The sequence below is a fragment of the Lelliottia sp. EB106-05-01-XG201 genome (assembly GCF_058791735.1).
On record NZ_JBYTDV010000001.1, the window covers coordinates 4251418 to 4475554 of the forward strand.

The window sequence follows — 224137 nt, forward strand, 5'->3', positions numbered from 1 at the left end:
CGTTGAAGCGATGAAAATGATGAACCAGATCGAAGCTGACAAGTCAGGCATTGTTAAAGCGATTCTGGTCGAAAGTGGTCAGCCGGTAGAATTTGACGAGCCGCTGGTCGTCATCGAGTAACGAGGCGAACATGCTGGATAAAATTGTCATCGCCAACCGTGGCGAGATTGCACTGCGTATCCTTCGTGCCTGTAAAGAACTGGGCATCAAGACCGTGGCTGTGCACTCAAGCGCGGATCGCGATTTAAAACACGTATTACTGGCGGATGAGACGGTCTGTATTGGCCCGGCTCCGTCCGTAAAAAGTTATCTGAATATCCCGGCTATCATCAGCGCCGCTGAAATCACCGGCGCGGTGGCAATCCATCCGGGTTATGGCTTCCTCTCTGAGAACGCCAATTTTGCTGAACAGGTTGAGCGCTCTGGCTTTATCTTCATCGGCCCGAAAGCAGACACTATTCGCCTGATGGGCGACAAAGTGTCGGCGATCACCGCGATGAAGAAAGCGGGCGTTCCAACGGTACCAGGCTCCGACGGCCCTCTGGGCGACGATATGGATGCAAACCGTGCTCATGCTAAACGCATTGGCTATCCGGTGATCATCAAAGCGTCCGGCGGCGGCGGCGGTCGTGGTATGCGCGTTGTTCGCAGCGATGCAGACCTGGCGCAATCCATCTCCATGACTAAAGCTGAAGCGAAAGCTGCTTTCAGCAATGACATGGTATACATGGAAAAATACCTGGAAAACCCACGCCACATCGAAATTCAGGTGCTGGCTGACGGTCAGGGTAATGCTATCTATCTGGCAGAACGCGACTGCTCCATGCAGCGTCGTCACCAGAAAGTGGTCGAAGAAGCACCAGCACCGGGTATTACCCCGGAACTGCGTCGCTACATCGGCGAGCGTTGCTCCAAGGCGTGCGTCGATATCGGCTATCGCGGTGCAGGTACGTTCGAATTCCTGTTCGAAAACGGCGAGTTCTATTTCATCGAAATGAACACCCGTATTCAGGTTGAACACCCGGTGACAGAAATGATTACCGGCGTTGACCTGATTAAAGAGCAGCTGCGTATCGCAGCGGGTCAACCGCTGTCCATCAAGCAGGAAGAAGTGGTGGTCAAAGGCCATGCGGTCGAGTGCCGTATTAACGCCGAAGACCCGAACACCTTCCTGCCGAGCCCGGGTAAAATCACGCGTTTCCACGCGCCGGGTGGCTTTGGTGTACGTTGGGAATCTCATATCTACGCTGGCTACACCGTACCACCGTACTATGACTCAATGATCGGTAAGCTTATCTGCTACGGCGAGAACCGTGATGTGGCAATTGCCCGCATGAAGAACGCCCTGCAGGAGCTGATCATCGATGGCATCAAAACCAACGTGGATCTGCAGGTTCGTATCATGAACGACGAGAACTTCCAGAATGGTGGGACTAACATCCACTATCTGGAGAAAAAACTCGGCCTTCACGAAAAGTAAGACCGCATTAGCGTTAAAAGGCCGGATAATCCGGCCTTTTTTATTTCTGGGGACGCTTAGCCCCCATCATGTACAATCCCCGCTTTCTTCATCCACAAGGGACTTAAAATGGACAAGCGTTTTGTTCAAGCCCATAAAGAAGCGCGCTGGGCGCTGTGGCTGACCCTTCTCTATCTTCTTGCGTGGTTAGTGACTGCTTACTTACCTGATTCGGCCCCCGGATTCACCGGCCTGCCGCACTGGTTTGAAATGGCCTGTCTGCTGATGCCTTTGGTCTTTACGCTGCTGTGCTGGCTGATGGTGCGTTTTATCTTCCGCGATATCTCTCTGGAGGATAGCGATGCAAACTGAAATCATCGCCGTTCTGGTTATCTATCTCTTTATTGTGTTCGGCCTCTCGGCTTACGCCATGCGTAAGCGCAGCACTGGCTCATTCCTCAGCGAATATTTCCTCGGAAGCCGCTCAATGGGCGGGTTTGTGCTGGCGATGACCCTGACCGCGACCTACGTCAGCGCCAGCTCGTTCATCGGCGGACCGGGTGCGGCGTATAAATACGGGCTCGGCTGGGTGCTGCTGGCGATGATTCAGGTTCCGACGATCTGGCTGTCGCTCGGCATTCTGGGCAAAAAATTTGCCATCCTCGCCCGACGCTATAACGCGATTACGCTTAACGACATGCTGCAGGCGCGCTATCAAAACCGCGCAGTGGTGTGGATTGCCAGCGTTAGCCTGCTGGTGGCTTTCGTCGGTGCGATTGCCGTGCAGTTCATCGGCGGCGCACGTCTGCTTGAGACCGCCGCAGGGATTAAATACGAAAATGGCCTGCTAATCTTCGGGATCACCATCGCGCTCTACACCGCGTTCGGCGGCTTCCGTGCCAGCGTCCTGAACGACACGATGCAGGGGATGGTGATGCTGATTGGCACCCTGGTGCTGCTGGTTGGCGTGATCTACGCCGCGGGCGGCCTGCATAACGCGGTGGAAACCCTGGAGCAGATTGACCCGAAACTGGTCAGCCCGCACGGTGCCGACGATATTTTGACACCGGCGTTTATGACTTCATTCTGGGTGCTGGTCTGCTTTGGTGTCATCGGCCTGCCGCACACGGCGGTGCGTTGTATCTCCTATAAAGACAGTAAAGCGGTGCATCGCGGGATTATCATCGGCACGATCGTGGTGTCACTCCTGATGCTGGGCATGCATCTGGCGGGTGCGTTAGGCCGCGCCATTCTTCCGCATCTGACCGTGCCGGATCAGGTGATCCCGACCTTAATGGTGCAGGTGTTGCCGCCGTGGGCAGCGGGGCTATTCCTGGCCGCGCCAATGGCGGCGATCATGTCCAACGTCAATGCACACCTGTTGCAGGCGTCGGCGACCATTATTAAAGATCTGTGGCTCAGCGCAACGCCGACTAAAATGCGTAATGAGCATCGCCTGAAGCGCATTTCGACCTGGACCACGCTGGTGCTCGGCATTCTGATGATGCTGGCCGCGTGGCGCCCGCCGGAGATGATCATCTGGCTCAACCTGCTGGCGTTCGGCGGGCTGGAAGCGGTATTCCTGTGGCCGCTGGTGCTGGGGCTGTACTGGGAGCGCGCGAACGCTGCGGGCGCGCTCAGCGGGATGATTGTCGGTGGCGTACTTTATGCGGTACTCGCCACCTTTAAAATTCAGTACCTGGGCTTCCATCCGATCGTGCCTTCGTTACTGTTAAGTTTGCTGGCGTTTGTGGTGGGGAACCGTTTCGGTCAACCCGTCCCACAGGCCGCCGTCATTTCTACTGATAAATAAAGAGTTTTGCCATGCCGTGGATCCAACTAAAACTGAATACAACTGGTGCCAATGCCGAAGAACTGAGTGACGCGTTAATGGAAGCGGGTTCAGTTTCCATTACTTTCCAGGACACGCATGACACGCCGGTGTTTGAGCCGCTGCCAGGCGAAACGCGTCTGTGGGGCGATACCGACGTTATTGGCCTGTTCGATGCCGAAACCGACATGAAAGAAGTGGTGGCAATCCTTGAGAATCACCCGCTGCTGGGCGTCGGTTTCGTGCACAAAATCGAGCAACTGGAAGATAAAGACTGGGAACGCGAGTGGATGGATAACTTCCACCCGATGCAGTTCGGTAAGCGTCTGTGGATCTGTCCAAGCTGGCGCGATGTGCCGGATGCCAACGCCGTGAACGTGATGCTGGATCCGGGCCTGGCGTTCGGTACCGGAACGCATCCGACTACCTCTCTGTGCCTACAATGGCTGGACGGACTGGATCTGGAAGGCAAAACCGTGATCGACTTCGGGTGTGGTTCCGGGATCCTGGCGATCGCCGCGCTGAAACTGGGTGCAGCTAAAGCCATCGGGATCGACATCGATCCGCAGGCGATTCAGGCCAGCCGCGATAACGCACAGCGCAACGGCGTTTCCGATCGACTGGAACTCTATCTGCCGGATAGCCAGCCAGAGGTCATGAAAGCCGATGTAGTGGTCGCAAACATCCTGGCGGGCCCATTACGCGAACTGGCCCCGTTAATCAGCGTCCTGCCCGTTGAGGGCGGTCTGCTGGGTCTGTCGGGGATCCTTGCCAGCCAGGCTGACAGCGTATGCGAAGCCTACGCCGATCTCTTCGCCCTCGATCCGGTGGTCGAGAAAGAAGAGTGGTGCCGCATCACCGGTCGTAAAAAGTAATTTCGTCTCTCCGGCGTGGGTTCCTCCCCACGCCTTTTTTGGACTCAATTTCCCTCCTTTTTATTGTGGTTATCCAGTAAAATTCCCACGGCAAATCATCTCATAATCAATGATTTGAATATAAAAATTCACTGGAAGAATACTATGGCACATTTTATTGGCAAGGCAGCACTGCTGGCGCTCAGCATGATCTCGGTTTCAGCATATGCATCTCACTGGAGCTACGAAGGCGAAGGTTCACCAGAACACTGGGGCGAACTGGATGATGCCTACAAGGCCTGTCAGAGCGGGAAGAATCAGTCTCCGATTAATATCGACGCCACTGCCAAAGCGCATATTTCGCCGCTGGTGACGCGCTACATTGATGGCCCGGTGACGCTGACGAACAATGGCCACACCATTCAGGCCGCTGAAGACGCGCAGACGCGCGATTCCATCACCCTCGACAACCAGACCTGGACTCTGCAGCAGTTCCACTTCCACGCTCCGGCAGAGAACGCGATTCATGGCAAAAAGTCCGCCATGGAGATGCACCTCGTGCATAAAAATGCGAACGGCGCACTGGTGGTGGTAGCGGTGATGTTTGATAAGGGGGCGGCGAACGCCGAGCTGGATAAACTGTGGGGCGTCATGCCTGGGCAGGCAGAGCAATCGGCGAAACTGGATACACATCTGGACCTGAACAAGCTTTTGCCGAAGGACAAAACCTACTGGCGCTTTAGCGGTTCCCTGACCACGCCACCGTGCTCAGAGGGTGTTACCTGGATCGTGCTTAAGCACCCGATGACGCTTTCCGACGCACAGCTGGAAAAGTTTACCCACACTATGCATCACGATAATAACCGTCCGGTACAGTCCCTGAATGGTCGCGTTGTTGTGGAATAATGCTCGCACTGCGCGCTGAGATCATGTTCTAAAATGCGACTCAGATCGCAAAGAAGGGCGATAATCTGCTGCTTAAAACAGCAGATTATCCCGATTAAGTGAGTCATTTATGCAGAAATGATGAGAACTTACGGGAATTTGTAAGCGCCTATAAAACAACCACAATCATATAACACAATGATTTACATGATTAATAATCTCTCGCGCAAACGCTGAGCAGCAATTCCTTGATCTGTAACAGCGGATTGTTCAAAGTTTGGCCTTTCATCTCGTGCAAAAAATGCGTAATATACGCCGCCTTGCAGTCACAGTATGGTCATTTCTTAACTCATGCGCATCGGACACTATCAGCTCAGAAATCGCCTGATCGCAGCGCCTATGGCAGGTATCACTGACCGGCCGTTTCGGACGTTGTGCTACGAGATGGGAGCAGGATTGACTGTTTCCGAGATGATGTCGTCTAACCCTCAGGTTTGGGAAAGCGATAAGTCCCGTCTTCGGATGGTGCATATTGATGAGCCAGGTATTCGCACCGTGCAAATTGCCGGAAGCGATCCTGAAGAAATGGCGGAAGCCGCGCGTATTAACGTTGAAAGTGGCGCCCAAATTATTGATATCAATATGGGTTGCCCGGCAAAAAAGGTGAATCGCAAGTTGGCAGGTTCCGCCCTTCTGCAATACCCCGATCAGGTGAAACTGATCTTGTCGGGGGTGGTTAACGCAGTGGACGTTCCCGTTACGCTGAAGATTCGCACTGGTTGGGCGCCGGAACACCGTAACTGTGTAGAAATTGCCCAACTGGCCGAAGACTGTGGTATCCAGGCCCTGACCATTCATGGACGCACTCGCGCCTGTTTGTTCAACGGCAATGCGGAATACGACAGCATTCGGGCAGTTAAGCAGAAAGTTTCCATTCCGATTATCGCGAATGGCGACATAACTGACCCGCTAAAAGCCAGGGCTGTGCTCGACTATACAGGGGCAGATGCTCTGATGATAGGACGTGCGGCTCAGGGAAGACCCTGGATCTTTCGGGAAATCCAGCATTATCTGGACACTGGAGAGTTGCTTGCGCCACTGCCTCTGGCAGAGGTTAAGCGCTTGCTTTGTTCGCATATTCGGGAACTGCATGACTTTTATGGTCAGGCAAAAGGGTACCGAATTGCGCGTAAACACGTTTCCTGGTATCTCCAGGAGCACGCTCCAAATGACCAGTTTCGGCGCACATTCAACGCCATAGAGGATGCCAGCGTACAGCTGGAGGCGTTGGAGGCATACTTCGAAAATTTTGCGTAAACAGAAATAAAGAGCTGACAGAACTATGTTCGAACAACGCGTAAATTCTGACGTACTGACCGTTTCTACCGTTAACTCTCAGGATCAGGTAACTCAAAAACCCCTCCGTGACTCGGTAAAACAGGCACTGAAGAACTATTTTGCTCAACTGAACGGTCAAGATGTTAGTGACCTGTATGAGCTGGTATTGGCTGAAGTTGAACAGCCACTGTTGGACATGGTGATGCAATACACCCGCGGTAACCAAACCCGCGCAGCCCTGATGATGGGTATCAACCGTGGTACTCTTCGTAAGAAGCTGAAAAAGTACGGCATGAACTAATTTCGATTAGCTAAATGCTTGTTTAAAAAGGCGCTACTCGGCATGGGGATGCGCCTTTTTTATTGCCTTTTTTCCGAACGTCAAGGGTTTGTAAACCTTGCCTTTTTCCGCTTTTCAACGCCTGCTTTTCGTGTATATTTCCACCACCTTACAGGGCCTCTTCTTCAACACGGAACGACACAATGATTCGTAAATACGGGTGGTTAGTGGTATTTGGTGTCACGGTTTTCATCTTCGATGCGCTGCTGATCCAGTGGATTGAGTTGCTGAGTACCGAAACCGATAAATGTCGCAATATGAATTCCGTAAATCCTCTCAAACTGGTGAACTGCTCAGAGCTCGATTAAGCGGCGAACACCCGTAAAAACGGCCTTAACACCCAGTAAAAACGGGGATTTAAATCCCTTTTCGCCATTCCGTTACGATGGTAATGTCACTGCCCTTTTCAGGCGCATTGCATATCGTCTCACTGAGAATGAGTTAAACCCCCATGCTGGTAAGCCAATACAACCAAATCCTCGTTGTCGTCTCCTTTGTTGTTGCCATCCTCGCTGCCTACACCGCGCTGAATATGGCCGCGCGCGTCGCGGGGAGTCAGGGTATTGCTGCGCGCGTCTGGCTGGCGGGCGGCGGCGTGGCGATGGGAATCGGCGTATGGGCGATGCATTTTATCGGCATGCTGGCGATGGATATCTCCATGAGCATGAGCTACAGCCCGGCGATAACCGTGCTGTCAATGGTGATTGCGATTGGCTCGTCGATGTTTGCGCTTTGGCTGGTGAGCGGAGAGCAGCTGCGTTTACGCCGCCTTTTACCTGGCGCATTAGTGATGGGCACCGGCATTGTCGCCATGCATTACACGGGGATGGCGGCGCTGGAAGTGACGCCGGGGATCATCTGGGACAAAACCTGGATCGCCCTCTCTGTGGTCATCGCGCTGGCAGCCTCCCTGGCCGCCCTGTGGCTCACCTTCCGATTGCGCCATGAGGCGGCCCAGGTGGCACTGATGCGTTTAGGTGCCGCTGTGACGATGGGCATTGCCATCGCGGGCATGCATTATGCGGGCATGAAAGCGGCGCTGTTCCCGGCATCGACGGAAATGCATCATGACGGGATTAATGGCAGCTGGCTGGCGGTGCTGGTCAGCGTCGTTGCCCTCTCTATTCTCGGCATCACCTTACTGGTTTCCATGCTCGATGCACGCCTCCAGGCCCGCACTTCGCTGCTGGCCTCTTCGCTTGCCGAAGCCAACCGTGAGCTGGCTCAGCTGGCACTGCACGATACCCTGACCCGCTTGCCCAATCGCATACTGCTGGAAGACCGTCTCGACCAGGCGATCAGCAAGGCCGATCGCGAAGGGACCCACTTTGCGCTGATGTTTATGGATCTTGATGGCTTTAAAGGGGTGAATGATGCCTACGGCCATGATACGGGCGATAAACTTCTGGTGGCGGTCACCGAGCGGCTCCTGCTGCCGCTGAAAGGCCAGTACACCCTCGCCCGCATTGGCGGCGACGAGTTTGTTCTGCTGGCGGAAGTCGGCGGCCCGGATGATGCAGCTTCGCTGGCCAGTGCGCTGGTTCGCACCATCGACAGCCCGTTCAACGTCGAGCCGTACGAGCTGGTCGTGACTGTCAGTATTGGCATTGCGCTCTATCCGCACGACGGAAAATCCGATCGTGAACTGATGTTTAATGCCGACGCGGCGATGTATCACACCAAACGTATGGGCCGTAACGGGTATCACTTTTTCCAACCATCGATGAACACGCTGGCGCAAACACATTTACAGCTGATGAACGATCTGTGGCTGGCGATCGATCGCGATGAACTGCGCCTGCACTATCAACCGAAATTCCACGCTCCCGCCGGCCCGATACTCGGCTTTGAAGCCTTGCTGCGCTGGGAGCATCCAAAACAGGGGCTCCTGACGCCAGATGTCTTCCTGCAGCTGGCAGAAAAAACCGGGCTGATTATCCCGATAGGGAACTGGGTGATTAACGAGGCCTGCCGCCAGCTGCGCGAGTGGCACAAGCAGGGCCACAGCGCCTGGTCGATGGCGGTGAACCTATCGACGCTACAGTTTGAACAACCCACGCTGGTTCAAACGGTCCTCGACTGCCTGGCACGGCATAACCTTCCAGCGGAATCGTTGATCCTCGAAGTGACAGAAACCACTGCGATGCACAATCCGGAGGAGAGCGTCAGGATCTTAACGGAGCTGACTAATGCAGGCGTAAAAGCGTCGATTGATGATTTCGGGACGGGCTATTCCAGCCTGCTCTATCTGAAGCAATTGCCGGCCTGCGAGCTGAAAATCGATCGCGCGTTCGTGAAGGATTTGAGCGGGAAAAGCGACGACGCCACGATTGTCTCGGCGATTGTCGCGCTGGCGAAAACGCTGAATCTTAAAGTGGTCGCAGAAGGGGTGGAAACCGAAGCCCAACAGCAGTTCCTGACCGAACTTGGCTGCAATACACTTCAGGGATATCTGCTAGGCCGACCGGTCACGGCGCAGACCGTCGAAGAGCTGTGCAATAACCTGGAAGCGATGAAGAACCCTCTGCCATCATGAAGCAACAGGATAGATCGCTGGCGGCACGCGGGTGATATTTAACGTCGCCAGGATATTGTCCACCAGCGCGGGGGCTTGTTGATAGAGATTCAAATTCTCACTATTCATTAACCAGTTTTTAATTAATCCGCTAAAAAAACCATGAAAAACAATCAACGTCATATCGATATTTAACGGCGGAGAGATGATTCCTTTCGACAACCCCTTCTCCAGCAATGCGCGAACGTTCTGGTAATTAAAGCCAATTCTGTTTCTAATTTCACACTCTGATGTCATTTCATTATTAAATTCACATTTATGATACAGAATCTGTAACAGCGACCGCTGACGAAGATCGCGAGAAATATATTGCAACGCAACAATAAAGCGCTCACGAAGAACGCATAAAGGATCGTCATTGAGCGTCAGCGAAAGCTGGTCGTGAATTAAATCGCACAGGGGCAGTTGCTGCTCCCATATGGCATTAAAGATTTCCGACTTGCTGGTAAAGTGCCAGTAAATTGCCCCGCGCGTGACGCCTGCGGCATCAGCGATATCGGTCAAGGTAGTGCTGGCCACACCCCGCGTGGAGAACTGCGCTATGGCCGCTTCGATCAGCTGTTGTCTTGTTTTGAGTGCATCTTCTTTCGTTTTACGCGCCATAGACTCTCATCCATTACCTGAATACTTTTCCACGTAACCCTGAGCACGTAGTCGTGAAAGTATTCCCTAAAAGGAATTGTTATTCTGAACAAAAAAAGGCAATGACCTTAATTAATAATTCACGCAAATGAATCACAATCATTAGATTCATAAAATATATGAATAACCTTAAGTGTATTTGGCAAACGCCCGTTGTTGTTCTTCACTATATCCTTGATTAGTCGTATCAGGCCCTGGTTTTTATCCTAATAATCGATGTGCCGCACTTATAAATTAAACAACATCACCGTGCCCCATTATGATGTGCGTTGACTTTCTGACTCTTTGCCCCCGCAACCCTTTTTACCCTTCACGGCAAATATCAGTTTATTGTTTTTAAAGGAACAGTAATGAAGAAACACTTCAGGCTTTTACCCTTATCCGGTTTAATTATCTGCTCCGCGCTGCTTGCTGGCTGTGATGGTTCTGATAACTCAAAACCAAGCGCACAGGCACCTCAGGTAACTGTATATGTCGTGAAAAGTGCTCCGCTGGCGGTGACCACTGAACTACCAGGGCGTACGGATGCCTTTCGCGTCGCTGAAGTTCGTCCCCAGGTAAGCGGCATTATTTTACGTCGTAATTTTACCGAGGGCAGTGATATCAAAGCGGGCGATTCTCTGTATCAGATCGATCCTGCGACCTATCAGGCCGCGTATGACAGTGCGAAAGGCGATCTGCAGAAAGCCGAAGCCGCCGCAAACATCGCTCATTTGACCGTGAAACGTTATGTCCCTCTGGTCGGTACGCAATACGTCAGTCGACAAGAGTATGACCAGGCGGTGGCCAACGCCAGACAGGCCGATGCCAGCGTTACCGCCGCTCAGGCGGGTGTCGAAACGGCACGCATCAATCTTGCTTACACCAAAGTGTCATCGCCAATTAACGGACGAATTGGTAAATCCAGCGTCACAGAAGGCGCGCTGGTCACTAATGGGCAGACTTCAGCACTGGCAACCGTGCAACAGCTTGATCCGATCTATGTGGATGTCACACAGTCGAGCAATGACTTCATGCAGCTGAAGCAGGCGAGTCTGCAAAAAGGCAATGACACCAGCACCGTCCAGCTGCTGATGGAAAACGGTCAGCCGTACCCGGAAAAAGGCACGCTGCAGTTCTCCGACGTTACCGTTGACGAGAGCACGGGGTCTATCACTCTTCGCGCCGTCTTCCCAAATCCTCAGCATATGCTGTTACCCGGCATGTTTGTGCGTGCCCGTATTGATGAAGGCGTGCAGCCGAATGCCATTCTGGTTCCGCAGCAGGGGCTCACTCGCACACCGCGCGGTGACGCCACGGTTCTGGTGGTGAATGCCAAAGAGCAGGTTGAGATGCGAACCGTTGTTGCGCCACAGGCCATTGGCGATCGCTGGCTGGTCACCGAAGGGTTGAAGGAAGGCGATCGCGTGATCGTCAGCGGCCTGCAAAAAGTCCATCCTGGCGCCACTGTGGTCGCCACGCCGGATTCCGCCGCGCCTAAAGCCAGTTAAGGGATTAATCAATGGCTAACTTTTTTATTCAAAGGCCGATTTTCGCCTGGGTACTCGCCATCATTTTGATGATTGCGGGCGGGCTGGCGATTCTCAAACTGCCGGTGGCGCAGTATCCCACCATCGCGCCACCAGCCGTAGCCGTTACGGCTGTTTATCCTGGCGCTGATGCGCAGACGGTGCAGGACACCGTGACCCAGGTTATCGAACAAAACATGAATGGTATCGATAACCTGATGTACATGTCCTCCACCAGCGATTCAGCCGGTAACGTAACCATCACCCTGACCTTCCAGTCTGGTACGGATCCAGATATCGCGCAGGTACAGGTTCAGAACAAACTCCAGTTGGCGATGCCGCTACTGCCGCAAGAAGTGCAGCAGCAAGGGATCGGCGTGGAGAAATCCAGCAGCAGCTTCCTTTTGGTCGCCGGTTTTGTCTCTGATAACAAAAGCCTGACCCAGGATGACATCTCAGACTACGTCGCCTCCAACGTCAAAGACTCCATCAGCCGGACCTCCGGCGTGGGCGACGTTCAGCTGTTTGGCGCGCAGTACGCTATGCGCATCTGGCTCGACAGCAACGCGCTGAATAAGTATCAGCTGACGCCGCTGGATGTGATCAATCAGCTTAAAACCCAGAACAACCAGATCGCTGCCGGGCAACTGGGGGGGACGCCTGCAGTACCTGGGCAGCAGCTGAACGCCTCGATCATCGCGCAAACGCGCCTGAAAACACCGGAAGAGTTTGGCAAAATTACGCTGAAAGTGAATCAGGATGGCTCAATGGTGCATCTGAAAGATGTGGCCCGTATTGAGCTTGGCGGTGAAAACTACAACATGGTGACGAAGATCAACGGCCAGGCGGCCACCGGTCTCGGCATCAAGTTAGCGACAGGTGCGAACGCGCTGGATACCGCCGCGGCCATTAAATCAAAACTGGCAGAGCTGCAGGCCTTCTTCCCGCAAGGGCTGAAAGTCGTTTATCCGTACGACACGACACCTTTTGTGAAAATCTCCATTCATGAAGTGGTCAAAACTCTCTTCGAGGCGATCATTCTGGTCTTCCTCGTCATGTATCTGTTCCTGCAAAATCTGCGAGCCACTCTGATCCCCACCATTGCGGTGCCCGTCGTATTGCTGGGGACTTTTGCCGTGCTGGGCGCTTTCGGATTTTCCATCAATACCCTGACGATGTTTGGGATGGTACTGGCGATAGGCTTGTTGGTCGATGATGCCATCGTGGTCGTGGAGAACGTCGAACGCGTCATGGTGGAAGACAAGCTCCCGCCAAAAGAGGCGACGCAAAAATCCATGGAGCAAATCCAGGGGGCGTTGGTTGGTATCGCGATGGTGCTTTCGGCGGTGTTTGTTCCGATGGCCTTTTTTGGTGGATCTACCGGTGCCATTTACCGTCAGTTCTCCCTGACCATCGTTTCTGCCATGGCCCTTTCCGTGCTGGTTGCGTTAATTCTGACACCCGCCCTTTGCGCCACACTGCTTAAACCGGCATCGGAAGAGCATCATGCAAAAGGCGGTTTCTTTGGCTGGTTCAACAATCTCTTTGATAAGAGCGTGGAGCATTACAGCAACAGCGTGGGCGGTATCTTACGCAGAACCGGGCGCTATCTGGTGGTGTATGTGCTGATTGTCGCGGGCATGGCGGTACTGTTTTTACGTCTCCCGACCTCCTTCCTGCCGGAGGAAGATCAGGGCGTGTTTATGACCATGGTCCAGCTTCCTGCTGGTGCCACGCAAACCCGCACACAGCAAATCCTGGATCAGGTCCAGCAGTACTATCAAACTAAAGAAAAGGCTAACGTCGAATCGGTCTTTACGGTTAACGGCTTTAGCTTCAGTGGCCAGGGGCAAAACTCCGGTATCGCGTTCATCAGTCTTAAGCCATGGGATGAACGTCCAGGCGCTGAGAATAGTGTAGGAGCGATCGTTGGCCGTGCGACCAAAGCCTTTAGCCAGATCAAAGATGGCCTGGTGTTCCCGTTCAACCTGCCAGCGATTATCGAACTGGGTACCGCGACCGGCTTTGACTTTGAGCTGATTGACCAGGCAAACCTTGGACATACCGAGCTGACCAAAGCACGTAATCAGCTGCTGGGCATGGTTAAAGAACATCCTGAGATGCTGGAGCGTGTGCGTCCAAACGGGCTGGAAGATACGCCGCAGTTCAAGCTGGATGTGGATCAGGAGAAGGCGCAGGCGCTGGGTGTGAGCGTGTCTGATATCAACCAGACCATTTCAACCGCCCTGGGTGGGACCTACGTAAACGACTTTATCGATCACGGTCGCGTGAAAAAAGTGTACGCGCAGGCCGATGCGCCGTTCCGTATGTTGCCGGGAGATATCAACAATCTGTATGTGCGCAGTGCAAACGGTGAGATGGTTCCCTTCTCTGCGTTTAGTACCTCGCGCTGGATTTCAGGCTCCCCTCGCCTTGAGCGCTACAACGGTATGCCATCCATGGAAATTCTTGGTGAAGCGGCGCCAGGCAAAAGTACCGGTGAAGCAATGGTCCTGATGGAGTCGCTTGCGCAGAAACTGCCTTCCGGGATTGGCTACGACTGGACGGGAATGTCCTATCAGGAAAGACTCTCTGGCAATCAGGCTCCTGCGCTGTATGCCATTTCGCTCATCGTGGTGTTCCTGTGTCTGGCGGCGCTTTACGAGAGCTGGTCGATTCCCTTCTCCGTTATGCTTGTCGTGCCGCTGGGCGTTATTGGTGCCCTGCTCGGCGCGTCGTTGCGCGGTCTGAACAACGATGTCTATTTCCAGGTGGGGCTTCTCACCACCATCGGGTTATCTGCCAAGAACGCCATTCTTATTGTGGAGTTTGCGAAAGACCTGATGGAGAAAGAAGGTAAAGGCGTTATCGAAGCCACGCTTGAGGCATCACGCATGCGTCTTCGCCCAATACTGATGACCTCCCTGGCGTTTATCCTCGGTGTACTGCCTCTGGTTATCAGCCATGGTGCAGGTAGCGGTGCGCAAAACGCCGTGGGGACAGGGGTGATGGGAGGGATGTTGTCCGCAACGCTGCTGGCAATCTTCTTCGTTCCTGTCTTCTTTGTGGTCGTCAGAAGACGATTTAACCGCAACGATAAGTAAATTAAACAGAAAAGGCGTCGCTCGGCGCCTTTTCTTTTTCCTTCAAAGAGAACATTAGCGCACAAACTATCATTGTATTATGATGCGTCTGCGAATAATGAGAAACGCTAACAACCCCGGTTATTCATTTATTACATCCACACTTCCTTCATAAATTCATGCCTTTCCTAAATCTTCTCCACGATTTTTACAAACCACATAATTTGAGATTATTCATACTGACTCTGCAGAGGAATGTAGTGGTAAAATGTTCTCCAGCTCGATAAATACCCTTTCGGTTTTATAGCGAGTAAGTTTTAATTCTGAGGTAACATCATGAAAAGATTCATTTGCGTTGCAACACTCGCTGCGCTTCTTGCCGGTTGCGCACACGACTCTCCGTGTGTTCCGGTTTATGACGATCAAGGCCGACTGGTTCATACCAATACCTGTATGAAAGGAACCACCCAGGATAACTGGGAAACCGCAGGAGCCATCGCCGGTGGTGCCGCTGCCGTTGCTGGCCTGACGCTAGGTATCGTCGCGTTAACTAAATAATCTTTCCCTGGCAAAAGCGCGTTTAGTCCGCGCTTTTGCTTCAAATCAGTGCAGCCTTTTTACGATTCGTTAAAAAAACTCCCCTCTTTATTCTGCCTCCATTATTAATACCTGGTTCTTCTCACATCTTTTTTGCGGTGTTTTTTTTATTTCATTTTCCCGCGTGATACTTTTCACAAATTAACGGGATTAACTATCCTGCCAATATTCACGTCAGAAACTATCTTCCTGAATTCACTCACGGACTCGCAACTTTTGCTCTGATTTGTGGCGTAGGTTGTGATTTCGCACCATTCCGGGGCGCTCGATTTATTTATCCCTGTCTACACTCTGCATTATGCGTTCAATTATCCCAATTTCTGCCGAACGCAAAAACTGGCATTACGTTTGCTTTATAAACGTCGGCCAACGCCACAGACAGGTAAAGCGTTTTAAAACGACTTTCTATAACGATAAATTTCGCCACACAGGATGCAATATGAAAAAGACGATGATAGCCAGCCTTGCCGCTGCGGGCATGCTGTTTGCTGTAGCGGGTCAAGCTCATGCGGGCACCACGCTGGATGCCGTAAAAAAGAAAGGCTTTGTGCAATGCGGTATTAGTGATGGGTTACCGGGCTTCTCTTACGCCGATGCGGACGGAAAGTTCACTGGCATTGATGTCGATGTTTGCCGTGGCGTTGCAGCCGCTCTCTTCGGGGATGATACCAAAGTAAAATACACCCCGCTGACGGCGAAAGAACGTTTCACTGCATTGCAATCCGGCGAAGTAGACATGCTTTCTCGTAATACCACCTGGACGTCATCCCGTGATGCCGGGATGGGGATGTCGTTCACCGGCGTGACCTATTATGACGGCATCGGCTTCCTGACCCATAACAAAGCGGGGCTGAAGAGCGCGAAAGAGCTGGATGGCGCCACCGTATGTATTCAGGCGGGCACCGATACCGAGCTGAACGTCGCCGACTATTTCAAAGCCAACAACATGAAATACACGCCTGTGACCTTCGATCGCTCTGACGAATCCGCTAAAGCGCTGGAATCAGGCCGTTGCGATACGCTGGCCTCTGACCAGTCACAGCTGTATGCCCTGCGCATCAAGCTGAGCAACCCGGCGGAGTGGATTGTTCTGCCGGAAGTAATCTCGAAAGAACCTCTCGGCCCGGTGGTTCGTCGCGGTGATGAAGACTGGTTCTCGATCGTTCGCTGGACGCTGTTTGCCATGCTAAATGCCGAAGAGATGGGCATTAACTCGAAAAACGTCGACGAGAAAGCGGCAAATCCATCAACACCGGATATGGCACATCTTCTGGGTAAAGAGGGTGACTTCGGCAAAGATCTGAAACTCGACAATAAGTGGGCTTATAACATCATCAAACACGTCGGTAACTATTCAGAGATCTTCGAGCGCAACGTGGGATCGGAAAGTGCGCTGAAGATCAAACGTGGCCAGAACAACCTCTGGAACAACGGCGGTATTCAGTACGCTCCGCCAGTACGTTAAGCATTTGGCTGTAACGGGCACTGCAACTGCGGTGCCCCATCCAGAGTCATGGTTACCGAGGTTTCTTTATGTCCCATCGCCGCTTAGCCGTAAAAGGAAAGCTTTCCTTTTCTCATCCCGCGGTTCGCGCCTGGCTATTCCAGATAATCGCCGTCGTTGCCGTCGTGGTTGTTGCGGTTTATTTGATTTATAACACTGTGGCCAACCTGAGCAATCGCGGTATTACCTCAGGCTTTGCATTCCTGGATCGCAGTGCTGGTTTTGGTATTGTGCAGCATCTGATTGATTATCAAGAGGGTGATACCTACGGAAGGGTGTTTCTGGTCGGTTTACTTAATACACTGCTGGTCTCCGGACTCTGTATTGTATTTGCTTCATTCCTGGGTTTTTTCCTCGGTCTTGCACGCCTTTCTGATAACTGGCTGTTACGCAAACTGTCGACGATTTATATCGAGACGTTTCGCAATATTCCGCCACTGCTGCAGATCTTTTTCTGGTATTTCGCCGTATTGCGTAATCTGCCCGGCCCGCGTCAGGCCGTTGATGCCTGGGACCTTTTTTACCTGAGTAACCGGGGTCTCTATATTCCCTCACCTCTGGCGGGCGAGGGTTTGTTTGCGTTTGTCGGGGCCATTGTTATTGCGATTGCGATTACCGTGGGGCTGTTTCGCTATAACCGGACGCTGCAGATTAAAACCGGGCAACTTCGCCGGACATGGCCAATCGGCGCCGCATTGATCATAGGATTGCCGTTACTGGCGCAATGGGTTTTCGGAGCCGCTTTGCACTGGGATATTCCTCAGCTCCGGGGCTTTAACTTCCGCGGTGGAATGGTCCTCATTCCTGAACTGGCGGCCCTGACGCTGGCGCTGTCGATTTATACCTCCGCGTTTATTGCCGAAATCATTCGCTCCGGTATTCAGGCGGTTCCCTATGGGCAGCACGAGGCCGCGCGTTCTCTCGGCTTACCTAACCCGGTCACGCTGCGCCAGGTGATCATCCCGCAAGCCTTACGCGTGATCATCCCACCGCTGACCAGTCAGTACCTCAATATCGCTAAAAACTCCTCGCTGGCTGCCGCGATTGGTTATCCCGACATGGTTTCGCTGTTCGCCGGAACCGTACTGAACCAGACCGGACAAGCTATCGAGACGATCGCTATCACTATGTCCGTCTATCTGATTATCAGCCTCACGATCTCATTGCTGATGAATATCTATAACCGCCGTATCGCCCTGGTTGAGCGCTAAGGAACCATGATGACAAAAGCCGTATTGTCACACCCCTCGCGTCCGTCCAGCACCGGAAGCTGGCGTTTCATCGCCTGGGCACGCAAAAATCTGTTCTCCTCCTGGAGCAACAGTCTCCTGACGATTGTCAGCTTATGGCTGATGTGGGAGTTGGTCCCTCCGCTTCTGAACTGGGCTTTCTTGCAGGCAAACTGGGTGGGCTCAACGCGGGCAGACTGTACCAAAGCAGGCGCCTGCTGGGTGTTTATTCACGAACGTTTTGGCCAGTTTATGTATGGGCTGTATCCACACGATCAGCGCTGGCGCATCAATCTGGCGCTGGTTGTCGGGTTGCTGTCGATTGTGCCGATGTTCTGGAAAAACCTGCCGCGCCGTGGACGTTACATTGCCTGCTGGGCGGTAGTGTATCCACTGATTGTCTGGCTGCTGCTGTATGGGGGAATTCTGGGACTGGAGCGAGTCGAGACGCGCCAGTGGGGCGGATTGACGTTGACGCTAATCATCGCGTCTGTGGGGATCGCCGGAGCGCTGCCGTTAGGCATTCTGCTGGCACTTGGCCGTCGCTCCACTATGCCGGTGATGCGCATTCTGTCGGTGATTTTCATTGAGTTCTGGCGCGGTGTGCCGCTGATCACCGTCCTGTTTATGTCTTCCGTGATGCTGCCGCTATTTATGGCGGAAGGCACCACGATCGACAAACTGATCCGCGCTCTGGTGGGTGTTGTTTTATTCCAGTCGGCTTATGTCGCTGAGGTGGTTCGGGGAGGTCTGCAGGCGCTGCCGAAAGGTCAATATGAAGCCGCTGAATCGCTGGCGCTCGGTTACTGGAAAACGCAGGGGCTCGTGATCTTACCTCAGGCCCTCAAGATGGTTATCCCTGGTCTGGTGAACACCATCATCGCACTCTTTAAAGATACCAGCCTGGTGATCATCATCGGGTTGTTCGATCTCTTCAGCAGCGTTCAGCAGGCAACGGTCGACCCGGCATGGCTCGGGATGTCGACTGAAGGCTATGTTTTCGCTGCACTTGTTTACTGGATCTTCTGTTTCAGCATGTCGCGCTACAGCCAACATCTGGAAAAGCGCTTTAACACCGGGCGTACACCGCACTGAGGAACTTATGAGCAAAATAACGATGACCCCTGCCGACGCGATGATTACGCTGGAAAACGTCAATAAATGGTACGGCCAGTTTCATGTCCTGAAAGATATCAACCTGAAGGTTAAACAGGGCGAACGTATCGTCCTGTGCGGCCCCTCGGGCTCAGGAAAGTCGACGACTATTCGCTGTATTAACCATCTTGAGGAACATCAACAGGGCCGGATTGTTGTTGACGGGATTGAGCTGGATGAAGACATTCGCAATATCGAACGGGTCCGCCAGGAAGTGGGAATGGTATTTCAGCATTTCAATTTATTCCCGCATTTGACCGTGTTGCAGAACTGCACGCTGGCACCTATTTGGGTCCAGAAGATGCCCAGGAAGGAGGCAGAAGCGCTGGCGATGCATTACCTGGAACGCGTGCGTATAGCCGAGCATGCGAACAAATTCCCCGGACAGATCTCTGGTGGGCAGCAGCAGCGTGTGGCGATCGCCCGTTCTCTGTGCATGAAACCTAAAATTATGCTGTTTGATGAACCGACTTCAGCGCTGGATCCGGAGATGGTGAAAGAGGTGCTGGATACGATGATTGGTCTGGCGCAATCGGGAATGACTATGCTCTGTGTGACGCATGAAATGGGCTTTGCCAGGACGGTGGCGGACAGAGTGATCTTTATGGATCGTGGGGAAATCGTGGAACAGGCTCCTCCGGAAGAGTTTTTCGCGCATCCTAAATCTGAACGTACGCGCGCATTCCTGTCTCAAGTGATTCATTAATGGTTTTCGTTGCCCGGTGGCGTTTAGCTGCCGGGTAGTCATTGTATTTCTGAGACTTAAACGCAAAAAGGCCATCCTTGCGGATGGCCTTTTTACTTATTTGATGTCTGGCAGTTCCCTACTCTCACATGGGGAGACCCCACACTACCATCGGCGCTACGGCGTTTCACTTCTGAGTTCGGCATGGGGTCAGGTGGGACCACCGCGCTAAAGCCGCCAGACAAATTCTTTTTACTATTGCCGAACTTCAACCACGTAATAAAGTGGTGCTGATACCCAGAGTCGAACTGGGGACCTCACCCTTACCAAGGGTGCGCTCTACCAACTGAGCCATATCAGCACGCTAAATTTGATGCCTGGCAGTTCCCTACTCTCACATGGGGAGACCCCACACTACCATCGGCGCTACGGCGTTTCACTTCTGAGTTCGGCATGGGGTCAGGTGGGACCACCGCGCTAAAGCCGCCAGGCAAATTCTGTTTTATCAACACGCATCTCTGCACGTCGATTAATCTGTTATCAGGCTGAAAATCTAAGTCTCTGCTTTCGCCAAAACATCTTCGGCGTTGTAAGGTTAAGCCTCACGGTTCATTAGTACTGGTTAGCTCAATACATCGCTGCACTTACACACCCAGCCTATCAACGTCGTAGTCTTCAACGTTCCTTCAGGACTCTCAAGGAGTCAGGGAGAACTCATCTCGGGGCAAGTTTCGTGCTTAGATGCTTTCAGCACTTATCTTTTCCGCATTTAGCTACCGGGCAATGCCATTGGCATGACAACCCGAACACCAGTGATGCGTCCACTCCGGTCCTCTCGTACTAGGAGCAGCCCCCCTCAATTCTCCAGCGCCCACGGCAGATAGGGACCGAACTGTCTCACGACGTTCTAAACCCAGCTCGCGTACCACTTTAAACGGCGAACAGCCGTACCCTTGGGACCTACTTCAGCCCCAGGATGTGATGAGCCGACATCGAGGTGCCAAACACCGCCGTCGATATGAACTCTTGGGCGGTATCAGCCTGTTATCCCCGGAGTACCTTTTATCCGTTGAGCGATGGCCCTTCCATTCAGAACCACCGGATCACTATGACCTGCTTTCGCACCTGCTCGAGCCGTCACTCTCGCAGTCAAGCTAGCTTATGCCATTGCACTAACCTCCTGATGTCCGACCAGGATTAGCTAACCTTCGTGCTCCTCCGTTACTCTTTAGGAGGAGACCGCCCCAGTCAAACTACCCACCAGACACTGTCCGCAACCCGGATTACGGGTCTACGTTAGAACACCAGCCATTAAAGGGTGGTATTTCAAGGTTGGCTCCACGCAGACTGGCGTCCACGCTTCAAAGCCTCCCACCTATCCTACACATCAAGGACCAGTGTTCAGTGTCAAGCTATAGTAAAGGTTCACGGGGTCTTTCCGTCTTGCCGCGGGTACACTGCATCTTCACAGCGAGTTCAATTTCACTGAGTCTCGGGTGGAGACAGCCTGGCCATCATTACGCCATTCGTGCAGGTCGGAACTTACCCGACAAGGAATTTCGCTACCTTAGGACCGTTATAGTTACGGCCGCCGTTTACCGGGGCTTCGATCAAGAGCTTCGCCTTACAGCTAACCCCATCAATTAACCTTCCGGCACCGGGCAGGCGTCACACCGTATACGTCCACTTTCGTGTTTGCACAGTGCTGTGTTTTTAATAAACAGTTGCAGCCAGCTGGTATCTTCGACTGGTTTCAGCTCCGTCCGCAGGGACTTCACCTACACACCAGCGTGCCTTCTCCCGAAGTTACGGCACCATTTTGCCTAGTTCCTTCACCCGAGTTCTCTCAAGCGCCTTGGTATTCTCTACCTGACCACCTGTGTCGGTTTGGGGTACGATTTGATGTTACCTGATGCTTAGAGGCTTTTCCTGGAAGCAGGGCATTTGTTACTTCAGCACCGTAGTGCCTCGTCATCACACCTCAGCGTTAAAAAAGGTCCGGATTTACCTAAACCTTCCGCCTACATGCTTAAACCGGGACAACCGTCGCCCGGCTAACATAGCCTTCTCCGTCCCCCCTTCGCAGTAACACCGAGTACAGGAATATTAACCTGTTTCCCATCGACTACGCCTTTCGGCCTCGCCTTAGGGGTCGACTCACCCTGCCCCGATTAACGTTGGACAGGAACCCTTGGTCTTCCGGCGAGCGGGCTTTTCACCCGCTTTATCGTTACTTATGTCAGCATTCGCACTTCTGATACCTCCAGCATCCCTCACAGGACACCTTCAACGGCTTACAGAACGCTCCCCTACCCAACAACGCATAAGCGTCGCTGCCGCAGCTTCGGTGCATGGTTTAGCCCCGTTACATCTTCCGCGCAGGCCGACTCGACCAGTGAGCTATTACGCTTTCTTTAAATGATGGCTGCTTCTAAGCCAACATCCTGGCTGTCTGTGCCTTCCCACATCGTTTCCCACTTAACCATGACTTTGGGACCTTAGCTGGCGGTCTGGGTTGTTTCCCTCTTCACGACGGACGTTAGCACCCGCCGTGTGTCTCCCGTGATAACATTCTTCGGTATTCGTAGTTTGCATCGGGTTGGTAAGCCGGGATGGCCCCCTAGCCGAAACAGTGCTCTACCCCCGAAGATGAGTTCACGAGGCGCTACCTAAATAGCTTTCGGGGAGAACCAGCTATCTCCCGGTTTGATTGGCCTTTCACCCCCAGCCACAAGTCATCCGCTAATTTTTCAACATTAGTCGGTTCGGTCCTCCAGTTAGTGTTACCCAACCTTCAACCTGCCCATGGCTAGATCACCGGGTTTCGGGTCTATACCCTGCAACTTAACGCCCAGTTAAGACTCGGTTTCCCTTCGGCTCCCCTATACGGTTAACCTTGCTACAGAATATAAGTCGCTGACCCATTATACAAAAGGTACGCAGTCACCCCATAAAGAGGCTCCCACTGCTTGTACGTACACGGTTTCAGGTTCTTTTTCACTCCCCTCGCCGGGGTTCTTTTCGCCTTTCCCTCACGGTACTGGTTCACTATCGGTCAGTCAGGAGTATTTAGCCTTGGAGGATGGTCCCCCCATATTCAGACAGGATACCACGTGTCCCGCCCTACTCTTCGAGTTCACAACGTGTGCATTTTTGTGTACGGGACTATCACCCTGTACCGTCGGACTTTCCAGACCGTTCCACTAACACACGCGCTGATTCAGACTCTGGGCTCCTCCCCGTTCGCTCGCCGCTACTGGGGGAATCTCGGTTGATTTCTTTTCCTCGGGGTACTTAGATGTTTCAGTTCCCCCGGTTCGCCTCATGCCACTATGTATTCATGACATGATAGTGTGTCGAAACACACTGGGTTTCCCCATTCGGGTATCGCCGGGTCAAAGGTTCATATCACCTCGCCGACGCTTATCGCAGATTAGCACGCCCTTCATCGCCTCTGACTGCCAGGGCATCCACCGTGTACGCTTAGTCGCTTAACCTCACAACCCGAAGATGTTTCGTAAAACATCTCGTGTTGCGAAAATTTGAGAGACTCGAACACACCGTCATTCTGTTCTTATTACGGAGAACAGACGCAGCGTGTCGTTTCAATTTTCAGCTTGATCCAGATTTTTAAAGAGCAAATATCTCAAACATGACTCAAGAGTCAGTTTTGAGATATTAAGGCAGGTGACTTTCACTCACAAACCAGCAAGTGGCGTCCCCTAGGGGATTCGAACCCCTGTTACCGCCGTGAAAGGGCGGTGTCCTGGGCCTCTAGACGAAGGGGACGTGTAAGTCTCAATCGCAAGACGCCTTGCTATTTACTTTTCATCAGACAATCTGTGTGGACACTACAAAGGCAGGTTCTTTCAGGTAAGGAGGTGATCCAACCGCAGGTTCCCCTACGGTTACCTTGTTACGACTTCACCCCAGTCATGAATCACAAAGTGGTAAGCGCCCTCCCGAAGGTTAAGCTACCTACTTCTTTTGCAACCCACTCCCATGGTGTGACGGGCGGTGTGTACAAGGCCCGGGAACGTATTCACCGTAGCATTCTGATCTACGATTACTAGCGATTCCGACTTCATGGAGTCGAGTTGCAGACTCCAATCCGGACTACGACGCACTTTATGAGGTCCGCTTGCTCTCGCGAGGTCGCTTCTCTTTGTATGCGCCATTGTAGCACGTGTGTAGCCCTACTCGTAAGGGCCATGATGACTTGACGTCATCCCCACCTTCCTCCAGTTTATCACTGGCAGTCTCCTTTGAGTTCCCGGCCGAACCGCTGGCAACAAAGGATAAGGGTTGCGCTCGTTGCGGGACTTAACCCAACATTTCACAACACGAGCTGACGACAGCCATGCAGCACCTGTCTCAGAGTTCCCGAAGGCACCAAAGCATCTCTGCTAAGTTCTCTGGATGTCAAGAGTAGGTAAGGTTCTTCGCGTTGCATCGAATTAAACCACATGCTCCACCGCTTGTGCGGGCCCCCGTCAATTCATTTGAGTTTTAACCTTGCGGCCGTACTCCCCAGGCGGTCGACTTAACGCGTTAGCTCCGGAAGCCACTCCTCAAGGGAACAACCTCCAAGTCGACATCGTTTACGGCGTGGACTACCAGGGTATCTAATCCTGTTTGCTCCCCACGCTTTCGCACCTGAGCGTCAGTCTTTGTCCAGGGGGCCGCCTTCGCCACCGGTATTCCTCCAGATCTCTACGCATTTCACCGCTACACCTGGAATTCTACCCCCCTCTACAAGACTCTAGCCTGCCAGTTTCGAATGCAGTTCCCAGGTTGAGCCCGGGGATTTCACATCCGACTTGACAGACCGCCTGCGTGCGCTTTACGCCCAGTAATTCCGATTAACGCTTGCACCCTCCGTATTACCGCGGCTGCTGGCACGGAGTTAGCCGGTGCTTCTTCTGCGAGTAACGTCAATCACTGTGGTTATTAACCACAATGCCTTCCTCCTCGCTGAAAGTACTTTACAACCCGAAGGCCTTCTTCATACACGCGGCATGGCTGCATCAGGCTTGCGCCCATTGTGCAATATTCCCCACTGCTGCCTCCCGTAGGAGTCTGGACCGTGTCTCAGTTCCAGTGTGGCTGGTCATCCTCTCAGACCAGCTAGGGATCGTCGCCTAGGTGAGCCGTTACCCCACCTACTAGCTAATCCCATCTGGGCACATCTGATGGCAAGAGGCCCGAAGGTCCCCCTCTTTGGTCTTGCGACGTTATGCGGTATTAGCTACCGTTTCCAGTAGTTATCCCCCTCCATCAGGCAGTTTCCCAGACATTACTCACCCGTCCGCCGCTCGTCACCCGAGAGCAAGCTCTCTGTGCTACCGCTCGACTTGCATGTGTTAGGCCTGCCGCCAGCGTTCAATCTGAGCCATGATCAAACTCTTCAATTTAAGTTTGATGCTCGTGAATTAAACTTCGTAATGAATTACGTATGTTCACTCAGAGACTTTGGTATTCATTTAGCGTCTTTCGACGTTTAGAATCCATGTCACTTTGAGTGCCCACACAGATTGTCTGATAAATTGTTAAAGAGCAGTGCAACGCGGCTTTCGCTCACCGTTGCGAGGTGGCGTATATTACGCTTTCCTCTTTCAGAGTCAACCCTGAATTTCAGGATTTTTTCTCTTCAACCGACCTGGTGGTTAGTGTGAAGTGATTCACATCTGCCGTGTCGATGGAGGCGCATTATAGGGATCCCAGTTTTTAGCACAAGCGTTTTTTAGATCTTTTTTCCTGACTGCTGCTTTTCCACTCTTATCGACGAGATCCTACCCGATCTGCTTAAAAATTGACGCATTTAACCCCTGCTGGTGCGGCATAATAGGATCAATGTCTTCTGTATAAGCTCACCAGTCGAGGTTGATATGTCCGCAGTACTCCGTCCTTATAAAGATCTGTTCCCGAAAATCGGGGCTCGCGTCATGATCGATGCCAGCAGCGTGGTCATTGGTGATGTCAGAATGGATGATGATGTCAGTATCTGGCCGCTGGTCGCGATCCGAGGTGATGTGAATTACGTGGCAATCGGTGCACGCACCAATATTCAGGATGGAAGCGTTCTACATGTGACCCATAAATCGAGTTACAACCCAGAAGGCAATCCCCTCATTATTGGAGAGGATGTCACCGTCGGCCATAAAGTGATGTTACACGGCTGCACGATTGGCAACCGCGTCCTTGTGGGGATGGGCTCTATTCTGCTGGACGGGGTAATAGTAGAAGACGACGTGATGATCGGCGCAGGTAGCCTGGTCCCGCAAAACAAACGTCTGGAAAGTGGCTTTCTCTATTTAGGCAGTCCGGTAAAACAGATCCGCCCTTTGAAAGAGGCGGAGATCGAAGGACTGAAATACTCCGCAAATAATTACGTCAAATGGAAAGACGACTATCTGGCTCAGGAAAACCACACCCAGCCTTGATCGTCTTCCTGTTCATCACGGATCATATCGCTGGCTTCTTCTTCCAGATCCCAGCGATGATCCCTGAACACGTCCAGAGGGATCGTCCCGCCAAACCGTTTAAGCAATAACTCGCCCGTAATAGCACAGGTCAATTGCACGCCGTTAACTAATACCGGAAAACAGACCGCCTGTTTGCCCTCATCCCACACTTCCCTGTCGGGAAACTGAATCGCCTGATTCATGCCAGCAATTCCTGTTTCAGCTTTTCAATCACCGGTTCGGCTTCAGGTAATACGCCATGCCAGAGCAAAACCGCATGTGCTGCCTGCCCCACCAGCATTCCCAGACCGTCAGCCAGATGTTTTGCGCCACGATCTTCACACCAGTTCAGAAAAGGGGTTTTCCCCTTTTGATAGAACATGTCGTAGGCATAAATGTGCGGACTCACGATAGAAGAAGGGATCGCGGGCACTTCACCACCGATACCGCTGGAGGTGGCATTAATAATAAGATCGAACTCATGTCCGTCCAGATCATCCATTGCTACAGCACTCACACTCCCCGTATGGGCAAATAGCGTAGCCAGATCTTGTGCGCGGGAAAACGTGCGATTCGTGATCGTGACGGCACAATCCAGAGAGAGGAGCGGTAACAACACACCGCGAGAGGCCCCACCCGCGCCAATCAGCAAGATACGAAATCCCTTCTTAATAAAAGAGAGCCTTTCGAGATCGCTTAACAAGCCAATGCCATCGGTGTTATCACCCAGCAGGCGCCCGTCTTCCAGACGTTTGAGCGTGTTCACCGCCCCCGCCAGAGAGGCTCGCTCAGTGAGTTCATCCGCTCGGGCAAAGGCTTCTTCTTTAAAGGGGACGGTGACATTTGCGCCTCTCCCGCCACCGTTAAAAAAAGCATCCAGCGTCGGAAGAAAGTCATCGACTGGCGCCAGAACGCGGCCATATGGGTGATCAATTTGCAGCTGCTGCGCAAATTGCTGATGAATGAACGGCGACTTGCTGTGAGCAATTGGGTTACCAAATACGGCGAACTTATCCATCATATTACCCCTGGCGAAAGCGCTCGCCGGTCAATGCATCACGGATTTCAGACGGATTCAGACGGCCACCGGTTTCACCGATCACCACCGGGAAATCATCACCAAACTGGGCCAGCACCTCTTGCGATGTACGGCAAGGTGGCAGTCCAGTCAGATTAGCACTGGTCGAAACCAGCGGTTTACCGAAAGTCTGGCACAGTTCAACCACCAGCGGATGATCGGTAACACGCACCGCAAGAGAGTCAAAGCGCCCCGTCAGCCAACGCGGCGTCGTGGGCTGCGCCGGGAAAACAAAGGTGACTGGACCTGGCCATGCCGCGGAAATGGTCTCGCGCTGCGCCTGATTCAGCATCGAATCATCAATATAGGGCTTGAGCTGCTCGAAGCTGGCAGCAATTAAAATCAGTCCTTTCTCGACCGGTCTTTGCTTTAATTCTAATAAACGAGTAACGGCCGTTTCGCTGTCAGGATCGCATCCAACCCCAAACACAGCTTCCGTTGGATAGGCGATGACTTCTTCGTTTCTCAGGACTTCCAGCGCACGGGCCATGGAGTCCGATGTTAATTTATTCTTCACAGGTTTAATCCGCCGAGACCGGCTTTCCACATTGTTTACTGGCACAAAAGAGTTTAACGCCCTGTGCCGTTTTCTTCTCGATGAGCAGGGGATAATCGCAGTGAGGGCAAATCCCCGCCACCGGCTTGAGATTGATAACGAACTGGCATTCAGGATAGCGATCGCAGGAATGGAAGGTTTTACCGAAGCGGGAACGACGCTGCACCAGCTGTCCTTCTTGACACTGAGGGCAAGCAATCGCGGTTTCGTCGGGTTTATCAATCTGCTCTGTATGGCTGCATTCAGGATAGTGGCTACAGCCGATGAACATGCCAAAGCGCCCCTGTCGTAGAGCCAAAGCAGCACCACAGACCGGACACATTTGTCCCTCCAGAATTTTAACGATATGTCCGTCCGCCTGACTCTTCAGGGGACGGACATAATCACATTCTGGATAGTGTGAACAACCGAGAAACGGACCGTGTTTCCCGGACCGGATGACAAGATTAGCCCCACACTGTGGGCAGGGCTCGTTATTAGACACCGTAAACAGTGCTGATTTGGCCATAACAACTCTTGGAGCTACATTGATGGATTAATGCAGCATACCTTCATTCACTTCAAAGAGTAATTCTTCCATTTGCTGATAGGCATTTTCGCAGCCTGGAATATTAAACAGAACCATCAGGATCACCCATTTGAGGTCTTCCAGTTCAAATTCTGCCGTATCCAGCGCCATGACGCGCTCTATCACCATTTCTCGGGTATCGAGGTTTAGCACCTGAATCTGCTCCAGGAATAAGATAAATCCCCGGCAACTGGCATCCAGCCTTTCACACTCTTCAGCCGTAAAAATACGCACAGACAGAGGATCGGAAGCGAGCTGCATGGGTTCGACAAGGCCTTCCTGATAATCAGCCAGCTTTTCTAACCACATTAACGCGTTATAAATATCTTCCCGTTCAAATCCTGCATCGGTAAGATCTCGCGTCAGTCGGTCCTGATCCACGCGCATTTCAGCTTCGTTATGGATGTAAGTCTCAAACAAATACATCAGTACGTCGAACATGGCTTGCCCTCCTCAATCGGACATAGCCGCCGGGTACAGCTGCGATCCATCCTGCTAACTCCAGTTCGAGTAGCTGTGCTACCGTCACAGGCACAGATTGGCCGGCACGTTCAGCGACAACGTCAACAGGTGTTACCTCATCTCCTACGTTAGCCAGGAGCTCAGGAAATGGCAATGCCACCTCCTCCTGATCTGATGAATAAAGTGATTTTTCAGGCTCATCTGGTAACCAATGTAGCCCATATCGCAAATTTTCCAGGATCTCCTCCGGGCTGGTCACAGGCGTTGCTCCTTGCTTAATGAGCCAGTGCGGCCCTTCACAACCCAGGTTGCCAATGGGGCCGGGCAAAGCGAAGACTTCTCGACCTTGTTCCATCGCGCATCGGGCCGTAACGAGCGATCCGCTACGTAATGCCGCTTCGACAACCAGTACGCCCAGGCTCAGTCCGCTAATAATGCGATTGCGTCGCGGGAAATTAGCGGGAAAGGGTGAAGTGGCGAGTGAAAACTCAGAAACGACAGCTCCCCCGGCGTCAATAATGCTGGCAGCCAGAGCGGCGTGGCGGCGGGGATAAATGCTAAACAGGCCATTGCCAAGAACGGCAATGCTTTTCCCCACCGCCGAGAGCGCTGCGCGATGGGCCACGCCATCAATTCCGCACGCCAGTCCGCTGGTGATGGTGAATCCCGATTTGGCGAGATGCTCACAAAAAATCCTGCCCCACCGCTCTCCGTACCATGAGGGGGCTCGGCTTCCGACCACCGCCAGTTGAACGCTGTTCAGAACCTCGATATTGCCCTTAACGAATAGCGCGCCAGGATAATCAGGCAGAGTTCGTAATTGTGGCGGGTAGCGTGGATTATCCGCAGATATGAGGTAGTGCCCTGGCTGCTCAAGCCATTCCAGAGAACGTTCGAGTTCCGCCTCCTTAAAGTTCATGAATTTGGCGGCCCGTTTGGGTGTCAGGCCAGCCTCTGCCAGAGCAGCAGCATCAATTTCTCCGCTTTGCAATAAACGCTGTGCAGCCATCAGCATGGCATCGCCACACAAATCCCCTATGTTAATCAGCCGTAACCATATCTCTGTGGAAGTCATCCTTTTCCCCTGCCATAAGCAGCCTCAGCAATCTTTGCGATTGGTCAGCGATGCTGTCAATCAGAGGGGGATTTGTCTAGAATAGAGGTAATGATCTTTTCAACTCCTGAACACGGCTCTGGAAATTTATGGCAGTTTTGCAAGTGTTACATATCCCGGACGAGCGCCTTCGCATTGTTGCTGAACCGGTAAAAGAAGTGAATGCAGAAATTCAACGTATCGTTGATGATATGTTCGATACGATGTACGCCGAAGAAGGCATTGGCCTTGCGGCGACGCAGGTGAATATCCATAAACGCATTATCGTGATCGATGTTTCTGAGAATCGCGAAGAGCGCCTGGTACTGATTAACCCGGAACTGCTCGAGAAGAGCGGCGAGACCGGCATCGAAGAAGGTTGTCTGTCCATTCCTGAACAGCGCGCCTTAGTGCCGCGTGCAGAAAAAGTGAAAATCCGCGCGCTCGATCGCGAGGGTAAACCGTTTGAACTGGAAGCAGACGATCTGCTGGCGATCTGCATTCAGCACGAGATGGATCATCTGGTCGGTAAACTGTTTATCGATTATCTCTCTCCGCTGAAACAGCAGCGTATTCGTCAGAAAGTAGAGAAACTGGATCGTATGCGCACCCGCGCATAACATCCCCCGGATACAAGGAATAACGTGTCTAAAAATCTACGTATTATCTTCGCGGGAACTCCTGACTTCGCAGCGCGTCATCTTGACGCGCTGTTATCATCTGGACACCAGGTTGTTGGGGTGTTCACTCAGCCCGACCGCCCTGCTGGCCGCGGCAAGAAACTCATGCCGAGCCCGGTCAAAGTCCTGGCGGAAGAGCATGGTTTGCCCGTTTTCCAGCCCGTCTCTTTACGCCCTCAGGAAAATCAGCAGCTGGTCGCAGACCTGAATGCCGATGTGATGGTGGTCGTGGCGTATGGTTTGATTCTGCCAAAAGCGGTTCTCGATATGCCTCGCCTCGGCTGCATCAACGTGCATGGTTCTCTTCTTCCACGCTGGCGCGGCGCGGCGCCTATTCAGCGTTCGCTCTGGGCGGGTGACAGCGAAACCGGCGTCACCATCATGCAGATGGACGTCGGGCTGGATACGGGAGATATGCTGTATAAGCTGGCATGCCCGATCGCTGCGGAAGATACCAGCGCCACGCTCTACGACAAACTGGCAGACCTGGGCCCGCAGGGGCTCATTGAAACTTTACAGCAGCTTGCCGATGGCAAAACTCAACCTGAAGTGCAGGATGAAAGTCTCGTGACTTATGCTGAAAAGCTCAGTAAAGAAGAGGCGCAAATCGACTGGTCACTTTCCGCTGCCCAGCTAGAGCGCTGCATTCGCGCCTTTAATCCCTGGCCGATGAGCTGGATGACTATTGACGATCAGCCGGTGAAAATCTGGAAAGCGTCGGTGATTGATGGCAAATCTCACGCACAGCCGGGCACCATCATTGACGCGAATAAACAGGGAATTCAGGTGGCTACGACTGATGGCATCCTGAATCTGGAGTCGCTGCAGCCTGCCGGTAAGAAGGCAATGAGCGCGCAGGACCTGCTGAATTCCCGTCGCGAATGGTTTACGCCGGGCAAGCATCTCGGCTGAGTGCATTTAATCCTAAGGCCCGGAGTTTCCGGGCATTTTTATTTTAGCGGTTATGAAAAAACAAAATCTTCGCAGCATGGCTGCACAGGCCATTGAGAAAGTGGTCGAACAGGGTCAATCCCTGAGCAATATCCTTCCGCCGCTTCAGCAGAAAGTTTCTGATAAAGACAAAGCCCTGCTTCAGGAGTTGTGCTTTGGCGTGCTGCGTACGCTCTCGCAGCAAGAGTGGCTGATCAACAAGCTGATGTCCCGCCCAATGACGGGCAAGCAGCGCACCATCCATTATTTGATCATGGTCGGCTTCTACCAACTGCTCCATACACGCATTCCGCCTCATGCCGCGCTGGCTGAAACCGTTGAAGGTGCGGTCGCAATCAAACGTCCGCAGTTGAAAGGCTTGATCAATGGCGTATTGCGCCAGTTCCAGCGTCAGCAGGAAGAACTGATCGCCGAGTTCAGCCAGTCCGAGCAGCGTTTTCTCCATCCTGAATGGCTGCTTAAGCGCCTGAAAAAAGCCTATCCGCAGCAGTGGGAATCCATTGTTGAAGCCAATAATCAGCGTCCACCAATGTGGCTGCGTGTTAACCGTATCCACCATACCCGCGATGAATGGCTGGCACTGCTGGAACAGGCAGACATGAGCGGTTTTACGCATGACGCCTATCCCGACGCGGTGCGTCTGGCTTCCCCTGCCCCGGTGCAGGCGTTACCTGGCTTTGACCAGGGCTGGGTGACCGTTCAGGACGCTTCAGCGCAGGGATGTATCACTTATCTGGCGCCACAAAATGGCGAGCGCATCCTGGATCTTTGTGCCGCTCCTGGCGGTAAAACCACGCATATCCTTGAAGCTGCGCCGCAGGCCAGCGTTCTGGCTGTCGATGTTGACGAGCAACGACTCTCCCGCGTTTATGACAACCTGAAACGCTTAGGTCTTAAAGCCCAGGTTAAACAGGGTGATGGGCGTACGCCTTCAGAGTGGTGCGGCGACGAGAAATTTGATCGTATCCTGTTGGATGCTCCTTGCTCCGCTACGGGTGTGATTCGTCGTCATCCGGATATCAAATGGCTGCGTCGGGATCGTGATATCAACGAGCTGGCTCAACTGCAGAGTGAGATTCTTGATGCCGTCTGGCCGCATCTGAAATCTGGCGGAACCCTGGTCTACGCAACGTGCTCCGTTCTTCCGGAAGAGAATTCCCGGCAGATTGCGGCATTCCTGAAACGGACTGCTGATGCCGCGTTACACACGACAGGCACAGTCGATAATCCTGGCATCCAAAACCTGCCGGGAGCGGAAGAAGGTGATGGCTTCTTTTACGCTAAGCTAATCAAAGCGTGATGTTGAAAACGGGTCGCAAGCTATGAAGATAATCATTCTGGGTGCAGGACAGGTCGGCGGAACGCTGGCCGAAAACCTGGTGGGCGAAAACAACGACATCACAATCGTTGATACCAATGGCGATCGTCTGCGCGGTTTGCAGGATAAGTTCGATCTGCGTGTGGTTCAGGGTCACGGATCGCATCCACGCGTGCTTCGCGAGGCGGGAGCCGACGATGCTGATATGCTGGTTGCCGTAACCAGTTCAGATGAAACGAATATGGTGGCCTGCCAGGTCGCCTATTCGTTATTCAACACCCCAAACCGCATTGCGCGTATTCGCTCGCCGGATTACGTGCGTGATGCAGAAAAGCTCTTCAATTCCGAAGCGGTGCCCATTGATCATCTCATCGCCCCGGAACAGCTGGTGATCGACAGTATTTACCGTCTGATTGAGTACCCAGGCGCACTGCAGGTGGTGAATTTTGCCGAAGGTAAAGTCAGCCTCGCGGTGGTGAAAGCCTATTATGGCGGCCCGTTGATTGGTAATGCGTTATCCACTATGCGCGAGCACATGCCACATATCGATACCCGCGTGGCAGCGATATTCCGCCATGACCGTCCTATTCGTCCGCAGGGCTCGACCATTGTTGAAGCAGGCGATGAGGTGTTCTTTATTGCCGCGTCACAGCATATTCGCGCGGTCATGAGCGAACTTCAGCGCCTGGAAAAACCCTATAAGCGCATTATGCTGGTTGGCGGCGGGAATATCGGCGCTGGCCTGGCGCATCGTCTGGAAAAAGATTACAGCGTGAAGTTGATCGAACGCGATCAGCAGCGCGCCGCAGAGCTGGCTGAAAAATTACAGAATACGATCGTATTCTACGGCGATGCCTCGGATCAGGAATTGCTGGCTGAAGAACATATCGATCAAGTTGATCTGTTTATTGCCGTCACCAACGACGATGAAGCGAATATCATGTCGGCCATGCTGGCAAAACGCATGGGCGCTAAAAAAGTCATGGTACTTATTCAGCGCAAGGCCTACGTCGATCTTGTGCAAGGTAGCGTGATTGATATTGCGATTTCGCCGCAGCAGGCCACTATTTCAGCGCTGCTTAGCCATGTCCGTAAAGCCGATATTGTGGGTGTATCCTCTCTGCGCCGTGGTGTTGCTGAGGCAATTGAAGCCGTAGCGCATGGGGATGAAACGACTTCACGCGTGGTGGGCCGCTCCATTGATGAAATAAAACTTCCACCGGGTACAATTATTGGCGCCGTGGTGCGCGGGAATGATGTCATGATCGCCAATGATAATTTGCGCATCGAACAGGGTGACCACGTCATTATGTTCCTGACAGATAAAAAGTTTATTACCGACGTCGAGCGTTTGTTCCAGCCAAGTCCTTTCTTCCTGTAATGGCTAAAGGTGCTCAATTGGGCACCTTTTTCTATTAACCCTCTATTTTATAATGCTTAGTTTTTCATAACGATTATTTATCCTCAATGGAAATTGGCTAATGATTTGTTAAACTTAGGATCGTTAGCTGGCTCAAGGAGAATAAAATGAGTGTTATTAAAGAATTTCGCGAATTTGCGATGCGCGGGAATGTAGTGGATTTGGCAGTGGGTGTCATTATCGGTGCGGCATTCGGTAAGATTGTTTCGTCTTTGGTTGCCGATATCATTATGCCACCGCTAGGACTGTTAATTGGGGGAGTCGATTTTAAACAATTTGCCGTTACTCTCAGGGATGCTCAGGGCGATATCCCTGCTGTCGTGATGCACTATGGCGTATTTATTCAGAACATTTTCGACTTTTTGATCGTGGCCTTCGCTATCTTTATGGCGATTAAACTCATCAACAAACTCAACCGTAAAAAAGAAGAGCCTGCGGCTGCGCCACCGGCACCGACCAAAGAAGAAGTGCTGCTGACTGAAATTCGCGACCTGTTAAAAGAGCAAAACAGTCACCCTTAATCAGGCCCATAAAGCCAAAAGGCCAGTGGTAAAAAAGTGAATCACTTTCTTGCCACTGGCCTCCCAGTTACCCCGCTTGCCGTGTTTCCCTTTGCGAAGATAACTTCCTTTCCCTTTTTTATTCTTTTCGACGCGCTGCCGAAACAGTGGATCGTGTAACAACGCCTCAATCGCATTGTCATTAATTTGCCCCTTCGTATGCTGATAGCGGCTCATAAGTCCTCCAGATTGTAAGTAAAATCGGCGCGAGTGTAGATCCACGCGTACTAAAAATCAACAGCCGCGCTGTATTCCGCTGGCCCCCTGCTCGAGAGTCTCAAGGATCGAACAGTAGATGCTACTGTGGGCGGTACCGCAACAGGCGTCATTCAGCCGTTGCAGCGAGCGCTGCATGGTTTGCAGCTCTTCTATACGCCCTTCCACCTCAGTCAGCCTGGCCTGAACAATGCTTTTCGACTCCTGGCAGGTGTGATGCTCGGGATCGATACGGATCGAAAGCAATTCCCTGATCGACTCAAGCGTAAAACCAAGTTGCCGTGCATAGCGAATAAACTTAAGCCGCTGAAGGTCCTTTTCCGTATAGAGACGAAAACCACCCTCTGTGCGCACTTCATGCTCCATCATCTGCTGCTTTTCATAATAGCGGATGGTGTCTGGCGTGACGTCTGCAAGCTTTGCGAGCTCCCCGATGCGATACATGAGCTAGTCCTCTTTGGGTGTCTTGAATAAACGATCCGAGTAATCACCATACAGAAAGTCTGTATTGACCCCGGCTTGCTGCAATTTTAGCTCGACCAGCGTCAACCAACGACGTATTTCCTGTGCTTCGGGGTCATCTGGCTTAATGCTTTTAAGCAAATCGGCCAGAGCGAGTGCATCCTTACGATTTTCCAGCTCCGGTGGAAGGCAACCCGCGTTTTTTAATAACCGGTAGCCTGAACGCAATTCAGCAGGCACAAAAGTATCGTCATCAAGCGTCAGCGGTTGGCCGGTACCTGGAAGATCGCTAAATTCGCCATTGCGCTGGGCATCCAGGATATGACGCTCTGCCCATTGATCAAGCAGCCACATCGTAAAACTCCGAAGATATGAAGAGTGGATTCAGACAGTGTAGAGAAGGGATGATTCAGAGGATATAAAAAAACCCGCCGAAGCGGGTTCTTTTACGTTACTACAGATTACTCTGCAGCAGCTTCTGCTTTCGATTCAGAACGATCAACCAGCTCGATGTAAGCCATCGGAGCGTTATCGCCTGCACGGAAGCCACACTTCAGAATACGAGTGTAACCACCTGCACGGCTCGCGAAACGCGGGCCCAGTTCGTTAAACAGTTTTGCCACGATCTCGTTATCACGAGTACGGGCGAATGCCAGACGACGATTAGCAACGCTGTCAGTCTTGGCAAGAGTAATCAGCGGCTCAACTACGCGACGCAGCTCTTTCGCTTTAGGCAGGGTCGTCTTGATGATCTCATGACGAACCAGTGAACCTGCCATGTTGCGGAACATAGCCTGGCGATGGCTGCTGTTACGGTTCAGTTGACGACCACTCTTACGATGGCGCATGACCTTATCCTTCTCAGTAAAACCTTAACCTGTGATCCGGTTACTCGTCAGCAATGCTTGCCGGTGGCCAGTTTTCCAGGCGCATGCCCAGAGACAGACCACGTGAAGCCAGCACGTCTTTAATCTCAGTAAGAGATTTTTTACCCAGGTTAGGCGTTTTCAGCAACTCAACCTCGGTACGCTGTACCAGATCACCGATATAGTGGATAGCTTCTGCCTTAAGGCAGTTAGCAGAGCGGACAGTCAATTCCAGATCGTCAACAGGGCGCAGCAGGATCGGATCGAATTCTGGTTTCTCTTCTTTCACTTCCGGCTGACGAACATCACGTAAGTCAACGAAAGCTTCAAGTTGTTCTGCCAGGATGGTCGCCGCACGACGAATCGCCTCTTCAGGATCGATTGTGCCGTTGGTTTCCATTTCGATGACCAGCTTGTCCAGGTCGGTACGCTGTTCTACACGCGCTGCTTCAACATTGTAGGCAATACGCTCTACAGGGCTGTAGCATGCGTCGACCAGCAGACGGCCGATTGGGCGCTCATCTTCTTCCGAATGAATTCGGGCAGAAGCCGGCACATAACCACGACCGCGCTGAACTTTGATACGCATGCTGATAGCTGCGTTCTCATCGGTCAGGTGGCAGATCACGTGCTGCGGCTTGACGATTTCGACATCACCATCATGGGTAATGTCGGCTGCAGTCACAGGGCCAATGCCAGATTTATTCAGAGTAAGAATAACTTCATCTTTACCCTGAACTCTCACCGCCAGCCCTTTCAGGTTGAGCAGGATTTCAAGGATATCTTCCTGAACGCCTTCTTTGGTGCTGTACTCATGAAGTACACCATCAATCTCAACTTCGGTCACCGCGCAACCCGGCATCGATGAGAGCAGAATACGGCGCAGTGCGTTACCCAGAGTATGGCCAAAGCCACGCTCTAAAGGCTCAAGGGTCACCTTGGCGTGCGTCGAACTCACTTGCTCGATATCTACCAGGCGCGGTTTTAGAAACTCTGTCACAGAACCCTGCATTGTGTCCTCTCTTTGGTACTAAGCTTTACTTGGAGTAAAGCTCGACGATCAGGTGTTCGTTAATGTCCGCAGACAGATCAGAACGTTCTGGCTGACGCTTGAACGTGCCTTCCATCTTGCCAGCATCAACTTCCAGCCAGGTTGGCTTTTCACGCTGCTCAGCCAGCTCCAGAGCGGCTTTCACGCGAGATTGCGTTTTCGCTTTCTCACGAATGCTAACAACGTCGTTCGCTTTAACCTGATAAGAAGCGATGTTAACAACACGACCGTTTACCATGATTGCTTTATGGCTAACCAGTTGGCGTGATTCAGCACGAGTAGCGCCGAAGCCCATACGGTAAACAACGTTGTCCAGACGGCCTTCCAGCAGAGCTAACAGGTTTTCACCGGTGTTGCCTTTCAGACGTGCTGCTTCTTTATAGTAGTTACGGAACTGACGCTCCAGCACACCGTAGGTACGGCGAACTTTTTGCTTTTCACGCAACTGCACACCATAGTCAGACAGACGCGGTTTACGCGCACCGTGCTGGCCAGGAGCTTGTTCAATTTTACACTTGGTATCGATCGCGCGAACGCCAGACTTAAGGAATAAGTCGGTGCCCTCACGACGGCTCAGCTTGAGCTTAGGACCCAAATATCTTGCCATTTTCTATCTCCAACAATCCTAGAAAACGTAAGCGTTATACGCGACGTTTTTTCGGCGGACGACAACCGTTATGAGGGATCGGAGTCACATCAGTAATATTAGTGATGCGGAAACCAGCGGCGTTCAGAGCACGAACAGTTGATTCGCGACCCGGACCCGGACCTTTAACCATAACTTCCAGATTCTTGATGCCGTATTCTTTTACGGCTTCTGCACAACGCTCTGCTGCAACCTGGGCTGCGAACGGAGTCGATTTGCGAGAACCACGGAAACCGGAACCACCGGCTGTTGCCCAACCCAATGCGTTACCCTGACGATCAGTAATAGTAACGATGGTGTTGTTAAAAGAAGCATGGATATGAGCCACGCCGTCAGAGACTTGTTTTCTTACACGTTTACGTGCACGAATTGGTGCCTTTGCCATTATTCAATCACCCCGATTATTTCTTGATCGGTTTGCGCGGACCCTTACGGGTACGTGCGTTGGTCTTGGTACGCTGACCGCGAACCGGGAGACCACGACGATGACGCAAACCGCGATAGCAACCAAGGTCCATAAGGCGCTTGATGCTCATGCTAACTTCACGGCGCAGATCACCTTCAACGACAAATTTGGCAACTTCGTCACGCAGCGTGTCGATTTGTTCTTCAGACAGCTCACTGATCTTAACATCTTCAGCGATACCCGCTGCAGCCAGAATGGCTTTGGAACGGGTCTTGCCGACGCCATAGATCGAAGTTAATGCGATCACAGCATGTTTCTGATCAGGAATGTTAATGCCTGCTATACGGGCCACTATGCACTCCTACTATTTAATATGTACGCACCATGCTGAAAAGCCCGTTTTCAGGATACTCAAATGGAAACGTACAGACATACAAAAGATTGGCTGGCTAATCTAGCCAGCTCAACCCAACTTTGCAAGAAAAAAATGCGAAATAATCAGCCTTGACGCTGTTTATGTTTCGGCTCGGCACTGCAAATCACGCGGATGACGCCATCACGCTTAACGATTTTGCAGTTACGGCATAATTTCTTGACGGAAGCACGAACTTTCATTTTTACTCTCCGTAACTTCTCGGGCGACCAATTAACGGCCGTAGCCTTTCAGGTTCGCCTTCTTCAAGGCAGACTCATACTGACTGGACATCATCAGAGTTTGCACTTGAGCCATAAAGTCCATAATCACGACGACAACGATAAGCAGTGAGGTCCCACCGAAGTAGAACGGTACTTTCATTGCATCACGCATGAACTCCGGGATCAGGCAGATAAAAGTAATGTACAACGCACCAATCAAAGTCAGACGAGTCATTACTTTATCGATATACTTCGCCGTTTGCTCTCCCGGACGAATTCCTGGTACAAATGCACCGGACTTCTTCAGGTTATCTGCTGTTTCACGCGGGTTGAAAACCAACGCCGTGTAGAAGAAACAGAAGAATATGATTGCAGACGCATAGAGTAACACATAAAGCGGTTGCCCAGGCTGCAAATACAGCGAAATTGTTGTCAGCCAGTTCCAACCGGTTCCGCCCCCGAACCATGACGCGATGGTTGCTGGGAACAGAATGATACTGGAAGCGAAGATTGCTGGGATAACCCCGGCCATATTCACTTTCAGCGGTAAATGTGTGCTCTGTGCAGCATAGACACGACGACCTTGCTGACGTTTCGCGTAGTTCACCACAATGCGGCGTTGACCACGTTCAACAAAGACAACAAAGAAGGTCACGGCAAATACTAATACTGCAACCAATAGCAACAGGAGGAAGTGCAGGTCGCCTTGACGCGCTTGCTCGATTGTATGGGCAATGGCTGGCGGGAGTCCCGCAACGATACCGGCGAAGATAATGATTGAGATACCGTTGCCGATACCTCGCTCAGTAATCTGTTCGCCGAGCCACATCAGGAACATAGTCCCTGTGACCAGACTTACAACAGCGGTGAAATAGAATGCAAAGCCCGGGTTAATAACCAGGCCCTGCATACCAGGCATATTCGGTAAACCGGTAGCAATACCGATTGACTGGAATATTGCCAGCACCAGAGTGCCGTAACGGGTGTACTGGCTGATCTTACGACGACCAGACTCCCCTTCTTTCTTCAACTCTGCCAAGGCCGGATGAACGACCGTCAGCAGCTGGATAATAATCGATGCCGAAATGTACGGCATGATACCCAGTGCAAAGATAGAAGCACGGCTGAGAGCACCACCAGAGAACATGTTAAACATCTCAATGATGGTGCCTCGCTGTTGCTCAAGCAGTTTGGCAAGTACAGCGGCATCGATACCAGGGATCGGAATAAAAGAGCCAATACGGAAAACGATCAGCGCACCAACAACAAACAAAAGTCTGCGTTTCAGTTCGCCAAATCCACCCTTGGCACTTTGAAAATCTAATCCCGGTTGCTTAGCCATCTGCTACTTATTCCTCAATTTTACCGCCAGCAGCTTCGATAGCAGCACGAGCGCCTTTAGAAACACGCAGGCCACGAACAGTTACCGGAGTAGAAACTTCACCAGCCAGGATCACTTTCGCGAACTCGATCTGGATACCGATAATGTTTGCTGCTTTCAGCGTGTTCAGGTCTACAACGCCGCCTTCAACTTTCGCCAGGTCAGACAGACGGATTTCCGCTGTAATCGCTGATTTGCGAGAGGTGAAACCGAATTTCGGCAGACGACGGTACAGTGGCATCTGGCCACCCTCGAAACCGCGACGTACGCCACCGCCAGAACGAGAGTTCTGACCTTTGTGACCACGACCACCGGTTTTACCGAGGCCAGAACCGATACCACGACCAAGGCGTTTACCCGCCTTTTTAGAGCCTTCGGCTGGAGACAGAGTATTTAAACGCATCTCTTACTCCTCAACTTTAACCATGAAGTAAACCGCGTTGACCATACCACGTACAGCGGGAGTATCCTCACGCTCAACGGTATGACCAATACGACGCAGACCCAGGCCAAGCAGCGTTGCCTTGTGTTTCGGCAGACGACCGATTGCACTGCGGGTTTGAGTGATTTTAATAGTCTTTGCCATGGTCAATTACCCCAGAATTTCTTCAACGGATTTACCACGCTTGGCAGCGACCATTTCTGGAGAATTCATATTTTCCAGGCCATCAATAGTTGCACGAACCACGTTAATCGGGTTGGTGGAACCATATGCTTTAGCCAGAACGTTATGAACTCCAGCAACTTCGAGAACGGCGCGCATTGCACCACCGGCAATGATACCGGTACCTTCTGAAGCTGGCTGCATGAAGACACGAGAACCCGTGTGAACACCTTTAACAGGGTGTTGCAGGGTGCCGTGGTTCAGCGCGACGTTAATCATATTGCGACGGGCTTTTTCCATCGCTTTCTGGATCGCTGCTGGAACTTCACGCGCTTTACCGTAACCAAAACCAACGCGACCGTTACCATCGCCAACAACAGTCAGAGCTGTGAAGGAGAAAATACGACCACCTTTAACGGTTTTAGATACGCGGTTAACCGCGATCAGCTTTTCCTGCAGTTCGCCAGCTTGTTTTTCGATGTGAGCCATCTTACACCTCTACCTTAGAACTGAAGGCCAGCTTCACGGGCAGCATCTGCCAGTGCCTGGACACGACCATGATATTGGAACCCGGAACGGTCAAAGGACACAACTTTGATGCCTTTTTCCAGAGCGCGTTCAGCAACAGCTTTACCTACAGCTGCAGCAGCGTCTTTGTTACCGGTGTACTTCAATTGTTCTGTAATAGCTTTTTCTACAGTAGAAGCAGCTACCAGAACTTCAGAACCGTTTGGTGCAATGACCTGTGCGTAAATATGACGCGGGGTACGATGTACCACCAGGCGAGTTGCACCCAGCTCTTTGAGCTTGCGGCGTGCGCGGGTCGCACGACGGATACGAGCAGATTTCTTATCCATAGTGTTACCTTACTTCTTCTTAGCCTCTTTGGTACGCACGACTTCGTCGGCGTAACGGACACCCTTGCCTTTGTAAGGCTCAGGACGACGGTAGGCGCGCAGGTCTGCTGCAACCTGACCGATCAGCTGTTTATCCGCGCCTTTCAGCACGATTTCAGTCTGAGACGGACATTCTGCAGTGATACCGGCAGGCAGCTGATGCTCAACGGGGTGAGAGAAGCCCAGAGACAGGCCTACTGCATTCCCTTTGATAGCTGCACGATAACCTACACCAACCAGCTGAAGCTTTTTAGTGAAGCCTTCGGTAACACCAACAACCATTGAGTTCAGCAGGGCACGCGCGGTACCAGCCTGAGCCCATCCATCCACGAAACCATCACGCGGACCGAAGGTCAGAGCATTATCTGCATGTTTAACTTCAACAGCATTGTTGAGGGTACGAGTCAGCTCGCCGTTTTTACCTTTGATCGTAATAACCTGACCGTCGATTTTTACATCAACGCCGGCAGGAATGACGACCGGTGCTTTAGCAACACGAGACATTCTTTCCTCCGATTAGGCTACGTAGCAGATAATTTCGCCACCAAGACCAGCTTGGCGCGCTGCACGATCAGTCATAACACCTTTAGAGGTAGAAACAACTGCGATACCCAGACCAGCCATAACTTTAGGCAGCTCATCTTTTTTCTTATAGATGCGCAGGCCTGGGCGGCTGACACGCTGAATGCTTTCTACAACAGCTTTACCCTGGAAATACTTAAGAGTAAGTTCCAGTTCCGGCTTGGTGTCGCCTTCAACTTTAAAATCTTCGATAAAACCTTCTTCCTTCAGCACATTGGCAATTGCCACTTTCAGCTTGGCGGAAGGCATGGTGACCGCAACTTTGTTCGCGGCCTGACCGTTACGGATACGGGTCAGCATATCCGCGATCGGATCTTGCATGCTCATCTGTCTTTACTCCCGTGATTCAATTGGTGACAATTACCAGCTAGCCTTTTTCAGACCCGGGATTTCACCGCGCATAGCGGCTTCACGGACCTTAATACGGCTCAACCCGAACTTCCGCAGGAAAGCGTGCGGACGACCAGTTTGACGACAGCGGTTACGCTGACGAGACGGGCTGGAATCACGCGGCAGAGACTGCAGCTTCAGAACTGCGTTCCAACGATCTTCGTCGGAAGCGTTCACATCAGAAATGATCGCTTTCAGTTCAGCGCGTTTAGCGAAGAATTTATCAGCTAAAGCTACGCGCTTTACTTCGCGTGCTTTCATTGATTGCTTAGCCATTCAGTAACCCTACCTTACTTGCGGAACGGGAAGTCAAAGGCAGCCAGCAGAGCACGGCCTTCTTCGTCAGAGTTCGCAGTAGTGGTAATGGTAATATCCAAACCACGCACGCGGTCGACTTTATCGTAGTCGATCTCTGGGAAGATGATCTGCTCACGGACACCCATGCTGTAGTTACCACGACCATCGAATGACTTAGCGGACAAGCCACGGAAGTCACGGATACGTGGAACAGCAATAGAGATCAGGCGCTCAAGGAACTCCCACATGCGTTCGCCACGCAGAGTTACTTTACAGCCGATCGGATAGCCCTGACGGATTTTGAAGCCTGCAACAGATTTGCGTGCTTTGGTGATCAACGGCTTTTGACCGGAGATTGCTGTCAAATCAGCTGCTGCGTTATCCAGCAGTTTCTTGTCAGCGATCGCTTCACCAACACCCATGTTCAGGGTGATCTTCTCGACCCGAGGGACTTGCATGACAGAATTGTAGTTAAACTCAGTCATGAGTTTGCTAACTACTTCGTCTTTGTAGTAATCATGCAGTTTCGCCATCGTACTACTCCAAATTACTTGATAGTTTCGCTGTTAGACTTGAAGAAACGGACTTTTTTGCCGTCTTCGAATCTAAAGCCTACACGGTCAGCCTTACCGGTTGCCGCGTTGAAGAGTGCAACGTTAGAAACCTGAATTGCAGCTTCTTTTTCAACGATGCCACCTGGTTGGTTCAGGGCCGGAACCGGCTTCTGATGTTTCTTAACCAGGTTGATACCTTCAACAATGATCTTGCCGGAAGACAGAACATTTTTTACTTTACCGCGTTTACCTTTATCTTTACCGGTTAACACGATAACTTCGTCATCACGACGGATTTTCGCTGCCATGATTCGCTCCTTAGAGTACTTCTGGTGCCAGAGAGATAATTTTCATGAACTTTTCAGTACGAAGTTCACGAGTTACCGGCCCAAAGATACGCGTGCCGATAGGCTGCTCGCTGTTATTGTTTAAAATAACGCATGCATTACCATCGAAGCGAATGACAGAACCGTCAGGGCGACGAACACCCTTCCTGGTGCGCACCACTACCGCTTTCAGCACATCACCTTTCTTGACCTTACCACGTGGAATTGCTTCCTTGATGGTGATCTTGATGATGTCGCCTACGCCTGCGTAGCGACGGTGCGAGCCACCCAGAACCTTGATACACATTACGCGACGTGCACCGGAGTTGTCGGCGACGGTCAGCATAGTCTGTTCTTGGATCATTTTAGTGCTCCGCTAATGTCAACTACTACCTGAGACCCTAAAATCAGAGTCGTCGAAAAGCCCCATATCGAGGGCGCGGCATTATAACACCGGTTCTACAATATGGGTAGAAAAAATACACGGCCCATTACTGAGCCGTGTATTCGTATTGAGAGGCCTTACTGTATTACAGAACGGCTTTCTCTACAACGCGAACCAGCGTCCAGGACTTAGTCTTGGACAGCGGACGGCATTCGCGGATTTCAACCACGTCACCGATACCGCATTCGTTGTTCTCGTCATGTACGTGCAGTTTGGTCGTACGCTTGATGAATTTACCGTAGATCGGGTGTTTCACAATACGTTCGATAGCAACAACAATGGATTTCTCCATTTTGTCGCTAACAACACGACCTTGCAGAGTACGGATTTTATCGGTCATTACGCACCCGCCTTCTGAGTCAGTAAAGTCTTAACGCGTGCAACATCACGACGCACTTGCTTCAGCAGGTGAGTCTGTTGCAGCTGGCCACTTGCCGCCTGCATGCGCAGGTTAAACTGCTCACGCAGCAGGTTCAGCAGCTCAGCGTTCAGCTCTTCAACGCTTTTTTCACGCAGCTCATTTGCTTTCATTACATCACCGTCTTAGTTACAAAGGTGGTTTTAATCGGCAGTTTCGCTGCTGCCAGGCCGAATGCTTCACGGGCTAGCTCTTCCGGTACGCCGTCCATTTCATAAAGGACTTTACCCGGCTGAATCAAGGCAACCCAATACTCCACGTTACCTTTACCTTTACCCATACGAACTTCCAGCGGCTTCTCGGTAATTGGTTTGTCCGGGAATACACGGATCCAGATTTTACCTTGACGCTTAACTGCACGGGTCATTGCACGACGTGCTGCTTCGATCTGACGTGCAGTCAGACGACCACGGCCAACAGCTTTCAGACCGAAAGTGCCGAAGCTAACATCCGTACCCTGCGCCAGACCACGGTTGCGGCCTTTGTGCACTTTACGGAATTTTGTACGCTTTGGTTGTAACATCAGCGACGCTCCTTATTTACGGCCTTTACGCTGCTGCTTTTTAGGTTGCGCAGCCGGTTTTTCCGGTTGTTCAACAGCAGCCATACCACCCAGGATCTCACCTTTGAAGATCCATACCTTAACGCCGATTACACCGTAAGTGGTGTGCGCTTCAGAGGTGTTGTAGTCGATGTCAGCACGCAGTGTGTGCAACGGTACGCGACCTTCGCGGTACCATTCGGTACGTGCGATTTCCGCGCCGCCGAGACGGCCGCTAACTTCAACTTTGATACCTTTAGCGCCCAGACGCATTGCGTTCTGTACAGCACGCTTCATAGCACGACGGAACATAACGCGACGTTCCAGCTGTGAAGTGATGCTGTCAGCAACCAATTTAGCGTCCAGTTCAGGCTTACGAACTTCAGCGATATTGATCTGTGCAGGAACGCCAGCGATATCCGCTACGACCTTGCGCAGTTTTTCTACGTCTTCGCCTTTCTTACCGATAACGATACCCGGGCGAGCGGTGTGAATAGTCACACGAATGCTCTTAGCCGGACGCTCGATAACGATACGAGATACAGACGCTTTAGCCAGTTCCTTAGTCAGGTACTGACGTACTTTAAAATCGCTGTCCAGGTTGTCAGCGAATTCTTTGGTGTTCGCAAACCAGGTTGAATTCCATGGTTTTACAATACCCAGGCGAATACCATTAGGATGTACTTTCTGACCCATTGCTAGTCTCCAGAGTCTCAGCGATCGGACACAACCACAGTAATGTGGCTGGTGCGCTTCAGGATGCGATCTGCACGACCTTTCGCACGCGGCATAATGCGCTTCATGCTTGGGCCTTCGTCTACGAAGATTTTCGCAACTTTCAGATCGTCAATGTCAGCGCCATCGTTGTGTTCAGCGTTAGCAATGGCAGATTCCAGTACTTTCTTGACCAATACCGCAGCTTTCTTGTTGGTATAGGTCAGGATGTCCAGGGCCTGCGACACTTTCTTACCGCGAATCAGGTCAGCAACAAGGCGAACCTTCTGAGCAGAAGAACGAGCATGGCGATGTTGAGCTAAAGTTTCCATCTCTTCCTCCTACCTTATTTCTTCTTCGCTTTTTTATCAGCAGCGTGGCCGCGATAAGTACGAGTCGGTGCGAATTCACCCAGTTTATGACCGACCATTTCGTCGGAAACAAAGACTGGAACGTGCTGACGACCATTATGGACAGCGATGGTCAAACCGATCATGTTAGGAAAGATCGTTGAACGACGGGACCAAGTGCGCAGGGGCTTCTTGTCTCCGCTTTCCACCGCTTTCTCTACCTTCTTCAGCAAGTGCAGGTCAATAAAAGGACCTTTCTTGAGAGAACGTGGCATGGCTTATCCTCTAAAATTATTTGCTACGGCGACGTACGATAAATTTATCAGTACGCTTGTTGCTGCGGGTCTTCTTACCTTTGGTCTGAACGCCCCATGGTGTTACAGGGTGCTTACCAAAGTTACGACCTTCACCACCACCATGTGGGTGGTCGACTGGGTTCATCGCAGTACCGCGAACGGTAGGACGAACACCACGCCAGCGTGCAGCACCTGCTTTACCCAGAACACGCAGCATATGCTCAGCATTGCCAACTTCGCCCAGAGTTGCACGGCAGTCTGCTTCGACTTTACGCATTTCACCAGAACGCAGACGCAGGGTGACATAAGCACCATCGCGAGCAACGATCTGAACGTAAGTACCAGCGGAACGTGCCAGCTGACCGCCTTTACCTGGTTTCATTTCTACGTTATGAACGGTAGAACCAACCGGGATATTGCGCATCGGCAGGGTGTTACCTGCTTTGATTGCAGCATCAACGCCAGACTGAATCTGGTCGCCAGCTTTCAGGCCTTTAGGGGCCAGGATGTAACGGCGTTCGCCATCTTTGTACAGAACCAGCGCGATGTTCGCGGAACGGTTCGGATCGTACTCAAGACGCTCAACAACTGCCGGGATACCGTCTTTGTTGCGTTTGAAGTCAACAATACGGTAAGCCTGCTTGTGACCACCACCGATGTGACGAGTGGTGATACGGCCATTGTTGTTACGACCACCGGATTTGCTGTTTTTTTCAACCAGCGGAGCAAAAGGTTTGCCCTTGTGCAGCTCTGGGTTGACCACTTTAACGACGTGGCGACGACCCGGAGATGTCGGTTTACATTTAACAACTGCCATTGTATTACTCCTCCGACTTACTCAGCGCCGCCGACGAAGTCCAGATTCTGGCCTTCCTTCAGGGTGACGTAAGCTTTTTTCCAGTCGCTACGACGACCGATACGCTGTCCGTGACGTTTAACTTTCCCTTTAACTACCAGGGTGTTAACGACTTCGACTTCGACTTCAAACAGTTTCTGCACAGCAGCTTTGATTTCTGCTTTGGTCGCGTCTTTAGCAACTTTGAGAACGATGGTATTTGTTTTTTCCATCGCAGCAGACGCTTTTTCAGAAACGTGCGGTGCGCGAAGCACCTTCAGCAGACGTTCTTCACGAATCATGCCAGCATCTCCTCAACTTGCTTAACAGCATCAGCAGTCATTACGACTTTGTCGAAGGCGATCAGGCTAACCGGGTCGATACCAGTTGCATCGCGTACGTCAACCTTGTGCAGGTTGCGCGCAGCCAGGAACAGGTTCTCGTCCAGCTCACCGGTGATGATCAGCACATCTTCCAGAGCCATGTCTTTCAGTTTCTGTGCCAGCAGCTTAGTTTTAGGCGCTTCAACAGAGAATGATTCGACAACGATCAGACGATCCTGACGTACCAGTTCGGACAGGATGCTTTTCAGCGCGCCGCGGTACATCTTTTTGTTTACTTTTTGACTGTGGTCCTGCGGGCGAGCAGCGAAGGTCACGCCACCGGAACGCCAGATCGGGCTCTTGATAGAACCTGAACGCGCACGGCCGGTACCTTTCTGGCGCCACGGCTTTTTGCCGGAACCAGTTACTTCAGCACGAGTCTTCTGAGCACGAGTACCCTGACGAGCACCAGCTGCATAAGCAACAACAACCTGGTGAACCAGCGCTTCGTTGAAATCACGACCGAAGGTAGTTTCGGAAACAGTCAGCGCGCTCTGCGCGTCTTTCAATACTAATTCCATTGCTATCCCCTTACGCCTTCACAGCTGGTTTAACGATCAGGTCGCTACCGGTTGCACCGGGAACAGCACCTTTAACCAGCAGCAGGTTGCGCTCAGCGTCAACACGTACTACGTCCAGGCTCTGAACAGTTACACGTTCGTTACCCAGCTGACCTGCCATTTTCTTGCCTTTGAACACTTTGCCCGGAGTCTGGTTCTGACCGATAGAACCCGGAACGCGGTGAGACAAGGAGTTACCGTGGGTAGCGTCCTGGGTACGGAAGTTCCAGCGCTTAACGGTACCAGCAAAACCTTTACCTTTAGAGGTACCGGTTACGTCAACTTTTTTAACTTCAGCAAACAGCTCAACGCTAATGTCCTGACCTACGGTGAACTCTTCGCCTTCAGCAAGACGGAATTCCCACAGACCACGGCCAGCTTCAACGCCAGCTTTAGCGAAGTGACCAGCTTCCGGCTTGGTTACACGGTTAGCTTTTTTAGCACCGGTAGTAACCTGAACAGCACGGTAGCCATCGTTAGCCAGGTCTTTAACCTGAGTAACGCGGTTTGCTTCAACTTCGATTACGGTTACTGGGATAGAAACGCCATCTTCAGTGAAGATGCGGGTCATACCCACTTTTTTACCGACTAAACCAATCATTGTTTCAACCTCTCAATCGCTCGATGACCTGATCAACCCAGGCTGATCTGCACGTCTACACCGGCAGCCAGATCCAGACGCATCAGAGCATCAACGGTTTTCTCAGTTGGCTCAACGATGTCAACCAGACGCTTGTGAGTGCGGATCTCGTACTGATCACGCGCGTCTTTGTTAACGTGCGGAGAGATCAGAACGGTAAAGCGCTCTTTGCGGGTCGGCAGCGGGATCGGACCACGGACTTGCGCACCAGTGCGCTTAGCAGTCTCGACGATTTCCGCGGTTGATTGATCGATAAGACGATGATCAAACGCTTTCAGGCGGATACGGATTCTTTGGTTCTGCATGAGACCAGAGCTCCAATTATTTTATAAACGAAAATGATTACTACTCAAACCCATTACGATTGATGGGAGAGTGTAACCGTTCTTACGTAGCCCCCCAATTGGGAGCATTGTTGAGTAACGAAAAACAGTGTTACTCAGGTTCAGATTGAACCAGCTGTCAATTACGACAAGCCCGCGCATTATACGTAAATCTGAACACAACGCAAGTGCCGTTTATAAAACAGACTCCAGGGGCGGGTTTTGCGTAGCGCCTCGACAGTTTACTGCAAACCATCACAGGCAAAGAGGATTCACTGGAATGCGCTACGCAGAGGTCAAATTTGCGGGTTGTCCGGTTGAAACTCAGAGAAGAGGATGACGCAGCGATAACTTTAGAGGCTTACATCATGCTAGCGGCTCTCCCCTTTCTGATGATTTACACCCTGTTGACCTGTCTTCTGATTCGCGCGGATATTCGTTCCGGGCTGTTGCCGGACAAATACCTCTGTCCATTGCTTTGGACGGGACTGCTTTTCCATCTTGTTAACCATCCTGATTTCCTCGCCAGTGCTGTTGTGGGTGCAATGGCGGGATACCTTGGCTTTGCCTGCGTTTACTGGGGATTTCGGACGGTGTTCAAAAAAGAAGGGCTTGGATATGGGGATGTGAAATACCTTGCTGCCCTGGGTGCCTGGCACGGCTGGTGCGTACTTCCTGCGATGGTACTCGCAGCGGCACTGTTGGCCACGAGCTATGTGCTCATTCAGGTGCTGCGCAATCCGGGTAAACAGATACATAAAAACCCGCTACCGTTTGGCCCTTTTATGGCGGCAGCAGGTTTATTGGCGGGCTGGCAGAGTTTAATCAGTCTGCCACTTTGATCTGAGACTGCAGGTAGTTTTGCAATCCAATTTTACCGATGAGGTCCAGCTCGGTTTCCAGCCAGTCGATATGGCCCTCTTCATCTGCCAGAATCGTGATCATCATATCGCGACTGACATAGTCATGAACGCTGTCGGCGTAAGCGATGGCTTCTCGAAGATCTTTCGCACCTTCAAGCTCAAGCCTGAGGTCGGACTGCAGCATCTCTTCGACATCTTCACCAATGCCGAGCTTGCCGAGATCCTGCAAATTCGGAATGCCTTCAAGAAATAAAATACGCTCGATGTATTTATCGGCATGTTTCATCTCATCGATGGATTCATGGTATTCAACATCGTTGAGGCGTGTCAGGCCCCAATTTTTGAACATTCTCGCATGGAGAAAATACTGATTGATTGCGACAAGCTCATTTCCCAATAATTTATTGAGATAACTTATGATTTTAACATCACCTTTCATTATATAGTCCCTCCGCTTCCACTTATTGAAGCGTAGATGGGGCTACAGGGATGTCAAAAAAAAGATAGCCTGTCAGGCGATCTCTTTGTATTCCGGGATCTGCATCAATTCGTCCTGCATTATCTCTCGCGCTGCGCGCACGCACTTACCGCATTGATTTCCTACCGGAACAAACTTACGAAGCTGTTGGAAAGACTGAGGGTGAAACTGGCGAACGGCCTGACGTATTTTTTTGTCACTCACACCATTACACAAACAAACGTACATAAAAACTCCCGCTCAATTTATGATCAAAGTGTAAGTGAGAATAATTATGATTACAATAGCACATGCGTGGAGAGACGGGCCGGGAGCGAACAAAAAATGCGAATAATTGTGACAGGCAATAAATTCAAAAAGCAAAAAGGGCGCCGAAGCGCCCTTTTTTATTCAAAACTAATTAACGAGTAATTAGCTCAGAACTTTAGCAACAACGCCTGCACCAACAGTACGGCCGCCTTCACGGATTGCGAAACGCAGACCGTCATCCATCGCGATTGGGTGGATCAGGGTAACAACCATTTTGATGTTGTCGCCTGGCATTACCATCTCAACGCCTTCTGGCAGTTCGATGGTACCGGTCACGTCAGTTGTACGGAAGTAGAACTGTGGACGGTAGCCTTTGAAGAACGGAGTATGACGGCCGCCTTCATCTTTGGACAGGATGTAAACTTCAGATTCGAATTTGGTGTGCGGCTTGATAGAGCCTGGCTTAGCCAGTACCTGACCACGTTCGATTTCTTCACGTTTGATACCACGCAGCAGAACACCAACGTTCTCACCAGCACGGCCTTCGTCCAGCAGTTTGCGGAACATTTCAACGCCAGTACAGGTAGACTTAGCAGTCTCTTTGATACCAACGATTTCAACTTCTTCGCCAACTTTAACGATACCGCGCTCTACACGACCGGTAACTACAGTACCACGGCCGGAGATGGAGAATACGTCTTCGATAGGCAGCAGGAACGGCTTGTCAATCGCACGCTCTGGTTCTGGGATGTAAGAATCCAGGAAGCCAGCCAGCTCAACGATTTTAGCTTCCCACTCTGCTTCGCCTTCCAGCGCTTTCAGAGCAGAACCACGGATGATTGGAGTATCATCACCTGGGAAGTCGTACTGGGACAGAAGTTCACGAACTTCCATTTCTACCAGTTCCAGCAGCTCTTCGTCATCAACCATGTCGCATTTGTTCAGGAACACGATGATGAAAGGAACGCCAACCTGACGACCCAGCAGGATGTGCTCACGAGTCTGAGGCATAGGGCCGTCAGTCGCAGCAACAACCAGGATTGCGCCATCCATCTGAGCAGCACCGGTGATCATGTTTTTAACATAGTCGGCGTGGCCCGGGCAGTCTACGTGTGCGTAGTGGCGAGTCGGGGTGTCATATTCAACGTGGGAAGTGTTGATGGTGATACCACGAGCTTTTTCTTCTGGTGCGTTATCGATCTGGTCGAATGCACGAGCAGAACCACCGTAGGTTTTAGCCAGAACGGTAGTGATTGCAGCAGTCAGGGTAGTTTTACCGTGGTCAACGTGGCCGATAGTACCAACGTTGACGTGCGGTTTTGTACGTTCAAATTTTTCTTTAGACACGGCTATATTCCTTACTATAGTGCCCCCTCACCGAGGGGACACGGGATTTTGGTTTTTAACCCCGGGGCTTATTTGCCGCGGGCTTCGATTACGGCCTGAGCAACGTTGTTAGGCGCATCATCATACTTCAGGAATTCCATGGAGTAAGACGCACGACCTTTGGTCAGAGAACGCAGCTGAGTTGCGTATCCGAACATTTCAGACAACGGAACTTCAGCATGAATCTGAACGCCAGTAGCGTTAGATTCCTGACCTTTCAGCTGACCACGACGACGGCTAAGGTCACCGATGACATCACCAGTGTTCTCTTCCGGAGTCTCAACTTCAACCTTCATGATAGGCTCAAGCAGAACTGGTTTCGCTTTCTTAAAGCCATCTTTGAAGGCGATAGAAGCGGCCAGTTTAAACGCCAGTTCAGAGGAGTCAACGTCATGGTAAGAACCGAAGTGCAGACGCACACCCAGATCTACTACCGGATAACCAGCCAGTGGACCAGACTTCAGCTGCTCCTGGATGCCTTTATCAACGGCAGGGATGTATTCGCCAGGAATTACACCACCTTTGATGTCGTTGATGAACTCGTAACCTTTCGGATTTGAGCCCGGCTCCAGTGGGTACATGTCGATAACAACATGACCGTACTGACCACGACCACCAGACTGCTTAGCGTGTTTACCTTCAACATCGGTAACTTTCGCACGAATCGCTTCGCGGTAAGCAACCTGAGGTTTACCCACGTTAGCTTCAACGTTGAATTCACGCTTCATACGGTCAACGATGATGTCGAGGTGCAGTTCACCCATACCAGCGATGATGGTCTGGTTAGATTCTTCATCAGTCCATACGCGGAATGATGGGTCTTCTTTAGCCAGACGGCCCAGAGCCAGACCCATTTTTTCCTGGTCAGCTTTGGTTTTCGGTTCAACGGCGATAGAGATTACCGGCTCTGGGAACTCCATACGCTCCAGAATGATCGGGTGATCTGGGTTACACAGGGTGTCACCAGTAGTCACGTCTTTCAGACCGATTGCAGCAGCGATGTCGCCCGCACGAACTTCTTTGATCTCTTCACGTTTGTTCGCGTGCATCTGTACGATACGACCGAAACGCTCACGTGCCGCTTTCACGGAGTTCAGGATGGTGTCACCGGAGTTAACCACGCCAGAGTACACGCGGAAGAACGTCAGGTTACCCACGAACGGGTCGGTAGCGATTTTGAACGCCAGTGCAGCAAACGGCTCTTCATCACTTGCGTGACGTTCAGCCGGAGTGTCTTTACCGTCGTCCAGGATACCGTTGATCGCAGGAACATCTACTGGGGATGGCAGGTAATCAATTACCGCATCCAGCATTGCCTGAACACCTTTGTTCTTGAACGCAGAACCACAGGTTACCAGGATGATTTCGTTGTTCAGAACGCGCTGACGCAGAGCTTTCTTGATCTCTTCTTCAGTCAGTTCTTCACCACCCAGGTATTTCTCCATCAGCTCTTCTGAAGCTTCTGCAGCGGACTCGATCAGGTTCTGGTGCCATTCTTCGGCCAGTGCCTGCATGTCTGCTGGGATATCTTCATAAACGAAGGTGACGCCTGCATCTTCTTCGTTCCAGTTGATGGCTTTCATTTTCACCAGGTCAACAACACCGGTGAAACCTTCTTCAGCACCAATTGCCAGCTGCAGCGGAACCGGAGTCGCGCCCAGACGGGTTTTGATCTGACCAACAACTTTCAGGAAGTTAGCACCCATACGGTCCATTTTGTTAACGAACGCGATGCGTGGAACTTTGTATTTATTAGCCTGACGCCATACGGTTTCAGACTGTGGCTGAACACCACCAACTGCGCAGTAAACCATTACTGCACCATCAAGAACACGCATGGAACGTTCAACTTCGATAGTGAAGTCAACGTGGCCCGGGGTGTCGATGATGTTTACGCGATGCGGTTCATACTGCTTAGCCATACCTGACCAGAATGCAGTAGTCGCTGCGGAGGTGATGGTAATACCACGCTCCTGCTCCTGTTCCATCCAGTCCATGGTGGCTGCGCCGTCATGAACTTCACCGATTTTATGGTTTACACCGGTGTAGAACAGAATACGTTCGGTAGTAGTGGTTTTACCGGCGTCGATGTGCGCACTGATACCGATGTTACGGTAGCGTGCGATGGGTGTTGTACGAGCCATTTGATTCCTCGTTTGATTCTTTGGCGTTCAGTTAAGTAACCCAGAGCGGGCGGCTTCTCTGAAGCGCCCGCCTGGTGACTATGACTCCGAAGGGATTACCAACGGTAGTGTGCGAACGCCTTGTTGGCTTCTGCCATACGGTGAACGTCTTCACGTTTCTTAACTGCAGTACCTTTGTTGTCTGCAGCATCAGAAAGTTCGTTCGCCAGACGCAGAGCCATGGATTTATCACCGCGTTTACGAGCAGCTTCAACGATCCAACGCATTGCCAGAGCATTACGACGAACCGGACGAACTTCAACTGGAACCTGATAAGTAGAACCACCAACGCGGCGGGACTTAACTTCTACAGTTGGGCGAACGTTGTCGAGAGCGACTTCGAAAGCTTCCAGTTCATTTTTACCAGAACGCTGAGCCAGGGTCTCCAGCGCGCTGTATACGATTGCTTCTGCAGTAGATTTTTTACCATCTACCATCAGGATATTTACAAATTTTGCCAGCAGTTCTGATCCGAACTTAGGATCTGGAAGGATTTTACGCTGACCAATGACGCGACGACGTGGCATGGGAATACTCCGTTGTTAATTCAGGATTGTCCAAAACTCAAAGAGTTTAGTTTGACATTAAGATAAATCAGTTTGGCCTTACTTAACGGAGAACCATTAAGCCTTAGGACGCTTCACGCCATACTTGGAGCGAGCTTGCTTACGGTCTTTAACGCCGGAGCAGTCGAGCGCACCACGAACGGTGTGATAACGAACACCCGGAAGGTCTTTTACACGACCGCCACGGATCAGGATCACGGAGTGTTCCTGCAGGTTGTGACCTTCACCACCGATGTAGGAAGTCACTTCAAAACCGTTGGTCAAACGCACACGGCATACTTTACGCAGTGCGGAGTTTGGTTTCTTAGGAGTGGTGGTATATACACGAGTACATACGCCACGTTTCTGCGGGCAGGCTTCCAGCGCAGGCACGTTGCTTTTTGCAACTTTGCGAGCGCGTGGTTTGCGTACCAGCTGGTTAACTGTTGCCATTAAATAGCTCCTGGTTTTAGCTTTTGCTTCGTAAACACGTAATAAATCGCCTCATACAATATGAGGACGCGAAATTTTAGGGCCACGCCGAAAAGGTGTCAAGAAATATACAGCGATCTCGCCTCACCAACTCATTTGAGTGGCGTGTTTCACCGTCAGATTGACGAAATCAGTATAGCTAACCGCGTCGATTTTGGCTGAAATTTGACCAACAAGGCCACGGGCAGCAATGTCTTCCTTTAGCGCAGAGACAGTAATGGGGGCATTGTTGAGAATTTCAACAAAGCGGCTGCCCTCAATTGCGGCCAGAACACCGTCCTGGATCAGCAACAGATCGTCGCCTTCGCCCAGCATTCTCAGTAACCCTTCGATGTCGCACTGCCACGGGGAGTGGCGCAAGGTATGGAGCATGATGGCCTCAGAAAGTCAGAACAGTTTGATAATGGGAGAGTTGTTCGCGTAACGCTTGTGGGGAAATGATGGTGGCGTCCAGCACCATGGCGCTGTTTTCATCCAGCCCGCGCTCTTTTAAAGAGGCCGCACAAACCCAGAATGTCTCAATGTCGTAAAGCGGTAAAACTTTAAAGGTCGCAATATAGTCTCGCGCCAGAATCTGCTGAGGCTGTTGCCCGGCCAGAATCTGGAACACGCCATCACCGATAAAGAACACGCCGATATCTTCCGTCAACGCCGAAGTCGCGAGAAGCGCATCCAGCCCTTCCCTGCCCGCCGCGCTGCCGTGAGGGGCGGAAGTAAATACAAATGCAATGCGGTTCATCAGAATTGCACCATCCGATCGCAGGTCAGTGCCGCTTGCGCCAGCGCCCCTAATCCACTCAGAGAAAATCCAGGCTGGAGATTCGACGCCGCAAGACCGAGACGCTCAGCTTCTGCGTTATCCGTCACGCCGCGACGCAAGGCCGCCGCCACGCAGATGTGCAGTTCGACGCCCTGCTGCTCGTTAAGCTTCTGCCAGGCGCGCACCAGATCAAACTCATCCGACGCCGGTGAGGTCAACTGATTCGCGTTGTAGACCCCTTCGCGATAGAAAAAAACGCTCTCCAGCTGATGCCCGGCAGCCAACAACGCCTCGGCGAATTGCAAAGCGCTACTGGCCTGCTGAGTACCGTAAGCCGGCCCCGTCACCATGATGGCAAAACGCATTACTTCTCTTGTCCCAGAAAATCACCGCTTTTGAACTGGCGGATGTACAGATAAACCGTGTGCTTGGAGATGTTCAGGCGATCGGCCACCTGGTTAATCGCATCCTTAATATCGAAAATACCTTTCTCATAGAGGTTCAGCACGATCTGGCGGTTCTTGGCGTTGTTCGATACGTTGCGATCGGCATTCACCTCTTCGATGGTGAACTCCAGCGTCTGAGTGACGAGGTCTTCCACCGAGGAAGCAAAGTTCACTGACGAGTTCACTTCCGGCGTTTCAGGCGGAACAAAGGTGCTCATGATTTGGGAGAAGGGCACATCAAGGTTGATGTTGATACACAGCAGCCCGATGACGCGGTGGTCGCGGTTACGGATGGCGATCGTTTCTGACTTCATCAGAACGCCGCTTTTGGCACGAGTAAAATAGCATTTGGAGACGCTGCTGTCCGCGCCGGTCATGTCGTGCAGCATACGCAGTGCAAGGTCGGTAATTGGCGATCCAATTTTACGGCCAGTGTGCTCACCATTAGCAATGCGGATGGCGGAACATTTCAGATCTTGCAGGGAGTGCAATACGATTTCGCAGTGGGAGCCAATGAGCATCGCTAACCCGTCCACCACCGCTTCGTAGGATTTGAGAATATCGAAGTCGGTCTGGTCGAAAGGACGTTGATCCAGCAAATCGAGTTCACTGGTTTCGTTGGTTAAAAGCGACCTGGACATGAAAAAAACACTCCTTTTCAGGAGCCTGTCATTAGGTTGTCAGGGCAGGCTCATATTTACACGGACAACTAAATTAATACAGCGTAGGTAACGCTTTCCAGTGTTAATTATATCTGCCCCACAATAAAAAAACCGCCGCCTTAAAGGCGGCGGTTTTCAGCGTTTTACTTCTTCGCTGCGTCTGCAGCTTTATCATCTGCTGCAGCGTCCGGTTTGGCATCTGCCTTCGGAGCCGGTTTGATGTCCAGCAGTTCAACGTTGAAGACCAGCGTGGAGTTAGCCGGAATACCCGGAACGCCTGTTTTGCCGTAAGCCAGATCCGGTGGGATCACCAGCTGAATTTTGCCGCCTTTCTTGATGTTTTTCAGGCCTTCGGTCCAGCCTGGGATAACACCGTCGAGACGGAAGGAGAGCGGCTCACCGCGAGTGTAAGAGTTATCGAACTCTTTACCGTCGATCAGGGTACCTTTGTAGTTCACCACAACGGTATCGCTGTCTTTCGGCGCATCGCCCGTACCGGCTTTCTCTACTTTATACAGCAGACCGGTAGACGAGGTTTTCACACCCTTCTCTTTAGCAAAAGTATCGCGGTAGGCTTTGCCCTTCGCTTCGTTGTCTTTTGCGTCTTGTTCCATCTTGCCCTGAGCAGCGCCCTTCACGCGCGCTTCAAAAGCCTGCAGGGTCTGTTCGATTTCCTGGTCAGACAGTTTGCTCTTGTCTGCAAACGCATCCTGAACCCCGGCGATCAGCTGGTCTTTATCCAGTTTGATGCCCAGTTTCTCTTGCTCTTTGAGAGAGTTTTCCATGTAACGACCCAGAGACGCGCCCAGCGCATAGGCTGATTTCTGGTCGTCATTTTTGAACGCAGCTTTGCTGTCTGCGCTTGCAGCAGGTTTCGCAGCGGTATCAGCAGCGAAAGAGAGCGGCGCATTCAGTGCGACGGCCATCGTGGTCGCCAGCAGCGTTACTTTAAACAGTGATTTCATCCATTTCTCCAGGTCCGGGGCCTCTCACCCCAGCATTAAACGTATATGAGAAGCGTACTATAGAACGTTGCAGAAGAAATCTACAGACAGACTCTCCCTAAACTCGCCTCTTTTCAGACTATTTTTGTTTAAATAAGTTTCTTGCCTTAAGGCGGGATGCTGTACACAGGAGTAAACTCGGGTAAAATTCGCCGCCGCCAACGCCTGAGGCGTGCGAAACTTAAGAGAGGTCAATCATGCAAGAAACTACGATGGAAGCGCGGCTGGCCGAGCTGGAAAGCCGTCTGGCTTTTCAGGAAGTTACCATAGATGAGCTGAACCAGACCGTGACGGCTCACGAACTGGAAATGGCCAAACTGCGCGATCTTCTGCGTCTGCTGACGGAAAAAGTGAAAGCGAGTCAATCGTCACACATCGCCTCACAGGCCGAAGAGACGCCACCACCTCATTATTGAGGCGTAAAAAAAGCGGGATTTAATCCCGCTTTTTTGTGCACGCTGCTTAGCCAAAAATTAATGGCAGCCGCAACCGCCGTTACCGCCACAACCACCTTTGCCGTGCTCATGACCGTGGTCATGGTCGTGGCCGTGACCACCGCAGCAACCGTCGTGACCATGGTCGTGATCGTGGTCGTGACCGTTCGCACCGTGAACGTGGCCGTGAGCCAGTTCTTCAGCGGTCGCTTCACGAATCGCGATAACTTCTACGTTGAATTTCAGGTTCTGACCAGCCAGCATGTGGTTACCGTCAACCACAACGTGCTCGTCTTCCACTTCGGTGATTTCAACCGGTACTGGACCCTGGTCGGTTTCAGCCAGGAAGCGCATGCCAACCTGCAGCTCGTCAACGCCCATGAACACGTCTTTAGGAACGCGCTGAACCAGATTATCGTCGTACTGACCGTAAGCGTCGTTCGCGCCTACAGCAACATCAAATTTGTCGCCAACTACGTGACCTTCCAGCGCGTTTTCCAGGCCGGAAATCAGGGAACCGTGACCATGCAGGTAGTCCAGCGGCGCACTCACCGGAGACTCATCAACCAACACACCGTCTTCTGTACGTACCTGATAGGCCAGGCTGACCACCAGGTCTTTTGCTACTTTCATGATATCTCCTGAGCGTGGGAAAATTGCTGGCGCAGATTGTAGCGGAAATCTGCACCCGTGTACCCTTTAGCTTAAAAAATCTGAGGGCATATCGCTAGTCCGGATGAAAAATCCCGATCACTTGCTCTTCTTTGCGAACGTGCTCGCGAACCTCTTTGTCCGCCTCGCGCATCTGATGCCCGCACTTAACACACTCAACAATATCAATATTATTCTCACGCCACATGGCCAGCGTATCTTGCGCCTGGCAGGACGGGCATTTTGCACCTGCAATAAAACGTTTACGAACTGCCATACTTTTTCCTCTATTCGAATTCATCCCAGCCGTCCAGCTGACGTCGTTCCTTCTGCATTTCCCGCTGGAAGATCTCTTCCAGCTCGCGACGCGCTTCCCGCACGCGGGAGATCTGCGCCGTATCGCTATGGACTGGCATCAGCTCGCGCAGCATACGCATATCGAGGCGACGGAAATGCAGCTGGGCGCGCTGGGCCTGATGCGGATGCATCCCCAGCGATACCAGGGTTTTACGGCCCAGTTCCAGCGCGCTGGAGAAGGTCTCACGCGAGAAGTTTTTCACCCCAGCCTGCAGCAGCTCGTGCGCCTCAACGCGTCCCCGCGCTCGCGCCAGAATATGCAGATGCGGGAAATGCTGCTGACACAGCTCCACCAGCTTCATCGTATCTTCCGGCTCGTTACAGGTGATGACGATCGACTCCGCCGCCTGAGCGCCCGCCGAGCGCAGGAGTTCAAGCTGAGTGGCATCGCCGTAATAGACTTTGTAGCCATATTTACGCATCAGGTTGACCGCGCTGATATCGCGCTCCAGCACCGTAATGCGCATTTTGTTCGCCATCAACAAGCGGCCTATCACCTGCCCAAAGCGGCCAAAGCCCACCACAATCACCTGCGGCTTATCGTCCTCCACCCACGGCGTTTCGCCCTCTTCTTCCGGCGGATTAAAGCGTCGCGAGAGGGATTTATCAATCAGCTTCATCAGCAGCGGCGTGGTCATCATGGAGAGCGTTACCGTCACCAGCAGGAGCGCCATCTGATCATCCTGGAACAAACGCTGCGAAGATGCTGTGGAGAAGAGCACAAAGGCGAACTCTCCGCCCTGGCTCAGCACGCCCGCAAACTGCATGCGCTCTGAGCTCCTGAGACGATAAATGCGCGCCAGCACGTACAACACGCCGGTTTTCACCGCCACCAGCACCGCCACACTCAGCACCACCCACAGCAGATGGGTGTACAACACGCCAAGGTTGAGCGCCATTCCCACGGAGATAAAGAACAGCCCTAACAGCAGCCCTTTAAACGGATCGATGGCCGTTTCCAGCTCGTGGCGATATTCGCTCTCCGCCAGCAGCACACCGGCGATAAAGGTTCCGAGCGCCATCGACAGCCCCAGCGCATCCATAAACAGCGCCGACCCCAGCACCAGCAGCAGTGTCGCCGCGGTAAACACTTCGCGCACGCCCGACGCCGCAATAAAGCGAAACACCGGGCGCAGCAGATAGCGCCCGCCAATCAGCATCCCCGCGAACGCCAGCACTTTCATGCCGACCTTCATCCAGTCAAAATGATCGTCCCCGGAACCGGCGAGCAGTGGCACCAGAGCTAACGCCGGAATAACCGCTAAATCCTGAAACAGCAAAACCGAAAATCCAAGCTGGCCCGATTCGTTGCGATTCATCCCCTTATCGCGCATCAGCTGCAGCGCCATCGCCGTCGAGGACATCGCAAGCCCTATCCCGCCGATCACCGCCGCCTGCCACTTGAATTCCGTCAGCATCAGCAACCCGCCGAGGATCACCGCGCTGAACAGCACCTGTGCGGCACCGACGCCGAAAATCGATCGCCGCAGCTGCCAGAGTTTCGCCGGGTTCAGCTCCAGCCCGATGATAAACATCAGGAAAACGACGCCCAGCTCGGAGAAGTGAAGGATTTCATCGACGTCGCTGATAAACCCCAGCCCCCACGGGCCAATCGCGATGCCCGCCAGCAGATAGCCCAGCACCGCGCCGATCCCCAGCCGGGATGCCAGCGGCACGGCGACTACCGCCGCGAAGAGGAACAACACGCCTGCCAGTAACAGATCGGAACCTTCCATCAGCGGCCTCCTGTCAAAATCGGTGAGGCCAGCCAGTCGCCGTAGGCTTTAGCGTGACTTGCCAGCTCCTGTGCAGGCTGGCGGCGCGCCCAATAGACCACAATCGGACTCATCCACTGCATGCGGCACATGGCCGCCGTTAACTCAAAAGGGCGCAGAATATCGCTCATGGGATAGCGGTTTAACCCGTCGTGGCGGTAGGCGCTCTCGGGTTCACCGGTGGTGATGACACTCCGCCAGTACTTTCCCGCCAGCTGGTTTCCCCCTGGTCCACTGGAAAAGCCGCGGGTCAACACCCGGTCCAGCCACTCTTTGAGCAGTGCCGGGCAGCTGTAGGTATAAAGCGGATGCTGGAACACAATCACGTCATGCTGACGCAACAGCTCCTGCTCGTGCGGGATATCAATAAAAAAATCGGGATAGTGCGCGTACAGGTCGTGCACCGTCACATTGCTGAGTTGTCGAGCCGGTTTGAGCAAAACCCGGTTGGCGACCGAGTCCTGAGATTCCGGATGGGCATACAGCAGCAGCACTTTTGCTGTCTGGGACATCATTCCCCTCCCGGGTCGTCATCATGGCCATTTTCGGCTAACATGGCACGCCTGCGCTAAGCGCGGTATTACATTTAACCTCATTATAATGACAACTTAACATAGTCGGAACACACGGCGCTCTATGATTGTTTTCTCCTCGTTACAAATTCGTCGCGGCGTACGCGTCCTGCTGGACAACGCTACCGCCACCATTAATCCAGGGCAAAAAGTGGGTCTGGTGGGCAAAAACGGCTGCGGCAAATCCACTCTGCTGTCGCTTCTGAAAAACGAGATGAGCGCCGATGCAGGGAGCTTCACCTATCCGGGAAACTGGCAATTGGCCTGGGTTAACCAGGAAACCCCAGCCCTGAGCGTTCCGGCCCTCGACTATGTGATTGACGGCGACCGCGAATACCGCAAGCTGGAAGCAGAACTCAACGCCGCCAACGAGCGCAACGACGGCCACGCCATCGCCACGGTTCACGGAAAACTGGATGCCATCGACGCGTGGACCATCCGCTCGCGCGCCTCCAGCCTGCTGCACGGTCTGGGCTTCAGCAACGAACAGCTCGAACGCCCGGTGAGCGATTTCTCCGGCGGCTGGCGTATGCGCCTGAACCTCGCGCAAGCCCTGGTCTGCCGCTCGGATCTGCTGCTCCTCGATGAACCGACCAACCACCTCGATCTCGACGCGGTGATCTGGCTGGAAAAATGGCTGAAAAGCTATCAGGGCACGCTGATCCTGATCTCCCATGACCGCGACTTCCTCGATCCGGTGGTGGATAAAATTATTCATATCGAACAAGAATCCATGTTCGAATACACCGGCAACTACAGTTCGTTCGAGCGTCAGCGCGCCACGCGCCTGTCCCAGCAGCAGGCGATGTACGAAAGCCAGCAGCAGCGCGTGGCCCATCTGCAAAGCTTCGTCGATCGCTTTAAGGCCAAAGCCTCGAAAGCGAAACAGGCCCAGAGCCGCATCAAGATGCTCGAACGCATGGAGATGATCGCCCCGGCGCACGTGGACAACCCGTTCCACTTCAGCTTCCGCGCGCCGGAAAGCCTGCCGAACCCGCTGCTGAAAATGGAAAAGGTCAGCGCGGGCTACGGCGAGCGCATTATTCTCGACTCCATCAAACTCAACCTGGTACCGGGTTCGCGCATCGGTCTGCTCGGGCGTAACGGCGCGGGTAAATCTACGCTCATCAAACTGCTGGCGGGAGAACTTGATCCGGTCAGCGGCGATATCGGCCTGGCGAAAGGCATCAAGCTTGGCTACTTCGCCCAGCATCAGCTGGAATTTTTACGCGCCGATGAATCGCCGATCCAGCACATGGCCCGCCTCGCCCCGCAGGAGATGGAGCAGAAGCTGCGCGACTATCTCGGCGGCTTTGGCTTCCAGGGCGATAAGGTCAGCGAAAACACCGAACGCTTCTCCGGCGGCGAAAAAGCCCGTCTGGTGCTGGCGCTGATCGTCTGGCAGCGTCCAAACCTGCTGCTGCTCGATGAACCGACCAACCACCTGGATCTCGACATGCGTCAGGCGTTGACCGAAGCGCTGATCGAGTTCGAAGGCGCGCTGGTTGTCGTCTCGCACGACCGACATCTGATCCGCTCCACCACCGACGACCTCTATCTGGTTCACGACGGGAAAGTCGAACCTTTCGACGGCGACCTGGAAGATTATCAGCAGTGGCTGACGGACGTGCAGAAGCAGGAAAACCAGCCTGCCGACGACGCGAAAGACAACGCCAACAGCGCCCAGGCGCGCAAAGACCAGAAACGTCGCGAAGCCGAGCTGCGCACCCAAACTCAGCCGCTGCGTAAAGAGATCACCCGTCTGGAGAAAGAGATGGAGAAACTCCACGCCGCGCTGGCCACTGTGGAAGAGAAACTCGGTGACAGCGAATTGTACGATCAGGCGCGCAAAGCCGAACTGACCGAGTGCTTACAGATTCAGGCTAAAACCAAATCTGGCCTCGAAGAGTGCGAAATGGCGTGGCTGGACGCCCAGGAACAGCTGGAAGCGATGCTGCAAAGCGATTAACAATCCGGAGGGTTATGACTATCGATATCACGAGCGACATTACATTTCGCAAGCTGAGTATTTTCATGACCTTCATGGAAAAGGGCAATATCGCCCGCACCGCCGAGGCGCTTGGCCTGAGCGGTGTGAGCGTCCATCGCGCCCTGCACACCCTGGAAGAGAACGTTCGCTGTCCGCTGTTCACCCATAAAGGGCGAAATCTGATTGCCCTGCCCTCCGCCTGGACGCTGCTGGAGTATTGCCAGGAAGTGATGCAGGTGATGGAGCGCGGGCTGGAAGAGTCGCGCAAAATCGCCGGGATTGGTCAGGGACGTTTGCGCGTCGGCACGCTTTATTCGCTGACGATGGAAACCGTGCCGCGTCTGATAATGGGAATGAAGCTGCGCCGTCCGGACCTGGAAATGGATCTGACGATGGGCTCGAACGACACCCTGCTTCATCTGCTCGACGAAGGCTCGCTGGACGCGATTCTGATCTCCATCTCCGAAAGCGATATTGACCGCAATACCCTCGAAGTGCTGCCTCTGTTCCACGACGACATTTTTCTCGCCGCCCCCGCCTCCGCCAAACTGAACAGCAGCGGGCTGGCGGATCTGCGTGATTACAAAGATCAGAAATTCGTCTCGCTGGCGGAAGGGTTTGCCACCTACGCCGGTTTTCAGGACGCGTTCCAGATCGCCGGTTTTGAGCCGGAAATCGTCACCCGCGTGAATGATATCTTCTCGATGTTAAGTCTGGTGCAGGCGGGGGTGGGCTTTACGTTGATGCCAGGCAGGATGAAAAAGGTGTACGAGAATTCGGTGCAACTGCTGAAGCTGGCGCAGCCGTACCAGATGCAGCAGCTGATTGCGATTGTCTTTGCCCGCAACCGCGAGCAAGACCCGAGCCTGCGGGCGTTAGCCGCCGAAGGGCGGATGTATGCGCGCAGTTTGCAGGAGAGTGCCTGATGGTTTTTGCCCGATGGCGCTACGCTTATCGGGCCTACGATTTGCCCTTGTAGGCCGGGTAAGGCGTAGCCGCCACCCGGCAAAAAAGCTACCCGCGCAGCCGCTTCGCCAGATGCACCGCCACGTCCACGCCGCTGCGCTCCAGCGAAATCGCTTCACCGTCCCACGCCGCCTGCCGCGTCAGGCAGGTCAATACGCCGCCGGGCGGCATCTCAATCGCCAGCCGCGCTTCGCGCTCGTTGGCGGAAATTACCGCCTCCTGCCAGCGCACCGTGCGCGCCATGTTCATCGCTAAATCATCGGCAATCTTTTCCGGCTGCCACAATACCCGTCCGGTACTGCCGCTGAGATACGCACAGCGCGGACGCGAAAGCGTCACCCGGCTAAACGCCGCCGCCAGTTTCTGCGCCGGTTCCGCGAGGAGCTCACAATGCGACGGCACGCTCACCGCCAGACGATGGGCTTTGTTCGCCCCCTTCTCCAGCGCGCGTTTTGCCACTATCGCCATCCCCTCATCGGAGCCCGCAATCACAATCTGCGTTTCCGCATTGAGATTGGCGATGTAACAGCCCGTACCCGCAATCAGACTCTCTACCTGAGACAAAGTCAGCCCCATGATCGCCGTCAGCCCGTAGCCGTGCGGATACGCCTGTTCCATCAAATCACCGCGCAGCGCCACCAGCCTTAATGCGTCGGTGAACTCCAGCGCACCGGCGATCACCGCTGCAGGATACGCACCAATCGACAGACCGCTTGCGATATCCGGCGTCACGCCGCGTCGTTCCAGCTCACGCGCCCAGGCAACACCGGCAATCAGCAGACAAAGCTGTACCGCGCGGGTATGTTCCAGCGCACCGGAGGAATCCAGCAGATCCGCTTCTGCGCCCAGCACTTCGCGCGCTATCGCCAGCTCCGTTCCCGGAAGGTCCTGCAGCATGCCTGCACGCTGCGTCCCCTGCCCCGGAAAGGTAAACAAAATTTTCATCACGCCTCCCTGTTCCAAGGGTCGGCCACCAGGCGCGGCCCTGTGTGCGTTTTCAGCAGCGCTTTACCGTCGCGCAGCCACTCGTTCAGGGCAAAACCGCCGAGAGGGGTTTCCACCTGCGTGTCCACGCGGCACAGCGCACTGCCGAGCTGAACCGCCCAGCGCTCAAACTCCGCCGCCGGTAAAGACTCTGGCGCGCGGATCAGCAGATCGAGATCGCTTTGTGCATGAATCACCGGCACGCCCGTTGCCAACGCGTACCCGGCACTTCCCGTGATGCCCCACGTCCACGGCCACGCCTGCTGCGCCAGCTGGAACGCCACCTGAACCGGGGGCTGAGTGATAAACGGCGAGCGCAGCAGGTCGGTCGCCACGCTCAGATCTTCAGGCGACACCACGCGCGTCACGCACTCGGGCTTCACCCATCCGGCGGCACGCTGGTCGCGTTTCAGACCGCGCACACCGACAGGTATGCGCTCGTTGCCGTCAACATCACGCCGCACCACCACAGGCAAACCGGTATGCCACACGCCATCCACCCAGGATTCGGTGATACCTTCCAGCGCGTCGCGCGCGGTAAGCCAGATAAGATCGTGTGGGCGTAATGTTGTGGTCATAATTACATTCCTGAAGTCAGCGAGATAAACAGCGGTAACGACAGGATACACAGGACCGAACTCAACAGCAGCACCGCTTCTGCATCAGGAGACTGCACGCCAAAGCGGTTGCCGAAGACCACGCCGAAGAAACCGGCGGAGAGAGCAATCATCAGGATCGCGGTAATCGCCACGCTGCCGTGCAGGCCGAAAATCAGCACCAGACCCCAGGCAATCGCCGGCTGAATCAGCAGCTTGGCAATGGTAGAGGTGATGACCATGGTGTTGATCTGCAGTTTACGCGCCGAGAGGATCACCCCGGTCAGGAACAGCGCCGCCGCGGTCGCCGCCAGGCCAAGCGGTTTGATGGCCGCGAGAACCAGTTCCGGCATTTTGATGCCGATAGCCGACAGAATCACCCCCAGCAGCGGGCCCATCACGATCGGTTTCTTGATAGAGCGCCACATCAGCACCGGCAGCATCGCCAGCGTCGAACCGCTGGTATTTCCTTCGGCACGCGCTTTTTCACGCTCCAGAATCAGCAGGCAGAACGGCGTCATCAGTACGGAACCACAGGCGATGGAGACCGCCACGGAGAGCGACGTTGCCGAACCTTCACCCAACACGCTGCCCAAAATGGGCAGACCAAGCGCCGCATAGTTTGGCAGCGCCACCGTCAGGGTCAGCACGGCGGCATCCTGCGGGGATTTTTTAAAGACGTTAGTGGCAAGGAAGTAGATCGCCGCATAGGTGATCCACATCGCCAGAGTCAGCACCAGAATCAGCGGTGACTGAGCGAGAATGCCGGTCCACGGCGTTTGTACGGTCGCGCTGAACAGCGCAGCGGGCAGCGCAAAATCCATCACGAAGATATTCAGCAGGGAGACATTTTTGTTGTCGACCATTTTGGCCTTACCGGCCCAGAATCCCAGCAGCATGATGACGAAAATCGGAGCAAGAGCATGAACAATTACATAAGTCATAAATCACCTGTAAACCTGTCATTTAAAAAGAAATAGCACTGGCGCGATGATTATTATTTTCAGGATGCAGGTTCCCGCGCAGGCGCAGCGAGTGCGCCCACGGGGCCTGCATCTGGCAGGACTTTTTTCTGATTACCAGCTTGCTCGCATACGTTCACGTACCAGAGCCGAGCTGCGGCGGTTGTCAGCACCCAAACGGCTTTTCAGCGTGGTGTCCTGACGCGCGTCGTTGATGGCCTGTTGCAGGGTGGATTTCACCTGCGCCAGATCGGTGTCGGAAGGGGCGTCCGGGTTGCTGATATCCAGCAGATCGGCCAGCAGCCCCAGGGTGGCGTAGTTACTGATGTCATACGCCATTGGCGGGATGGTCGCCGCCAGTTTTTCCAGCGCCTCGACGGTACGCAGGGTGATACGCGCGGCGGACTCTTTGCCCATCGCATGAATCAACACGCCCTTGTCGTTGAAAGCGATCAGGCGGTTTGCCTGGTAGCCGTGAGCGAGGAACGCGCCAGACATCGCTTTGCCGACGATCAGGCCAATCACCGGATGACCGGCCAGACGCGCATTGGCATAGGCTGCAGCGGCACCGGCCAGCGCCTGGTGGATCCCGAACGCCTCTTCGCGACGGCCATACGCCTGACTCGGCACGTCAATCACCGCCACAATCGGGCGTTTAACAGCTTTATCGGCGTCCGCCGCGATGGTTTCGCTGACCACTTTCGCCAGCGTCCAACCCTCCAGCAGCCCCACTTCGCCCTGCGCAGCGCGCGGGAAATGGTTGTTCGCATCCGGCACCACGGCGACAAAACGCACGCTTTCACCGTTCAGTTCACCATCTGCCGCCTGCACGGACGGGCATAAGCCTGGCAAGCGCTGAGCATTCGGGGCGAGGGTTTGCAGCCAGAGTTCGCCGCGGCTGATTGAGTTAGTCATCATTTCACCTCCCGGGCAAAAAGGGCGTGGATCTGTTCGGTATCCGCCTGTTTGCGGGTATCGAAGTGGCTCAGACGAGTCAGATAGTCGTCGTAGTTATCGGTGCGATGTTTTGCCGGAACGCCTTTAACCAGCGCGTCGTTCATCGCCTTTTTCACTGCGTTGACGCCATCGCCCACCAGCGCATCCACCAGACCACTTTCGTAGCGGATTTCGCCGCCGGTCATACTCCAGATAAACGGACGGTCGCGGGAGTCGTACTCGTCAATCCCGGCTTCCTGCTCGATCACCTGCGGGCCATTCAGGCCGAGACGCGCTTCGCGGGTAACGATCAGATAGCTACACAGCGCGGCGGCGATCGACATCCCGCCGAAGCAGCCGACGGTCCCGGCGACAATCCCAACGACTGGGGCATAGCGGCGTAAATCGACAATCGCCGCGTGAATATCGGCAATCGCCGCCAGCCCAAGGTTAGCTTCCTGCAGGCGCACGCCGCCGGTTTCGAGGCACAGGACGGCCTGCGTCGGAATGCCGTTGCGGTTATCTTCTGCCGCCAGCTCCAGCGCCGCCGCCATTTTGGCCCCTGAGACTTCGCCCATGCTGCCGCCCTGGAACGCGCCTTCAATCGCCACGACCACCGCAGGCTGGCCGTTGATAGTCCCTTTCGCGACCACCATGCCGTCGTCTGCCTGCGGGACGATCCCCTGTGCGCCGAGCCACGGAGAGGTGATGCCCTCAAACGGATCCAGCAGTTCGCGGTAGCTGCCGTCGTCCAGCAGAGCGTGAGCACGCTGGCGCGCTTTCAATTCGATAAAACTGCGATCGTCACGCATGGCTCACCTCTTCAAATACCTGTTCGATACGAATACGGGCCACGCCCGGGGTTGCGCCAAAGTCGTGAATGGTCAGCGTACCGGCAGGCAGGCTGCTCACGGTTTGCAGACGATTGAACAGCGCTTCCCAGCGACCACGGCTGTTGTCGACGGACGTGGTGATATTGATGGTTAAGGTCTGGCTCGGGTCGGCGGTGAAAAGCACCTCCATATCCCCGGAACCGACAACCCCTGCCAGCGCCCTGCCGCTCAATACGCGGCTGGCTGGCACGGTTAATGTGATTTTTTCCATAACATCCTCTTAATGCTTTGAATAAGGCGTCTCGACGCGGTCGAGGAACAGCGTGGCGGCGAGCAGATCGGCGGCACCACCCGGTGAGGCATTGAGCGCCAGCATCTGGCGGTCGAGCAGCGCGAGGGCACGCTGGCCTTCTGGCGCAGCGGTTCCACCCGCGTTCAGCACGGCGCGCGCCCCGTCCTGCATGGTCTCCAGCCCTTCCATTCCGGCGCGGGACAGCACGCAGGTGTCGGTGAGCGAGGTCATGATCGCCATCAGCGCATCGAGCCTTGAGTGCGTTTCACTGCTTCCGTTCAGGCGGCTGAGACGAAGCTGGGGCAGCGCCCGCTGCAAAATATGCGGGAACGCCTGCTGCGCCTCTTCACGCGCCCCCGGCACGCGATAGCGGTGCGTGGCGCGAAGCCCTTTGCTGAACACTTTCGGTGCTGCGTCATCCGGCAGTTTTGCCAGCTCCGCAGCCCGCATGGCGACGGTCTGCGGTTTGGCGTCGCCGCCGAGCATCGCTACCGCGCTGACCAGCAGTCCGAGCGCCCAGATTGCGCCACGGTGAGTGTTGACTCCGCCGGTGGCGGCCATCATCTGCTGCTCGCCTTCGCGACCCAGCCGCCCGATGGTTTGTCTGAGCGCAATGTCCGCCGGACGCTGCCAGCTTTGCTGCGCCAGCGCCTGAAACGTAGGGGTCAGGCTGTGCGCGGACCGCTCCATTAATGCAAGCGTGAGGTCCAGGTGTGCGCCGTTCCCCCGACTGTCCACCAGACCGGGTTTCGGGCTTAATCGTGCTTCGTCAATCAGACACTGCGTGGCGGTTCGCGCCAGCCATTCGGCACCGCCTTCAACCTGAATCTGGGGCAGAAGTTTCATTACCAGCTCCGGAATTTCGCAGGTGGGTTGTAGAGGCCGCCAGACCATTCCACGAGGTCAGCCACACTGCCGGCTGCCAGCAGCGAGCGAGTCGCGTCGGTACGGCGAATGCCCATATCTTCCGGGTAGACCACTTTGCCACTCTGGCGCAGTGCGGCGACGCGTTTGGCGTCCACGCCCAGGCCGATGTCGGTGATCCCGGCGACGGCGGCGACCATCGCGCGGCGCTCTTCGAGATTTTCGGCGCGATAGAGGTAGGCAATCCCCTCTTCGGTCAGAACGTGGGTGACGTCATCCCCGTAGATCATCACCGGTGCCAGCGGCATGCCGGAGGATTTCGCCACTTCAACGGCGTCGAGTTTTTCCACGAAGGTCGGTTTCACGCCCGCCTGGAAGGTTTCAACCATCTGCACCACCAGCTTTTTACCGCGCTGCATCGGGTCCGGTTCGGTAATCATGTTCAGCCACGCAGGCGTAGCATGACGACGACCGTGCGGATCGTGGCCCATATTTGGCGCACCGCCGAAGCCCGACAGACGACCGCGAGTCACGGTAGAGGAGTTGGCGTAGCCATCCACCTGCAGCGTCGAACCGATAAACATATCCACCGCGTACTGGCCTGCCAGCTGGCAGAAGGCGCGGTTAGAGCGCATCGAGCCGTCGGCACCGGTGAAGAACACGTCCGGGCGGGCGCGGATGTACTCTTCCATCCCCAGTTCGCCGCCGAAGCAGTGCACGCTCTCCACCCAGCCGCTTTCAATCGCCGGGATCAGCGTCGGGTGCGGGTTCAGGGTCCAGTGTTTACAGATTTTGCCTTTCAGGCCGAGCTGTTCGCCGTAGGTCGGCAGCAGCAACTCAATCGCCGCGGTGTTAAAGCCGATGCCGTGGTTCAGGGACTGCACCTGGTGTTCCGCGTAGATGCCTTTGATCGCCATCATCGCCATCAGGATGTGTTCTTGCTTGATGAGGCGCGGGTCGCGGGTAAAGAGGGGTTCGATGAAGAACGGCTTGTCGGCAACGACCACGTAATCAATCCACGAGCCCGGAATATCCACGCGCGGCAGATCGCATTCGTCGTCCACCAGCTCATTCACCTGGGCGATGACGATCCCGTCATGGAACGCGGCGGCTTCAACCAGCGCCGGGGTGTCTTCGGTGCTCGCGCCGGTATAGAGGTTGCCTTTGCGGTCGGCTTTAAACCCGGCAATCAGCGCCACGTTCGGCGAAAGATCGACGTACAGACGGGAGTAAAGCTCGATGTAGGTGTGGATGGCGCCGATTTCGAGCTGACCGTCTTCCAGCAGCTGCGAAATACGCAGGCTCTGGGTGCCGGAGAAAGAGAAATCGAGCTTGCGGGCGATGCCCTTTTCAAAGATATCGAGATGTTCGCTGCGACCGACGCTCGGCATGATCATATGCAGGTCGTGCACGATTTGCGGGTTCACTTCAGCGAGTGAGCGGGACAGAAAATCGGCCTGCTTTTGGTTGTTGCCTTCAAGGACGACTTTGTCGCCCGGAGCAATCAGTTTTTCCAGCATGGCGACGAGATCGTCGGTCGGCAGAACCTTGCCTTGCACCGGGACGGAAGCCAGGCGGCGCGCTTTTTCGGTGCGTCGCGTGTTCCAGACCCGGGCGGGTGTTTGCCCAGATAACATTATTAACCTCCTGATTCAGCACATCATTCTGATTTGCTTAACGCTGAACAAAGTGTGCGCCCTGGTGAGAAAGGCATCAATTAAGCGTAGAGCGGAATCATTAGCCTGAGAGTAATAATCGAGGTAAAGATTTGTGATCGAGATCAGTTCGCGAAGGGTGAAAAAATGGCAGAGGTGGCAGAAATGGCTGAATCGGAGGTAAACGCCCCTCGTTTTTATAAACAGGGTACAATTCGGAAGGTATAGTAATGACTGACAAGAATTAATATCGCATCGTTATGACCCAAATTATTCCATCAGATTTCGAGATCGCTGGCGCTGAGAGCGCAGACTTCGTGCCCATGCGGGGTGTGGCAAACCCGCACCTGCAGACCATGCTGCCGAGGATCTTGCGTCGAAAACTGCAGTTTACGCCGCACTGGCAGCGCCTAGACCTGCCGGACGGTGATTTCGTGGATTTAGCCTGGAGCGAAGATCCCGAGCAGGCCAGGCACAAACCGCGCCTGGTGGTATTTCATGGTCTGGAAGGGAGCCTGCACAGCCCCTATGCCCACGGCCTGATCCATGCGGCGAAAGAACGCGGCTGGCTCGGCGTGGTGATGCATTTTCGCGGCTGTAGCGGCGAGCCGAACCGCCGGGAGCGTATTTATCACTCCGGCGAAACCGAAGACGGTACCTGGTTTTTACACTGGCTGAAGAACAGCTACGGCAGCGTGCCGACCGCCGCCGTGGGCTATTCCCTCGGCGGAAACATGCTCGCCTGCCTGCTGGCCAAAGAGAGCGACACGGTGCCGCTCGACGCTGCGGTGATCGTCTCCGCGCCCTTTATGCTCGAGCAGTGCAGCTATCATATGGAAAAGGGCTTTTCACGAGTCTATCAGCGCTACCTGCTGAACCTGCTCAAAGCCAACGCCGCGCGTAAGCTGAAAGCCTATCCCGATACCCTGCCGATCAGCCTGCAACAGCTGAAGCGGATGCGTCGCCTGCGCGAGTTTGACGATATGATCACCTCGAAGATCCACGGCTTTGCCGACGCGATCGACTACTATCGTCAGTGTAGCGCCATGCCGCTGCTGAACCAGATCACCAAACCGACGCTGATCATCCATGCGAAGGATGATCCCTTTATGGATCATCACTCCATTCCCGCGCCGGAACATCTGCCGGCGAACGTGCAGTATCAACTGACGGAACACGGCGGCCACGTCGGCTTTATCACCGGCACCTTGCGTCGCCCGAAAATGTGGCTGGAATCGCGCATCCCTGACTGGTTAACCCCTTTTCTGGAGAGAGTAAAATGATGATTCCCTGGCAGGATCTGGCTCCCGAAACGCTGGATAGCCTGATTGAAAGCTTTGTATTACGCGAAGGCACCGATTATGGTGAACATGAGCGTTCGCTCGAACAAAAGGTCGCCGATGTCAAACGGCAGCTACAAAGCGGCGAGGTGTTACTGGTGTGGTCTGAACTGCACGAAACGGTCAACATCATGCCGCGCAATCAGTTTCGCGGTTGATTGTTCCATCTTTCCATTCAGGGAGTTGCTATGTCCGCCAGACATCCGGTTATTGCCGTCACGGGTTCGAGTGGTGCGGGAACCACCACCACCAGCCTCGCTTTTCGCAAGATCTTCGCGCAGCTCAACCTGCGCGCGGCCGAGGTGGAGGGCGATAGCTTTCATCGCTTCACCCGTCCTGAAATGGACATGGCTATCCGCAAAGCCCGCGATTTAGGCAAGCACATCAGCTACTTCGGGCCAGACGCCAACGACTTTGGCCTGCTGGAACAAACCTTTCAGGACTACGGCCACACGGGCAAAGGCCAGTCGCGCAAGTACCTGCACACCTACGACGAAGCGGTACCCTGGAATCAGGTACCAGGCACATTTACTCCGTGGCAGCCCCTGCCGGAGCCGACTGACGTGCTGTTTTACGAAGGATTGCACGGCGGCGTGGTGACGCCGCAGCATGACGTGGCGCGCCACGTGGATCTGCTGGTCGGCGTGGTGCCGATTGTCAATCTGGAGTGGATTCAAAAGCTGACCCGCGACATGAGCGAGCGCGGCCATTCGCGCGAAGCGGTGATGGATTCGGTGGTGCGTTCGATGGAGGATTACATTAACTTCCTGACGCCGCAGTTTTCCCGCACCCACATCAACTTCCAGCGCGTTCCGACAGTCGACACCTCTAACCCGTTTGCGGCGAAAACCATTCCTTCGCTAGATGAAAGCTTTGTGGTGATCCATTTCCGTAACCTGGAAGGCATCGATTACCCGTGGCTGCTGGCGATGCTGCAGGGCTCATTCATTTCGCATATCAATACGCTGGTGGTGCCGGGCGGGAAGATGGGGCTGGCGATGGAGTTGATCATGATGCCGCTGGTGCAGCGGTTGATGGAAGGCAAGAAGATCGCCTGAGGTTTGATGCCGGATGGCGCTGCGCTTATCCGGCCTACAAAAGCACGAACGTAGGGCGGGTTAGCGAAGCGCCACCCGCCAACGAATTAAGCGTCAATCACTTCATACGAATGGGTAATCTTCACCGCTTTTTCCAGCATCAGCGCCACAGAGCAGTACTTCTCCGCAGACAAATCCACCGCGCGGGACACCGCGGCATCTTTCAGCTCTTTACCGGTGACAATAAAATGCAGATTGATATGCGTAAACAGACGCGGCGCTTCTTCGCGACGCTCTGAGGTCAGCTTCACTTCGCAGTCGGTCACATCGTGACGGCCTTTTTGCAGAATCGACACCACGTCAATTGCGCTGCACCCGCCAGCCGCCATCAGCACCACTTCCATCGGGCTTGGCGCTTTATCTCCGGAGTTACCGTCCATCAAAATCTGGTGCCCTGAAGCGGATTCGCCAAGGAACGTTAAACCTTCAACCCATTTCACACGCGCTTGCATTTTTATTAACTCCGAAGTTGCATTTTTATGAACAGATTACGCGTGCGTTACAATTCTCGCAACGGAAGGCGACCTGCATCATGCTGAAGCGAGACACCAGGAGACACGCGGCTAAAGCTATGCTAAAACAGTCTCGATGCTACAGTAATACATTGACGTTACACATGTATGCAGAGGACATCAAACTTTACTGGCTGCGAACAGTGCGACAGCCACTTCCCAGGTACGGGTAAGAATTCGATTGCAACCCCAGAGTCAGGATGCGATTTTGACTCTGAGACAGCTTATAACAGAGGATAACAGCGCATGGTGCTTGGCAAACCGCAAACAGACCCGACTCTCGAATGGTTCTTGTCTCATTGCCACATTCATAAGTACCCATCGAAGAGCACGCTGATTCACCAGGGTGAAAAAGCGGAAACGTTGTATTACATCGTCAAAGGCTCGGTGGCAGTGCTGATCAAAGATGAAGAAGGGAAAGAGATGATCCTTTCTTATCTGAACCAGGGCGATTTCATCGGTGAACTGGGCCTGTTTGAAGAAGGCCAGGAACGTAGCGCCTGGGTGCGTGCGAAAACCGCGTGTGAAGTCGCTGAGATCTCCTACAAGAAATTCCGTCAGCTGATCCAGGTGAACCCGGACATCCTGATGCGCCTTTCTTCGCAGATGGCTCGCCGCCTGCAGGTCACTTCCGAGAAAGTGGGCAACCTCGCCTTCCTGGACGTCACCGGTCGCATCGCGCAGACGCTGCTGAACCTGGCGAAACAACCTGACGCCATGACCCACCCGGACGGTATGCAAATTAAAATTACCCGTCAGGAAATTGGTCAGATCGTGGGCTGTTCTCGCGAAACCGTAGGTCGTATCCTGAAAATGCTGGAAGATCAAAACCTGATCTCCGCTCACGGTAAAACTATCGTGGTCTACGGGACCCGTTAATTCCGCAAAATCCGGCGTGCCATCGCAAGATGTCACGCCGTTTTTGTCTCTGACGACTATGTGGCGCAGGCTGATTTATCACCCGGAAGTTAACTACGCACTACGTCAAACTCTGGTGTTATGTCTTCCCGTGGCCGTTGGTTTGATCCTGGGCCATCTGCAACAGGGGCTGCTGTTTTCTCTCGTCCCCGCCTGCTGCAACATTGCCGGTCTCGATACTCCCCACAAACGCTTTTTCAAACGTCTGATTATCGGCGGCTGCCTGTTTGCCGGATGTAGCCTCGCCGTGCAGCTGCTGCTGGCGCGCGATATCCCGCTGCCGCTCATTCTGACCGTGCTGGCGATGACGCTGGGCGTCACGGCGGAGATCAGCGCGCTTCACGCCCGCCTGCTGCCCGCATCGCTCATTGCCGCCATTTTCACGCTGAGTCTCGCCGGAAATATGCCCGTCTGGGAGCCGCTGCTGATCTATGCCGCCGGCACGCTGTGGTACGGGCTGTTTAACTGGTTCTGGTTCTGGATGTGGCGAGAGCAACCGCTGCGCGAATCCCTGAGCCTGCTCTACGTCCAGCTCGCCGAATATTGCGAAGCCAAATACACCCTGCTGACGCAGCACACGGACCCGGAAAAGTCCCTGCCGCCGCTGCTGTCGCGCCAGCAAAAAGTGGTCGATCTCATCAGCCAGTGTTATCAGCAGCTGCACATGCTGGCGGCCAATAAAAATCATGAATACAAACGCCTGCTGCGCGTCTTCCAGGTCGGGCTGGATCTGCAGGAGCATATCTCCGTCAGCCTGCATCACCCGCAGGAGGTGCAAAAGCTGGTGGAGCGCAGCCACGCCGAGGCGGTGATCCGCTGGAACGCCCAGACGGTCGCGGCTCGCCTGCGCGTGCTGGCGGACGATATTCTGTATCATCGCTACCCGACGCGCTTTACCATGGATAAACAGCTGGGAGCGCTGGAGAAAATCGCGCGCCAGCATCCGGATAACCCGGTCGGGCAGTTCTGCGCATGGCACTTTAGCCGCATCGCGCGCGTGCTGCGCACCCAGCGCCCGCTCTACTCCCGCGACCTGATGGCCGATAAGCAAAAACGTCTGCCGCTGCTGCCTGCGCTGAAAAGCTATCTGTCGCTGAAATCCTCCGCCCTGCGCAACGCCGCGCGCATCAGCGTCATGCTCAGCGTGGCGAGCCTGATGGGTGTCGCGCTGCACTTACCGAAGCCCTACTGGATCCTCATGACCGTGCTGTTTGTCACCCAGAACGGCTATGGCGCCACGCGAGTGCGCATTCTTCACCGGGCGCTCGGGACTTTTGCCGGGTTAGTGATTGCCGGGGTGACGCTGCACTTCCACGTTCCCGACGGCTACACCCTGGCGGGAATGCTGGTGATTACGCTCGTGGGCTATCTGATCATCCGTAAAAACTACGGCTGGGCGATGGTCGGGTTTACGGTGACGGCGGTATATACCCTGCAACTCCTGACCCTGAACGGCGAGCAGTACATTGTCGCGCGGCTGGTGGATACGCTTATTGGCTGTTTGATCGCCTTCGGCGGCATGGTCTGGCTGTGGCCGCAATGGCAAAGCGGCTTGTTACGCCAGAACGCCCACGATGCGCTCGAAGCCGATCAGCAGGCGATTCGTTTGATACTGAGCGACGATCCCAAAGCCTCGCCGCTGGCCTATCAGCGCATGAAGGTCAACCAGGCGCACAACGCCCTGTTTAACTCGCTGAACCAGGCGATGCAGGAGCCGGGCTTTAACTCGCACTATCTGGCGGATATGAAGCTGTGGGTGACGCACAGCCAGTTTATCGTCGAGCATATCAACGCCATGACCACGCTGGCGCGCGAGCACACCATGTTGACGCCAGATCTGGCGCAGCGGTATTTGCAGTCGTGTGAAATTGCATTGCAGCGCTGTCAACAGCGTCTGGAGTACGACGCGCCGGGAGAATCGGGGGATTCGAACATTCTGGAAGCGCCAGAGACGCTGACCCACGGGCCGATGAGCACCCTCGAGCAGCATTTACAGCGCGTATTAGGGCATTTGAACACCATGCACACCATTTCGTCGGTGGCATGGCGTCAGCGTCCGCATCACGGGATTTGGTTGACGCGGATTTTGCGGCGCAAAGAGTCGTGAGTTTTGCCGGGTGGCGGCTTCGCCTTACCCGGCCTACAAAACCTGAACGATCTTCTTCACTGCACTCGCAAAACGGTTCATGCCGTCGTCGATATCCTGGCTCTCCACCACCAGCGACGGCGCAAAGCGCATCACGTCTGGCCCCGCATTGAGCACCATCACCCCTTCGTGGGCAGCGGCGTGGAGGAAATCACGCGCGCGGCCTTTGTACTGCGGTTTCAGCTCCGCACCAACCAGCAGCCCCATGCCGCGAATATCGCTGAACACATCATACTGGGCGTCGATCTGCTGAAGATGCTGCACAAACTGCTCACGCTTCGCGCTCACACCGTTCAGCACTTCAGGGGTATTGATGATATCAAACGCCGCCCCGGCGATAGCGCACGCCAGCGGGTTGCCGCCGTAGGTAGAACCATGCGAACCGACGTGGAAGGCCGACGCGATCTCCTGCGTGGTCAACACCGCGCTTACCGGGAAACCGCCGCCGAGCGCTTTGGCACTGGTGAGAATATCCGGCGTCACGCCGTAGTGCATATAGGCGAACAGATCGCCGGTACGCCCCATGCCGCTCTGCACTTCATCAAACACCAGCAGCGCCTGATGCTCGTCGCACAGCTCGCGCAGGCCTTTCAGGAACTCCGGCGTCGCGGCCATCACGCCGCCCTCGCCCTGGATTGGCTCAACCACCACCGCGCAGGTGTGATCGTCCATCACCGCTTTCACGGCGTGCAGATCGTTAAACGGCACGTGGATGATATCAGCCGGTTTCGGGCCGAAACCGTCGGAATACTTCGGCTGCCCGCCCACGGAAACGGTGAAAAGCGAACGACCGTGGAAGGCGTTATGGAAGGCGATAATCTTAGTTTTGTACGGGCTATGACGCGTGGAGGCGTAGTAGCGCGCCAGTTTGAAAGCCGTTTCATTGGCTTCGGTGCCGGAGTTCATGAACAGCACGCGCTCGGCAAAGGTGGCGTCAATGATCTTACGGCCCAGGCGGAGCGCCGGTTCGTTGGTAAACACGTTGCTGGTGTGCCACAGGGTTTCACCCTGGGTTTTCAGGGCTTCCACCAGCGCCGGATGGCAGTGCCCCAGCGCCGTCACCGCAATCCCGCCCGCGAAATCAACGTACTCTTTGCCCTGTTGATCCCAAACCCGACTGCCTTTCCCTTTCACGGGGATAAACTCCGCCGGTGCATAAATCGGCAGAATCACTTCATCGAATGTTGCGCGCGTAATTGCAGGTTGTTCAGTTGCCATGTCATGCCCGTCCGTTTTATGTCACAGTTCGCGTGAAAATATAATCACAAAATATGCATAAAAAATCACAGCAAGGCAATAAAAATTCAGCGATGGAGGAAATTGGCCAGAAGTTCGTGGCCCTGCTCGCTCAGAATGCTCTCCGGGTGGAACTGCACCCCTTCGAGATCCCACTCGCGATGGCGAATGCCCATGATCTGCTGAGTATCGCTCCAGGCGGTGACTTCAAAACAATCGGGAAGCGTGGGCGGGTCGATGACCAGAGAGTGATAGCGCGTGACCATCAGCGGATTATTCAGCCCGCGAAACACGCCGGTTCCGGTGTGCGTGACAGGTGAGGTTTTGCCGTGCATCACTCGTTCGGCGCGGACGATGGTCGCCCCGAACACCTGAGCGATAGCCTGATGCCCGAGACAGACGCCGAGGATCGGCAGTTTTCCGGAGTAGTGGCGGATAACATCCAGCGAAATGCCCGACTCATCGGGCGTGCAGGGTCCCGGTGAAATGACGATTTTCTGCGGGGCCAGCGCGTCGATATCAGCCAGCGTAATGTCGTCGTTACGCCGGACGATCACCTCTGCCCCCAGTTCACAAAAGTACTGGTAAAGGTTCCAGGTAAAGGAATCGTAGTTATCAATCAGCAGGATCATGGCGGCTCCGGGACAAAAATAGCCGCCCTATTCTACTCAGTTTCCCGCGCTTCGCTCACTACTTTGGCAAAGATGGCGGTGAGCGCGGTCAAATCGCCCATCGCCCCGCTCTGGTTAGCCGCCGCCCATTCGTCCGGGTCGATGCCTCGCCAACTCAGCTGATAGCCCGCATGGATCGCCAGTTGCTCGAAGAAGACGCGCTGGGCGATGCCGTTGCCAATGCGGAACGGGTGCAGAACGTTGATCTCACAGTAGTAGTGGCTGAGACGAGCAATAAATTCCTCGCGCTCGAGACCCACCAGATAGCCTTCCTCTTCCAAATCCTGCATCAGGGCGTTGCCCTCTTTTTCGATATAGGCGAAGTGGCAAAAACGGGTGTCGCCCTGGTAGATATCGACCTCACGGATTGCTCCGGCCCAGCTGAAAATATCCTGATACAGGTGGCGATGAATGGCGCAGAGATGCGGCAAACCGCGCGCCGGAGGGCCGAGAGGCAGCGTAGCGGCACGCAGCGCCGTCAGTTCGTAAGAGGCCTGCGCCAGTCGCTCCGCCTGGCGGATACTGAGCGCATTGCGCATCACATTCAGGCCGGGATAGAGGTACGGGTCGCGGTCATCGCCAATTTTATCGCTCATAGTGCCTCCTGAGTTCCTCAAGACGCACTTCAGCTTCCTGCGCGCTGAGCGTGACTAACGGGCTGTCGACCCCTTCGAGGCGTCGGCTGGCCTGGAAATTGGCATTTCGCTGTTGCTCCCAGAGACGGGACTTTTGTTTATCGGTGAGTTTTTTCACTTAACGCCTCCCTGAATGTGTCCGTTTGCCACAAGTATAAGCAGCAAACTGCGCTTTCGCAGGGAGGAGCAAGCAATGCGGGCGAGGAGACCCGCAGAGGAGAAACTTACGGCAGCACTTTTGCGGAGAGGATAACGACCGGTTTTGTCGGAACATTTTGGTAAGGACCGACGTCATGGGTCTGCACCTGAGAGATCTTATCAGCCACGTCCATCCCTTTCACAACTTTACCGAATACCGCATAACCAAAATCACGCTGGCCGTGATCGAGGAAGGCGTTGTCGGCCACGTTCAGGAAGAACTGGCTGGTCGCGCTGTCTTTATCCGCGGTGCGCGCCATAGAGATGGTGCCGCGGGTATTGCGCAGGCCGTTGTCGGCTTCGTTTTTGATCGGCGCGTTAGGCTGTTTCTGCTGCATCTGTTCGTTGAAGCCGCCGCCCTGGAGCATAAAGCCCGGGATCACGCGGTGGAAAGTGGTGTTGTTATAGAAACCACTGTTCACGTAGTCGAGGAAGTTCTTCACAGAAACAGGAGCTTTCTGGCTGTTCAGTTCCAGCTCAATATTCCCGGCAGAGGTTGTCAGCAAAACATGGGGATCACCTTTCGCTGCCAGAACAGCAGGAGAGACAGCAGAAAGTGCAAACACAGCTGCGACAGCCGCCAGAGTTGATTTGAGCATGAGAATTCCTTAAGAAAGCGCAGTAAATAAGGCAAGTGCCTTGATTCTAAAGAGCAGTATGGACGGAGGCCAGCCTTTTACCTAATTTTACGAATTTGAAACAGTTGTAACCGGCCAATCAGTTGAATCCAGGGGGTAAAAAGGTGATTTACCTCATAAGAAAAATTGCAACGAGGATCATAATTTTCAGAAAAGATTTAAATAGATCACTTTAATGACTAAAATCTGCCCGCACTCGGCGCGGTCAACGCGCTTTACGTACCTAAATAAGGCAGACATGACTAACAGCAATCGCATCAAGCTCACATGGATCAGCTTCTTCTCCTACGCCCTCACCGGCGCACTGGTGATCGTCACCGGGATGGTAATGGGCAATATTGCCGATTATTTCCAGTTACCGGTTTCCAGCATGAGCAACACCTTTACCTTCCTGAACGCCGGGATCCTGATCTCTATCTTCTTAAACGCCTGGCTGATGGAAATCGTGCCGCTGAAAACGCAGCTGCGTTTCGGCTTTGTGCTGATGGTCGCCGCCGTGGCGGGTCTGATGGTCAGCCACAGCATCGCCCTGTTCTCGGCGTCGATGTTCGTACTCGGCCTGGTCAGCGGGATCACCATGTCCATCGGGACCTTCCTGATTACCCATATGTATGAAGGCCGCCAGCGTGGCGCGCGTCTGCTGTTCACCGACTCGTTCTTCAGCATGGCGGGGATGATCTTCCCGATGGTTGCCGCCGTTCTGCTGGCGCGCAGCATCGAGTGGTACTGGGTTTATGCCTGTATCGGCCTGGTGTACGTGGCGATCTTTATTCTGACCTTCGGCTGTGATTTCCCGGTGCTGGGCAAAAAAGCCGAGCAGAGTGCCGAGCCGGTGGTGAAAGAGAAATGGGGCATCGGCGTGCTGTTCCTCTCCATTGCGGCCCTGTGCTACATCCTTGGCCAACTGGGCTTTATCTCCTGGGTGCCGGAATACGCTAAAGGTCTGGGCATGAGCCTGAACGACGCGGGTAAACTGGTGAGCGATTTCTGGATGTCGTACATGTTCGGCATGTGGGCATTTAGCTTCATCCTGCGCTTCTTCGATCTGCAGCGCATTCTGACCGTGCTGGCAGGCCTGGCGACCGTGCTGATGTATCTGTTCATTACCGGATCACCGGAGCATATGCCGTGGTTCATCCTGACCCTCGGCTTCTTCTCCAGCGCGATTTACACCTCGATCATTACGCTCGGCTCCCTGCAAACCAAAGTGGCGTCGCCGAAGCTGGTCAACTTCGTGCTGACCTGCGGGACCATCGGCACCATGCTGACCTTCGTGGTGACCGGCCCGATCGTCGCCCACAGCGGTCCGCTGGCGGCCCTGCACACGGCAAACGGCCTGTACGCGGTAGTGTTCGTGATGTGTCTGATTCTGGGCTTTGTGACCCGCCACCGTCAGCACAACACGGCAGCGGCTTCTCACTAAGTCCCTATGCCCCTTTGCTACCGGCGAAGGGGCTGTTTCGGGTAAAGTTCACTTCCTCTCCTCCGCTATCCGTCTGGATCCACGTCTGTGCCAGCTGCGTGGTGGCAATCACCCTTCCCTGACGAATCGACCAGCGCACCGGCACCTGGCAGCGCACCGCTTCAAACCCACTCTCCGCAGGCAAAATAATCAGATTCGCCGGATTGCCCGTTTCGATCCCGTAATCCGTCAGGCCAAAGGTTCTGGCGCTGTTGTGGGTGATCAGGTTGAGACCGCTGTCGATCTGCCCATAGCCCATCATCTGACAGACGTGCAGCCCCATGTGCAGCACCTGCAGCATATTGCCCGTACCCAGCGGATACCACGGGTCAAAGACGTCATCATGGCCGAAGCAGACGTTGATGCCTGCCTCCTGCAGCTCCTTCACGCGAGTGATACCGCGGCGCTTCGGATAGTCGTCAAAGCGTCCCTGCAGATGAACATTCACCAGCGGGTTAGCGACAAAGTTGATGTTGGACATCTTCAGCAGGCGGAACAGGCGCGAGGTGTACGCCCCGTTGTAGGAGTGCATCGCCGTGGTGTGGCTGGCGGTCACGCGATGGCCGATGCCCGCCTCGTACGCCAGGGTGGCGACGGTTTCGACGAAGCGCGACTGCTCGTCGTCGATCTCATCGCAGTGAATATCCAGCGGACGGTCATATTTCTTCGCCAGCTCGAAAGCGATGTGCAGAGACTGGACGCCATACTCGCGAGTGAATTCAAAGTGTGGGATTGCCCCGACCACATCCGCGCCCAGTTTTAATGCCTCTTCCAGCAGCGCCGCGCCGTTGGGATAAGAGAGAATTCCCTCCTGCGGGAAGGCGACGATTTGCAGCGTCACCCAGGGCGCGACTTCCTGTTTCACCTCCAGCATCGCTTTCAGGGCGGTGAGCGTCGGGTCGGAGACATCCACGTGGGTGCGCACGAACTGGATGCCGTTGGCAATTTGCCATTTCAGCGTCTTCCACGCGCGGACTTTGACGTCTTCGTGACTCAGGAGCGCCTTACGCTCTGCCCAGCGCTCGATGCCTTCAAACAGCGTGCCGGACTGGTTCCAGCTGGGTTCGCCCGCAGTCTGGGTCGTATCGAGATGAATATGCGGCTCGATAAACGGCGGGATCGCCAGCCCGCCGCGGGCGTTGAGCACTTCGTAGCTTTCGTCGTGCGCGTCGCTCATCGGGGTGATCTCAGCAAAACGGCCATTCTCGATGCCGATCTGCCATAACCCTTCCCGGCCCGGTAACCGAACATTCTGAACGAGCCAAAGTGGTGTTGTCGTCATACCTTTCTCCCGAAAAACGCGGCTGAAATTAAGGGGTACGTCATCTTAATCATTAGGCCCCTAATTTGTATAGAAAATAGACGCTCGCGAAAAGCGTGCTATTTCCGAGACTTATAAAAATCCTGACAAATCAGCGATATACCCACTAAGGGGTAGTTAAAGGCGTATTTGATTTGTATCAATAAGCGCCCCTGCTGAATCGTTAAGGTAGGCAGTAATAGAAAAGAAATCGAGGCAAAAATGAGCAAAGTCAGACTCGCTATTATTGGTAACGGCATGGTCGGCCACCGCTTTATTGAGGATCTTCTCGATAAAGCTGACGCTGCCCAGTTCGATATTACCGTCTTCTGTGAAGAACCCCGTCAAGCATACGATCGTGTCCACCTCTCTTCCTACTTCTCCCATCACACCGCTGAAGAACTTTCTCTGGTGCGTGAAGGTTTCTACGAGAAGCATGGCGTCAAAGTGCTGGTGGGCGAGCGCGCCATCACCATCAACCGCCAGGAAAAGGTGATCCACTCCAGTGCCGGACGGACCGTTTTTTACGATAAGTTGATCATGGCGACTGGCTCTTACCCGTGGATCCCGCCTATCAAGGGCTCGGAAACACAGGATTGCTTCGTTTATCGTACCATTGAAGACCTCAAAGCGATCGAATCCTGCGCGCGTCGCAGTAAACGCGGCGCGGTCGTCGGCGGCGGTCTGCTCGGCCTCGAAGCGGCAGGCGCGCTGAAAAACTTAGGTGTCGAAACCCACGTCATCGAATTTGCCCCGATGCTGATGGCCGAACAGCTCGACCATATGGGCGGCGATCAGCTGCGCCGTAAGATCGAGAGCATGGGTGTGAAAGTTCACACCAGCAAAAATACCAAAGAGATCGTTCAGGAAGGCACCGAAGCGCGTAAAACCATGCGCTTCGCCGACGGCAGCGAGCTGGAAGTGGACTTCATCGTCTTCTCCACCGGTATCCGTCCACGCGACAAAATGGCGACCCAGTGCGGTCTGGCCGTGGCGCAGCGCGGCGGGATCATGATTAACGACTCCTGTCAGACCTCCGACCCGGACATCTACGCCATCGGCGAATGCGCCAGCTGGAGCAACCGCGTGTACGGCCTCGTGGCACCAGGCTACAAAATGGCGCAGGTCGCCGTGGACCACATCCTCGGTAACGAAAATGCCTTCACCGGCGCGGACATGAGCGCCAAGCTGAAACTGCTCGGCGTAGACGTCGGCGGGATCGGCGATGCACACGGTCGCACGCCGGGCTGTCGCAGCTACGTGTACCTCGACGAAAGCAAAGAGGTCTACAAACGTCTGATTGTCAGCCAGGACAACAAAACCCTGCTGGGTGCGGTGCTGGTGGGCGATACCACGGATTTCGGCAACCTGCTGCAGCTGGTCCTGAACGCCATCGAGCTGCCGGAAAACCCGGACGCGCTGATCCTGCCTGCTCATGCCTCCAGTGGCAAACCGTCTATCGGCGTGGATAAACTGCCGGACAGCGCGCAGATCTGCTCCTGCTTCGACGTGACCAAAGGCATGCTGATCTCCGCGATCAACAAAGGCTGCCACACCGTTGCGGCGCTGAAAGCCGAAACCAAAGCCGGGACCGGCTGCGGCGGCTGTATTCCGCTGGTGACTCAGGTGCTGAACGCCGAACTGGCGAAACAGGGCATCGAAGTGAACAACAACCTGTGTGAGCACTTCTCTTACTCACGTCAGGAGATTTACCACCTGATCCGCGTGGAAGGCATCAAAACCTTCGACGAGCTGCTGCAGAAACACGGCCAGGGCTACGGGTGCGAAGTGTGTAAACCGACCGTCGGTTCCCTGCTCGCCTCCTGCTGGAACGACTACATCCTGAAGCCAGAGCACACGCCGCTGCAGGACACCAACGACAATTTCCTCGCCAACATCCAGAAAGACGGCACCTACTCCGTGATCCCACGCTCTGCCGGTGGCGAAATCACCCCGGAAGGTCTGGTGGCCGTTGGCCGCGTGGCGCGCGAATTTAACCTGTACACCAAAATCACCGGTTCCCAGCGTATCGGTCTGTTTGGTGCGCAGAAAGATGACCTGCCGGAAATCTGGCGTCAGCTGATCGAAGCGGGCTTCGAAACCGGCCACGCGTATGCCAAAGCGCTGCGTATGGCAAAAACCTGCGTGGGCAGCACCTGGTGCCGTTACGGCGTGGGCGACAGCGTGGGCTTCGGCGTTGAGCTGGAAAACCGCTACAAAGGTATTCGTACCCCGCACAAAATGAAGTTCGGCGTCTCCGGCTGTACCCGTGAATGTGCGGAAGCACAGGGCAAAGACGTGGGGATTATCGCCACCGAGAAAGGCTGGAACCTGTACGTCTGTGGTAACGGCGGGATGAAACCGCGTCACGCCGACCTGCTGGCCGCCGATCTTGACCGCGAAACGCTGCTGAAATACCTCGACCGCTTCATGATGTTCTACATTCGTACCGCCGACAAACTGACCCGTACCGCCTCCTGGCTGGATAACCTGGAAGGTGGCATCGAGTATCTGAAATCGGTCATCATCGACGACAAACTCGGTCTGAACGAGCATCTGGAAGAAGAGATTGCCCGCCTGCGCGAGGCGGTGATTTGCGAGTGGACGGAAACCGTCAACACGCCAGCCGCACAGGTGCGCTTCAAACACTTTATCAACAGCACCCAGCGCGATCCGAACGTCCAGGTGGTGCCTGAGCGCGAACAGCATCGTCCGGCCACGCCGTACGAGCGCATTCCGGTGACTCTGGTGGAGGAAAACGTATGAGCCAGTGGGTAAACATCTGCAAAATCGACGACATCATTCCGGCAACTGGCGTTTGTGCACTGCTGGGTAACGAGCACGTGGCAATCTTCCGCCCGCGCCACGATGAACAGGTTTTCGCCATCAGCAACATCGACCCGTTCTTTGAGGCCAGCGTGTTGTCTCGCGGCCTGATCGCTGAACATCAGGGCGAACTGTGGGTTGCCAGCCCGCTGAAAAAGCAGCGTTTTCGTCTCACTGACGGACACTGCATGGAAGATGAAAGTCATTCCGTGAAGCATTACGACGTCCGCGTCAAAGACGGCCAGGTGCAGCTGAAAGGCTAAACCATCACGGGAGGCGCAACGCCTCCCGTGAGCGTCACCAATTTCTGTATGACTTTTGTCGTTACGGGTATGCTACTCAAAAAGCGGAGCGTCCGACTCCGGTAATCATCGCAATTGTTCACCCCTGAGAGGTAATGTCGTGGATCACCTGCCGATTTTCTGTCAATTACGCAACCGCGACTGCCTGCTGGTGGGCGGTGGCGATGTCGCTGAACGCAAAGCGCGCCTGCTGTTAGAGGCCGGTGCCCGACTGACGGTGAACGCCCTCGCCTTCGACCCGCAGTTTACCGTCTGGGCGCAGGAAGGGATGCTGACGCTGGTGCAGGGCGAGTTCGACGAAACGCTGCTCGACACCTGCTGGCTGACCATCGCCGCGACGGATAATGACGCAGTGAACCAGCGCGTGAGCGATGCCTGTGAAACCCGCCGCATATTCTGCAACGTGGTCGATGCGCCGAAAGAAGCCAGCTTTATCATGCCGTCGATTATCGACCGCTCGCCGCTGATGGTGGCCGTGTCGTCCGGCGGGACCTCCCCGGTGCTGGCCCGTTTGCTGCGCGAAAAACTGGAAGCGATTTTGCCTCAGCATCTTGGTCAGGTCGCCCACTACGCGGGGCAGCTGCGTTCACGAGTGAAGAAAACTTTCGCCACCGTGGGTGAACGCCGTCGCTTCTGGGAAAAATTCTTCGTCAACGATCGCCTGGCGCAGTCGCTGGCGAATCAGGATCAGAAAGCGATTGAAGAGAGCACCGAGCGTCTGCTGACCGAGCCGCTGGACCATCGCGGTGAAGTGGTGCTGGTCGGCGCAGGGCCGGGTGACGCGGGTTTACTGACCCTGAAGGGGCTGCAGCAGATCCAGCAGGCGGATATCGTGGTCTACGATCGCCTGGTCTCCGATGACATTATGAATCTGGTGCGCCGCGACGCCGATCGCGTCTTCGTCGGCAAGCGCGCCGGATATCACTGCGTACCGCAGGAGGAGATCAACCAGATCCTGCTGCGCGAAGCGCAAAAAGGGAAACGTGTGGTGCGCCTCAAGGGCGGCGATCCCTTTATCTTTGGACGCGGTGGCGAAGAGCTGGAAACCCTGTGTAACGCGGGCATTCCGTTCTCCGTCGTTCCCGGTATTACGGCTGCATCTGGCTGCTCGGCCTACTCCGGTATTCCGCTGACGCATCGTGATTACGCCCAGAGCGTACGCCTGGTGACGGGCCACCTGAAAACCGGCAGCGAGCTGGACTGGCATAACCTGGCTGCTGAAAAACAGACGCTGGTGTTCTACATGGGGCTGAACCAGGCGGCGACCATTCAGGAAAAACTGCTGGAACACGGGATGCAAAGCGATATGCCGGTGGCGCTGGTGGAAAACGGCACCGCCATCAAACAGCGCGTCGTGAGCGGCGTGCTGACAGAGTTGGGCGAACTGGCGCAGCAGGTCGAAAGCCCGGCGCTGATTATTGTCGGCCGCGTGGTCGAGCTGCGCGAGAAGCTGAACTGGTTCTCAAACCATTAATTTCCCTGCATAATCTCTCTTCAAAGAGTAGTCCTTAACTGGACTACTCCCGTCTGACGCCTGCCGATAACATACCGCCTGCGCAATGGATTTTTCCATTATTCCCTCGTTGTACATCCAAAAGAAATGCTCCATTACAAGGAAAGTGTATGTTTAAACTGGCAAAGGCCGCGGTTTTAGTGGGCCTGTTATCGACTTTGACGGCTTGCACCGGTCACGTTCAAAATACCAAAAACACCTGTAGCTACGACTACTTCCTGCACCCGGCGATCTCGATCTCTAAAATGATCGGCGGCTGCGGCCCGGCGGCGGAACAGCCGTAAGCCTTTTGCAGGTACAAAAAAAAACCGGGAAATTCCCGGTTTTTTTTATGGGTGGGGTGCGGTTTTTATGCCGGGTGGCGCTAGCGCTTACCCGGCCTACATATGTGTTTCGTAGGCCGGGTAAGCGCTAGCGCCACCCGGCAATAGCATTAAGGCTTACCCACAAACCCAATCGCCTGATACACCGCTTTCAGGGTTTCAGACGCACGTGCGCTGGCTTTGTCCGCGCCGTCGCGCATCACCTGGTTCAGGAAAGCTTCGTCATTACGGAAACGGTGATAGCGCTCCTGCAGGTCGGTCAGCATGCCGGAAACGGCGTCAGCCACTTCACCCTTCAGATGACCATACATTTTGCCTTCGAAGTGCTGCTCGAGCTCAGGAATGCTCTGCCCGGTGACGCCGGAGAGGATATCCAGCAGGTTGGAAACCCCCGCTTTGTTCTGCACGTCGTAGCGCACGACAGGCGGCTCGTCGGAATCGGTCACCGCACGCTTGAGCTTTTTAACCACCGCTTTCGGATCTTCCAGCAGGCCGATCACGTTGTTGCGGTTATCGTCAGACTTGGACATCTTCTTGGTCGGCTCAAGCAGGGACATCACGCGCGCGCCAGATTTCGGAATGAACGGCTCTGGCACTTTGAAGATATCGCCGTAAATGGCGTTGAAGCGCTGGGCGATATCGCGGCTCAGCTCCAGATGCTGTTTCTGGTCTTCACCCACCGGCACCTGGTTGGTCTGATACAGCAGAATGTCAGCCGCCATCAGCACCGGGTAGTCAAACAGACCGGCGTTGATGTTTTCGGAGTAGCGTGCGGATTTGTCTTTGAACTGAGTCATGCGGCTCAGCTCACCGAAATAGGTGTAGCAGTTCAGCGCCCAGCCCAGCTGAGCATGTTCTGGCACGTGAGACTGTACGAAGATGGTGCTTTTCTCAGGATCGATACCGCAGGCCAGGTACAGCGCCAGCGTATCCAGCGTCGCTTTGCGCAGTTTCTCAGGATCCTGACGCGCGGTAATCGCGTGTAAATCCACGATGCAGTAGATGCAGTGATAATCATCCTGCATGTTGACCCACTGACGTAACGCACCCATGTAGTTACCAATGGTCAATTCACCTGAAGGCTGTGCGCCACTAAATACGATGGGCTTAGTCATTTTTCGATTCCTGATGTTCACTGTGCGAAAGCCCGAGTGCGGGCAGTAAATCTTTGAAGTGATCGAACACCACGTCCGGCTCACTCAGCGTGATGGCTTCACCGTAGTTGTAGCCGTAGGTTAAGCCGACGGAAGGAGACCCTGCCGCTTTGGCCGCCAGAATATCATTACGCGAATCGCCGACAAAGAGCAGCTGTTCAGGCGCTAATGACAGTTTTCCGGCCACCAGTAAGATCGGTTCCGGGTGCGGCTTTTTGTTCTGGACGTCATCGCCACCGACGATCACGGAGAAGTACTTCGCGATGTCGAGCGCTTCAAGCAACGGGGCGACAAACGGCGTCGGTTTGTTGGTCACCAGCGCCAGCGGCATGCCGCTGGAATGCAAGGCGCTCAGGGTTTCGACCACATCCGGGAACAGGAAACTGCCCTCTTCCACCGTCTCTTCATAGTAACGGTCGAACAACTTACGCAGGACGCGCAGCTGTTCGTCCTGCGGGATATCCGCATGGTCAACGCCGGGTTTGCCCTGCGCAGAGCGCAAAATCGCCCGCTCCTGACGCGCCCATGTCAGGGCACGTTCCATCAGCACGTCTGCGCCGTTACCGATCCAGGTCACCACGCGTTCTTCACCAGCGACCGGCAGTTCCAGCGCATACAGCGCCTGATCCACGGCGCTGGTTAAACCTGGCGCGCTGTCTACCAGCGTACCATCGAGGTCAAACGCCACACCCCGAATTGCCTGCAACTTATTCATGACTTACCTTTGCCAGTTCACCGCGCATTTCATCGATGACTTTTTTGTAATCCGGTTGGCCGAAAATCGCTGAGCCGGCCACGAACATATCCGCGCCCGCTGCCGCGATTTCGCCGATATTATCCACCTTCACGCCGCCATCCACTTCCAGGCGAATGTCATACCCAGACACATCAATACGACGGCGCACTTCGCGAAGTTTCTCCAGCGTCTGAGGAATGAAGGACTGGCCGCCAAAGCCTGGATTCACGGACATCAGCAGGATCACATCAAGCTTATCCATTACGTAATCGAGATAGCTGAGCGGGGTCGCCGGGTTAAACACCAGGCCCGCTTTACAGCCGCTTTCTTTAATCAGCTGCAGCGTGCGATCGACGTGCTCGGAGGCTTCGGGATGGAAGGTAATGATGCTGGCACCGGCTGCGGCAAAATCCGGCACGATGCGATCGACCGGCTTCACCATCAGGTGAACGTCAATCGGAGCGGTGATGCCATAGTTACGCAGCGCTTTCAGGACCATCGGGCCGATGGTCAGGTTAGGCACGTAGTGGTTGTCCATCACGTCGAAGTGGACCACATCCGCGCCCGCGGCTAACGCTTTGGCCGTGTCTTCACCCAGGCGGGCAAAATCGGCCGACAGAATTGAGGGAGCAATCAAAAACTGTTTCATCCGCATCTCCTTGAAATGTAGTTACCGGCGGGCGAAACGGCTCAGGGGCGATAAAGCGCCAGCAGTTCGTCCACCTTTTTACGCGTGCCGCCGTTGCTGCTGATGCTGCGCCGCACTTTAAGCTGAATACGATCGTTCGCCGCTTTGTACCACTCGCGCGTATCCGGCGTGTCGTGGTTCGAAATTAACACCGTGATTTGCTTACTGACCAGCTTTTCCGCCATTTCTGCCAGATGCGCCTGCTCTTTCGGGCTGAAGCTGTTGGTGTGATAGGCGGTAAAGTTTGCAGTCGCCGAGAGCGGGGCGTACGGCGGATCGCAATAGACCACGGAGTCCGCATTGGCCATTTCCATGCACTTCTCATAAGAGATGCAGTGGAATTCCGCTTTCTGCGCCTTTTCGGCGAAGTGCTGCAACTCGGCCAGCGGGAAGTATGGGCGCTTGTAGCGACCAAACGGCACGTTGAACTCACCCTTCAGGTTGTACCTGCACAGGCCATTGTAGCCATGACGATTCAGATACAGGAACAACTGCGCCCGGCGGAATGGATCCGTGCTCTGGTTAAACTCGGCGCGATATTGATAGTAAGCGTCCGGGTTATTGTTCTCTGGAGTAAAGAGCTCACGCGCCGCATCGATGTACTCATCGGTTTGAGTCTTGACGATGTTGTAGAGGGTAATGAGATCGCTGTTGATATCCGCGAGGATATAGCGAGAAAAGTCGGTGTTCAGGAACACCGACCCAGCGCCCACAAAGGGCTCGATAAGACACTCGCCTTTCGGCAGGTGTTTATTAATGTCGTCGAGCAGGGGGTATTTCCCCCCTGCCCATTTTAGAAAAGCGCGATTTTTTTTCATGCTGACTAACTGATTACACCTTCTCCGGCTGTGGAAAAAGCTCCGACAGCATCCTGCGCTTTAACCATTACTTCAAATCAGCCTGAACCTGATGAATCGGTTTCGCCCACGGGTTTTTCGCCTGAACATCCGCAGGTAACGTCGCTACTGCGCGTTTCGCTTCGTCTTTAGAGGCGTACACGCCGCTTACCAGCACATACCAGGGTTGTCCGTTACGGGTCGTCTGATAAACCACATAGTTTTTCAGATTGGATTTCTTCGCCCAGCCGTTCAGGTTGTCGTAGCTCGACGAGCTGCTCAACTGAAGCGTGTAGTTGCTGGATGGCGCAGATTTCAGTGAACCGACGTTGCCCGCCGTTTTACCGGCTGTCGCCGCGCTGGCCGTTGCCGTCGCCGCTGGTGCGGTGGTCGCTGCTGGCGCGGTGGTTGTAGCCTTCGGAGCCGTCGTCGTCGCAGCAGGCGCTTTCACGGCTGCGGTTTCGGTCTGCTTAGGCTGAGCAACAGGTTTGGTTTCTGGTGCTTTCGCGACTGCCTGCGGTTTGGTTTCACGCTTCGGCTCAATCACAGCCTGTTTGCGTTCCTGACGCGGCGCGGTTTGGGTCTGAGTCTGACGCGGTTTGGTTTCCGTTGCTGCGGTTTGCGGTTGTGCCGCACCGCCGCGAATCGGAGCCACGGTTGCAGGCTCGGTTGGCAGCGTGGAGCTAGCCACCACGTTGTTCACCTGATCCTGGCTCTGAGGCTGAGTCAATGCGTTGTTCAGATCGCCCTGAACTTCAACACGCTGTTGGCCTTCAGGCGCGGCAGGAGCCTGGCCCTGAGTTGGCGTCGAGGAAACCGGCGGCAAGGAGACATCCTGCGGCGCATTAGCGGTCTGACCCGCAGTCTGCTCAGCAGAAGTCGTACCCGGCGCAGGCTGCGCGCCATTGGCCTGATCGGCAGCATCATTCCCCGAAAGACTAATGCTCTTTTCGGCGGAAGGGGTCTGCTCAGTGGAATTTGTTGACGGTGCTTTAAGCGCGGAACCGATGCCGATAATCAACAGCAGCAGGACAAACACGCCAAGGCCCATCATGATGTACTGACGGGAAGCCGGTTTTTTGGCTACCGCTTTACGTTTGCGCGGGCGACGCTCTACAGGCTCTTCGTCCATTGAATCTTCTTCGGACTCATAACCCTCTTCTTCTTCTCGCTCATCACGCGCATTGCGGCTACGTGACGGACGACGATCGTCTGCATCCAGGTCAACATCGTCAAAGTTGATCTGCGGCTCGTTATCACGTTCTGAAGATTGACGAGAACGACCAGTACGACGATCGCTGGGATCGGGTTTCAGCTCGTCTTCTGGTTTGAATTCATCCATTTAACACCCCACTCAAAGGCTCATGCTTACGACGTTGCATTGCACCTGAATCTAAATAGCTACCTTTGACAGTAGCCAGACCTTTCTAGTTGTTACGCCTGCTGGCAATCAGCAATCGCGCCAAGAACCACTTCGTGCGACACTCCGCCGCGCATTTCACTCTTCCCTATTGCCAGCGGGAGAATCAACCGCATCTCGCCAGCCAATACTTTTTTATCACGCATCATGTGGGGTAAATACGCCTGCGAAGACATTTCGCGTGGTCCCGTCACCGGTAAACCCGCGCGCTCCAGCAGCGTGATGATACGTTGAGTCTCTTCTTTGGTGAACTGACCCAAACGTTCGGAGGTGCGAGCAGCCATCACCATGCCTGCAGCGACCGCTTCACCGTGAAGCCAGTTGCCGTAGCCCATTTCGGCTTCAATCGCGTGGCCGAACGTATGCCCCAGATTCAGTAAAGCACGTAAGCCGGTTTCCCGCTCGTCTGCTGCGACGACTTCTGCTTTCAGCTCACAACAACGGCGGATGCAGTACGCCAGTGCCTGACCGTCGAGGTTCAGCAGCGCATCCATGTTCTCTTCCAGCCAGGCGAAGAACTCACCGTCCAGAATAATGCCGTATTTGATCACTTCTGCCAGCCCGGAGGCCAGCTCGCGTTTTGGCAGGGTTTTCAGACAGTCGAGATCCACCACCACCGAAGCCGGCTGGTAGAACGCGCCAATCATGTTTTTGCCAAGCGGGTGATTGACGGCCGTTTTGCCGCCAACAGAGGAATCGACTTGCGATAATAGCGTGGTAGGAATTTGAATAAAACGAACACCACGCTGATAACTTGCCGCGGCAAAACCCGTCAGATCGCCAACAACACCACCGCCTAAGGCAAGGAGTGTCGTATCGCGACCATGCGGTTTTTGCAGTAATGCGGTAAAGACGGTATCGAGTACCGCCAGGCTTTTATACTGCTCGCCATCAGGCAGAATCACACTGTCGACCTTCACACCTGCCTGTTCCAGCAGATGACGAATCTTGTCGAGATAAAGCGGAGCCAAAGTCTCGTTGGTGACAAGCATAGCCTGATCACCCGCTTTCAGTGGTAAGAAGGAAGCTGGATCGTTAAACAAGCCAGCCGCGATGGTGATAGGGTAACTACGTTCCCCGAGAGTAACTGTAATCCTCTCCATGACGCGACATCCACCTTAAATGCTTATACCCGTGGGCGAGTGTATATAAAGCCAGAATCAGTTGCTTTCCAGCATATGAATAATCTGGTTTGCAACCACTTTAGCGCTCTGATCGTCGGTACGAATGGTCACATCCGCAATCTCTTCGTACAGTGGATTGCGTTCACCGGCTAATGCTTCCAGAACTTCACGTGGAGGCGTTTCAACCTGCAGTAACGGGCGCTTTTTATCGCGCTGCGTACGTGCCAGCTGTTTTTCGATGGTCGTCTCAAGATAGACCACAACGCCGCGGGCGGAGAGACGGTTACGAGTTTCGCGAGATTTTACAGAACCGCCGCCCGTTGCCAGTACGATGCCCTGTTTTTCCGTAAGTTCATTGATAACTTTTTCTTCACGGTCACGGAAACCTTCTTCGCCTTCTACATCGAAGACCCAGCCCACATCAGCTCCGGTTCGTTTCTCAATCTCTTGATCAGAATCGTAAAATTCCATATTGAGTTGTTGAGCCAACTGGCGCCCAATAGTGCTTTTGCCGGCACCCATAGGCCCAACCAGAAAGATATTGCGTTTCTCTGCCATTTTTTCGGTACTACTAAGACTATTCGTTAATGGTAATCCCCGCTGCGCAGACACTCAGCGTAGCAGGACATGAACTGAAACCTCATATGCGATAGTGCGAGAGTCAGACTAAAAATTATCTCAGTAGTCCTGCTTGTTTGGCAACTGATTAAATCACCACGCCAGATGCTTAAAGCAACAAGAGGTAAGATTAGGAGAAGCTGAAACTCAAATCGGTACTCCTTGTATGCTAATTCATGCCTCACGTCAAACATCTGCAACAAACTGGATGCAAAATCCTCGCGGGGATCGTTTCCATTATTGAATGCCAATCAGACGCGGCGTGATGAATACCACCAGCTCGCGCCGCTCATTATACTTGCCATCGTGGCGAAAGAGTTGCCCCACCCAGGGAATTCGCCCGAGTCCCGGAATCGCGTCACTGCCCGTTTTATTCTTTTGCGAGAAAATTCCGCCCAGCGCCAGCGTTTCACCGCTTTTAACTTCCACCTGCGTTTCAATTTCTTGTTTATCTATCGCCAGCGTTTCGCCATCTGCCTGCTGTAAAACCTGGCCCGGCATGTTTTCGCTGATGTGCAGTTTGAGCCGCACCCGGCCATTTGGCAGAACCACGGGCGTCACTTCCATCCCCAGAACCGCCTCTTTGAACTCCACGGAGGTCGCCCCACTTTCGCCGCTGGACACCTGATACGGAATTTCACTGCCCTGCTTGATGCTGGCGGGCTGCATATGCGACGCCAATAGCCGCGGGCTGGCGATGATCTCAAGCTGCTGCTTTTGCTCAAGCGCCGAGAGCTCCAGATCTAACAGTCGCCCGTTGATCCGCCCGATGTTGAACCCGACGTGACTGGTGGCATCCGCAACGGAAACATCCGCCCCCAGCGTGGTGATCTGCCCGGGCGAGCCCGCGCTGCTTGCCTCGGCCAGATTCCATTTCACCCCCAGCTCTCGCAGACTTTTTTCATTAATCGTCACGATATGCGCCGCCAGCTCCACCTGTGCCACAGGGAGATCCATCTGCTCGGCCCAGTGCTGCAGACTGTCCAGCACGCCGGGGATATCGCGCACCAGCAGGCGGTTAGTGCGTTTATCGACGGAGAGACTCCCCTTAGGGCTCAGCTGTTTTTCCGCGGCTTTTTGCAGCTCGGTCGCATCGGCATAAGCGAAAGAGAGCGCGCGTGAGGCCAGCGGCACATTCAGTTTCTGCCGGGTTTGCTCTTCTTCTTTTTGCGTCTGCTGTTCCCGCGCCCACGTGGCCGTATTGATGTAAAAAATACCCCCCTCTTCCCGCAGCACCAGCCCTGCGCTGGTAGTGACGATTTGCAGCGCCTGCCGCCAGGGAACACGCGCCAGATGCAGAGACAGCGTGCCGGTGACATCGGGCGAGACGATCAGATTACGATTCTCAAGCTCCACCAGGGACTGCAAAATCTGCACAACGGGTACGTCATCCACCGCCAGGGTGACGGGTTTTGGCGCGACGGCCCATGTCGGCATGCTGAGTATCATCAACAGGACGATTCGACTGACTATTTTCATGCTTCGTTCCCTCTCGTGGCCATCGCCACTCTTTCGGCTCGCATCCTTCGCCGAGCCCGATAACCATTTCCGTTTCATTGACAGCCAGCACCTGCCAGCCCGCTGGCAGGTGCTCTTCCAGCCGGACACGATGCCAGCGCTGCTGTTCATCTTTGACGATGCCTACGGCGCTGTCGCCCTGGAGCATTCCCTGATACCGCCATTGGCCGAGCGCGCCTGTTGCGCAGCGGTCGTCCGGAGGGCGAAAGGGGTCACGCATTCCGGTAATGAGGAGCAGTGAACACATCAGCAATACGCGCAGTTCAGTTCGCATTTTGGCTCTCCACCTGCACAATCAGCTGGAGCCGCGCCCCCTCTGGCATCACGGAAAAGCTGCTGACGCCCATTCCACAGTGCGTAAGCCGCTCGAACAGCGGCGGGATCTGCGCCCAGTCGGCATTCAGGGTTAACTCACCGCCCTTCTCGCCGGGCAGCCAGTGAACCAGCCGCACGCCACCGGTCTGAAAATCCAGCGGCGAAAATGGCAACGTGACGGGCACAACAGATTCAGCCGGAACCAGATGGGGGTGCGCTTCGCTCACCCAGAGCGCGGCACGGGCCGACGCCGATTGGCTGCGCGTAGACTCAAGACGCGATATCTGTTGAATTACCGGGTGCGCCAGCGTCAGATACGCCCCCAGCAGCACTACGCACGAACCCAGCCCCCAGCAAAGAACCCGAGTACGTAAGCGAAACGCATGCCAGCGTTCAGAGAAGATACGCACGCTTCACCCCTGACTCGTGAGGGTAAAACTGAACGTCCAGCGCCCCTGGGCGTCCTGCTGCATTTCCCCCGCAGGTCCAATCATAAAACCGGGCAGCCGTTTGAGTGATTCCGCCAGCGCCGAGAGCGTCGACGGCGTCGCGGCAAACCCCGTTACAGTCAGGCGCGGCGGCTGGTAACGAAGCTGCGTCAGCCACGCCTGCTCCGGCATGGCCGACGCGAGCGAAACCAGCGCCGGTTGCCAGTCACGCAATACCTTCTGTGGGTTTTGCAAAGGCGCAGCCTGTCGCGCTTGCCACCGCGCGCGGTGGGCGCTCAGCTGCTTTTGTATCGCGGTGTCACTGGCCAGAAGCGTCTCAAGCGCACGCGTCTTTAGCCCAAAAGTGGAACGCAGAGCGATAGTCAACGCCAGAGCGATCAGCACCGAGCCGACAAACAGCAACATCCAGAGTCGCCAGCAGGATTGCTGTCGCAGGTGTCGCCACGGCAGAAAGTTAGTCATGTTCACTCGAACAGTTCCCCCATCGCGAGGGCCAGCGCGACCGTGAAATCCGCGCTGTATTGGGGCAGCGGCGGCTGACAGCGCGCAAGCAAGCTAAAAGGATCGTGCTCCCCGACCGCAAAGAGCGCGATGTCGTCCGGACTCAGCGCTAACATGGCCGCCAGCTCCGCCACATTCTGCGCTTCATCGGCGCGTTTTCGCCCCCACTGGTGGCGCATCGCCCAAAGCCAGTGCTGCCCGTCGCGCCAGGCCATGCAGTGAGCGGGAGGGTCAAGAAGCGGCAGGAAGTTCGCCAGCGCCGCGGCATCTGGCGTGATGGCAGCCACGTGCAGGCGCAGCGTTTCCGCGAGCGTTAACAGCGCCGCCACCTCTTTGTTTTGCGCCGCCGTCACGTGAAAGGAGCGGCTAAAGGTGTCCTGTACGTAGTCAAAGCAGAGCGCATCCGGGGCCATTTCGAGCTCACGGGACATCGCCGACGCAATCCACGACGCCTGCTCACTGTCGCGCAACGTCAGCGCCGGAGCGGGCAGCGTCTTTTGCAGCGTGCGGGCAGCCGGAAACGCCATAAAGATGCGGTGGTAATGGGGCAGCGCCTGGCTCCACTCGCTGAGCGCGGCAACCAGTTGTTGTGGATGGATTATTTGCCCGTCACGGATGATTCCCGCGGCCAGCGGGATCTGCCACCAGCGACGCAGATACCACCCGGTGCGCTCCTGGGTTATTGAGACGGCCAGAACACTATCTTGTTGAATGTGAACGCCTGTTCGCCATGTTTTAAAAGCCATGCTTTACGATCTCCTTATCGCCCGTCAGGTGACGGCTCTATCAATGCTTCAGGCTTGCCTTTATACTACCGCGCGATTGTTTAGAAACTGCCCAAGTGAAACTAAATGGGAAATCTCCAGTGAAGTTCGTAAAGTATTTATTGATCCTTGCAGTCTGTTGCATTCTGCTGGGAGCAGGCTCGATTTATGGTTTGTACAAATACATTGAGCCGCAACTACCCGATGTCGCCACACTGCGTGATGTGCGACTCCAGATCCCAATGCAGGTCTATAGCGCCGATGGCGAGTTGATCGCCCAGTACGGCGAAAAACGACGTATCCCGCTGACCCTTAACCAGATTCCGCCGGTGATGGTGAAAGCCTTTATCGCCACGGAAGACAGCCGTTTCTATGAGCACCACGGGGTCGATCCTGTGGGGATTTTCCGTGCCGCCAGCGTCGCGCTGTTCTCAGGTCACGCTTCGCAGGGTGCGAGTACCATCACTCAGCAGCTGGCGCGTAACTTCTTCCTGAGCCCGGAAAAAACCCTGACCCGTAAGATCAAAGAGGTGTTCCTTGCCATTCGCATCGAACAGCTCCTGAGCAAAGACGAGATCCTCGAGCTTTACCTCAACAAGATCTATCTGGGCTATCGCGCGTACGGCGTGGGTGCCGCGGCGCAGGTCTACTTCGGTAAACCTGTTGAGCAGCTGAGCTTAAGCGAGATGGCGACTATCGCCGGTCTGCCGAAAGCCCCGTCAACGTTCAACCCGCTCTACTCTCTCGACCGCGCCACCGCGCGTCGTAACGTGGTGCTGTCGCGCATGCTGAGCGAAGGCTATATCACTCAGACCCAGTTCGATCAGGCGCGTAACGAAGCGATCGACGCTAACTATCACGCGCCGGAAATCGCCTTCTCGGCTCCGTATCTGACGGAAATGGTCCGCCAGGAGATGGTGAGCCGCTACGGCGAGAACGCGTATGAAGATGGGTATCGCATCACCACCACCATCACCCGCAAAGTGCAGCAGGCGGCACAGCAGGCGGTGCGTAACAACGTGATGGATTACGACATGCGCCACGGCTACCGTGGCCCGTCGAACGTGCTGTGGAAAGTGGGCGAAAGCGCATGGGACAGCAAAAAAATCATCGACTCCCTGAAAACGCTGCCGACCTACGGGCCGCTGTTGCCTGCGGTGGTGACCAGCGCTGACCCGCAGGAAGCGACGGCGATGATGGGCGACGGCACCTCTGTTTCGCTGCGGATGGACGGCATGCGCTGGGCGCGACCGTATCGCTCCGATACGGCGCAAGGCCCGACGCCGCGTAAAGTCACCGACGTCGTCCAGACTGGACAACAAATCTGGGTCCGTCAGGTAAACGACGCCTGGTGGCTGGCGCAGGTTCCGGACGTGAACTCCGCGCTGGTCTCCATCAATCCGCAGAACGGGGCCGTGATGGCGCTGGTCGGTGGTTTTGATTTCAACCAGAGCAAATTCAACCGCGCCACGCAGGCGCTGCGTCAGGTCGGGTCGAACATCAAACCGTTCCTGTACACCGCGGCGATGGATAAAGGGCTGACGCTGGCGAGCATCCTCAACGATGTGCCGATTTCACGCTGGGATGCGGGTGCCGGTTCTGACTGGCAGCCGAAAAACTCCCCTCCGGAGTATTCCGGTCCAATCCGTTTACGTCAGGGTCTGGGACAGTCGAAAAACGTGGTGATGGTCCGCGCGATGCGCGCGATGGGCGTCGATTACGCGGCAGAGTATCTGCAGCGCTTCGGCTTCCCGGCGCAGAACATTGTGCATACGGAATCCCTGGCCCTCGGCTCGGCATCCTTCACACCGCTGCAGGTAGCGCGCGGTTATTCCGTGATGGCCAACGGCGGCTTCCTGGTCGATCCGTACTTCATCAGCAAGATTGAAAACGATCAGGGCGGCGTGCTGTTTGAGGCGAAACCGAAAATCGCCTGTCCGGAATGCGATATTCCAGTGATTTACGGCGATACGCCAAAATCAAATGTGCTGGAAAACAAAGACATGGAAGACGTGGCTCAGTCGCAGGAGCAGCAGAACACCGCAGTACCACAGCCGCAACTAGAGCAGGCCAACCAGGCGCTGGTCGCTCAAAGCGGTGCGCAGGAATATGCGCCACACGTGATCAACACCCCGCTGTCGTTCCTGATTAAGAGCGCCCTGAACACCAACATCTTTGGTGAACCGGGCTGGCAGGGCACGGGCTGGCGTGCGGGTCGCGATCTGCAGCGCCACGATATCGGCGGCAAAACCGGGACCACCAACAGCTCGAAAGACGCCTGGTTCTCCGGCTACGGCCCTGGCGTGGTGACGTCTGTGTGGATTGGCTTCGACGATCATCGCCGTGATTTAGGCCGTACGACGGCATCCGGGGCGATTAAAGATCAGATTTCCGGCTACGAAGGCGGCGCCAAGAGTGCTCAGCCAGCCTGGGACGCTTACATGAAAGCGGTTCTCGAGGGCGTACCGGAGCAGCCGCTCACCCCGCCGCCAGGCGTGGTAACGGTGAATATCGACCGCAGCACCGGTCAGTTAGCCAACGGTGGAAACAGTCGCGCGGAATTCTTCATTGAGGGCACGCAGCCTACGACGCAGGCGGTGCATGAGGTGGGAACCGAGTTGATTGATAACGGCGAGACGCACGAGCTGTTCTAAGGTAAAAGCAGAACGGCAACGCAAGTTGCCGTTCTTATTGTTTTCTCCCTCTCCCCGTGGGAGAGGGTCGGGGTGAGGGCATCAGGCCGCTACAATCTACCCTGTCCTTTCAACCACTCCCGCACCAGGAACAGCGCACTCACATTACGCGCCTCGTTAAAATCGGGCTCTTCCAGTAGATCCATCAGATGCGCCAGCGGCCAGCGCACCTGCGGCAGCGGCTCGGGCTCATCCCCTTCCAGCTTCTCCGGATAGAGATCTTCTGCCAGCACGATATTCATTTTGCTGGAGAAATAGGACGGGGCCATGCTCAGCTTTTTCAGGAAAGTCAGGTCATGAGCGCCGAAGCCAACCTCTTCTTTCAGCTCGCGATTCGCGGCTTCAAAAACGGTTTCACCCGGATCGATAAGCCCCTTCGAGAAACCCAATTCATAAGATTCGGTCCCCACCGCATATTCGCGAATCAGGATCAGGTGATCGTCCACAATGGGGATAATCATCACCGCTTCGCGCGTGGACGGGCGCATACGTTCATAGACGCGACGCACGCCGTTGCTGAACTCCAGATCGACACTTTCCACGGTAAACAGACGTGATTTGGCGACGGTTTCAACATTCAGAATGGTGGGCTTTTGTAAGGATTTGCTCATCTTGACGGGTCTTTGCTGTGTGAACTGAGTGCATTGTGCGATATGCCGCACGGTTTCGGCAATGTCAATCGCTGTTTATTTACATTTTTGCAACGTATCGTGAGTTAATCCTCATTTCCAGTCAAAAGTCAAGAGCTTGAAATAACTCCAGGAATTTGCTGATATCCCGCCTTCGTTGCCTTTGCTATTATCTCCGGTCACTGGGATGCGCTTCAAAACGCTCAAGTTCGACTCCATACTTGCCGATAGCCAACCACAGAGACTCATTCACGGTAAAAGGTGCAACTGACAACACCTGAAGATAAGTAAGATGGGGAAAGCATGAGCACCATTTTGATAATTTTCGCTGCTATGCTGGCCTGCGTATTGATCGCAGGGTGGTTGTACAGGCGTCGGGCGCAACAGCGATATCGACTGCCTTTTTTAAACGCCTTTGCCGGTGCGACCACGCGCAAACTCGCGCCTGAAGAACGCAATGCGATCGAAAATTACCTCGAGACGTTGAACCGTGTCCAGCAGACGCCTGGCCCGACCGGCGCGACCGCCGCCCCTGTTTTCCTGAAGCTCAACGCCCAAAGCGATACCGTGCTGTGCGTCACGCGCTCGATTACCCGCTATGGCATTACCACCGACGATCCCAACAAGTGGCGCTACTATCTCGACTCGGTCGAGGTGCATCTCCCGCCGTTCTGGGAACAATACATTAATGACGAAAATAGCGTTGAGCTGATCCATACGGATTCCATCCCGCTGGTCATCACCCTGAATGGTCATACCCTGAGCGAATATGTTCAGGAAGCGCCGCGCTTTGCGCTGGAACGCACCAGTTCCACACAGGCGTCGATCCGCGGTGAAGAGACCGAGCAGATTGAACTGCTCAACATTCGCCAGGAGACGCACGAAGAGTATGCCCTGAGCCGCCCGGACGGGATCCGCGAAGCAGTGCTGATCGTCGCCGCCTTCCTGCTCTTTTTCTTCTGCCTGATGACGCCAGACGTTTTTGCGCCGTGGCTCGCTGGCGGTGCCGTTCTGCTGCTGGCCGCTGGCCTGTGGGGATTGTTCGCCAAACCGGCCAAAACCACGCTGCGTGAAATCCACTGCCTGCGCGGCACGCCAAAGCGCTGGGGTCTGTTCGGTGAGAACGATCAGGAGCATATCAACAACATCTCCCTCGGGATTATCGATCTCATCTATCCGCGCCACTGGCAGCCGTGGATTGCCCAGGATTTAGGGCAAAAAACCGATATTGATATCTATCTCGACCGCCACGTGGTGCGTCAGGGACGTTTCCTGTCCCTGCACGATGAAGTCAAAAACTTCCCGCTCCAGCACTGGTTGCGCAGTACCGTCATCGCCGGAGGCGCTGCCCTGGTGCTGGCGATGCTGATCCTGCTGGTGCCGCTCGATATGCCGATCAAATTCACCCTGTCGTGGATCAAAGGCGCGCAAACCGTTGAAGCCACCAGCGTTAATCAGCTGGAAGAGGCCGGCGTGCGCGTGGGCGATACCCTGAAGCTGAAAGGTACGGGCATGTGTAACATCCATGCGCCGGGCACCTGGAACACGCGTCAGAACTCGCCGTTTACGCCGTTTGATTGCTCGCAAATCATCTGGAATGACGCCCCGCCTCTGCCACTGCCGGAGTCTGATACGGTCAGTAAGGCCACGGCCCTGACCCAGGCGCTGAACCGCCAGCTGCACCCGAAACCGGAAGACAACGCCCGCGTGAGCCAGTCTCTGCGCGCGGCGATTCAGAAATCGGGCATGGTGCTGCTGGATGATTTTGGCGACATCGTGATGAAAACCCAGGATTTGTGTTCCGCCGAAGATGAGTGTGTGCGTCTCAAAAATGCGCTGGTGAATCTCGGGAACAGCAAAGACTGGGAGGCGCTGGTAAAACGCGCCGATGCGGGTCGACTCGACGGGGTGAACGTTCTGCTGCGCCCGGTCAGCGCCGAATCGCTGGAGAACCTGGTCGCCACCTCAACTGCGCCTTTCGTGCAGCGTGAAACCACTCGCGCGGCTCAGGCGTTAAACAGCCCGGCTCCCGGCGGGTTTGTGATTGTCAGCGACGAGGGCAGCGATCTGGTCGATCAGCCTTATCCGCCGGTGGCGCTGTATGATTACCCGGCCCAGGAGCAATGGGGCGAGTTCCAGCGTCTGGCGCAAATGCTGATGCAGACGCCGTTCAGCGCCGAAGGGATTGTGACGGGGATCTTTACGGATGCCAACGGCACCCGCCACGTCGACCTGCACCGCATGCCGGACAGCGCCGGACTGTGGCGTTACATCGGCACCACCCTGCTGATGCTGGCGATGCTGGTGTGCATTGTCTGGAACGGTATCGCCGCCCTGCGCCGCTATCAGCGCTCGCGTACGCGTCTGGCCGACATCCAGCAGTACTACGACAACTGCCTCAATCCAAAACTCATCTCCGCACCTGAGAGCCTGATCGGATAATACCGCTGCGCGACAGTTATGCTACCCTGTCGCGCACGTTTTCTGGCTGGAGAGTTCCCCTCATGCATCTTGATATCGCCTGGCAGGACGTTGATACCGTCCTGCTGGATATGGACGGCACGCTGCTCGATCTCGCATTTGATAATCACTTCTGGCAAAAGCTGGTGCCTGAAACCTATGGCGCGCAGCAGGGCATCACTCCGGCAGAAGCGCAGGATTATATTCGCCAGCAGTATCACGCCGTGCAGCATACGCTAAACTGGTACTGCCTGGATTACTGGAGCGACAAGCTCGGCCTGGATATTTGCGCCATGACCACCGCGCAAGGGCCGAATGCGGTGCTGCGTGAAGATACGGTGCCTTTTCTCGATGCCCTGAAAGCGAGCGGCAAGCGCCGTATTTTGCTGACTAACGCGCATCCGCATAACCTGGCCGTGAAGCTCGAACATACCGGGCTCGCGTCGCACCTTGATTTATTACTTTCCACCCACACATTTGGTTATCCGAAAGAGGATCAGCGATTGTGGCAGGCGGTGGCAGAAGAGACCGGTTTGCAGCCAGAGAGAACCCTGTTCATTGACGACAGTGAACCGATTCTGAATTCGGCGGCAACCTTCGGCATTCGCTATTGCCTGGGCGTGACGAATCCTGATTCCGGCCTGGCGGATAAAAGCTATCTGCGGCATCCGGCGCTGAACGACTATCGCCGAATGATCCCCTCACTCAACGTGAAGGAGACGCCATGAAAGAAAAGCCCTCCGATGGGGTAAGACTGGATAAATGGCTGTGGGCCGCCCGTTTTTATAAAACGCGCGCCCTGGCCCGCGAAATGGTCGATGGCGGTAAGGTGCATTACAACGGGCAGCGCAGCAAGCCCAGTAAACTTGTCGAACTGAATGCCACGCTGACCCTGCGCCAGGGTAACGATGAACGCACGGTGATTATCAAAGCCGTTACCGAACAACGTCGCCCGGCAACCGAAGCGGTCCTGATGTATGAAGAGACGACCGAGAGCGTTGAAAAGCGCGAGAAAGTGGCGCTGGCACGCAAAATGAATGCCCTGACCATGCCGCATCCGGACAGGCGACCGGATAAAAAAGAACGTCGCGACCTGATGAAATTTAAACACGGCGAACATGAGTAATCGCCGTTCGAAGAGAGAAAATTATGTCCCAACACGACCAATTACATCGCTATCTGTTTGAGCAATTTGCCGTTCGCGGCGAGCTGGTGACGGTATCCGAAACCTGGAAACAGATCCTCGAAAACCACAGCTATCCTCAGCCGGTGAAAAATATTCTCGGCGAGCTGCTGGTCGCAACCAGCCTGCTGACGGCGACGCTGAAGTTCGCAGGTGACATCACCGTGCAGCTGCAGGGCGATGGCCCGATGACCCTGGCGGTGATCAACGGCAACAACCAGCAGCAGATGCGCGGTGTGGCTCGCGTGCAGGGTGAGGTGCCGGAAGGTGCCGATCTGAAAACCCTGGTCGGCAACGGCTTCCTGGTGATCACCATTACCCCGGAAGAGGGCGAGCGCTATCAGGGCGTGGTGGGTCTGGAGGGCGATACGCTGGCCGCCTGCCTGGAAGATTACTTCCTGCGCTCCGAACAGCTGCCAACGCGCCTGTTTATCCGCACCGGCGAAGTGGACGGCCAACTGGCAGCGGGCGGTATGCTGCTGCAGGTTCTGCCTGCGCAAAATGCTCAGGGCAATGACTTCGAGCACCTGGCGACGCTGACCGAAACCATCAAAGCGGAAGAGCTGTTCACGCTCCCGGCGAACGAAGTGCTGTGGCGTCTGTATCACGAAGAAGAGGTCACGCTGTACGATCCGCAGGACGTCGAATTCAAATGCACCTGTTCCCGTGAGCGCTGTGCGGGCGCGCTGCGCACCCTGCCGGATGAAGAGATCGACAGCATCATGGCTGAAGATGGCGAAATCGATATGAACTGTGATTACTGTGGTTCTCACTACGTGTTCAACTCGATGGATATCGCCGAGATCCGCAACAACGCCTCCCCGGCGGATCCGCAGGTTCATTAATGCCCCTCCCCTCACTTCCGGTGAGGGGAAATTTCCCCGTTTAGCTGAATCGTTTTTCGTAATGTAACCCTTACGTAACTTTCTTACATGTATGCGATTACATTCACATTCTTCCGGTTAAATGCTCCAGGATTTAACCTTTTGAGAACATTTCCCCCCACAAAAAAGCGAATCCTGCGATAATCCGCCCTGCTTCGTGACAGGAGTCACAGCGTTTTCCGTCAGGAAGGGTTTTGTCCAGATACGTAAATCTATGAGCCCCGTCGCGGTTAACATCCTAAGAAAAACCCTACAATTTCAGGCAGTACATATTGGCTAAGGAGCAGTGACATGCGCGTTAAAGATTTAACCCCGCAAGATCTCAAGGCTTATGGTATCAACGACGTCCAGGAAATCGTCTACAACCCCGATTACGATACGCTGTATCAGGAAGAGCTCAATCCAGCACTGGAAGGATACGAGCGAGGTGTGTTGACGAACACTGGTGCTATCGCCGTGGACACCGGGATTTTCACCGGCCGTTCGCCGAAAGATAAGTATATCGTCCGTGACGACACCACCCGCGATACGCTGTGGTGGGCAGATAAGGGCAAAGGGAAGAACGACAACAAACCGCTCTCCCAGGAGACCTGGCAGCATCTGAAAGGACTCGTCACGCATCAACTCTCCGGCAAGCGTCTGTTCATTATTGATGCCTTCTGTGGCGCCAATGCCGACACCCGTCTCTCCGTTCGCTTTGTGACCGAAGTCGCCTGGCAGGCGCATTTCGTGAAGAACATGTTTATTCGCCCGACCGATGAAGAGTTACAGGATTTCGAGCCTGATTTCATCGTGATGAACGGCGCGAAATGCACCAACCCGCAGTGGAAAGAGCAGGGCCTGAACTCGGAAAACTTCATCGCCTTCAACCTGACCGAGCGCATCCAGCTCATTGGCGGCACCTGGTACGGCGGCGAAATGAAGAAAGGGATGTTCTCGGTGATGAACTACCTGCTGCCGCTGCAGGGCATTGCCTCCATGCACTGCTCCGCAAACGTCGGAGAAGAGGGTGACGTGGCGGTGTTCTTTGGCCTCTCCGGCACCGGCAAAACCACCCTGTCCACCGATCCTAAGCGCCGTCTGATTGGCGACGATGAACACGGCTGGGACGATGACGGCGTGTTTAACTTTGAAGGTGGCTGCTACGCCAAAACGATCCGTCTGTCGGCAGAAGCGGAACCGGACATTTACGGCGCCATCCGTCGCGATGCGCTGCTGGAAAACGTCACCGTGCTCGCCGATGGGACCGTCGATTTTGACGATGCGTCGAAAACCGAAAATACCCGCGTGTCGTATCCGATCTATCACATCGATAACATCGTGAAACCGGTGTCGAAAGCGGGCCATGCGTCGAAAGTGATCTTCCTGACCGCCGATGCCTTCGGCGTGCTGCCTCCGGTCTCACGCCTGACGGCCAGCCAGACGCAGTATCACTTCCTCTCGGGCTTTACCGCCAAACTGGCAGGTACCGAGCGCGGCGTGACCGAACCAACCCCAACCTTCTCCGCCTGCTTCGGCGCGGCATTCCTGTCGCTGCACCCGACGCAGTACGCCGAAGTGCTGGTGAAACGCATGCAGGCCGCAGGCGCGCAGGCGTATCTGGTGAACACGGGCTGGAACGGAACGGGCAAACGCATCTCCATCAAAGATACGCGCGCGATTATCGACGCGATCATCGATGGCTCGCTGGACGATGCAGAAACCTTCACCCTGCCGATGTTCGATCTGGCGATCCCAACGGCGCTGCCAGGCGTGGATACCCACATCCTCGACCCGCGCAACACCTACGGTTCTCCGGAGCAGTGGCAAGAGAAGGCCGAAACGCTGGCGAAGCTGTTTATTGAAAACTTTGAGAAGTATACCGATACGCCAGCGGGTGCTGCGTTGGTGAGTGCGGGACCAAGGTAAAAGCAAAAAGGTAACCCTTGGGTTACCTTTTTTTATGTTTTCTCCCTCTCCCTGTGGGAGAGGGCCGGGGTGAGGGCATCAGCGTACGCCTTTCCCCCTCACCCTAACCCTCTCCCTCAAGGGAGAGGGAATTGTTCGGTGCGGCTTGTTTTTAACTCTCTTTCACCTGCCCACGCGTCACCGGAACCGGCAGCCACGCGCGAATACACAACCCGCCCCGCTCGCTGGTTCCGATCTCCAGCAGACCGTTATGGTTATCAACAATACGCTGCACAATCGCCAGCCCTAATCCGGTGCCGCTGGTGCTGCGAGCGCTGTCGCCGCGCACGAACGGCTGGAACAGATGCTTACGCTGCTCAGGCTTGATCCCCGGGCCGTCATCTTCAACCTGGAACCAGGCGCGATTGAGTTCGGATCCGCTGCTGACTTTAATCCAGCCGTTGCCGTAGCGGGCGGCGTTGACCACCATATTGGCGACCGCGCGTTTGATAGAGAGCGGGTGCATGCGAACCTGAATTTCGCCCGCCTGCAGCGCCGTATCAATTTCACGTTCGTAGCCGCTTTCCGCTGCCACCACTTCGCCCAGCACGCCGTTCAGATCCGCCATCTCCATCGGCATCTCCTGACCGGTGCGCAGGTAGTCGATAAACTGCTCGATGATGGCGTTACACTCTTCGATGTCCTTGTTGATGGACTCCGCAAGATACCCATCCTCTTCGCCCATCATCTCCGTCGCCAGACGAATACGCGTCAGGGGTGTGCGCAGGTCGTGGCTCACGCCTGCCATCAGCAGCGTACGGTCGTCGGCCAGCTGCTTCACGCCCGCCGCCATGTGGTTGAACGCCCGCGTCACCGAACGCACCTCGGACGCGCCATATTCACGCAACGGCGGAGGAATAATACCTTTCCCCACCTGTAAGGCCGCATGCTCAAGATCGACTAAGGGTCGGTTTTGTATTCGGATAAACAGCCACGCGCCGCCGATCGCCATCAGCATGATCGCCAGGGTGTAGCGGAATAACGGCGAGAAGTCGCCCTGATGGATTTCCGTCAGCGGGACGCGCACCCAGATGTTGGGTGACAGCCAGGTTTTCAGCCAGACGACCGGCGAGCTTTTGTTGACCTCGACGCGCACTTCCGTTGGGCCGCCGAGTTGCTGCGCCATCTGCTGGCTTAAGAATTCGTAGTGTTGCGCCCAGCGCAGACCGGCATCTTCCGCCGCCTCGTTGGAGTACAGGGAAATGCCCAGCTCGCGGTAAATCTCGCGCCGAAACGCAGGAGGCACCACCAGCTGCGTGCCGTCCTCCAGCTGCAGTTTGTCGGTCATCAGCATACGCACTTCGTAGGCTAAGACTTTATTGAACTGCTGGAGGCTTGGCAGAATCGCAAAGTTCAGCACCACCAGATACGTCGTCACCAGGCTGACGAACAGCAAGGTGACGATCAGTAACAGAGTGCGGGCAAACGAGCTGCGCGGTGAAAAGCGCATTCGCCTCATGCTTTAGAACCGTCCGGCACGAAGACGTAGCCCAGACCCCAGACGGTCTGAATATAGCGAGGATGCGCAGGATCTTCTTCGACCATGCGGCGCAGACGGGAGATCTGGACGTCGATGGAACGCTCCATGGCGGAGTATTCGCGACCGCGCGCCAGGTTCATCAGCTTATCGCGCGACAACGGCTCACGCGGGTGGCTCACCAGCGCTTTCAGAACCGCAAATTCACCGCTGGTCAGCGGCATCGGCTCATCTTCACGGAACATTTCGCGCGTACCCAGGTTCAGCTTGAACTTACCGAAAGCGATAACAGCCTCTTCCTGAGACGGTGCGCCCGGCAGTTCGTTGGCCTGACGGCGAAGGACTGCGCGAATACGCGCCAGCAGTTCACGTGGATTGAATGGTTTTGGAATGTAGTCGTCGGCGCCAATTTCCAGGCCCACGATACGGTCAACTTCTTCCCCTTTCGCCGTCACCATAATGATCGGCATCGGGTTACTTTGACTGCGCAGACGGCGGCAGATAGAAAGACCGTCTTCGCCAGGAAGCATTAAATCGAGCACCATCAGGTGGAACGATTCACGGGTAAGCAGGCGATCCATTTGCTCGGCGTTCGCCACGCTTCGAACCTGGAAGCCCTGCTCGGTCAGATAACGCTCCAGCAGCGCACGCAGGCGCATGTCGTCATCCACGACCAGAATTTTATAGTTCTCTTGCATTGTATGTACTCCCAAAGGCCCGGATAGTATTTCAGTACGTATTCTAAAAAAGTACGCGTCTGCGACCAGCTAAATCTGGTATAAATTCTAGTCGAAATTGTTACAAAGCATATTTAACAGGAGCTTATCTGCACATTTCATCACATAACTCATTATTAATCCTGTCTGTTAAGCTATGTGGTACGTAATGTGCCTAATGCCAGTCATTGAGTAGAGTCTTAAAGGTCACACCATGAAAACGCCGCTGATCACCCGCGAAGGGTACGAAAAACTCAAAAAAGAGATGGATTACCTCTGGCGCGAAGAACGTCCGGAAGTGACCAAAAAAGTCACCTGGGCGGCCAGCCTCGGCGACCGCAGCGAAAACGCTGACTATCAGTATAATAAAAAACGCCTGCGTGAGATTGACAGGCGCGTCCGTTATCTCACTAAATGCCTTGAAAACCTACGAATCGTTGATTATTCCCCGCAGCAGGAAGGCAAAGTGTTCTTCGGCGCGTGGGTAGAAATCGAGAACGATGACGGCAATACCCGACGTTTTCGCATCGTCGGCTACGATGAAATTTTCGGTCGTAAGGATTACATCTCCATCGACTCGCCGATGGCCCGTGCGCTGCTGAAAAAGGAAGTCGGCGATTTAGCCATCGTCCAGACGCCCGCCGGTGAAGCCAGCTGGTACGTCAACGAAATTGAGTACGTTAAATAGTCCGAGAGCACCCTCCACGGCTGGCATTTTCGCGTGTCAGCCCGTATAACTATCCCCCTGTTTTTCGACAAACCAGATGACAAAGCCATGATGAAAGATTCGCTCTGCCGCATTATTGCGGGTGAACTTCAGGCCAGAGCCGAACAGGTAGAAGCTGCCGTTCGCCTGCTTGATGAAGGGAACACCGTGCCGTTTATTGCACGTTATCGTAAGGAAGTCACCGGCGGTCTGGATGACACGCAGCTGCGCAACCTGGAGACCCGTCTGGGCTACCTGCGCGAGCTGGAAGACCGTCGTCAGGCCATTCTCAAATCCATCGGCGAGCAGGGCAAACTGACCGATGCGCTGGCTGGTGCCATCAACGGCACGATGAGCAAAACCGAGCTCGAAGACCTCTATCTGCCGTATAAACCAAAGCGCCGCACCCGCGGGCAGATTGCGATTGAAGCAGGCCTTGAGCCGCTGGCCGATCTGCTGTGGACCACCCCGTCGCACGATCCGGAAACGGAAGCCGCGAAATTTATCGACGCGGACAAAGGCATCGCCGACACCAAAGCGGCCCTCGACGGCGCGCGCTATATCCTGATGGAGCGTTTCGCCGAAGACGCCGCGCTGCTCTCCAAAGTGCGTGACTATCTGTGGAAAAATGCCCATATCGTCTCGACCGTCGTGAGCGGTAAAGAAGAGGAAGGCGCGAAATTCCGCGACTACTTCGATCACCACGAACCGATTTCCACCGCCCCGTCGCACCGCGCGCTGGCGATGTTCCGCGGTCGTAACGAAGGCGTGCTGCAGCTCTCTCTTAATGCCGATCCGCAGTTCGATGAGCCGCCGAAAGAGAGTTACTGCGAGCAGATTATTACCGACCATCTGGGCCTGCGCCTGAACAACGCCCCGGCAGACAGCTGGCGCAAAGGCGTGGTGAGCTGGACCTGGCGCATCAAGGTGCTGATGCACCTCGAAACTGAACTGATGGGCACCGTGCGCGAACGCGCGGAAGACGAAGCGATCAACGTTTTCGCCCGTAACCTGCACGATCTGCTGATGGCCGCCCCGGCGGGCCTGCGCGCCACCATGGGTCTCGATCCGGGCCTGCGTACCGGCGTGAAAGTGGCCGTGGTCGACGGCACCGGTAAACTGGTCGCGACCGACACCATCTATCCGCACACCGGCCAGGCCGCGAAAGCCGCGGTGGTGGTCGCTGCCCTGTGTGAAAAATACAACGTCGAGCTGGTGGCGATCGGTAACGGTACCGCATCGCGCGAAACCGAACGCTTCTTCCTCGACGTGCAAGAGCAGTTCCCGAAAGTCACCGCTCAGAAAGTGATCGTCAGCGAAGCCGGCGCGTCGGTCTATTCCGCGTCCGAACTGGCGGCGCTGGAGTTCCCGGATCTCGACGTTTCCCTGCGCGGTGCGGTCTCTATCGCCCGTCGTCTGCAGGATCCGCTGGCAGAGCTGGTGAAAATCGATCCGAAATCCATCGGTGTGGGCCAGTACCAGCACGACGTCAGCCAGACTCAGCTGGCGCGCCGTCTGGATGCGGTGGTGGAAGACTGCGTGAACGCCGTCGGCGTGGACCTGAATACCGCTTCCGTTGCGCTCTTAACCCGCGTGGCGGGCTTAACTCGCATGATGGCGCAGAACATCGTCGCCTGGCGCGATGAGAACGGTCAGTTCCAGAACCGCCAGCAGCTGCTGAAAGTAAGCCGTCTGGGGCCAAAAGCCTTCGAGCAGTGTGCAGGCTTCCTGCGTATCAACCACGGCGATAACCCGCTGGACGCCTCAACCGTCCACCCGGAAGCTTACCCGGTGGTGGAGCGCATTCTGGCCGCCACGCAGCAGGCGCTGAAAGATCTGATGGGCAACAGCACCAACCTGCGCGACCTGCGTGCCGTTGACTTCACCGACGATAAATTCGGCGTGCCGACCGTCACCGACATCATCAAAGAGCTGGAAAAACCAGGCCGCGACCCGCGCCCTGAGTTTAAAACCGCGAAATTCGCCGAAGGCGTTGAGACGATGAAGGATCTGCAGCCAGGCATGGTGCTGGAAGGCGCTGTCACCAACGTCACCAACTTTGGTGCCTTTGTCGATATCGGCGTGCATCAGGATGGCCTGGTACACATCTCGTCGCTGGCCGATAAGTTCGTGGAAGACCCGCATACGGTGGTCAAAGCGGGCGATATCGTGAAGGTGAAAGTGCTGGAAGTGGATATGCAGCGTAAGCGCATCGCCCTGACCATGCGCCTTGACGAGCAGCCGGGCGAAACCAACGCTCGCCGCAGCAACAGCGGCGGTGCACGCGATCAGTCCCGTCCGACAGCCAAAGCCGCGAAACCCCGCCCTCAGGCCCAGCCTGCCGGTAACAGCGCGATGATGGATGCGCTGGCCGCCGCAATGGGCAAGAAACGCTAATGTCCCGCGCGTTTGCCCGGCCAATTCGTAGGCCGGGCAAACGCAGTGCCGCCCGACAGCCAGACCACCCCCTTCAAAATAAATAAGAACGTACTCACTCATTTAATATGAATCAGGGAACCGATTTCATATCCATATTTAAACCATCGTTTATCACTTAGTTAACAAATTAATTTTTCAAACCTCATTCACCATCTCAATAAATATTGAGCAAGGTCAAACAGTCCTCGAATTAATGTCCATATGAACATCCCGTCACATTTTAAATATTGCTGATAGAAACCATTCTCATTATCATGAATCTGTCGATTATTTAACCTTCGGTCAAAGTGGTCTCTATGCAATTCACACCAGACAGTGCCTGGAAAATTACCGGTTTTGCCCGCGAAATTAGCCCGGCGTATCGTCAAAAGCTGCTGTCACTAGGCATGCTGCCAGGATCCTCGTTTCAGGTTGTGCGCATCGCACCGCTGGGCGATCCCATCCATATCGAAACCCGTCGCGTCAATCTGGTATTGCGTAAGAAAGACCTCGCGTTATTAGAAGTCGAAGCTTTAGTCCGATAAACCGCCAGCTGTTAGACCGAGTCTAAAACAATGAAAAAATTAACCATTGGCTTAATTGGTAATCCTAATTCCGGCAAGACAACCTTATTTAATCAGTTAACGGGCGCACGTCAGCGCGTCGGTAACTGGGCCGGTGTCACCGTTGAACGCAAAGAAGGTCAATTCTCCACGACCGACCATCAGGTCACCCTTGTAGATCTTCCCGGCACTTATTCGCTCACAACGATTTCGTCGCAGACCTCTCTCGATGAACAGATTGCCTGTCACTATATTCTGAGCGGCGATGCGGATTTACTGATTAACGTCGTCGACGCCTCCAATCTCGAGCGCAACCTGTACCTGACGCTGCAACTGCTGGAGCTGGGCATTCCGTGCATCGTCGCGCTGAACATGCTCGATATCGCCGAAAAGCAAAAAATTCGCATCGACATCGATGCGCTTTCCGCACGCCTTGGTTGCCCGGTGATCCCGCTGGTCTCCACCCGCGCGCGGGGCATCGATGCGCTGAAACTGGCCGTCGATCGCCATACGGGCAATACGGATCTCGAACTGGTGCATTATCCGCAGCCGCTGGTGCGCGAGGCCGGCATTCTGGCACAGGAGATGGCCCACGCCATGCCGCAGAAACAGCGCAACTGGCTCGGGCTGCAAATGCTGGAAGGCGATATCTACAGCCGCAGGTACGCGGGCGATGCGGCACAGAAACTGGATATGTCGCTGGCGCGCCTGAGCGAAGAGCTGGACGATCCGGCCCTGCACATCGCCGATGCGCGTTATCAAAGTATCGCCGCCATCTGCGAAGTGGTCAGTAACACCCTGACTGCCGAGCCGAGCCGCTTCACCGCCGCCGTCGATAAAATCATTCTCAACCGTTTCCTCGGCTTGCCGATCTTCCTGCTGGTGATGTACCTGATGTTCCTCCTCGCCATCAACATCGGTGGCGCGCTGCAGCCGCTGTTTGATGTCGGCTCGGTGGCGATCTTCATTCACGGTCTGCAATGGCTGGGCTACACCCTGCACTTCCCGGAATGGCTGACGATTTTCCTCGCCCAGGGGCTGGGTGGCGGCATCAACACCGTCCTGCCGCTGGTACCGCAGATCGGCATGATGTATCTGTTCCTCTCCTTCCTTGAGGATTCCGGCTATATGGCCCGCGCGGCCTTCGTGATGGACCGCCTGATGCAGGCCCTCGGTCTGCCGGGTAAATCCTTCGTCCCGCTGATTGTTGGCTTTGGCTGTAACGTCCCGTCGGTGATGGGCGCGCGAACCCTTGATGCTCCGCGTGAACGTCTGATGACCATCATGATGGCGCCGTTTATGTCCTGCGGTGCGCGTCTGGCGATCTTCGCGGTCTTTGCAGCGGCGTTCTTCGGCCAGGAGGGCGCGCTGGCGGTCTTCTCCCTGTACCTGCTGGGTATCGTGATGGCGATTCTGACCGGCCTGATGCTCAAACACACCATCATGCGCGGCGAAGCGTCGCCGTTTGTGATGGAGCTGCCGGTCTACCACGTCCCGCACATCAAAAGCCTGCTGATCCAGACCTGGCAGCGTCTGAAAGGCTTCGTTCTGCGCGCCGGTAAAGTGATTGTGATTGTCAGCATTTTCCTGAGCGCGCTGAACAGCTTTACCCTCAGCGGCCAGGCGGCGGATAACATCAACGACTCGGCGCTGGCCTCCGTCAGCCGCGTCATCACCCCGCTGTTCAAGCCGATTGGCGTTCACGAAGATAACTGGCAGGCGACCGTCGGACTGTTCACCGGCGCGATGGCGAAAGAGGTGGTGGTCGGTACGCTGAATACGCTCTATACGGCGGAAAATATTCAGGAAGAGGAGTTTAATCCGGCGGAATTCCATCTCGGTGACGAACTGCTGAGCGCGGTGGATGACACCTGGCAGAGCCTGAAAGACACCATCAGCCTGAGCGTACTGGCCAACCCGATCGAAGCCAGCAAAGGCGACGGGGAAATGGCGACCGGCGCGATGGGCGTGATGAGCCAGAAATTTGGCAGCGCGTCGGCGGCCTATAGCTATCTGATCTTCGTCCTGCTCTACATTCCGTGCATTTCCGTGATGGGGGCGATTGCCCGCGAGTCCAGCCGCGGCTGGATGGGCTTCTCGGTCCTGTGGGGGCTGAACATCGCTTACTCACTGGCGACGGTTTTCTATCAGGCGACCAACTTCAGCGCTCACCCACGCTACAGCCTGGTGTGCATTCTGGCGGTGGTGTTGTTCAACGTCGTACTCATCGGCCTGTTGCGCCGGGCGCGTAGCCGCGTGGACGTAAATCTGCTGGCGACCAATAAAACCGCGGCAAGCTGCTGCAACAGCCCGGCTGGCGACTGCCACTAAGAGGTGAATGCGATGGCATCGATGATTCAGCTACGAGATTTACTGGCACTGCAGGGACGAATGGAGGCCCGACAGCTGAGCCAGTCCCTGCACACGCCGCAGCCGATGATCGATGCCATGCTCGAAAGAATGGAAGCGATGGGCAAAGCCGTGCGGATTCAGGAAGAGGCGGATGGCTGTTTGTCAGGGAGCTGCAAAAGCTGCCCGGAAGGAAAAGCGTGTCTGCGGGAGTGGTGGGCACTGCGCTGAGGGATGAGTACCGGGTGAACACAGCATCACCCGGTATTGCTCATTACTTGTATACGTCTGCAGTAGCGTGAACGTTTTTCTCGCCTTTGTTCGCGCTGGTCACTACAAAGTATGTTCCGCCTAACTCATCCGCTTTTTTCGACAATTCTTTGCGCGCATCCATTGGCGCCGTTGTGTTTGAAGTGGTGATCTCACCCAGTTTCGTCAGATTCATCTCTTTAACTTTGTCTTTTTCCAGCTCTTTCGCTGCAAACACGCCAAATGACAGAGACCCAATAACCAGTGATGTAACAATTCCTGTAACAAGTTTCATAACCATTACTCTCCATAGGTTTGTTGTTTTGATTATCGTAGGCTCAACCGCCGCAACGACACTTGAAGTATTGTTGCGGCATGAAACTTTTGCCAGTGGATTAGAAAATAATCAGTTTAAACGTTGACTTAACGCAGTCAGCGCCGCGCAAAAGGCCGCCGGATGCGACACGAAAGGCGCGTGCGCGGCCTTCGCAATGACCAGCGATTCGCTCTGCGGCCACAATTCATCCAGCATCGGCACCACTTTGCGCGGCACCAGTCCATCGAGATACCCGTAGATACGCAGATGCGGCACGGCAAGCGCAGCGAGCGGTTCGCGCAGGTCGACGGTTTTCAGGATCTCCAGACCGCCGTTGAGCACCTCGACGTCAGGCATCGGAAGCGCCAGCACCGCACTTTTGAGCATCCGCGCATCCTGGCGTGCCGTTTCAGTGCCCATGGTTTGCAGCGCCAGAAAGCGCTCGACCGTGCGCTTGAAATCCTCACTCAGCTGTTGCTGGAAACCGGCTAACACTTCCGGCTTGATACCGGGCCACTCCTCCCGCGCCGCAAAGCACGGGGATGACGCCACCGTCACCAGCGCCTGAACGCGCTCCGGGTGCGTGAGGGCAATCTGACTGGCGACCAGCCCGCCGAGACTCCAGCCAAGCCAAATCGCTTTTTGCGGCGCGTGTTCCAGAACCTCGTTCGCCATCTCGTCGAGCGGCATCGCGCCAAAGCCGTGGCTGCGGCCAAATCCAGGCAGATCAACCAGATGCAGCCTAAATTGCGAGGCCAGTTCCTCCTGAATGCAATGCCAGACTTCGGCGTTCAGCCCCCATCCGTGCAGCAGCACAAGATCAACATTTCCCGTGCCCGTGGTCTGCCACCAAAGATTGTTCATCGGTTAGGATTCTCTTTTTTCTACAAGGAAGTTGCCCATGCTATCAGTGCCTGGCTTGTGCTGGCTATGCCGAATGCCGCTCAGAATGAGCCACTGGGGGATCTGCTCCGTTTGCACGCGCGCGTTCACGCGCCGTTCGCCCTGCTGCCCGCAGTGCGGATTACCGGCGATGAGTGTCGACCTCCCCTGCGGTCGATGCCTGCAAAAACCGCCGCCGTGGAGTGCCCTGGTGGCGGTCGATAATTACGTTCGGCCTTTAAGCGGCTTGATTCATAAGTTGAAGTTTTCCCGCCAGTGTCAGCTGGCGGTGCCGCTTGCACGTCTGTTAGTGCTCGCGGTTTTGCAGGCCCGGCGCACGCGGGATTTACCGGCTGTGGAACTGCTGATCGGCGTGCCGCTGCACCGACGTCGACACTGGCGTCGCGGCTACAATCAGAGCGATCTGTTATGCCGTCCGCTGGCCCACTGGCTGCGCTGTAGCTGGCAGCCGGAAGCGCTGAAACGCATCCGAACCACGGCGGTGCAGCATCAGTTGAGCGCCCGTTCGCGCAAAAGGAATCTTAAAAACGCCTTTCGCCTTGAATTAGCGGTCAAGGGCCGCCATATCGCGATTGTGGATGATGTCGTCACGACCGGCAGCACCGTGGCAGAGCTTTCCCGACTGCTTTTGCAAAGCGGCGCAGCGACGGTTCAGGTATGGTGTTTGTGTCGCACCTTGTAGCCCTTTTCCGATGGGCGTATTATTATACCCAGGTAATTTAGTCAACTATTAGGCCAAAGCTATGATCCGTATTTCCGATTCTGCACAATCACACTTTGCCAAACTGCTGGCAAATCAGGAAGAAGGGACGCAGATCCGCGTGTTTGTGATTAATCCAGGCACTCCGAATGCAGAATGCGGTGTCTCTTATTGTCCTCCGGACGCTGTGGAAGCATCTGACACTGCCCTGAAATTTGAGCAGCTCACCGCCTATGTCGATGAGTTAAGCGCGCCATATCTTGATGACGCAGAGATCGATTTTGTTACCGATCAGCTGGGTTCTCAGCTGACGCTGAAAGCACCGAACGCGAAAATGCGCAAAGTGTCCGACGATGCGCCGCTGATGGAGCGCGTGGAGTATCTGCTGCAGTCGCAGATCAACCCGCAGCTGGCTGGCCACGGCGGTAAAGTGACGCTGATGGAAATCACCGATGACGGTTTGGCGATCCTGCAGTTTGGCGGCGGCTGTAACGGTTGTTCCATGGTCGACGTGACCCTGAAGGAAGGGATCGAGAAGCAGATGCTGAACGAGTTCCCTGAACTGAAAGGTGTGCGCGATCTGACCGAACACCAGCGCGGCGAGCACTCTTACTACTAAGTTCCCGTCTGTCTTTGCCGGGTGGCGCTACGCTTACCGGGCCTACAAAACTGTGTTGTCGTCTGTCTTTGCCCGGTGGCGCTGCGCTTACCGGGCCTACAAAAGACTCGAACTGTAGGCCGGGTAAGGCGAAGCCGCCACCCGGCTTTTGTTTGCCCGCTCCTCCCCTCCCCATATGTTGACCTGCGTCTCATAATTCAAATTTTGCCCACCCAGGTGATTCTCAATCCGTGTATGTTACCCGTATCATTCTCATGGGCACTAAGCATCCTCATAACAGCCGACTAAACTCAATAGTTTTGCAGGCAATCAGTATTAGTGCCGTTAATTCTCTGTTCCCAGTTGGGACAATCGGAAATTGTCGTCGAAACAATGACGTTACCCATAACAATTGAAAGGCCAGGTCAATCATGCCATTAGTTATCGTCGCTATCGGTGTTGTCTTATTACTGCTCTTGATGATCCGTTTCAAACTGAACGGCTTCATCGCTCTGGTTCTGGTGGCACTTGCAGTCGGTCTGATGCAAGGGATGCCGCTGGTGAAAGTCATCAGCTCCATCAAAGCGGGTGTGGGCGGAACGCTCGGCAGCCTGGCGCTGATCATGGGCTTCGGTGCCATGCTCGGTAAAATGCTGGCAGACTGCGGGGGCGCACAGCGCATCGCGACCACGCTGATTGCCAAATTTGGTAAACAACACATTCAGTGGGCAGTAGTGTTAACCGGTTTTACCGTCGGTTTTGCGCTGTTCTATGAAGTCGGCTTTGTGCTGATGCTGCCGCTGGTCTTCACCATCGCCGCTGCGGCAAATATTCCGCTGCTGTACGTCGGCGTGCCGATGGCCGCTGCGCTGTCCGTGACTCACGGCTTCCTGCCGCCGCACCCGGGTCCAACCGCTATCGCGACCATCTTCCATGCGGATATGGGTAAAACCCTGCTGTTCGGTACCATTCTGGCGATCCCAACCGTTATCCTGGCCGGCCCGGTGTTTGCGCGCTGCCTGAAAGGTATCGACAAGCCAATTCCTGAAGGTCTGTACAGCGCCAAAACCTTCAGCGAAGAAGAGATGCCAAGCTTTGGCGTCAGCGTCTGGACCTCTCTGGTGCCAGTTGTGCTGATGGCGATGCGCGCCGTGGCCGAAATGGTGCTGCCAAAAGGTCACGCGTTCCTGTCTGTAGCGGAGTTCCTCGGTGACCCGGTGATGGCGACGCTGATTGCCGTCCTGATTGCCCTCTTCACCTTCGGTCTGAACCGCGGTCGTAATATGGATCAGATCAACGAAACCCTCGGCTCTGCCATCAAAATTATCGCCATGATGCTGTTGATCATCGGCGGTGGCGGTGCGTTCAAGCAGGTTCTGGTGGACAGCGGCGTGGACAAATACATCGCTTCCATGATGCATGAAACCAACATCTCGCCAATTCTGATGGCCTGGTCGATTGCCGCCGTGCTGCGTATTGCGCTGGGTTCTGCGACCGTTGCGGCGATTACCGCGGGCGGGATCGTGGCACCGCTGATTGCAACCACCGGCGTGAGCCCGGAGCTGATGGTTATCGCGGTGGGTTCCGGTAGCGTGATTTTCTCCCACGTGAACGATCCAGGCTTCTGGCTGTTCAAGGAGTATTTCAACCTGACCATCGGTGAGACCATCAAGTCCTGGTCGATGCTGGAAACGATTATCTCCGTGTGCGGCCTGATTGGGTGTCTGCTGTTGGGGATGGTGGTTTAAGCCTTACCCGGCCTACAAGTTCAACGCAAAACGGCAACCAAAGGTTGTAATGCTGGTCAGTTAAGCATCTGAGGTTATTCCGTTCACCTCATGTTCAGCAGAATATAATCACTTCATAACCTGTGAACGTGACAAGGGGGCTACGCGGCCCCCTTGTCAATCCCCGCGCCCCGCCATGAAATCGGTGCTTCGCACTGCGCTCACCTCCCGGCCATCTGCCTGCGGTCGGCTCGACTCGTGATTACTCGTCCCATCCATGGGACTCGCCCCTACGGGGCCAGCGCAAGCGCTGTTCAAAATTGCTCCCGGCAATTTTGTCCTGTCTCGTTTCGCCTCTGGCCGCCATCCCTGGCGTCCAGCCCTTGTCATCCGGCCTTCGGTTCGCCGATTTCAGCGGGGACCCACACCGGTGCCACATGCAGACAACTGTGATGGTTGAGGGAGCGGGAGTCCGGCTGAAAATCGCCGAAGCGTTTCCTGGAGGCCGGGTCGAGGCGCAGGGAAGCGCCGAGAGGGTGCGACCTGCATGGATGCAGGATCGCGCCCGACCCGAAAGCCGCAAGGAATAAGCTGAGGGCACCGCGAAGCGGCGATTTTCTTTGCCGGGAGCCGGGGTTGCCAGGGTGGTGGCGATTGAGCCACCCTGGCACGTTCACCGCAGAGAGATGGACCGGAAGCAGAGGAACGAAAGTGAACGGAACAATTCCACTGATGCCATAAAGGTCCTGGAGCAAGCAACATAATAAATCTAAATTCATTATGTTGCTTAACTGACTGGTATTAAAACCAAAGGTTGCCGTTTTTAATGTTTTCGTCCTCTCCCGGTGGGTGAGGGCATCAGACCGCACCTGCCGGGCTTTTTCTCACTTCTTCGCTTTTCTGCGCTTATCTAAATCCTTAATCAGCTTGTTCACGCCGTCGTCGGCAAACATCTTCTCAAGGGTGGTAGACAGTTTGCGCCGCCAGTTTTTGTACTGATAGCTGGTGCCCGGAATGTTCACCGGCTCCGCCATCCCCAGCCAGTCTTCTGGCTGCAGGCCAAGCAGGGCGCTGTTACTGTCGGCAATATAGCGCTGCATCCCGCGATTCAGGGTCGCCGTCATCGCCATCAGCGAGGCTTTATGTCCGGTGCGTTTTGGCAAGCAGCCGTGCTTGTGCAGCGCGTCCAGCAGCCCCTGTTTTGCCAGCTCGCGGTCCTGATACAGCCCGCGCAGCACCACTTCATCAGGATACAAGCCTAGCGTTTTGCCAAGCGTGAGATCGCCACTTTCCCAATAGCCTCGCAGCGTAGGAAGATCATGCGTTGTCGCGACAGCCATTGATTGTTCAGGATACGCTTTCGGCGAACGGAACGTCTTCTCATGGTCACTTTCGAAATAGAGTACTTTGTATGAATAAACGCCACTCTCGCGTAATTTGCTGACGATTTCAACCGGCACGGTACCGAGGTCTTCGCCAATCACCATGCAGCTGTGACGCTGACTTTCCAGCGCAAGAATCGACAGCAGATCGTCCACCGGGTAATGCACGTAAGCCCCGTGATCCGCCGTTTCACCATACGGAATCCACCACAGGCGCAGCACGGACATCACGTGGTCGATACGCAGCGCCCCGCAGTTTTGCATATTGGCGCGCAGCAGATCGATAAAAGGTTCGTACCCGCGCGCAGCCATCACGTGCGGGTCCATCGGCGGCAGACCCCAGTTTTGCCCCAGCGGGCCGAGGATATCCGGCGGTGCGCCCACAGAGGCTTTCAGGCAGTACAGCTCGCGGTCGCACCAGGTTTCGGCTCCCCCTTCCGCCACGCCCACCGCCAGATCGCGATAAAGACCGATCGGCATGTCGTAGCCCTGGCTCTCGTGCCAGCAGGCGGCAAACTGGCTGTAGGCCAGCCACTGCAGCCACAGGAAGAAATCCACTTCGTCGGCGTGTTTTTTGCAGAAGGCTTTCACCTCCGGGGAATCCACCGACTGATACGCTTCCGGCCACACCGGCCAGCCCCAGCGCATTTCGTCCTCTTTCACCTGATACGCATGCAGGGCGTCGAACGCCGCCTGCCAGTAAAGGCTGTCGCCTTCCTGGGCGACGAACTGACGAAACGCGTTCATCTGTTCGTCCGTGCGCTTAGCGAAGCGTTTCCAGGTCATGCGCAGGGCGGCCATTTTCAGGGCGGTAACCGTCGCGTAGTCGACCCAGTCGGCGTCGCGCGCCTGTTTCAGGGTGTGCTGAGTGGTGCTCATCTTCCACCACTCCTGCGCCTCTTTACTGTTTTTGAAATCGTCCAGCGCGTTGACGTCGATATAAATCACGTTCAGCCAGCGGCGGGACGACGGGCTGTACGGGCTGGCGCTTTCCGGGTTAGCCGGATAGAGGGCGTGGATGGGGTTGAGGCCGATAAAGGCCCCGCCACGCTTGCCCACGTCCGCCAGCATTTTTTTCAGATCGCCGAAATCACCGATTCCCCAGTTGTCGTCCGAACGCAGCGTATAGAGCTGCACGCAGGCGCCCCACAGCTTTTTGTCTTCGATCAGCGCCTGCGGCTCGTAGCAGCGTTTCGGCGCGATGATCACCCGGCAATGAAAACGGTGGCCGCCCTGATTCAGCGTCAGGGTGTGATAACCCTGCGGCAATTTCGCAGGGAGGTTGAGCGCTTTTCCGCCCGATGCATGGCCTTTGTGCTGCTGGCCCTCTTCGGTGGTTAACATCCAGCTGAACTCGCCGCTGCCGTCTACCGGCAGCGACATTTTCTTGCCCGCGGTGAACACTTTCACCCCAGGAACTGGCGCTCCCGCCGCTTTCGCGACGGGCGTGGCCTTGTGCATGGCATCCAGCAAACGTCTTTTGGTTTCAGCGCCAATTGACTGCGGTTTGCCGTGAGCATTGATGTAACTGGGGCTGATCCCCGCCGCCAGCGCGGCATTATCCAGACGTTTGCTCTCCATCGCGCTTCCTTAGCGTTTTGCCTGCCAGATACGGGCCTGATAATCACGAATTGAACGGTCAGAGCTGAACATCCCGCAGCGGGCAGTATTCAGAATGCACGCGCGCGTCCAGGCGTCCTGATCGCGGTAGAGCACGTCGACCTGCTTCTGCGCGTCCACGTAGGCGGTGAAGTCCGCCATCACCAGATACGGGTCGCCGCCCTGTTTGCCAATGCTGTGCAGCATCTGGTCGAAGGCGTGTTTGTCGCCATCGCTGTATTTGCCGCTTTCCAGCTCTTTGAGCACCGCATCCAGCACTTTGTCTTTCTTGCGCCATTTCACCGGGTCGTAGCCTTTGGCTTTGAGGGCTTTCACCTGCTCGACCGTGTGACCGAAGATAAAGATATTCTCCTCGCCCACCTGCTCGGCGATTTCAACGTTCGCGCCGTCCAGGGTGCCGACGGTTAACGCGCCGTTCAGGGCCAGCTTCATGTTACCGGTGCCGGACGCCTCTTTACCCGCCGTCGAAATCTGCTCGGAGATATCCGCCGCCGGGATTAGCATTTCCGCCGCCGACACGCAGTAATCCGGCAGGAACACCACTTTCAGCTTATCGCCGACCTTCGGATCGTTGTTCACCGCTTCGGCCACTTTGTTGATGGCGAGGATGATGTTCTTAGCCAGATAGTAGCCAGGCGCCGCTTTGGCACCGAACAGGAACACGCGCGGCACGCGGTCGGCGTTCGGGTTCTCGCGGATCTCTTTGTACAGCGCCAGAATGTGCAGCAGGTTCAGGTGCTGACGCTTGTACTCGTGCAGGCGTTTGATCTGGATATCAAAAATCGCGTTCGGGCTGATTTCAATCCCGGTACGCACTTTCACGAACGCCGCGAGGCGCACTTTGTTCTCTTGTTTGATAGCCTGATATTTCTGACGGAACTTCGCGTCGTCAGCCTGTTTTTCCAGGTTGATCAGCTGGTCGAGATCGTTGGCCCACTCTTTCTTGAGGGTTTTATCCAGCAGCGCGGCCAGCGCCGGGTTGCACTGTTTGATCCAGCGGCGAGGCGTGATGCCGTTGGTGACGTTATGGAACTTGTTCGGCCACAGCTGGTGATATTCCGGGAACAGATCTTTGACCACCAGATCCGAGTGCAGCGCCGCCACACCGTTCACTGCAAAACCGCTGACCACGCACATGTTCGCCATGCGCACCTGTTTGTCGTGCACCACCGCCAGTTTCGCCCAGACCGCTTTGTCGCCCGGCCAGGTTTTGCTCACCAGCACTTTAAACTGGTCGTTGATCTGATTGATGATCTGCATGTGGCGCGGCAGGAGCGCCTTCACCAGCTTCTCGTCCCAGCACTCCAGCGCTTCTGGCATCAGAGTGTGGTTGGTGTACGCGAAGGTACGGCTGGTGATCGCCCAGGCCGCATCCCAGCTCAGCTGGTGCTCGTCGAGCAGCACGCGCAGCAGTTCCGGAATGGCGATGGTCGGGTGAGTGTCGTTCAGCTGAATCACTTCGTAATCCGCCAGCTCAGAGAGCTTACGGCCCGCCAGATGGTGGCGACGCAGGATATCCGCCACCGAACAGGCGCACTGGAAATACTGCTGCATCAGACGCAGCTTTTTACCCGCCAGATGGTTGTCGTTCGGGTAGAGAACTTTAGTCAGCTTCTCGGCGTCGATACCCTGCTGCTCGGCACGCAGGAAATCGCCGTCGTTAAATTTGGTCAGGTTGAACGGATGGGCGTGCTTCGCCTGCCACAGACGCAGGGGCTGCGCGACGCCGTTACGATAGCCCAGCACCGGCAGATCCCAGGCTTCACCGGTGATGACAAAACCCGGCTCCCAGTGGCCTTGCTTAGACACTTTCCCGCCAATCCCGACGTGGACGTCGAGCTGCGCGTTGTGGCGGAACCACGGATAGCTGCCGCGATGCCAGTCGTCCGGCGCTTCAATCTGATGGCCGTCGTCAAAGGACTGGCGGAACAGGCCGTACTGATAGTTCAGGCCATAGCCGATGGCGGATTGCCCCACCGTCGCCATTGAATCGAGGAAACAGGCCGCCAGACGCCCCAGCCCGCCGTTGCCCAGGCCTGGATCAGTCTCTTCCTCCAGCAGATCGGTCAGGTTCACGTTGTGCTCATTCAGCACGTCGCTCACCTCCTGATACCAGCCGAGGTTCAGCAGGTTGTTGCCGGTCAGACGACCAATCAGGAATTCCATCGAGATGTAGTTCACATGACGCTGGTTTTTCACCGGCTTCGCCGCCGGCTGCGCGCTGAGCAGTTCGGCCAGCGCACCGCTCACGGCTTGCCACCACTGATGAGGGGTCATCTCCTCTGCGGCGTGCAAACCAAAACGCTGCCACTGACGCGTCAGGGCAGCCTGGAACTGAGCTTTGTTGAAGGTAGGCTGTGACATAGGGAATCGGCATCCTGTAGAGAAAGAAAAAATATTGGCGCTAGTGTGCCAGGCTCATTCCCCCTCTTCCTCCTCCTGTCGGGGATTAGACAGGGAGGAGTAGCGGGGATGAGCGTAAAAGTGTGATCAAGGCCACTCTTGAGCATAGATCGAGTGTGCCTTTATGGCGCGAGGATAAACGGGAAGAGTGTCAAATAAATGAAATGCAGTTTCGGATGAAATTAACATCAGCAGAAATGATTGCTTACCAGGAATAATATTTCTCTGTTTTAGGCCTTTCTCAGAGGGTTATTTTCCCGGCACAACTATACCGGATATTTATTAACTTTGTGGTGAGAATCGCCTTATGAAACCAGTTTCAGGATAAGCGCACCAAATGCATACAAGCCAGCATCCATGCGGGATATAGGGCATCTCAGAAAGTTCCCGGTCAATGAGAAATAATTTTGTGACAGAGTGCAAATTAAGGGACACAAAACTCGGACATAACTTGCAATAGTTCCTGTTCTGGCCGACCTTATATCTATTATTACGAAGCGCAAAAAAAATCGTCTTTCCTCGTTTCCCCACAGTGAAGTGAAAAAACTTATGTTGATTCCGTCCAAATTAAGTCGCCCGGTTCGTCTTGACCATACTGTGGTCCGCGAACGTCTGTTGGCGAAACTTTCCGGCGCGAATAATTTCCGACTGGCGCTGGTTACGAGTCCTGCAGGCTATGGCAAAACAACGCTCATCTCACAGTGGGCCGCAGGCAAAAGCGATTTAGGCTGGTACTCCCTCGACGAGGGCGATAACCAGCAGGAGCGCTTTGCCAGCTACCTGATCGCCGCCATTCAGCAGGCGACCAACGGGCATTGCGTCACCAGTGAAGTGATGGTGCAAAAGCGGCAGTACGCGAGCCTCTCCTCCCTGTTCGCCCAGCTGTTCATTGAGCTTGCCGAATGGCATCGCCCGCTGTTCCTGGTGATTGACGATTACCACCTGATTACCAACCCGGTGATCCACGAATCGATGCGCTTCTTCCTCCGCCATCAGCCGGAAAATCTCACCCTGGTGGTGCTCTCGCGTAATCTGCCACAGCTGGGGATTGCCAACCTGCGCGTGCGCGATCAGCTTCTCGAAGTGGGCAGCCAACAGCTGGCCTTTAACCATCAGGAGGCGAAACAGTTCTTTGACTGCCGCCTGAGCTCGCCGATTGAAGCCTCCGAGAGTAGCCGCCTGTGCGACGACGTGGCCGGCTGGGCAACCGCGCTACAGCTCATCGCCCTCTCCGCCCGACAAAATAACAGCCCGACGCACCAGTCCGCGCGCCGCCTGGCAGGCATCAACGCCAGCCATCTGTCCGATTATCTGGTCGATGAAGTGCTGGACAGCGTTGACCCGGCGACCCGTCAGTTCCTGCTGAAAAGCTCGCTGCTGCGCTCGATGAACGACGCGCTGATTGTGCGCGTGACTGGCGAAGACAACGGCCAGATGCGCCTGGAAGAGATCGAACGCCAGGGGTTGTTCCTGCAACGCATGGACGACTCCGGGGAATGGTTCAGCTTCCACCCGCTGTTTGGTAACTTCCTGCGCCAGCGCTGCCAGTGGGAAATGGCCACCGAATTACCCGACGTCCACCGTTCCGCCGCCGAAAGCTGGATGGCGCAAGGTTTCCCGAGCGAAGCGATCCACCACGCGCTGGCCGCGGGTGACGCGAATATGCTGCGCGACATCCTGCTTAACCACGCCTGGGGCCTGTTCAATCACAGTGAACTGACGCTGCTCGAAGAGTCGCTCCGCGCCCTGCCGTGGGAAAGCCTGCTGGAAAATCCGCGTCTGGTGCTGTTGCAGGCGTGGCTGATGCAGAGCCAGCACCGCTACAGCGAAGTGAATACCCTGCTGGCCCGCGCCGAACAAGAGATGAAGGGCGAGATGGACGGCACGCTGCACGGCGAGTTTAACGCCCTGCGCGCGCAGGTGGCGATCAACGACGGCGACCAGGAAGAGGCTGAACGTCTGGCGATGATCGCCCTCGACGAACTGCCGCTGGCGAACTATTACAGCCGCATTGTGGCCACGTCGGTTCACGGCGAAGTCCTGCACTGCAAAGGCGATCTCACCCGCTCCCTGTCGCTGATGCAGCAGACGGAGCAGATGGCCCGCCGTCATGACGTCTGGCATTACGCCCTGTGGAGCATGATCCAGCAGAGCGAAATTTTATTTGCTCAGGGGTTCCTGCAAGCGGCCTGGGAGACTCAGGAAAAAGCGTTCCAGCTGATTCAGGATCAGCACCTCGAACAGCTGCCGATGCACGAATTCCTGCTGCGCATCCGGGCACAGTTGCTGTGGGCCTGGGCGCGTCTGGATGAGGCCGAAGCCTCAGCCCGTCACGGCGTGGACGTGCTTTCTACCTTCCAGCCGCAGCAGCAGCTGCAATGCCTGGCTCTGCTGGTGCAGTGCTCGCTGGCGCGCGGCGATCTGGATAACGCCCGGAATCACCTGAACCGCCTCGAAAACCTGCTCGGCAATGGTCAGTATCATAGCGACTGGGTTTCCAACGCCGATAAGGTGCGGGTGATTTACTGGCAAATGATCGGCGATAAAAAGTCCGCCGCCAACTGGCTGCGCCAGACGCCAAAACCAGAATTCGCCAATAACCACTTCCTGCAAAGCCAGTGGCGCAACATCGCCCGCGCGCAGATCCTGCTGGGTGAGTTCGAGCCTGCGGAAATTGTGCTGGAAGAGCTGAACGAGAACGCCCGCAGCCTGCGTCTGATGAGCGATCTGAACCGCAACCTGCTGCTGCTCAATCAGCTTTACTGGCAGGCCGGACGTAAAAACGACGCCCAGCGCGTGCTGCTGGAAGCACTCCAGCTGGCGAACCGCACCGGATTTATCAGCCACTTTGTGATTGAAGGCGAGACGATGGCGCAGCAGCTGCGCCAGCTGATTCAGCTCAATACGTTACCGGAACTGGATCAGCACCGTGCCCAGCGCATTCTGCGCGAGATTAATCAGCATCATCGCCACAAGTTCGCGCACTTCGACGAGAACTTTGTCGAACGTCTGCTGAACCACCCGGAAGTGCCGGAACTTATTCGCACCAGCCCGCTCACCCAGCGTGAGTGGCAGGTTCTGGGGCTGATTTACTCGGGCTACAGCAACGATCAGATTGCGGGCGAGCTGGCGGTCGCAGCGACCACCATCAAAACGCACATTCGTAATTTGTATCAGAAACTCGGCGTGGCGCATCGTCAGGACGCGGTGCAGCATGCGCAGCAGCTGTTGAAGATGATGGGATATGGCGTGTAATTCATTGCCCGGTGGCGCTACGCTTACCGGGCCTACGGTTATGTTTGGCCGCTCAACACAACTCTAACTGTAAATTGTTATCCTTAATCACCTGCAACACCCCCGCCGGTGGCATGACGTCGGTGTACACCGCATTCACCATGCTGATGCTGCCCATGTTTACCATCGCGTTACGGCCAAACTTCGAGTGATCCACCACCAGCATCACGTGGCGGGAGTTCTCGATAATCGCCCGCTTGGTGCGCACTTCGTGATAGTCAAACTCCAGCAGCGAACCATCGCTGTCGATGCCACTGATCCCGAGGATGCCGAAATCGAGGCGGAACTGGGAGATAAAATCGAGCGTCGCTTCGCCGATGATTCCCCCGTCGCGGCTGCGCAGTTCGCCGCCCGCCAGAATGATGCGGAAATCCTCTTTCTGCATCAGGGTGTTTGCCACGTTCAGGTTGTTGGTCACCACGCGCAGGTTTTCATGGTTGAGCAACGCATGGGCCACCGCTTCCGGCGTGGTGCCGATATCAATAAACAGCGTCGCGCCGTTGGGGATTTGGCTCGCCACTTTGGCCGCGATACGCTCTTTCTCTGCGGTTTGCGTCGCCTTGCGATCGTGCCAGGAAGTGTTCACGGAGCTCGACGGCAGCGCCGCGCCGCCGTGGTGGCGCAGAATGCGGTTCTGATCGGCCAGGTCGTTGAGATCGCGACGAATGGTCTGCGGGCTGACGGCGAACTGCTCGACCAGCTCTTCGGTGCTGACGTATCCCTGCTTTTTAACCAGTTCGATAATGGCGTCATGACGTTGCGTTTGTTTCATGAAATATCCCTGGGAATTATGTTCGTTTTCGCGCATTCAGCGTATCGGCAAACGCCATCGCCAACCCTACGGCCAGCCCGGCGACGTGTGCGCCGTTGGCGATAGACATACCAAACAGATCAAACCATCCGGCAATTAGCCATATTAACGCAAAGGTTATTAAACCACGTTGCAGATAGATGCCGCTTTCGGGGTCACGTTCGCCGCGCAGCCAGACGTAGCCCATTAATGCGTATACCACACCCGACAAACCACCGAACCACGGGCCGCTAAACTTGTGCTGCACATAGCCGCTTAACAGGGCGCTGATTACGGTGATGACAATGAGTTTCCCGGTGCCGAGACGCTTTTCTACCGCCCCGCCGAGATACCACCACCACAGCAGGTTAAAGAGAATATGCAGCACCGAAAAGTGCATCAGGGCGTGGCTGAAGTAGCGCCAGACGTCAAACTGCACCGAGGCGTCATACGGCCAGGCGAGAGCGATCATCACCTGCTGGTCGCCGACCACGTTCATGATGATAAACACCAGAATACAGGCCGCCATCAGCAGCAGGGTAAAGGGCCCGGCGCGCTCGCGCACGGTGGCTAAGAAAGGGAAACGCTGATAGTGCAGCCCGCTGTCCGTGTGGCCGGAGGTCCAGCTGGCCGCCAGATAGCGCGGGTCGGCAGGGTTTTCCAGAAAACGCGCCAGCTCGGTGTTGACGAAATTCGCCTGGCTTTCATCAGCCAGCCAGACGTCGGTCTGCGTATGCTGTTGAATCGTCAGGATCACACCCTGCGTCGCCATGTAATCGACAAACGCCTGAGCGACGCGCGGGTTGGTAAAAGAGGTAATCATCAGCATGGGCGGCAGTCGCTTATTTCCGTACAAAAGAAAACAGTATAACGATCTCAGCCGCCAAAGGCGTGTTCAACTTCCGCCGGGAAATGCCGATGCCAGGCGTCAAAGCCGCCGTCGACGCTGTAGACCGCGTCATAGCCCTGCTGGAGCAGATACTGCGCGGCACCTTTGCTGCTGTTGCCGTGATAGCACATCACCATCACCGGGGTTTCGAAGTCGTTATCGCGCATAAACGCGCCCAGGGTGTCGTTGGTCAGATGAAACGCGCCCGGCGTGTGGCCCATCGCATAGCTTTGCGGATCGCGAATATCCACCAGCACCGCCTTTCCCTGGTGCATCTTCTGGTGGGCTTCTTCTACATTAATGCATTCAAACTGTTCCATTTTGCTCTCTTTCTTTTCATATACGGTGCGGCCTGGTGCCCTCACCCCGGCCCTCTCCCACAGGGAGAGGGAGCAAACACTAAAAACGGCAACCAGATTGCCGTTTTGCTTTTACCTCGACCTCACCCCGGCCCTCTCCCACGGGGAGAGGGGGAAAACTATTTTACCGCGTAGTGTACGTCGTCGCGGCGGCGAAACGCCATTATGTTATCTCTATCACTCAAAATTGTTTTTTTGATGTTACCAAAAGCGCGTTCGTTTGCTATTATGAGCGATATCGAACATTTCTGAGCTTTAACGAAAGTGCGTGAGGGTGACATGGAAACCAAAGATCTGATTGTGATAGGCGGGGGCATTAACGGTGCCGGTATTGCGGCAGATGCCGCAGGACGCGGATTATCTGTACTGATGCTGGAAGCCAACGATCTCGCCTGCGCGACCTCGTCCGCCAGCTCCAAACTGATCCACGGCGGCCTGCGCTACCTGGAACACTACGAGTTCCGCCTGGTCAGCGAAGCGCTCGCCGAGCGCGAAGTGCTGCTGAAAATGGCCCCTCATCTGGCGATCCCGATGCGTTTCCGTCTGCCTCATCGCCCGCATTTACGTCCGGCGTGGATGATCCGCATTGGTCTGTTTATGTACGATCACTTGGGGAAACGGACCAGTCTGCCGAGCTCGACTGGTTTGCGTTTTGGCTCAGAATCGGTTCTGAAACCGGAAATCGTGCGCGGTTTCGAATATTCTGACTGCTGGGTGGACGATGCGCGCCTGGTTCTGGCCAACGCTCAGATGGTGGTGCAGAAGGATGGCGAGGTGAAAACCCGCACTCGCGCCACCGCCGCACGCCGTGAAAACGGGCTGTGGATTGTCGAAGCCGAAGATATCGATACCGGCGAGAAGTTTAGCTGGCTGGCGCGCGGTCTGGTGAACGCCACCGGCCCGTGGGTGAAACAGTTCTTTGACGATGGCATGAAATTGCCATCGCCGTACGGTATCCGCCTGATCAAGGGCAGCCATATCGTGGTGCCGCGCGTGCATACGCAGAAGCAGGCGTACATCCTGCAAAACGAAGATAAGCGCATCGTGTTTGTGATCCCGTGGATGGATGAGTTTTCGATCATCGGCACCACCGACGTGGAGTACAAAGGCGATCCGAAGAACGTCGAAATCGACGAGAGTGAAATCGGCTATCTGCTGAAAGTCTATAACGCGCACTTTAAGAAACAGCTGGGGCGCGATGACGTGGTCTGGACTTATTCCGGCGTGCGTCCGCTGTGCGACGATGAATCCGATTCACCGCAGGCGATCACCCGCGACTATACGCTGGATATTCATGACGTTGACGGTCAGGCACCGCTCCTGTCGGTGTTTGGCGGCAAGCTGACGACCTATCGTAAGCTGGCGGAAAGTGCGATGGAAAAACTGACGCCGTACTACAAAGGCATCGGCCCGGCGTGGACCAAAGGCGCGACGCTACCTGGCGGCGATATCGGTAGCGATCGCGATGACTTCGCGGCAAAACTGCGCCGTCGTTATCCGTTTATTACCGAATCCATGGCCCGCCATTACGCGCGCACTTACGGCAGCAATACGGACATAATTCTGGGTGATGCCAAAACGCTGGCCGATCTCGGGGAACATTTTGGTCATGAGCTGTACGAAGCCGAGCTGCGTTATCTGGTGGAGCACGAGTGGGTGCGCCGTCTGGACGATGCGATCTGGCGTCGTACCAAAGAAGGGATGTGGCTGGATGCGGAACAGCAATCGCGCGTGGCGCAATGGCTGGTGCAAAATGCGGGAAAGCGTGAGTTGTCGTTAGCGTCGTGAGTTTAAGTGAGAACACCGAACGGTCCCCTCTCCCTTGAGGGAGAGGGTTAGGGTGAGGGGGAAAAGTGCGCGCTGGTGCCCTCACCCCGGCCCTCTCCCACGGGGAGAGGGAGAAAACACTAAAAAGGCAACCTTACGGTTGCCTTTTGCTTTTACCTTGCAGCCGCCACCCGGCTTTTTTTACAACCGCACCGGATCAATATGCCAAATCTTCTCGGCATACTCCTTGATGGTTCGGTCTGACGAGAAATAGCCCATGTTGGCGATGTTGTGCATCGCTTTGGCGGCCCACTCCTCCTGATGACGATACAACTCGTCCACCTTGTCCTGACAATCCACGTAGCTGCGATAATCCGCCAGCACCTGATAGTGGTCGCCAAAGTTAATCAGGGAATCCACCAGGTCGCGATAGCGGCCAGGCTCATCAGGGTTAAACAGACCGGTGGCGATCTGCGTCAGCACTTCGCGCAGCTCTTCATCCTGCTCGTAATACTCGCGCGGTTTGTAGCCCTGCTTGCGCAGTTCCTCCACCTCTTCCGCCGTATTGCCGAAGATAAAGATATTGTCCGCGCCGACGTGCTCCAGCATCTCGACGTTGGCCCCGTCCAGCGTGCCGATGGTCAGCGCGCCGTTCAACGCAAACTTCATGTTACTGGTCCCGGACGCCTCGGTTCCCGCAAGCGAAATCTGCTCGGAGAGATCCGCCGCCGGAATGATCAGCTGCGCCAGGCTCACGCTGTAGTTCGGGATAAAGACGATCTTCAGTTTGTCGCCAATCTGCGGATCGTTGTTGATCACCTTCGCCACGTCGTTGATGAGGTGAATGATGTGCTTCGCCATGTAGTACGCCGAGGCGGCCTTACCGGCAAAGATGTTCACGCGCGGCACCCACTCCGCCGTTGGATCGGCTTTGATGCGGTTATAGCGGGTGATCACGTGCAGGACGTTCATCAGCTGGCGTTTGTACTCGTGGATACGTTTGATCTGCACGTCGAACAACGCTTTCGGGTTCGCCACCACGTTCAGATGCTGGGCCATATACACCGCGAGGCGTTTTTTGTTCAGCAATTTGGCGTCACGCACCGCCTTGTTAACCAGCGGGAAATCGGCGTGCTGTTCCAGCTCGCTTAGCTGACTGAGATCGGTCCGCCAGGTGCGACCAATGTTTTCGTCCAGCACTTCCGACAGCGGCTGATTCGCCAGCGCCAGCCAGCGACGCGGCGTGACGCCGTTGGTCACGTTGCAGAAGCGCATCGGGAAGATTTTCGCGAAGTCGGCAAACAGGGACTGCACCATCAGGTTCGAGTGCAGCTCGGAAACGCCGTTGACCTTGTGGCTGATGACCACCGCCAGCCACGCCATGCGCACGCGACGGCCGTTGGATTCATCGATAATCGAGGTGCGGCTCAGCAGCCCGGTATCGTTCGGATACTGCTCCTGCAGGGTTTTCAGGAAGTAGTCGTTAATTTCAAAGATGATCTGCAGATGGCGCGGCAGGATCTTGCCGAGCATGTCGACCGGCCAGGTCTCCAGCGCTTCGCTCATCAGCGTGTGGTTGGTGTAGGAGAAGACCTGACAGGTGACTTCAAACGCCTCATCCCAGCTGAACTTGTGCTCGTCGATCAACAGGCGCATCAGCTCCGGAATCGACAGCACCGGGTGGGTGTCGTTGAGGTGAATGGCGGTCTTTTCGGCCAGGTTGTTGTAGGTTTTGTGCAGCTGATAGTGGCGGCTCAAAATGTCCTGGATCGTCGAGGAGACAAGGAAATACTCCTGACGCAGACGCAGCTCGCGCCCGGAGTAGGTGGAGTCATCCGGGTAGAGTACGCGCGACACGTTCTCGGAGTGGTTTTTATCTTCCACTGCCGCGAAGTAGTCGCCCTGGTTGAATTTCCCGAGGTTGATTTCGCTACTGGCCTGGGCGTTCCACAGGCGCAGGGTGTTGGTGGCGTCAGTGTCATAGCCAGGGATAATCTGGTCGTAAGCGACCGCCAGGATCTCTTCGGTCTCCAGCCAGCGGCTTTTCTTGCCTTCGAGCTGCACGCGACCGCCGAAGCGCACTTTGTAGCGGGTGTTGTGGCGTTTGAACTCCCACGGGTTACCGTACTCCAGCCAGTAGTCCGGGGACTCTTTCTGCCGTCCGTCGACGATGTTCTGCTTGAACATCCCGTAGTCGTAGCGAATGCCGTACCCGCGGCCCGGCAGGGCCAGCGTCGCCAGGGAATCGAGGAAGCACGCCGCCAGACGGCCCAGACCACCGTTGCCTAAGCCAGGGTCGTTCTCTTCATCGATCAGCTCTTCTAAATCTAACCCCATCTCTTCCAGTGCGTTTTTGACATCGTCGTAAATCCCGAGCGATAACAGCGCGTTGGAAAGGGTGCGGCCAATCAAAAACTCCATCGACAGGTAGTAAACCTGACGCGTTTCCTGCGACAGCTGGGCGCGGTTCGAGCGCAGCCAGCGTTCGACCAGACGGTCACGCACGGCAAACAGCGTGGCGTTCAGCCACTCGTGCTTGTTGGCGATCACCGGATCTTTCCCGATGGTAAACATCAGCTTATAGGCGATGGAGTGCTTTAGCGCCTCTACGCTGAGTGTCGGGGATGCATAACTAAAAGGTGCATTCATATCAGTGACTCCGCCTTATGACATCAAGCGTTGATAAAGATCGCGGTACGACTGCGCCGCAACGTGCCAACTAAAGTCCATCGCCATCGCCTGACGTTGCACGAAACGCCACAAAGAGGGACGCGACCACAGAACAAATGCCCGCCGAATCGCCCGCAGCAGCGACCAGGCGTTGCTGTCTTCAAAGGCAAACCCGGTGGCGATGCCGTCGGCCAGATTCTCCAGCGAGGTATCCGACACCGTATCCGCCAGCCCGCCGGTGCGACGCACCAGTGGAAGCGTGCCGTATTTAAGTCCATACAGCTGGGTTAAGCCGCACGGCTCGAAGCGGCTCGGGACCAGGATGACGTCCGCGCCGCCCATAATGCGGTGCGAGAACGCTTCGTGATACCCAATCTGTACGCCAACCTGGCCTGGATGCTCAGCGGCGGCGGCAAGGAAACCTTCCTGCAACACCGGATCGCCCGCGCCCAACAGCGCCAGCTGACCGCCCTGCTCCAGCAGGCCCGGCAGCGCTTCCAGCACCAGATCTAACCCTTTCTGGCTGGTCAGGCGGCTGACCACGGCAAACAGCGGCACTTTGTCGTTCACCTTCAGCCCCATCGCAATCTGCAGCTGACGTTTGTTCTCGGCTTTGTCTTCCACCGAATCACGGCTGTAGCGCGAGGCCAGCAAAAGGTCCGTTTCCGGACTCCAGATTTTTTCGTCCACGCCGTTGAGAATGCCCGACAGGCGTCCTTCCCGATGGCGCTGGCGCAGCAGCCCTTCCATGCCGTAGCCAAACTCCGGCTCGGTGATTTCGCGCGCGTAAGTCGGGCTGACCGCCGTGATGTGATCGGCGTAGTACAGCCCCGCTTTCAGGAACGAAATCTGGCCGTTAAACTCCAGCCCGTGCATGTTATAGAACGACCATGGCAGATCGATGTCATTCATATGATGGGCGTAGTACATGCCCTGATACGCCAGGTTGTGCACCGTAAACACCGACTTTGCCGGATGGCCGCGCGCCGCCAGATAGGCAGGTGCCAGCCCGGCGTGCCAGTCGTGCGCATGCACGATCTCCGGACGCCAGAACGGGTCAAGCCCGACCGCCATCTCCGCCCCCACCCAGCCGAGCAGGGCAAAACGCAGCACGTTGTCGGTATAGGCGAATAAGTTCGTGTCGTGGTACGGGCTCCCCGGACGATCGTACAGATGCGGGGCATCAATCAGATAGATGCCGACGCCGTTGTAATGGCCAAACAGCAGGGTGATGCGCCCGGCGAACGTGTCGCGACGGGTGACCACCTGCGCGTCAGGGATGCCGCGACGGAGATCGGGAAAAGCCGGCAGCAGCACGCGGGTGTCGATGCCTTCCGCAATTTGTGCCGCCGGTAATGCGCCCAGTACATCCGCCAGCCCGCCCGTTTTCAGCAGCGGGAACATCTCAGAACATACATGTAAAACCTGCATTATCGCTCCTGTTTGACCTGCAGTTTGCGCAGCATTTCACGCGTGACCAGCACGATGCCTTCTTCTGAGCGGTAGAAGCGGCGAGCGTCTTCCTCCGCATTCTCACCGATGACCATCCCTTCCGGGATCACACAGGCGCGGTCGATAACACAGCGGCGCAGACGACACGAGCGCCCGACCCACACGTCCGGCAGCAGTACCGACGAGTCGATATTGCAGAAGGAGTTCACCCGCACGCGCGGGAAGAGCACCGACTGCACCACCACCGAGCCCGAAATGATGCACCCGCCCGACACCAGCGAGTTCAGCGTCATACCGTGGCTACCGGAACGGTCCTGCACGAATTTGGCTGGCGGCAGCGATTCCATGTGGGTGCGAATCGGCCAGTTCTGGTCGTACATATCCAGTTCAGGAGTGACAGAAGCCAAATCGAGGTTGGCCTTCCAGTACGCTTCAAGGGTTCCCACATCGCGCCAGTACGGCTCGGCATCCGGGTCAGACTGCACACAGGACAGCGGGAAAGGATGTGCATAAGCCATGCCAGCTTTGGTGATTTTCGGGATGATATCTTTGCCGAAATCGTGGCTCGAATTTTCGTCCTTGTCGTCCTCTTCCAGCAGCTCATAAAGATAATCGGCATCAAAGATATAGATGCCCATGCTGGCGAGGGATTTGGTGGCGTCCGTCGGCATGGTCGGCGGGTTAGCCGGTTTTTCGACGAAATCGATAATCTTGTCGTTCTCGTCCACGTCCATCACGCCAAACGCCGTCGCTTCCGCAACGGGCACCGGCAGACACGCCACGGTGCAACGCGCCCCTTTTTCGACGTGGTCGATGAGCATGTGCGAGTAGTCTTGTTTGTAGATATGGTCGCCCGCGAGGATCACGATGTATTCCGCGCCGTAGCGGCGGATGATGTCGAGGTTTTGCGTGACCGCATCGGCGGTGCCGCGATACCAGTTTTCACCGTGCACGCGCTGCTGCGCCGGGAGCAGATCGACAAACTCGTTCATCTCTTCGCTGAAGAAGGACCAGCCGCGCTGGATGTGCTGCACCAGGGTATGCGACTGATACTGGGTAATCACGCCGATACGGCGGATACCGGAGTTCAGGCAGTTGGAGAGTGCAAAATCGATAATACGGAACTTACCACCAAAGTGAACGGCAGGCTTGGCGCGCTTGATGGTCAAATCTTTAAGACGGGTACCGCGTCCACCAGCAAGTATCAGCGCAACCGTTTTTAAGGGTAACTGGCGCGCCAACATCAAGGGATCGTTCTTCTCTAATCTCACCATGACTAACTCCTTTTTTATCATCTTTGGAATACGCACACTCCGTGTGCAGGCCCATGCCAGACAGCCATTACCACCGGATTATCCTCTCCGGCAAATGGGGAGATGGCGCGCCATTCTCCTTCAGGTAAAACAATCTCTGCGACGTCTTGCGTCGCGTTTAACGTGATAAGCCAGTTATCCGACAGTAAGATTTGCAGGCACGGGATCCCGTGCTGCCACTCTTGTGGACTGAGCGGTTGTGCCTCTTTATTCAGCCAGCGAACGTTGCCGTCTCCCTCTTCCCACCAGCTGTCCGCCGTGAGCGCCGGGATCTGTTTACGCAGATGGATGAGTGCAGCGGTAAAGTGAGTCAACCCGCTGTTCGCCTGTTCCCAGTCGAGCCAGGTCAGGGCGTTATCCTGGCAATACGCATTGTTGTTGCCATGCTGGCTGTGACCGAGTTCGTCACCCGCCAGCAGCATTGGCGTTCCCTGCGAAAGCAGCAGCGTGGTCAGCAGGGCATGCACGCTGGCGCGCCGCCGCTCGATGACATCCTGACTGCCGCCTAACCCTTCTATACCATGATTAAAGCTATGGTTATTGTTAGTCCCATCGCGGTTTTCTTCGCCGTTTGCCTCATTGTGTTTCTGATTGAAACAAACGCAGTCGCGCAGGGTAAATCCGTCGTGCGCCGTCACCAGATTGACGCTGGCTGACGGTTTTCTGCCGCTGTTCCTGAACACATCGCTGGACGCAGCAAATCGCCCGACAAATTCGCCAAGTGACAAACCTCGCTCCAGCCAAAAACGACGCGCCCCGTCGCGATAGTGATCGTTCCACTCCGCAAACAGCGGCGGGAAATTCCCCACCTGATAGCCGCCGTCACCGATATCCCACGGCTCGGCGATCAGCTTGACGCGTGACAGCACCGGACAGTTTTTGATCGCTTCAAACAGCGGAGCCTGCTGGCTGAACATCGGCGTTCGGCCCATCACAGACGCCAGATCGAAGCGGAAACCGTCGATATGGAAAGTCTCAACCCAGGATTTCAGGCACTGGTAGGCAAAGTCCGCCACCGCCGGATGACTGAGATTGAGCGTGTTACCGCAACCGGTCCAGTTGTGGTAATCACCATCCTCCCTGATCCAATAATAGCTACGGTTATCGATTCCGCGCATCGAGAGCGTCGGTCCGTCGAGATCCAGCTCCGCGCTGTGGTTCAGCACCACGTCGAGAATCACCTCGATTCCGGCCTGGTGCAGGGCTTTCACCACATCGCGAAACTCGTCGCGGGCGCGCTCCGGATGCGAGGCATAGCGCGGATCGAGGGCAAACATCGCCAGCGGGTTATAGCCCCAGTAGTTGGTCAGCCCGAGGCGCATCAGACGCGGCTCGGAGGCAAAATGGGCCACCGGCAGCAGCTCGAGCGCGGTGATACCCAGATGCTTGAGGTAAGCGATCATCACCGGGTGGCCGAGCGCCTTGTAAGTGCCGCGGATCTCCTGTGGGATCGCCGGATGCAGATACGTCAGCCCTTTGACGTGGGCTTCGTAGATAACGGTGCTGCCCCACGGCGTGGCGGGCGGGGCGTCGTCTTCCCAGTCGTAGGTGTCGCTGACGACGATACTTTTCGGCGCAATCCCCGCGCTGTCGCGCGGCTCAGGGTCGTGGTCACCGTCAAAGTACAGCGGATCGTCGTTGACCTCGCCTTCCACGCGCAAGGCGCACGGGTCAACGAGCAGTTTCGCCGGGTTAAAGCGCAGCCCCTGCGACGGCTCCCACGGGCCATGCACGCGAAAACCGTAGCGCAAGCCGGGCCGCCCGTCGGCCAGGAAACCGTGCCAGATATCCCCGCTGCGCTCTGGAAGATCGTAGCGGTATTCATTCCCCTCGCCGTCAAACACACAGAGTTCCACCCGTTCCGCGTGGGCGGAAAAGAGAGTGAAGTTCACCCCTTTGCCGTCAAACGTTGCCCCCAGCGGAGCGGGTTTGCCTGCCGTGAGTTGCGTCATTCGCCCTCCCGAACCAGCCAGATAGTCGAGAGCGGTGGCAGCGTGATGCTCAGGGAGTTTGGACGACCGTGACTTTCCCACTCGTCGCTATGAACGCTCCCGCCGTTACCCGCGTTGCTGCCGTGATAGTGGCTGGAGTCGGTGTTGAGAATTTCGCGCCATCTGCCCGGCTGGTTGATGCCGAAGCGATAGTGCTGGCGCGGCACCGGCGTGAAGTTGCTGGCGACGATGATTTCGTTCCCTTCCCGATCGCGGCGCACGAAGATCAGCACCGAGCGTTCGTGGTCATCGACCACCAGCCACTCAAAACCGTAGGAGTCGAAGTCCAGCTCGTGCAGTGCTTTGTGGTGGCGATAAGTCAGGTTGAGGTCGCGCACCAGACGCTGAACGCCGTGGTGCCAGTTATCGCCGCCCTCCAGCAGATGCCAGTCGAGGCTCGAATCGTGGTTCCATTCGCGGCCCTGAGCGAATTCGTTGCCCATGAACAGCAGCTTTTTGCCGGGGAAGGCAAACATCCAGCCGTAATAGGCGCGCATGTTGGCAAAGCGCTGCCACGCGTCGCCCGGCATACGGTCGAGAATCGATTTTTTGCCGTGGACCACTTCGTCGTGGGACAGCGGCAGGACAAAGTTTTCGGTGCTGTTGTAGAGCATCCCGAAGGTCAGTTTGTCGTGGTGATACTGGCGATAGACCGGGTCGAGTTTGAAGTAGTCGAGGGTGTCGTGCATCCAGCCAAGGTTCCACTTGTACCAGAAGCCCAGCCCGCCCATCGCAGGCGGACGCGACACGCCGGGGAAATCCGTCGACTCTTCGGCCATCGTCACCGCGCCTTCCACCTGCTCGCCGAGAATGCGGTTGGTGCTGCGCAGGAACTCAATCGCTTCGAGGTTTTCACGCCCGCCGTATTCGTTCGGGATCCACTCGCCCTCTTTGCGGCTGTAGTCGCGATAGATCATCGACGCCACGGCGTCCACGCGCAGGGCGTCAATGCCGAAGCGTTCAATCCAGTACAGGGCGTTGCCCACCAGATAGTTCGCCACTTCGCGGCGGCCATAGTTGTAGATCAGGGTATTCCAGTCCTGATGGAAGCCTTCGCGCGGGTCGCTGTGCTCGTACAGGTTGGTGCCGTCAAACTGCGACAGGCCAAAATCATCCGACGGGAAATGGCCCGGTACCCAGTCGAGGATCACGCTCAGCCCGGCGGCGTGCGCGGCATTGATGAAATAGCGGAAGTCATCGCGCGTGCCGAAGCGGCGCGTCGGAGCGTACAGCCCGGTCGGCTGATAGCCCCAGCTGCCGTCGAACGGGTGTTCGTTGATCGGCAGCAGTTCCAGGTGGGTAAAGCCCATCCATTTGGCGTACGGCACCAACTGATCCGCCAGCTCGCGATAGCTCAGCCAGAAATTGTTGTCCGTGTGGCGACGCCAGGAGCCGAGGTGCACTTCATAGATAGAGATCGGCGCGTCGAAGCGGTTGGCCTGCTTGCGCTCTTCGGTCTGCACGATTTTCTCCGGCAGGCCGCAGATCAGCGAGGCGGTGTCCGGGCGCATCTGCGCTTCGAAGGCGTAAGGGTCGGCTTTCACCCGCAGCTGGCCGTGGGCGTCGATCATTTCGAATTTGTAGAGCTGGCCGTTGTGCGCGCCGGGGATGAACAGTTCCCAAATCCCCGATTCACGCCGCAGGCGCATCGGGTGGCGGCGACCGTCCCAGTAGTTGAACTGCCCGACCACCGACACGCGCTGCGCGTTCGGTGCCCAGACGGAGAATCGCGTCCCGGTGATGCCGTCCATCGTATCGGCGTGCGCGCCGAGAGTTTCGTAGGGGCGAAGATGGGTGCCTTCAGAGAGCAGCCAGGCGTCCATCTCCTGAAGCAGCGGGCCAAAACTATAGGGGTCGTCAATCAGGTTTTCGTGACCATGCCAGAGCACGGCGAGCTGATAGCGGAACAGGTTTTTGCGACGCGGGATCGCGCCGGAGAAGAAACCGCGCGAATCGAGGCACTCGAGCTTGCCTACCTTGCGGCCGGTTTTCGGTTCGATCACCCACACCTCGGTGGCGTCGGGTAACAGTGCGCGGACCTCCAGTCCGTCTTCCGTACGGTGCATACCTAATACAGAAAAGGGGTCAGCAAAATGACCCGCAATTAGCGCATTTATCACGTCTCTATCAATACGATCGGACATGGTATTCATCCTGTTTTTTCTAATGTCGCCCTATTTAAGCGCTCCGGTGCGACTTTTAATGTGACCTGAACGACGCAGACATTCTTCATCCTCTTCTGCTCCGTCCCACCCTCAGGTAAGAAATGACTCTTCCTTAAAGCATAGCCAACGACGAAATGACTCCTGATAAAAATTGAAAGCTCGGCGCAGAACGCTGGGTTACGCGCAAAAAAAGGGGGTGAAAATCACCCCCGGTATTCGCAAATTGTTAGGCCAGCTGTCGCAACATGCGGCGAAGCGGTTCGGCGGCGCCCCACAGGAGCTGGTCTCCGACGGTGAAGGCCGAGAGATACTCCGGCCCCATGTTCAGCTTACGCAGGCGACCCACCGGCGTGGTCAGCGTGCCGGTGACGGCAGCAGGGGTCAGTTCGCGCATGGTGATGTCGCGATCGTTTGGCACCACTTTCGCCCACGGGTTGTGTGCAGCCAGCAGCTCTTCGACGGTCGGAATAGACACATCTTTTTTCAGTTTAATGGTGAAAGCCTGGCTGTGGCAGCGCAGCGCGCCGACGCGCACGCACAGACCGTCAACCGGGATCACCGAAGAGGTGCTGAGAATTTTGTTGGTCTCGGCCTGGCCTTTCCACTCTTCGCGGCTCTGGCCGTTCTCGAGCTGTTTGTCGATCCACGGGATCAGGCTGCCCGCCAGTGGAACGCCGAAGTTATCGACCGGCAGTTCGCCGGAACGGGAAAGTGCCGTGACTTTGCGTTCGATATCCAGAATCGCCGAGGCCGGGTTCGCCAGCTCGTCAGCGACGTGGCTGTGCAGGTGACCCATCTGGGCCAGCAGTTCGCGCATGTGGCGCGCGCCGCCGCCGGATGCGGCCTGGTAAGTCGCAACGGAGACCCACTCCACCAGATCCTGCGCGAACAGGCCGCCCAGGGACATCAGCATCAGGCTAACGGTACAGTTACCGCCGACAAAGGTTTTGACGCCGTTGTTCAGGCCGTGGGTGATGACATCCTGGTTCACCGGGTCGAGAATAATGATCGCGTCGTCTTTCATACGCAGAGAAGAAGCGGCGTCAATCCAGTAACCCTGCCAGCCGCTTTCACGAAGCTTTGGATAGATTTCGTTGGTATAATCGCCGCCCTGGCAGGTCACTATAATATCAAGTGCCTTCAGCGCTTCCAGATTAAAGGCGTCCTGAAGCGTGCCCGTAGAGGCACCGCCGAACGCGGGCGCTGCTTGCCCGAACTGGGAAGTGGAGAAGAAGACCGGGCGGATGGCGTCAAAATCGCGCTCTTCGATCATGCGTTGCATGAGGACAGAGCCGACCATACCGCGCCAGCCGATAAAACCAACGTTTTTCATAAAATATGTTCCTGCAGAGGTGTGTGCTGTGTGTGTCAACCCGTATCCAACGGGTATAGCCTTCACATTACAAAATGCAGCCAAAGTCGCAAGTGAAATTAATCAATGATTGCGCTGCGATCAGTAATACCACTAATTACAATAGAAACCACAGGGTTTATCAGGGATACAAATAATGACTGAAATCATTTCCGCGGCGGTGCTTTTGATCCTGATTATGGATCCGCTTGGGAACCTGCCCATCTTTATGTCGGTGCTGAAACACACCGAGCCAAAGCGCCGCCGGGCGATCATGATCCGCGAGCTGCTCATCGCCCTGCTGGTGATGTTTATCTTCCTGTTCGCGGGGGAGAAGATCCTCGCGTTCCTGAATTTGCGCGCCGAGACGGTCTCGATTTCCGGCGGCATTATTCTGTTCCTGATCGCCATTAAGATGATTTTCCCTAGCGCCGAAGGGAGCAGCAGCGGTCTGCCTGCGGGCGAAGAGCCGTTTATCGTACCGCTGGCGATCCCGCTAGTCGCCGGGCCAACGATTCTGGCGACGCTGATGCTGTTGTCACATCAGTATCCGAATCAGATGAGCCATCTGGTGATTGCCCTGCTGATCGCCTGGGGCGGGACCTTTATCATCCTGCTGCAGTCGTCGCTGTTCCTGCGCCTGCTCGGTGAGAAAGGGGTGAACGCGCTGGAGCGTCTGATGGGGTTGATTCTGGTGATGATGGCGACGCAGATGTTCCTGGACGGGATTCGGGCGTGGATGAAAGGCTAGGTAAAAGCAAAATGGTCACGCCAGTGACCATTTTTGGTGTTTGCACCCTCTCCCTGTGGGAGAGGGTCAGGGTGAGGGCATCAGCGTGCGCATTTCCCCCTCACCCTAACCCTCTCCCTCAAGGGAGAGGGAACCGATCGGCGATCAGCTCAGCAGCGAAAACGCAATCATCCCGACAATCGCCCCTGTCGTGCCGAGGATGGTTTCCATCAGCGTCCAGGTTTTCAGGGTTTGTGCTTCGGTTGCGCCGGTAAATTTACCGAACAGCCAGAAGCCGGCGTCGTTCACGTGGGAGACCACAATCGAACCGCCCGCGATACAGATAGACAATGCCGCCATCTGCGCGCCAGAGTAGTTCAGCTGTTCAATCACCGGCATCACCAGGCCAACCGCCGTCAGGCAAGCGACCGTCGCAGAACCCTGAATGATACGTACCGCTGCCGCCAGCACGAAGCAGGTCACGGCAATCGGCAAGCCCATCCCGGTCAGCGCTTCGCCCAGCGCCGGACCGACACCTGAATCGACGAGAACCTGCTTGAACACGCCGCCCGCACCGATCACCAGCAGAATAATCCCCGCCGGTTGCAGTGCCGCGCCGCAGATCTCCATCACGCGGTCTTTCGGCATGCCCTGGCGCATCGCCAGGCCGTAAATCGCCACCAGACAGGCCACCAGAATCGCGGTGAACGGATGGCCGATAAACTCGAACCATTCGTACGCATTTGAACCCACCGGCACAAAGCGCGCGGCGATGGTTTTCAGACCCACCAGCACTAAAGGCAGCAGGATCAGCGACAGGCTAAAGCCGAAGGACGGCATTTTGCCCTCGCCCAGGTGCGGCTCGGTGATGTCATCAGGAATGTGCAGCTCAACGTAGCGGCTGATAAAGTTGCCCCACAGCGGCCCGGCAATAATCATCCCCGGGATCGCCGCGCAAAGGCCAATCAAAATCATCCAGCCAAAATCGGCGTGCATCTGCGAGGCCAGCAGCATTGGCGCAGGCCCAGGCAGCAGAAACGCTGCGGCCGCCGCCACGCCCGCAAACAGCGGAATCACCAGCTTCACGAGGTTAGTGCCCGTGTGACGCGCCATCGAGAACGCGACGCTAATCAGCAGCACCACGGCCACTTCGAAGAACAGCGGCAGCGCGCAAATCAGACCGGCCAGACCAATCGCATAGTGCGCGCGGCTGTGCCCGAAGGATTTGAGCATCTTGACGGCAATCTGATCGACCGCGCCCGTCTCATGCAAAATCTTGCCAAACATCGCGCCGAGCGCGACCACAATCGCCAGGAAACCCAGCGTGCCTCCCATCCCTTTTTCCATGGTCGCTGCGATTTTATCGAGCGGCATACCGGAAAAGAGACCTGCACCAATAGAAACCACCATCAAAGCGACGAAGGCATGCATACGCGCCTTCATCACTAAAAACAGCAGCAGCAAAACGGAGCCGACTGCTGTCAAAACAAGCGTTAATGTACTCACTGCTTACTGCCTTTTTTTAATGACCTCAATGGTGCTGGCAACAACACCGTCCAGCGGCTGATCGATATCGACGATCAGAACATCGCTTTCGTCTGCACCCGGTTCCTGCAGTGCGTCGAACTGCGTCACCAGCATTTGGGTCTTGAAGAAGTGACCTTTACGGGCTTTCAGACGACTTTCGATCACGTCGAAATCGCCTTTCAGATAGATAAAGGAGAGGTTTGGATTACCGTCACGCAGCAGGTCGCGATAGGTCTTTTTCAGCGCGGAGCAGACAATCAGCGACACTTTGTTGGTGCGCTGCATCGCAAACGCGGCATCGTTCAGCGCCTGTAACCACGGCTTACGATCGTCGTCGTTCAGCGGCTCGCCAGCGGCCATTTTGGTGATGTTGCTGCGCGGGTGGAGGAAGTCGCCATCCAGAAACGCGGCCTGGAGTTGATGCGCCACTTCACTGGCGACGGCAGATTTACCGCTACCGGAAACGCCCATCAGAACGTAAACGTGGTGATCGAGATTTGTCGTGCTCAAAGGGTGCCCCTCAGTCAATTGTTACGGGTAACAGTTATCGGTAACATTGTCCTGCCGGGGCTATGGAGAAGCAATATCCATTCGTGCGAGAAGTGAATAAGTGTGAGCTACTTCAAATTTGTCAGACTAAATTGATCCACCCGGTGACAAGGTGAAACCTAAATCTAACATTTTAGGCGTCACGACTTCACCACGAATGCGCGCCAGCAGGCGTTCCGCACCGATACGGCCCATGCGCTCGCGCGGCGTCAGGACGCTCGCCAGACGGGGTTCCATCACCTGCCCGATATCGTGGCCGTGGAAACCGGCAATCGCCATATCGTCAGGGATTTTCAGCCCCAGGCGCTGACACTCAAAGGCTGCGCCGACCGCAAGGTCATCGTTGGTACAGAAAATACCATCAAGCTGGGGATACTCGCGCCTGGCCTGACGCATCAGCTCAATACCGGACGAGTAGGAAGAGGATTGCTCCACCATCACGCTGTACGGCGTTAAGTTGGCATCGAGCATGGCCTGCTCGTATCCCTTTTGTTTGATGATAGTACGTTCGTCGAGACGTGCGCCCAGATAGGCGACGTGGCGGTGACCGCGTGCGAGGATGGCAGCGGTCATCTGACGCGCGGCTTCGAAGTTATCGAACCCGACGGCGATATCCAGGCACGGGGACTGGCTGTCCATCAGCTCGACCACCGGAATACCGGCGACTTCAATCATCTTCAGGGTACGAGGTGTGTGAGTACGTTCAGTAAGGATCAGGCCGTCGATGTTCCAGGAGAGCATCGATTCAAGACGTTCCTCTTCCAGTTCCGGTTTGTACCCGTAGTGCGCGAGCATGGTCTGATAACCGTAGGCGTCGGTGACGCTTTCGATTCCGCGCAGCACTTCGGCGAAGACCTGGTTGGTTAAGGAAGGAAGCAGAACACCGACCGCACGGCTGGTGGCATTGGAGAGAATATCGGGCGCGCGGTTGGGGATATAACCCAGTTCATCGAGAGCAGCGGCAATCTTGCCACGCAACGCCAGGGAAACCTGTTCCGGGTTACGCAAAAAGCGGCTGACCGTCATTTTGGTCACACCGACGCGATCGGCCACATCCTGAAGTACGGGTCGTTTCTTTTTCATCGTCCTGAGAGAAACCTTTAATGAGACATTCTCTCAGTTTATCACGGACAAAGGCCAACCTTCCCCGTCAAATGGGGAAGGTTGGGGATTTATTTATACAGGAGGCAAATCAAACAGCAGAATTTCACTTTCGCTGTCGGCATGAACGGACAACGCCTGCTCATCCCAAATCGCCAGACCGTCGGCGGTAGTGGCTTTGGTTCCGTTAATGGTCACTTCACCTTTCACCACCTGGATCCACACGCGGCGGTTCGCGGCAATCTGATGCACAGACTGTTCGTTTTTCGCCAGCGCCCAGCGGTACAGCTCCATATCCTGATGCACTTTCAGGGAGCCATCGCGCGCATCCGGAGAAAGTACCAGCTGTTTGCCCTGCAGAGCGTCAAAGCGGCGCTGCTCGTAGCGCGGCGTGATGCCGGTTTCTTCTGGAATGATCCAGATTTGATACAGGTGCAGTTTGTCGGTTTTGCTCGGGTTGTACTCCGAGTGACGCACCCCGGTACCGGCGCTCATAATCTGGAACTCACCGGCCGGAACCTGCTCTTCGTTACCCATGCTGTCTTTGTGCGCTACGGCGCCTTCCAGCACATAGGTCAGGATTTCCATGTCTTTGTGCGGATGGGTACCGAAGCCCTGGCCTGCGTCAATCACGTCATCGTTAATTACGCGCAGTGCCGAGAAGCCCATGAAGTTCGGGTCGTAATAGTCCGCGAACGAGAAGGTATGCCATGAGTCCAGCCAGCCATGATTTGCGTGACCACGATCGCCTGCTTTACGTAAAAAGATCATTGTTTTTCACCCCAGTTCGTTTCGATGGAATAAGTGTGGACGCAAACCGCCTGGGATCATAGAGGGTGAAAATTGACTCCTCTGTTCAAAAATTATGAACAAGCACAGAGGAGTCGATTGGGCTTACTTCGCGAGGGTAATCGTGGCAGGAGTTGCCTGCTCGAACCCACGTTCGAGGATCTCCAGATTGGTCAGAACTTCAGATTCCTTGACGTAATTCGGCGCGCCGGTCGTGATTGTCGCAAACAGGGCATCGTAGACGCGGCCATAGTCGCCGGTTTCCGGTGTAAGCGCCTCTTTCACCGTCACGCCGTCGCGATTCACGTACTCCAGCTGGCCTACCGATGCATCCGCCGCAAATCCCGGTTCGCCCGGCATGATATTGGCTTTCAGGCTGGTCTCCTGCTGGTCGATACCGTATTTGATAAAGGAGCCGCGGGTGCCGTGGACGATAAATTTCGGGTAGTCGGTTTTCACCAGATGGCTGGTTTTAACGATCGCTTTCAGGTCGCCGTAGAACAACTGGGCTTCGAAGGTGTCGTCCGGGTTGGCTTTGTTGCGCAGGCTGCGGATGTCGTAGGCGACGTGATCCGGGCGGCCAAACAGGGAGATGATCTGGTCCATAGTGTGCACGCCCAGGCCGTAAAACGCGCCGTCCTGCGGCAGACCGGCTTTGGTTTCCGCCACCGGACGATACATGTCGAAATGGCTTTCGATCTCGACGATATCCCCCAGCTTGCCGCTTTCGATAGCCTGTTTCGCCATCAGGAAGCAGGTATCAAAGCGACGGTTCTGGTACGGCGTAACGGTCAGCCCTTTGCTTTTTGCCAGCGCGAAGAGTTCTTTGGCTTCCGCCATGGTCGGGGTGAAGGGTTTTTCCACCAGCACGTTTTTACCCGCTTCCAGCGCGCGTTTCGCGTACTCAAAGTGGCTGTCGGCGTGGGTACAGACGATCACCAGTTTGATCTGCGGATCGTTTAAGACCTCATCAAGATCGCTGGTGAAATGAATATGGGAATAGTGCGGGGACTGCTCTTCCGGCTTCGCATGGCGGCGGAAGATGTGCGCCACATGCCAGCTGTCTTTACGGTTGAGAACATACGGAAGGTGATAGCGGGTGGTGCTTTTACCAAATCCAATAAATGCGCAATGTAATGTCATGGCTCAGTCCTTGTTAAGGTTGCTGGGACTACCATAGCGCAAGTTGAGGTTCGGTGTCGCGTTGCCCCTCACCCCGGCCCTCTCTCCCCAAAGGGGCGAGGGAGAAAATCCAAAAAAAAAGCCAGCGCTAGGCTGGCTAAAGTAATACTGGAAGCAATGTGAGCAATGTCGTGCTTTCAGGTTTCCGTAGAGGTCTTCCTGAACGCGAGACAATAATAATCATTCTCATTCGCACTTGTCCAATGTTTTTTGCAAAAAAGTGAGTTGACTCACCTTTCAAACTCCATGATGTTAAAGAGGACATTAACCTAACGAGGATGAAGGAATGAGTGAGATAGTGATACGCCACGCTGAACCGAAAGATTACGACGCGATTCGTCAGATCCACGCGCAGCCGGAGGTGTATCACAACACGCTACAGGTTCCTCATCCTTCCGAAGAGATGTGGCATAACCGGCTAACGGAACGCGTCGACGTGAAACAGCTGGTCGCCTGCATAGACGGTATCGTGGTCGGCCATCTGAGCATTGAAGTGACGCAGCGCCCGCGCCGCAGCCACGTGGCGGATTTTGGTATCTGCGTCGGTGCCCAGTGGCACAACCGCGGCGTCGCCAGCGCGCTGATCCGCATCATGATTGATATGTGCGACAACTGGCTGCGCGTCGACCGTATTGAGCTGACGGTGTTTGTCGACAACGAACCGGCGGTGGCGGTGTATCGCAAGTTTGGTTTTGAAATCGAAGGGACCGGGAAGAAATATGCCCTGCGTAACGGCGAGTATGTGGATGCGTATTATATGGCGCGGGTGAAATAGTCCCGCGCCGGGCAATTTTGTAGGCCGGGTAAGGCGAAGCCGCCACCCGGCAACAAATCACTAATACCCCGCCGTCAAATCATCCACCGACCGCGGGTCCGATGCCCCGGAAAGCGTACCGTCCGGCGCGACCACAATACTCTGCGTACTGCCCATCGCCTCTTTCACCACCACTTTCTGCCCACGCTGCTCCAGCAGCTTAATGGTGTCCGGGCTAAAACCCTTCTCTACCCGCAGTTCGTCCGGCAGCCACTGATGGTGGAAGCGCGGTGCGTTGGTCGCTTCGGCCACGTTCATGCCGAAATCAATGCTGTTCACCACCATCTGCAGCACCGTGGTGATAATGCGGCTCCCGCCAGGACTGCCCGTCACCAGCCAGGTTTTACCGTCTTTCACCACAATGGTCGGAGACATGGACGACAGCGGACGTTTCTTCGGCCCGACAGCATTCGCATCGCCGCCCACCAGCCCGTAGACGTTCGGCACGCCCGGTTTAGCGGAGAAATCATCCATCTCGTTATTGAGCAAAATCCCGCTGTTCCCCGCCACAATCCCGGTGCCAAACACCGTGTTAAGCGTGTAAGTCACCGCCACCGCGTTCCCGTCTTTATCCACCACCGAGAAGTGGGTCGTCTGGTTGCTCTCGTACGGTGCCAGTTTGCCGGGGCGGATCTGGCTCGACGGCTTGGCTTTGTTGATATCAATCTGATCCGCCAGCGATTTGGCGTAGGCTTTGTTGGTCAGCGCCTGCCAAGGTACTTTGACAAAATCCGGATCGCCGAGGTATTCCGAGCGGTCGGCGTAGGCGAATTTTTCCGCCTCAGCCATCACCTGCATCGCATCGGCGCTACCGAAGCCAAATTTGTGCATATCGAAGTTTTCAAGAATATTGAGGATCTGCACGATGTGGATCCCGCCGGAGGACGGGGGCGGCATGGAAAACACCTGATACCCGCGATACTCCCCGCTGATTGGCGTGCGCTCCACCGCTTTGTACTCCGCCAGATCCGCTTTGGTGATAAGCCCCCCGTTCTTCTGCATTTCGTCGGCAATCTGATCGGCAATCGCCCCTTTGTAGAAGGCGTCCGGGCCGTTTTCGGCGATCAGCTCCAGGCTTTTGGCGAGGTTAGTCTGCACCAGTTTGTCGCCCTTCTTCAGCGGCTCGCCGTCCTTCCAGAAGATGGCTTTGCTGTTTTCGTGATTCGGGATCACTTCGCTGCCGTAGGTTTTGAGATCGTCCGCCAGGGCGTCATTGACCACAAACCCGTCGCGCGCCAGTTTGATGGCGGGTTGAACCACTTTGTTCAGCGGCAGCGTGCCGTATTTTTCCAGCGCCAGCGAGAAGCCAGCGACCGTTCCCGGCGTGCCGCTCGCCAGATGCGACGTCAGGGATTTTTTACTGTCCGGATTCCCCTGCTCATCGAGGAACATATCCCGCGACGCCTGATTCGGCGCCATTTCACGGAAGTCGATAGCCGTGGTATTGCCGTCTTTGGTGCGCAGCAGCATAAAGCCCCCGCCGCCGAGATTCCCCGCCTGCGGATGGGTCACCGCCAGCGCATACCCCACCGCCACCGCCGCATCGACCGCGTTACCGCCCTGCTTGAGAATATCCACGCCGACCTGCGTGGCCATCGCGTCCACCGACGCCACCATCCCCTGCTTCGCGCGCACGGGATGAAACACATCTTCTTCCACGCCGTAGGAGACCGGCGGTGCGGCAGGCGGGTTCGCCGCCACGGTGAATGTCCCGCCCGCCATCAGCGCAGCGATCGCTACCCAGCGCAAAAACGTTGGTCTTATCATTGTTGTTCTCCAGGTGAAGGGATCCAGATTCCCGTTTAAGCCTGGTTCACAACTCCTAAAAAATCATCGTAGTGGCGGATTCGGGGTAAACTTAAGAGAAGCCTCAGAAGGAGGAGATGAGAATGAAACGATACTTGATCTTAACGGCACTGCTTCCGTTCGCCGTGCTCGCACAGCCACTCAATACCATGAACAACCCGAACCAGCCGGGATATGAGATCCCAAGCCAGCAGCGGATGCAGACCCAGATGTTGGGCCAACAGCAGCAGCAAAAAGGGATGTTGAATCAGCAACTGAAAACCCAGACTCAGCTTCAGCAGCAGAGCCTGCAAAATCAGATGAATAACAATACGCAGATGATTCAGCAGGGCCAGCCGCGTGTGCAGCCGTTGCCGAATACGAACGGTGGGATGTTAAGCGGCGGGACGAGCGGCGGTCAGCAGCAACATATGCTGCCGCCGCGCTCGAACGGCGATATGCTCAATAATCCGCAGAATTAAAGTTCGGGCCAATCACGTCAATCGCATCGGTGCAGATGCAATCCACGCCCCAGCGCAGCAACTCTGCCGCTCGCTGGGGTTTGTTCACCGTATAGACCAGGATGTGCAGTCCGGCGTCTTTGAGCATCTTCACGCGCGCTTCGTCCAGCAGGCGGTGATTCAGGTGGATCGACACACACTCTAAGCGGGTGGCCAGCTCGCGCCAGTCGTCACGCCATTCATCCAGCAGTAATCCGCGCGGCAGTTCCGGGGCAGCCGCTTGTGCCGCTTCCAGAGCGTCGATTTCAAACGACGACAGCAGCGGCGCGGTCATCCCTTCCCACAGTTCACGCGCGGCCAGGGCAATCACTTTGCCCGTGAGTGGCCCGGTGCCGGTGGTCGGTTTGATTTCGATATTGGCCATCATCCCGTGCTGACGACAGCGATCCGCCACTTCCGCCAGCAGCGGCAGCGGTTCGCCTTTGAACTCGCCGCTGAACCAGCTTCCGGCGTCCACTTTCAGCAGATCGCGCCACGGCAGATCGCCCGCCACGCCCCAGCCGTTGCTGGTGCGCTCGAGGTTATCGTCGTGCAGCAGGAAAATTTCGCCATCTTTCGATAGCTTAGCGTCGAACTCGATCATCTGATGACCGTAATACGCGCCCTTATCAATCGCTGCCAGGGTGTTTTCCGGTGCTCGTTTCCCGCCGCCACGGTGGGCGACGATGTGAGGATATGGCCAGTTACTCATACGCGTTGTCCTGTTTCACCATCAAATAAGTGCAGGTGATTTTCCGGCAGATGCAGCCACAGCGTGCTCCCCGCCTTTGGGCGTTCCTGATGCGCGAGACGCACCACCAGCTTTTGATCGCCCCAGCGTCCGTGCGCCAGGTTGTCGGCACCCAGCATCTCCAGCGTGTCCATCACCAGGGGCACGCCGCCTTCCGCCTGCGAGCTTAACGCAATATGTTCCGGGCGGATACCGAGCGTCATTTTACGCCCGGCGTAACCACGATAAAACCAGTTCACCGGCAGCGCCATGCCGCTCTCCAGCTCAAAATGGGTGCCCGCGTTGCTGATGCGCCCCTCCAGCAGGTTCATCGCCGGGCTGCCGATAAAGCTGGCGACAAAACGGCTGGCCGGTTTTTCGTAAACTTCCACCGGGGTGCCGATCTGCTCGGCGATGCCTTTGTTCATCACCATCACGCGCTGGGCGAGGGTCATGGCTTCGACCTGATCGTGGGTGACGTACAGGGAGGTGGTTTTCAGGCGACGATGCAGATGCTGCAGTTCGAGGCGCATCTGCACGCGCAGTTTGGCGTCGAGGTTGGAGAGTGGTTCGTCGAACAGGAACACCGCCGGATCGCGCACTATGGCGCGGCCCATCGCCACGCGCTGGCGCTGGCCGCCGGAGAGCTCGCGCGGTCTGCGTTTCAGCAGGCCGTCCAGCTCAAGAATGCGCGCTGCCTCTTTCACTTTCTCTTCGATGTGGCCCTTGCCCATCCCGCGGATTTTCAGGCCCCAGGCCATGTTCTCTTCCACGCTCATGTGCGGATAGAGGGCGTAGTTCTGGAACACCATCGCGATCCCGCGATCTTTCGGTTCCATTTCGGTGACGCGCTGGCGGTCGATCCAGATATCACCGCTGGTCACGCGCTCAAGCCCGGCGACCATGCGCAGCAGCGTCGATTTCCCGCAGCCGGACGGGCCGACCATCACGATGAATTCGCCGTCCGCCACGTCGAGCGTCAGGGGTTGAATGACCTGGTTTTTGCCGTCCCAGCTTTTGGTGACTGCCTGTAGTTTTAATCCTGCCATATTATTTCTCACTGTCTACTAAACCACGCACGAACGCGCGCTGCATGGCTAAAACGATAACGACCGGGGGGATCAGCGTGAGCAGCATCGCCGCCATCACCTGGTTCCAGAGAGTGGTGCCTTCGCCGGTGGCGATCATGCCTTTGATGCCCGCCACGGCGGTGCCGAGATTGACGTCCTGCACAATCAGCAGCGGCCACAGATACTGGTTCCAGCCGTAGATAAAGGTGATGACGAACAGCGCCGCGAGGTTGGTTTTGGAAAGCGGCAAAACGATGTCGCGGAAGAAACGCATCGGCGAGGCACCGTCGATTCGCGCGGCTTCAATCAGTTCGTCCGGCAGAGTCATAAAGAACTGGCGGAACAGGAAAGTCGCGGTCGCCGAGGCCATCAGCGGCAGCGTCAGGCCCGCGTAGCTGTCGAGCATTCCGAGATTGGCGATCACTTCCACGGTCGGGAAAATACGCACTTCGACCGGCAGCATCAGGGTGATAAAAATCATCCAGAAGAAGAGGTTACGCAGGGGAAAGCGGAACCAGACGATGGCGAAAGCCGAGAGCATCGACACCACGATTTTGCCGACGGTAATGCCAAACGCCATGATGAAACTGTTGAGCATCATCAGCCAGAACGGCGCGCTGTTGGCCCCGACGCCCTGGGTCCAGATGGTCGCCATGTTCTCGAAAAGATGGCCGCCGGGAACCAGCGTCATCGGCGTGTCGAAGACGGCTTTGGTATCAAGCGTGGCGGCGACGAAGGCCACGTACAGCGGGAAGAGGATGACGATGATCCCGAGAATCAGCATGGTGTGGCTGAAAATCGTCAGCCCCGGACGGTTCTCAATCATTGGTAACGCACCTTACTTTCGACATAGCGGAACTGAACCACCGTCAGCACAATCACCAGGCCCATCAGCACCACGGACTGCGCGGCAGAGGCGGAGAGATCCAGACCGGCAAAGCCTTCGCGATAGATTTTGTAGATAAGCGTGGTGGTGGCCTGCACCGGCCCACCGGCGGTGGCGGCGTCGATCACCGGGAAGGTGTCGAAGAAGGCATAGACCAGGTTGACCACCAGCAGGAAGAAACTCACGGGTGCAATCAGCGGCAGCGCCAGTTTGAAGAAGCGGCGAATCGGCCCCGCGCCGTCAATCGCGGCGGCTTCGACCAGCGATCGCGGAATGGATTGCAGGGCGGCGAAGAAGAACAGGAAGTTGTAGCTGATCTGCTTCCACACCGAGGCGAAGACCACCAGGAACATCGCCTGGCCGCTGTTCTGGGCGTGGTTCCAGTCGTAGCCAAATTCACCGAGGAAATGGGTGATCAGCCCGCGCCCTGGGTTAAATAGGAAGATCCACAGCACGGCGGCGACAGCGGGTGCCACGGCGTAGGGCAGCAGCATCAGCGTCTGATACAGACGGCTGCCGCGCACCACGTAATCCACCAGCGCGGCGAAAAACAGGGAGACCACCAGACCGCTGACGGTGACCAGGGCGCTGAATTTGATCGTCGTCCAGAAGGAGTCGAGGTAATAGCTGTCATGGAACAGCGCGGTGAAGTTGTCCAGGCCGACAAACTGGCTGGAGAGCCCGAACGGATCGACGCTTTGCACCGAGTACCACAGCGCTTCGCCCGCAGGCCAGATGAAAAAGATAACGGTGATAATCAGCTGCGGGGCGACCAGCAAATAGGGCAGCCAGCGCGAACGGAATACCGGACGGGATGATGACATAGCGGGACTCTTTTTCAGAAAACGCCGGGTGGCGGCTTCGCCTTACCCGGCCTACAAAGACAACATGGTGCGTTCTGTAGGCCGGATAAGCGCAGCGCCATCCGGCAAAAGCGTTAAGACTTCGTCGACTGCTCAAAGCGGCGCAGCAGCTGATTCCCGCGCTCTACCGCGGAATCCAGCGCCTGCTGTGGCGTTTTCTTACCGGTCCAGACGCTTTCCAGCTCTTCATCCACGATGGTACGAATCTGCGGCATGTTGCCCAGACGCAGACCTTTGGTGAACGGCAATGGCGGCTTGTTCAGCATCTGGCGCGTGGCGATATCGGCACCTGGGTTTTTGTCGTAGAAGCCCTGCTCGCGCGTAAGGTCGTAAGCGGCTTTGGTGATCGGCAGATAGCCGGTCTTCTGGTGCCACTCGGCGGCGTTTTCAGGTTTCGCGAGGAAGTCGAGGAACTCCGCCACGCCTTTGTAGGTGCCATTGTCTTTGCCCTGCATCACCCACAGGCTCGCTCCGCCGATGATGGCGTTCTGCGGCGCGCCTTTGACGTCAGCGTCGTAAGGCATCATGCCCACGCCGTAGTTGAATTTGGCGTAGTGACGGATATCCGCCAGCGACCCGGAAGAGGCGGTGGTGATGGCGCAGTCGCCGTTGTAGAACTTCTCGGTGGATTCGTCTTTACGCCCGAAGTAGCTGAAATCGCCCTTCTTGTTCAGCGCTTCCAGCAGGGCGATGTGTTTCACCTGCTCCGGCTTGTTGAATTCGAGCACCGCGTCGGTGCCGTCAAAGCCGTTGTTTTTGGTGGCGACCGGCAGACCGTGCCAGGCGCTGAAGTTTTCGATCTGGATCCAGCCCTGCCAGCCGCTCGCGTAGCCACATTTCATGCCCGCGGCTTTCAGTTTGGCGGTGTACTCGGCCAGGTCCTGCCAGGTTTTCGGCGGCTGATCCGGGTTTAAACCGGCTTTTTTGAAGGCGTCTTTGTTGTAGTACAGCACCGGCGTGGAGCTGTTAAACGGCTGCGACAGCAAATGCCCGGTTTTGGAGTCGGTGTAGTAACCGGACACCGTTGGCACGAACTGGGATTCATCGAAGTTAATGCCCGCGTCTTTAAACACTTCGTAGACCGGTTTGATCGCTTTCGAGGCCATCATGGTGGCGGTGCCGACTTCATACACCTGCAGCAGCGCCGGTGCGTTACCGGTGCGGAACGCCGCGATACCCGCGCTCAGGCTCTGCTCGTAGTTACCTTTGTACACCGGCACAATTTTGTAATCCGGGTGGGTGTCGTTGAAACGTTGCGCCAGGGAATCAACCTCTTTGCCCAACTCCCCTTCCATGGAATGCCAGAACGGAATCGTGGTGACAGCCATTGCATTCGTCGCAAAAGCCAGACCGATTGCCAGACCCAAAGCTGTGTGTCGTAACGAAGTCATTGTCATCTCTCTTTATTGTGCCGGATGCGCGATATCACGCGTTTTATGCTCGCGAGGTAACATGACATGCTCGAATGACAGAAAAATAACTGTTTATTTACAGAATGATGACAGACAGGGGTCAGGGGAATGATGGAATGGTGACGGTTGCATGGCAAAAAAAGCCGGGTGGCGGCTGCGCCTTACCCGGCCTACGATTCAAAATGACGACGGGTAATAGGGTTTGCCTGATTCCAGACTTTTGTGTTGTCGATTGTCTTCCCGCCGCTTCTGCTCTTTCTGGATATCGGTTTTCTGGTCCTGATAACCCGGGCAGACAGACGACTGTAAGATTTCACACGGATCCTGTTTGTTTTCGTCCGGCTTATTGGGCTCCTGCCAGATGGAAGGGTCGCGTGGGTTAATGTTCTCTGCAGCGTTTGCCGTAAGACAGCATGCCGCGAGGGCAAACAGATAGATACGTTTCATCCCGATCTCCTTTCAGGGTTTGTAGGCCCGGTAAGCGCAGCGCCACCGGGCAACAACAGACGGCTCAGCCGCCCAAATACGCACTCCGCACCGCTTCGTTCGCCAGCAGCGCGTCGCCGGTATCGGAAAGCACCACGTGGCCGTTCTCCAGCACGTAGCCGCGATCCGCGAGCTTCAGCGCCTGGTTGGCGTTCTGCTCGACGAGGAAGATGGTCATCCCCTCTTTGCGCAGCTGCTCGATGGTGTCGAAGATCTGCTGAATGATAATTGGCGCGAGGCCGAGCGACGGCTCGTCCAACAGCAGCAGGCGTGGCTGACTCATCAGCGCACGGCCTATCGCCAGCATCTGCTGCTCACCCCCGGACATGGTGCCTGCGCGCTGAATGCGGCGCTCGTACAGACGCGGGAAGAGCTCATACACGCGTTTGATGCGGGTCTGATACTGATCGCGCTCGGCAAAGAAGCCGCCCATCGCCAGGTTCTCTTCCACCGTCATCCGGGAAAACACCCGGCGACCTTCGGGAACAATTGCCACCGCTTCACGCATGATTTTGGCGGTCTGCCAGTCGGTGATGTCTTTCCCGTCAAAGACGATACGTCCGCTGGTGGCGCGCGGATCGCCGCACAGGGTGCCGAGGAGCGTGGTTTTCCCCGCGCCGTTGGCCCCGATGAGCGTGACGATCTCGCCCTGATTGATATGCAGGCTGACGTCGTGCAGCGCCTGAATCTTGCCGTAGTGGGCATTCACATTGTCAAAAGATAACATCGCTTTTTCCATTTTATGCCTCACCCAGATAGGCGCGGATCACGTCCGGGTTATGTCGAATTTCATCAGGCGTGCCGTTCGCCAGCGGCGTCCCCTGGTTGACCACGTAGATACGATCGGAGATGCCCATCACCAGTTTCATATCGTGCTCAATCAGCAGAATGGTGGTGTCGTGATGGTTACGCAGCTCGACGATCAGCTCGTCCAGCTCTTTGGTCTCTTTCGGGTTCAGACCAGCGGCAGGTTCATCGAGCATCAGGATTTCCGGCTGCGTCACCATGCAGCGGACAATCTCCAGACGACGCTGATCGCCATAGGCCAGGTTGCTCGCCTGACGGTTAGCGTGCTGCAGCAGGCCGATACGATCGAGCCAGGTCGCGGCACGATCCAGGGCTTCGCTCTGCGCGCGGCGGAAGGCCGGAGTTTTCAGCAGACCGGAGAACACGCCGGTTTTCAGCTGCTGATGTTGCGCCACCAGCAGGTTTTCAATCACCGTCATCTCGCGGAACAGACGCACGTGCTGGAAGGTGCGCACCACGCCCATGCGGGCAATTTGCTGGCCCGGCAGCCCTTCAAGATGCTGATCGCGCAGCATGATGGTCCCGCCCGTCGGTTTATAGAACCCGGTCAGGCAGTTGAACACCGTGGTTTTCCCCGCGCCGTTCGGGCCAATCAGGGAGACGATCTCTTTCGGGAACAGGTCCAGCGAGACGTTATTGACCGCCAGCAGGCCGCCAAAACGCATCATCAGGCCGTTTACGGATAATAATGGCTGACTCATGCCTGCTCTCCTTTCGCTTGCCCGTTCTTCAGCTTCAACTGTGGACGGGTCATCGGCAGCAAGCCCTGCGGACGCCAGATCATCATCAGTACCATCAAACCACCCAGCATCAACATGCTGTATTCGTTAAAGTCACGCATCAGCTCGCGAGAAACCACCAGCAGAATTGCCGCGAGGATCACCGCAAACTGCGAGCCCATCCCGCCGAGCACCACGATGGCGAGCACGAAGGCCGATTCGGCGAAAGTGAAGGATTCCGGGCTGACGAAGCCCTGACGTGCGGCAAACAGGGTTCCGGCAAAACCGGCGAACGCGGCGCTGATGGTAAAGGCGGTCAGCTTGATGCGCGTCGGGTTCAGGCCCAGGGAGCGGCAGGCGATTTCATCTTCGCGCAGCGCTTCCCACGCGCGGCCCAGCGGCATACGCAGCAGACGGTTAATCACGAACAGCGTAATGACCACCAGCAGCAGCGCCACCAGATAGAGCCAAATCACGCGGTCGGACGGATCGTACTTCACGCCGAAGAAGTTGCTGAAAGTATCCCACCCGCCTTCCCGCGCGGAACGGCTGAACTCCAGGCCGAAGAAGGTCGGTTTCGGGATCTGGCTGATGCCGTTCGGGCCGCCGGTCACTTCGGTGTTGTTGAGCAGCAGGATACGGACGATTTCGCCGAAGCCTAAGGTCACAATCGCCAGATAGTCGCCGCGCAGACGCAGTACCGGGAAGCCGAGCAGGAATCCTGCAGCGGCAGAGACCAGCCCCGCCAGCGGCAGACAGGTCCAGAAGCCCAGCCCGTAATAGTGGTTCAGCAGCGCGAAGGTGTAAGCACCGATAGCGTAAAACCCGCCGTAGCCCAGCACCAGCAGACCCGACAGACCGACCACCACGTTCAGACCGAGGCCCAGAATCACGTAGATCATGGTCAGGGTGGCGATATCCACCGTCCCACGCGAGACCACGAACGGCCAGGCGACAGCGGCTACCAGCAGTGCCACCAGGAACAGCTTCTGTTTAACGGTCGAGCCATCAATCGCAGGCAGCACGAATTTCGGGCCGGAGACGTTTTTCAACGTCTTCTGGAACACCGGACGCAGCAGCTGGAACAGGAACACCACGGCGGTGCCGACAAACACCCACTGCCAGCGGATATCGGCGGCGGTATCGACCACCAGTTTGGTGCCATCCAGTTCTAACTGGACGCCCATAAAGACGCCCGCGAGGACGAAGAACATGGCGGCAGAGAGAAGCGCCATCGCAAAATGCATCGGTTTCATACTTTCTCTACCTCCGGACGACCCAGGATCCCGGTAGGCATCACCAGCAGCACCAGAATCAGCAGGGCGAACGACACCACGTCTTTATATTCGGTACTCAGGTACGCCGAGGAGAGCGCTTCGGCCACGCCCAGAATCAGGCCGCCGATCATCGCGCCAGGAATACTTCCGATCCCACCCAGAACCGCGGCGGTGAAGGCTTTCATCCCGGCCATAAAGCCGATGTACGGGTTGATTACGCCGTAGAACTGACCGAGCAGCACGCCCGCGACGGCGGCCATCGCTGCACCAATCACAAAGGTCAGGGCGATCACGCGGTCGGTGTTAATCCCGAGCAGGCTGGCCATTTTCAGATCTTCTGCGCAGGCGCGGCAGGCGCGGCCCATGCGGGAGTAGCGGATGAAAATGGTCAGCGCCAGCATCGCCAGGAAGGTCACAATCCAGATAACCAGCTGCATGGTGGTGATAGAGGCTGAGAAGTTTTCGCTGGCTCCGACAATCCACTGGCCGTTGAACAGGCTTGGCAGCGCCACGTCGCGCGACCCTTCCGTCAGGCTGACGTAGTTTTGCAGGAAGATGGACATCCCGATGGCGGAGATGAGCGCAATCAGACGCTTGGAGCTGCGCACGGGGCGATAGGCCACGCGCTCGATGCTCCAGCCGTAGGCGCTGGCAATCACAATCGCGCCGACAAACCCGGCACCCACCAGCAGCCAGCTGCTGTCGATGCCCATCATCATCAGGGCGGCGATGATCATAAAGGAGACATAGCTGCCGATCATATAGACCTCGCCGTGGGCGAAGTTGATCATGCCGATAATGCCGTAAACCATGGTGTAGCCGATGGCGATCAGCGCATAGGTGCTTCCCAGCGTGACGCCGTTAAACATCTGCTGCAAGAAATAGAGAAACTGCTCGGACATAAGAAAACCTTTTTATAACCGCCCGTTTTGCGCGGGCGGCGGGATGATTATTTGGCTACCGTGGAAGATCCATCGGCGTGCCATTGGAAGACACCAAATTCAAATCCCTTTAGATCGCCTTTCTCATCCCAGTTCAGCGGCCCAATCACGGTATCAGCGCCGTGTGCTTTCAAATCTTTGACTAAGTCCAGCGGCTCTTTGCTGCCGGTACGTTCCAGAGCGGTCGCCAGGGACTGCACCGCCGCGTAGGTGATCCAGACGTACGGACCGCTCGGATCTTTCTTCTGCGCTTTGAGCGCCTCTACGATAGCTTTGTTCGCCGGTTCCTGGTCATAGCGTTTTGGCATCGTCACCAGCATGCCTTCGCCCGCATCGCCCGCGATGTTCGACAGGGACGCGTTACCCACGCCTTCCGGGCCCATGAACTGGGTTTTCAGACCGGTCGCGCGCGCCTGGCGCAGCATCTGGCCCATCTCCGGGTAGTAGCCGCCGTAGTAGACGAAGTCGATATTCTCTTTTTGCAGACGGGCCAGCAGCGCGGAGAAATCTTTCTCACCGGCGGTGATGCCGTCGAAGAAGACCACGTTCGCGCCGCCTTTCTTCAGGCCGTCCTGGACGGAACGCGCCAGGCCTTCGCCGTACTGCTGTTTATCGTGAATGATCGCAATGCGCTGCGGCTTCACTTTCTCGAGGATGTATTTCGCGGCAGTCGGGCCCTGAGAGGAGTCCAGACCGGCGGTACGCATGATGTGCTGATAGCCACGCTGCGTCAGCTCCGGGTTCGTCGCCCCAGGGGTGATCATCAGAATGCCTTCGTCTTCGTAGATATCGGAAGCAGGCTGAGTCGAGGACGAGCACAGGTGGCCGATCACGTACTGGATGCCGTCGTTAACGATTTTGTTGGCCACGGCGACGGCTTGTTTTGGATCGCAGGCGTCGTCGTATTCCACGCCAACCAACTTATCCCCTTTGATGCCGCCTTTGGCGTTGATGTCTTTGATCGCCTGACGCGCGCCGTTGAACTCCATATCGCCCCACTGGGCAACCGGACCGGACATGGCACCGACGACGGCAACTTTAATGTCTTCCGCCATGGCTGCCTGCGAAATCGCTAATGCAACCATTCCCGCGATTAATGCTTTCGCGTTCCTTTTCATCTGTGAATCCCCATTCGTGACGTGATGTATATATTTTGTTTTATTATGGTTAAAAAGCATTCTGTACTTTTAATGAACAACGCTATTTTTACCAGTGCCTTTAATGGTTTAGCGCAGTTTTTTGCTAAAAACCAGACTAAAATCTCTATTTTTCATGCGATTAAGCAAAGATAATATTCTGAAATCCGACAGAGATAAACAAATAAAAGTGCAGTTTGCAGCATAAAATAACGGTACAAAGCGCCGAATAAAACACTGCCTTTCAGGTTAAAATTCTGCTTAATTTTCGATCCATGCATTTTCGCACTGCACATCGCGCTGCTAAAAAAGTAATCACCTGGAGAATGGTTTAAAAAAGGGGAAGCCGCTGGCGAGATAAATTGAGTACACTGCCTTTATTCTTTCTGATTTGGACAAGCAGCTAATGAAACTGACCATCCTTCGTCTGGTGTCCTTTAGCGACCAGGATCATATCGACCTGGGCAAGATCTGGCCGGAATATTCCCCTTCCTCACTGGCCGTGGATGAGATTCACCGTATCTATGCCGCCCGCTTTAACGAGCGTCTGCTGGGCGCGGTGCGCGTGACCCTGAGCGGCACCGAAGGCGCGCTGGACTCCCTGCGCGTGCGCGAAATCACCCGCCGTCGCGGCGTCGGGCAGTATCTGCTTGAAGAGGTGATTCGAGACAATCCGGACGTATCATCCTGGTGGATGGCGGATGTCGGCGTGGAAGACCGCGCGGTGATGACCGCATTTATGCAGGCGCTGGGGTTTGTGGAGCAGGAGAGTGGGTGGGCGCGGCGTTAAAAAAAGCCGGGTGGCGGCTGCGCCTTACCCGGCCTACAAGTTCAACGCAAAACGGCAACCAAAGGTTGTAATGCTGGTCAGTTAAGCATCTGAGGTTATTCCGTTCACCTCATGTTCAGCAGAATATAATCACTTCATAACCTGTGAACGTGACAAGGGGACCCATACCGGTGCCACATTCAGACGGCTGTAAAGCTGGAGGGAGCGTGAGTCCGGCTGAAAATCGCCGAAGCGTTTCCTGGAGGCCGGGTCGAGGCGCAGGGAAGCGCCGAGAGGGTGCGACCTGCATGGATGCAGGATCGCGCCCGACCCGATAGCCGCAAGGAATAAGCTGAGGGGACCGCGAAGCGGCGATTTTCCTGGCCGGGAGCCGGGGTTGCCAGGGTGGCGGCGATTGAGCCACCCTGGCACGTTCACCGCAGAGTGATAGACCGGAAGCAGAGGAACGAAAGTGAACGGAACAATTCCACTGATGCCATAAAGGTCCTGGAGCAAGCAACATAATAAATTTAAATTCATTATGTTGCTTAACTGACTGGTATTAAAACCAAAGGTTGCCATTTTTAATGTTTTGGCCCTCTCCCCGTGGGAGAGGGTCAGGGTGAGGGCATCAGACCGCACTTCCCGTAGGCCCGGATCGCTGCGCGCCACCGGGCATTTAATTACTTAGCGTCGGTCGCTGAACCATCCGCATGCCAGGTGAAGACACCGAACTCAAAGCCCTTCAGATCGCCCTTCTCATCCCAGGACAGCGGCCCCATCACGGTATCGACAGAGTTCGCTTTCAGCCAGGTGGCAATCTCAGCCGGATCGGCTGACTGGTTCAGGCCCGCCTGCAGAGATTGCAGTGCCGCGTAGGTGGTCCACACGAACGCGCCGCTTGGATCCTGTTTCTTGGCTTTGATCGCATCCACAATCGGTTTGTTCGCCGGAACCTGATCGTAGTTCTTCGGCTTGGTCACCAGCATCCCTTCCGCCGATTCGCCCGCGATGTTAGACAGAGAAACGTTCGCCACGCCTTCCGGGCCCATGAACTGGGTTTTCAGACCGGCCGCGCGCGCCTGGCGCAGGATCTGGCCCATTTCCGGGTGGTAGCCGCCGTAGTAGACGAAGTCGATATTCTCTTTCTTCAGACGCGCCACCAGGGTGGAGAAGTCTTTCTCACCGGCGGTGATCCCGTCGAAGAACACCACTTTCGCATTGGCTTTCTTCAGGCTGTCCTGCACAGAGCGCGCCAGGCCTTCGCCGTACTGCTGTTTGTCGTGAACAATCGCGATGCGTTGCGGTTTCACCTTCTCAAGAATGTATTTCGCTGCGGTTGGGCCCTGGTCAGAGTCCAGACCGGTGGTGCGCAGAATCAGTTTATAACCGCGTGAGGTCAACTCTGGCGCCGTCGCCGCCGGGGTGATCATCAGAATGCCTTCGTCTTCGTAGATATCAGACGCTGGCTGAGTGGAAGAGGAGCACAGGTGACCGATAACGTATTTGATCCCGTCGTTCACCACTTTGTTCGCCACCGCGACCGCTTGTTTCGGGTCACAGGCATCATCATATTTTACGATCTGCAGTTTTTCGCCTTTGATCCCGCCCTTGGCATTAATGTCTGCAACCGCTTGTTCTGCGCCAGTAAATTCCTGGTCGCCGTATTGCGCTACCGGACCGGACATCGCACCGACAACAGCCACTTTGATATCCGCCTGAGCCATAGTGCTGAATGCCAACGCGATACATCCTGCCAGTAACGCTTTACCCTTCATATTCATCCTGAGATTCCCCATTATTATGGTTATTACGATTGTTGTGATGTTGTTGTGTAGCGCTTTATTTCAATTATTGGTCTGCTGCTCGCGCTTTTTCAGCACACTCTGCTAAAACATACCCCATTTTTATGATTTTGGAATAGCTAATTTGAAATGTATATATGCTAGCCCGGCGCAGATTTGCGACCGGGCCTGGGCTTTATCGAGTCAGCGACGCCGAGATGATATCCAGCGCTTTGCGGAACTGGGCTTCGGGGATGGTGAGCGGATAGAGGAAACGAATAACGTTGCCGTAGACGCCGCAACTGAGCAGCAGTAGCCCTTCGGCCAGCGCGCGTTCCTGCACCTGGCGGGTAAATTCCGGCGAGGGTTGCCCGGTCTCAGGATCGTTGAACTCTACCGCGACCATCGACCCCTGTGCGCGGATATCGGCGATAAACGGGCAGCTGGACTGGGCTTTGCTCAGCACCTCAACCAGATGATGACCCAGGTGTGACGCGCGGGTGCAGAGATCTTCTTCGTCGATCACCTCCAGCACCGCCAGCGCCGCCGCAATCGCCAGCGGATTCCCGGCGTAGGTGCCGCCGAGCCCGCCCGGCGCGGGGGCGTCCATCACTTCGGCGCGGCCCGATACCGCCGAGAGCGGCATCCCGCCCGCCAGGCTTTTCGCCATGGTGATCAGATCCGGCTTCACGCAGTGATGCTCCATCGAGAACAGTTTCCCGGTACGGGCAAAGCCGGTCTGCACTTCGTCGGCGATGAGCAAAATACCGTGGGTGTCGCACAGGGCGCGCAGGCCCTGCATAAAATCAGGCGGCGCGACGTTGAATCCGCCCTCGCCCTGAACCGGTTCAAGGATAATCGCCGCCACCTGGTCCGGAGCGATATCGGCTTTAAAGATACGTTCGAGACTTTTCAGTGCGTCCTGCGAGCTCACGCCGTGCAGCGTATTGGGATATTGCGCGTGATAGACCGAGCCGGGGAACGGGCCAAAGCCGAGTTTGTACGGCGCCACTTTGCCGGTCAGCGCCATGGTCATAAAGGTGCGCCCGTGGAAGGCGCCGCCGAAGGTGATAAGGCCCGGACGTTTGGTGTAAGCGCGGGCGATTTTGACTGCGTTTTCGACGGCTTCTGCGCCCGTCGAGAAGAAGGCCGTTTTGGCTGGTCCCTCAATCGGCACGCGTGCGTTGATGCGCTCCGCGAGGGCGATGTAGCCTTCGTACGGTACAATCTGGTACGCCGTGTGGGTAAACGACTGAAGCTGTTTTTCGATGGCGGCGATCACTTTAGGATGGCGATGACCGGTGTTGAGCACCGCGATCCCGGCGGCGAAGTCGATCACCTCGTTACCTTCCACGTCCCACAGCGTGGCGTTTTCCGCTTTATCGGCGTAGAAACCGCACATCACCCCGATGCCGCGCGGCGTGGCCTGCACACGCCGTTCATTTAACTCATTATTTTTCACCCTGTCCCCCTGAGAGATTCGCATGCGTAGCGCATCTGTAAGTGTTTGCCAGGGGGGAATAATTCGCCAGAGCGGGTGATGAAAAAAGCGAGGTTGGGTGCGTTTTGCCGGATGGCGGCTGCGCCTTATCCGGCCTACAGGTTTTGAGGAGTATAAAAAAACAAGTAGGCCCGATAAGCGAAGCGCCATCGGGCATCTGTGCCCGCACTTTGCCGGATGGCGGCTGCGCCTTATCCGGCCTACGGTTTTGGGGAGTATAAAAAACAAAACCCCCAGACTTTCATCCAGGGGTTATCGGGGGACTTCGCGGGAATTAGGCTTCGATAGCGGCGCGAAGTTTTTTCATGGCGTTCTTTTCAAGCTGACGCACACGCTCAGCGGAGACGCCGTAGCGGTCGGCCAGTTCCTGCAGCGTGGACTTGTTGTCTTCGTCCAGCCAGCGGGCGCGGATAATCGCCTGGCTACGCTCGTCGAGACCTTCCATCGCGTGGGTGAGCTTGTTCGCGGCCTGATCTTCCCAGTTATCCTCTTCGATGCCGTCGGCAAAGTTAGAGGTTTTATCCTGCAGATACAGAACCGGTGCCATCGGCTGGCTATCCTGCGCATCGTCGTCAGAAGACATATCAAATGTCATATCCTGAGCGGCCATACGGGACTCCATCTCACGCACGTCTTTGCTGGATACACCCAGCTCACGCGCCACCATTTCGACTTCATCCTGGTTGAACCAGCCCAGACGCTGCTTGGCTTTACGCAGGTTGAAGAACAGTTTGCGCTGTGCTTTGGTCGTGGCGACTTTCACAATACGCCAGTTACGCAGGACGTATTCGTGAATTTCAGCTTTGATCCAGTGAACGGCGAAGGAGACCAGTCGCACACCCACTTCCGGGTTGAAGCGACGTACAGCCTTCATCAGACCGATGTTGCCTTCCTGAATCAAGTCCGCCTGCGGCAGGCCGTAGCCCGAGTAATTACGAGCAACGTGAACAACAAAGCGCAGGTGAGACAGGATCAGCGTCTTAGCTGCTTCCAGATCGCCCTGGTAATGCAGCTTTTCAGCAAGCTCCTTTTCTTCCTCAGCCGTCAACATCGGCCAGGTGTTCGCAGCCCGGATATAAGATTCCAGGTTACCAACAGGGGCTAAAGCTAAAGTTTGCATTTCTTTGGTCATTCATTCCTCTCAATTTAGTGTCTTCTGGCGGTGGTTTGTCCCCATCAGGCAACAAGCATGCCAAAGCATTTGAGCAGTGAGACTAACATTCACATTTTTATCAGACCGTGATTTTATCCACAAGTTCCATGTAATGCTGTGAATAAATTACGCACAAATTGTGACATGGACTACTGATTGCGGGGGAGAGTCAACAGGGACTCTTTCCCTGCAGCGTGAAGTACTCAGTGCAGGGAAAGATTATACCAGAGATTTTTTACTGCGGGGTAAAGTGACGTAAATGTTGTACCGTCGCAAGCCAGGCGGCAACCCAGCCGATCATCGAGCAGACCAGCAGGAGCAACAGGCACTCATCGAAGCCTAACCCACTGATATCAAACTTGGTTCCGAAAACCTGCGCCACTTCAGTGACGGCAGACGAGAGCCGCATCACCAAAATTTCTGACAAAATCAGTGAAAGAAATGCGCCGGAAAAACCGAGCAATGCGCCGCCGTAGAGGAACGGTCGCAGGATGAATCCATCCGTCGCACCAATCAGCTTCTGCACGTTAATGCTGTCGCGGCGGGCGAAGATACTCAGACGCACGCTGTTACCGATGACGAGGAAGACCGCCGCCACCATCAGCACGCCGATCATCGCCGCTACGCGCCCTACCAGCCCGGTCAGGGAGGCGAGACGAGCAAACCAGCTGTCGTCCATGCGCACTTCATCAATCCCGTTGATACGGGTGATGCGGTCGCGCAGGGTGTTAAGCGAATCGGTGCCCTGGAAATCCAGCTTCGGGATCACCACCGCCACGGCGGGCAGCGGGTTCTCTTCGAGCATATCCAGCGCGCCGCCAAACCCGGACCAGTTGCGGAACTCGCCCAGCGCTTCATCGCGCGAGAGGTAGTTCACCTTCTCAACGCCCTGCTCCGACTGGAGTTGCCCCACTACCTGCGCGGCGGCGTTATCGTCCAGCGCTTTATCCAGATACACCGTAATCTGCGGTGACGGATAGTATTGCGAGGCCGCCTGGTTGACGTTCTTGTAGACCATGTAGCAGACACTCGGCAGCGTCAGGGAGATGGCGATCACCATCACCGTCAGGAACGTCGCCAGCGGTTTGCTTTTCAGATCCTGCACCGCGCCGTGGAAGGCGTAGCGCACCTGTTCGTTAAAGACGTTGGTCTTACGGGAGTTCGGTTTCGGAGCCGCTTTGGCGCGCTTTGGCGCATTGCGGTTGCCATCCCCGCCGCCCTGCGGCTTGCGGAAACGGTCGAATCGGTTTCCGAACTGCCGAATCTGGTTGATTGCGTCGCGCTTATTCACCGTGGCCTCCGTGCAAATGACCGTCGCTCAGGGTCAGCATGCGGTACGAACGACGGGAGATAAGCCCGATGTCGTGCGTCGCCATCAGGACTGTCACCCCAACGCGGTTAAATTCCTCAAACAGACGCAGGATCCCTTCCGACAGCGCATCGTCCAGGTTACCGGTCGGTTCATCCGCCAGCAGAACGGCGGGTTTGTTCACCACCGCGCGAGCAATGCCCACGCGCTGCTGTTCACCGCCGGAGAGCTGGATCGGGAAGTTTTTCGCTTTGTCCAGCAGGCCAACTTTGTCCAGCGCCGCGGAAACGCGACGGCGGATATCATCATAGCTGGCACCCGCAATGATCAGCGGGATCGCCACGTTATCGAAGACGGTGCGATCCATCAGCAGGTGGTGATCCTGGAAAATCATGCCGATCTGGCGACGCAGGAACGGCACCTCACGGTTTTTCAGGCGGCTGATATCGTGGCCGCCAAAAAAGATGTTCCCGGCACTTGGCCGCTCGATCCCACAGATAAGCTTGAGCAGGGTACTTTTCCCCGCGCCGGAGTGGCCGGTCAGGAATGCCATCTCGCCTGGCTGCAGGTGGAATGTCACCCCCTGCAACGCTTGTCTCCCACCGAGATAGGCCTTGCTGACGTGTTCAAAGCGAATCATTGTTAGTCCTCTCGGGCAAATAGTGCCTCAATAAAGTCGTCCGATTTAAACGGACGCAAATCCTCGATACGTTCGCCGACACCGATATAACGGATTGGGATGCCGAACTGATCCGCCACGGAGAAGATCACCCCACCCTTGGCGGTGCCGTCCAGTTTGGTCAGCGTAATCCCGGTCAGCCCGACCGCCTCATCGAACAGCTTCGCCTGGCTGATGGCGTTCTGTCCGGTGCTGGCGTCGATGGTCAGCATAATCTCATGCGGCGCGTCTTCGTCCAGCTTCTTCATGACGCGAACGATTTTCTTCAGCTCTTCCATCAGGTGCGATTTATTCTGCAAACGCCCTGCGGTATCGGCAATCAGCACGTCGATGTTTCGCGCCTTCGCGGCCTGAATAGCATCGAAGATCACGGACGCGGAATCCGCGCCGGTGTGCTGCGCAATCACCGGAATGTTGTTGCGCTGGCCCCAGACCTGCAGCTGCTCAACGGCGGCCGCACGGAAGGTATCCCCCGCCGCCAGCATCACCGATTTGCCCTGCTGCTCGAACTGACGTGCCAGCTTACCGATGGTGGTGGTTTTACCCACGCCGTTGACGCCGACCATCAGAATAACAAATGGCGTTTTGCCTTCAATATTAAGCGGTTCGTCAACTTTTGCGAGAATTTCGCCCATCTCGTCTTTCAGCAGGCCGTACAGCGCCTCGGCGTCGCGCAGCTGTTTGCGGCTCGCGCTTTCGGTCAGCTTCGCGATAATTTTGCGCGTGGTTTCCACGCCGACGTCCGCAATCAGAAGCTGTTCTTCCAGCTCTTCAAACAGATCATCGTCGATTTTTTTGCCGCGGAACAGACTGATAAATCCGGAACCGAGGTTTTCTTTGGTTCTGACCAGGCTGCGTTTCAGGCGCGCGAAGAAACCTTCTTTGGTCGGTTTTTCCTGCTCCTGAACGATCTCTTCTGCCGGGACCTCTTCTTCCGGCTCTTCGACCGGAACGACGATCACCGCTTCTTCGGCAGCCTCAGCGGCCAGCGCCTGAGCTTCGAGCTCTTCGTCGGTGATTTCGGGTTCGTTTTCCGCTTCTTCTTCGACGGTTTCCACAATTTCGACGATTTCAGCTTCCGCCTGCCACTCTTCTGGCGCGATCGCTTCGGCTTTTACCTCTTCCGGCAGCGGAAGTTCTTCGTGTTCAATGACGGCCTGCGGCGCTTCTTCGATAACCGGCTCAACAATCGCTTCGACCGGCTGCGGTTTCTCGCTTTCCTGAACCCGTTCGGTGACTTCCACCACCTCTTCAGCAAAAGCTTCGGTCTCTTCTTTGCTGTGCGCGTGCGCTTCCGCTTCGACTACCGCGGCGGTTTCGACAGAGGTTTCAGGCTGCGACTGTTCTTCAACTGTCTGCTGCTCTTCGATTTTTTGTTCTGTGTCTTGCTCTTTTTCGCCGAAGCCCAGCCAGGAAAAGAAGCCACGTTTTTTTTGTTTTGCCATCTGCGACGACACTCCTCGCGGTGCTATATACATGGAAGCTATAAAAATGATGAAATAGTCTAACACTTTACCTAATTAACATCACCGCCTGGAATCGCAGGCCAATTGTTAGCAGAGCTTTCCTGAAATGAAGAAAACGAACCGCCCGGCCGGACAAATTCGCATTATCGGCGGCCAGTGGCGAGGCCGCAAACTGCCCGTCCCCGACAGCCCTGGGCTGCGCCCGACCACCGATCGCGTCCGGGAGACGCTGTTTAACTGGCTGGCGCCGTCAATGGTTGACGCGCGCTGCCTCGACTGTTTTGCCGGAAGCGGCGCCCTGGGCCTCGAAGCGCTGTCGCGTTACGCCGCGAGCGCCACCCTGCTGGAGATGGATCGCAGCGTTTCCCAGCAGCTACAGCAAAATCTCACTACCCTGAAAGCGACCAATGCCAAAGTGGTGAACACCAACGCGCTGGCGTTTCTGGCGCAAAAAGGCACGCCGCACGACGTGGTGTTTATCGATCCGCCGTTCCGTAAAGGGCTGCTGGAAGAGACGCTGACGCTGCTGGAGAACAACGGCTGGCTGGCGGATGACGCGCTTATCTACGTCGAGAGTGAAGTGGAAAATGGCTTACCGCCGGTTCCCGTTCACTGGGATCTGCACCGCGAACAGGTCGCCGGCCAGGTCGCTTATCGTTTGTATCACCGTGAAGTACAAGGAGAGCCTGATGCCAGTACTGATTAATTTTGGCCGTTTACTGATGCTGGGCGTCTGGGCGTTTCTGCTCCTGAACCTGGTTCATCCGTTCCCGCGTCCGATGAATATTTTCGTCAACGTGGCGCTGATTTTCACCGCCTTTATGCACGCCCTGCAGATGGTGATGCTGAAAAACGGCCTGCCGAAAGACGGACCGCCGATGACCGGCTGGCAGCAGCTGCGCGTCTTTATTTTTGGCGTGTTTGAGCTGCTGGTGTGGATGAAGAAGTTTAAGGCGCAGGCGAAGAAGTAAGGTGCGTGCATTTTTTGCCCGGTGGCGCTGCGCTTACCGGGCCTACGAGACCTGTAGGCCGGTGCAAGCGAAGCGCCGCCCGGCAAATCACGGCTCCGCACTAAACCCCTCAAACCGCGACCCCTTATAACTCAACACACCCCGCTCCCCTACCGTCAGTTGATGGTACTGCTTCTCATCGAGACGAAACGTCATCTCCAGCCCGCCGCTCTGCGGTTTAAAGCTCGCCTCGTAGCGCATCGGCGTTCCCGCTGGCGTCACCTGCTGCTGACGAGAGCGGCGCTCATTGAGCGCTTTCTCGCGTTTATTACTCACCACCACGCGTTTTTGCAACAGCGGCGCGGCGTCGTTATCGGCCTTTTCACGGCGCTGCTGCACAAAGCGGAACGAGGCGGCGATGACGATAATCGCCACCACGATCACGAAGAAAAGTGGCATTTTGCTCATTGTTGAATCCCATCAGATTTTGCGGAAATCAGGATACCCCGCCTTATCCGCCATTGCCAAACGCCAGCCCGCGTCACTACACTGAATCAGAGTGTTATTCAAAAATAACAGATACAGGGAGTTAATATGCTTTGGTCATTTATCGCTGTCTGTTTTTCCGCATGGCTTTATGTCGATGCGTCGTATCGCGGCCCTGCGTGGCAGCGCTGGCTGTTTAAACCGGTGACGCTGCTGCTCCTGCTGCTGCTCGGCTGGCAGGCACCGATGTTCAACGCCGTCTGCTATCTGGTGCTTGCGGGTCTGTGCGCCTCGTTGATTGGTGACGCGCTCACGCTACTGCCACGCCAGCGCCTGCTGTATGCCATCGGGGCGTTTTTCCTCTCGCATCTGCTCTACACCATCTACTTCGCAAGCCAGATGACCCTCTCCTTCTTCTGGCCGTTACCGATGATTTTACTGGTGATGGGCGCATTGCTGGTGGCGGTGATCTGGACCCGGCTGGAAGAGATGCGCTGGCCGGTCTGTACCTTTATCGCCATGACGCTGGTGATGGTCTGGCTGGCGGGTGAGCTGTGGTTCTTCCGCCCAACCTCACCTGCAATGTCAGCGTTTTTCGGTGCCGTGCTGCTGCTGATTGGCAACATCGTCTGGCTCGGGAGTCACTATCGTCGTCGCTTCCGCGCGGATAACGCCATCGCCTCCGCCTGCTACTTTGCCGGCCATTTCCTGATTGTGCGTTCGCTGTATATTTAATAGTGCTTGACTCTGGAGTCGACTCCAGAGTGTATGCTGCGGTTAATGAGAAAATTATCATTACCGGAGAGTGCCATGTCGACTCCAGAAACATCGAAAAAAGTGCCGCAATTCTCGGCACTTAAACTCAGTCCCGTCCCCACAAAAGACGACTGCTGCTGCGACAGCGGATGCGAAACCCAGGCTGCGCCCGTACTGCCTGAAAGCGGCGATCGCTATACCTGGATTGTCAACGGTATGGACTGCGCCGCATGCGCCCGCAAAGTCGAAAATGCGGTGAAACAGGTGGCGGGCGTCAACCAGGTTCAGGTGCTGTTCGCCACCGAAAAACTGCTGGTCAGCGCCGATGCTGACGTCAGCAAGCAGGTTGAAGCGGCGGTGACCAAAGCCGGCTACTCCCTGCGTAGCGAGCAGGAACCTGCCGAAAAAATCTCTCCCCTGCGGGAAAATCTGCCGCTCATCACCCTGATTATCATGATGGCGCTCAGCTGGGCGTTGGAACAGGTTAACCACCCGCTTGGCAATCTGGCGTTTATTGCCACCACGCTGGTTGGGCTGTTCCCCATCGCCCGTCAGTCCCTGCGTCTGATCAAAACCGGCAGCTGGTTCGCGATTGAAACCTTAATGAGCGTCGCGGCAATCGGCGCGCTGTTTATTGGCGCGACGGCGGAAGCGGCGATGGTCCTGCTCCTGTTCCTGATCGGCGAACGCCTTGAAGGCTGGGCAGCAAGCCGGGCGCGCAAAGGGGTCAGCGCGTTAATGGCGCTGAAACCGGAGACGGCGACAGTGGTGGTGAATGGCGAGCGCCAGACGGTCGCTATCACGGCGCTGCGTCCGGGCGATGTGATGGAGGTGGCCGCCGGGGGGCGTTTGCCTGCGGACGGGACGCTTCTCACCGCGACGGCCAGTTTCGACGAAAGCGCCCTGACCGGCGAATCGATTCCCGTTGAGCGCGAGACCGGCGAGAAAGTCCCCGCCGGGGCCACCAGCGTGGACCGTCTGGTGCAGCTCAAGGTGCTTTCCGAACCGGGCGACAGCGCCATTGACCGCATTCTGAAACTGATCGAAGAGGCCGAAGAGCGCCGCGCGCCCGTCGAGCGCTTTATCGATCGCTTCAGCCGCATCTACACGCCGGTAATTATGCTGATTGCCCTGCTGGTGGCGGTGGTTCCGCCGCTGCTGTTCAGCGCCCCGTGGGAGGCGTGGATCTATAAAGGGCTGACGCTGCTGCTGATCGGCTGTCCGTGTGCGCTGGTGATTTCAACGCCTGCGGCCATCACCTCGGGTCTGGCCGCCGCCGCACGACGCGGTGCGCTGATTAAAGGCGGTGCGGCGCTGGAACAGCTCAGCCAGGTTCAGCAGATCGCCTTCGATAAAACCGGCACGCTGACCGTCGGCAAACCGCAGGTCACGGGCATTTATCCTGCCGATGACGCCCTGCTGGCGCTGGCCGCCGCCGTCGAGCAGGGTTCGACTCACCCGCTGGCGCAGGCAATTGTGCGTGAAGCGCAGTCGCGCGGGCTGACGATTCCTGAGGCCAGCGCGCAGCGAGCGCTGATGGGCTCAGGCATCGAAGCGGAAGTTGAGGGCAGCAAGGTGCTGATTTGCGCTGCCGATAAATTCCCGGCCGAGGAGTTTAGCCCGCAAATCCGCGAGCTGGAGCAGGCCGGGCAGACGGTGGTGATCGTCGTTATCGACGGCGTGGCAAAAGGGGTGTTGGCCCTGCGCGATACCCTGCGTGAAGATGCCAAAGAGGCCGTGGCGGCGCTGCATCAGCTGGGGATTCAGGGCGTGATCCTGACCGGGGATAACCCGCGCGCGGCGGCAGCGATTGCCAATGAGCTGGGTCTGGAATTTAAGGCCGGGCTGTTACCAGCGGATAAAGTGCAGGCCGTGACGGGTCTGAACGCTCAGGCCCCGTTGGCGATGGTCGGCGACGGCATCAACGACGCTCCGGCAATGAAAGCCGCGACGATTGGGATTGCGATGGGCAGCGGGACCGACGTGGCGCTCGAAACCGCCGATGCGGCGCTGACGCACAACCGGTTAACCGGCCTCGCGCAGATGATCTCACTGGCACGTGCGACGCGAGCCAATATTCGTCAGAACATCACGATTGCGCTGGGACTGAAGGGGATTTTCCTGGTCACCACACTGCTGGGGATAACAGGTCTGTGGCTGGCGGTATTAGCGGATACGGGGGCGACGGTGCTGGTGACGGCGAACGCACTGCGGTTGTTGCGCCGGAGATGATAAACGCCGGGTGGCGGCTTCGCCTTACCCGGCCTACGTTTTCGTACCCTTGTATGCCGGGTTCACCCGGCAAACCACGACTACCCTTTGCGCACCAGATACCGATACGGAAGGGAGCCCGTCTCTTGCGCCACCAGCTCATGTTCCATAAAGGTACAAAAACCGGGGATATCGCGGGTGGTCGCAGGATCGTCAGCAATGATCAGCAGCGTCTCGCCGGTCTGCATGTTGCGCACGGTTTTGCGCACCATCATCACCGGCTCCGGGCACCGGAGGCCCTGCGCATCAAGGGTATGGTCGGGGCTGGAAAACAGGTCGGTCATCATCTTCTCGTTTACATCAAAAAAACGGCTGTAGTTTACGCCGCGTTTTCGGCAAAGCAAACAAGGTTAACGATTGCGCGAAAATTAGCCATTGCAATACGAACTGAAAGCAGTATCATGCGGCGGCTTTATTGGGTTCCCTCACCCCAAATATTAATCAAAAAGGTCACAATATGACGCAGTTCTCTCAAACGCAGCGCGTAAAAGCGTTGTTCTGGCTATCGCTATTCCATCTGCTGGTGATCACTTCCAGTAACTATCTGGTGCAGTTGCCGATCTCCATTTTTGGTTTCCATACCACCTGGGGCGCATTCAGCTTCCCGTTTATCTTCCTCGCGACCGATTTGACCGTGCGTATCTTTGGCGCGCCGTTGGCCCGACGCATTATCTTTGCGGTGATGCTGCCTGCGCTGTTCGTCTCGTACGTCATCTCTTCCCTGTTCTACATGGGAAGCTGGCAGGGCTTTGAGGCGCTGACGCACTTCAACCTGTTTGTCGCCCGTATCGCTGCCGCCAGCTTTATGGCCTACGCCCTGGGGCAGATCCTCGACGTTCACGTCTTTAACCGTCTGCGACAGAACCACCGCTGGTGGATGGCACCGACGGCGTCCACGCTGTTCGGCAACGTCAGCGACACGCTAGCCTTCTTCTTCATCGCCTTCTGGCGCAGCCCGGATGCCTTTATGGCCGCCCACTGGATGGAAATCGCGCTGGTGGACTACTGCTTCAAAGTGCTGATCAGCATTGTCTTCTTCCTGCCGATGTACGGCGTGCTGCTGAATATGCTGCTGAAAAGGCTGGCGGATAAATCTGAAATCTCGGCATTGCAGGCAGGTTAAAGGTTCGGTTTATCAGTTGTGATAAGATGGATGAATGAGCCGTTATGGCCGTTTATCGAAAGGAATAAGTTAATGCGCAATCTGGTTAAATATGTCGGGATTGGCCTGCTGGTAGTGGGTCTGGCGGCCTGTGATAACAGCGATACGAAGACCCCTGCTCAGGGCGCGTCCGCGGAAAGTAATGCCACCGGACAGCCGGTTAATCTGATGGATGGCAAACTCAGCTTCTCTCTGCCAGCGGATATGACCGATCAGAGCGGCAAGCTGGGCACCCAGGCGAACAACATGCACGTCTATTCCGATGCCACCGGGCAGAAAGCGGTCATCGTGATTGTCGGTGACGACACCAATGAAGATCTGGCGGTGCTGACCAAGCGTCTGGAAGATCAACAGCGTAGCCGCGATCCGCAGCTGCAGGTGGTAACCAACAAGTCCATCGAACTGAAAGGCCACACCCTGCAACAGCTGGACAGCATTATCTCTGCCAAAGGCCAGACCGCGTACTCTTCCGTGGTGCTCGGCAAAGTGGACGGCAAACTGCTGACCATGCAGATCACCCTGCCAGCTGACGATCAGCAGAAAGCGCAGACCGCCGCAGAAAACATCATCAATACCCTCGTGATTCAGTAATTTTCATCACGATTCAACGGCCTCCGTCGCTTGCGCCGGGGGCCGTTTTTTTAAGCGCCAGGTCAGCAGGAACGCAACGCCCACCAGCCCCGCCGCCGCCAGATAGATAACCGGAACGCCCGCGTAGGCCATCAACAGCCCGGCCAGTGGCCCGGTCACCCCCAGCGACATATCCATAAACACGGTATAAGTCGCCAGCGCCGAACCCTGATTCTGCTGCGGCACTGCTTTCACCGCCACCACGCCCAGCGCCGGGAAGACCAGCGAGAAACCCGCGCCCGCGAGGAATACGCCTATCTTCGCCACCCACGGCTCACCCGCAATGCCCGTCAGCAGCAGGCCGACAATCTCCACGCTAAAGCAGATCATCGCCACGTTCAGCCCGCCAAGGCGGTTGATACCGTTCGGGAACAGCAGGCGCGCGCCGACGAAGGCGCAGCTAAACAGCGTCAGGGCGAACGCTGCGCCGTCCCAGCCTTTAGCGTCATAAAACAGGGTGATGAAAGTGGCGATCACGCCAAAACCGGCGGACGCCAGGGCCAGCGCCATGCCGTAGGGCCAGACGCGCCCGAGCACCGCGCGAAACGGCAGCGGCTTGCCTTTGCTGGCTTTCACCTTCGGTCGTGGGAGCGCGAGTAAAATCGCGATCAGCGCGACGACCATAATAGTGATCGCCAGTCCGTGCAGCCCACCCCACGCATAGCACACCACACCCAGCGGCGCGCCGAGGGCCATCGCGCCGTAGGTAACAATCCCGTTCCACGAAATCACGCGCCCGATATGCGGCGTGCCGACCACGCCTACGCCCCATAGCGTCGAGCCGGTCCCCGCCAGACTTTGCCCGATACCTAAAATCACACGCCCCAGACACAGCAGTGCCAGGCTGAGCAGCGGCCAGCCGCTGGTGGTCGCCGCCAGAAGATAGCTCAGGCCACTGAGAAAACAGCCACACAACCCCACCACGACGATACTTTTCGGGCCAAACAGATCGGCATACCGCCCCGACTGCGGACGACTCAGCAGGGTGGCGAAATATTGCAGGCTGATCACCAGCCCCGCCCAGAAGGCGCTGAATCCCATCACGTCATGGACGTAACCGGGCAACACCGCGAGCGGCAGTCCAATGGTGAGATAGCTGGCGAAGTTAAACATCACAACAGAAACAATGCGCAGATTGAGGCGCAATCCGCTCAGTGCCGGTTCGGCGGCAGGGTCGGGCATGAGGTTCTACCTGGTATTTTGCAACAGTGTTTCACTATTACCACGTCATGCGGCGAAAAGCAGCAGCGACTTTCAGATTAACGGCGTCAAACGCAGCGGTCCTCACGCACTACACTTAACGGGCACACAACATAAGGAATCAGCATGACAACCCCCCAGCCCGACAAGACGGGCCTGCACATATTATTAAAACTCGCCTGTCTGGTGGTGATCCTCGCCGGTATTCACGCGGCGGCGGATATTATCGTTCAGCTGCTGCTGGCGCTCTTTTTCGCCATTGTTCTTAATCCGTTAGTCACCTGGTTTATCCGTCGCGGCGTGCGCCGCCCCGTCGCCATCACCATCGTGGTGCTGGTGATGCTGGTGGTCCTCACCGCCCTGTTCGGCGTGCTGGCGGCATCGCTAAGCGAATTCTCCACCCTGCTGCCGAAATACAATAAAGAGCTGACGCGCAAGATTGTCGATCTGCAGGAGATGCTGCCGTTCCTTAACCTGCATATCTCGCCTGAACGCATGCTCAAGCGCATGGATTCAGAGAAAGTGATGACCTTCGCCACCACGCTGATGACCGGACTTTCCGGCGCGATGGCCAGCATTTTGCTGCTGGTGATGACGGTAGTGTTTATGCTATTCGAGGTGCGCCACGTGCCGTACAAACTGCGCTTCGCCCTGAACAATCCGCAGATTCACATTGCTGGCCTGCACCGGGCGCTGAAGGGTGTTTCCCACTATCTGGCGCTGAAAACCTTACTCAGCCTCTGGACCGGGGCGATTATCTGGCTCGGGCTTTCGCTGATGGGCGTTCAGTTCGCGCTGATGTGGGGCGTACTGGCGTTTCTGCTCAACTACGTGCCCAACATCGGCGCGGTGCTTTCCGCTGTGCCGCCGATGATTCAGGCGTTTCTTTTCAATGGCTTTTATGAATGTATGCTGGTCGGCGCGTTATTCCTGGTCGTCCATATGGTGCTCGGAAATATCGTCGAGCCGCGGATGATGGGCCATCGTCTGGGAATGTCGACCATGGTGGTCTTTTTGTCATTGTTAATATGGGGATGGTTACTGGGACCGGTGGGTATGCTGCTTTCAGTACCGCTGACCAGCGTGTGTAAAATATGGATGGAGACCACCAAAGGCGGCGGAAAACTGGCCATTCTGCTCGGCCCAGGGCGACCGAAAAGTCGGCTTCCGGGGTAACAATTTTCTCGTAAACCTACCCAACGAGGTAGGTTTACGGACTTCATCAGATCTATAAACTCTGTGCCGATTTTTTTAGAATCGGCATAATTGTTGTTTTTAAGTGAATATTTTCTTAGCAAAGCCGATAACAAAAGCGTTGTCTACATTGCCAGCGCGTTAATTAAAGTTAAATTGGCAATGTCACAAAATAAATAATGCAAAAATGATATTTATCGCAATGGTTAAAATTTGCCTTAAGAATTATATTGCGTAAATATCGTGGACGAGATCACTATTATTGATACGGAGTTGTTGATGAAGAAGATTGTTAAATGGTGTGCGGCTTTTGCCATTATGGGTGCGCTGGCAGGCTGTGCGCGTACTGCCCCGGTGGATCAGGTTCACTCTACCGTTAGCGCGGGCCATTCTGCGGAACAGGTGAAGTCTGCCATTCTGAAAGCGGGCCTTCAGCGCGACTGGATCATGACTGAAGTCAGCCCTGGCGTCATTAAAGGCCGCCTGCAGGCACGCGACCACAGCGCCGAAGTTCGCATCCCTTACACGGCCACAAGCTATTCAATTAATTACGAAAACAGCCTCAACTTGAAAGCCAGCGACGGTAAAATTCACAAAAATTACAACCGTTGGGTTCGTAATCTCGACAAAGATATTCAGCTGAATCTCGCCAGAAGCGCCGCGCAGTAAAATTGCCTAAAGTCGGGCCGCTATCGGCCCGATAATGTATTCCTCAACCCCGCGAAAGGTTACGCAATAATGTACGAAACGGACTCGCTCAGCGCGCTGGATGCCATTACAGAAGCACAACGTATTGCTTTTGCTCCAATGTTGTTTCAAACCGCGCTTTGTTTGCGTAACTCTGGCGTTCTGGCCTGGCTCGATAAACAAGGGAAACAAGGCGCACGCCTTGAAGACATTGTCGAGAACAGTACCCTGAATGAATACGCTGTCAGCGTTTTGCTGGATATGGGATTAAGCGGACGGATCGTTACCCATAAAGAGGGACATTACTATCTGGCAAAAGTGGGACATTTTCTCCTGCACGATGCGATGACCCGCGTAAATATGGATTTCACCCAGGACGTTTGTTATCAGGGATTATTCCACCTCTCCGATTCCCTAAAACATGAAAAACCCGCGGGATTATCAGTATTTGGCGAATGGCCGACCATCTATCCCGCATTGTCGCAATTACCTGTGCGGGCAAAAGAGAGTTGGTTTGCGTTTGATCATTACTATTCTGACGCCGCTTTTGATGCCGCTTTGCCATATATATTCGCAAGCAAGCCGACAAAATTGTACGATGTAGGCGGTAATACAGGCAAATGGGCTTTACGCTGCTGCCGGTATGATGAAAATGTCGCCGTTACCCTCCTCGACCTCCCGCAGCAAATAGCGTTGGCGCAGGAAAATATCGCAAATGCAGGATTATCTCATCGCATTGGGTTCCATGCTGTCGATATGCTTAGCAACGCGGCGCTGCCGGGCGAAGCAGACGTATGGTGGATGAGTCAGTTCCTCGACTGCTTCTCTCCCGATCAGATTGTCACCATGCTGAGCAACGTGGCGCAGGTCATGAAGCCCGGCGCGCGGTTATGCATTATGGAACTGTTCTGGGATGCCCAGAAATTCGAAGCGGCCTCGTTTAGCCTCAATGCGACCTCGCTCTATTTCACCTGTATGGCGAATGGCAACAGCCGCTTTTATAGCGTCGAGAAATTTTATCACTACCTGGAACAGGCCGGTTTCCACGTAGAGCAACGACTGGACAATTTAGGCCTGGGTCATACCTTACTGATTTGTCAGAAAAAAGAACAATAAATTCGGTGAAATACCTGAGGGTTCACGCCGTTATTTGATGACGATAGATCGCGGACGCGCGTAGATGAAATTTGCACTTAACATTATCGACTGGCAGGCCAGAGCGCCTGGTCTCAGTGATGCCGAACAATGGCAGGCGTGGTCACGCGATTCGCTCACCATTGATCCCACTGCGCCACAGGCAAAACTCACGGATTTGCCGATGATGACCGCGCGTCGCCTCAACTCGGGCAGCAAACTGGCCGTCGATTGCGGCCTGTCCATGCTGAGAAAGCATGCCATCGACGCGGTGGTTTACACCAGCCGCCACGGCGAACTGGAGCGCAACTACCGCATTCTGCATGCCCTGGCGACGGATCAGGCCGTGTCACCCACCGATTTTGCCATGTCCGTGCACAACTCAGCGGTGGGGAATCTCACCATCGCCGCGCGTCAGCCGATTGTCTCCTCTTCTCTCTCTGCCGGGCTGGATACTTTCCAGCAGGGCCTGTGCGAAGTGCTGTGCCTGCTGCAGGCGGGCTATTCCCGCGTGCTGCTGGTCGATTTCGACGGGGCGCTGCCGGTGTTTTACCACCCGCACTTACCCGCGCAAATGCCGACCTGGCCCTATGCGCTGGCTATCGTTATCGAAGCCGGTGATACGCTGCGCTGCGAAACCCGTTCTGGCAGTACCGGCGAAGAGCCGCCGCTGCCGCAAAGCCTGATGTTCCTACAACGCTATCTGAGCGACGAGCCGCAGTTTGTGGTCTCCGGCGAACGCCTGCTCTGGCAGTGGTCCCGCGCATGAACACGTTAGCCAGCAGTATGAATCGGGTGTGGCGTCTGGTCATGACCGGCTTCTGCTTCGCGCTGTTTGGCGTGGGCGGTCTGCTGCTGTCACTGGTCTGGTTCAACCTGCTGCTGATGGTTCAGCGCGATCGCGCCAAACGCCGCCGCCTGGCGCGCCGCAGTATTTCCGCCAGCTTCCGTTTCTTCATGAACGTGATGCGTCTGACGGGCGTACTCGATTACCGCATTGATAATCTCGACGCCCTGCGCAGCGAACGCGGCTGTCTGGTGATCGCCAACCATCCCACGCTGATTGATTACGTGATCCTCGCCTCAGTGATGCCGGAAACGGACTGCCTGGTGAAAAGCGCCCTGCTGCGTAACCCCTTCGTCAGCGGCGTGATTCGCGCGGCGGATTATCTGATCAACAGCGAAGCAGACACCCTGCTCGCCGCCAGCCAGCGCCGTCTGGCGCAGGGCGATACCTTACTCATTTTCCCCGAAGGCACGCGCACCCGCATCGGGGAGGCCATGACGCTGCAACGCGGCGCGGCCAATATCGCCGTGCGCTGCGGTAGCGACCTGCGGGTCGTGGTGATCCACTGCAGCGAACACTTGCTCGATAAAAAAAGCCGCTGGTACGACGTACCGCCGCGCAAACCCTTTTTCACGGTCGACGTCCGTGAGCGGGTCAATATTCACGATTTTTACGATGCGACAGAACAAGAACCGGCCCTGGCCGCGCGCCAGCTAAACCGGCACCTGCAGCATCGCTTAACATCAGGTCTTCAATCTTTGTCAGGAATTAATGATGCAAGCGCTTTATCTTGAAATTAAAAATCTTATTATCTCCACGCTGAATCTGGACGAACTGACCGCCGACGATATCGACACGGATGCAGCGCTGTTTGGAGATGGTCTGGGCCTCGATTCCATCGACGCACTGGAGCTTGGCCTGGCCGTGAAAAACCAGTATGGCGTCGTGCTATCCGCGGAAAGCGAAGAGATGCGTCAGCACTTCTATTCCGTCGCCACGCTGGCATCATTTATCCATGCCCAACGCGCCTGAGAACGAATTTGCTATGACAGAACAAAACGCCATTTATCAGGAAGTCTGCGGACTCCTGACCAAACTGTTTGAAATCGAACCGGACGCGATCTCTCCCGAGGCGCGCCTGTACGAAGATCTGGAGCTGGACAGCATCGACGCCGTCGACATGATTGTTCATCTGCAGAAGAAAACAGGTAAAAAAATCAAACCTGAAACCTTCAAATCGGTGCGTACCGTTCAGGACGTGGTGGACGCTGTCGAACAGCTTCTGCGCGAAGAGTAAGACGCCATGCGTGGCGGACGATCTTTTCCGGCCATCCCGCTGCTGACGGGGCTGATGCTGCTCGCCTGGCCATTTCTGATTGGCTTCGGGCTGACGCACAACAGTCTGCACTGGCTGCTGCCGCTGATGGCGCTGCTGCTGGTCTGCCGTCTGCGCCAGGCGCGGCATAACGCCGGGCCGATGCGCTTTGTGGTGCAAAGCGTGGCGCTGGCGGGCATTGCACTGTGCACAGCGAGCTACCTGCTGAAAGCGCACCAGTGGCTACTGCTCTATCCCGTGGTGGTGAATCTGGTGATGCTGGCCGTGTTCGGCGGATCGCTTTGGACGGCGATGCCGCTGGTCGAGCGGCTGGCGCGCCTGCGCGATCCCCAGTTGCCGCCAGAAGGCGTTCGCTATACCCGCAATGTGACCCGCGTGTGGTGCGGTTTTTTCATCGTCAATGGTTCGGTGGCGCTGTTCACCGTTATTCACGGTGATATGCAGCTCTGGACGCTGTGGAACGGCATGATCGCGTACATCCTGATGGGGACGCTGATGGCGACGGAGTGGCTGGTGCGTCAACGGGTGATGAAAAAAAGTGAAGCACATGAATAAACCCCTGCCGCTGAGCCAGTGGCTGAATGCGCCGCGTCCGGATGAGACGCCGATCGCCTGGCTTGAGGATCACATCTGGACGCTCGGGCAGCTTCGTCACGACGTCTCCATCCTGACAAGCATGCTTATCCAGCAGGAAGGCAAGCGCTGGGCGCTGTGCTTCGAAAACAGCTATCTGTTTATCGTCGCCCTGCTCTCGACGCTGCATGCGGGCAAGACGCCGGTGATCCCCGGCCACAGCCGCGTCTCGCTGCTCGAAGAACAGCGCACGCTGTTCAGCGGCGTGCTGAGCGATCAAACCCTGAACTATCCGGGCCGCCTGATTGTGGTGAATTCCGCCCGCCGCACGAGTGACGCCTTCACCCCGCTGCCGCCGATTGCCGACGACAGTTTTGTCGAGCTATTCACCTCCGGCTCAACCGGTGCACCGCGACGTATCGTGAAACCTATCGCCCGCCTCGATCGCGAAGCCACTCTGCTTGCCGAGCGCTTTGGCACGCGTCTGACGGGCTGCAGTATCGTCGCCTCCGTGGTACCGCAGCATTTGTACGGCCTGACGTTCCGCATCTTTTTACCCATGTCGCAAGGATTGCCGCTCCACGCCGCAATGCTCTATTACGCCGAACAGCTGGCGGCGCTGCCCGATGAGCGGCGCTACGTGTTTATCAGCAGCCCGGCGTTTCTGAAGCGGCTCGATACCCAGCTCGCGCCGCCACCCGTGGTGATGTTGCTTTCCGCCGGTGGCATGCTGCCGTGGGACGAAGTGACCGCCACGCATCGCTGGATGAACGTCTGGCCGGATGAAATCTACGGCAGCACCGAGACCGGCATTCTGGCCTGGCGACATCGTCAGGAGGAGTCGATTCCATGGCTCCCGTTCCCCGGCGTGCATTTCCGCCACCAAGGCGAGATCTGCCACGTGACGTCTCCGCTGATCCATGAGCCGGACGGCTTACCGCTGGACGATATTCTGCACTTCGACGGCAACGGGATGTTCAGCATCGCCGGACGCCGTGGGCGAGTGGTTAAAATCGAAGAGAAGCGCGTATCGCTCAACGAAATTGAACAGCGCCTGCTGGAGCTGGACGGCATTCGCGAAGTCGCGGCCCTGCCCGTCACGCGCGGCGGGCGTCAGGGGATCGGCGTACTGCTGGTCCTGAACGATGACGCGCGTCAGCGCCTCAGCCAACAGGGCAACAAAGCGCAGGAGTTTGCCTGGCGTCGCGCCCTGCTGCCGTGGCTCGAGCCCGTCGCCGTGCCGCGCTACTGGCGGATTATCGATGAAATGCCCGTCAACAGTATGAACAAGCGTGTCTATGCGCAGTTACAGGAGTTATTTCATGAAAATCCATGAAATCGAGCGCCACCAGCCGCAGCCAGAGGATCTGGAGATTGTCCTGCATCTCGACCCTGCGTTGTTCTGGTTCCAGGGACATTTTGCCGTGCAGCCGCTGCTGCCGGGCGTCGCGCAGCTCGACTGGGTGATGCACTACGCCACTACGCTGCTGGCCCCCGACTACCGTTTTCACAGCATTCAGAACGTGAAGTTCCAGGCCCCCCTGCTGCCGGACACCACCGTGACCCTGACGCTCAGCTGGAACGCCGAACGCCAGATCCTCACCTTTAGCTATCAGCGTCACGACGGCGACGCGCGCCACATCGCCAGCAGCGGGAAGATTCGGTTATGTCGCTGACGTTCCGCCCCTGCGTGCTGATCCCCTGCTACAACCACGGCGCGATGATGGCGAGCGTGCTGTCGCGGCTGGGATCGTGCGGGCTGCCGTGTCTGATCGTCGATGACGGCAGCGACGAGCCCACCCGGCTGGAGCTGGAACGCCTGGCAGCAGAACATCCGCAGGTGACGCTGATCCGCCTGCCCCAAAATGCCGGAAAAGGCACGGCGGTGATCCGCGGCCTGCAAGCCTCCGCCCGCGCCGGGTTTACCCACGCCGTGCAGGTGGATGCCGACGGCCAGCACGCCATCGAAGATATTCCGCAGCTACTGGCTCTGGCCGAACGCCACCCGGAGGCGCTGATCTCCGGCCAACCGATCTATGACGATTCGATCCCCCGCTCGCGCCTGTATGGCCGCTGGGTCACCCATGTCTGGGTGTGGATCGAAACCCTTTCCCTGCAGCTGAAAGACAGCATGTGCGGGTTCCGCGTTTACCCCGTCGCACCGACGCTGAAACTGGCGGAACACGCTACGCTCGGCAAGCGGATGGATTTTGATACGGAAGTGATGGTCCGCCTCTACTGGCAGGGCAACGACAGCTATTTTGTGCCGACGCGGGTGACCTATCCCCACGACGGCCTGTCCCATTTCGACGCCCTGAAAGACAACGTGCGCATCTCCCTGATGCACACCCGTCTGTTCTTCGGCATGCTGCCGCGGATCCCTTCGCTTCTGATGCGTCGGCGTCGCCAGCACTGGGCCGAACAGCAGGAGGTGAAAGGGCTGTGGGGGATGCGCCTGATGCTGCGCGTCTGGCAGCTGTTCGGACGTCGCGCGTTTAGCCTGCTGCTGTGGCCGGTGATCGGTGTTTACTGGCTCACCGCCCGCCCGGCGCGACAGGCGTCGCAGCAGTGGCTCGCGCGCGTGGCTGATGAGCTTAAGACGCAGCAACGCCCGCTGCCGCCGCGCTTTAACAGCTTTTTCCACTTCATGCGTTTCGGCTATTCAATGCTGGATAAAGTCGCGGGCTGGCGCGGCGAGCTTAAGATGAACCGGGATGTCGTTTTCGCGCCCGGCGCCCGTGAGGCGCTCAACGTCGACGCTCCTCAGGGCAAGCTGCTGCTGGCCTCGCACCTCGGCGACGTCGAAGCCTGCCGCGCGCTGGCCCAGATCGAAGGCAGCAAGACCATCAACGCGCTGGTGTTTAGCGACAATGCCCAGCGCTTTAAGCAGATCATGCAGGAGATGGCCCCGCAGGCCGGGCTGAACCTGATGCCCGTCACCGATATCGGGCCGGACACCGCCATCGCCCTGAAAGAGAAGCTCGATCGCGGCGAGTGGGTGGCGATCGTCGGCGATCGTATCGCCGTCAATCCCCAGCGCGGCGGCGAATGGCGCGTGGTCTGGAGTGAGTTTCTCGGCAAGCCCGCCCCGTTCCCGCAAGGGCCGTTTATCCTTGCCTCGATTTTGCGCTGCCCGGTGGTGCTGATTTTCGCCCTGCGCCAGCAGGACAAGCTGCACATTCACTGTGAGTCCTTTGCCGATCCGCTGCTTCTGCCGCGCGGCGAGCGCCAGCAGGCGCTCCAGCAAGCTATCGATCGCTATGCCCAACGCCTCGAGCACTACGCGCTGATGTCGCCGCTCGACTGGTTTAATTTTTTCGATTTCTGGCATCTGCCGGATGCCAAAGAGAAGGAGTAAAGGGTGCTGACCGATCCCCGTTTTACGACCGAAGTTGAGCTGACCGTCCCCTTCCACGACGTGGATATGATGGGCGTCGTCTGGCACGGCAACTATTTCCGCTACTTCGAGATTGCCCGCGAGGCGCTGCTCAATCAGTTCGACTATGGCTATCGCCAGATGAAGGCGTCCGGCTACGTCTGGCCGGTGGTCGATACGCGGGTGAAATACCGCGATGCCGTCAGATTCGAACAGCGCATCCGCGTGCGGGCGCAGATCGAAGAGTTTGAAAACCGCCTGCGCATCGCCTACCAGATTTTCGACGCCGAAACCGGGAAGCGTACCACCACCGGGTACACCATCCAGGTGGCCGTCGAAGAGAGCAGCCGCGAAATGTGTTTCGTCAGCCCGGCAATTTTGTTTGAACGTATGGGAGTGATGCCATGAAATGGTTGCCCCTGCTGGCCCTGCTGGTCAGCCCGTTGGTCGGCGCGGTCACGCTGGATGAACTCCAGCAGCGCTTTACCGAACAGCCCGTGGTGCGCGCGCACTTCGAGCAGACCCGCACCATCAAAGATCTCCCGCAGCCGCTGCGCTCGCAGGGCGAAATGCTAATCGCCCGCGACGACGGTTTGCTGTGGGATCAGAAATCGCCGTTCCCGATGACCCTGCTGCTGGACGACAAGCGCATGGTTCAGGCGATCAACGGCCAGCCGCCGCAGACCATCACCGCCGACAATAACCCGCAGATGTTCCAGTTCAACCACCTGCTGCGCGCCCTGTTCCAGGCCGATCGCAAAGTGCTGGAGGAGAATTTCCGCATTGATTTTAAAGACCTCGGCGCGGGCCGTTGGTCGCTGGTGCTGACACCCATCACCACGCCGCTGGACAAAATTTTCGCCACCATGAATCTGGGCGGCGCGACCTATCTGGAGTCGATCCAGCTCAACGACAAACAGGGCGACCGCACGGATATCGCCCTCTCCCATCATCAACTGACGCCCGCCAGCCTGACTCATGACGAACGCCAACGCTTTGCCGCGCCGTAACAGTCTGCGCCCGGCGCTGCTGTGGGGTCTGTTATGCCTGGCGCTGCTGGGTGTGCTGCTGTCGCTGTTGCCCGGCGCGCGGCTCAACAGCAGCGTGCTGGCGATGCTGCCGAAGCAGACGCTCGGCGCGATCCCGCCTGCGCTCAACGACGGATTTATGCAGCGCCTGGACCGCCAGCTGGTGTGGCTGGTCAGCCCCGGCAAAGAGCCGAACCCGCGCGTGGCGCAGGAGTGGTTAACTCTGCTGCAAAATTCGGGTTCCCTCCATGAGGTGAAAGGCCCGATGGACGCCAACAGCCAAAAAGCCTGGGGCGAATTTTTCTGGCAGCACCGTAATGGCCTTATCGACACCGCGACCCGCGGCCGTCTGCAAAATGGCGGCGAGGCGCAGGCCCAGTGGATCCTGTCCCAGCTGTACTCGGCCTTCTCCGGCGTCAGCGGCAAAGAGCTGCAAAACGACCCGTTGATGCTGATGCGTGGTTCGCAGCTTTCGCTTGCGCAAAACAGTCAGAAGCTGCGGCTAATGGACGGCTGGCTGGTGACCAAAGACGAGGCTGGAAATTACTGGTATCTGCTGCATGGCGAGCTGGCCGGTGAGTCGTTCGATATGCAGCAAACGCACCGTCTGGTGACAACGCTGCGCGGCCTTGAAAGCCAGCTGAAAACCCATTTCCCGCAGGCGCAGCTGCTCTCGCGCGGGACGGTATTTTATAGCGACTACGCCAGCCAGCAGGCGAAACAGGACATTTCTACCCTCGGCATCGCCACGATTCTGGGGGTGATTTTGCTGATCGTAGCGGTGTTCCGCTCCCTGCGCCCGCTGCTGCTGTGCCTGATCTCCATCGGCATCGGCGCGCTGGCCGGGACCGTCGCCACACTAACGATCTTCGGCGAGCTGCACCTGATGACGCTGGTAATGAGCATGAGCATCATCGGGATTTCCGCCGACTACACGCTCTTTTACCTGACCGAGCGTATGGTCCACGGCGCGCAGGATTCGCCGTGGCAAAGTCTGGCCAAAGTGCGTAACGCCCTGCTGCTGGCGCTGCTGACCACCGTGGCGGCTTATTTAATCATGATGCTTGCCCCGTTCCCCGGCATTCGTCAGATGGCGGTGTTTGCCGCCGTGGGGCTGAGCGCTTCGTGCCTGACGGTGATCTTCTGGCATCCGTGGCTGTGCCGCGGTTTGCCGGTGCGTCCGGTTCCGGCAATGGTATTGATGCTGCGCTGGCTGGCCGCGTGGCGACGTAACAAGGCGGTCTCCGTCGGGCTGCCGGTGATTCTGGCCGTCGTCTCCGTGGTCGGCATCGCCAGTCTGCGGGTGGATGACGATATCGCCCAGCTCCAGGCGCTGCCGAAGGATATTCTGGCGCAGGAAAAAACCATCACTGCATTGACCGGACAGAGCGTCGATCAAAAATGGTTCGTGGTCCACGGCGCAACGGCCCAGCAAACGCTGGAGCGGCTGGAAGCCTTTACGCCTGCGCTGGCAGCGTCGCAAAAGGCCGGTGACATTAAAACGTTCCGCACTCTTCCGCTGAACTCGCTGGCGCGACAGAAAAGCGATCTGGCACTCCTGCACAACGCCGCTCCGGCAGTGACAAACGTCCTGCATAGCGCGGGGCTGACGACCGTAACGCCGGATCTGAACGCCATGCCCGTGAGCACAGAAGACTGGCTCGCCAGCCCGGCAAGTGAAGGCTGGCGTCTGCTGTGGCTGACGCTGCCCGACGGCGAAAGCGGCGTGCTGGTGCCGGTCGACGGCGTGAAAAACAGCGCGGCGCTAAGCCAATTAGCCGCAGCGCATCCGGGCGTAGTGTGGGTGGATCGCAAAGCGAGCTTCGACAGCCTGTTCTCGCTCTATCGCGGCGTGCTGACGGGCCTGCTGTTGGTCGCGCTGGCGGTGATCGCCTGCGGGGCGATGCTGCGTCTGGGCGGGCGTAAAGGGCTGATAAGCCTGGTGCCGTCGGTCCTGTCGCTGGGCTGCGGTCTGGCGGCGCTGGCGGCCAGCGGCCATCCGGTGAATCTGTTCTCGCTGCTGGCACTGGTGCTGGTCTTAGGGATTGGCATTAACTACACCCTGTTCTTCAGCAATCCACGCGGAACACCGCTCACCTCCATGCTGGCGATTACGCTGGCGATGATGACCACGTTACTGACCCTGGGCATGCTGGTCTTTAGCGCCACGCAGGCGATCAGCAGCTTCGGCATTGTGCTGGTCAGCGGTATTTTCACCGCCTTCCTGCTGGCTCCGCTGGCGATGCCGGCTAAAAGAGAGAGAAAACGATGATGACCCCTTTTGGCCGCGCGCTTGCGCTGATGGCCGCCCTGTGGCTGACGGGCTGTAGCCACTCGACGCAAAACAGCGATGGCACCCGTCCGCAGGCCTGGTTACAACCGGGTACCAAAGTGACCCTGCCTGCACCGGGGATCTCTCCGGCGGTGAATTCCCAGCAGCTGCTGACGGGCAGCTTCAACGGCCAGACCCAGTCTCTGCTGGTGATGCTCAACGCCGACGCGGATAAAATTACGCTGGCCGGGCTGTCGTCCGTCGGGATTCGCCTGTTCCTCGCCACCTATGACAAAACCGGTATTCACACCGAGCAGTCAATTATCGTGCCGCAGCTGCCGCCCGCCAGCCAGGTGCTGGCCGACGTGATGCTCAGCCACTGGCCGATCGCCGCCTGGCTGCCGCAATTGCCGAAAGGCTGGACGCTGACGGATAAAGGCGACCGCCGCGAGCTGCGCAACGCCAGCGGCAAGCTGGTAACCGAGATTGTCTATCTGCAGCGCAAAGGCAAACGCGAGCCGATCAGCATCGAACAGCATGTCTTTAACTACCACATCACCATTCAATATCTGGGTGACTAAGATGATCTACATTTCTGCCGTGGGCATGGTGAACGCACTGGGAAACAGCGCCGAAGAGATTGCTGCGAACCTGTCGCGTGGCGTCGCGCCGGGCATGCACAGCCGTGCAGGCTGGCTGCAGGGAGGCGAGGACATTGTGCTCGGCGGCGTTGAAGGCGAACTGCCGTCCATCCCGGATCACCTCGCCGCCCACCGAACCCGAAACAACCAGCTGCTGCTGGCAGCGCTGGCGCAGATCCAGCCTGCCGTCGACGAGGCGATTGCCCGCGTCGGCCATGACCGCGTGGCCGTGGTGCTCGGCACCAGCACCTCGGGGCTGGACGAGGGCGATGAGCATGTGCGCCTGTCGCTGAACGGCGAAGCCAGCACCCGCTGGCAGTACCCGCAGCAGGAGCTGGGCGATCCGTCACGTTTTCTCGCCAACTGGCTGAATCTCGACGGGCCCGCGTTTACCCTCTCGACCGCCTGCTCGTCGAGCGCGCGGGCGATTATCAGCGGCCGCCGTCTGATTGACGCCGGGCTGGTGGATATCGCCATCGTCGGCGGTGCCGATACCCTGAGCCGGATGCCGGTCAACGGATTCCATAGCCTCGAATCGCTCTCCACCACCCTGTGCGAACCCTTTGGCCGCGACCGTCGCGGGATCACCATCGGGGAAGGCGCGGCGCTGATGATCCTGACGCGCGAACCGCAGCCCGTCGCCCTGCTGGGCATCGGCGAGTCGAGCGATGCGTACCATATTTCTGCGCCCCATCCACAGGGCGAAGGCGCGATTCGTGCGATTCAACAGGCGCTCAACGAAGCGGGCCTGAAACCGGACGAAATTGGCTATATCAACCTGCACGGCACGGCGACGCCGCTCAACGATCAGATTGAGTCGCAGGTGATCCACGATCTCTTCGGCGATGCCGTGCCGTGCAGCTCCACCAAACATCTGACCGGCCATACGCTGGGCGCGGCGGGCATTACGGAAGCCGCTCTCAGCTGGCTGATTCTGACCCAGCAACTGCCGCTGCCCGCACAGGATTTCACCCGCTACGTGCCCGACCCAGCGCTACCCTCCTGCGGCGTATTGCATCAGCCCGCAGCGCTGGAAAAACCGGTTATTTTGTCCAACTCGTTCGCGTTTGGCGGCAACAATGCCAGCATTTTGCTGGGGAGAGTGTCATGAGTTATTTATCCCCCGTGGACTATTTGCCCCACGATGCGCCGATGCTGCTGCTGGAAAGGGTGGAAAGCGTCACGGACGAGAGCGCCGTGTGTTGCGTGCGCGTCAGCAGTCAGAGCGTTCTGGCGCCGTTTCTCAATGCCGATGGCGATTTGCCCGGCTGGTACGCCCTTGAGCTGATGGCGCAGACCGTCGGCGTCTGGTCCGGCTGGCATCGCCACCAGCAGGGCCAAAGCAGCATTGCGCTCGGAATGGTGCTGGGCGCGCGCGAACTGGTGTGCGCCGAGGGGCGCTTCGCGGCAGACTCTACCCTGACCGTGACCGTCAAACTGCTGATGCAGGACGAACGCTTCGGCAGCTTCGAGTGCGCGATCGCCGCAAACGGCGCAACGCTGGCGACAGGCCGCGTGAATACCTTCCAGCCGAGCGCGGAAGAGTTAACTTCGCTTTTTAATCAGGGATCTTCCACATGAATCGTTCCGTTCTGGTCACCGGAGCCAGCAAAGGCATCGGACGTGCTATCGCCCACCAGCTCGCCGCTGACGGCTTTACCGTGGGCGTGCATTATCACCGCGATGCCGACGGCGCGCAGCAGACGCTGGAGGCCATCCAGCAGGCGGGCGGTCAGGGCCGTTTGCTCTCTTTTGACGTCGGCAATCGCGAGCAGTGCCGCGAGGTGCTGGAGCAGGATATCGAGACTCACGGCGCGTGGTATGGCGTGGTCAGCAACGCGGGCATCACCCGCGACGGCGCGTTTCCGGCCCTCAGCGAGGATGACTGGGACAGCGTGATCCACACCAATCTCGACAGTTTTTACAACGTCATTCACCCGTGCGTCATGCCGATGATTGGCCTGCGCAAAGGCGGGCGGATTATCACTCTATCGTCCGTATCGGGCGTGATGGGCAACCGTGGGCAGGTGAACTACAGCGCCGCTAAAGCCGGGATCATTGGCGCGACCAAAGCGCTGGCGATTGAGCTGGCGAAGCGCAAAATCACCGTCAACTGCATTGCTCCGGGGTTAATCGACACCGGGATGATCGAAATGGAAGAGGCGGCGCTGAAAGAGGCGATGTCCATCATCCCAATGAAACGTATGGGCCAGGCCGATGAAGTGGCCGGTCTAGCCAGTTACCTGATGTCAGATATTGCGGGCTACGTCACCCGCCAGGTCATTTCCATTAATGGAGGAATGCTATGACACGTCGCGTGGTTATTACAGGCATGGGCGGCGTCACCGCCTTTGGCGAGGACTGGCAGTCGGTTTCGGCGGGGCTTCAGGCGGGCGTTAACGCGGTGCGTAAAATGCCGGAGTGGCAGATTTACGACGGCCTGCACACCCTGCTCGGCGCGCCAATTGACGATTTCACCCTGCCGGAGCACTACACCCGCAAGCGGATCCGCGCGATGGGCCGCGTGTCGCTGATGTCGACGCGCGCCACCGAAAAAGCGCTGGAGCAGGCCGGGCTGATCGGCGAAGCGGTGCTGACCAACGGCGAAACCGGGATCGCCTACGGCTCCTCCACCGGCAGCACCGGCCCAGTGAGCGAATTTGCCACCATGCTGACGGAAAAGCACACCAACAACATCACCGGCACGACCTACGTGCAGATGATGCCGCACACCACGGCGGTGAACACCGGCCTGTTCTTCGGCCTGCGCGGACGAGTGATCCCGACTTCAAGCGCCTGCACCTCCGGCAGCCAGGCGATTGGCTATGCATGGGAAGCGATTCGCCACGGTTATCAGACCGTGATGGTGGCAGGCGGCGCGGAAGAGCTGTGTCCGTCCGAAGCAGCGGTGTTTGATACCCTGTTTGCCACCAGTCAGCGCAACGATGCGCCGAAAACCACGCCGTCACCCTTCGATACCCAGCGCGATGGGCTGGTGATTGGCGAAGGTGCGGGCACGCTGATTCTGGAAGAGCTGGAGCACGCCAAAGCGCGCGGGGCGACCATCTACGGCGAAATCGTCGGCTTCGCCACCAACTGCGACGCCGCGCACATCACCCAGCCGCAGCGCGAAACGATGCAGATTTGCATGGAGCAGTCGCTGAAAATGGCGGGGCTGAGCGCGGCGGATATGGGCTATATCTCGGCGCACGGCACGGCGACAGACCGCGGTGATATCGCCGAAAGTCTGGCCACGGCGGCCATTTACGGCGAGAGCGTGCCGATTTCGTCGTTAAAAAGCTATTTCGGCCACACGTTAGGGGCCTGCGGAGCGCTGGAAGCCTGGATGAGTTTGCAGATGATGCGCGAAGGCTGGTTCGCCCCAACGCTGAATTTAAGACAACCCGACGAGCAATGTGGCGCTTTAGATTATATTATGGGGGAAGCCCGCCGGATTGATTGCGAATACCTGCAAAGCAATAACTTCGCGTTTGGCGGCATAAACACCTCGATAATCATCAAACGCTGGGCGTAACTATGTACCAGTTTGTACTGGGAAAAATTTCGACTCTTAACGCTGATCCTTATGCTTCAGCGCTGGCAGATATGGCGCCGCCGGGCGCCCGACGTGCCCGCTGGCTGGCGGGACGGACGCTGCTCACCCGCGTGTTATCCCCCGCGCCGCTGCCGGAAATCGTCTTTGGTGAACAGGGGAAACCCGCGTTTGTGGACGACCGTCCCCTGTGGTTCAACCTGAGCCATAGCGGGGATGATATTGCGCTGCTGCTGAGCGATGAAGGCGAAGTGGGTTGCGATATCGAAGTCATTCGCCCGCGCGATAACTGGCAGGCGCTGGCCAACGCCGTGTTTAGCGTGGCCGAGCATGATGAGCTGGAGCGTGAGCCACCGGCGGAAAAACTGTCGGCATTCTGGCGCATCTGGACGCGCAAAGAGGCCATCGTCAAACAGCGCGGCGGCAGTGCCTGGCAGATTGTCAGCATCGACAGCGCGGCAAAGCAGCCGCACTCCGTGAGCCAGCTTCAGTTCGGCTCCCTGAGTCTGGCGGTCTGTACGCCAACGCCTTTTAATCTGACCGCTGAGTCTATTTCGCCTTTTGAACCGCTGGCCGAAAAATCACCAGCACCCCAGCGATAATCAAACCGACGCCCGTCAGCCCGGCCCAGGAAAACGACTCATTCCAGCCGGATAGCACGATAGCGGCAATCCACACCAGAATGTAACTCAGGCTGAGCAACGCATAGGCCTGGCTCAGCGCCATGCGGTGCAGCGCCAGATACCAGCAGCCCATCGACGCGATATACCCACTCAGTCCCAGCAGCAATATGCCGCTGCCGGGGGCAAAGTGTAGCAACGCGCTAAGCAACGTGAGTGGTTCAGCGACCGGCGGCAAAGAGACCATCGCCGAGCGCAGCAGGAGTTGCGCCCCGCTCACCAGCACCACGCTGCACAGCGCCCAGAATGTCCCTTTCACAGGCTACCTCCCAGCAGCACAATACCGGCCATGATCAGCCCCACGCCCAGCCAGTGATGAAGCGCGACCTTCTCGCGCCAGAATGCTTTTGCCGCCAGCGTCACCCAGACAAAATTCAGGCTCAGCATAGGATAAGCAATCCCCACCGGCACGCGCTGGAGCACCATCAGCCACAGCACCATGCCGAGGCCCAGCGCCAGCAGCGCCAGGCCAAGCCAGAAGATGATATGCCTGCCGCGCCCGCCGTTTTTTGCCGGGCGCGTGGCCTGTTTCTGGCACAGCTGGCCCGCGCAGCTCAGCAGGCTTGCCAGTCCCAGCCAGATCCAGACCGTCATTGCGGGAGATACTGCAGGTAGGCCAGACGTCCCTGAATGTAGAGACTGTCGGGTTTCGGCAGATCGGCGCGCGCGAGGTCATCGTTTTTCGACAGCAGGATCACCAGCGAGATTTTCCCCTGCGCGCGATGCTCCGCCAGCCAGCTGCGGAACTCGTCTCTGCCCACGTAACGCCCTTGCACATCCGGATAATCCAGGCCGTATTTCAGCTCGCCGCTCTGACCAAACATGATGATATCGCTGCGTTTCAGATCCCACGCCAGCCCGGAGGCAACCCCGACGTTGTTCGCCAGCACGAAGCGGCTCTCCGTCAGCGGCTGTCGCACGGTATCCACCAGCGACTGCGGCTGTTTGGAATCCACCACCCGATTCGGCACGGCGAACCCAAGCAGCAGACCCAGCCCCAGCGGACAGAGCGCCGCCAGCCACCAGCGCTGCTCCGCCCGGCGTAACGTCCACCAGCCGACCAGCGCCCAGACCAGAAACGCCACCACCGCGCAGAAGACTTTGTACAGCTCGACGGAGGTCCAGACCGGATGTTTGGTCGGTCCCCAGGGCGAGACGACAAGCGCCGCGACGACGCCCAGCACGCCAAACGCCAGGTTGATGATCGCGTTGACCCGCAGGACTTTCACGCCGTTTCCGATAAGCCCACAGGCGTAGCGCGCCATCAGCATCGCCAGGGGGGCGAAGCACGGCAGAATGTAGGTCGGCAGTTTGCCTTTCGCGATGCTGAAAAATAGCAGCGGCATCACCACCCAGCCTAACAAATAGAACCCGCCGCGCGCCTCTTTCACATCGCGCCAGCCGAGGCGCAGTGCGCCAGGGAGCAGCGCCAGCCAGGGTAAACTTCCCGCCATCAGGAACGGAATGTAGTACCAGAACGGGGCTTTGTGCTGGGCATCGCTGCTGGCAAAGCGCTGGACATGCTCGACCCAGAAGAAGTAGCGCCAGAAATCCGGCTCGCGATGGGCAATCGCCAGCGCCCACGGCAGGACGATCAGCACGCAGCTCAGCACCGCCAGCCAGCCGTACAACAGCACTTCTTTCCAGCGTTTCTGTACAATCACCCACGGCAGTACCGCAACGACCGGCACCGCCAGCGCCAGAAAGCCTTTGGTCATGACGCCCATCCCGCAGGCCAGTCCCAGCAGCAGGTAGCCGCCGATTTTGCCCGCGCGGGTGTTCGCCTGCGCCGCAATCCAGAAGCTACACATCGCGGCGACCAGCCAGAGGGTGATCATCGGGTCGAGCACGGCGTAAGTGCCGACGCCGTAGACCAGCAGCAACGTCAGAAAGATCACGCCCGAGGTCAGCGCCACGCGCTTATCGCGCCAGATCTGCCAGGCCAGCCAGATGACCAGCAGCGCGGTCAGCCCGGTGGAGAAAATCGCCCCGGCGCGCACGGCAAAGTTCGAGTCGCCAAACAGCATCTGGCCGAGACTGTTAATCCAGTACCCGGCAATCGGTTTTTCAAAATATCTCAGCCCAAGGAAATGCGGCACCACCCAGTTTCCTGTGGCCAGCATTTCCCGGCTGATCTCCGCATAGCGCGTTTCATCCGGCTGCCAGAGCAGGCGGATATCGACGGGCAGCAGATAGTAAAGCGCAAACAGAACGAAAAGAGCGACACCAAAACGCGCAGATTTCATGGAGCTGGGCTCACGGTTTGTTGATAGCCAAGCCAGCCTTCACGGCCAGCCATTTCATCACGAACAATTTTGCCGACGGGTAAGGTGCTGAGATCGTCGGGCAACAGCTCGCTTAACGGGCAAAACTGAATGCCTTCCTGCGCGGCCAGCTGCAGCAGCGCGGCGAAGTCCTGCTGATACGCAATCCCCTCCACTTCGGCGTGGATGGTGTAGACCGGCGTGCCGGCATCGCGGTGGATGCAGTCGAGAATATAGCGGTTAAAATTCTCCGCCGTCACTTCCCGCCCGACCACTTCATCCCAGGTCGGGAGCGTGACCGGGATTTGCACGGTACCGAACCGCGATTCGCCGAGCTGCGGCAGAAATGGCCCGCTGCCGCGACAGTCGCTGTTATAGCGAAATTTAAACGGCTCTTTGGCGCGAACGACGCGCTGATCCGCGCGCCAGCCCGCCACCGCCGAGCAGTGGACCGGCTTGCCGAGGATCGCCTCCAGCTCCATCAGACCGCGTTCGACTTCACGGGTCAGACGGGGGATTTTCCACACCCCGCTCCAGGCCTGCCAGGCGTGATGATCCCAGGCGTGCAGCCCGACTTCATGACTCATGGCCGCGGCGCGGATCACCTCTTCGTTCCCCGCGCCAATGCGTTTTCCAGGCCAGGCGGTGCCTGCCAGCAGGATATCCCAGCCGTAGAGGGAGGCCGCGCGCGAGCGCAGCATTTTCATCAGAAAGGTCGGTTTAAACAGGCGCCACAGGTGGCGCCCCATGTTGTCAGGCCCGACGCTGAAGAAAAAGCTGGCGCGCACCTGGTGCTCGCTCAGCAGTTCCAGCAGGCGCGGCACGCCGTCGCGGGTGCCACGAAAGGTATCGACATCAATGCGTAAACCGACTTTTTTCATGATGCCTGTTCCGTCAGCTCCACGGTGCGCAGGAAGAAATCGAGCGTTTCGTCGATGGTCTGAACCATATCCACCGTCGGCGTCCAGTTCAGGCAGCGTTTCGCATTGCGGATGCTCGGTTTGCGGTGCTCAACGTCCTGATACCCTTTGCCATAATAGCTGCTGCTTTCCACTTCGCGGAAACCGGCGAACGGCGGGAAGCGGTCACGCAGCGGATGGCGCTCGAAGCTTTCCAGCAGCATTTCGGCCAGCTCGCGGATGCTCGCTTCGTTCTCCGGGTTGCCGATGTTGATGATCTCCCCGTCGCAGCGCCCGTCTTTGTTCTCGATGATGCGGAACAGGGCTTCGATGCCGTCGCTGATATCGGTGAAGCAGCGTTTCTGTTTGCCGCCCTCGATCAGCTTAATCGGCGAGCCTTCCACCAGATTGAGGATCAGCTGGGTGATGGCACGCGAGCTGCCAATGCGCGCCGCGTTCAGGTTATCGAGGCGCGGCCCCATCCAGTTAAACGGACGGAACAGGGTGAAGCGCAGATTCTCTTTTTCGCCGTAGGCCCAGATCACGCGGTCCAGCAGCTGTTTCGATACGGAGTAAATCCAGCGTTGTTTGTTGATCGGCCCGACGACCAGGTTCGAGGTGTCTTCGTCGAACACTTTGTCGGTGCACATGCCATACACTTCCGAGGTGGACGGGAAGATGATGCGCTTGTTGTACTTCACGCAGTCGCGGATGATTTTCAGGTTCTCTTCGAAATCGAGCTCGAACACGCGCAGCGGATTACGGGTGTATTCGATTGGCGTGGCGATGGCCACCAGCGGCAGTACCACGTCGCATTTCTTGATGTGGTATTCGATCCACTCGGAGTGGATGCTGATGTCCCCTTCCACGAAATGGAAGCGCGGGCAGTCGAGGAAACGGCTGATCGCATCCGAACCAATATCAAGGCCATAGATTTCGTAGTTGTCGTCTTTCAGCAAACGTTCGGTCAGGTGGTTACCGATAAAGCCGTTCACGCCGAGGATCAGCACGCGGGTGCGGCGTTTCAGGGCCACAAACGGGGCGCTGGTGACCAGTGCACCGTTCACCAGGCCTAAGGACTGCGCCAGCTGCGTGCCCGGCATATAGACGCCGTTTTCCGTCTGTCCGGTGACAATCTCCAGCGCCTGTTCGCCGCAAGCGATCACCAGCGGGGAAGCGGAAATAACGGTGCCCGGTTTCGCCGCCGGAATGTCCGTGCGCACGCGGGATTTCCAGACGATAAATTTACTCGCCCCGACGTAAGCCACCGCACCCGGCCACGGATCGGTCACCGCGCGCACCAGGTTGTGCAGTTGCACCGCCGGTCTGGTCCAGTCGAGACGCCCGTCTTCAGGAGTGCGACGGCCAAAACAGGTGGCTTCGCTGTGATTCTGTTCGGTCTCTTTGATCGTGCCCTCACGCAGGGCTGGCAGGGCGTCGCGCAGTAATGTCTGCGCCGCGGCACACAGCTTGTGATGCAGGGTCAGGGCGGTGTCATCCGCTTCAATACCGACCCGCTGCTGGGCGGCGATCGCCCCGGCATCCGCGCTTTTCACCATGCGGTGCAGCGTCACGCCGGTTTCCGTTTCGCCGTTCACCAGCACCCAGTTCAGCGGCGCGCGACCGCGGTATTTTGGCAGCAGGGAACCGTGAAGGTTGTACGCCCCGGCGGTCGCAGCGCTGAGGATCTCATCGCACAGCAGGTTGCGGTAGTAGAACGAGAAAATCACATCGGGCGCGAGTTTCTGGATGCGGTCCACCCACAGCGGATGGTTCACGTCATCGGGTGCGTACACCGGGATTTCACGCTCAGCGGCGATACGCGCCACGGAGCTAAAGAAGTGGTTCTCGCCCGCGGTATCCGGGTGAGTGAAAATAGCGGCGATGTCATAACCCGCTTCCAGAAGGGCTAACGTGCCCGTACATCCCATATCGTGATAGGCAAAAACTACGGCTTTCATGGGTGATTTCCTTCCTGAGAGGATTTGTGTTCCTGACGGACAACACGTTGAATAAAGTAGCGCGGACGTGCGCGGACATCGTTGTAGATACGGCCGATGTACTCACCGAGTAACCCCATGCCGACAAACTGGGCGCCGATAAACATGAACAGCACGGCGAAGAGCATGAAGACCCCTTCCGCCGCCCACTGCGGGCCATAGGCCAGACGCAGGACCACCAGCAGCACAGAGAGCGCAAAGCCCATCAGGGCAATAATGCTGCCAAAGACACTGAGCAGACGCAGCGGCGTGGTGGTCAGGCAGGTGATCAGGTCGTACATCAGGTTGATCAGGCGCATAAAGCTGTATTTGGATTCCCCGTGCTCGCGCTCGGCGTGCAGCACCGGGATCTCCGTGGCCTTACGCGCAAAGGTATTGGCGAGAATCGGAATGAAGGTGCTGCGTTCGTGGCAGTGCAGCATCGCGTCGACGATGTGCCGACGGTAGGCGCGCAGCATGCAGCCGTAATCGCCCATCGCCTTGCCGGTGGTGCGCTGGATCAGGCGGTTGATGGTGCGCGAGGCCAGCTTGCGGAACACGCTGTCCTGGCGGTTCTGACGCACGGTGCCGACCACGTCATAACCTTCGTCGGCGGTCGCGACCAGGCGCGGGATCTCCTCCGGCGGGTTCTGCAGATCGGCGTCGAGGGTGATGATCAGATCGCCCGTCACGTGGCTGAACCCGGCCATGATTGCCGAGTGCTGCCCGTAGTTGCGGTTCAGCAGCACGGCGACGATGTGGCTGCCGTCAAGCTCAGCGGCTTCGGTGAGCATCATCGCGGAGTCGTCGCTGCTGCCGTCGTCCACCAGCAGAATTTCATACTCCTTGCCCATGGTGTCGCAGGCGGCGATGGTGCGGCGAATCAGCTCCGGCAGGCTCTCCTGCTCGTTATAAACCGGGATCACCACCGAGACTTTTTTCACAGGCGGCAGACTAAACATGTCCATGTCCTGCAAGCTGATGGAGCGCGGTAATGACGCGGGTTGTGTCGTCATGGGTCATATCCGGGAAAAGAGGGAGTGAACAGATGCGTGCGCTGTTCCATTCGGTGTTCGGCAAGGACACGTCCGGGAACCGCTCGCGGTAATATTTTTGCGTGTGGGCCGCGCGGAAATGCAGGCCAGTGCCGATGCCCTGGGCTTTCAGGGCTTCCATCAGCGCGTCGCGGGTAATGCCGCACGCCGCTTCGTCCACGCGAATGATGAACAGATGCCAGGCATGCAGATGCGGCCAGGCCGGTACGCTCAGGGGCTTGAACGGCGTGTCGGCAAGTTCCAGCAGATAGCGGCTGGCAATCTCCGCGCGGCGGCGGTTGGCATTGCCCAGCTTGCCGAGTTGCACCAGGGCCAGCGCGGCGTTGATATCAGCGAGGTTGTATTTAAAACCGGGGGAGATCACTTCGGCCTGCGGCGCGCGACCGAGCGTCTGGCGGTCGAATGCATCCACGCCGAGACCGTGGAATTTGAGGCTGCGAATACGCTGCGCCAGCTGTTCATCGTCCGTCACCACGAGCCCGCCTTCTGCGCAGGTCATGTTTTTGATGGCGTGGAAGGAGAAAATCGCCGTTCCCTGCCAGCCGACGTGACGGCCTTTGTAATACGTCCCGGCGGCGTGGGCGGCGTCTTCGATCACCGGAATGCCGTGGCGTTCACCGATGGCGCGAATGGCGTCGATATCCACCGGCGCCCCGGCGTAATGCACCGGGATAATGGCTTTGGTGCGCGGCGTGATGGCCGCTTCGACAGCCTCCGGCGTGACCATCAGGTTATCGCGATCGACGTCGATCATCACTGGCGTGGCATTCAGCAGCACGATCATATTCAGCGTTGACACCCAGGTCAGGGACGGGGTGATCACTTCATCCCCAGGACCGATGCCCAGCGCCATCAGGGTGACGTGCATTCCGCCCGTGGCTGAACTGACGGCAATCGCGTGGCGGTTTCCCGTCAGGGTACAGAATGCCTCTTCCAGCGCCTGATTCTTCGGCCCGGTGGTGATCCAGCCAGACGCCAGAACGTCCTGCAGAGCGGCAATTTCTTCCGCGCCCATCGACGGGCGTGAAAAAGGCAGAAAATCACTCATTATTAATTTCCTTGCGATATTATTCTTAACGGTCGTCACGGCAGTTCACCGAATAGTGCGGGATGCTTTTTAAATAAAGACGAAATAAAATCTAGTCATAGCGTCATTAATGTCAACAATGCCTCAATAACGCCAAAGTAATCTTCTTTTCTTAGGAAAGAATTAAGAGACGGAGAGCGAAAACATATCGACATGAAAAGACATCGATAAAAAACCATAAGTAACAGTAGCTTAATAAATGCCTGCGCATAATAAATTTGTGTGACAATGCTCACGTCATGTTAAGAATATATTTCAGTCGCCCACCGGATAAAAGTAAACGAACGTTTAACAGATCTAAAAAACCTTGTTTTCGTTTAAATAAATGCGAAGTGAGTCGGAACTTTTCATTCTCGACGATTGTCGTTTTTATTTAATATTACCGGTTAAAAGCAAGAATAGATGAGGCCATCGAAGGGCCCGTGAACTGCTACGCTTTAGGGTCTGAACTTTACTCATCATAAGGAACAGCCTATGAAAATCGATCTGACGGGAAAAGTCGCACTGGTCACGGCGTCTACCGGCGGCATTGGGCTCGCCATTGCGCGCGGGCTGGCGGAAAGCGGTGCAGAAGTGATCATCAACGGGCGCAGCGCGGAGTCGGTGAATAACGGCATTCAGCAGCTCCAGCAGGCGGTGCCTGGCGCACAGGTGCGGGCGACCATCGCCGATCTCAGCTCGCCCGAGGGCGTGGAGTCGGTGCTGAAAGTGGCATCGAACGTCGACATCCTGGTGAACAACGCCGGGATTTACGGGCCGGAGGATTTCTACGCCACCGACGATGACACCTGGGATCGTTACTGGCAGACCAACGTGATGTCCGGCGTGCGCCTGTCGCGCGCCCTGCTGCCGGGGATGGTGCAAAAAGGCTGGGGTCGGGTGGTGTTTATCTCGTCTGAATCGGCATGCAATATTCCAGCGGACATGATCCACTACGGCGTGACGAAGACGGCCCAGCTGTCGCTGGCGCGCGGTCTGGCGAAATTTGTGGCGGGCAGCGGCGTGACCGTGAACAGCGTCCTGCCGGGGCCGACGATGTCGGACGGATTCGCGGCGATGATGAAAGATGAGATGGATAAAACCGGGAAATCGCTCGAACAGCTGGCGAAAGAGTTTGTCATGGCCAACCGCCCGACGTCGGTGATTCAGCGCGCATCGACCGTGGAAGAGGTCGCCAATATGGTGGTGTATGTCTGTTCAACGCAGGCCTCCGCCACCTCCGGCGCGGCATTGCGCGTGGACGGTGGCGTGGTCGACGACATTATTTAGGCATTGCTGCCCGTCACCCGGCGGGCGGTAATGAAGTGCGAATGCCAGTAGTTGTTCGCCAGCGTCGAGACCGTCACGCCCTGACTGGTTGAGGCGTGAATAAACTGATGGTCGCCAATATACACGCCGACATGGCGGCGGTGCGGCCCGGTCTGGAAGAAGATCAGATCACCCGCTTTGAGGCGGTATTCCGCCACCTGAACGCCACGGTTGATCTGTTCTCCCGTTGTACGCGGCAGCGACAGATCGGCAGCCTCGCTGAACAGATGTTGCATCAGGGCTGAGCAATCCACGCCGCGGTGCGAGGTGCCTCCCCAGACGTAATGCGTCCCTTTCCATTGTTGATACTGCGCCAGGATGCGGCCCCGCAGCTGGCCCGGTTCCTGATGCTCCAGCGACGTTTTTGCCGGTGAGAGCGACAGCTGATGCTGATGCGATAACATGGATGCAGGCAGTTCAAAACTGAATGCGGAAAACGAAGCAAAACTTAACAAGAGGGTTGAAAAAAGCAGTCTAAAGGTCATATCAATTCTAAGCTGTGAGTGAGTTTTTCCTTACCGGTGAGGGGGCAATGGTCCCTCGAATAGGCTTTCGATGCGGTGATAATATAGACAGCTCACTTTTCATCCAATCACTGGTTGGTCCAAAAACGGACATTCCAGCCGGGTCGCAACTTTGTGAAAAAAAAGCACGTGATTGAGGGACTGGAAAGGTAAAGCAGGTAAACTAATGACCAGAATGTGTATTTCAGCTAAGACATCTTTATGACCAATATGATCGCCGATGAGGCAGTGGCAAAATCCCGGGTGCTCTCCGTTTTTGACTTTGACGGGACGTTGACGCACCACGACAGCTTTATCCCCTTTCTGCGATTTGCCTTTGGTAAACGTTATTTTGCCGGACGACTGGTGCGCATGGCGCTGCCGACCCTCCACTGCGTGCGCCGCAAACTGACGCGCGATGAGCTGAAAGAGGTGCTGGTGAAGACCTTCCTGACTGGCGTAGACGAGCACTGGCTGCGCGAGCAGGCGGAGCTGTTTTGTGAGAAATACTGGAACAAGCTGATGCGCCCGGCGGGCGTGATGGCGGTGGCGGCGGAAGTGAATTCCGGTGCGGAGGTGACGATCTGTTCAGCCTCTCCGGCGCTGGTCCTGCAGCCGTGGGCCGATAAGCTCGGTATTAAACTGATTGGTACGCAGCTGGAAGTGGTGGACGGTAAACTGACGGGCCGGATCACCGGGCATAACTGCCGCTGTGCGCAGAAGGTCGCGAGACTGGAGCGGGTGTATGGTGATTTGAACGATTACCACCTGCGCGCCTGGGGTGATACGCGCGGCGACCATGAGTTGCTGGCCGCAGCGCAGGATCCACACTGGCGGCATTTCCATCCGCCAAGAGCGCGGCGTCATTCGCCGATTAAGTAGTCGGTATCGCCGGGTGGCGGCTCCGCCTTACCCGGCCTACAACACTCGTAGGCCCGTGCAAGCGAAGCGCCGCCGGGCATCAGGCCGCACGTTTCCCAGGGAACACCACACTCGCAATAATCCCCAACGCCAGCACACCCAACACCACAAACAGGCTCATGTTCGCGGAGATGTTATACCCGTGATGCCAGAAGTGGTCGGTGGCATTCAGCCCCAGCTTAAACGCCACGAAGAACAGCAGCAGCACCACGGATTTCTCCAGATGGACCAGATACTGTTTCATCGCTTCCAGCACGAAGTAGAGCGTACGTAAGCCGAGGATCGCGAACATCATCGCGCTGTAAATGATCAGCGGCTCACGGCTGACGGCGATAATCGCGGGCACCGAATCGAAAGCAAACATCACGTCCGACAGCTCCACCACCGCCACGCACAGCAGCAGCGGCGTCGCGTAGCGCTTCGCTTTCTTCACGCGGCCCACCATCACATCCTGGTTTTCCGGTTTTTCCAGCTCGGCATCCACCTCTTTCTGGGTCAGCAAAAACTTGTTGCTGCTGATCTTCGGCCACACCGGATAGAAGCGTTTCACCAGGCGATACGCCAGATGGTGGGAATAGTCCTCGACCTCGTCGCTCTCTTCATTACGACGCAGCATCATCAGCGCGGTCCAGCCGACCACCAGCGCAAAAACCACTTCCACATACGGGCCCAGACTCAGCAGGCTGGTGCCGATCGCCACGAAAATCCCGCGGAACACAATTGCCCCCAGCACACCCCAGTAGAGCACGCGGTGACGATATTTATCCGGCACGCCGAACCAGGCGAAAATCGCCATCATCACGAACAGGTTATCGACCGACAGCACCTCTTCCAGCGCATAGCCGGTGAGGAACAGGCTCGCCATTTCGGCGCCATGGTGAACGTACAGGAACCCGGCAAACGCCATCGCCAGCATGACCCAGAAAATGGACCACATCACGGCGCTTTTCAGCGAGACAGGTTTGTCGTGACGATGCATGAAGAGATCGATAAACATCGCCCCCACCGCCATCACCACAAATACAACGACGGTTTCCGTCGGGAAACCGAGATGAGCAGATGCCATTACACAACCCTTTTGATTACAAAAAACACACCATGCAGAATTGAAAAAAACCAACAAAGTTAAAATGGGCCGTTCCCGGCCCCAATCCAGTTTATCACTGACCTTTCGCTTCATCCTCAACTGTGACGCGGTGCGGCTGTTCCAGCACCATCGTCTGCGTCTGACTCAGGCTAATGCCCGCCGCACGCAGCATTTTGAGGATCTCATACAGCAGGTCGCTGCGCGTTCCGCTGACCATACGCGGGCTGTTCACGTACCCGGTGACGCTCAGCACAATCCCGTTCGGCCCCAGCTCTTTAAAGCTGACCGACGGCGCGGGCGCTTCCAGAATAGATTCATGCAGGCTATAGGCCTCCAGCAGCAGATTGCGCACCTGCTCCGGGTCGATATCCAGCGGGAAGGTCAGCGCGATGGTCGCGACGCCCTGCGCATTGCCCATGGTGGCGTTACGCACGTTCTGGGAAATGAGCTGCGAGTTCGGGACGATAACCGTGGATTTATCACTCAGCTGAATTTCCGTCGCACGCACGTTGATGCGGCGGATATCGCCCTCGACACCGCTGATACTCACCAAATCTCCCACTTTCACCGGACGTTCCGTCAGCAGGATCAGGCCGGAAATAAAGTTCTTCACAATCTCCTGCAGGCCAAAACCGATACCGACCGACAGGGCGCTGACGATCCACGCCAGACGATTCCACTCGATGCCGAGCATCGACAGGGTGAGCATGATCAGCAGCACGTAACCAACGTTGGTGAAGAGCGTCACCAGCGAGGCGCGCAGGCCTCTGTCCATGGTGGTTTTCGGCAGGAACTCGTGATCCAGCCAGCGGCGCGACGAGCGCAAGATATACCATCCGACCACCAGACACAGCACGGCATTCACCGCATGCGCCGGGATGATGTTCATGCTTTCGAGGCCTTTGCCGCCCCAGATATCGGCGATTTTACTGACCAGTTCCAGCGGCGTGGTGGTGCCGAAAGTGCCGTTGAGCAGCGCCACGAGGGCCATCAACAGCAGCGTGGTTTTGCCCAAGGCAGAGAATAAGGTCGACGCCAGAGACAGGTGGCGCTCGTTGACGCTCAGGGTGCTCTGCAGGATTTTCCCGCTCTGGGTGGTCGGCGAGAACACCGCTTCACAGAGATCCACCACGAAGTGGATCAGCAGGTAGAGGCAGCTGACCACCAGGCCAATCCACAGCAGTTCGAAGGTGACAAAGCGTGCCAGCGGGATATAACCGATCAGCAGCGCGAGCAGAATGACGAACGCCGTCAGGCTGATCACCAGGTGAATCAGCCCCGCCATCGTCGAACGCGCTTCGGTCTGCTCCCCTTCCGCGCGCATTTTACGCCGCATCCGGTTAACGCGGATCGGCGCAATCAGGCAGTTCAGCGCCACCAGCAGCGCCGAGAGGCCGTTACCGAACAGGGTCGCATCAATGCTCGACCCGACCAGGCCATTGAGCTGCTCGATAATACCGAAGATGAAAATGGAGGCTGCGAGCAGAATCGGGAACGAGGCGAGGGTTTTCGCCAGCGGATCGGCGATGCCCGGCAGACGCCACGACGGATGGCTGTTCGAGAGCAGCGCGATGCCCAGCCCTGCGATGATCGCCGAGAACCAGGTCAGCTCAACCAGCTGATCGGCGAAATCCATCACCAGGCGGGAGGTGTCCGGCAAACGCGTGAAGATATAGCAGATCAGCTGCATGCTGATCCCGAGCGTCACCGTGGTGCTGAGCGTGGTGAAACAGGCGAGGAAGCTGCGGCGAAAACGTCCCTGCGGCAGCCAGCGCGGCAGGATCCAGTTCATCGGCCTGTCCAGCGCTTTGCGCCCGAAGAGACCAATAACCAGCGCCAGTAAAAGATAAAAACCGGAGCCGAAGTACCAGTCTTCGTCCCACGCCTGATGCCAGGCGTCACTCACCTGCGAGCCGAACTCGTCGAACCGCTGCGTGTCCTTCTCGTTAGGCGAGATCAGCGGCGACCAGAATTTCTCTCCCAGAATGCTGCCGGTATTGAGGGCGATCTGGGTTTTCAGCGCATCGCGTCGCAGGCCGTAGATTTGGCTGGAGAGATTCTGGGCGTTAACGGCGATGGCTTTGACCTGCTCAATCTGGGTGGTCAGCAGCGTTTTGCTGTTATTAAGCTGCTTACGCTGGCCGACCACCTGCGCCGTTTCCGTGACCGTGCCAGGTGCAGGCGCCGGACCGAGTACGTCGAGCTGGGCCTGAATCTGCGTCAGCTGCGGGGCAAGCACCACCGCCAGTTTGTTGGCATCTTCGGCGAGCTTGAGCGCATCGTCATTCAGGGCGGTGAATTTTTTGTCGGTTTTAACCGCAGACACCTGCTGCTTGAGGGTATCCAGGCGTTTTTGCAGGGCCGGCAACGCCGTGCCGACGTTGACCTTGACGGGCTGCTCTGCCTCGGTTTGCGAGGGGGCGTCCTCTGCCTGCGAGAGAAAAGGCATCATCATCAGGCACGACAACAATGCCAGGAGCAGCGGCATGCGTAACATTTTTTGCATAGTTTGGTGAGATCCGCGAATTCAAAACATTAACGACCAACGACTGACCCTAAGGATACCTGCTAATCGCAGGAAGAGTAGAGGGAAAGTCCCATTCTCATAAAGACGCGCTTCTTCCCGGCCTGAAATTAACCGAAGAATATAGCGCCAGAAGGTATATTTTTAGACCTCGGAAGAGTCCGCGATGAATACAGGAATATATCTTTTTACGCTAAGCTGAGCGCGCTCTACGATTTACCATTAATAGAAAGATATTTAGACGGGAAGGATTTTTAAATAAATAGCAAATCCTATTCATTCCTCATGGATAAGATTTGGTATTTATAAACTCAAAGGAAAAGAGTATGAAAAAATTCAGCACAAATATGGCACTGGCTTCACTGGTCACCCTGATACTGGCGCCAGGAATGGCAAATGCCGCCACCGACAGCTCGCTGTCACTGGATATATCGGGTGCGCTTGTTTCCAGTGAAAAATGCACGGTCAACATCAAACCCTCCCTCGATCTTGGTGAAGTTATCGATACCGATATCAAAACCAGCGATCAGGCACCGCAGGCCATGACGGGCGCGACGACCCTCTCATTTGAAAACTGTGCGTCAGCGGAAAGCGTACTTTCTGTGAGCCTCCAGGGATCGGCGGATGCGACGGATGCCTCTCTTTTAACCAATACTTCGCAATCCGGTGCCGCATCTAATGTGGGCGTTGGCGTCTGGACTTTCCCTGACTTTAAACAACTCACCGTCGGGGGGGAAGCAAGTACGTTCGCGAAACCTGCCGGAGTTTCAAACCTGGGCATTAACCTAATTGTCGCGCTGGCGAAAACCGATGGCGCAAAAGCAATTGAACCTGGTCTGGTGACCTCTTCTGCACAATTCAAAATCGACTATCTGTAATTTTTATTTAGCGTGAAGAGATCGCCACGTTGATCTGTTCGCCTATATCGATTTCATCAAGGCAATTATTATGAATAAAAAACTTCTCTGTTTTGCGTTGACTGCCGTAGCCCTGGGTTGTGCAGGAACGGTTAATGCGAGTGACACGCTGGGGACATACGATATGGACGTCACCGCAAAGGTGATCTCCGCCAGTGATTGCGTCATTTCGGCCCCGCCAAGCTTATCTTTTGACAGCATCTCAGGCCCGGATGAGATCCGCCGCGCGGAAGACGGCCCTCGGCATGCTCAGCTGTATATGATTGATATCGTGGGTTGTCATCAGGGTCTGCATGTTTCCGCCACCGTGCTGGGTGCCGCCGATGCCGTCAATGGCAAACTGCTCAGCACCCAATCGGCCGCTGCGGGTGCCGCGCAAAACGTGGCGATTGGTTTCTACGAGCAAGTGGGAATTGACCAGCATCCGCTGGTACCGATTAACTCCGGCACCACCACCTCGCGCAATATTAATGAGATGGGCGAAGCACACATCGCGATTCAGACGGATGTTGTGCTGTCTGATAACACTAAACCTGCAACCGCAGGGACGATTGCAGCGAATGCCAACGTGCAGATTAACTTCCTGTAAGTTGATTCTCACGTTGTGAGTGAAAAGCCCGAAGAGTGGACTTCGGGCTTTTTTATTTTCCGTTTTAAATTCCACAAAACGGGTGGCTGTCGCTATGGATTACAAACGTTCAATCTGGACCGTGAGATCGCCGTTCACATTCCCCTCGGTAGGTCTTTGTTCCGTTCCTTTGAGAGACACGACCTGCAGGGTAATACGTTCTATATCCAGCGCCGATACAGTTTTCCTGATATCCAGGAATTTACCGTGCATATCAAATATGCCAATCCCTACGCCTTGCGCGGCGAGAGATGACGTATCGGTATTGGCTAACACCGACCCTTCACCGGCATCTGGCGTACCCACAAAACGATAAGCCATGCGATTCGCTGCCACTAATGCATAACACTCGCTGCTACCTGAAACATGCAGGTTAATTGGATTCTTCGGAATGGTATTTCCCCCCTGCCATGGCAGCGCATCCAGATCGATAGTATCTAATGCGATGGTCTGTGGGTTCATAATCACTTCGCAACCCGTCGGTCCACTGGTGGCATTCCCGGTAATCGACAGCGTGGCGGAAACATCTTCGGCCTGCGCGGCAAAGCCTGTCATCACTGATGACAGGATTAATGCAGAGTAGATAATTTTCATGGTGTTCTCGGTTAGTAGTCAACAACGCAGAATAGAATTCCCCCTCGATTTCACGAGGAGGGATTTATTACAGACGTTCGATCTGAATCGTCAGAGAACCCTGTACAGCACCCGCGTTCGCTGCCTGGCCTGCCAGTTTTACCATCCCCAGACCTAAATGAGCGGCACCCGTCGTCGCCGTCATCGTATCTTTGTTGATGAGCAGATTCTGGCCTGCGTTGTCATACAGCGCGATGCCGATACCGCTTGCTGCGCCTTCGCCCGTCGCCGTGTTTGCCAGGACGCTGCCCATTGAGCTGTCTGCCGTGCCGAGGAATTTGTAGGCGATTTTGCCCTGAGAAACCAGGTCTGCGCACTGCTCATCGCCAGTGACGGTCAGGTCTACGGTATTCATCGGCGTCGTAGAAGTGCCCTGAGTCACCAGGGTGGAAATGTCTGCTTGCAGGTCAACAGAAGACTGACCGAGGTTAACGGTGCAAGGTGACAGAGTCGGAGTCACCGTACCGGAAATGGTCAGGTTTGCTGAGATGTCATCAGGGTTGGTAGAAGCCTGGGCTGCACCCATCACAAACAATGCGGAGACGGCCAGTCCTAAAATTGACTTTTTCATAAATAATATCCTTATAGTGTTGTATCTGAATAAAATAGGCGAAGCCTTCTCATTTCAGAATGAAAAAAGAAACCTTCCCTATTTCGTTATAAATAATTAATTCTCAGCGTAATTTGGGCTTTCACTTTTCCTTCGCTGACGGGTTGATCCGTTTTTGCATAGCGAACCGACAGCGGAACCGGGATATTCATCTGCTGCACTGGCAATGCCATATCGATGGGCTGGAACGGCGTCATCACGCTGCCGTTATAGAGCATTTCAATGCCCACGCCGGAGGCCGGGTTTTCGGGTGCGACATTTTTAAAGACGGTGATATTTTGTGGATCGGTAGCGCCTTCGATATTCACGCTGGCCCGGGTGGTGTTCATGCACTGTAGATTCACGCCGACCGGATAATTTTGTTTTGCCACGCTGCTGGCCAGATCCTTCACATTAATCGGCGACAATTCGATTTGCGGCTGATCGACCAGAATTTCACAGTGGGCTCTGGCGGCTAGCACCGTCATCGCCAGGTTCACCACCAGAGAATTGTCATTCAGTGAGACCAGGGACGGCAGGCGAATGGTCATCGTGCCGCCCTGAATAATGCCGGTCTTGATCGCTTCAATGCGCAATTTAATATCATCGGTGCTGAGCAGATGCGTCGGGACCTCCGAAAAAGGCGTGTTAAAAGGTAATACCCACTCTTTTTTTGCCCTCCCCGGCTGGTCATAGATAACCGTAATTCTTACACCGACGCCCGGCAGCGAAGTGCTGTAAATATGATCCCCGCTTTGCGCCGTGCTCATTCTGCCGTTCAGGATACGCTGTACTTCACCCTGGCACGCAGGAGCGATTGCATGATGCGATCCGGTCAGTTGCGCGAGAGTTTTCTCGTTCACCGACAAAACTGTGCCCACCGGCGCGGCACCCGCTTTGTCCGGCAATTGAACGGTTAACGGGATCGTCAGATTTAACGGCGCCTGACGCTCCTGGATCTGGCAGTCATGCGCGCGGGCGGTTAACGCAACGGCGCTTAGCATCAATACGGTGACGATTCGCCAGCAGGAAAAAGGTTTCATCGTGCGCTCCTCAGTGGCATTCGACGTTCAGGATGGCGATAGCCAGCTTGACCGACGCTTTTGTTGGGATGGCGAACGGCGCGGAGCACTGCTGTTTGTCACCCCAGCTGAAATTCACCGTGCCGCTGTCGGGGGCGGAGTTGAGGTAGGCCTGGCCCTGATCCCCGACGTACCAGGTATCGTCATTGCCCTCAATTCTTGCCCGCGCACCGAAGGGCAACGGCTGGCCTTTGTAGCTCACGTTCATCACCACTTTACGTCCGCCGATCGCTTTGAAACGGGCCAGCACAATGGCATCTTTCGTCGGGATCACCTCAGAGGAGGTGCTGACAAAATCGACCTCTTTATTGCTCTGCGGATCGACCGTCATGGTGTTGCGGTGATAGGACTGGAGATCGGGCACGATGGCGAAACCGCGGGAGTCGGTCCTGATGTTCTGGTTGCTGCCCAGCTCGACATTCTCCGCACCAGGGATCGCCACCAGCGCCTGGCTACCGCTGGAGAAACGTCCCAGCGTGATACCGTCTTTGTGCGCGAGTAAGTTCCCGGAGGCGTTCCAGGAAAGGTACTGGTTGCGGTCGGCGTTCCAGGTCACGTTGAACTCGCCGCGATTGCCCTGGTAATCAATGCCCGCAGAGCCGCTCTGAGTGTCGCTTTGTCCGTTCTGCGACGCGTAAGAGACCTGGGTATTCCAGTTCAGATCCTGCCCTTCCCCCATGTGACCCGACACGCCGACCTGGTTTGTCAGATCGCCTTTCAGGCCTGTGGTGGCGCTGTAGTTGACCATCGGCTGGGTGGCCGGGAACAGATTCCCGAGCGGAACAGACAACGTGAGCGCCAGCTGTTTATCCCAGTCGGACATCCCTTCGCTGCGGGTCATACTCCACGCCAGTGAAAAACTGACGCGTTGCCACGATCCGTTCCAGCCGAGTTGCCAGGAGCGCGAGACCGAGCTGTCCTGATTCGCCGTGCGGCTCAGGGTGGCAAAGAAGCTGTGCTGGTCCGTCAGGGTCTGATTGAGGGTCAGGTTATATTCACGCTTTAACCGCGAGTCTTCGAACAGCGTTTCCGAATCGGCCCAGTCACTGAACGATAAATAGTTGCGGCGGTAATAACGGTTATCCAGCTGGATCTGCGTCCCGGTTTCCGGGATGCCGTTGCGGTAGGTCAGACGCAGCATATCGCCTTTATACTCTGGCGAATTACCGCGCTGGCCCTGGCTTTCAGTGACATCAATGGCGATGCCGCCCGCACGCTTCAGGTCAAAACCTGCGCCCAGGCTCGCCGCCTTATATTTTTCCTGATACTGGATACCGCCGTAGGTGGTGATATCCAGCGGCAGCCCCCAGGAGATCGCCGCCTGCAGTATTTCCGGGGTCTCTTCCACGCTGTTGCTGTTCGTCACATAGCGCCCCGCCGCCAGGCTGTATTTCATCTGATGCGCGCGTAAAAGTTGCGGAACGTTCGAGTAAGAGACGGTGCTGTGCGTTTCTGAACCGTCGGCTTCGGTAACGGTAACATCCAGCTTGCCGCCGTTTGAAACGGACGACAGATCCTGGATCACGAACGGGCCTGGCGGAACCGAGCGCTGATAAATGATGTAGCCATTACTGCGTACGGTGACCTGGGCGTTACTCTTCGCAATCCCGCGAATGAGAGGGGCAAAGCCCGTTAACTGGTCAGGCTGCATATCGTCATCGGAATTGAGTTGAATCCCGCGCACCACGAGGCTGTCAAAAATATCGCCCGGCGTGCTGGCGTCGCCCAGGGTCAACTCCCCTTTCAGGGAGCGAACGGCGGTTTCGACATAATTAGAGAGCGTCTTCCAGCCGTCGTCATTGCTGAGCGTGGCGTTATTACGATAGCGCCAGCGGCCAAAGTTAAAGCCGTTGGTCAGATTGGCAAAAACCGTGTCCTGAGTGTCGCTGCTGCGATGAAGATATTGCTGCCCGGAAAGCTGGTACATGCTGATGAGGGCGGGCACGCCGTCGTCCCACTCCTCTTCCGGCACGCCGGTCAGCGACTCATCGCGCATCACGGTTTGCGGCAGAGAAATATCCAGCGTCAGTTTTGAAAAATCAAAATCCGCCTTCGTACCGGGAAGCTGCTCTTGCATGTCAGTGCAGGCATTTTTCACGCTATTGTCCTCAGCATTCGAAGCGACCTTTTTCAACTCCACGCCGAGTTTCTGATAGGTCTGAAAAGAGAGACAGGGAACGAGTTCCTTTTTGTCATTCAGTTCAAACCGGACATCTGAAACCAGGGATGGCTTTCCGTTGACCTTAATCCTGACGCGATAAGTCCCCGCCGGCTGAATACCCTGGCTAAGGAGACTGGTGTCATTAATCACTGTATTGCCGTTTGCCGACTGTAATAAGCCGGGGTCGAAATATTCCCCGGCAAACACTGTTTTCGAAAGCATCACAGAAACAGCCAGGCACAACTTACTGATACAGCGCATAACGTCCTGTTAATTCATTTTCTGGGTAAAGGTTTTAGACGTTGTGCCGAAATCATTTATGGCTTCCCACTCCACGGCTGAGCCACTGGCAGGGGCATGTTTAAGCTGATAGGTTTTATCCGCAAAAGGGGCAATGACGGTATTATTGTCGACCACCGAAACCGGAATGGTTTCTTTATCGATTGAGATTTTGCTCAACACCAGATTGAACGGGGAGGCATTTTTTACCACCACCGTTTTACCGGATGCGCTCCAGCTCAGGTTTTTCACTGCTTCCCCCGGATCGCCTTTTAAACCTGCCGGGCGGAAAAAGAATTTAATGCGGTTATTAATCGCCAGCACCATGCGGTTTTCGACTTTTGATTCTTGTTCATTCAGGCCGGGCACGCCTTTCACATCAAGCCACAAAAGACTTTCGCGATCGGCAGGCAGGCCGCTGCCTAAATAGACGACACGAATCACGTTGTCGCTTTTCGGGGCCAGCCTGAACAACGGCGGCGTGACCACGAACGGTAATTTTTTGATCTGAGAACTGTCCCCTGCATCAAGCCAGGACTGAACCAGATAGGCCCGGTCTTCATTGCTGTGAACAGTGACCGTCGCATCGCCCTCTTTTTCACTGTAAATCAGGCGGTCGGCGTTAAGAGTCAGGGCGCTGTGTGCTGTGCCTGATAATGTTATTAAAGCTAAAAAAGCGGCAATGCCGGACTTATTCATCTGGGTTAATCCAAGGGATAGCAGCCCGTAATAAGTCACGAGCTAATTAAAAACGACAGTCTGTTTTCTCAAAAATAACCACCTGCTTTTTTGAGTGCTTAATAATAGTGATGCAGCGCATTTTTGATTTCAATAATCACAGCCGGGATGTAATCCAGTTTTGGACAAAGTAGCGGGAGAGTCAGGCAAGGCAGTAAAACAGGAAGTTTTCCGCAGAAAGGAGATGATCTGCGGGTTCTGAAGAGAGGTTATGCCCAGCGGAAAGTGACGCTGTTAAGACTTACCAGGATTTTGGTAATTTGTTCACGCCTTTCAGTTTTCCTCTTTCCATAGAAATATACCCACCTTCTTTTAACTCTGTCAGGACGCGCATGATACTGCTACGTGATATGCGTGTTTTACTGCGGATGTAAGATTCAGCGGTAATACTTTCGCGTATTTCTTCAGAAGTATTAGCCAGTTCATACAGCTGGAAACGAATGACATCATAAACCGACGGCGTCGTCAGTTTGAATATTTCTTCGATAGCACAACTGATAATGGCCAACTGGTGACGGGAGAAAGGCTCCCAGAGTCGATGTTTTGTCAGCAAATCAAATAAATCCTCACGATTTATAATCGCTATTTCAGATTCAGTAATCACTTTAAGAACGTAAAAGGATTGCGTATCGTGGGGCAGCGGTATTGCGCCTCTCAGGGTCGGCGCCTCGAACAATTCCACAAGTATATCATGCGGTTGCCGATGCATAGATATCGCGCCAGACTTTATGAAATAGCATTTCTGCGACTGTTTAGCGCTCATGGTATAACGCGTATTAATGGCCACGGTTTGGTAGGTTAGATAAGGTTCTAACTTCTCTATTAATATTTTTAAATAGGTAGGATCGGTCTTGGTAGAACGTGATTCACCAGAGGTATCGTCGGCGTTTATCATAGGTATGTGTATTGATAAGAATAAGTGAGATTCAATTAATCATAGCTATAAAGATAGTTTTGTCAACTTAAGGCTAAAATAGGATTCCCGCTCATTCCGTTCCCGAATAGTTTTATGTAACGACTTATAATGGATTCTCATTACTTGCAATTATGTTATTCATATTTAAGTGAAATATTAAGCGTCATATGCTGCCTTAAAAAGCGATCCTCTATGGCAGTTGTTAACGAAAGATAAAATTAATGTAATGACGTTTGTGAAAAAAACACCGGTGAAGAGAGAGTTAATTGAAAGAAAATAAACCACAAAATCGTCGATTTCTAACTTTGTCCAATTTGAAACTCAGTTCAAGGTCAGCGCATTGATCCCCGATGAATAACCTTCCATCATATTGCTCAGTTAACGGGTTCCCCTTTGTTAACGTGGTTTATGTCTATCCGTATAAATATGACTGAGAATATTATGAACGTTAAAAAAATTGCTTTTATTACCGCTATGATCACCGGTGCTCTGATGGCCAATGCCAATGCTGCTGACCAGGGCCACGGTAAAGTGACCTTCACCGGCTCCATTATTGATGCGCCATGCTCAATCAACCCGGATAGCCTCGATCAGACTGTTGATATGGGTCAAGTGTCTAACGTTGCGCTGAAAGCAAACGGCAACACCGGTACCTCTGTTCCACGTAATTTCGAAATTAAGCTGGAAAACTGCGATGTGACCACGCTGAAAAGCGTACAGACCACTTTCACCGGCGCAGAAGGCGTCACTGATGGCTCTCTGGGCATCACCGGCGATGCTAAAGGTGCCAGCCTGATTCTGACCAATGGCGACGGCGCACAGATCAAACTGGGCGAAGCATCAGACGCGCATGTCCTGGGCAGCGGTAACAATACCCTGCTGTTCTCCGCTTACCTGCAGGGCGACGGTGCATCTGCAACCGTTACCCCAGGTGATTTCTCTGCTATCGCTGATTTCACCCTCGCTTATCAGTAATCACCACGCAGTCGGGTTGGAAAGCGCCTGCTTGTGCAGGCGTTGTTTCTCAATAATCAGAATCGGAAATCATGAGTAAATTAACGCTCTCGATCCAGACGTTTTTATTTACAGCGATGGCTTTCGCGGCACAGGCTTCTTATCAAACCGTTGCATCCGCAGCGGAGTTTGATCCGGCATTAACCGGCCGAGTCAGTATGAACGGGGCCATTATTTCCAGCGCCTGCGATATTGATACCGGAGATGGTTATCAGTCTATAGCGATGCCGAGCGACACGCGGACTCACATCAAACGGTCAGGTGAAGGAGAGCCAATGGATTTCTCCATTCAATTAACTCACTGCTCTCTCGATTCTTTAGAAGAGCCTGCGGCCTGGCAATATATCAACATTATCTTTGAAGGCGATGAAGATACAGGCATGTTCAGAGTGAATGGTAATGCCAGCGGTGTGGCCCTGGAATTACGCGATCGTAACGGAACCATTATCCGCCCCGGCCAGGCCGTGTCATGGCAGCAGGAGTCGGTGGAAGATAATCGACTGGATTATCAAATTAAACTCAAAAATGACATGCGTGATTTAGTGGTGGGTGATTACAGCGCCATTATTCGTTATCGAATCGAATATTTTTAAGTTCATACCTTTAAATCTTCTTTTTTAATTCGGCAGTTATTTCATTTCTTTCCTCAAAGGTAGTGAGTGTGGTGGGTATGGCTAAGACATATACAAAGAGTATTTCCGGGGCAAAGTTGGCTAAATTGTCATTCCTTGCTATCTGCATCTATTCTTACTGCCACAGCTCTGCAATGGCGGCTGACGATATACAGTTTAATACTGATGTATTGGATGTAAAAGATAAGGCCAATATTGATTTAAGCCAGTTTTCCAAACGCGGCTATATTATGCCCGGCAACTATACGTTCAAAATTAAAATTAATCAGAATGAACTTGAAGAGCAGGATATTGCCGTTTATGCCGCAGAAAATGACAGCAAAGATTCCAAAGTCTGTCTGACGCCTGAGACCGTCAAAAAACTCGGTTTCAAAGAGGGAATGGAGCAGAAATTTGCTCTCTGGCACCAGAATCAGTGCGTGGATATCACCGCACTGAAGGGCGTTGAAGTTCACCCGGATCTCAGCGCTGGCGTGCTGACCATCAGCGTGCCGCAGGCTTACGTCGAATACACCGACGACAACTGGGTGCCAAGCAGCATGTGGGATGACGGTGTGCCCGGCCTGCTGGCGGACTACAACCTCAATGCTCAGGCGCATCAAAGTGAACGCGGCAGCGATGAAAACACCCTGTCGGGTAACGGGACCTTTGGGGCCAACCTCGGCCCGTGGCGCGCGCGTGCCGACTGGCAGACTAACTATGAAGATCAGTCGGGTGATGAAGAAGGTAACTCAAGCCAGAAAAAGTGGACCTGGAGCCGAATCTATCTGTATCGCGCCCTGACTTCGATTAAAGCCAAATTAACACTGGGCGAGGATTACCTGAATTCGGATCTGTTCGACAGCTTCCGTTTTGCCGGGGCCAGCGTGGTTTCTGACGACAATATGCTGCCGCCAAACCTGCGCGGCTACGCGCCGGAAGTGACCGGCGTGGCGAAAACCAACGCCAAAGTCACCATCTCCCAGCAGGGACGCGTGATCTATGAAACGCAGGTCGCGGCGGGTCCGTTCGCGATTCAGGATCTGAATAACGCCGTTTCCGGCACCCTGGACGTGCGCGTCCAGGAGCAGGACGGCTCAGAGCAGAACTATAAAGTCAGCACCGCGAACATTCCGTATCTGACTCGTCCGGGCAGCGTGCGTTACAAACTCTTTGCGGGTAAACCAACGAGTTACGATCACAAAGCCGACGGCGAAACCTTCGGCTCCGGTGAATTTTCCTGGGGGATCAGCAACGGCTGGTCCCTGTACGGCGGGATGGTCGCCAGCGGGAAATACGTTTCACTGGCCGCAGGTTTAGGCCGCGATCTGATGGCGCTCGGTGCCCTGGCGTTCGACGTCACCCGTTCCGATGCGAAGCTGGAAGACGAGCACCGTTCCGGGCAGTCGTACCGCGTGAGCTATTCCAAGCGCTTTGACGATACGGGCAGCCAGGTGACCTTCGCGGGCTATCGCTTCTCTGAAAAAGACTACATGAGCTTTAACGACTATCTGGCCTACACGTCGAGCCATGATGACTTTATGCAGAGCAAAGAGATGTACACGATGACCTTCAGCCAGGACTTTAAATCCCTGGGGGTGAGCGCCTATCTGAACTACTCGCATCAGACCTATTGGAACAACCCGTCGGAAGACCGCTATAGCCTGTCCGTGTCGCGCTATTTCGATATCGGTAAGTGGAAAAATATCAGCAGCTCACTGACGGCATACCGCAACAAGTTTAACGGCGAAAACGACGATGGCATGTATGTCTCCCTCTCCATTCCATGGGGAGATACGGGTTCGCTGAGCTACAACGGCTCGATGAATGCTGACAGCAACTCGCATAACCTGGCCTATTTCGACCATCTGAAAAACGGCGACAACTACCGTATTTCTGCCGGTGGTAGCGAAGACGGCGGCAGCATGAGCGGCTACTACGACCATTCCGCCGATGCGGCGGATATCACGGCCAACGTGGATTACCAGCAAAACGAATACACCTCTGAAGGCCTGACCCTGCGCGGCGGCATGACGGCGACCACTCACGGGGCAGCATTGCATCGTTCGAACTCGATGGGCGGCACGCGCGTCATGGTCGATACCGGCGATGCGGCAGATATTCCAGTCCAGGGATACGGCGATACCAGCCGCACCAATATGTTTGGCACAGCGGTTATCGCGGATGTGAGCAACTACAACAAAAACAGCCTGAGTATTGATATCAACGACCTGCCGGATAACGCCGAAGCCTCGTCTTCCGTCGTCCAGGCCACCCTGACGGAAGGGGCCATCGGCTACCGCAAGTTCAACGTGGTGGCAGGCTTGAAAGCAATGGCGATTATTCGGCTGGCCGACGGCACCTTCCCGCCGTTCGGGGCCAGCGTGCAAAACGCCGACAAGCAGGAAGTCGGGATTGTTAACGACGAAGGACAGACTTACCTGAGCGGCCTGAAACCGGGCGCAAAA

228 protein-coding genes, 2 tRNA genes and 4 rRNA genes (2 of these 234 running past the window's edge) are annotated in these 224137 nt (G+C 55.9%); 90 read left to right on the forward strand and 144 right to left on the reverse strand.

What is annotated here, in order from left to right:
* The 10 genes from accB to AC3WS9_RS19865 all read left to right on the forward strand — a co-directional run.
* Positions 1–121: the 3' portion of an acetyl-CoA carboxylase biotin carboxyl carrier protein gene (gene accB / locus AC3WS9_RS19820; protein ID WP_095283635.1), read on the forward strand. 347 nt of this gene lie to the left of the window's left edge; only the last 121 of its 468 coding nucleotides appear in the window; its start codon lies off the left edge, out of view; the stop codon is at positions 119–121.
* Between the two features lie 10 nt (positions 122–131).
* Positions 132–1481 carry an acetyl-CoA carboxylase biotin carboxylase subunit gene (accC, locus tag AC3WS9_RS19825; protein WP_095283636.1) on the forward strand — a complete coding sequence of 450 codons (1350 nt, stop codon included), beginning with the start codon at positions 132–134 and terminating at the stop codon, positions 1479–1481.
* A 108-nt stretch (positions 1482–1589) separates the two neighbouring features.
* Complete coding sequence (locus AC3WS9_RS19830; protein WP_282491893.1) at positions 1590–1832, forward strand: YhdT family protein; 243 nt, start codon at positions 1590–1592, stop codon at positions 1830–1832.
* Positions 1822–3273, forward strand: coding sequence for a sodium/pantothenate symporter (panF, locus tag AC3WS9_RS19835; protein WP_100778677.1), 1452 nt, complete (start codon positions 1822–1824; stop codon positions 3271–3273). Before AC3WS9_RS19830 ends, panF begins: the two co-directional genes overlap by 11 nt.
* 11 nt (positions 3274–3284) lie before the next feature.
* Complete coding sequence (gene prmA / locus AC3WS9_RS19840; protein WP_492490010.1) at positions 3285–4166, forward strand: 50S ribosomal protein L11 methyltransferase; 882 nt, start codon at positions 3285–3287, stop codon at positions 4164–4166.
* A 144-nt stretch (positions 4167–4310) separates the two neighbouring features.
* Positions 4311–5051: a carbonic anhydrase gene (locus tag AC3WS9_RS19845; RefSeq protein WP_285145654.1), complete on the forward strand. Its 741-nt coding sequence runs from the start codon at positions 4311–4313 to the stop codon at positions 5049–5051.
* 330 nt (positions 5052–5381) lie between these two features.
* On the forward strand, positions 5382–6347 hold the full coding sequence (gene dusB / locus AC3WS9_RS19850) for a tRNA dihydrouridine synthase DusB (RefSeq protein ID WP_282491897.1): 966 nt from the start codon (positions 5382–5384) through the stop codon (positions 6345–6347).
* Between the two features lie 25 nt (positions 6348–6372).
* Positions 6373–6669, forward strand: coding sequence for a DNA-binding transcriptional regulator Fis (gene fis / locus AC3WS9_RS19855; protein ID WP_003855228.1), 297 nt, complete (start codon positions 6373–6375; stop codon positions 6667–6669).
* A gap of 182 nt (positions 6670–6851) precedes the next feature.
* Complete coding sequence (locus AC3WS9_RS19860; protein WP_492490013.1) at positions 6852–7016, forward strand: DUF2556 family protein; 165 nt, start codon at positions 6852–6854, stop codon at positions 7014–7016.
* 143 nt (positions 7017–7159) lie between these two features.
* Positions 7160–9244 carry a putative bifunctional diguanylate cyclase/phosphodiesterase gene (locus AC3WS9_RS19865; RefSeq protein WP_492490015.1) on the forward strand — a complete coding sequence of 695 codons (2085 nt, stop codon included), beginning with the start codon at positions 7160–7162 and terminating at the stop codon, positions 9242–9244.
* On the opposite strand, the gene envR is transcribed toward AC3WS9_RS19865, so the two are convergent.
* On the reverse strand, positions 9239–9886 hold the full coding sequence (envR, locus tag AC3WS9_RS19870) for an acrEF/envCD operon transcriptional regulator (RefSeq protein WP_492490017.1): 648 nt from the start codon (positions 9884–9886) through the stop codon (positions 9239–9241). The genes AC3WS9_RS19865 and envR overlap by 6 nt on opposite strands.
* A 389-nt stretch (positions 9887–10275) precedes the next feature.
* Here envR and AC3WS9_RS19875 point away from each other — a divergent pair, with 389 nt between their 5' ends.
* The 7 genes from AC3WS9_RS19875 (at position 10276) to AC3WS9_RS19905 (ending at position 19707) form a co-directional block, all read left to right on the forward strand.
* Positions 10276–11415, forward strand: coding sequence for an efflux RND transporter periplasmic adaptor subunit (locus AC3WS9_RS19875; RefSeq protein ID WP_492490019.1), 1140 nt, complete (start codon positions 10276–10278; stop codon positions 11413–11415).
* 11 nt (positions 11416–11426) lie between these two features.
* Positions 11427–14537, forward strand: a complete 3111-nt coding sequence (locus tag AC3WS9_RS19880; protein WP_492490021.1) for an efflux RND transporter permease subunit — start codon at positions 11427–11429, stop codon at positions 14535–14537.
* Between the two features lie 315 nt (positions 14538–14852).
* Positions 14853–15074, forward strand: coding sequence for a lipoprotein (locus AC3WS9_RS19885; RefSeq protein WP_015960684.1), 222 nt, complete (start codon positions 14853–14855; stop codon positions 15072–15074).
* 478 nt (positions 15075–15552) lie between these two features.
* A complete protein-coding gene (locus AC3WS9_RS19890; RefSeq protein ID WP_282491903.1) occupies positions 15553–16578 on the forward strand; it encodes an amino acid ABC transporter substrate-binding protein in 1026 nt (341 codons plus the stop codon).
* Positions 16579–16646: 68 nt separating this feature from the next.
* Entirely contained in the window at positions 16647–17828 is a 1182-nt protein-coding gene (locus AC3WS9_RS19895) for an amino acid ABC transporter permease (RefSeq protein ID WP_492490023.1), read from the forward strand.
* Positions 17829–17837: 9 nt separating this feature from the next.
* Positions 17838–18941 (forward strand): amino acid ABC transporter permease, encoded by a 1104-nt coding sequence (locus AC3WS9_RS19900; RefSeq protein ID WP_492490348.1) that lies wholly within the window; start codon positions 17838–17840, stop codon positions 18939–18941.
* 7 nt (positions 18942–18948) lie between these two features.
* Entirely contained in the window at positions 18949–19707 is a 759-nt protein-coding gene (locus AC3WS9_RS19905) for an amino acid ABC transporter ATP-binding protein (RefSeq protein ID WP_282491906.1), read from the forward strand.
* Between the two features lie 105 nt (positions 19708–19812).
* Here AC3WS9_RS19905 and rrf (AC3WS9_RS19910) read toward each other — a convergent pair.
* The 6 genes from rrf (AC3WS9_RS19910) to AC3WS9_RS19935 form a co-directional block, all read right to left on the reverse strand.
* Positions 19813–19928 (reverse strand): 5S ribosomal RNA (rrf, locus tag AC3WS9_RS19910).
* A 43-nt stretch (positions 19929–19971) separates the two neighbouring features.
* Positions 19972–20047: transfer RNA gene (locus AC3WS9_RS19915), tRNA-Thr, on the reverse strand.
* Between the two features lie 14 nt (positions 20048–20061).
* Positions 20062–20177, reverse strand: a 5S ribosomal RNA gene (gene rrf / locus AC3WS9_RS19920).
* Between the two features lie 100 nt (positions 20178–20277).
* Positions 20278–23183, reverse strand: a 23S ribosomal RNA gene (locus tag AC3WS9_RS19925).
* Between the two features lie 216 nt (positions 23184–23399).
* Positions 23400–23475, reverse strand: a tRNA-Glu gene (locus AC3WS9_RS19930).
* A gap of 85 nt (positions 23476–23560) precedes the next feature.
* Positions 23561–25100 (reverse strand): 16S ribosomal RNA (locus AC3WS9_RS19935).
* Together the 16S, 23S and 5S rRNA genes with 2 tRNA genes alongside form the textbook arrangement of a ribosomal RNA operon.
* 474 nt (positions 25101–25574) lie before the next feature.
* Between AC3WS9_RS19935 and AC3WS9_RS19940 the strand changes: the two genes are divergently transcribed.
* Entirely contained in the window at positions 25575–26129 is a 555-nt protein-coding gene (locus tag AC3WS9_RS19940) for a gamma carbonic anhydrase family protein (RefSeq protein WP_285145696.1), read from the forward strand.
* Here AC3WS9_RS19940 and AC3WS9_RS19945 read toward each other — a convergent pair.
* Genes AC3WS9_RS19945 through dprA form a run of 6 tightly spaced genes read right to left on the reverse strand, consistent with a single transcriptional unit; the run spans position 26105 to position 29889 of the window.
* Positions 26105–26353 carry a DUF1488 family protein gene (locus AC3WS9_RS19945; protein WP_492490026.1) on the reverse strand — a complete coding sequence of 83 codons (249 nt, stop codon included), beginning with the start codon at positions 26351–26353 and terminating at the stop codon, positions 26105–26107. The genes AC3WS9_RS19940 and AC3WS9_RS19945 overlap by 25 nt on opposite strands.
* Positions 26350–27168, reverse strand: coding sequence for a shikimate dehydrogenase (aroE, locus tag AC3WS9_RS19950; protein WP_492490349.1), 819 nt, complete (start codon positions 27166–27168; stop codon positions 26350–26352). The genes AC3WS9_RS19945 and aroE overlap by 4 nt, the downstream gene beginning before the upstream one ends.
* A gap of 4 nt (positions 27169–27172) precedes the next feature.
* On the reverse strand, positions 27173–27718 hold the full coding sequence (gene tsaC, locus AC3WS9_RS19955) for an L-threonylcarbamoyladenylate synthase type 1 TsaC (protein ID WP_492490350.1): 546 nt from the start codon (positions 27716–27718) through the stop codon (positions 27173–27175).
* 31 nt (positions 27719–27749) lie between these two features.
* Positions 27750–28292: a DNA topoisomerase family protein gene (locus tag AC3WS9_RS19960; RefSeq protein WP_492490028.1), complete on the reverse strand. Its 543-nt coding sequence runs from the start codon at positions 28290–28292 to the stop codon at positions 27750–27752.
* A gap of 27 nt (positions 28293–28319) precedes the next feature.
* On the reverse strand, positions 28320–28793 hold the full coding sequence (smg, locus tag AC3WS9_RS19965; RefSeq protein WP_095283654.1) for a DUF494 family protein Smg: 474 nt from the start codon (positions 28791–28793) through the stop codon (positions 28320–28322).
* Positions 28765–29889 (reverse strand): DNA-protecting protein DprA, encoded by a 1125-nt coding sequence (dprA, locus tag AC3WS9_RS19970; RefSeq protein WP_492490030.1) that lies wholly within the window; start codon positions 29887–29889, stop codon positions 28765–28767. Before dprA ends, smg begins: the two co-directional genes overlap by 29 nt.
* A gap of 128 nt (positions 29890–30017) precedes the next feature.
* Between dprA and def the strand changes: the two genes are divergently transcribed.
* From def to mscL, 5 genes are all read left to right on the forward strand, one after another.
* Positions 30018–30527: a peptide deformylase gene (gene def, locus AC3WS9_RS19975; RefSeq protein ID WP_282491547.1), complete on the forward strand. Its 510-nt coding sequence runs from the start codon at positions 30018–30020 to the stop codon at positions 30525–30527.
* Positions 30528–30551: 24 nt separating this feature from the next.
* A complete protein-coding gene (gene fmt / locus AC3WS9_RS19980) occupies positions 30552–31499 on the forward strand; it encodes a methionyl-tRNA formyltransferase (RefSeq protein ID WP_492490032.1) in 948 nt (315 codons plus the stop codon).
* Positions 31500–31551: 52 nt separating this feature from the next.
* Positions 31552–32838, forward strand: coding sequence for a 16S rRNA (cytosine(967)-C(5))-methyltransferase RsmB (gene rsmB / locus AC3WS9_RS19985; RefSeq protein WP_492490034.1), 1287 nt, complete (start codon positions 31552–31554; stop codon positions 32836–32838).
* 22 nt (positions 32839–32860) lie between these two features.
* Positions 32861–34237: a Trk system potassium transporter TrkA gene (trkA, locus tag AC3WS9_RS19990; protein WP_095283659.1), complete on the forward strand. Its 1377-nt coding sequence runs from the start codon at positions 32861–32863 to the stop codon at positions 34235–34237.
* Positions 34238–34383: 146 nt separating this feature from the next.
* Positions 34384–34797, forward strand: a complete 414-nt coding sequence (gene mscL / locus AC3WS9_RS19995) for a large-conductance mechanosensitive channel protein MscL (protein WP_492490037.1) — start codon at positions 34384–34386, stop codon at positions 34795–34797.
* On the opposite strand, the gene arfA is transcribed toward mscL, so the two are convergent.
* From arfA to rpsJ, 31 genes are all read right to left on the reverse strand, one after another.
* Complete coding sequence (gene arfA, locus AC3WS9_RS20000) at positions 34798–35013, reverse strand: alternative ribosome-rescue factor ArfA (RefSeq protein ID WP_282491543.1); 216 nt, start codon at positions 35011–35013, stop codon at positions 34798–34800.
* 57 nt (positions 35014–35070) lie between these two features.
* The gene (gene zntR, locus AC3WS9_RS20005) at positions 35071–35496 is read right to left on the reverse strand and encodes a Zn(2+)-responsive transcriptional regulator (RefSeq protein ID WP_492490039.1); all 426 of its coding nucleotides are present in this window, start codon (positions 35494–35496) and stop codon (positions 35071–35073) included.
* Between the two features lie 3 nt (positions 35497–35499).
* A complete protein-coding gene (locus AC3WS9_RS20010) occupies positions 35500–35868 on the reverse strand; it encodes a DnaJ family domain-containing protein (RefSeq protein ID WP_492490041.1) in 369 nt (122 codons plus the stop codon).
* 107 nt (positions 35869–35975) lie between these two features.
* Complete coding sequence (gene rplQ / locus AC3WS9_RS20015) at positions 35976–36362, reverse strand: 50S ribosomal protein L17 (protein ID WP_001216372.1); 387 nt, start codon at positions 36360–36362, stop codon at positions 35976–35978.
* Between the two features lie 40 nt (positions 36363–36402).
* Complete coding sequence (locus AC3WS9_RS20020; protein ID WP_002919219.1) at positions 36403–37392, reverse strand: DNA-directed RNA polymerase subunit alpha; 990 nt, start codon at positions 37390–37392, stop codon at positions 36403–36405.
* Between the two features lie 25 nt (positions 37393–37417).
* Complete coding sequence (gene rpsD, locus AC3WS9_RS20025) at positions 37418–38038, reverse strand: 30S ribosomal protein S4 (protein ID WP_100778652.1); 621 nt, start codon at positions 38036–38038, stop codon at positions 37418–37420.
* 34 nt (positions 38039–38072) lie between these two features.
* Entirely contained in the window at positions 38073–38462 is a 390-nt protein-coding gene (gene rpsK / locus AC3WS9_RS20030; protein WP_003031137.1) for a 30S ribosomal protein S11, read from the reverse strand.
* A gap of 16 nt (positions 38463–38478) precedes the next feature.
* Positions 38479–38835 (reverse strand): 30S ribosomal protein S13, encoded by a 357-nt coding sequence (gene rpsM / locus AC3WS9_RS20035; protein WP_003031135.1) that lies wholly within the window; start codon positions 38833–38835, stop codon positions 38479–38481.
* 146 nt (positions 38836–38981) lie between these two features.
* Positions 38982–39098 (reverse strand): 50S ribosomal protein L36, encoded by a 117-nt coding sequence (rpmJ, locus tag AC3WS9_RS20040; protein ID WP_000868187.1) that lies wholly within the window; start codon positions 39096–39098, stop codon positions 38982–38984.
* Between the two features lie 31 nt (positions 39099–39129).
* Positions 39130–40461 (reverse strand): preprotein translocase subunit SecY, encoded by a 1332-nt coding sequence (gene secY, locus AC3WS9_RS20045; RefSeq protein ID WP_095283665.1) that lies wholly within the window; start codon positions 40459–40461, stop codon positions 39130–39132.
* Positions 40462–40468: 7 nt separating this feature from the next.
* Positions 40469–40903, reverse strand: coding sequence for a 50S ribosomal protein L15 (gene rplO, locus AC3WS9_RS20050; RefSeq protein WP_095283666.1), 435 nt, complete (start codon positions 40901–40903; stop codon positions 40469–40471).
* A 3-nt stretch (positions 40904–40906) separates the two neighbouring features.
* Complete coding sequence (rpmD, locus tag AC3WS9_RS20055; protein WP_003863301.1) at positions 40907–41086, reverse strand: 50S ribosomal protein L30; 180 nt, start codon at positions 41084–41086, stop codon at positions 40907–40909.
* A gap of 6 nt (positions 41087–41092) precedes the next feature.
* Positions 41093–41593: a 30S ribosomal protein S5 gene (gene rpsE / locus AC3WS9_RS20060; protein WP_002438697.1), complete on the reverse strand. Its 501-nt coding sequence runs from the start codon at positions 41591–41593 to the stop codon at positions 41093–41095.
* A 14-nt stretch (positions 41594–41607) separates the two neighbouring features.
* A complete protein-coding gene (rplR, locus tag AC3WS9_RS20065; RefSeq protein WP_015960708.1) occupies positions 41608–41961 on the reverse strand; it encodes a 50S ribosomal protein L18 in 354 nt (117 codons plus the stop codon).
* Positions 41962–41970: 9 nt separating this feature from the next.
* Complete coding sequence (rplF, locus tag AC3WS9_RS20070) at positions 41971–42504, reverse strand: 50S ribosomal protein L6 (RefSeq protein WP_100778650.1); 534 nt, start codon at positions 42502–42504, stop codon at positions 41971–41973.
* 12 nt (positions 42505–42516) lie between these two features.
* On the reverse strand, positions 42517–42909 hold the full coding sequence (gene rpsH, locus AC3WS9_RS20075) for a 30S ribosomal protein S8 (protein WP_006178918.1): 393 nt from the start codon (positions 42907–42909) through the stop codon (positions 42517–42519).
* A gap of 33 nt (positions 42910–42942) precedes the next feature.
* Positions 42943–43248: a 30S ribosomal protein S14 gene (rpsN, locus tag AC3WS9_RS20080; RefSeq protein ID WP_015960709.1), complete on the reverse strand. Its 306-nt coding sequence runs from the start codon at positions 43246–43248 to the stop codon at positions 42943–42945.
* 14 nt (positions 43249–43262) lie between these two features.
* Complete coding sequence (gene rplE, locus AC3WS9_RS20085) at positions 43263–43802, reverse strand: 50S ribosomal protein L5 (protein ID WP_015960710.1); 540 nt, start codon at positions 43800–43802, stop codon at positions 43263–43265.
* Between the two features lie 14 nt (positions 43803–43816).
* On the reverse strand, positions 43817–44131 hold the full coding sequence (gene rplX, locus AC3WS9_RS20090) for a 50S ribosomal protein L24 (protein WP_016538464.1): 315 nt from the start codon (positions 44129–44131) through the stop codon (positions 43817–43819).
* Between the two features lie 10 nt (positions 44132–44141).
* Positions 44142–44513 (reverse strand): 50S ribosomal protein L14, encoded by a 372-nt coding sequence (gene rplN / locus AC3WS9_RS20095; protein ID WP_015960712.1) that lies wholly within the window; start codon positions 44511–44513, stop codon positions 44142–44144.
* Positions 44514–44679: 166 nt separating this feature from the next.
* Positions 44680–44934 (reverse strand): 30S ribosomal protein S17, encoded by a 255-nt coding sequence (rpsQ, locus tag AC3WS9_RS20100; RefSeq protein WP_006817275.1) that lies wholly within the window; start codon positions 44932–44934, stop codon positions 44680–44682.
* Positions 44934–45125 (reverse strand): 50S ribosomal protein L29, encoded by a 192-nt coding sequence (rpmC, locus tag AC3WS9_RS20105; protein WP_032614707.1) that lies wholly within the window; start codon positions 45123–45125, stop codon positions 44934–44936. Before rpmC ends, rpsQ begins: the two co-directional genes overlap by 1 nt.
* Entirely contained in the window at positions 45125–45535 is a 411-nt protein-coding gene (gene rplP / locus AC3WS9_RS20110) for a 50S ribosomal protein L16 (protein ID WP_002919759.1), read from the reverse strand. Before rplP ends, rpmC begins: the two co-directional genes overlap by 1 nt.
* A 12-nt stretch (positions 45536–45547) precedes the next feature.
* The gene (gene rpsC / locus AC3WS9_RS20115) at positions 45548–46249 is read right to left on the reverse strand and encodes a 30S ribosomal protein S3 (protein WP_000529945.1); all 702 of its coding nucleotides are present in this window, start codon (positions 46247–46249) and stop codon (positions 45548–45550) included.
* A 17-nt stretch (positions 46250–46266) separates the two neighbouring features.
* Entirely contained in the window at positions 46267–46599 is a 333-nt protein-coding gene (gene rplV / locus AC3WS9_RS20120; RefSeq protein ID WP_002919773.1) for a 50S ribosomal protein L22, read from the reverse strand.
* A 14-nt stretch (positions 46600–46613) separates the two neighbouring features.
* Positions 46614–46892: a 30S ribosomal protein S19 gene (gene rpsS / locus AC3WS9_RS20125; RefSeq protein WP_001138115.1), complete on the reverse strand. Its 279-nt coding sequence runs from the start codon at positions 46890–46892 to the stop codon at positions 46614–46616.
* A 16-nt stretch (positions 46893–46908) separates the two neighbouring features.
* Entirely contained in the window at positions 46909–47730 is an 822-nt protein-coding gene (gene rplB / locus AC3WS9_RS20130) for a 50S ribosomal protein L2 (protein ID WP_000301869.1), read from the reverse strand.
* Positions 47731–47747: 17 nt separating this feature from the next.
* Positions 47748–48050 carry a 50S ribosomal protein L23 gene (gene rplW / locus AC3WS9_RS20135; protein ID WP_004868363.1) on the reverse strand — a complete coding sequence of 101 codons (303 nt, stop codon included), beginning with the start codon at positions 48048–48050 and terminating at the stop codon, positions 47748–47750.
* Entirely contained in the window at positions 48047–48652 is a 606-nt protein-coding gene (rplD, locus tag AC3WS9_RS20140; RefSeq protein ID WP_003031119.1) for a 50S ribosomal protein L4, read from the reverse strand. The genes rplW and rplD overlap by 4 nt, the downstream gene beginning before the upstream one ends.
* Before the next feature lie 10 nt (positions 48653–48662).
* Positions 48663–49292 (reverse strand): 50S ribosomal protein L3, encoded by a 630-nt coding sequence (gene rplC / locus AC3WS9_RS20145; RefSeq protein WP_016538466.1) that lies wholly within the window; start codon positions 49290–49292, stop codon positions 48663–48665.
* 32 nt (positions 49293–49324) lie between these two features.
* On the reverse strand, positions 49325–49636 hold the full coding sequence (gene rpsJ / locus AC3WS9_RS20150) for a 30S ribosomal protein S10 (RefSeq protein ID WP_001181005.1): 312 nt from the start codon (positions 49634–49636) through the stop codon (positions 49325–49327).
* 386 nt (positions 49637–50022) lie between these two features.
* Here rpsJ and AC3WS9_RS20155 point away from each other — a divergent pair, with 386 nt between their 5' ends.
* The gene (locus AC3WS9_RS20155) at positions 50023–50496 is read left to right on the forward strand and encodes a prepilin peptidase (protein WP_282491536.1); all 474 of its coding nucleotides are present in this window, start codon (positions 50023–50025) and stop codon (positions 50494–50496) included.
* Here AC3WS9_RS20155 and bfr read toward each other — a convergent pair.
* From bfr to fkpA, 11 genes are all read right to left on the reverse strand, one after another.
* Positions 50480–50956 (reverse strand): bacterioferritin, encoded by a 477-nt coding sequence (bfr, locus tag AC3WS9_RS20160; protein WP_095283671.1) that lies wholly within the window; start codon positions 50954–50956, stop codon positions 50480–50482. The two genes, AC3WS9_RS20155 and bfr, sit on opposite strands and share 17 nt — an antisense overlap.
* A 72-nt stretch (positions 50957–51028) precedes the next feature.
* Positions 51029–51223: a bacterioferritin-associated ferredoxin gene (gene bfd / locus AC3WS9_RS20165; RefSeq protein WP_059180778.1), complete on the reverse strand. Its 195-nt coding sequence runs from the start codon at positions 51221–51223 to the stop codon at positions 51029–51031.
* A 183-nt stretch (positions 51224–51406) separates the two neighbouring features.
* A complete protein-coding gene (gene tuf / locus AC3WS9_RS20170) occupies positions 51407–52591 on the reverse strand; it encodes an elongation factor Tu (RefSeq protein ID WP_324723110.1) in 1185 nt (394 codons plus the stop codon).
* A 68-nt stretch (positions 52592–52659) separates the two neighbouring features.
* Positions 52660–54774 (reverse strand): elongation factor G, encoded by a 2115-nt coding sequence (fusA, locus tag AC3WS9_RS20175; RefSeq protein ID WP_282493482.1) that lies wholly within the window; start codon positions 54772–54774, stop codon positions 52660–52662.
* 95 nt (positions 54775–54869) lie between these two features.
* Positions 54870–55340 (reverse strand): 30S ribosomal protein S7, encoded by a 471-nt coding sequence (gene rpsG, locus AC3WS9_RS20180; RefSeq protein ID WP_004106370.1) that lies wholly within the window; start codon positions 55338–55340, stop codon positions 54870–54872.
* 96 nt (positions 55341–55436) lie between these two features.
* Positions 55437–55811, reverse strand: a complete 375-nt coding sequence (gene rpsL, locus AC3WS9_RS20185) for a 30S ribosomal protein S12 (RefSeq protein WP_000246815.1) — start codon at positions 55809–55811, stop codon at positions 55437–55439.
* 123 nt (positions 55812–55934) lie between these two features.
* Positions 55935–56222: a sulfurtransferase complex subunit TusB gene (gene tusB / locus AC3WS9_RS20190; protein ID WP_282493483.1), complete on the reverse strand. Its 288-nt coding sequence runs from the start codon at positions 56220–56222 to the stop codon at positions 55935–55937.
* Positions 56223–56229: 7 nt separating this feature from the next.
* Positions 56230–56589 (reverse strand): sulfurtransferase complex subunit TusC, encoded by a 360-nt coding sequence (gene tusC / locus AC3WS9_RS20195; protein ID WP_492490123.1) that lies wholly within the window; start codon positions 56587–56589, stop codon positions 56230–56232.
* Positions 56589–56975: a sulfurtransferase complex subunit TusD gene (tusD, locus tag AC3WS9_RS20200; RefSeq protein ID WP_492490124.1), complete on the reverse strand. Its 387-nt coding sequence runs from the start codon at positions 56973–56975 to the stop codon at positions 56589–56591. Before tusD ends, tusC begins: the two co-directional genes overlap by 1 nt.
* Positions 56975–57697, reverse strand: a complete 723-nt coding sequence (locus AC3WS9_RS20205; protein ID WP_095283676.1) for a helix-turn-helix transcriptional regulator — start codon at positions 57695–57697, stop codon at positions 56975–56977. The genes tusD and AC3WS9_RS20205 overlap by 1 nt, the downstream gene beginning before the upstream one ends.
* 164 nt (positions 57698–57861) lie before the next feature.
* Positions 57862–58683 carry an FKBP-type peptidyl-prolyl cis-trans isomerase gene (gene fkpA / locus AC3WS9_RS20210; RefSeq protein ID WP_282493486.1) on the reverse strand — a complete coding sequence of 274 codons (822 nt, stop codon included), beginning with the start codon at positions 58681–58683 and terminating at the stop codon, positions 57862–57864.
* A gap of 236 nt (positions 58684–58919) precedes the next feature.
* Between fkpA and AC3WS9_RS20215 the strand changes: the two genes are divergently transcribed.
* Positions 58920–59138, forward strand: a complete 219-nt coding sequence (locus AC3WS9_RS20215) for a protein SlyX (protein WP_095283678.1) — start codon at positions 58920–58922, stop codon at positions 59136–59138.
* A gap of 57 nt (positions 59139–59195) precedes the next feature.
* Here the strand turns inward: AC3WS9_RS20215 and slyD are convergent, their stop codons facing one another.
* From slyD to kefG, 4 genes are all read right to left on the reverse strand, one after another.
* Positions 59196–59789 carry a peptidylprolyl isomerase gene (slyD, locus tag AC3WS9_RS20220; protein WP_285146181.1) on the reverse strand — a complete coding sequence of 198 codons (594 nt, stop codon included), beginning with the start codon at positions 59787–59789 and terminating at the stop codon, positions 59196–59198.
* Positions 59790–59883: 94 nt separating this feature from the next.
* On the reverse strand, positions 59884–60084 hold the full coding sequence (locus tag AC3WS9_RS20225) for a YheV family putative zinc ribbon protein (RefSeq protein WP_100778640.1): 201 nt from the start codon (positions 60082–60084) through the stop codon (positions 59884–59886).
* Positions 60085–60094: 10 nt separating this feature from the next.
* A complete protein-coding gene (gene kefB / locus AC3WS9_RS20230; protein WP_282493488.1) occupies positions 60095–61900 on the reverse strand; it encodes a glutathione-regulated potassium-efflux system protein KefB in 1806 nt (601 codons plus the stop codon).
* On the reverse strand, positions 61900–62454 hold the full coding sequence (gene kefG / locus AC3WS9_RS20235) for a glutathione-regulated potassium-efflux system ancillary protein KefG (RefSeq protein WP_282493489.1): 555 nt from the start codon (positions 62452–62454) through the stop codon (positions 61900–61902). Before kefG ends, kefB begins: the two co-directional genes overlap by 1 nt.
* 121 nt (positions 62455–62575) lie before the next feature.
* On the opposite strand from kefG, the gene AC3WS9_RS20240 reads away from it, so the two are divergent.
* Positions 62576–64480, forward strand: a complete 1905-nt coding sequence (locus tag AC3WS9_RS20240; protein ID WP_282493490.1) for an ABC transporter ATP-binding protein — start codon at positions 62576–62578, stop codon at positions 64478–64480.
* A gap of 14 nt (positions 64481–64494) precedes the next feature.
* Positions 64495–65427 (forward strand): LysR family transcriptional regulator, encoded by a 933-nt coding sequence (locus AC3WS9_RS20245; protein WP_282493491.1) that lies wholly within the window; start codon positions 64495–64497, stop codon positions 65425–65427.
* An 88-nt stretch (positions 65428–65515) separates the two neighbouring features.
* Here the strand turns inward: AC3WS9_RS20245 and mdcH are convergent, their stop codons facing one another.
* The 8 genes from mdcH to mdcA all read right to left on the reverse strand — a co-directional run bounded on the left by mdcH (position 65516) and on the right by mdcA (position 72571).
* On the reverse strand, positions 65516–66412 hold the full coding sequence (gene mdcH, locus AC3WS9_RS20250; RefSeq protein WP_492490125.1) for a malonate decarboxylase subunit epsilon: 897 nt from the start codon (positions 66410–66412) through the stop codon (positions 65516–65518).
* Positions 66412–67029, reverse strand: coding sequence for a malonate decarboxylase holo-ACP synthase (locus tag AC3WS9_RS20255; RefSeq protein ID WP_492490126.1), 618 nt, complete (start codon positions 67027–67029; stop codon positions 66412–66414). Before AC3WS9_RS20255 ends, mdcH begins: the two co-directional genes overlap by 1 nt.
* A 2-nt stretch (positions 67030–67031) precedes the next feature.
* Positions 67032–67991, reverse strand: a complete 960-nt coding sequence (locus AC3WS9_RS20260) for an AEC family transporter (protein WP_282493494.1) — start codon at positions 67989–67991, stop codon at positions 67032–67034.
* Between the two features lie 132 nt (positions 67992–68123).
* On the reverse strand, positions 68124–68924 hold the full coding sequence (gene mdcE / locus AC3WS9_RS20265; protein ID WP_285148697.1) for a biotin-independent malonate decarboxylase subunit gamma: 801 nt from the start codon (positions 68922–68924) through the stop codon (positions 68124–68126).
* Positions 68924–69757, reverse strand: coding sequence for a biotin-independent malonate decarboxylase subunit beta (locus AC3WS9_RS20270; protein WP_492490127.1), 834 nt, complete (start codon positions 69755–69757; stop codon positions 68924–68926). The genes mdcE and AC3WS9_RS20270 overlap by 1 nt, the downstream gene beginning before the upstream one ends.
* Positions 69750–70049 carry a malonate decarboxylase acyl carrier protein gene (gene mdcC, locus AC3WS9_RS20275; RefSeq protein WP_282493496.1) on the reverse strand — a complete coding sequence of 100 codons (300 nt, stop codon included), beginning with the start codon at positions 70047–70049 and terminating at the stop codon, positions 69750–69752. Before mdcC ends, AC3WS9_RS20270 begins: the two co-directional genes overlap by 8 nt.
* Positions 70050–70058: 9 nt before the next feature.
* Complete coding sequence (locus AC3WS9_RS20280; protein WP_492490128.1) at positions 70059–70916, reverse strand: triphosphoribosyl-dephospho-CoA synthase; 858 nt, start codon at positions 70914–70916, stop codon at positions 70059–70061.
* Complete coding sequence (gene mdcA / locus AC3WS9_RS20285) at positions 70916–72571, reverse strand: malonate decarboxylase subunit alpha (protein WP_282493498.1); 1656 nt, start codon at positions 72569–72571, stop codon at positions 70916–70918. Before mdcA ends, AC3WS9_RS20280 begins: the two co-directional genes overlap by 1 nt.
* 278 nt (positions 72572–72849) lie before the next feature.
* Here mdcA and AC3WS9_RS20290 point away from each other — a divergent pair, with 278 nt between their 5' ends.
* From AC3WS9_RS20290 to AC3WS9_RS20300, 3 genes are read left to right on the forward strand one after another with little or no spacing between them, the layout of a single operon-like run.
* A complete protein-coding gene (locus tag AC3WS9_RS20290) occupies positions 72850–73872 on the forward strand; it encodes a hydrolase (protein WP_282493499.1) in 1023 nt (340 codons plus the stop codon).
* The gene (locus tag AC3WS9_RS20295; protein WP_095283693.1) at positions 73869–74087 is read left to right on the forward strand and encodes a YheU family protein; all 219 of its coding nucleotides are present in this window, start codon (positions 73869–73871) and stop codon (positions 74085–74087) included. Before AC3WS9_RS20290 ends, AC3WS9_RS20295 begins: the two co-directional genes overlap by 4 nt.
* Before the next feature lie 30 nt (positions 74088–74117).
* Positions 74118–74987 carry a phosphoribulokinase gene (locus AC3WS9_RS20300; RefSeq protein ID WP_282493500.1) on the forward strand — a complete coding sequence of 290 codons (870 nt, stop codon included), beginning with the start codon at positions 74118–74120 and terminating at the stop codon, positions 74985–74987.
* Positions 74988–75073: 86 nt separating this feature from the next.
* Here AC3WS9_RS20300 and AC3WS9_RS20305 read toward each other — a convergent pair whose 3' ends face one another.
* On the reverse strand, positions 75074–75478 hold the full coding sequence (locus AC3WS9_RS20305) for an OsmC family protein (protein ID WP_202674966.1): 405 nt from the start codon (positions 75476–75478) through the stop codon (positions 75074–75076).
* Positions 75479–75784: 306 nt separating this feature from the next.
* Between AC3WS9_RS20305 and crp the strand changes: the two genes are divergently transcribed.
* Both crp and AC3WS9_RS20315 read left to right on the forward strand, forming a co-directional pair.
* Positions 75785–76417: a cAMP-activated global transcriptional regulator CRP gene (gene crp / locus AC3WS9_RS20310; protein WP_000242758.1), complete on the forward strand. Its 633-nt coding sequence runs from the start codon at positions 75785–75787 to the stop codon at positions 76415–76417.
* A gap of 58 nt (positions 76418–76475) precedes the next feature.
* Positions 76476–78563 carry a YccS/YhfK family putative transporter gene (locus AC3WS9_RS20315; protein ID WP_285154747.1) on the forward strand — a complete coding sequence of 696 codons (2088 nt, stop codon included), beginning with the start codon at positions 76476–76478 and terminating at the stop codon, positions 78561–78563.
* A 33-nt stretch (positions 78564–78596) separates the two neighbouring features.
* On the opposite strand, the gene argD is transcribed toward AC3WS9_RS20315, so the two are convergent.
* From argD to ppiA, 5 genes are all read right to left on the reverse strand, one after another.
* Entirely contained in the window at positions 78597–79820 is a 1224-nt protein-coding gene (argD, locus tag AC3WS9_RS20320) for a bifunctional acetylornithine/succinyldiaminopimelate transaminase (RefSeq protein ID WP_492490129.1), read from the reverse strand.
* An 86-nt stretch (positions 79821–79906) separates the two neighbouring features.
* Complete coding sequence (gene pabA, locus AC3WS9_RS20325; protein ID WP_492490130.1) at positions 79907–80470, reverse strand: aminodeoxychorismate synthase component 2; 564 nt, start codon at positions 80468–80470, stop codon at positions 79907–79909.
* 32 nt (positions 80471–80502) lie between these two features.
* A complete protein-coding gene (locus AC3WS9_RS20330; protein WP_282493503.1) occupies positions 80503–81105 on the reverse strand; it encodes a putative adenosine monophosphate-protein transferase Fic in 603 nt (200 codons plus the stop codon).
* A complete protein-coding gene (locus tag AC3WS9_RS20335; protein ID WP_095283698.1) occupies positions 81095–81262 on the reverse strand; it encodes a YhfG family protein in 168 nt (55 codons plus the stop codon). Before AC3WS9_RS20335 ends, AC3WS9_RS20330 begins: the two co-directional genes overlap by 11 nt.
* A gap of 106 nt (positions 81263–81368) precedes the next feature.
* A complete protein-coding gene (ppiA, locus tag AC3WS9_RS20340; RefSeq protein WP_095283699.1) occupies positions 81369–81941 on the reverse strand; it encodes a peptidylprolyl isomerase A in 573 nt (190 codons plus the stop codon).
* 277 nt (positions 81942–82218) lie between these two features.
* Between ppiA and tsgA the strand changes: the two genes are divergently transcribed.
* On the forward strand, positions 82219–83403 hold the full coding sequence (gene tsgA / locus AC3WS9_RS20345) for an MFS transporter TsgA (RefSeq protein ID WP_492490131.1): 1185 nt from the start codon (positions 82219–82221) through the stop codon (positions 83401–83403).
* Positions 83404–83407: 4 nt separating this feature from the next.
* On the opposite strand, the gene AC3WS9_RS20350 is transcribed toward tsgA, so the two are convergent.
* Entirely contained in the window at positions 83408–84724 is a 1317-nt protein-coding gene (locus AC3WS9_RS20350) for a cytosine deaminase (RefSeq protein ID WP_492490132.1), read from the reverse strand.
* 240 nt (positions 84725–84964) lie between these two features.
* Here AC3WS9_RS20350 and nirB point away from each other — a divergent pair, with 240 nt between their 5' ends.
* The 4 genes from nirB (at position 84965) to AC3WS9_RS20370 (ending at position 89667) form a co-directional block, all read left to right on the forward strand.
* On the forward strand, positions 84965–87508 hold the full coding sequence (nirB, locus tag AC3WS9_RS20355; protein ID WP_282493506.1) for a nitrite reductase large subunit NirB: 2544 nt from the start codon (positions 84965–84967) through the stop codon (positions 87506–87508).
* A complete protein-coding gene (nirD, locus tag AC3WS9_RS20360) occupies positions 87505–87831 on the forward strand; it encodes a nitrite reductase small subunit NirD (protein WP_282493507.1) in 327 nt (108 codons plus the stop codon). Before nirB ends, nirD begins: the two co-directional genes overlap by 4 nt.
* 139 nt (positions 87832–87970) lie before the next feature.
* Positions 87971–89344, forward strand: coding sequence for a siroheme synthase CysG (cysG, locus tag AC3WS9_RS20365; RefSeq protein ID WP_282493508.1), 1374 nt, complete (start codon positions 87971–87973; stop codon positions 89342–89344).
* Between the two features lie 149 nt (positions 89345–89493).
* Complete coding sequence (locus AC3WS9_RS20370; RefSeq protein ID WP_282493509.1) at positions 89494–89667, forward strand: YhfL family protein; 174 nt, start codon at positions 89494–89496, stop codon at positions 89665–89667.
* 149 nt (positions 89668–89816) lie between these two features.
* Here AC3WS9_RS20370 and trpS read toward each other — a convergent pair whose 3' ends face one another.
* The 12 genes from trpS to AC3WS9_RS20430 form a co-directional block, all read right to left on the reverse strand.
* Entirely contained in the window at positions 89817–90821 is a 1005-nt protein-coding gene (gene trpS / locus AC3WS9_RS20375; protein ID WP_282493510.1) for a tryptophan--tRNA ligase, read from the reverse strand.
* A complete protein-coding gene (gene gph, locus AC3WS9_RS20380) occupies positions 90814–91575 on the reverse strand; it encodes a phosphoglycolate phosphatase (protein WP_492490133.1) in 762 nt (253 codons plus the stop codon). Before gph ends, trpS begins: the two co-directional genes overlap by 8 nt.
* Positions 91568–92245 (reverse strand): ribulose-phosphate 3-epimerase, encoded by a 678-nt coding sequence (rpe, locus tag AC3WS9_RS20385; RefSeq protein WP_282493512.1) that lies wholly within the window; start codon positions 92243–92245, stop codon positions 91568–91570. The genes gph and rpe overlap by 8 nt, the downstream gene beginning before the upstream one ends.
* Before the next feature lie 41 nt (positions 92246–92286).
* Complete coding sequence (dam, locus tag AC3WS9_RS20390) at positions 92287–93102, reverse strand: adenine-specific DNA-methyltransferase (protein WP_282493513.1); 816 nt, start codon at positions 93100–93102, stop codon at positions 92287–92289.
* Positions 93103–93169: 67 nt separating this feature from the next.
* Positions 93170–94462, reverse strand: coding sequence for a cell division protein DamX (gene damX, locus AC3WS9_RS20395; RefSeq protein ID WP_285146162.1), 1293 nt, complete (start codon positions 94460–94462; stop codon positions 93170–93172).
* Between the two features lie 92 nt (positions 94463–94554).
* Positions 94555–95643, reverse strand: a complete 1089-nt coding sequence (aroB, locus tag AC3WS9_RS20400; RefSeq protein WP_282493515.1) for a 3-dehydroquinate synthase — start codon at positions 95641–95643, stop codon at positions 94555–94557.
* A 57-nt stretch (positions 95644–95700) separates the two neighbouring features.
* Positions 95701–96222: a shikimate kinase AroK gene (aroK, locus tag AC3WS9_RS20405; protein ID WP_010436374.1), complete on the reverse strand. Its 522-nt coding sequence runs from the start codon at positions 96220–96222 to the stop codon at positions 95701–95703.
* 297 nt (positions 96223–96519) lie between these two features.
* Positions 96520–97719 carry a DNA uptake porin HofQ gene (gene hofQ, locus AC3WS9_RS20410; RefSeq protein ID WP_492490134.1) on the reverse strand — a complete coding sequence of 400 codons (1200 nt, stop codon included), beginning with the start codon at positions 97717–97719 and terminating at the stop codon, positions 96520–96522.
* Complete coding sequence (locus AC3WS9_RS20415) at positions 97670–98074, reverse strand: HofP DNA utilization family protein (protein ID WP_492490135.1); 405 nt, start codon at positions 98072–98074, stop codon at positions 97670–97672. Before AC3WS9_RS20415 ends, hofQ begins: the two co-directional genes overlap by 50 nt.
* On the reverse strand, positions 98064–98525 hold the full coding sequence (locus AC3WS9_RS20420) for a HofO family protein (RefSeq protein WP_492490136.1): 462 nt from the start codon (positions 98523–98525) through the stop codon (positions 98064–98066). Before AC3WS9_RS20420 ends, AC3WS9_RS20415 begins: the two co-directional genes overlap by 11 nt.
* A 3-nt stretch (positions 98526–98528) precedes the next feature.
* Positions 98529–99026: a PilN domain-containing protein gene (locus tag AC3WS9_RS20425; protein ID WP_492490137.1), complete on the reverse strand. Its 498-nt coding sequence runs from the start codon at positions 99024–99026 to the stop codon at positions 98529–98531.
* A gap of 2 nt (positions 99027–99028) precedes the next feature.
* Entirely contained in the window at positions 99029–99811 is a 783-nt protein-coding gene (locus AC3WS9_RS20430) for a DNA utilization protein HofM (protein WP_492490138.1), read from the reverse strand.
* 119 nt (positions 99812–99930) lie between these two features.
* Here AC3WS9_RS20430 and mrcA point away from each other — a divergent pair, with 119 nt between their 5' ends.
* Positions 99931–102483, forward strand: a complete 2553-nt coding sequence (gene mrcA / locus AC3WS9_RS20435; RefSeq protein WP_285146156.1) for a peptidoglycan glycosyltransferase/peptidoglycan DD-transpeptidase MrcA — start codon at positions 99931–99933, stop codon at positions 102481–102483.
* An 89-nt stretch (positions 102484–102572) separates the two neighbouring features.
* Here mrcA and nudE read toward each other — a convergent pair whose 3' ends face one another.
* Positions 102573–103133: an ADP compounds hydrolase NudE gene (gene nudE / locus AC3WS9_RS20440; RefSeq protein ID WP_492490139.1), complete on the reverse strand. Its 561-nt coding sequence runs from the start codon at positions 103131–103133 to the stop codon at positions 102573–102575.
* Between the two features lie 321 nt (positions 103134–103454).
* On the opposite strand from nudE, the gene AC3WS9_RS20445 reads away from it, so the two are divergent.
* From AC3WS9_RS20445 to pckA, 5 genes are all read left to right on the forward strand, one after another.
* Positions 103455–105593, forward strand: coding sequence for an intracellular growth attenuator family protein (locus AC3WS9_RS20445; protein ID WP_285146154.1), 2139 nt, complete (start codon positions 103455–103457; stop codon positions 105591–105593).
* A gap of 62 nt (positions 105594–105655) precedes the next feature.
* On the forward strand, positions 105656–106339 hold the full coding sequence (gene yrfG, locus AC3WS9_RS20450) for a GMP/IMP nucleotidase (protein ID WP_492490140.1): 684 nt from the start codon (positions 105656–105658) through the stop codon (positions 106337–106339).
* Entirely contained in the window at positions 106336–106737 is a 402-nt protein-coding gene (hslR, locus tag AC3WS9_RS20455) for a ribosome-associated heat shock protein Hsp15 (protein ID WP_285148687.1), read from the forward strand. The genes yrfG and hslR overlap by 4 nt, the downstream gene beginning before the upstream one ends.
* Positions 106738–106760: 23 nt before the next feature.
* Positions 106761–107639 (forward strand): Hsp33 family molecular chaperone HslO, encoded by an 879-nt coding sequence (gene hslO, locus AC3WS9_RS20460; protein ID WP_100778598.1) that lies wholly within the window; start codon positions 106761–106763, stop codon positions 107637–107639.
* A 330-nt stretch (positions 107640–107969) separates the two neighbouring features.
* Complete coding sequence (pckA, locus tag AC3WS9_RS20465) at positions 107970–109586, forward strand: phosphoenolpyruvate carboxykinase (ATP) (RefSeq protein WP_282493526.1); 1617 nt, start codon at positions 107970–107972, stop codon at positions 109584–109586.
* 151 nt (positions 109587–109737) lie between these two features.
* On the opposite strand, the gene envZ is transcribed toward pckA, so the two are convergent.
* A complete protein-coding gene (gene envZ / locus AC3WS9_RS20470) occupies positions 109738–111084 on the reverse strand; it encodes a two-component system sensor histidine kinase EnvZ (RefSeq protein ID WP_282493527.1) in 1347 nt (448 codons plus the stop codon).
* Positions 111081–111800 (reverse strand): osmolarity response regulator transcription factor OmpR, encoded by a 720-nt coding sequence (gene ompR / locus AC3WS9_RS20475; RefSeq protein ID WP_001157751.1) that lies wholly within the window; start codon positions 111798–111800, stop codon positions 111081–111083. The genes envZ and ompR overlap by 4 nt, the downstream gene beginning before the upstream one ends.
* A gap of 232 nt (positions 111801–112032) precedes the next feature.
* Between ompR and greB the strand changes: the two genes are divergently transcribed.
* The 5 genes from greB to feoC all read left to right on the forward strand — a co-directional run bounded on the left by greB (position 112033) and on the right by feoC (position 118085).
* Positions 112033–112506: a transcription elongation factor GreB gene (greB, locus tag AC3WS9_RS20480; RefSeq protein WP_282493528.1), complete on the forward strand. Its 474-nt coding sequence runs from the start codon at positions 112033–112035 to the stop codon at positions 112504–112506.
* A gap of 87 nt (positions 112507–112593) precedes the next feature.
* The gene (locus tag AC3WS9_RS20485) at positions 112594–114921 is read left to right on the forward strand and encodes a Tex family protein (RefSeq protein WP_492490351.1); all 2328 of its coding nucleotides are present in this window, start codon (positions 112594–112596) and stop codon (positions 114919–114921) included.
* 338 nt (positions 114922–115259) lie between these two features.
* Positions 115260–115487 carry a ferrous iron transporter A gene (feoA, locus tag AC3WS9_RS20490; RefSeq protein ID WP_282493529.1) on the forward strand — a complete coding sequence of 76 codons (228 nt, stop codon included), beginning with the start codon at positions 115260–115262 and terminating at the stop codon, positions 115485–115487.
* A gap of 30 nt (positions 115488–115517) precedes the next feature.
* Entirely contained in the window at positions 115518–117836 is a 2319-nt protein-coding gene (gene feoB / locus AC3WS9_RS20495) for a Fe(2+) transporter permease subunit FeoB (RefSeq protein WP_492490141.1), read from the forward strand.
* A gap of 12 nt (positions 117837–117848) precedes the next feature.
* Positions 117849–118085 carry a [Fe-S]-dependent transcriptional repressor FeoC gene (gene feoC, locus AC3WS9_RS20500; RefSeq protein WP_285146150.1) on the forward strand — a complete coding sequence of 79 codons (237 nt, stop codon included), beginning with the start codon at positions 117849–117851 and terminating at the stop codon, positions 118083–118085.
* Between the two features lie 43 nt (positions 118086–118128).
* Here feoC and AC3WS9_RS20505 read toward each other — a convergent pair whose 3' ends face one another.
* Together AC3WS9_RS20505 and bioH are read right to left on the reverse strand one after the other, a co-directional pair.
* Positions 118129–118398 carry a YdgH/BhsA/McbA-like domain containing protein gene (locus AC3WS9_RS20505; protein ID WP_285146149.1) on the reverse strand — a complete coding sequence of 90 codons (270 nt, stop codon included), beginning with the start codon at positions 118396–118398 and terminating at the stop codon, positions 118129–118131.
* 111 nt (positions 118399–118509) lie between these two features.
* Positions 118510–119283, reverse strand: coding sequence for a pimeloyl-ACP methyl ester esterase BioH (gene bioH, locus AC3WS9_RS20510; RefSeq protein WP_492490142.1), 774 nt, complete (start codon positions 119281–119283; stop codon positions 118510–118512).
* 37 nt (positions 119284–119320) lie between these two features.
* Here bioH and gntX point away from each other — a divergent pair, with 37 nt between their 5' ends.
* The 3 genes from gntX to gntT all read left to right on the forward strand — a co-directional run bounded on the left by gntX (position 119321) and on the right by gntT (position 122368).
* Entirely contained in the window at positions 119321–120004 is a 684-nt protein-coding gene (gene gntX / locus AC3WS9_RS20515) for a DNA utilization protein GntX (RefSeq protein WP_492490143.1), read from the forward strand.
* Between the two features lie 61 nt (positions 120005–120065).
* Complete coding sequence (gene nfuA / locus AC3WS9_RS20520; protein ID WP_095283731.1) at positions 120066–120641, forward strand: Fe-S biogenesis protein NfuA; 576 nt, start codon at positions 120066–120068, stop codon at positions 120639–120641.
* 410 nt (positions 120642–121051) lie between these two features.
* The gene (gene gntT, locus AC3WS9_RS20525) at positions 121052–122368 is read left to right on the forward strand and encodes a gluconate transporter (protein ID WP_282493534.1); all 1317 of its coding nucleotides are present in this window, start codon (positions 121052–121054) and stop codon (positions 122366–122368) included.
* 863 nt (positions 122369–123231) lie between these two features.
* Here the strand turns inward: gntT and malQ are convergent.
* Positions 123232–125310: a 4-alpha-glucanotransferase gene (malQ, locus tag AC3WS9_RS20530; RefSeq protein ID WP_492490144.1), complete on the reverse strand. Its 2079-nt coding sequence runs from the start codon at positions 125308–125310 to the stop codon at positions 123232–123234.
* Positions 125311–125319: 9 nt separating this feature from the next.
* The gene (gene malP / locus AC3WS9_RS20535; RefSeq protein WP_492490145.1) at positions 125320–127713 is read right to left on the reverse strand and encodes a maltodextrin phosphorylase; all 2394 of its coding nucleotides are present in this window, start codon (positions 127711–127713) and stop codon (positions 125320–125322) included.
* Between the two features lie 588 nt (positions 127714–128301).
* On the opposite strand from malP, the gene malT reads away from it, so the two are divergent.
* Positions 128302–131007, forward strand: a complete 2706-nt coding sequence (gene malT, locus AC3WS9_RS20540) for an HTH-type transcriptional regulator MalT (RefSeq protein ID WP_282493537.1) — start codon at positions 128302–128304, stop codon at positions 131005–131007.
* A gap of 52 nt (positions 131008–131059) precedes the next feature.
* Here the strand turns inward: malT and AC3WS9_RS20545 are convergent, their stop codons facing one another.
* Genes AC3WS9_RS20545 through glpE form a run of 3 tightly spaced genes read right to left on the reverse strand, consistent with a single transcriptional unit; the run spans position 131060 to position 133045 of the window.
* The gene (locus AC3WS9_RS20545; RefSeq protein WP_282493538.1) at positions 131060–131818 is read right to left on the reverse strand and encodes a DeoR/GlpR family transcriptional regulator; all 759 of its coding nucleotides are present in this window, start codon (positions 131816–131818) and stop codon (positions 131060–131062) included.
* A gap of 16 nt (positions 131819–131834) precedes the next feature.
* Positions 131835–132665: a rhomboid family intramembrane serine protease GlpG gene (glpG, locus tag AC3WS9_RS20550; RefSeq protein WP_282493539.1), complete on the reverse strand. Its 831-nt coding sequence runs from the start codon at positions 132663–132665 to the stop codon at positions 131835–131837.
* A gap of 47 nt (positions 132666–132712) precedes the next feature.
* Positions 132713–133045, reverse strand: coding sequence for a thiosulfate sulfurtransferase GlpE (gene glpE / locus AC3WS9_RS20555; RefSeq protein ID WP_282493540.1), 333 nt, complete (start codon positions 133043–133045; stop codon positions 132713–132715).
* A gap of 318 nt (positions 133046–133363) precedes the next feature.
* Here glpE and glpD point away from each other — a divergent pair, with 318 nt between their 5' ends.
* Positions 133364–134872 carry a glycerol-3-phosphate dehydrogenase gene (glpD, locus tag AC3WS9_RS20560; protein WP_492490146.1) on the forward strand — a complete coding sequence of 503 codons (1509 nt, stop codon included), beginning with the start codon at positions 133364–133366 and terminating at the stop codon, positions 134870–134872.
* A 180-nt stretch (positions 134873–135052) separates the two neighbouring features.
* On the opposite strand, the gene glgP is transcribed toward glpD, so the two are convergent.
* The 6 genes from glgP to asd form a co-directional block, all read right to left on the reverse strand.
* Positions 135053–137500 (reverse strand): glycogen phosphorylase, encoded by a 2448-nt coding sequence (gene glgP, locus AC3WS9_RS20565; RefSeq protein ID WP_492490147.1) that lies wholly within the window; start codon positions 137498–137500, stop codon positions 135053–135055.
* Between the two features lie 15 nt (positions 137501–137515).
* A complete protein-coding gene (gene glgA / locus AC3WS9_RS20570) occupies positions 137516–138952 on the reverse strand; it encodes a glycogen synthase GlgA (RefSeq protein WP_492490148.1) in 1437 nt (478 codons plus the stop codon).
* A complete protein-coding gene (gene glgC / locus AC3WS9_RS20575; RefSeq protein WP_102105323.1) occupies positions 138952–140247 on the reverse strand; it encodes a glucose-1-phosphate adenylyltransferase in 1296 nt (431 codons plus the stop codon). Before glgC ends, glgA begins: the two co-directional genes overlap by 1 nt.
* 17 nt (positions 140248–140264) lie before the next feature.
* The gene (glgX, locus tag AC3WS9_RS20580) at positions 140265–142238 is read right to left on the reverse strand and encodes a glycogen debranching protein GlgX (RefSeq protein ID WP_492490149.1); all 1974 of its coding nucleotides are present in this window, start codon (positions 142236–142238) and stop codon (positions 140265–140267) included.
* Complete coding sequence (gene glgB / locus AC3WS9_RS20585) at positions 142235–144421, reverse strand: 1,4-alpha-glucan branching enzyme (RefSeq protein ID WP_282493545.1); 2187 nt, start codon at positions 144419–144421, stop codon at positions 142235–142237. The genes glgX and glgB overlap by 4 nt, the downstream gene beginning before the upstream one ends.
* Before the next feature lie 247 nt (positions 144422–144668).
* Positions 144669–145775 (reverse strand): aspartate-semialdehyde dehydrogenase, encoded by a 1107-nt coding sequence (asd, locus tag AC3WS9_RS20590; protein ID WP_285146141.1) that lies wholly within the window; start codon positions 145773–145775, stop codon positions 144669–144671.
* A 175-nt stretch (positions 145776–145950) separates the two neighbouring features.
* On the opposite strand from asd, the gene yhgN reads away from it, so the two are divergent.
* Positions 145951–146544: an NAAT family transporter YhgN gene (gene yhgN / locus AC3WS9_RS20595; protein WP_015960802.1), complete on the forward strand. Its 594-nt coding sequence runs from the start codon at positions 145951–145953 to the stop codon at positions 146542–146544.
* Positions 146545–146688: 144 nt separating this feature from the next.
* Here the strand turns inward: yhgN and gntU are convergent, their stop codons facing one another.
* The 5 genes from gntU to AC3WS9_RS20620 form a co-directional block, all read right to left on the reverse strand.
* Entirely contained in the window at positions 146689–148029 is a 1341-nt protein-coding gene (gene gntU / locus AC3WS9_RS20600) for a gluconate transporter (RefSeq protein WP_285155396.1), read from the reverse strand.
* A gap of 3 nt (positions 148030–148032) precedes the next feature.
* Positions 148033–148560 carry a gluconokinase gene (gene gntK / locus AC3WS9_RS20605; RefSeq protein WP_282493548.1) on the reverse strand — a complete coding sequence of 176 codons (528 nt, stop codon included), beginning with the start codon at positions 148558–148560 and terminating at the stop codon, positions 148033–148035.
* Positions 148561–148686: 126 nt separating this feature from the next.
* Positions 148687–149682, reverse strand: coding sequence for a gluconate operon transcriptional repressor GntR (gntR, locus tag AC3WS9_RS20610; RefSeq protein ID WP_100778571.1), 996 nt, complete (start codon positions 149680–149682; stop codon positions 148687–148689).
* A gap of 93 nt (positions 149683–149775) precedes the next feature.
* Positions 149776–150471: a pirin family protein gene (locus AC3WS9_RS20615; RefSeq protein ID WP_282493549.1), complete on the reverse strand. Its 696-nt coding sequence runs from the start codon at positions 150469–150471 to the stop codon at positions 149776–149778.
* Between the two features lie 123 nt (positions 150472–150594).
* A complete protein-coding gene (locus AC3WS9_RS20620) occupies positions 150595–151632 on the reverse strand; it encodes an oxidoreductase (RefSeq protein WP_492490150.1) in 1038 nt (345 codons plus the stop codon).
* Positions 151633–151957: 325 nt separating this feature from the next.
* On the opposite strand from AC3WS9_RS20620, the gene yhhY reads away from it, so the two are divergent.
* On the forward strand, positions 151958–152446 hold the full coding sequence (gene yhhY, locus AC3WS9_RS20625; RefSeq protein WP_492490151.1) for an N-acetyltransferase: 489 nt from the start codon (positions 151958–151960) through the stop codon (positions 152444–152446).
* A gap of 60 nt (positions 152447–152506) precedes the next feature.
* On the opposite strand, the gene ggt is transcribed toward yhhY, so the two are convergent.
* Entirely contained in the window at positions 152507–154252 is a 1746-nt protein-coding gene (gene ggt / locus AC3WS9_RS20630) for a gamma-glutamyltransferase (protein ID WP_285146138.1), read from the reverse strand.
* 122 nt (positions 154253–154374) lie between these two features.
* On the opposite strand from ggt, the gene AC3WS9_RS20635 reads away from it, so the two are divergent.
* Positions 154375–154752, forward strand: coding sequence for a DUF2756 family protein (locus AC3WS9_RS20635; protein ID WP_492490152.1), 378 nt, complete (start codon positions 154375–154377; stop codon positions 154750–154752).
* Here the strand turns inward: AC3WS9_RS20635 and ugpQ are convergent.
* The 11 genes from ugpQ to livK all read right to left on the reverse strand — a co-directional run bounded on the left by ugpQ (position 154733) and on the right by livK (position 165079).
* Positions 154733–155482, reverse strand: coding sequence for a glycerophosphodiester phosphodiesterase (gene ugpQ, locus AC3WS9_RS20640; RefSeq protein ID WP_492490153.1), 750 nt, complete (start codon positions 155480–155482; stop codon positions 154733–154735). The two genes, AC3WS9_RS20635 and ugpQ, sit on opposite strands and share 20 nt — an antisense overlap.
* Positions 155479–156549 (reverse strand): sn-glycerol-3-phosphate import ATP-binding protein UgpC, encoded by a 1071-nt coding sequence (locus AC3WS9_RS20645; RefSeq protein ID WP_285146135.1) that lies wholly within the window; start codon positions 156547–156549, stop codon positions 155479–155481. Before AC3WS9_RS20645 ends, ugpQ begins: the two co-directional genes overlap by 4 nt.
* A gap of 1 nt (position 156550) precedes the next feature.
* Positions 156551–157396: a sn-glycerol-3-phosphate ABC transporter permease UgpE gene (ugpE, locus tag AC3WS9_RS20650; protein WP_282493556.1), complete on the reverse strand. Its 846-nt coding sequence runs from the start codon at positions 157394–157396 to the stop codon at positions 156551–156553.
* A complete protein-coding gene (gene ugpA / locus AC3WS9_RS20655; RefSeq protein WP_282493557.1) occupies positions 157393–158280 on the reverse strand; it encodes a sn-glycerol-3-phosphate ABC transporter permease UgpA in 888 nt (295 codons plus the stop codon). Before ugpA ends, ugpE begins: the two co-directional genes overlap by 4 nt.
* Positions 158281–158393: 113 nt before the next feature.
* The gene (gene ugpB / locus AC3WS9_RS20660; protein ID WP_282493558.1) at positions 158394–159710 is read right to left on the reverse strand and encodes a sn-glycerol-3-phosphate ABC transporter substrate-binding protein UgpB; all 1317 of its coding nucleotides are present in this window, start codon (positions 159708–159710) and stop codon (positions 158394–158396) included.
* 198 nt (positions 159711–159908) lie between these two features.
* Positions 159909–160178, reverse strand: coding sequence for a hypothetical protein (locus AC3WS9_RS20665; protein ID WP_282493559.1), 270 nt, complete (start codon positions 160176–160178; stop codon positions 159909–159911).
* A 64-nt stretch (positions 160179–160242) separates the two neighbouring features.
* Entirely contained in the window at positions 160243–160956 is a 714-nt protein-coding gene (gene livF / locus AC3WS9_RS20670; RefSeq protein ID WP_282493560.1) for a high-affinity branched-chain amino acid ABC transporter ATP-binding protein LivF, read from the reverse strand.
* Between the two features lies 1 nt (position 160957).
* Positions 160958–161725 carry a high-affinity branched-chain amino acid ABC transporter ATP-binding protein LivG gene (livG, locus tag AC3WS9_RS20675; protein ID WP_282493561.1) on the reverse strand — a complete coding sequence of 256 codons (768 nt, stop codon included), beginning with the start codon at positions 161723–161725 and terminating at the stop codon, positions 160958–160960.
* On the reverse strand, positions 161722–162999 hold the full coding sequence (gene livM / locus AC3WS9_RS20680) for a branched chain amino acid ABC transporter permease LivM (protein WP_282493562.1): 1278 nt from the start codon (positions 162997–162999) through the stop codon (positions 161722–161724). Before livM ends, livG begins: the two co-directional genes overlap by 4 nt.
* Positions 162996–163922, reverse strand: coding sequence for a high-affinity branched-chain amino acid ABC transporter permease LivH (livH, locus tag AC3WS9_RS20685; protein WP_095283762.1), 927 nt, complete (start codon positions 163920–163922; stop codon positions 162996–162998). The genes livM and livH overlap by 4 nt, the downstream gene beginning before the upstream one ends.
* Positions 163923–163969: 47 nt before the next feature.
* The gene (livK, locus tag AC3WS9_RS20690; RefSeq protein WP_285155405.1) at positions 163970–165079 is read right to left on the reverse strand and encodes a high-affinity branched-chain amino acid ABC transporter substrate-binding protein LivK; all 1110 of its coding nucleotides are present in this window, start codon (positions 165077–165079) and stop codon (positions 163970–163972) included.
* Positions 165080–165503: 424 nt separating this feature from the next.
* Here livK and panM point away from each other — a divergent pair, with 424 nt between their 5' ends.
* Complete coding sequence (gene panM, locus AC3WS9_RS20695) at positions 165504–165887, forward strand: aspartate 1-decarboxylase autocleavage activator PanM (protein WP_492490154.1); 384 nt, start codon at positions 165504–165506, stop codon at positions 165885–165887.
* A 662-nt stretch (positions 165888–166549) separates the two neighbouring features.
* On the opposite strand, the gene livJ is transcribed toward panM, so the two are convergent.
* The 6 genes from livJ to ftsY all read right to left on the reverse strand — a co-directional run bounded on the left by livJ (position 166550) and on the right by ftsY (position 173737).
* On the reverse strand, positions 166550–167650 hold the full coding sequence (gene livJ, locus AC3WS9_RS20700; RefSeq protein WP_282493565.1) for a branched chain amino acid ABC transporter substrate-binding protein LivJ: 1101 nt from the start codon (positions 167648–167650) through the stop codon (positions 166550–166552).
* A gap of 196 nt (positions 167651–167846) precedes the next feature.
* Positions 167847–169112, reverse strand: a complete 1266-nt coding sequence (locus tag AC3WS9_RS20705; protein ID WP_285146130.1) for a 4-aminobutyrate--2-oxoglutarate transaminase — start codon at positions 169110–169112, stop codon at positions 167847–167849.
* A 313-nt stretch (positions 169113–169425) separates the two neighbouring features.
* Positions 169426–170283 carry an RNA polymerase sigma factor RpoH gene (gene rpoH, locus AC3WS9_RS20710; protein ID WP_059180334.1) on the reverse strand — a complete coding sequence of 286 codons (858 nt, stop codon included), beginning with the start codon at positions 170281–170283 and terminating at the stop codon, positions 169426–169428.
* A 256-nt stretch (positions 170284–170539) separates the two neighbouring features.
* Positions 170540–171595, reverse strand: a complete 1056-nt coding sequence (gene ftsX / locus AC3WS9_RS20715) for a permease-like cell division protein FtsX (protein ID WP_282493567.1) — start codon at positions 171593–171595, stop codon at positions 170540–170542.
* Positions 171588–172253 (reverse strand): cell division ATP-binding protein FtsE, encoded by a 666-nt coding sequence (gene ftsE, locus AC3WS9_RS20720; protein ID WP_282493568.1) that lies wholly within the window; start codon positions 172251–172253, stop codon positions 171588–171590. The genes ftsX and ftsE overlap by 8 nt, the downstream gene beginning before the upstream one ends.
* Before the next feature lie 2 nt (positions 172254–172255).
* Positions 172256–173737 carry a signal recognition particle-docking protein FtsY gene (ftsY, locus tag AC3WS9_RS20725; protein ID WP_492490155.1) on the reverse strand — a complete coding sequence of 494 codons (1482 nt, stop codon included), beginning with the start codon at positions 173735–173737 and terminating at the stop codon, positions 172256–172258.
* A 127-nt stretch (positions 173738–173864) separates the two neighbouring features.
* Here ftsY and rsmD point away from each other — a divergent pair, with 127 nt between their 5' ends.
* Positions 173865–174464 (forward strand): 16S rRNA (guanine(966)-N(2))-methyltransferase, encoded by a 600-nt coding sequence (gene rsmD, locus AC3WS9_RS20730; RefSeq protein ID WP_285149959.1) that lies wholly within the window; start codon positions 173865–173867, stop codon positions 174462–174464.
* Positions 174448–174729, forward strand: coding sequence for a DUF1145 family protein (locus tag AC3WS9_RS20735; RefSeq protein WP_492490156.1), 282 nt, complete (start codon positions 174448–174450; stop codon positions 174727–174729). Before rsmD ends, AC3WS9_RS20735 begins: the two co-directional genes overlap by 17 nt.
* Positions 174730–174816: 87 nt before the next feature.
* Here the strand turns inward: AC3WS9_RS20735 and AC3WS9_RS20740 are convergent, their stop codons facing one another.
* On the reverse strand, positions 174817–175176 hold the full coding sequence (locus AC3WS9_RS20740) for a DUF2500 domain-containing protein (RefSeq protein ID WP_492490157.1): 360 nt from the start codon (positions 175174–175176) through the stop codon (positions 174817–174819).
* Positions 175177–175302: 126 nt separating this feature from the next.
* On the opposite strand from AC3WS9_RS20740, the gene AC3WS9_RS20745 reads away from it, so the two are divergent.
* Both AC3WS9_RS20745 and zntA read left to right on the forward strand, forming a co-directional pair.
* Entirely contained in the window at positions 175303–175929 is a 627-nt protein-coding gene (locus AC3WS9_RS20745; RefSeq protein ID WP_492490158.1) for a lysoplasmalogenase, read from the forward strand.
* Between the two features lie 75 nt (positions 175930–176004).
* Positions 176005–178182: a Zn(II)/Cd(II)/Pb(II) translocating P-type ATPase ZntA gene (gene zntA, locus AC3WS9_RS20750; protein WP_492490159.1), complete on the forward strand. Its 2178-nt coding sequence runs from the start codon at positions 176005–176007 to the stop codon at positions 178180–178182.
* Between the two features lie 80 nt (positions 178183–178262).
* Here zntA and tusA read toward each other — a convergent pair whose 3' ends face one another.
* Positions 178263–178505 carry a sulfurtransferase TusA gene (gene tusA, locus AC3WS9_RS20755; protein ID WP_282493618.1) on the reverse strand — a complete coding sequence of 81 codons (243 nt, stop codon included), beginning with the start codon at positions 178503–178505 and terminating at the stop codon, positions 178263–178265.
* A 173-nt stretch (positions 178506–178678) separates the two neighbouring features.
* Between tusA and AC3WS9_RS20760 the strand changes: the two genes are divergently transcribed.
* Positions 178679–179344 (forward strand): 7-cyano-7-deazaguanine/7-aminomethyl-7-deazaguanine transporter, encoded by a 666-nt coding sequence (locus AC3WS9_RS20760; RefSeq protein WP_492490160.1) that lies wholly within the window; start codon positions 178679–178681, stop codon positions 179342–179344.
* Positions 179345–179416: 72 nt separating this feature from the next.
* Positions 179417–179974, forward strand: a complete 558-nt coding sequence (locus AC3WS9_RS20765; RefSeq protein WP_282493576.1) for a DcrB family lipoprotein — start codon at positions 179417–179419, stop codon at positions 179972–179974.
* A 6-nt stretch (positions 179975–179980) separates the two neighbouring features.
* Here the strand turns inward: AC3WS9_RS20765 and AC3WS9_RS20770 are convergent, their stop codons facing one another.
* Entirely contained in the window at positions 179981–181195 is a 1215-nt protein-coding gene (locus AC3WS9_RS20770; RefSeq protein ID WP_492490161.1) for an MFS transporter, read from the reverse strand.
* Between the two features lie 144 nt (positions 181196–181339).
* On the opposite strand from AC3WS9_RS20770, the gene AC3WS9_RS20775 reads away from it, so the two are divergent.
* The 20 genes from AC3WS9_RS20775 (at position 181340) to acpT (ending at position 198396) form a co-directional block, all read left to right on the forward strand.
* Positions 181340–182389 (forward strand): AI-2E family transporter, encoded by a 1050-nt coding sequence (locus AC3WS9_RS20775; RefSeq protein WP_282493578.1) that lies wholly within the window; start codon positions 181340–181342, stop codon positions 182387–182389.
* A 297-nt stretch (positions 182390–182686) separates the two neighbouring features.
* Positions 182687–183076 carry a hypothetical protein gene (locus AC3WS9_RS20780; protein WP_100780797.1) on the forward strand — a complete coding sequence of 130 codons (390 nt, stop codon included), beginning with the start codon at positions 182687–182689 and terminating at the stop codon, positions 183074–183076.
* A 69-nt stretch (positions 183077–183145) separates the two neighbouring features.
* The gene (locus tag AC3WS9_RS20785; RefSeq protein WP_492490162.1) at positions 183146–184210 is read left to right on the forward strand and encodes a class I SAM-dependent methyltransferase; all 1065 of its coding nucleotides are present in this window, start codon (positions 183146–183148) and stop codon (positions 184208–184210) included.
* A 64-nt stretch (positions 184211–184274) separates the two neighbouring features.
* Positions 184275–184997 carry a beta-ketoacyl synthase chain length factor gene (locus AC3WS9_RS20790; RefSeq protein WP_492490163.1) on the forward strand — a complete coding sequence of 241 codons (723 nt, stop codon included), beginning with the start codon at positions 184275–184277 and terminating at the stop codon, positions 184995–184997.
* On the forward strand, positions 184994–185809 hold the full coding sequence (locus AC3WS9_RS20795) for a lysophospholipid acyltransferase family protein (protein ID WP_492490164.1): 816 nt from the start codon (positions 184994–184996) through the stop codon (positions 185807–185809). The genes AC3WS9_RS20790 and AC3WS9_RS20795 overlap by 4 nt, the downstream gene beginning before the upstream one ends.
* A complete protein-coding gene (locus AC3WS9_RS20800) occupies positions 185790–186047 on the forward strand; it encodes a phosphopantetheine-binding protein (protein WP_095283784.1) in 258 nt (85 codons plus the stop codon). The genes AC3WS9_RS20795 and AC3WS9_RS20800 overlap by 20 nt, the downstream gene beginning before the upstream one ends.
* 13 nt (positions 186048–186060) lie before the next feature.
* Positions 186061–186312: an acyl carrier protein gene (locus tag AC3WS9_RS20805; RefSeq protein ID WP_100780796.1), complete on the forward strand. Its 252-nt coding sequence runs from the start codon at positions 186061–186063 to the stop codon at positions 186310–186312.
* Between the two features lie 6 nt (positions 186313–186318).
* On the forward strand, positions 186319–186906 hold the full coding sequence (locus tag AC3WS9_RS20810; protein WP_282493583.1) for a COG4648 family protein: 588 nt from the start codon (positions 186319–186321) through the stop codon (positions 186904–186906).
* Positions 186899–188260 (forward strand): AMP-binding protein, encoded by a 1362-nt coding sequence (locus tag AC3WS9_RS20815; RefSeq protein ID WP_492490165.1) that lies wholly within the window; start codon positions 186899–186901, stop codon positions 188258–188260. Before AC3WS9_RS20810 ends, AC3WS9_RS20815 begins: the two co-directional genes overlap by 8 nt.
* A complete protein-coding gene (locus tag AC3WS9_RS20820; RefSeq protein WP_492490166.1) occupies positions 188247–188600 on the forward strand; it encodes an ApeI family dehydratase in 354 nt (117 codons plus the stop codon). Before AC3WS9_RS20815 ends, AC3WS9_RS20820 begins: the two co-directional genes overlap by 14 nt.
* Positions 188591–190282 (forward strand): glycosyltransferase family 2 protein, encoded by a 1692-nt coding sequence (locus tag AC3WS9_RS20825; protein WP_492490167.1) that lies wholly within the window; start codon positions 188591–188593, stop codon positions 190280–190282. Before AC3WS9_RS20820 ends, AC3WS9_RS20825 begins: the two co-directional genes overlap by 10 nt.
* Before the next feature lie 3 nt (positions 190283–190285).
* Positions 190286–190708 carry an acyl-CoA thioesterase gene (locus AC3WS9_RS20830; RefSeq protein ID WP_492490168.1) on the forward strand — a complete coding sequence of 141 codons (423 nt, stop codon included), beginning with the start codon at positions 190286–190288 and terminating at the stop codon, positions 190706–190708.
* On the forward strand, positions 190705–191310 hold the full coding sequence (locus AC3WS9_RS20835; RefSeq protein ID WP_492490169.1) for an outer membrane lipoprotein carrier protein LolA: 606 nt from the start codon (positions 190705–190707) through the stop codon (positions 191308–191310). Before AC3WS9_RS20830 ends, AC3WS9_RS20835 begins: the two co-directional genes overlap by 4 nt.
* Complete coding sequence (locus tag AC3WS9_RS20840) at positions 191279–193600, forward strand: MMPL family transporter (RefSeq protein WP_492490170.1); 2322 nt, start codon at positions 191279–191281, stop codon at positions 193598–193600. Before AC3WS9_RS20835 ends, AC3WS9_RS20840 begins: the two co-directional genes overlap by 32 nt.
* Entirely contained in the window at positions 193600–194181 is a 582-nt protein-coding gene (locus AC3WS9_RS20845) for a DUF3261 domain-containing protein (protein ID WP_409339902.1), read from the forward strand. The genes AC3WS9_RS20840 and AC3WS9_RS20845 overlap by 1 nt, the downstream gene beginning before the upstream one ends.
* 1 nt (position 194182) lies before the next feature.
* Positions 194183–195352 carry a beta-ketoacyl-[acyl-carrier-protein] synthase family protein gene (locus AC3WS9_RS20850; RefSeq protein WP_492490171.1) on the forward strand — a complete coding sequence of 390 codons (1170 nt, stop codon included), beginning with the start codon at positions 194183–194185 and terminating at the stop codon, positions 195350–195352.
* Complete coding sequence (locus AC3WS9_RS20855) at positions 195349–195822, forward strand: hotdog family protein (RefSeq protein ID WP_282493592.1); 474 nt, start codon at positions 195349–195351, stop codon at positions 195820–195822. Before AC3WS9_RS20850 ends, AC3WS9_RS20855 begins: the two co-directional genes overlap by 4 nt.
* Positions 195819–196550 (forward strand): 3-ketoacyl-ACP reductase FabG2, encoded by a 732-nt coding sequence (locus AC3WS9_RS20860; RefSeq protein ID WP_492490172.1) that lies wholly within the window; start codon positions 195819–195821, stop codon positions 196548–196550. Before AC3WS9_RS20855 ends, AC3WS9_RS20860 begins: the two co-directional genes overlap by 4 nt.
* Complete coding sequence (locus tag AC3WS9_RS20865; RefSeq protein WP_285149929.1) at positions 196547–197776, forward strand: beta-ketoacyl-ACP synthase; 1230 nt, start codon at positions 196547–196549, stop codon at positions 197774–197776. Before AC3WS9_RS20860 ends, AC3WS9_RS20865 begins: the two co-directional genes overlap by 4 nt.
* 2 nt (positions 197777–197778) lie before the next feature.
* Complete coding sequence (acpT, locus tag AC3WS9_RS20870) at positions 197779–198396, forward strand: 4'-phosphopantetheinyl transferase AcpT (protein WP_285149928.1); 618 nt, start codon at positions 197779–197781, stop codon at positions 198394–198396.
* On the opposite strand, the gene arnF is transcribed toward acpT, so the two are convergent.
* The 7 genes from arnF to arnB are packed head-to-tail and all read right to left on the reverse strand — an operon-like array spanning position 198344 to position 205719.
* Positions 198344–198733, reverse strand: a complete 390-nt coding sequence (arnF, locus tag AC3WS9_RS20875; protein ID WP_492490173.1) for a 4-amino-4-deoxy-L-arabinose-phosphoundecaprenol flippase subunit ArnF — start codon at positions 198731–198733, stop codon at positions 198344–198346. The two genes, acpT and arnF, sit on opposite strands and share 53 nt — an antisense overlap.
* Positions 198730–199068 (reverse strand): 4-amino-4-deoxy-L-arabinose-phosphoundecaprenol flippase subunit ArnE, encoded by a 339-nt coding sequence (gene arnE / locus AC3WS9_RS20880; RefSeq protein WP_285155425.1) that lies wholly within the window; start codon positions 199066–199068, stop codon positions 198730–198732. The genes arnF and arnE overlap by 4 nt, the downstream gene beginning before the upstream one ends.
* Positions 199065–200720, reverse strand: coding sequence for a lipid IV(A) 4-amino-4-deoxy-L-arabinosyltransferase (gene arnT, locus AC3WS9_RS20885; protein WP_492490174.1), 1656 nt, complete (start codon positions 200718–200720; stop codon positions 199065–199067). Before arnT ends, arnE begins: the two co-directional genes overlap by 4 nt.
* A complete protein-coding gene (gene arnD / locus AC3WS9_RS20890; protein ID WP_492490175.1) occupies positions 200717–201619 on the reverse strand; it encodes a 4-deoxy-4-formamido-L-arabinose-phosphoundecaprenol deformylase in 903 nt (300 codons plus the stop codon). Before arnD ends, arnT begins: the two co-directional genes overlap by 4 nt.
* Complete coding sequence (arnA, locus tag AC3WS9_RS20895; RefSeq protein WP_492490176.1) at positions 201616–203598, reverse strand: bifunctional UDP-4-amino-4-deoxy-L-arabinose formyltransferase/UDP-glucuronic acid oxidase ArnA; 1983 nt, start codon at positions 203596–203598, stop codon at positions 201616–201618. Before arnA ends, arnD begins: the two co-directional genes overlap by 4 nt.
* A complete protein-coding gene (arnC, locus tag AC3WS9_RS20900) occupies positions 203595–204578 on the reverse strand; it encodes an undecaprenyl-phosphate 4-deoxy-4-formamido-L-arabinose transferase (RefSeq protein ID WP_492490352.1) in 984 nt (327 codons plus the stop codon). The genes arnA and arnC overlap by 4 nt, the downstream gene beginning before the upstream one ends.
* A complete protein-coding gene (gene arnB, locus AC3WS9_RS20905; protein ID WP_492490177.1) occupies positions 204571–205719 on the reverse strand; it encodes a UDP-4-amino-4-deoxy-L-arabinose aminotransferase in 1149 nt (382 codons plus the stop codon). Before arnB ends, arnC begins: the two co-directional genes overlap by 8 nt.
* A gap of 513 nt (positions 205720–206232) precedes the next feature.
* Between arnB and AC3WS9_RS20910 the strand changes: the two genes are divergently transcribed.
* Positions 206233–207027 carry an SDR family NAD(P)-dependent oxidoreductase gene (locus AC3WS9_RS20910; RefSeq protein WP_492490178.1) on the forward strand — a complete coding sequence of 265 codons (795 nt, stop codon included), beginning with the start codon at positions 206233–206235 and terminating at the stop codon, positions 207025–207027.
* Here the strand turns inward: AC3WS9_RS20910 and AC3WS9_RS20915 are convergent.
* Positions 207024–207551 carry a C40 family peptidase gene (locus AC3WS9_RS20915; protein WP_285146103.1) on the reverse strand — a complete coding sequence of 176 codons (528 nt, stop codon included), beginning with the start codon at positions 207549–207551 and terminating at the stop codon, positions 207024–207026. The two genes, AC3WS9_RS20910 and AC3WS9_RS20915, sit on opposite strands and share 4 nt — an antisense overlap.
* Before the next feature lie 240 nt (positions 207552–207791).
* On the opposite strand from AC3WS9_RS20915, the gene AC3WS9_RS20920 reads away from it, so the two are divergent.
* On the forward strand, positions 207792–208451 hold the full coding sequence (locus tag AC3WS9_RS20920; protein WP_282493604.1) for an HAD family hydrolase: 660 nt from the start codon (positions 207792–207794) through the stop codon (positions 208449–208451).
* A gap of 79 nt (positions 208452–208530) precedes the next feature.
* On the opposite strand, the gene AC3WS9_RS20925 is transcribed toward AC3WS9_RS20920, so the two are convergent.
* The gene (locus AC3WS9_RS20925) at positions 208531–209556 is read right to left on the reverse strand and encodes a TerC/Alx family metal homeostasis membrane protein (RefSeq protein WP_285149921.1); all 1026 of its coding nucleotides are present in this window, start codon (positions 209554–209556) and stop codon (positions 208531–208533) included.
* Positions 209557–209650: 94 nt separating this feature from the next.
* Positions 209651–212083 (reverse strand): DUF3772 domain-containing protein, encoded by a 2433-nt coding sequence (locus tag AC3WS9_RS20930; protein WP_282493606.1) that lies wholly within the window; start codon positions 212081–212083, stop codon positions 209651–209653.
* Positions 212084–212427: 344 nt separating this feature from the next.
* On the opposite strand from AC3WS9_RS20930, the gene AC3WS9_RS20935 reads away from it, so the two are divergent.
* Positions 212428–212979, forward strand: a complete 552-nt coding sequence (locus AC3WS9_RS20935; RefSeq protein ID WP_492490179.1) for a fimbrial protein — start codon at positions 212428–212430, stop codon at positions 212977–212979.
* A gap of 70 nt (positions 212980–213049) precedes the next feature.
* Positions 213050–213607, forward strand: coding sequence for a fimbrial protein (locus AC3WS9_RS20940; RefSeq protein WP_492490180.1), 558 nt, complete (start codon positions 213050–213052; stop codon positions 213605–213607).
* A gap of 99 nt (positions 213608–213706) precedes the next feature.
* Here the strand turns inward: AC3WS9_RS20940 and AC3WS9_RS20945 are convergent, their stop codons facing one another.
* The 6 genes from AC3WS9_RS20945 to AC3WS9_RS20970 all read right to left on the reverse strand — a co-directional run bounded on the left by AC3WS9_RS20945 (position 213707) and on the right by AC3WS9_RS20970 (position 219810).
* The gene (locus AC3WS9_RS20945; RefSeq protein ID WP_282493609.1) at positions 213707–214240 is read right to left on the reverse strand and encodes a fimbrial protein; all 534 of its coding nucleotides are present in this window, start codon (positions 214238–214240) and stop codon (positions 213707–213709) included.
* Between the two features lie 67 nt (positions 214241–214307).
* Complete coding sequence (locus tag AC3WS9_RS20950) at positions 214308–214850, reverse strand: fimbrial protein (RefSeq protein ID WP_282493610.1); 543 nt, start codon at positions 214848–214850, stop codon at positions 214308–214310.
* Positions 214851–214936: 86 nt separating this feature from the next.
* Positions 214937–215911, reverse strand: coding sequence for a fimbrial protein (locus tag AC3WS9_RS20955; protein WP_492490181.1), 975 nt, complete (start codon positions 215909–215911; stop codon positions 214937–214939).
* 10 nt (positions 215912–215921) lie between these two features.
* A complete protein-coding gene (locus AC3WS9_RS20960) occupies positions 215922–218333 on the reverse strand; it encodes a fimbria/pilus outer membrane usher protein (RefSeq protein WP_492490182.1) in 2412 nt (803 codons plus the stop codon).
* A gap of 48 nt (positions 218334–218381) precedes the next feature.
* Positions 218382–219089 carry a fimbrial biogenesis chaperone gene (locus AC3WS9_RS20965; RefSeq protein ID WP_492490183.1) on the reverse strand — a complete coding sequence of 236 codons (708 nt, stop codon included), beginning with the start codon at positions 219087–219089 and terminating at the stop codon, positions 218382–218384.
* 280 nt (positions 219090–219369) lie between these two features.
* The gene (locus tag AC3WS9_RS20970) at positions 219370–219810 is read right to left on the reverse strand and encodes a helix-turn-helix domain-containing protein (protein WP_492490184.1); all 441 of its coding nucleotides are present in this window, start codon (positions 219808–219810) and stop codon (positions 219370–219372) included.
* A 675-nt stretch (positions 219811–220485) separates the two neighbouring features.
* Between AC3WS9_RS20970 and AC3WS9_RS20975 the strand changes: the two genes are divergently transcribed.
* The 3 genes from AC3WS9_RS20975 to AC3WS9_RS20985 all read left to right on the forward strand — a co-directional run.
* Positions 220486–221019 (forward strand): fimbrial protein, encoded by a 534-nt coding sequence (locus tag AC3WS9_RS20975; RefSeq protein WP_492490185.1) that lies wholly within the window; start codon positions 220486–220488, stop codon positions 221017–221019.
* 71 nt (positions 221020–221090) lie between these two features.
* A complete protein-coding gene (locus tag AC3WS9_RS20980) occupies positions 221091–221651 on the forward strand; it encodes a fimbrial protein (protein ID WP_492490186.1) in 561 nt (186 codons plus the stop codon).
* Between the two features lie 77 nt (positions 221652–221728).
* Positions 221729–224137 carry the 5' portion of an outer membrane usher protein gene (locus AC3WS9_RS20985; RefSeq protein ID WP_492490187.1) on the forward strand. The gene runs 105 nt beyond the window's last position, so only the first 2409 of its 2514 coding nucleotides appear in the window; the start codon lies at positions 221729–221731; its stop codon lies off the right edge, out of view.

Excerpts from the sequence above, each read along its gene's own strand:
- feoB (WP_492490141.1), top strand. The coding sequence starts at position 115,518 with ATGAAAAAATTAACCATTGGCTTAATTGGTAATCCTAATTCCGGCAAG.
- asd (WP_285146141.1), bottom strand. The coding sequence starts at position 145,775 with ATGAAAAACGTTGGTTTTATCGGCTGGCGCGGTATGGTCGGCTCTGTC.
- envZ (WP_282493527.1), bottom strand. The coding sequence starts at position 111,084 with ATGAGGCGAATGCGCTTTTCACCGCGCAGCTCGTTTGCCCGCACTCTG.
- glpE (WP_282493540.1), bottom strand. The coding sequence starts at position 133,045 with ATGGAACAGTTTGAATGCATTAATGTAGAAGAAGCCCACCAGAAGATG.
- AC3WS9_RS20505 (WP_285146149.1), bottom strand. The coding sequence starts at position 118,398 with ATGAAACTTGTTACAGGAATTGTTACATCACTGGTTATTGGGTCTCTG.
- AC3WS9_RS20930 (WP_282493606.1), bottom strand. The coding sequence starts at position 212,083 with ATGCAAAAAATGTTACGCATGCCGCTGCTCCTGGCATTGTTGTCGTGC.
- AC3WS9_RS20865 (WP_285149929.1), top strand. The coding sequence starts at position 196,547 with ATGACACGTCGCGTGGTTATTACAGGCATGGGCGGCGTCACCGCCTTT.
- AC3WS9_RS20915 (WP_285146103.1), bottom strand. The coding sequence starts at position 207,551 with ATGACCTTTAGACTGCTTTTTTCAACCCTCTTGTTAAGTTTTGCTTCG.
- AC3WS9_RS20735 (WP_492490156.1), top strand. The coding sequence starts at position 174,448 with ATGCCAGTACTGATTAATTTTGGCCGTTTACTGATGCTGGGCGTCTGG.
- arnT (WP_492490174.1), bottom strand. The coding sequence starts at position 200,720 with ATGAAATCTGCGCGTTTTGGTGTCGCTCTTTTCGTTCTGTTTGCGCTT.
- tusC (WP_492490123.1), bottom strand. The coding sequence starts at position 56,589 with ATGAACCGCATTGCATTTGTATTTACTTCCGCCCCTCACGGCAGCGCG.
- feoC (WP_285146150.1), top strand. The coding sequence starts at position 117,849 with ATGGCATCGATGATTCAGCTACGAGATTTACTGGCACTGCAGGGACGA.
- AC3WS9_RS20850 (WP_492490171.1), top strand. The coding sequence starts at position 194,183 with ATGATCTACATTTCTGCCGTGGGCATGGTGAACGCACTGGGAAACAGC.
- rplV (WP_002919773.1), bottom strand. The coding sequence starts at position 46,599 with ATGGAAACTTTAGCTCAACATCGCCATGCTCGTTCTTCTGCTCAGAAG.
- gntR (WP_100778571.1), bottom strand. The coding sequence starts at position 149,682 with ATGAAAAAGAAACGACCCGTACTTCAGGATGTGGCCGATCGCGTCGGT.
- AC3WS9_RS20825 (WP_492490167.1), top strand. The coding sequence starts at position 188,591 with ATGTCGCTGACGTTCCGCCCCTGCGTGCTGATCCCCTGCTACAACCAC.
- rplF (WP_100778650.1), bottom strand. The coding sequence starts at position 42,504 with ATGTCTCGTGTTGCTAAAGCACCGGTCGTCATTCCTGCCGGCGTTGAT.
- hslR (WP_285148687.1), top strand. The coding sequence starts at position 106,336 with ATGAAAGAAAAGCCCTCCGATGGGGTAAGACTGGATAAATGGCTGTGG.
- glgC (WP_102105323.1), bottom strand. The coding sequence starts at position 140,247 with ATGGTGAGATTAGAGAAGAACGATCCCTTGATGTTGGCGCGCCAGTTA.
- hslO (WP_100778598.1), top strand. The coding sequence starts at position 106,761 with ATGTCCCAACACGACCAATTACATCGCTATCTGTTTGAGCAATTTGCC.
- bioH (WP_492490142.1), bottom strand. The coding sequence starts at position 119,283 with ATGAACAATCTTTGGTGGCAGACCACGGGCACGGGAAATGTTGATCTT.
- rplR (WP_015960708.1), bottom strand. The coding sequence starts at position 41,961 with ATGGATAAGAAATCTGCTCGTATCCGTCGTGCGACCCGCGCACGCCGC.
- rpe (WP_282493512.1), bottom strand. The coding sequence starts at position 92,245 with ATGAAACAGTTTTTGATTGCTCCCTCAATTCTGTCGGCCGATTTTGCC.
- greB (WP_282493528.1), top strand. The coding sequence starts at position 112,033 with ATGAAAACGCCGCTGATCACCCGCGAAGGGTACGAAAAACTCAAAAAA.
- trkA (WP_095283659.1), top strand. The coding sequence starts at position 32,861 with ATGAAGATAATCATTCTGGGTGCAGGACAGGTCGGCGGAACGCTGGCC.
- damX (WP_285146162.1), bottom strand. The coding sequence starts at position 94,462 with ATGGATGAATTCAAACCAGAAGACGAGCTGAAACCCGATCCCAGCGAT.
- AC3WS9_RS20860 (WP_492490172.1), top strand. The coding sequence starts at position 195,819 with ATGAATCGTTCCGTTCTGGTCACCGGAGCCAGCAAAGGCATCGGACGT.
- rpmC (WP_032614707.1), bottom strand. The coding sequence starts at position 45,125 with ATGAAAGCAAATGAGCTGCGTGAAAAAAGCGTTGAAGAGCTGAACGCT.
- AC3WS9_RS20975 (WP_492490185.1), top strand. The coding sequence starts at position 220,486 with ATGAACGTTAAAAAAATTGCTTTTATTACCGCTATGATCACCGGTGCT.
- AC3WS9_RS20010 (WP_492490041.1), bottom strand. The coding sequence starts at position 35,868 with ATGTGGCTGCTTGATCAATGGGCAGAGCGTCATATCCTGGATGCCCAG.
- ugpE (WP_282493556.1), bottom strand. The coding sequence starts at position 157,396 with ATGATTGAGAACCGTCCGGGGCTGACGATTTTCAGCCACACCATGCTG.
- rpsK (WP_003031137.1), bottom strand. The coding sequence starts at position 38,462 with ATGGCAAAGGCACCAATTCGTGCACGTAAACGTGTAAGAAAACAAGTC.
- ugpB (WP_282493558.1), bottom strand. The coding sequence starts at position 159,710 with ATGACTTCGTTACGACACACAGCTTTGGGTCTGGCAATCGGTCTGGCT.
- trpS (WP_282493510.1), bottom strand. The coding sequence starts at position 90,821 with ATGACTAAGCCCATCGTATTTAGTGGCGCACAGCCTTCAGGTGAATTG.
- AC3WS9_RS20920 (WP_282493604.1), top strand. The coding sequence starts at position 207,792 with ATGACCAATATGATCGCCGATGAGGCAGTGGCAAAATCCCGGGTGCTC.
- AC3WS9_RS20800 (WP_095283784.1), top strand. The coding sequence starts at position 185,790 with ATGCAAGCGCTTTATCTTGAAATTAAAAATCTTATTATCTCCACGCTG.
- bfr (WP_095283671.1), bottom strand. The coding sequence starts at position 50,956 with ATGAAAGGTGATGTTAAAATCATAAGTTATCTCAATAAATTATTGGGA.
- glgX (WP_492490149.1), bottom strand. The coding sequence starts at position 142,238 with ATGACGCAACTCACGGCAGGCAAACCCGCTCCGCTGGGGGCAACGTTT.
- rpsL (WP_000246815.1), bottom strand. The coding sequence starts at position 55,811 with ATGGCAACAGTTAACCAGCTGGTACGCAAACCACGCGCTCGCAAAGTT.
- rpsN (WP_015960709.1), bottom strand. The coding sequence starts at position 43,248 with ATGGCTAAGCAATCAATGAAAGCACGCGAAGTAAAGCGCGTAGCTTTA.
- AC3WS9_RS20370 (WP_282493509.1), top strand. The coding sequence starts at position 89,494 with ATGTTTAAACTGGCAAAGGCCGCGGTTTTAGTGGGCCTGTTATCGACT.
- glgP (WP_492490147.1), bottom strand. The coding sequence starts at position 137,500 with ATGAATGCACCTTTTAGTTATGCATCCCCGACACTCAGCGTAGAGGCG.
- gntT (WP_282493534.1), top strand. The coding sequence starts at position 121,052 with ATGCCATTAGTTATCGTCGCTATCGGTGTTGTCTTATTACTGCTCTTG.
- secY (WP_095283665.1), bottom strand. The coding sequence starts at position 40,461 with ATGGCTAAGCAACCGGGATTAGATTTTCAAAGTGCCAAGGGTGGATTT.
- accC (WP_095283636.1), top strand. The coding sequence starts at position 132 with ATGCTGGATAAAATTGTCATCGCCAACCGTGGCGAGATTGCACTGCGT.
- AC3WS9_RS20485 (WP_492490351.1), top strand. The coding sequence starts at position 112,594 with ATGATGAAAGATTCGCTCTGCCGCATTATTGCGGGTGAACTTCAGGCC.
- AC3WS9_RS20330 (WP_282493503.1), bottom strand. The coding sequence starts at position 81,105 with ATGAGCGATAAAATTGGCGATGACCGCGACCCGTACCTCTATCCCGGC.
- AC3WS9_RS20155 (WP_282491536.1), top strand. The coding sequence starts at position 50,023 with ATGCTAGCGGCTCTCCCCTTTCTGATGATTTACACCCTGTTGACCTGT.
- rsmB (WP_492490034.1), top strand. The coding sequence starts at position 31,552 with ATGAAAAAACAAAATCTTCGCAGCATGGCTGCACAGGCCATTGAGAAA.
- arnC (WP_492490352.1), bottom strand. The coding sequence starts at position 204,578 with ATGTTTAGTCTGCCGCCTGTGAAAAAAGTCTCGGTGGTGATCCCGGTT.
- malT (WP_282493537.1), top strand. The coding sequence starts at position 128,302 with ATGTTGATTCCGTCCAAATTAAGTCGCCCGGTTCGTCTTGACCATACT.
- AC3WS9_RS20295 (WP_095283693.1), top strand. The coding sequence starts at position 73,869 with ATGATGATTCCCTGGCAGGATCTGGCTCCCGAAACGCTGGATAGCCTG.
- smg (WP_095283654.1), bottom strand. The coding sequence starts at position 28,793 with ATGTTCGACGTACTGATGTATTTGTTTGAGACTTACATCCATAACGAA.
- rplO (WP_095283666.1), bottom strand. The coding sequence starts at position 40,903 with ATGCGTTTAAATACTCTGTCTCCAGCCGAAGGCTCTAAAAAGGCGGGT.
- AC3WS9_RS20615 (WP_282493549.1), bottom strand. The coding sequence starts at position 150,471 with ATGATCTTTTTACGTAAAGCAGGCGATCGTGGTCACGCAAATCATGGC.
- rplC (WP_016538466.1), bottom strand. The coding sequence starts at position 49,292 with ATGATTGGTTTAGTCGGTAAAAAAGTGGGTATGACCCGCATCTTCACT.
- AC3WS9_RS20770 (WP_492490161.1), bottom strand. The coding sequence starts at position 181,195 with ATGCCCGACCCTGCCGCCGAACCGGCACTGAGCGGATTGCGCCTCAAT.
- rpsG (WP_004106370.1), bottom strand. The coding sequence starts at position 55,340 with ATGCCACGTCGTCGCGTCATTGGTCAGCGTAAAATCCTTCCAGATCCT.
- AC3WS9_RS20780 (WP_100780797.1), top strand. The coding sequence starts at position 182,687 with ATGAAGAAGATTGTTAAATGGTGTGCGGCTTTTGCCATTATGGGTGCG.
- ggt (WP_285146138.1), bottom strand. The coding sequence starts at position 154,252 with ATGATAAGACCAACGTTTTTGCGCTGGGTAGCGATCGCTGCGCTGATG.
- AC3WS9_RS20945 (WP_282493609.1), bottom strand. The coding sequence starts at position 214,240 with ATGAAAATTATCTACTCTGCATTAATCCTGTCATCAGTGATGACAGGC.
- pckA (WP_282493526.1), top strand. The coding sequence starts at position 107,970 with ATGCGCGTTAAAGATTTAACCCCGCAAGATCTCAAGGCTTATGGTATC.
- AC3WS9_RS19945 (WP_492490026.1), bottom strand. The coding sequence starts at position 26,353 with ATGAATCAGGCGATTCAGTTTCCCGACAGGGAAGTGTGGGATGAGGGC.
- pabA (WP_492490130.1), bottom strand. The coding sequence starts at position 80,470 with ATGATCCTGCTGATTGATAACTACGATTCCTTTACCTGGAACCTTTAC.
- AC3WS9_RS20765 (WP_282493576.1), top strand. The coding sequence starts at position 179,417 with ATGCGCAATCTGGTTAAATATGTCGGGATTGGCCTGCTGGTAGTGGGT.
- zntR (WP_492490039.1), bottom strand. The coding sequence starts at position 35,496 with ATGTATCGCATCGGGGAGCTCGCAAAGCTTGCAGACGTCACGCCAGAC.
- AC3WS9_RS20935 (WP_492490179.1), top strand. The coding sequence starts at position 212,428 with ATGAAAAAATTCAGCACAAATATGGCACTGGCTTCACTGGTCACCCTG.
- AC3WS9_RS20910 (WP_492490178.1), top strand. The coding sequence starts at position 206,233 with ATGAAAATCGATCTGACGGGAAAAGTCGCACTGGTCACGGCGTCTACC.
- AC3WS9_RS20305 (WP_202674966.1), bottom strand. The coding sequence starts at position 75,478 with ATGCAAGCGCGTGTGAAATGGGTTGAAGGTTTAACGTTCCTTGGCGAA.
- AC3WS9_RS19905 (WP_282491906.1), top strand. The coding sequence starts at position 18,949 with ATGAGCAAAATAACGATGACCCCTGCCGACGCGATGATTACGCTGGAA.
- livJ (WP_282493565.1), bottom strand. The coding sequence starts at position 167,650 with ATGAATATGAAGGGTAAAGCGTTACTGGCAGGATGTATCGCGTTGGCA.
- AC3WS9_RS20775 (WP_282493578.1), top strand. The coding sequence starts at position 181,340 with ATGACAACCCCCCAGCCCGACAAGACGGGCCTGCACATATTATTAAAA.
- tusD (WP_492490124.1), bottom strand. The coding sequence starts at position 56,975 with ATGCGTTTTGCCATCATGGTGACGGGGCCGGCTTACGGTACTCAGCAG.
- glpD (WP_492490146.1), top strand. The coding sequence starts at position 133,364 with ATGGAAACCAAAGATCTGATTGTGATAGGCGGGGGCATTAACGGTGCC.
- fis (WP_003855228.1), top strand. The coding sequence starts at position 6,373 with ATGTTCGAACAACGCGTAAATTCTGACGTACTGACCGTTTCTACCGTT.
- arnB (WP_492490177.1), bottom strand. The coding sequence starts at position 205,719 with ATGAGTGATTTTCTGCCTTTTTCACGCCCGTCGATGGGCGCGGAAGAA.
- zntA (WP_492490159.1), top strand. The coding sequence starts at position 176,005 with ATGTCGACTCCAGAAACATCGAAAAAAGTGCCGCAATTCTCGGCACTT.
- AC3WS9_RS20425 (WP_492490137.1), bottom strand. The coding sequence starts at position 99,026 with ATGACTAACTTTCTGCCGTGGCGACACCTGCGACAGCAATCCTGCTGG.
- livM (WP_282493562.1), bottom strand. The coding sequence starts at position 162,999 with ATGAAACCGATGCATTTTGCGATGGCGCTTCTCTCTGCCGCCATGTTC.
- tusB (WP_282493483.1), bottom strand. The coding sequence starts at position 56,222 with ATGCTCCATACCTTGCGCCACTCCCCGTGGCAGTGCGACATCGAAGGG.
- AC3WS9_RS19865 (WP_492490015.1), top strand. The coding sequence starts at position 7,160 with ATGCTGGTAAGCCAATACAACCAAATCCTCGTTGTCGTCTCCTTTGTT.
- AC3WS9_RS20260 (WP_282493494.1), bottom strand. The coding sequence starts at position 67,991 with ATGACTTATGTAATTGTTCATGCTCTTGCTCCGATTTTCGTCATCATG.
- arnA (WP_492490176.1), bottom strand. The coding sequence starts at position 203,598 with ATGAAAGCCGTAGTTTTTGCCTATCACGATATGGGATGTACGGGCACG.
- AC3WS9_RS20245 (WP_282493491.1), top strand. The coding sequence starts at position 64,495 with ATGACTATCGATATCACGAGCGACATTACATTTCGCAAGCTGAGTATT.
- mdcC (WP_282493496.1), bottom strand. The coding sequence starts at position 70,049 with ATGGAAAAAATCACATTAACCGTGCCAGCCAGCCGCGTATTGAGCGGC.
- livF (WP_282493560.1), bottom strand. The coding sequence starts at position 160,956 with ATGGAAAAAGCGATGTTATCTTTTGACAATGTGAATGCCCACTACGGC.
- AC3WS9_RS19845 (WP_285145654.1), top strand. The coding sequence starts at position 4,311 with ATGGCACATTTTATTGGCAAGGCAGCACTGCTGGCGCTCAGCATGATC.
- AC3WS9_RS20840 (WP_492490170.1), top strand. The coding sequence starts at position 191,279 with ATGACGAACGCCAACGCTTTGCCGCGCCGTAACAGTCTGCGCCCGGCG.
- AC3WS9_RS20785 (WP_492490162.1), top strand. The coding sequence starts at position 183,146 with ATGTACGAAACGGACTCGCTCAGCGCGCTGGATGCCATTACAGAAGCA.
- rplQ (WP_001216372.1), bottom strand. The coding sequence starts at position 36,362 with ATGCGCCATCGTAAGAGTGGTCGTCAACTGAACCGTAACAGCAGCCAT.
- aroK (WP_010436374.1), bottom strand. The coding sequence starts at position 96,222 with ATGGCAGAGAAACGCAATATCTTTCTGGTTGGGCCTATGGGTGCCGGC.
- AC3WS9_RS19880 (WP_492490021.1), top strand. The coding sequence starts at position 11,427 with ATGGCTAACTTTTTTATTCAAAGGCCGATTTTCGCCTGGGTACTCGCC.
- AC3WS9_RS19885 (WP_015960684.1), top strand. The coding sequence starts at position 14,853 with ATGAAAAGATTCATTTGCGTTGCAACACTCGCTGCGCTTCTTGCCGGT.
- aroB (WP_282493515.1), bottom strand. The coding sequence starts at position 95,643 with ATGGAGAGGATTACAGTTACTCTCGGGGAACGTAGTTACCCTATCACC.
- dam (WP_282493513.1), bottom strand. The coding sequence starts at position 93,102 with ATGAAAAAAAATCGCGCTTTTCTAAAATGGGCAGGGGGGAAATACCCC.
- mdcE (WP_285148697.1), bottom strand. The coding sequence starts at position 68,924 with ATGACTAACTCAATCAGCCGCGGCGAACTCTGGCTGCAAACCCTCGCC.
- ftsY (WP_492490155.1), bottom strand. The coding sequence starts at position 173,737 with ATGGCAAAACAAAAAAAACGTGGCTTCTTTTCCTGGCTGGGCTTCGGC.
- nudE (WP_492490139.1), bottom strand. The coding sequence starts at position 103,133 with ATGAGCAAATCCTTACAAAAGCCCACCATTCTGAATGTTGAAACCGTC.
- rplD (WP_003031119.1), bottom strand. The coding sequence starts at position 48,652 with ATGGAATTAGTATTGAAAGACGCGCAGAGCGCGCTGACTGTTTCCGAA.
- nirD (WP_282493507.1), top strand. The coding sequence starts at position 87,505 with ATGAGCCAGTGGGTAAACATCTGCAAAATCGACGACATCATTCCGGCA.
- AC3WS9_RS20760 (WP_492490160.1), top strand. The coding sequence starts at position 178,679 with ATGACGCAGTTCTCTCAAACGCAGCGCGTAAAAGCGTTGTTCTGGCTA.
- ftsE (WP_282493568.1), bottom strand. The coding sequence starts at position 172,253 with ATGATTCGCTTTGAACACGTCAGCAAGGCCTATCTCGGTGGGAGACAA.
- yhhY (WP_492490151.1), top strand. The coding sequence starts at position 151,958 with ATGAGTGAGATAGTGATACGCCACGCTGAACCGAAAGATTACGACGCG.
- rpoH (WP_059180334.1), bottom strand. The coding sequence starts at position 170,283 with ATGACCAAAGAAATGCAAACTTTAGCTTTAGCCCCTGTTGGTAACCTG.
- ompR (WP_001157751.1), bottom strand. The coding sequence starts at position 111,800 with ATGCAAGAGAACTATAAAATTCTGGTCGTGGATGACGACATGCGCCTG.
- AC3WS9_RS20745 (WP_492490158.1), top strand. The coding sequence starts at position 175,303 with ATGCTTTGGTCATTTATCGCTGTCTGTTTTTCCGCATGGCTTTATGTC.
- mscL (WP_492490037.1), top strand. The coding sequence starts at position 34,384 with ATGAGTGTTATTAAAGAATTTCGCGAATTTGCGATGCGCGGGAATGTA.
- AC3WS9_RS20225 (WP_100778640.1), bottom strand. The coding sequence starts at position 60,084 with ATGGCAGTTCGTAAACGTTTTATTGCAGGTGCAAAATGCCCGTCCTGC.
- AC3WS9_RS20290 (WP_282493499.1), top strand. The coding sequence starts at position 72,850 with ATGACCCAAATTATTCCATCAGATTTCGAGATCGCTGGCGCTGAGAGC.
- tsgA (WP_492490131.1), top strand. The coding sequence starts at position 82,219 with ATGACTAACAGCAATCGCATCAAGCTCACATGGATCAGCTTCTTCTCC.
- rsmD (WP_285149959.1), top strand. The coding sequence starts at position 173,865 with ATGAAGAAAACGAACCGCCCGGCCGGACAAATTCGCATTATCGGCGGC.
- aroE (WP_492490349.1), bottom strand. The coding sequence starts at position 27,168 with ATGGATAAGTTCGCCGTATTTGGTAACCCAATTGCTCACAGCAAGTCG.
- kefG (WP_282493489.1), bottom strand. The coding sequence starts at position 62,454 with ATGATGTCCCAGACAGCAAAAGTGCTGCTGCTGTATGCCCATCCGGAA.
- rplW (WP_004868363.1), bottom strand. The coding sequence starts at position 48,050 with ATGATTCGTGAAGAACGTCTGCTGAAGGTGCTTCGCGCACCGCACGTT.
- def (WP_282491547.1), top strand. The coding sequence starts at position 30,018 with ATGGCAGTTTTGCAAGTGTTACATATCCCGGACGAGCGCCTTCGCATT.
- rpsH (WP_006178918.1), bottom strand. The coding sequence starts at position 42,909 with ATGAGCATGCAAGATCCGATCGCGGATATGCTGACCCGTATCCGTAAC.
- nirB (WP_282493506.1), top strand. The coding sequence starts at position 84,965 with ATGAGCAAAGTCAGACTCGCTATTATTGGTAACGGCATGGTCGGCCAC.
- rpmD (WP_003863301.1), bottom strand. The coding sequence starts at position 41,086 with ATGGCAAAGACTATTAAAATCACTCAAACCCGCAGTGCAATCGGTCGT.
- envR (WP_492490017.1), bottom strand. The coding sequence starts at position 9,886 with ATGGCGCGTAAAACGAAAGAAGATGCACTCAAAACAAGACAACAGCTG.
- AC3WS9_RS20545 (WP_282493538.1), bottom strand. The coding sequence starts at position 131,818 with ATGAAACAAACGCAACGTCATGACGCCATTATCGAACTGGTTAAAAAG.
- glgA (WP_492490148.1), bottom strand. The coding sequence starts at position 138,952 with ATGCAGGTTTTACATGTATGTTCTGAGATGTTCCCGCTGCTGAAAACG.
- rpsJ (WP_001181005.1), bottom strand. The coding sequence starts at position 49,636 with ATGCAGAACCAAAGAATCCGTATCCGCCTGAAAGCGTTTGATCATCGT.
- AC3WS9_RS20950 (WP_282493610.1), bottom strand. The coding sequence starts at position 214,850 with ATGAAAAAGTCAATTTTAGGACTGGCCGTCTCCGCATTGTTTGTGATG.
- rpsE (WP_002438697.1), bottom strand. The coding sequence starts at position 41,593 with ATGGCTCACATCGAAAAACAAGCTGGCGAACTGCAGGAAAAGCTGATC.
- AC3WS9_RS20795 (WP_492490164.1), top strand. The coding sequence starts at position 184,994 with ATGAACACGTTAGCCAGCAGTATGAATCGGGTGTGGCGTCTGGTCATG.
- AC3WS9_RS20300 (WP_282493500.1), top strand. The coding sequence starts at position 74,118 with ATGTCCGCCAGACATCCGGTTATTGCCGTCACGGGTTCGAGTGGTGCG.
- rplP (WP_002919759.1), bottom strand. The coding sequence starts at position 45,535 with ATGTTACAACCAAAGCGTACAAAATTCCGTAAAGTGCACAAAGGCCGC.
- rpsC (WP_000529945.1), bottom strand. The coding sequence starts at position 46,249 with ATGGGTCAGAAAGTACATCCTAATGGTATTCGCCTGGGTATTGTAAAA.
- yrfG (WP_492490140.1), top strand. The coding sequence starts at position 105,656 with ATGCATCTTGATATCGCCTGGCAGGACGTTGATACCGTCCTGCTGGAT.
- glgB (WP_282493545.1), bottom strand. The coding sequence starts at position 144,421 with ATGTCCGATCGTATTGATAGAGACGTGATAAATGCGCTAATTGCGGGT.
- rplN (WP_015960712.1), bottom strand. The coding sequence starts at position 44,513 with ATGATCCAAGAACAGACTATGCTGACCGTCGCCGACAACTCCGGTGCA.
- AC3WS9_RS20790 (WP_492490163.1), top strand. The coding sequence starts at position 184,275 with ATGAAATTTGCACTTAACATTATCGACTGGCAGGCCAGAGCGCCTGGT.
- AC3WS9_RS20740 (WP_492490157.1), bottom strand. The coding sequence starts at position 175,176 with ATGAGCAAAATGCCACTTTTCTTCGTGATCGTGGTGGCGATTATCGTC.
- AC3WS9_RS19890 (WP_282491903.1), top strand. The coding sequence starts at position 15,553 with ATGAAAAAGACGATGATAGCCAGCCTTGCCGCTGCGGGCATGCTGTTT.
- AC3WS9_RS20215 (WP_095283678.1), top strand. The coding sequence starts at position 58,920 with ATGCAAGAAACTACGATGGAAGCGCGGCTGGCCGAGCTGGAAAGCCGT.
- AC3WS9_RS19900 (WP_492490348.1), top strand. The coding sequence starts at position 17,838 with ATGACAAAAGCCGTATTGTCACACCCCTCGCGTCCGTCCAGCACCGGA.
- nfuA (WP_095283731.1), top strand. The coding sequence starts at position 120,066 with ATGATCCGTATTTCCGATTCTGCACAATCACACTTTGCCAAACTGCTG.
- AC3WS9_RS19875 (WP_492490019.1), top strand. The coding sequence starts at position 10,276 with ATGAAGAAACACTTCAGGCTTTTACCCTTATCCGGTTTAATTATCTGC.
- AC3WS9_RS20445 (WP_285146154.1), top strand. The coding sequence starts at position 103,455 with ATGAGCACCATTTTGATAATTTTCGCTGCTATGCTGGCCTGCGTATTG.
- AC3WS9_RS19895 (WP_492490023.1), top strand. The coding sequence starts at position 16,647 with ATGTCCCATCGCCGCTTAGCCGTAAAAGGAAAGCTTTCCTTTTCTCAT.
- gntX (WP_492490143.1), top strand. The coding sequence starts at position 119,321 with ATGCTATCAGTGCCTGGCTTGTGCTGGCTATGCCGAATGCCGCTCAGA.
- ugpA (WP_282493557.1), bottom strand. The coding sequence starts at position 158,280 with ATGTCATCATCCCGTCCGGTATTCCGTTCGCGCTGGCTGCCCTATTTG.
- ppiA (WP_095283699.1), bottom strand. The coding sequence starts at position 81,941 with ATGCTCAAATCAACTCTGGCGGCTGTCGCAGCTGTGTTTGCACTTTCT.
- AC3WS9_RS20635 (WP_492490152.1), top strand. The coding sequence starts at position 154,375 with ATGAAACGATACTTGATCTTAACGGCACTGCTTCCGTTCGCCGTGCTC.
- AC3WS9_RS20280 (WP_492490128.1), bottom strand. The coding sequence starts at position 70,916 with ATGAAACTTCTGCCCCAGATTCAGGTTGAAGGCGGTGCCGAATGGCTG.
- AC3WS9_RS20835 (WP_492490169.1), top strand. The coding sequence starts at position 190,705 with ATGAAATGGTTGCCCCTGCTGGCCCTGCTGGTCAGCCCGTTGGTCGGC.
- AC3WS9_RS20240 (WP_282493490.1), top strand. The coding sequence starts at position 62,576 with ATGATTGTTTTCTCCTCGTTACAAATTCGTCGCGGCGTACGCGTCCTG.
- mdcH (WP_492490125.1), bottom strand. The coding sequence starts at position 66,412 with ATGAAAATTTTGTTTACCTTTCCGGGGCAGGGGACGCAGCGTGCAGGC.
- malQ (WP_492490144.1), bottom strand. The coding sequence starts at position 125,310 with ATGGAGAGCAAACGTCTGGATAATGCCGCGCTGGCGGCGGGGATCAGC.
- fusA (WP_282493482.1), bottom strand. The coding sequence starts at position 54,774 with ATGGCTCGTACAACACCCATCGCACGCTACCGTAACATCGGTATCAGT.
- AC3WS9_RS20855 (WP_282493592.1), top strand. The coding sequence starts at position 195,349 with ATGAGTTATTTATCCCCCGTGGACTATTTGCCCCACGATGCGCCGATG.
- argD (WP_492490129.1), bottom strand. The coding sequence starts at position 79,820 with ATGGCAACTGAACAACCTGCAATTACGCGCGCAACATTCGATGAAGTG.
- rpsQ (WP_006817275.1), bottom strand. The coding sequence starts at position 44,934 with ATGACCGATAAAATCCGTACTCTGCAAGGTCGTGTTGTTAGCGACAAA.
- AC3WS9_RS20965 (WP_492490183.1), bottom strand. The coding sequence starts at position 219,089 with ATGAATAAGTCCGGCATTGCCGCTTTTTTAGCTTTAATAACATTATCA.
- rplB (WP_000301869.1), bottom strand. The coding sequence starts at position 47,730 with ATGGCAGTTGTTAAATGTAAACCGACATCTCCGGGTCGTCGCCACGTC.
- dusB (WP_282491897.1), top strand. The coding sequence starts at position 5,382 with ATGCGCATCGGACACTATCAGCTCAGAAATCGCCTGATCGCAGCGCCT.
- AC3WS9_RS20205 (WP_095283676.1), bottom strand. The coding sequence starts at position 57,697 with ATGTCCAGGTCGCTTTTAACCAACGAAACCAGTGAACTCGATTTGCTG.
- AC3WS9_RS19960 (WP_492490028.1), bottom strand. The coding sequence starts at position 28,292 with ATGGCCAAATCAGCACTGTTTACGGTGTCTAATAACGAGCCCTGCCCA.
- prmA (WP_492490010.1), top strand. The coding sequence starts at position 3,285 with ATGCCGTGGATCCAACTAAAACTGAATACAACTGGTGCCAATGCCGAA.
- AC3WS9_RS20415 (WP_492490135.1), bottom strand. The coding sequence starts at position 98,074 with ATGCGAACTGAACTGCGCGTATTGCTGATGTGTTCACTGCTCCTCATT.
- AC3WS9_RS19860 (WP_492490013.1), top strand. The coding sequence starts at position 6,852 with ATGATTCGTAAATACGGGTGGTTAGTGGTATTTGGTGTCACGGTTTTC.
- AC3WS9_RS20665 (WP_282493559.1), bottom strand. The coding sequence starts at position 160,178 with ATGAAACGTATCTATCTGTTTGCCCTCGCGGCATGCTGTCTTACGGCA.
- mdcA (WP_282493498.1), bottom strand. The coding sequence starts at position 72,571 with ATGTTATCTGGGCAAACACCCGCCCGGGTCTGGAACACGCGACGCACC.
- AC3WS9_RS20820 (WP_492490166.1), top strand. The coding sequence starts at position 188,247 with ATGAAAATCCATGAAATCGAGCGCCACCAGCCGCAGCCAGAGGATCTG.
- AC3WS9_RS20645 (WP_285146135.1), bottom strand. The coding sequence starts at position 156,549 with ATGGCAGGATTAAAACTACAGGCAGTCACCAAAAGCTGGGACGGCAAA.
- slyD (WP_285146181.1), bottom strand. The coding sequence starts at position 59,789 with ATGAAAGTAGCAAAAGACCTGGTGGTCAGCCTGGCCTATCAGGTACGT.
- yhgN (WP_015960802.1), top strand. The coding sequence starts at position 145,951 with ATGACTGAAATCATTTCCGCGGCGGTGCTTTTGATCCTGATTATGGAT.
- rpsD (WP_100778652.1), bottom strand. The coding sequence starts at position 38,038 with ATGGCAAGATATTTGGGTCCTAAGCTCAAGCTGAGCCGTCGTGAGGGC.
- panM (WP_492490154.1), top strand. The coding sequence starts at position 165,504 with ATGAAACTGACCATCCTTCGTCTGGTGTCCTTTAGCGACCAGGATCAT.
- AC3WS9_RS20620 (WP_492490150.1), bottom strand. The coding sequence starts at position 151,632 with ATGACATTACATTGCGCATTTATTGGATTTGGTAAAAGCACCACCCGC.
- rplE (WP_015960710.1), bottom strand. The coding sequence starts at position 43,802 with ATGGCGAAACTGCATGATTACTACAAAGACGAAGTAGTTAGCAAACTC.
- gph (WP_492490133.1), bottom strand. The coding sequence starts at position 91,575 with ATGAATAAGTTGCAGGCAATTCGGGGTGTGGCGTTTGACCTCGATGGT.
- kefB (WP_282493488.1), bottom strand. The coding sequence starts at position 61,900 with ATGGAAGGTTCCGATCTGTTACTGGCAGGCGTGTTGTTCCTCTTCGCG.
- rpmJ (WP_000868187.1), bottom strand. The coding sequence starts at position 39,098 with ATGAAAGTTCGTGCTTCCGTCAAGAAATTATGCCGTAACTGCAAAATC.
- panF (WP_100778677.1), top strand. The coding sequence starts at position 1,822 with ATGCAAACTGAAATCATCGCCGTTCTGGTTATCTATCTCTTTATTGTG.
- AC3WS9_RS20810 (WP_282493583.1), top strand. The coding sequence starts at position 186,319 with ATGCGTGGCGGACGATCTTTTCCGGCCATCCCGCTGCTGACGGGGCTG.
- AC3WS9_RS20940 (WP_492490180.1), top strand. The coding sequence starts at position 213,050 with ATGAATAAAAAACTTCTCTGTTTTGCGTTGACTGCCGTAGCCCTGGGT.
- AC3WS9_RS20430 (WP_492490138.1), bottom strand. The coding sequence starts at position 99,811 with ATGGCTTTTAAAACATGGCGAACAGGCGTTCACATTCAACAAGATAGT.
- glpG (WP_282493539.1), bottom strand. The coding sequence starts at position 132,665 with ATGCTGATGATTACCTCTTTTACCAACCCGCGCGTCGCTCAGGCGTTT.
- acpT (WP_285149928.1), top strand. The coding sequence starts at position 197,779 with ATGTACCAGTTTGTACTGGGAAAAATTTCGACTCTTAACGCTGATCCT.
- AC3WS9_RS20960 (WP_492490182.1), bottom strand. The coding sequence starts at position 218,333 with ATGCTTTCGAAAACAGTGTTTGCCGGGGAATATTTCGACCCCGGCTTA.
- ugpQ (WP_492490153.1), bottom strand. The coding sequence starts at position 155,482 with ATGAGTAACTGGCCATATCCTCACATCGTCGCCCACCGTGGCGGCGGG.
- livH (WP_095283762.1), bottom strand. The coding sequence starts at position 163,922 with ATGTCCGAGCAGTTTCTCTATTTCTTGCAGCAGATGTTTAACGGCGTC.
- hofQ (WP_492490134.1), bottom strand. The coding sequence starts at position 97,719 with ATGCCGACATGGGCCGTCGCGCCAAAACCCGTCACCCTGGCGGTGGAT.
- AC3WS9_RS20255 (WP_492490126.1), bottom strand. The coding sequence starts at position 67,029 with ATGACCACAACATTACGCCCACACGATCTTATCTGGCTTACCGCGCGC.
- AC3WS9_RS20955 (WP_492490181.1), bottom strand. The coding sequence starts at position 215,911 with ATGAAACCTTTTTCCTGCTGGCGAATCGTCACCGTATTGATGCTAAGC.
- livK (WP_285155405.1), bottom strand. The coding sequence starts at position 165,079 with ATGAAAAGGAACGCGAAAGCATTAATCGCGGGAATGGTTGCATTAGCG.
- AC3WS9_RS20845 (WP_409339902.1), top strand. The coding sequence starts at position 193,600 with ATGACCCCTTTTGGCCGCGCGCTTGCGCTGATGGCCGCCCTGTGGCTG.
- AC3WS9_RS20925 (WP_285149921.1), bottom strand. The coding sequence starts at position 209,556 with ATGGCATCTGCTCATCTCGGTTTCCCGACGGAAACCGTCGTTGTATTT.
- arnD (WP_492490175.1), bottom strand. The coding sequence starts at position 201,619 with ATGAAAAAAGTCGGTTTACGCATTGATGTCGATACCTTTCGTGGCACC.
- AC3WS9_RS19940 (WP_285145696.1), top strand. The coding sequence starts at position 25,575 with ATGTCCGCAGTACTCCGTCCTTATAAAGATCTGTTCCCGAAAATCGGG.
- arnE (WP_285155425.1), bottom strand. The coding sequence starts at position 199,068 with ATGACGGTCTGGATCTGGCTGGGACTGGCAAGCCTGCTGAGCTGCGCG.
- crp (WP_000242758.1), top strand. The coding sequence starts at position 75,785 with ATGGTGCTTGGCAAACCGCAAACAGACCCGACTCTCGAATGGTTCTTG.
- rplX (WP_016538464.1), bottom strand. The coding sequence starts at position 44,131 with ATGGCAGCGAAAATCCGTCGTGATGACGAAGTTATCGTGTTAACCGGT.
- livG (WP_282493561.1), bottom strand. The coding sequence starts at position 161,725 with ATGAGTCAGCCATTATTATCCGTAAACGGCCTGATGATGCGTTTTGGC.
- tsaC (WP_492490350.1), bottom strand. The coding sequence starts at position 27,718 with ATGGCCCGTGCGCTGGAAGTCCTGAGAAACGAAGAAGTCATCGCCTAT.
- arfA (WP_282491543.1), bottom strand. The coding sequence starts at position 35,013 with ATGAGCCGCTATCAGCATACGAAGGGGCAAATTAATGACAATGCGATT.
- AC3WS9_RS20980 (WP_492490186.1), top strand. The coding sequence starts at position 221,091 with ATGAGTAAATTAACGCTCTCGATCCAGACGTTTTTATTTACAGCGATG.
- feoA (WP_282493529.1), top strand. The coding sequence starts at position 115,260 with ATGCAATTCACACCAGACAGTGCCTGGAAAATTACCGGTTTTGCCCGC.
- dprA (WP_492490030.1), bottom strand. The coding sequence starts at position 29,889 with ATGACTTCCACAGAGATATGGTTACGGCTGATTAACATAGGGGATTTG.
- malP (WP_492490145.1), bottom strand. The coding sequence starts at position 127,713 with ATGTCACAGCCTACCTTCAACAAAGCTCAGTTCCAGGCTGCCCTGACG.
- AC3WS9_RS20815 (WP_492490165.1), top strand. The coding sequence starts at position 186,899 with ATGAATAAACCCCTGCCGCTGAGCCAGTGGCTGAATGCGCCGCGTCCG.
- fkpA (WP_282493486.1), bottom strand. The coding sequence starts at position 58,683 with ATGAAATCACTGTTTAAAGTAACGCTGCTGGCGACCACGATGGCCGTC.
- AC3WS9_RS20350 (WP_492490132.1), bottom strand. The coding sequence starts at position 84,724 with ATGACGACAACACCACTTTGGCTCGTTCAGAATGTTCGGTTACCGGGC.
- AC3WS9_RS20270 (WP_492490127.1), bottom strand. The coding sequence starts at position 69,757 with ATGCGTGACGATCGCAGTTTTATCGAATTGAAAGCGCGCCAGCGTGCT.
- tusA (WP_282493618.1), bottom strand. The coding sequence starts at position 178,505 with ATGACCGACCTGTTTTCCAGCCCCGACCATACCCTTGATGCGCAGGGC.
- bfd (WP_059180778.1), bottom strand. The coding sequence starts at position 51,223 with ATGTACGTTTGTTTGTGTAATGGTGTGAGTGACAAAAAAATACGTCAG.
- AC3WS9_RS20805 (WP_100780796.1), top strand. The coding sequence starts at position 186,061 with ATGACAGAACAAAACGCCATTTATCAGGAAGTCTGCGGACTCCTGACC.
- rpsS (WP_001138115.1), bottom strand. The coding sequence starts at position 46,892 with ATGCCACGTTCTCTCAAGAAAGGTCCTTTTATTGACCTGCACTTGCTG.
- AC3WS9_RS19830 (WP_282491893.1), top strand. The coding sequence starts at position 1,590 with ATGGACAAGCGTTTTGTTCAAGCCCATAAAGAAGCGCGCTGGGCGCTG.
- AC3WS9_RS20020 (WP_002919219.1), bottom strand. The coding sequence starts at position 37,392 with ATGCAGGGTTCTGTGACAGAGTTTCTAAAACCGCGCCTGGTAGATATC.
- AC3WS9_RS20315 (WP_285154747.1), top strand. The coding sequence starts at position 76,476 with ATGTGGCGCAGGCTGATTTATCACCCGGAAGTTAACTACGCACTACGT.